We start from the raw sequence: 225,321 nt of genomic DNA on the forward strand, positions 1-225,321 counted from the left end.
GATCATGTCGCCGATGACGCCGCCGATGCCGTTGGGGATCGGCCAGGTCAGCGGCGGCGGAAAGCAGCCGAGCACGGCCGAGGACAGAACGGAGCCGAGGCCCCAGGCGGCGGCGCGCGCCGGAATGCGGGTGAAGCGGCGGCCGGAGATCAGCGCCAGCGCCCAGGCGACCACGGGCAGCAGCGCCACGACGCTCGCCAGCCCGAAGAATTGCATCAGGATATCGGCGAAGGCGGCGCCGCTATAGCCGAGCACATTGGTGGGCTCGTTGCCGGTGGCGTAGGAATAGCTCGGATCGGCGACGTTCCAGGTCGCCAGTGCCGCGATTGCCAGTGCCAGCGCGATGAAGATCGCGAACCCCAAAAGGGTCTGCGCCTGCCGGAAGATGAACCCCGAGAGGGAGAAACGGTCCGGCCGGCCATCCATTGCTGGCGATGTGCTTCTTGCCATGTGTTGTACCCGTCCAATGCCTGAAAGCGTGCGAATCGCCAATGCACTTCGCGCCCAATGCGTCCGCTCCACCTAATCAAAGGACGGTTAAAGCGATGTTAACCATGCGGGGTCCGTCCCAGGCATGTCGCGCGAAAGCGCGCGGCGGTTTCGCGGCAACGACATGCGATAAAACAAGGGCTTAAAGCCTGACGGGCGATCCTTGGGGGCGCGACGCGCGCCCGGCATCGGAAAATAAAAAGGCCCGAACCTTTGCGAGGTCCGGGCCAGGAGCGGCATAAGTGTTGATCAGGCCGTGACAGGCTGTTCGGCGGCGCCCTTTGTTCGGGCGCCGCAAGCCTTGATTACGAGTGGTAGGCGGCTTCGCCGTGCGTTGCGAGGTCGAGACCTTCGCGCTCGGATTCGACCGGGACGCGCAGGCCGACGATAACGTCGACGACCTTGTAGAGGATCGCCGAGCCGATGCCGGACCATACGATGGTGATGGCGATCGCGGTGATCTGCGTCATGACCTGGCCGCCCATGGTGACGCCCTCGGCATAGCCGACGCCGCCGAGCGACGCGCTGGCGAAGATGCCGGTTCCGATCGCGCCGAACATGCCGCCGATGCCGTGAACGCCGAAGACGTCAGCGGTGTCGTCGTAGCCGAACTTGTTCTTCACCACGGAGACGAAGAAGTAGCAAAGCGGCGAAACGATCAGGCCCATGATGATGGCGCCCATCGGGCCGACGATGCCGGCAGCCGGCGTGATGGCGACCAGACCTGCGACCATGCCGGACGCGCCGCCGAGCATGGAGGCCTTGCCGCGGGTGAGCGTTTCAACGACGGCCCACGACACGACGGCGGCAGCCGTGGCCACGAAGGTGTTGACGGTAGCGAGCATCGCGCCGCCCGAAGCTTCGAGGTTGGAGCCGGCGTTGAAGCCGAACCAGCCGAACCAGAGCATCGAGGCGCCGACCATGGTGAGCGTCATCGAGTGCGGCGCCATCATGTCCTTGCCGAAGCCGGTACGCTTGCCGACCATGATCGCACCGATCAGACCGGCGACGCCGGCATTGATGTGAACGACGGTACCGCCGGCGAAGTCGAGCGCGCCCATCTTGAAGAGCAGGCCGTTGGCGTCCCAGACCATGTGGGCGATCGGGAAGTAGACGAAGGTGGCCCACAATGCGCAGAAGAGCACCACGGCGGAGAACTTGATGCGCTCGGCGAAGGCGCCGACGATCAGGGCGGGGGTGATGGCCGCGAAGGTCATCTGGAACATCGCGAAGATGTACTCGGGGATGACGACGCCCTGCGAGAAGGTCGCGGCGGTGGAATCCTTGGTGATGCCGGCGAGGAACATCTTCGCCGTGCCGCCCCAGTAGGCGCTCTCGGAGCCGCCGAAGGCGAAGGAGTAGCCGTAGATGACCCAGATGAGCATCATCACGGCGGCGACCATCGTGCACTGCATCAGTACCGACAGCATGTTCTTGGCGCGAACCAGGCCGCCGTAGAACAGCGCCAGGCCCGGCAGGATCATGAACAGCACGAGCAGCGTGGAGATGAACATGAAGGCGGTGTCGCCCTTATCGGGAACCGGCGCGGCTGCGGCAGCCGGAGCGGCCGTCGTGGCGGCATCCTGCGCGAAGGCGACGACCGGCGCGAGGAGCGCCGCGGACGCAGTGGCAAGGCGCGCCAGAGTGGGAGAAAACTTCGAAATTGACATAGAGAAAAGCTCCTTGGCTCTACCGTTACTTACAGCGCTTCTGCGTCGGTTTCGCCGGTACGGATGCGCACGGCATGGTCGATCGAGTAAACGAAGATCTTGCCGTCGCCGATCTGGCCGGTCTTGGCCGACGCGGCGATGGCTTCGACGGCCTTGTCGACGATCTCCGTTGCGACGGCGATCTCGATCTTGAGCTTCGGCAGGAAGCTGACCGCGTATTCGGTGCCGCGATAGATTTCGGTATGTCCCTTCTGGCGCCCGTAACCCTTCACTTCGGTCACGGTCAGGCCCTGAATGCCGATCGCCGTGAGGGCTTCGCGCACCTCATCCAGCTTGAACGGCTTGATAATGGCCATCACAATTTTCATCTGGTTTCCCATCCTTCGTTACCCTCGGCACGGAGCCGACTCTCCTTGCCACTGCCGTTTGCGACCAGCGACCAGCCTCCTACATTCAAGGCCCGTGCCAGATTCGAAACGATTTGTTAAGGTATTGAAAAATAAGGAGGATATTTATTGACGCCAATAAACAGGCAAATGATTGCCTAATAGCCGCCCAAGAAATGCGCAAATGGACAAATTTGCACTCAAATTAGTCATTTGCCCTTTTACGAATCAGGCCTTCCTGCGCCACCGACGCAATCAGGACACCATCTCGCGTATAGAGGCTACCGCGCGTCGGCCGCGGGCGCCGGATGCGGAGGGGCTGTCCTGTGTATAAAGGAGCCAGTCGTCGAGCTTGACCGGGCGATGGAACCACATCGAATGGTCGAGGCTTGCGACCTGGATCGTCTGGTCGAAGATCGAGGTGCCGTGCGGGTAGAGCGACGTGTCGAGCAGCGTCATGTCGGAGATATAGGCGAGCACCGCCGCCTGGGCGTGCCGGTCGTCGGGGACGGGACCGTTGGCGCGCACCCAGACATGCTGGAGCGGATCGAGTTTCTTGTCGGAGAAATAGTGGGTGAGCGAGACCGGCCGGATCTCGACCGGCCGCTCGCGGCCCCAGTATTTGCGGATCGCCTCGGGCGCATTGGCGAGGTAGCGCTTGGCGATCTCGTTCTCGTCGATCAGCGTTTCGGGCATCGGCACGTCGGGCATGGCGACCTGATGCTCGAAGCCCGGCTCGACGATCTGGAACGACGCAGACAGCGCGAAGATCGCCTTGCCATGCTGGATGGCGACGACGCGGCGGGTGTTGAAGCTCGATCCGTCGCGGATGCGCTCGACCTGGTAGACGATCGGCACGGAGGGGTCGCCGGGCCGCATGAAATAGGCATGCAGCGAATGCACCAGCCGCTCGATGTCGACGGTGCGCTGCGCCGCCATCAGCGCCTGCGCGATCACCTGTCCGCCGAAGACCCGCTGCCATCCGACCTGCGGGCTGGTGCCGCGGAAGATGTCCACCTCGATCGGCTCGAGATCGAGCGTCGCGAGCAGGGTTTCCATCGCGGTCGGCTTTTCGGTGTGGCGCGTCATTTTGTATGGCTCCGGCAGGTAGGAAGTGAGGCGATGATGATCTATATAGATCAATAGGATATTCTAAAAGAACGGGACGGGCGTTATGCGTGACATGCTTGTGGTTGGCGGGGGGTATGTCGGGCTCTCCATGGCTGTCGCGGTCAAGCAGGCGGCGCCGCATCTCGACGTCGCGGTGGTCGAAGCAGCCCCCGAGCACGTCTGGCGCAAGGACCCGCGCGCGTCCGCCATCATCGCCGCCGCCACCAAGATGCTCGACGTTTTCGGCATCTGGAACGAGATCGAGCCGACGGCGCAGCCGATCACCAAGATGATCGTCACCGATTCCAAGACCTCCGATCCCGTCCGCCCCGTGTTTCTGACCTTCGACGGCGAGGTCGAGGACGGCAAGCCCTTCGCCCACATGATCCCGAACGTCGCCATGGTCGGCGCGCTGCGCGGCGCCTGCGAACGGCTCGGCATCGAGATCACCCACGGTCTCAGCGCCACCGGCCTGAAGACGCTCGATACCCACGCCGAGATCACGCTCTCCGACGGCGGCACGATCGAGACCAGACTGGTGGTCGCCTGCGACGGCGTGCGCTCGCACCTGCGCGATCTGGCCGGCATCAAGACGGTGCACTGGGAGTATGGCCAGTCCGGCATCGTCACCACGGTCGAGCACGAGCGCCCGCACAATGGCTGCGCCGAAGAGCATTTCCTGCCGTCCGGCCCCTTCGCCATCCTGCCGCTGAAGGACAACCGCTCCTCGCTGGTGTGGACGGAAACGACGGCGGACGCCAACCGGCTGGTGCGCTCCGACGACCTGATTTTCGAGGAAGAACTGGAGCGCCGCTTCGGCCACAAGCTCGGCGCGCTGAAGGTGGTGGGCGACAAGCGCGCCTTCCCGCTCGGCCTGACGCTGGCGCGCGCCTTCGTCGCGCCGCGCCTGGCGCTGGCAGGTGACGCCGCCCACGGTATCCACCCGATCTCCGGCCAGGGCCTCAATCTCGGCTTCAAGGATGTGGCGGCCCTTGCCGAAACCATCGTCGAGGCCGATCGCCTCGGCCTCGATATCGGCTCGATCAACATTCTCGAGCGCTACCAGGCCTGGCGCCGCTTCGACACTTTCCGCATGGGTGTGACGACCGATGTGCTGAACCGGCTGTTTTCCAACGATCTCGCGCCGATCCGCATCGCCCGCGACTTCGGCCTCGGCCTCGTCGACCGCCTGCCGGGCCTCAAATCCTACTTCATCGACCAGGCCGCCGGCACGACGGCGGCGGGCAACCCGCGCCTGCTGGCAGGTGAGCGAATTTAGGGCTTGATCTATTCCTCGATCTCGCGCGCTTCGGACACCAGCATGATCGGAATGCCGTCGCGTATCGGGTAGGCGAGCTTTGCCTTTTCGGAGACGAGCTCGTTGTGCTCGCGGTCATAGGTCAGTCGCCCCTTGGTCAGCGGGCAGACCATCAGTTCCAGAAGCTTGGGATCGACGCGGCTCAGTTTTTCGTCCATGCGACCGCTTCTACTGCAAAATCGTGTCCGAGTCACCGAAGACCCGGGCAAGCACGATCTCGGTGATCGCGATCAGCGTTTCCGCCCGTGTCTTGAGGTCGGGCGCCTCCAGCAGCGCCTGCTTTTCCGCCGGGCCGAAGGGCGACATCATCGCCAGCGAATTGACCAGCGTCATGTTGCTGGCGCGCTCCACGCTCTCCCAGTCGGCCTCCAGCTTGTTGGCCTCGAGATAGGCCTTGAAGGCGGCGAGAAGGGCTGCGCGGTCGACCGCGTCCTCCTCGTTGCGCGCCGAAAAATCGGAGATGAAGGGCGCGATGCGGAAGGTGCGGTAAGGCTGGTGCGTCTCCTTCTCGTCGAGCAGCCGGAAGCGGCAGACGCCCGTCAGCGAGACGATGTAGCGGCCATCGCCGGTTTCGGCGAAGGAGGTTATGCGGCCGACGCAGCCGACGGCGCTGAGATTGGCTTCGCTGTGCTTCTCGTCGCTGTCGCCGAGCGCCGGCTGCACCATGCCGATCAACCGGTTGCCTGCGATCGCGGCATCGAACATGGCGAGATAGCGCGGCTCGAAGATGTTGAGAGGGAGCTGGCCGGTGGGAAGCAGCAGCGCACCGGTCAAGGGGAAGACGGCGATCGTGTCGGGCACATCGCCGCTCTTCAGATATCGTGCATTGCCCACTTGCATCGGCACTCGTCCCGCATAATCGGCGGGCCTAAATCACGCGCCCGCATCCAAGGGAATGTGGGGTACGTTGCCGAAAACGCAAGGGTCGGCGGCGGCAAAGCGCGGGGCGAAATGTCGCGCGCGCCCGCGTGCCTTAGGAAAACAACAGAGCCGAAAGCTTGCGGCGTCCCGAGACGCTGGCCGGGTCCTTGAAGCCCCAGACCTCGAAGAACTGCAACAGCTGACGGCGCGCGCCGTCGTCGTCGAAGGTCCGGTCCTTGCGCATGATGTAAAGCAGATGATCGGCCGCTTCCTCGCGTGCGCCCTCGACATTGCGGATCTTGGCGAGCTTGATGCGCGCCTCGTGATCGTCGGGGTTGGCGGCGAGCGTATTTTCCAGCGCCACGGGGTCGCCGAGCTTGCGGGCTTCCTCGATCTGTTCCAGCTTCTTCACCACCGCCTGGATCGCAGGATCGGCCGCCATCGTCTCCGGCAGCTCGCTCAGTACCTCGCGCGCGCGCTCGTGCTGGTTGGCGGCGATCATGCACTGCGCCATGCCGGCCAGCGCCCTGGCATTCTCCGGGTCGGCCTGCATGACGGCGCCGTAGAGCTGTGCCGCGCCATTGACGTCGCCATTGGCGAGCAGGCCGTCGGCCTCGACGAGGACGGCCTCGATCTCGGCGGCCTGATCGGCGCCAGCGGGACCGGCCACGCGATCGATGAATTCACGGATCTGGCTTTCGGGCACCGCGCCCATGAAGCCGTCGGCTGGACGGCCGCCGACGAAGGCGATGACGGCGGGGATCGACTGGATGCCGAGCTGGCCGGCGATCGAGGGATGATCGTCGATGTTCATCTTCACGAGCTTGATGCGGCCCTGGGCCTCGTTGACCACCTTTTCGATCACGGGTGTTAGCTGCTTGCACGGGCCGCACCAGGGCGCCCAGAAATCGACGAGCACCGGCTGGTTGCGCGACTCCTCGATGACGTCCTTGCCGAAGGTCGCCGTCGTCGTATCCTTGATGTAGCCGCCGGCCGCCACCGGTGCCGGCGCCGCTGCCTGGGCGGGTGCCGCGGGCGCGCCGCCATAGCTCGCCGTTGCCGACATCTGGCCGAAGGAATTGCTGTAGGGGTTGTCGTTGCCGCTCATGAGTATCTCCCGCCGCGCCGGTCAGCCGGCTTTTCTAGCGTTAAAATCGTATGTCAGGACGTCACTTTCAAGACAAGCGGCGTATGACCGGTCGCTTCCATGAAGCGCACGAGGTCGGCGCTTGCGATCGACGTCGTCGCGTCGTTGGACAGCGGATGGCAATTGATAATCTCGTCCTTCATCAGATCGGCATCAAGAACGAATGTGACCTTGTGATCGGAATCGTTGATGGCGCCGAAGGCGGTCACCGCGCCGGGAATGACGCCGAGATATTCCATCAGCTTTTCCGGCTTGCCGAACGACACCTTGCTGGCGGCGCCGATCAGCGTATGCACCGTCTTCAGGTCGACCGAGGCATTTTCCTCGACGGTGAGCAGGAAGAACTGGTCCTTCTTGTCCTTCACGAACAGGTTCTTCGTGTGGCCGCCGGGAATCTCGTCGCGCAGCGCCACCGATTCGGCCACCGTGAAGACCGGCGCATGCGTCTTGGTGCTGTGCCTGATGCCGAGCCCGTCGAGAAAGGCGTAGAGTTCGGCTGCGGTCTTCGGCGTCTTCTCGGTCATGGCTCGTTCCAGCACTCTAATGGGATAAGGCGCCCCCTGATTACGTCTCCCTCCGGTTTTTTGCAACGTGCCTGTTCGCCGCTTTTCCCTGCATTTGCGGCATTTTAGGTGGGGCGGGAAAAGCTTTTCAAATTTTTCTTCGCCTTTCCGTCATTTCCCTGTTGCATTTGAAAATCGTTTGGGCGATATAGCGCCCGTCGCCGCAAGGTGGCGCCCATGGTCCTCCAAACTACCACAGGCCGTCGGGATTATGAGCGGGTGTAGCTCAGTGGTAGAGCACAACCTTGCCAAGGTTGGGGTCGAGGGTTCGAACCCCTTCGCCCGCTCCAAATCTTCCCAACCGGTTGATATAATTAGGATGTGATCGCCCGGCGATCGTATCGACCGGCCTCGCCGCGCAAGCCGGCTATCCTCCTGGATAGCAATCCCGGAAGCGCTAGGCACGTCTCCCGGACCAGCGCGCCTCTCCCTCCATTTTCTTCACGCGCGTCCGTTCCATCCATGCGGCCTTTGCTCTAAAGCCAGTCGAACGGAACTGGAAAAGGCAGCGCAATGGGCTTCTCGATCACCACCTGGAACATCAATTCGGTCCGGCTGCGCATGCCGATCGTCGAGCAGCTCGTCCTCAAGCATCGCCCCGATATCATCTGCCTCCAGGAAACCAAGGTGCCGAACGAGCTGTTTCCCTTGGCGCCGCTGAAGGCGATGGGCTACGAGCATGTGATCATCCATGGCCAGAAGGGCTATCACGGGGTGGCGATCGCCTCGCGCTTTCCGCTCACCGAGGACCATCGTCAGGATTACTGCAAGGTCGGCGATTCCAGGCATATTTCGGCGGTGTTCGAGCGCGGGGGAAAGCGCATCCGCATTCACAATTTCTATGTGCCGGCCGGTGGCGACGAGCCGGATCGGACGATCAATCCGAAATTCGGCCACAAGCTCGATTTCATCGAGGAGATGAAGCTGCTCAAGGCCGATGGCGAGGCCAATACCTCGGCGATCCTCGTGGGCGATCTCAATATCGCGCCGATGGAACACGACGTCTGGTCGCACAAGCAGCTGTTGAAGATCGTCAGCCACACGCCCGTGGAGACCGAGGGGCTGCTCGAGGTGATGAAGCGCGGCCAGTGGCTGGACCTGATGCGGCAGAACGTGCCGGAGACGCAGAAGCTCTATACATGGTGGAGTTACCGCGCCAAGGATTGGGAAGCGGCCGATCGCGGCCGGCGTCTCGACCATATCTGGTCGTCGCACGACCTCGGGCCGCATCTGCAGCGCGTCGAGATCCTGAAAGAGGCGCGCGGCTGGGACCGGCCGTCCGACCACGTGCCGGTGACGGCGCATTTCGATCTTTAAACGTCGAAAAGAGCCTCAGGCGAAGCGGTGAAGCTCGGCGGCGGCCTTTGCCGCCAGGGCTGCGATATTGTCGCGGATGCGCTGCTGGATCAGCAAAGCCGCATCCGGATATTCCTCGATCAGCCGGTGAAACAGCGCGCGGGTGATGCGGATGATCGCCGTGTCCTCGCGGGCGATCGCCGTGAACTTGCGCTCGACCAGCGTCACCAGCGCAAGCTCCGACAAAAGCGTGCCGGACCCGACAACCGCCTGAACCTCAGGCTTGTTGTCGCGTCCGGTGTGGCTCAGTTCGACGCTGCCGCTGACGATGACGTAGGCGCTGTCGGCGGGAGAGCTTTCGCGAAAAAGCATCTGCCCGTTGGAGATCACGCGCCGATCCGCGCCGAAGGCGATCAGCCGCAGCTGATCCTCCGACATTCCGTTGAAAAGCGGAAGCTGCGCCAGCAGCTGGATATCGTCATTCAGCGCCATGGCTACGGTACGATCTTGTAGCCGCCGTTTTCCGTGACCAGGATTTCGGCGTTCGACGGATCACGCTCGATCTTCTGGCGCAGGCGGTAGACGTGGGTTTCCAGCGTGTGGGTGGTGACGCCGGAATTGTAGCCCCAGACTTCCTCGAGCAGCACGTCGCGGGTCACGACCTTCTGTTCGGCGCGGTAGAGATAGCGGATGATCGCCGCTTCCTTTTCCGTGAGGCGGATCTTCTGGCCGTTTTCCGTGGTCAGCAACTTCTGGCTCGGCTTGAAGACATAGGGTCCGACGCTGAAGGTGGCGTCCTCGCTCTGCTCGTGCTGGCGCAGCTGCACGCGGATGCGGGCAAGCAGCACGGCGAAGCGGAAGGGCTTCGTCACGTAGTCGTTGGCGCCGGCCTCGAGGCCGAGGATCGTATCCGAATCGGTGTCATGGCCCGTCAGCATGATGATCGGCGCCTTGAGGCCGCCCTTGCGCAAGAGCTTCACCGCCTCGCGGCCATCCATATCGGGAAGGCCGACATCCATGATCAGGAGATCGATGGCCGTCGCGCGGGCGCGTTCGACGCCCTTGGCAGCCGTGGATTCCTGGAGAACCGTGAACTCGTCATAGAGCGCGAGCTGCTCCGTGAGGGTTTCGCGGAGGTCGTCGTCATCATCCACCAACAAAATGGTGCGTGCTGTCATGCGGCTATGTCCCTCGCCATCTGGTCCCCTTACTCCTACGCCAACTTTAGGATGTTGGCAAAGATCAGGATACCAAGCTGTTGTCGTATATGGTGCTATATGATTTCAATCACTGCCCCGGCAATTGCAAAAACATGTGAGAAACATGGAAAAAACAAGGCGGAAACCGTCTATACAACCAAGGATCATCACCGTTCGACCGTCACCGGGGCAGAAAAGCCGGGCTTTGCTGCAATTCGGGACAATCACGGTGCCCGCCGCGGTTGGTCGCTCGGGGCGCACCACACGCAAGCGTGAAGGCGACGGCGCCACTCCGATCGGCGAAATGCGGCTGCTTTCGGGCTTCGCGCGCGGCGAAAGAATCTCCGGCCTGCGAACCCGGCTACCGATTCGCCTGATCCGCGCCGACATGCTGTGGTGCGATCAGCCCGGTGACGCCAACTACAACAGGCTGGTCAGGGCGCCGTTTGGCAAAAGCCACGAAAAGATGAAGCGCGACGACGGGCTCTACGACCTCTGCCTGGTCATGGACTGGAACGTCACCTCGCGCGTCCGCAATCGCGGCTCGGCGATCTTCTTCCACCTGATCCGCCCCGGCTACCAGCCGACGGAGGGCTGCATCGCCGTTCATCGGCGCGACATGAACCGGATATTGCCGCATCTGCGCAAGGGTACGGTCGTCAGGGTTTTATGAAGCTGGCGCGGGCGAGGGGTGATATCGCCGCCCGCCTGACCTATATGCAATGCGACCGGCGCCCGGGCTGAGAGGCGCTTCGGGAAACGGCGGCACGGTCGCCGTTCAACACGCCCCGTTCCATTCATCGCTTTCGCGGAGATTTATTGTGGCACAGCAATCCATCATCACGTTTCACGACGGGCATTCCATACCCCAGGTCGGCCTCGGCGTCTGGCAGACGCCCAACGACATGGCGGCACCGGCGGTACGCGCGGCCATCGAGGCCGGCTATCGCCATGTCGATACGGCCGCCGTCTATGAAAACGAAGAGGGCGTCGGCGAGGGCATCCGCTCGTCGGGCGTCGACCGCAAGGACATCTTTCTCACGACCAAGCTCTGGAATTCGGAGCAGGGCTACGAGACGACGCTGAAGGCGTTCGACAACAGCCTGAAGCGGCTGGGTACCGATTACGTCGACCTCTACCTCATCCACTGGCCGGCGCCAAACCGCGACGCCTATGTCGATACGTGGAAAGCCTTCATCAAGCTGCGCGAAGAGGGCCGGGCGAAGTCGATCGGCGTCTCGAATTTCTATCCTGAACATATCGAACGGCTGATTGCAGAGACCGGCGTCGTGCCCGTCATCAATCAGATCGAGCTGCATCCGGACTTCCAGCAGAAAATCGCGCAGGAAGCGCACAAGAAGCTCAACATCGCCACGCAGTCCTGGAGCCCGCTCGGCCAGGGCAAGCTGATCGCCCACCCGGTTCTCGCCAAGATCGCTCAGAAGCACGGCAAGACGCCGGCGCAGGTGATCATTCGCTGGCACATGGACAGCGGCCTCGTCGTCATCCCGAAATCGGTGACGCCGTCGCGCATCGTCGAGAACTTCCAGGTCTTCGACTTCAAGCTCGATGGCGACGACATGGCCGAGATCGCCAAGCTCGACAGCAGCACGGCACGCATGGGGCCGGACCCGAAGACGGCGACGTTCTAAGGATTTGAGTCAGGGCCTGGAGCCAGCTGCCGGCTGCTCTAGGCCCCGCCCTGCCACGTCTTCACCGCTTCCAGCGGCCAGACCAGCATCAGCACGTTGAGCGTCAGGTTGTCGCGGATCATGTAGCCGGTGAAGAGCTCGAAGAAGATGGCGAGCGTCACCGTCAGCCAGACCGGCGCGCGCCAGGCGAAGAAGAAGCCGAGCGCCATGAACACGGTGTCCATCGCGGAGTTCAGGATGCTGTCGCCGTAATAGTCGAGCGAGATCGTCGCGGTGCGATAGCGGTCGATGATGATGGGCGAGTTCTCCAGAAGCTCCCAGCCGGATTCGATCACCACCGCCAGGAGCAGTTTCATCGCGATCGGCTTGCCGCGCAGCACGAGATGCGCCAGACCGTAGAACACGAAGCCGTGGATGATGTGCGACGGCGTGTACCAGTCGGAGATGTGCTGCGAGTTGCCGCTGGAATTGACGGTGCCCTCCCACAGCTTGACATAGCCGCAGGTGCAGATCAGCGTGCGCCCCATCAGATATTCGGCGACGATCTGCGCCAGCAGAACGGCCAGGCAGGCGATGAACCAGAAGGTCTGGTTCCTGGCTCTCTCCGCCGCTCCGAGCGCTGTCACTGGCCGGCTTCTCCCTCGGGCGCGATCGTGTGCTTCATGATCAGCGGCATCTGCGCCAGCGTGAACAGGATGGTGATCGGCATCGTGCCCCAGACCTTGAAGGCGACCCAGGTGTCGTCGGAGAAGTTGCGCCAGACGATCTCGTTCAGAACGGCGAGGAACAGGAAGAACAGGCCCCAGCGGACCGTCAGCTTGCGCCATCCCTCGGCGTCGAGCTGGAAGGCGGCGTTGAAGACGTAGCCGAGCAATGATTTGCCGAACAGAAGCCCGGCGAGCAGCGTCAGGCCGAACAGCGCGTTGATGATCGTCGGCTTCATCTTGATGAAGGTCTCGTCCTGCAGATAGATCGACAGCGAGCCGAAGATCAAAACGACGACGCCCGAAACGAAGGGCATGACCGGCAGGTGCTTGAGGACGATCTTCGAGATGGTGAGCGAGATCACCGTCGCCGCCATGAACAGGGCCGTGGCGACGAAGAGGGGGCCGCCGAGCGAGGCCAGGACGGGGAATTTCTCGACCAGCCAGGGGCCGCGCAGATTGGCGAAGAAGAAGATCAGCAACGGCCCAAGCTCCAGCGCCAGCTTGAGCATCGGATGATGCTTGTCGGCAGCCGACGGGGTGATATCGCTTTCGGTCGTCATGAGGTCCCTAATCCGTTCCCTGGTGTAGTCTTGGGTCTAGTCTTGATCCGCGACGCTTGCGCGCCGTTGCGGGCATATCTGTGGCATCAATCGCCATTGACGGCAATGGCACCGCGCTGATCGGGCCGATCAGCCCCGCGCCTCTCCCAGCCCCGCGATCGCCTGGGCGAAATCCTCGGCCTCGAAGGGCTCCAGATCGTCCACGCCTTCGCCGACGCCGATGAAATAGACCGGCAGCTTGTGCTTGGCGGAGATGGCGACGAGGATGCCGCCGCGCGCCGTGCCGTCGAGCTTGGTCATGATCAGGCCGTTGACGCCGGCGACGTTGCGGAAGATCTCGACCTGGCTCAGGGCATTCTGGCCGGTAGTTGCGTCGAGCGTCTGCAGCACGGTGTGCGGCGCGTCGGGATCGAGCTTGCCGAGCACGCGTACGATCTTCTCGAGCTCGGCCATCAGCTCGGTCTTGTTCTGCAGGCGGCCGGCCGTGTCGATGATCAGCACGTCGCATTTCTTCTGCCTGGCCTGCTCGAAGGCGTCATAGGCAAGCCCCGCCGCATCGGCGCCGAGCTTGGTGCCGACGAATTCCGACTTGGTGCGGTCGGCCCAGATCTTCAGCTGCTCGATCGCCGCGGCGCGGAACGTATCGCCGGCCGCCACCATCACCTTCAGTCCGGCGCCGGAGAGCTTGGCGGCGAGCTTGCCTATCGTGGTGGTCTTGCCGGTGCCGTTGACGCCGACGACCAGGATGACATGCGGCTTGTGGCTGAGATCGAGCTGCAGGGGCTTGGCGACCGGCTTCAGCACCTTGGTGATCTCGGCCGCCATGATCCGGCTCACATCCTCGCCCGACACGTCCTTGCCGTAGCGTTCCGACGCCAGCGTATCGGTGACGCGCAGCGCCGTCTCGACACCGAGATCGGCCTGGATCAGGAGGTCCTCGAGATCCTGCAGCGTGTCGTCGTCGAGCTTGCGCTTGGTGAAGAGCGCCGAGATCTGGCCTGTCAGCTGCGAGGAGGTGCGGGCCAGGCCGGCGCGCAGGCGCTGGAACCAGTTGAGCTTGGCCGGGGCCACGATGGCGACGGATTCGGGGGTCGCGGCGGCGGTGGAGAAGCCCTTGGGGAGGATGGGGGCGTCGGTGTCGGTCGGACGTGGTTCGGTGGAGTCGATAGAAGCTGACTCGGAGGGTGCGATACCCCCTCTGCCCTGCCGGGCATCTCCCCCACAAGGGGGGAGATTGGCTGGGCGGGATCGCTCGTTTCATCCTCGATCGTTTCGTCGGTTGACGGCTCGGCCTTGCCACTCTCATCAACATGAGGGGTCTGGTCGGGAGCTTCCCGCGAGTCGATCTCCCCCCTTGTGGGGGAGATGTCCGGCAGGACAGAGGGGGGTATCGCATCCTCGACGCTGGCGACTTCCGCCTCCGCCTCCGCCTCGGCCTCCAGCAAGGACAACGGCACCAGCCCGACATCATCGGTCGCCAGCGCCGTCGGCAAATCCTCGGAAACCTCGTCCTCGGCGACATCCTGACGATCGGCCGAAGGTCCGCCCGCGGTGTCCATCTCTTCCGGCAGCACCGGATCGGCGGCGAGCGGCAGGTCGTCCACCGGCGCGGGCGGCGGCGTTACATCCGCAGAGGCCGGTGTCTCCGCGACCGGCTCGATCGCGACCTCGGGGGCCTTGGTCTCGACTGTATCCGGCGTCTGCTCTTCCGCCGTCTTGTCGGGGCCGAAGGTGAAGACCTTTTTGATGAAGCTGAACGCCATGAGAATTCCGTCAGGTCAGGCCGCGTCGGCGGCCGTCAGTTGCATGTCGAGGTGCTTGCCGTCGTGGCCGATGATATCGACCTCGACCAGCGCCCGTGGCTTGAGCCCCGGTGCCGCGACAAGCGTGAAGTTTTCCGTATGCGCCAGTCCGTTGTTTTCCACCAGCAGCCATTGCCGCGTGCCCACCATGCCGTCGAGATGGGACTGATGCAGCATATGTCCAGTGGCGCGCAGCCGCGCCGCCCGTTCCTTGACGAGCCGCCGGTCGAGCTGCGGCATCCGTGCCGCCGGTGTTCCCGGTCGCGGGCTGTAGGGGAAGACGTGGAGATGCGCGATTTGCGCGTCCTCGGCGAGCCTCACCGCGTTGTCGAACATCTCTTCCGTCTCGGTCGGGAAACCGGCGATCATGTCGGCGCCGATCGAGATCTCCGGCCGCAGCCTTCTGACCTCGTTGACGAATTCGAGCGCATCGGCGCTGGAGTGCCGCCGCTTCATCCGCTTCAGGATCATGTCGTCGCCATGCTGCAGCGACAGATGCAGATGCGGCATGAAGCGCGCTTCGTCGGCGATGAGATCGAGGAGATGCCGGTCCGCCTCGATGCTGTCGATCGACGACAGCCTGAGACGCCGGATATCCGGCACCTGCTTCAGCAGCGTCTTCGCCAGCAGCCCGAGCGTCGGCTCGCCCGGCAGGTCGGCGCCGTAGCTGGTGGCGTCGACGCCGGTCAGCACGATCTCGCGATAGCCGCTTTCGGTAAGCTTGCGCGCCTGGTCTACAACCGATCCCATCGGCACCGAGCGCGAATTGCCCCGCCCATAGGGGATGATGCAGAAAGTGCAGCGGTGGTCGCAGCCGTTCTGCACCTGGATGAAGGCGCGCACATGGCCGTCGATATGCTTGACCATCTGCGGCGCGGTCGCCTTGACGCTCATGATGTCGTTGACGCGCAGCTTCTCTTCGGCCGAGACGCCGAAATCCGGAAGCGCGCGGTAACTGGCGCTCTTGAGCTTCTCTTCGTTGCCGAGCACCGCATCGACCTCGACCATCCCGGCGAAGGTTTCCTTCTCGGTCTGCGCCGCGCAGCCGGTGACGATGATGCGGGCTTCGGGATTGTCGCGACGCGCGCGGCGGATCGCCTGGCGCGCCTGGCGCACGGCCTCGCCTGTCACGGCGCAGGTGTTGACCAGTATCGCGTTGTTGAGCCCGGCCTTCTCGGCCTCGGCCCGCATCACTTCGGATTCGTAGGTATTCAGACGACAGCCGAAGGTGATGACCTCGACCCCACTCACTTGGCGTCCGCCCCCGGAACCTCGGCCGCATCGCGCCGCCACGCGCCGGTTGAGGGATCGACGGTGCCGGACCATTCCCATTCGGCCGGGCCGGTCATGACCACATGGTCGTCGTCCCGCCATTCGATGACGAGCGGCTGCCGGCTCGGCGCGGAGGCGACGTCGATGGTCACCTTGCGCCCGGTGCGGCCGGTGCGCGCGGCGGAAACGCCGGCGGCGCAGGCGGCCGAACCGCAGGCGAGCGTCAGGCCCGCGCCGCGCTCCCAGGTGCGGGTGCGCAGGCTGCTCTCGGACGTGACCTGCGCCAGCGTGATGTTTGCCTTTTCGGGGAACATCGGATGGTTCTCCAGCAGCGGTCCGAAACGCTCCAGATCGAAGCTCATCGGATCCCTGTCGACCCAGAAGATCGCATGCGGATTGCCCATCGACATGGCCGAGGGAGAGTGCAGCACCGGATTGTCGATCGGGCCGATCTGCAACTCGATGCGGCTGGTATCGAAGAATTCTTCCGACAGCGGGATCTTGTCCCACTGAAACACCGGTCTGCCCATGTCGACCGAGATGGTCCCGTCCTCGAGTTCGACGGCATTCAGGATGCCGGCGACGGTCTGGAAGGTGAAGACCTTCTTGCCGGTTTCGGCCGAAAGCGCCTGCACCACGCAGCGCGTGCCGTTGCCGCAGGCCTGCGCCTTGGTGCCGTCGCAGTTCAAGATGTCGATCCAGGCATCGGTGCCCTCGGCCTTCGGATCATGGATCGCCATGATCTGGTCGAACGCAGTCTCGGCATCGGCATTGAGCGCGATGGCGGCCTGAGGCGTCACCTTGTCGGTGCGCCCGCGCATGTCGACAACCAGGATCTTGTTGCCAAGCCCGTTCATCCTCGCGAATTCGACCGTTGCGCTCATTTGTCTCTGATCCATGTCCGTTCGGGCTGTATATGGCGGAAATGCGTGGGAATTACCAGTGGGCGGCGCGCGGTCCATCTGCTTCCTTCATCCCGTCGCAACGGGGAAAATTTCGCGCCATGGACAAGAAACATCGCGACATTATCAGCAGCATAGCGAAATTCGCGACAGTTTTTCATCCCCGTCGCCCGCGATCGCCACACACTGTCCAGGTCATTGGACAGGGAGCCGGGTTCGCGAACCGGTAACGCCAAGGTTGGCATCCGGCGTTCAGTGATGGTTGTCAGAGGTGGATCGAAGGCCGTCGGGGCCTGATATCCATCCGGCAAGGAAAGGCCGAGAGACGCTCCTGTCGGCCCGGACGACCCGGAAACCTCGAAGCAGCCGGGCAGGCGGACCGCCTGACACACATACCACCCATACAATGCCGTCTGCCCGTTCCCGTTTTTGGGTCCGCCGCCGTCGCCGAGCTTCGCTCCGCGCGGGGTTTCGTGGTGCGCGCCGTCCACCCCATGCAAAAGCAGCAGCCGAATACAAAAAGGCCCGCGCGAGGCGGGCCTTTCGAAACCAGATCAGCAGTCGATCACTTGACCAGATTGCGCTTGGCCAGCGTGCGCAGGCGCAGCGCGTTGAGCTTGATGAAGCCGGCGGCGTCCTTCTGGTCGTAGGCGCCCTGGTCGTCCTCGAAGGTAACCAGCTTGTCGGAGTAGAGCGACTTGTCGCTTTCGCGACCGATGACCATGACGTTGCCCTTGTAGAGCTTCAGCGTCACTTCGCCCTCGACATGCTCCTGGCTCTTGTCGATCAGCGCCTGCAGCATCTCGCGCTCCGGCGAGAACCAGAAGCCGTAATAGATCAGCTCGGCGTAGCGCGGCATGATCTCGTCCTTGAGGTGGGCGGCACCACGGTCGAGCGTGATGCTCTCGATCGCACGGTGAGCCGACAGCAGGATCGTGCCGCCGGGGGTCTCGTAGACGCCGCGCGACTTCATGCCGACATAGCGGTTCTCGACGAGGTCGAGGCGGCCGATGCCGTTGTCGCGGCCGTAAGTGTTGAGTGCTGCGAGCAGCGTCGCCGGGCTCATGCGCACGCCGTTGATCGAGACGGCATCACCCTTCTCGAAGCCGACCTTGATAATGGTGGCCTTGTCGGGTGCCGCTTCCGGCGAGATGGTGCGCATGTGCACATATTCGGGCGCCTCGACAGCCGGATCTTCCAGAACCTTGCCCTCGGAAGAGGAGTGCAGCAGGTTGGCGTCGACGGAGAACGGCGCTTCGCCCTTCTTGTCCTTGGCAACCGGAATCTGGTGGGCTTCGGCGAAGGCGAGCAGGTCGGTACGCGACTTAAACGACCAGTCGCGCCAAGGAGCGATGATCTTGATGTCGGGGTTCAGCGCGTAGGCCGAGAGCTCGAAACGAACCTGGTCGTTGCCCTTGCCGGTGGCGCCGTGCGCAATGGCGTCGGCGCCGGTCTTCCTGGCGATGTCGATCAGGTGCTTGGAGATCAGCGGGCGGGCGATCGAGGTGCCGAGCAGGTAGACGCCTTCGTAGACGGCATTGGCGCGGAACATCGGGAAGACGAAATCGCGCACGAATTCCTCGCGCACGTCCTCGATATAGATCTCCTTGATGCCAAGCATCTCGGCCTTCTTGCGCGCCGGCTCGAGCTCTTCGCCCTGTCCGAGGTCGGCCGTGAAGGTGACGACTTCGGCGTTAAGCTCGGTCTGCAGCCACTTCAGGATGATCGAGGTGTCGAGACCGCCGGAATAGGCGAGGACGACTTTCTTTACGTCTTTGTGCGATGCCATGATGATGAGATCCGTTGTGCCAGGAGGGTCGCGGCCAGCCGCAAGACCCGGTATCGCCGGGCACTTTTAGCGAGATTGACGCCGGACGCAAGGGCAAGGACGTCGAGAAACCGGGCCGCTAGAGGTGCTTTGCGATGTTCATGCGACGATGCAGGATGCGGATGATGGTGAGTTGGTCGCCGACCGCGCGATCGCTGAGACGAATTGCCTGATCATCGAGCGCGTCGCACGCGTTTTGCCTTTATGAATGCATCGAAATCGAAGGGGCGCGGAACGCCCGATTGCTCACCCTCCATGATCGCCGCCTCGATCGCATCACGCTCGGCCTTGTGCTGCAGCACACGCAATGCCGCATCGACGACCTCGTCGACGGAACCGTAATTGCCGTCCCGCAACTGTGTATCGATGAACTCTTCCATCTGCGCGTCGAGGCGGATCGTTTCCAGCCTGCCCATGCGGGAGCTCCTAGCGGATATATTTGCGATGCACCTCTTTCAGGAATGCCTCGCCGTCAAATTCCTCCGGCTCGCCTGACTGCTCGCCCTCGATGATGGCTGCCCGGATCGCCTCGATCTCGGCCTGGTCGCGCAAGAGCTGAAGGCCGTGATCGATGACTTCGCCCGCCGAGGCGTAACGGCCATCGCCGAGCTGCTCTTCGATGAAATCTTCCATGCGATCATCGATCGTTACCGACATGACCCTGATCATCTAGGCTCCCGCGATCCGCTTGCCAGTGGTTTGACTTGCCCTTCGAGATTACCATATCTGGCCGCGAGCGAACAATCCCAGGCGAAAGGCTGAAGCCGTGACCGATCTCACCGATATCATCAAGCCCTCCAACGTCGCCGTCATCACCGGTGGCGCCTCTGGCATCGGCCTGGCGGCCGCCAAGCACTTCGCGACAAAGGGCATGAACGTCGTCATCGCCGATCTCGGCGCCGACCGGCTGGCCGCTGCGGCAAAGGCGGTCGCGGCCATGTCCGGAGACGACCACGTCATGGCTGTCGAGACCGACGTCTCCGACAAGGCGGCGCTGCGGGCGCTGGAGCGGCAGGTCGTCCAGCGCTTCGGCAAGGTGCATGTGCTGATGAACAATGCCGGCATCGGGCCGGAGACCTCGATCTTCAGCGCCGACAGCGGCTGGGACGCGATCCTGGGCGTCAACCTGATGGGCGTCGTCAACGGCACGCGTACTTTCGGCCCCGGCATGCTCGCCCATGGTGAGCCGGGCCTGATCATCAACACCGGTTCCAAGCAGGGCATCACCACGCCACCCGGCAACCCCGCCTACAACGTCTCCAAGTCAGGCGTGAAGGTGTTCACCGAGGCGCTGGAGCACGAGCTGCGCAACACCAAGGGCGGCAAAATCTCCGCCCACCTGCTGATCCCCGGCTTCGTCTTCACAGGGCTTACCAAGGGCGACCGCGCCGATAAGCCCGCCGCCGCCTGGACCCCGGAACAGACGGTCGATTTCATGATCGAGAGCATCGAGAAGGGCGATTTCTATATCCTCTGCCCCGACAACGACGTCGCCCGCCCTGTCGACGAGCGCCGCATGGCCTGGGCGATCGGCGACATCATCGAGAACCGCCCGCCGCTGTCGCGCTGGCATCCCGACTATGCCGAGCGCTTCAAGGCGTTTCTCGAAGGCAAGTAAGAGCTGAAGCGATCGGGCCTATTAGAAGGTTTGATTGGTGCATTTCCTGAAACCCGGATATGAGACATTGCTTTCACATCCGGCTTCAAGAGTGTGCAATGGATTTTCTGCCGAGCCTGCCGACGCTTCTGACCTTTTCCGCCGCCAGCCTGCTTTTGGCCGCGACACCCGGCCCCGACATGACGCTGTCGATCAGCCGGGCGCTGTCGCAGGGCAAGAAGCCGGCGCTCTATGTCGTGCTCGGCACCAGCCTCGGCATCGTCGTCCATACCATGCTGGTCGCCTTCGGCATCTCGGCGCTGATCACCGCCTCGCCGACGGCCTTCATGATCCTGAAGACGGGCGGCGCCGCCTATCTGCTCTGGATGGCGGTTCAGGCGATCCGCTACGGCTCCAAGCTCTCGGTCGAAAAGGTCGAGGACGCGAAAGGCACGCCGCTGTCGAACATATCGAGCGGCTTCTGGGTCAACCTGTTGAACCCCAAGGTCATCATCTTCTTCATGACCTTCCTGCCGCAGTTCGTCACATCAGGTGATCCTGATGTCACGCAGAAGCTGCTCTTCCTCGGCTTCTTCTTCATCGTCATCGGCATGCCGGTGAACGCGCTCGTCGTGCTCGCCTCCGACTGGCTGGCGACCTGGCTGCAGAACAACAGGAAGGTGCTGCGCGGGATGGACTACACCTTCGCCGGCGTCTTCTCCGTCTTCGCGGCCAAGATCTTCTTCACCCAGGCGCGCTGATATCAGCCGATCAGCAGCGCGTCGTCGTCGAGCGTCTGGCCGCGCATCTTGCGGAACATGTCGATCAGGTCTTCGACCTGCAGGTCCTTGCGGCTGTCGCCCGACACGTCGAGCATGATCTCGCCGCCATGCAGCATGATGGTGCGGTGGCCGTAGTCCAGCGCCTGGCGCATCGAGTGCGTCACCATCAGCGTCGTCAGCTTGCGCTCCGAGACCACGCGGTCGGTGAGCCCCATGACGAACTCGGCCATCCCTGGATCGAGAGCCGCCGTATGCTCGTCGAGCAACAATACCTCGGAGCCGGCAAGCGTCGCCATGACAAGCGAGATCGCCTGCCGCTGGCCGCCGGAGAGAAGATCCATGCGGTCCTTCATCCGGGTCTCGAGGCCGAGATTGAGTTCGGCGATGCGTTCGCGGAAATGCTCGCGCCGGCGTGGCCCAAGCGCCGAGGTCAGCCCGCGCCGCTCGCCGCGCCGTGCCGCCAGCGCCAGGTTCTCCTCGATCGACAGCGCGCCGCAGCTTCCCGTCAGCGGGTCCTGGAAGACGCGGGCGACGAGGCCGGCGCGCGCCGCGGTCGGCTTGCGAGTGACGTCGGTGTGGCCGATCATCACCTGTCCCTCGCTCGCCAGCACATCGCCGGCGAGCACGCCCAAGAGCGTCGACTTGCCGGCGCCGTTGGAGCCGATGACGGTGACGAACGAGCCTTCCTCGATCGTCAGGCTGACGCCGTTCAGCGCCTGCTTCTGCAGCGGCGTTCCCTTGCCGAAGACGACCTTGATATCCTTGAGCGTGATCATGACGAGGCACCTCCGCGGCGAAGGCGGGGAAGGATGAGCGCAACCGTGACCAGGGCCGCGGTGACGAAATTGAGGTCGGAGGCCTGCAGGCCGATGACGTCGCTCGACAGCGCCAGCTGGATGGCGATGCGGTAGAGGATCGAGCCGATGACGCAGCCGATCAGCGCGATCAGCAATCCGCGCCGGCCGAGCAGCGTCTCGCCGATGATGACGGCGGCAAGGCCGACGACGATGGTGCCGACACCGGAGGTCACGTCGGCGAAGCCGTTGGTCTGCGCGAACAGCGCGCCGCCGAGCGCCACCAGCGCGTTGGAAATCGCCATGCCGAGATAGATCTGGCGGTTGGTATCGACGCCCTGGGCGCGGGCCATGCGGGCATTTGCGCCAGTGGCGCGCATCGCCAGACCGGAATCGCTCTCGAGGTAGCGCCAGACGACGATGACGGCGACGACGACAAGCACGCCGACGAAGAGCGGCCGCACGTAGAAATCGCGCAAGCCGAGGCCGAAGAACGGGCTGATCATCGTGTCGGCATTGATCAGCGCGACGTTCGGCTTGCCCATGACGCGCAGGTTCACGGAAAACAGGGCGATCATCGTCAGGATCGATGCGAGCAGGTTGAGGATCTTGAAACGGACGTTGAGCATGGCGGTGACCATGCCGGCGGCCGCCCCCGCCGCCATGGCGATCAGCGCCGCCAGCCAGGCGTTCACGCCCGCGATGATCAGCACCGCGGTCACGGCGGCGCCGAGCGGAAACGAGCCGTCCACGGTCAGATCCGGAAAATCGAGCACACGGAATGCGAGGTAAACGCCGAGCGCGACGAAGGCATAGACCAGCCCCAGCTCCACGGCTCCCCAGAATGCGATCTGACTCAAGGCTTTTGCCCTTTCCTGTGCTGTTTCCGTGGCAAAGACCCCTCCCAACCCTCCCCACAAGGGGGAGGGCTTAACCCAGCCGATCCGCCCTGCCACGATTGGGGCAGACGGGTGCCACGGGTCTTCTCCCCCTTGTGGGGGAGATGGCCGGCAGGCCAGAGAGGGTCTTCATCTCTATGCGATCAGCCGCCCCCGTGCAAACGGGAGCGGCTGATCATTCAGGTGTTGATGGTGACTGGCTCAGTCAATCGTCTTCGTCGCGCGCTTCAGCACGCTCTCGGGCAGCGTCACGCCCATCTTGGCGGCCGCACCCTTGTTGATGACGAGATCGCTGCCGGCGGCGACCTTGACCGGGATGTCGCCGGGGTTCTCGCCCTTCAGGATGCGAACGACGATCTCGCCGGTCTGCTTGCCGACGTCGTAGTAGTTGAAGCCGAGAGCGGCGACCGAGCCGCGCGAAACGGAATCTGTGTCGGCGGTGAAGAGCGGCAGCTTGGCCTCTTCGGCGACGGCCACGGCACCCTCGAGCGCCGAGATGATGGTGTTGTCCGTCGGCACGTAGATCGCATCGGCGCGGCCGACGAGGGCGCGGGCGGCACCCTGCACTTCGGCGGACTTGGTGGCGGCGGATTCGACGACCTTGAGGCCGGCCTTTTCGGCCTCGACCTTCAGCACCGCGAGCAGCGATACCGAGTTCGCTTCACCGGAATTGTAGAGGTAGCCGATCGTCTTGGCGTTCGGCAGGATTTCCTTGATCAGCGCCACGTGTTCGGCAACCGGCGACATGTCCGAGAGGCCGGTGACGTTGCCGCCGGGCTTGTCCATGTTCTTGACCAGTTGCGCGCCGAGCGGATCGGACACGGCGGTGAAGACGACCGGGATGTCGCGGGTCGACGAGACCACGGCCTGCGCCGAAGGGGTCGAGATCGGCACGATGACGTTGGGGCCGTCGCCGGCGAACTGGCGGGCGATCTGGGCGGCGGTCGCGGGATTGCCCTGCGCCGACTGGAACACGAACTTGAGGTTCTTGCCTTCCTTGTAGCCTGATGCCGTCAGCACGTCGAGAACGCCCTTGCGGGCGGCGTCGAGCGCCGGATGTTCGACGATCGCGGTGACGGCGACGGTCACGTCTTCGGCTTTCGCGGGAAGGGAAAGGGCAAGTGTCGCGGCCACGGCGGCGAGCAGTACGGAACGCATGGGTATCCTCCAACTATGATTTTGGGCCGCTTGTAGGAAAAGCGGGCCCTGAAATCAATCATCAGAAGATGCTGTTAGGATCAAACTTGCTGATCACTCACGCGAATGTCAGTCGTCCGAGCCGTGATTGGCGATCATCATCGCCTCGAAGGCCAGACGCTCGGTCTTGCGCATGCGCTCCGATTCCGACTTCAGCTGGCCGCAGGCGGCGAGAATGTCGCGGCCGCGCGGCGTGCGGATCGGCGAGGCATAGCCGGCCGAGTTGATGAAATCGGCGAACTTCTCGATCTGCGCCCAGTCGGAGCACTGGTAGTTGGTGCCCGGCCATGGGTTGAACGGAATGAGGTTGATCTTCGCCGGCACGCCCTTGAGCAACTGGATCAGCCCCTTGGCATCCTCCAGGCTGTCGTTGACGTCCTTCAGCATCACATATTCGAAGGTGATGCGACGGGCGTTGGACAGCCCCGGATACTTGCGGCAGGCGTCGATCAGCTCCTTCAGCGGATACTTCTTGTTGATCGGCACCAGGATGTCGCGCAGGTCGTCGCGCACGGCATGCAGCGAGATCGCCAGCATGACGCCGATCTCGTCGCCGGTGCGGAAGATTTCGGGAACGACACCAGAGGTCGAGAGCGTGACGCGTCTTTTCGAAAGGGAAAGTCCGTCGCCGTCGGTGGCGATCAGGAGCGCCTGCTTGACGCTGTCGAAATTGTAGAGCGGCTCGCCCATGCCCATCATCACGATGTTCGAAACCTTGCGGCCCTCGGCCGGCATGATCGTGCCCTGCGGCGCTTCGCGATCGGGGAAGTCGCCCAGCCGGTCGCGGGCGAGCAGGAGCTGCGACAGGATTTCCTCCGCCGTCAGGTTGCGCACAAGGCGCTGCGTGCCGGTGTGACAGAAGGAACAGGTGAGCGTGCAGCCGACCTGGCTGGAGATGCAGAGCGTGCCGCGCCCTTCCTCGGGAATATAGACCGCCTCGATCTCGACGGGACGACCGGCGCCGCGCGGCGGAAAGCGCAGCAGCCACTTGCGGGTGCCGTCGTTGGAGACCTGCTCCTCGACGATCTCGGGTCTTGCGATCGTGAAATGCGTCTTCAGCGTCTCGCGCATGTCCTTGGAGATATTGGCCATGTGGTCGAAGTCGGAGACCCCGCGCACATAGATCCAGTTCCACAGCTGCGCCACGCGCATTTTGATCTGCTTGTCCGGCACGCCCTTTTCGCGCAGTGCCTGTCCCATTTCCTCGCGGGTGAGGCCGATCAGCGAGGGCTTCGGCAGGGCTTCGCCGCGCGCGGGCTGGTTGCCCGCGGGCTTGAGAACGGTCATCGCATCCATGACGGACATTTCATCTAATCCCGAATTCAACATGCGATCCTCCCGATAGTCTCAACGACTGGCGGGCGGAACGGGCATGAAGGCAGAAAGTGAATGCGGACCTTGGCGGCCGAGCCGCGATCCATCCGCTGTTGTGCGCGCCTTTAGCATCATTTTTGCCATCCGTCACTATAGATGGAAACGACGAAGGCCGGCGCAAGGCCGGCCTTCGAAAATCCAGGGTGTGCCGCCAGCGCTTACTTGCAGCTTTCGATCTGCTTCAGCGACGCCGAAATGCCGGCCAGCGAGTAGCTGTAGGAGGTCTGCGTGCCCTTGCGGGAGACGGCGTTGACGGTCATCGAGCGGCCGCCCTTCATGGCGGCGACGAGCGCCGGTTCCTGGGCGGCGTTCTCGACCCAGCCGGCCCTGTCCTTGGTGAACATCACGAAGGTCTTGTTGTCGATGATGACGTCGATCTTCGAGGCGTCCTTGACGGTGTAGCCCATCATCGCCTGCGGCTCGTAGGAGATGTTCTGGCCCGGGCGCTGCGAGACGATGAAGAAGTTCTCGCCATGGTCGATGCCGGCGGGCTTCTTTTCGGTCGGTACCGAGAGAACGTAGCAGACGGTGCTGGAGCCCTGCTTGTAGGAATAGGCGCCCCAGGCCTGGAACTGCTGGATGCGGGTCGGCGCCGAGGAAGCGGCGGCGGCGGGTTGCTCCGCGGCGGCGGGCTTCTTGGACTGAGCGGATGCGATGCCGGCGCCGGCGAGAACGAGGGAAAGGGCGAGTACGGTACTTTTTACAAACATGGATATTCCTGCCGGTTCTTGCGATTCGAGCCCGAGCGAGCGGGCGGCGCATAATCACGATCTGCTTTATTTTGACTTAATTCAGGTTACCAAAGCGTCAACGCAGGTCGCGAGAAGTCCGTGCCTGTGCCATTTCCACCCGGGTGTCAATGTTGAGCGCCGGATTAACGCTCGGGATGATGTGGTCCGAAAACGATCTGAAACCATCGCTCTTAAGGAATTTAAGACATAAAGATAAAGGCAAGAGTTTGACGTTTCGGAAATCCGATGTAGGTCATTAAGGTATGGAAATCCGTTAAGGAATTCGCGGAGCCAGGGGGCTTTGAAGGGAATGGACGCCGAGGACAAACAGCGCTTCGCTGCCCTAGCCGGGGCTGTGGCGGAACGCCGCGACCAGCAGGCGTTCGCCATCCTGTTCGACTATTTCGCCCCACGCCTGAAATCCTGGCTTCTCAGGCAGAAAATGACGGCGAGCGAGGCGGAAGAGCTCGTTCAGGAAGTGATGATCGTGCTCTGGCACAAGGCCGCTCTTTACGATTCGTCGCGCTCGTCGCTGTCGACCTGGCTCTTCCGCATCGCCCGCAATCGCCGCATCGACCTGCAGCGCCGCGCCCGCGCCCGCATCCTCGACGAAGACGATCCGGCTCTGCAGCCGTCGCCCGAGATCGGCGCCGACGAGATCGTCGCCAATGGCGATCGCGATGCACAAGTTCGTGAAGCGGTGAGCCAATTGCCCGAGGAACAGCGCGAAATGCTCCGCGCCGCCTTCTTCCTCGGCCAATCACACTCCGAAATCGCCGAATCGACTGGCCTGCCGCTCGGCACCGTCAAATCCCGCATCCGCCTCGCCTTCGGCAAGCTGAAAAAGGTGCTGGAAGCGGAAAACGCGTGAGCCGAACCGCCATCGCGCCCTTGCAACGAAGGGAAGAATAGTATCGGATGCCTTCATCCACAGATGGAGGTAATCACATGCGCCGTCACATGTTCGAAGCCAATGGAGCCACTCCCGTAGCCATGAACATGTTGTGCGATGCGAACACTCAATCTTGGAATCCTGGCGCATGTAGACGCCGGAAAGACTAGCCTCACCGAACGCCTGTTGTTTCACGCCGGTGTCATCAAGACGCTGGGCGGCGTCGATACCGGCGACACTCAGACCGACACCTTGCAGCTGGAGCGCGACCGCGGCATCACCATCCGCTCGGCGGTGGCGTCGTTCAGCGCGCGAGGCACGCGGATCAACCTTCTGGACACCCCGGGCCATCCCGACTTCATTGCCGAGGTCGAACGCGTGCTCGGTGTGCTTGACGGCGCGGTGCTTGTCGTCTCCGCCGTCGAGGGCGTGCAGGCGCAGACCCGCGTCCTGATGCGCGCCCTTGCCCGGCTGAAGGTGCCGACCGTCATCTTCGTCAACAAGATCGATCGGCGCGGCGCCGGCGGCGGGGCAGCACTTGCCAATCTCCGCGACCGCCTGACGACGGCCCTCGTGCCGATGGGAACCGTCAGCGCACCCGGAACGCCGCTCGCGCGCTTCGACCCCGGCGCCTGGCACGACCGAGCCTTCCAAGCCAGCGTTCTGCAGGCGCTGGCCGAGCGTGACGATGACCTGCTCGCTGCCTTCGCGGATGATCGCGCCGTGGAGGCGGGCACGCTACGCGAACGGTTGGCGCGGCAAACCGCCCATGGCCTGATCTTCCCGGTCTATTTCGGCTCGGCCATAACAGGCGCCGGGATCGAGGAGTTGATTGACGGCATCACCGACTTTCTCCCGGCGCCGATACCGCCGAAGGACGGCCCGGTGTCGGCAACCGTCTTCAAGGTCGAACGCAATGCGGCAGGGGAGAAGCTCGCGCTGCTTCGTGTGGTCTCAGGCGCCCTGCGCGTTCGCGACCGTATCCCGATCGCGGACTCACTCGCCGGCCCAATCGCCTACAAGGAAAACCGCATCACCGATGTCGAGGTCTTTACCGAAGGACGCGTGAGACGCAGTGATGTTGCCCAGGCAGGCGATATCGCCAGAGTAAGAGGTCTGTCAGACATCAAGGTCGGGGACTGGATCGGAGACCGCGCCACGGCCCCGCAAAGGCAGTTCGCGCCGCCCATGCTGGAAGCGGCGATCGTGCCGGATGACAAGGGAGATGCCCCTGCGCTGTGGAAGGCCCTGTGCCAGCTCTCCGAACAGGACCCGCTGATCAATCTGCGGCAGGGCGACGGCGAGGATGGTCTGTCGATCTCGCTCTATGGCGAGGTCCAGAAGGAAGTGATCGAGCACACGTTGAAGGTTGACTACGGCCTTTCCGTGCGCTTCCTCGACACCTCACCGATCTATGTCGAGCGCATCCTCGGCGTCGGAAATGCCATCGAGCACGCGCCCGATCCGTTTCTGGCAACCATTGGGCTTCGCGTCGAAGCCGGCGAAAATGAAGGCCGGCATCGGCTGGTCTTCGAGGTCGAACCGGGCGCCGCACCGCCATTCGCCTTCAAGGCGATCGACGAAGCCCTTGAAGCCGCGTTCGGCCAGGGAATTCATGGCTGGCAGGTGATCAACGCCTCGGTTTCAATCACCGAGATCACCAGGCTTCGAAAGTGGACGACGAGTACCCCGTCGGACCATCGCAATCTGACGCCTCTGGTGCTGGCGCAGGCATTGCGGATCGCCGGAACGGAGGTCTGCGAGCCGATCGACCGTATCACGATCGACATGCCCGCCGACGCGCTGCCACGCGTGCAAAGCCTGCTGATGCGCCTCGACGCAGCACTCGAACCGCCGGTCGCCAGCGGAGAGATGATGATGCTCACTGGCACGATCGCCGCCATCAAAATCCACGACATCCAACGCGCCCTGCCGTCGCTGACAAGCGGTCTCGGGACGATGGAAACGGAGTTTTCAGGCTATCGGCCGGTCAGGGGCGCGGCGCCAGTGCGCCGTCGATCGGGGCCGAACCCGTTTTCCCGCAGCGAGTATCTGGCGCAGCTGAAAGGCGCGCGCCAAGTGTGAAAAGTCAGCGTGAGGGCCGGCAAACAGCCGGCCCTCACACTGCTGACAAAGATGTTTCTGGTGGCAGAAGCCTCGAAATCCCTCATTCCTGTCCTTGTGACAGGAATCCAGCCACGACGCGTCGGCGTCGTGAAAATACTCTTTCCGTCCAAGGACTTGGACGACTGGATTCCTGTGACAAGCACAGGAATGAGGGATGCTGGGCATCCGACCGCGACCAAGTTGGACTTCGTTATTGTTCAACCGCGAGCTTTGTCAGCATTCTGGGCCGGCGAACAGCCGGCCTACACCGTCTTCATATCCTCGGGCCGCACGCGATCGGGCGCGTCCGCGAGCGCCTTGTCGGCGGCGTCGTAGTGGCTGGGCCGGATATTGCGGTTGACCATCGCGAAGGCGGCCGAGAGAACGGCGATGTCGTCGGAAAAGCCGATGCCGACAAGCAGGTCGGGCACCATGTCGACTGGCAGCACGAAATAGGCGAGCGCGGCGAGCAGCGTGCCGCGCACCTTGAGTGGCGTCTCACGGTCGAGCGCGCAGTAATAGGCGGCGACGAGATCGCGCGAGAAGGGAACCCTGCGCGCCGCCTTGCGAAAGGTCGGCCAGAATTTCCGCCGAACGTTCTTCTCCCGCCGCTCCTGCGTTTCCTCATCGCCCGGCAGCAGGATCTCACCGTACTTGACGTCGTCCATGTCCACTTGACCCTCTGTTTTCACCTGGCCCCTTATATCCGTCGGCCCTTTCCGGTCAGGCCCGAATATGGGGGCTCCTGCGTCGTGATTCAATCGATCCGCCGCGCCGCCGCCTTTTCCATCAGGCCGGCGAGCTTGAAATCGAGTTCCGTCAGCCCGTCGGCCGAATGGGTGCTGAGCGCCACGTCCACCTTGGAATAGACGTTGAACCATTCCGGGTGGTGGTCGAGCTTCTCGGCGGCAAGGGCTGACTCCGTCATGAAGCCGAAGGCCTCGACGAAATTCTTGAACTTGTAGCTCTTGGTGATCGACTTGCCGCCGTCGCCGAGCGACCAGCCGTCGAGTTTCGCCAGTTCGTCGTAAATCGCCTGGCGTTCCAATTTGTCCCGTTTCATGCGATTGTCCTTTGCGTTCACCATGGGTCTTTTATGAAACGCATCAGTATCCTGTTTGTTTGCATGGGCAATATCTGCCGTTCGCCGCTCGCCGAAGGTGTCTTCAGCCATCTGGCAAAAGAGGCCGGCCACGCCGACCGCTTTCTCGTCGATCTCGGCCGGCACCGGCAGCTGGCACCAGGGCGATGAGCCCGACAGACGGTCGATCGCGACCGCCCGCCATCACGGCATGGACATATCGGGCCAGCGCGCGCGGCGCATCCGCAAGCACGATTTCGCCGACTTCGACCTGATCGTCGCCATGGACCGCGACAATGTCGCGGCTTTGCGGGCACTCGATCCGCAGGCCCGGAATATCCATCTGTTCGGCGATCTGGCGCTCGGGAGCGGAGAGGACATCCCCGATCCCTATTATGGCGGCGCCGACGGCTTCGAGGCCGTCTATGCCAGGCTCTTGGCCGGCTGCAGGAAACTGTTGTCCATGCTCGGCGACGACAGCGCCTCGCGCAGCGGGAATACCTCTTCCGTCAGATAGGGCCCGCCGCCGACCGAATCGCGCGACGACAGCAGCACGAAGCGCGGCACGGTGAAGGATGCGGTCTGGAAATTGCCGCGTCCGGCGAGATAGTGCACCACGTCGTCGACGCGCGAGGATTTCAGCCGCGCCAGCGTCACATGCGGGGTGAACTTGCGCGGATCCGGCGAAAGGCCGATCCTTTGGCAGATCCGCTCGATTTCGGCCTGCAGGGCATACATTTCGGGCGACTGCGTGACGCCGGCCCAAACCGAATGCGGCTTCTTCGAGCCGAAAGCGCCGATACCGTCGAGCTTGATCTGGAATTCCGGCCTGTCGATGCGGTCGAGCCGGTCGACGATCTCGTCGGCCGTGCGCCCATCGACATCGCCGATGAAGCGCAGGGTGATGTGGTAGTTCTCCACATCGATCCATCGGGCGCCAGGGAGACCACCGCGCAGCAACGAAAGGCTCATTGCCGCATTGCGCGGAATTTCGAGGGCGGTAAATAGTCTCGGCATAACGAGCACTCCCCGAATCTTTTGCAGGTGCTCACACGGAATCACGCATTGACTACGTGCGCAAGTCCCTAATTCTTCACAGTCGGCAACGTTCCCACGAATTGTGTGATTGCCGGTTCCATCTTCTCGACCATCACGTCGACGCCCTTGCTGTTCGGGTGCATGCCGTCCTCGAGCTTCAGCGAGGCGTCGAGCACGACGCCGTCGAGGAAGAACGGATAGAGGCTAACCCCATATTTCCTAGCGAGTTTTTCATAGATCGGGTTGAACCGCGCCGCGTAGTCGCCGCCCATGTTCGGCGGCGCCATCATGCCGACGAGGAGCACCGCGATCCCGCGCTCCTTTAGCCGGGCAAGCATCTGGTCGAGATTCTTCTCGCTCTGTTCGGGCGCGATGCCGCGCAGCGCGTCGTTGGCGCCGAGCTCGAGAATGACCCCGTCGGTGCCGTCGGGAACCGACCAGTCGATGCGCGCCAGCCCGCCCGTCGTGGTGTCGCCGGAGACGCCGGCATTCGTCACGGACACGTCGAGCCCCTTGGCCTTCAGCGCCGCCTGCAGCTTCTCCGGAAAGCCGTCGCCCGGCGGCAGCTGGTACCCCGCCATCAGGCTGTCGCCGAAGCCGACGAGGTTGATCGTGCGCGCCTGCGCCGCAACCGAGAGCATCATCGAGCAGACGATGACAGCGATGTGAAGACCCGCAACTTTAAATCTCATTCCTGTTTCCCTAGATTGGCGGCACGATCGGCTTCATATAGGGCATTTAACGTTGGCTAAAACCATCATCGACTTGAAACGGGCCGATTTGACGCTCGGGAGCGCCGCTGCGTCCGTGCATGTGCTGAAGGGCATCGACCTTCGGATCGCCGCCGGCGAATCGGTCGGCATCGTCGGTCCCTCGGGCTCGGGAAAGTCGACATTGCTGATGGTGCTCGCCGGCCTCGAGCGGCTGGACAGCGGCGAGATCAATATCAACGAGGCGCCGCTGCACACGATGAGCGAGGATCAGGTCGCCGATTTCCGTGGCCGCAACATCGGCATCGTCTTCCAGTCCTTCCATCTGATCGCCAACATGACGGCGCTCGAAAACGTCGCCGTGCCGCTCGAGCTCGCCAATGTCGCCAATCCCTTCGAGATCGCCCGCCGCGAGCTGAAATCCGTCGGCCTCGGCGACCGGCTCAATCACTATCCCGGACAGCTTTCCGGCGGCGAGCAGCAGCGCGTGGCGATCGCCCGGGCGCTGGCGCCGTCTCCGGCCCTTCTGATCGCCGACGAGCCGACCGGCAATCTCGATACCGATACCGGTCGCCAGATCGCCGACCTCTTGTTTTCCAAGCAGACCGAGCGCGGCATGACGCTTGTACTCGTCACCCATGACAATGCGCTCGCCAAGCGCTGCTCGCGCCAGATCCGCGTCCGCTCCGGCAAGATAGAAGGCGACAGCGCCGCGATTGAAGCCGAAGTGGCCATCGCATGACGCTGATTTCGCCGCGTGTCTCGCTCGCCTTCCGTCTTGCCCTTCGTGAGCTGCGCGGCGGCCTCAGGGGCTTTTACATCTTCCTTGCCTGCATCGCGCTCGGCACCGGGGCGATCGCCGCGGTCAACTCCGTCTCGCAGTCGATCACCGACACGATTTCGACGCGCGGCCAGGAGATTCTGGCCGGCGACGTCCGCTTCGAGCTCAACAACCGCGAGGCGGCGCCGGCCGAACTGGATTTCCTGAAGTCCTACGGCAAGGTTTCGGTCTCGACCGGCTTGCGCTCCATGGCCCGCAAGCCGGACGGGTCCGATCAGGCGCTGGTCGAGGTCAAGGCCGTGGACGACGCCTATCCGCTCTATGGCAGCTTCGAGGCGCAGCCCAATTACACCCTGCCCAAGCTGCTTGCCAATCAGGACGGCACCTTCGGCGCGGTGGCGGCACCGCTGCTTCTGGAACGCCTCGGCCTCAAGCTCGGCGACGAGCTGCTGCTCGGCAACGTCATGGTCAACATCACCGGCACGCTGACCACCGAGCCGGATGCGGTCTCCGAGGGCTTCGGCTTCGCGCCGCGGCTGATGGTGAGCCGCCAGGCGCTGCAGGAATCGGGCCTCATCCAGACCGGCAGCCTGGTCGAGCACGCCTACAAGGTGCGGCTGAACGACCGGTCGACGCTGCCGGATATCCGCGACCGCGCCACGAAGGATTTCCCCGCCGCCGGCTGGTCGATCCGCACCAGCGACCGCGCCGCGCCCTCGCTTACCGAAAACATCGGCCGCTTCTCGCAGTTCCTGACCCTTGTCGGCCTGACCGCGCTCATCGTCGGCGGCGTCGGCGTGGCGAATGCCGTGCGCGCCTTCCTCGACGCCAAGCGCACCACGATCGCCACCTTCAAGTGCCTCGGCGCGCCGGCCTCGACCGTCGTGCTGATCTATCTCTTCCAGATCGGCCTCATCGCGCTTGGCGGCATCGCCGTCGGCCTCGTCATCGGCGCCGCCGCTCCCATTCTGGCCGCCCAGTTCCTGGCGCAGTTCCTGCCGGTCTCGACCGCGCCGACGCTCTATCCGGTGGCGCTGTCGCTCGCCGTGCTGTTCGGCGTCCTGACGACGCTCGCCTTCGCCATCATGCCGCTCGGCCACGCCCGCGAAGTGCCGCCGACGGCGCTGTTTCGCGAGCAGGGCTTCGAGGCCCGCCGCCTGCCTTCCTGGCCCTACATACTGATGGCGGCGATCTTCCTCGCCGCGCTTGCCGCCCTTGCCGTGGTGACCGCCTATGATCGCTTCATCGCCGTCGTCTTCATCGGCGCCATCGCATTCGCCTTCGTCGTCCTGCGCCTTGTCGCCGCCGGCATCGCCTGGCTGGCGCGCCGCAGCCCACGGGTCAACTCGCCGGCGCTGAGGCTCGCCATCGGCAATATCCACCGCCCCGGAGCGCTCACCCCCTCCGTCGTCCTCTCGCTCGGTCTCGGCCTGGCGCTGCTCGTCACGCTGACGCTGATCGACGGCAATCTGAGACAGCAGCTCACCGGCCGCATGGCCGGCGGCGCGCCGAACTTCTTCTTCGTCGATATCCAGGGCGCCGAACTCGAAGGCTTCCGCAATCTCGTGACGTCGCAAGCGCCTGACGGCAAGCTCGTCGAGGTGCCGATGCTGCGCGGCCGCATCCTCGCCCTCAACGGCGAGGAGGTGACCAAGCGCAAGGTGCCGCCATCGGGCCAGTGGGTGCTGCGCGGCGACCGCGGCATCACCTATTCCGAGACGCTGCCCGAAAACGCCGCCCTGACCGAGGGAACGTGGTGGCCGAAGGACTACAGCGGCGAGCCGCTGGTCTCCTTCTCGGCGGAAGAGGCCGGCGAGCTCGGCCTCAAGGTTGGCGATACCGTCACCGTCAACGTGCTCGGCCGCAACATGACGGCGAAGATCGCCAACCTGCGCAAGGTCGAGTGGGAGAGCCTGTCGCTCAACTTCGTCATGGTCTTCTCGCCCAACACCTTCAAGGGCGCGCCGCACGCCTGGCTGGCGACGCTGACCGATCAGAAGGCGACGGCTGCCGACGAAGCCGCGATCCTGAAATCGGTGACCAGCCGCTTCCCGACGATCACCAGCGTGCGCGTCAAGGATGCGATCGACATCGTCAATTCGCTGGTGGCGCAGCTGGCGACCGCGATCCGCGCCGCAGCCTCGGTCGCCCTCATCGCCTCGGTTCTCGTGCTGTCGGGGGCGCTTGCAGCCGGCAACCGCGCCCGCACCCATGATGCCGTCATCCTGAAGACGCTCGGCGCCACGAGGCGGATGCTGATGCGCGCCTTCTGCTACGAATATCTGATACTCGGCGTGGCGACCGCCATCTTCGCGCTGTTTTCGGGCGGCGTCGCCGCCTGGTTCATCGTCGCCCGCATCATGAAGATCCCCTCGCAGTTCCTGCCCGATGTCGCCGGCATGACGCTGGTCACGGCGCTGGTGCTCACCGTCGGCATCGGCCTGATCGGCACATGGCGCATTCTCGGCCAGAAGGCGGGACCCGTTTTGCGCGAACTGTGAGGGTGCCGGGTTGAAATAAATCCTGCACCTTACGGCGATTTAACGCGATGGCGGGTTGCAAGGCCCTTGTTTACGTGGGTCGAAGGGCTCATATTATCCACAGGCAAGCTGAAGCTCCGCAGCGGCGCCTGGGCAAGAAAGCCCGACACCGTATCCAATCGGGGCTGACAAGAGGAAATCATGGCTGACCTACGCAATTACCAGGGCCGCGTTCAGAGCGGTGTCCAGGCCGGAGAGATCGATCAGGGCCTTCGCAGCTACATGCTGAAGGTTTACAACCTGATGGCTATCGGCCTGGCGATCACCGGTCTGGCCGCTTATCTGTCGTTCACATTCGCCGTCTCCGGCGGCCAGCTGACCGCCTTCGGCGCCGCGATCTATACCAGCCCGCTGAAGTGGGTGGTCATCTTCGCTCCGCTGGCGATGGTCTTCTTCCTGAGCTTCAAGATCAACTCGATGAGCGTATCGGCCGCGCAGACGACCTTCGGCGTCTATGCCGCGCTGGTCGGCCTGTCGCTGTCGTCGATCTTCCTGATCTACACCGGCCAGAGCGTCGTGCAGACCTTCTTCGTGACCGCCGCCTCCTTCGGCGCGCTGTCGCTCTACGGCTACACGACCCGTCGCGACCTCTCGGCCATGGGCTCGTTCCTGATGATGGGTCTGTTCGGCCTGATCATCGCCTCGATCGTCAACATCTTCCTGGCCTCCTCGGCCATGCAGTTCGCGATCTCGGTGATGGGCGTGCTGATCTTCGCCGGCCTGACGGCCTACGACACGCAGCGCATCAAGGAAATGTACTACGCCGCCGACGACGCCACCATGGCCGGCCGCAAGGCGATCATGGGCGCGCTGACGCTCTACCTCGACTTCATCAACCTCTTCATGTTCCTGCTGCAGTTCATGGGCAACCGCAAGTAAGACGGAACGGGTATCGGAAAAGGCGCTCTTCGGGGCGCCTTTTTTGTTTCGGGGATCGGGTCGTCCTGGGGTGGTTGCGCATCCACCCACTCCATCGTCATTCTCGGGCTCTTCCCGACAATCCAAGCACGCCTCTACATATGCGACGCCGATGGACCACCCGCCCCCTCCCAACCGTCGCATCCCGTCCGCTTTCCCCTTGCCAACTGCCGCCGCGAATGCTCTTCAAGCGGACAGCCCCTCCAGCCATCGGCCTGCCCATGCCCGTTCTCATCCGCGACGCCGCTCCCTCCGACATCGACGCCATCACCGCCATCTACCGCGAGTCCGTGCTGAACGGCGTCGCCAGCTATGAAATCGCCCCACCGGATCGGGACGAGATGGCGGCGCGATACCAGGCCATCGTCGCGAACGGCTACCCCTATATCGCCGCGACAGGCGAGGATGGCGCGCTCATCGGCTATGCCTATGCGTCGGCCTTCCGCACGCGGCCGGCCTATCGGTTCATGGTCGAGGATTCTGATCTATCTGGCGCCGGAGGCGCGGGGCAAGGGTGTCGGCAAGCGGTTGCTGGAGGCGCTGATAGCGCGCTCGACGGCGCTCGGTTTCCGCCAGATGGTCGCCGTGATCGGCGGCGCGCATCCGGCCTCGATCGCGCTGCACGCCACGCATGGTTTCGAGGAGATCGGCCGCATCAAGGGCTCCGGCTTCAAGCACGGGCGCTGGCTCGACACCATGCTGATGCAGCGTCCGCTGGGCGACGGGGCTTCCGGCGATCCCGACCTCGCGGCCTATCCGGCGACGCTGTTTGCGGAGTGAGAGGCCTCCCGCGCGGTCGCGGAAAACGGGACCGGCGCGGTTGTCCGGCTCGTTCGCGACGCTTTACTTCTCGACGAGCTTCAGCGACTTGTTGAACACCTTCAGCACCTGCTGCAGGTCATGGCCGCGCTTCAGGATCTGGCCGTGGGTATTGACGACGGAATAGGCGCCCTGCTTGGCGGCGAGCTTGGGGTTTTTCTCGATGCGGTAGAGCGGCATCTCGCCGGAACGCTTGAAAACGGAGAAAACGGCGAGATCCTTCATGTGGTCGATCGCGTAATCCCGCCACTCGCCTTCGCCGACCATGCGCCCGTAGATCCACAGGATCGCATCCAGCTCTCGCCGGTGAAACGTCACCGGCAACGGGTCCTTGCTCTGCTTGTAGTCCCTGATATCCACGACGACGGGGGTGTCGCCATCGGTGGCCCGATTGCTCCCACGCCGCAAATCCGGCTGATCTGTCATCAGTCTCGAATGCCTCCGTTCGTGACACGCGGGTGACAGTTTGCCTTAGCGTTTACAAATTGCAAGCGCGGCCTCGTGCGCATTAAGCATAGTCTGTGCAATCTGCGGCGTGCCGCATTTCAGTCAAAACAGCGCCTCAATTAAAAGAGAAATTCGCTCGCACTTGACCGGCGCATCCTTGACGGATTCGCCGACACTGAATTCTGCGCATCGTCTTTCGGTACTTTGGGGGCGATGTGACTGTTTGGCGCCAGCGCGCCAAAGGGCCCGGCTGACCGTATCGACCTTAACCCCAGCCCCGAATACGATCAGTCGGGCCGCCCCGCTTTCACCTGACAGGCAGATGAAATCCTTCGGATGGCCTTGCCGGCTTGCTGGCCGGCTCAGATGTTCTTGCCGGCCATGATCACCGTTGCGCCGAGGATCGCCGAGGGCGTTCCGTCGGGCGTGGACGACTGCAGCAGAACCGCGCATCCCTCGAGATCGGGCTTTTGCAACAGGGTGGCGGGCAGCGTCAGGCGGGTCTGCTTTCCATCCCACATGCCGACGGTTTCGACATTCGAGACACTGTGCGTGTAGGCGATCTTCTGGCCGCTGTTTTCGCCCTTCTGCACCTCGATCGTCTTCTCGCGATCGAAATAGACCATGACGACATTGGCCTTTCCCTGGCCGGGGCCGACGGTGATCTCGAGCTGGTCGCCCTTGACCTCGGCCTTGACAGGCACGTTCAGCCCTTCGCCGCCGTTGACGAAGCCGTCGATCTTGCGCTCGATGCCGCCGAGATCCGAGCCCATCACGTGATCGCGGCCGTTGACCACGACCTGCGGCGTGTAGACATTGGCGCGACCCATCGTCTTGGCATAGCCGTACTGGCGCTCAGTGTTTTCCTTCGAGCTCAGCGTATCGGCCCAGCCCATGTAGTTCCAGTAGTCGACATGATAGGCGAGGGCGATGACGTCGCCGCGCTCAACCAGCTTGCGAAACGCCGCATCGGCGGGAGGACACGACGAGCAGCCCTGTGAGGTGAACAGTTCGACCACGCCCTTGGGCGCCTCGTCGGCGAGCAACGGGCTCGCCAAGGCGACACTTGCAATCAGCGAAATCAAAAACCGCGGCGACATTCACCTCTACCTCTTTTCCTCTCTATCCCCGCCGAAAAGGCCGGCCACATGGACTGGCCAACCACGCGGGCAGGGGCTCCAACTCTTCAACCTAGAGATAATCTCTCCCGATCCAAACGAAAAATCACGAACGGGTGAGACGGCGCCGGGGTGGGACAACTCCGCAACACTTCGCCGTGAGGGATCGCAGCCATCCAGGACGAAAAAGCCGCCGGAAATCGCTTTCCGGCGGCCATTATCGTGCAACCCATTAAAATTGTGGGCCGATCAGGCCGCGAGATCTCGCAACACCGTCTGCAGGATGCCGCCATTGTTGAGATAGACGACCTCGTCAAGCGTATCGACGCGCGACAGGAGCGGAACGTCCTTCACGGTGCCGTCGCCATAGGTGATCCTGGCGATCTTCTTCTCGCGCGGCTTGATGTTCTCGAGCCCCTCGATGGTGACGGTCTCGTCGCCCTTCAGCCCCAGCGTCGCCCAGGTCGTACCCTCCTCGAAGACGAAGGGGATGACGCCCATGCCGACGAGGTTCGAGCGGTGGATGCGCTCGAAGCTCTGCGCGATCACGGCCTTGACGCCCAAGAGGTTGGTGCCCTTCGCTGCCCAGTCGCGCGACGAGCCGTTGCCGTATTCGACGCCGGCGAAGATGACAAGCGGAACACCCTCGGCCTTGTACTGCATGGCCGCGTCGTAGATCGATTCCTCCTGCTTCGACGGGTAGTGGATGGTGTAGCCACCTTCCTTGCCGTTCGGGCCGAGCATGTGGTTGCGGATGCGGATGTTGGCGAAGGTGCCGCGCATCATCACTTCATGATTGCCGCGACGCGTGCCGTACTGGTTGAAGTCGGCGACGCCGACATTGTGCTCCAGCAGATAGGCGCCGGCCGGCGAGGCGGCCTTGATCGAACCGGCCGGAGAAATGTGGTCGGTGGTGATCTTGTCGCCGAAGAGGCCGAGGACGCGCGCACCCTTGATATCGGAGACGCCGGAGCCGGTCTTGCCCATGCCGACGAAGTAGGGCGGGTTCTGCACATAGGTCGAGTTGTCGTCCCAGGCATAGGTCTGGCCCGGAGGCACCTGCACGGCCTGCCAGTTGGCGTCGCCCTTGAAGACGTCGGCATATTTCGTCTCGTAGAGTTCGCGGGTGACGTATTTCTGGATGAAGGCCTGCACCTCGTGCGAGGTCGGCCAGATATCCTTCAGATAGACGGGGTTGCCGCTCTGGTCCACGCCGATCGGCTCACTCGTCAGGTCCTTCTGCACCGTGCCGGCCAGCGCATAGGCGACGACGAGCGGCGGCGAGGCGAGATAGTTGGCCTGCACGTCGGGCGAGATGCGGCCTTCGAAGTTGCGGTTGCCGGAGAGAACACCCGAGACGATCAGGCCCTTGTCGTTGATCGTCTTGGAGATCGGCGCGGGAAGGGGCCCGGAATTGCCGATGCAGGTCGTGCAGCCGAAGCCGACGAGGTTGAAGCCGAGCTTGTCGAGATCGGCCTGCAGGCCGGATTTCGCCAGATACTCGCCGACCACCTGAGATCCCGGCGCCAGCGAGGTCTTCACCCACGGCTTGGTCTTCAGCCCCCTGGCGACGGCATTGCGGGCAAGAAGGCCGGCGGCGATCAGGACCGACGGGTTCGACGTGTTGGTGCACGACGTGATGGCGGCGATCGCCACGTCGCCATGGCCGAGATCGAAATCCGTGCCTTCCACCGCGTAGCGGTTGGCGAGCTGGCCGGGCTTCTTGTAATCGGCATCCATCGAGCCGGCGAAACCGGACGCGATGTTTTCCAGCGGGATGCGGCCTTCGGGACGCTTCGGGCCGGCCATGGCGGGCACGACATCGCCGAGATCGAGCTCCAGCGTATCGGTGAAGACGAGATCGGAGCCATCGCCCTCGCGCCACATGCCCTGCGCCTTCGAATAGGCTTCGACCAGGGCGATGCGGTCATGCGAGCGGCCGGACATGGTGAGGTAGTTGATGGTTTCGCCATCGACGGGGAAGAAGCCGCAGGTGGCGCCGTATTCCGGGCCCATGTTGCCGATCGTCGCGCGGTCGGCGAGCGGCATGTTGTCCATGCCGGGGCCGAAGAACTCGACGAATTTCGACACCACGCCCTTCTTGCGCAGCATCTGCACGACCATCAGCACGAGGTCGGTCGCGGTCACGCCTTCCTTGAGCTTGCCCGTCAGCTTGAAGCCGATGACTTCGGGAAGCAGCATCGATACCGGCTGGCCGAGCATGGCCGCTTCCGCCTCGATGCCGCCGACGCCCCAGCCGAGAACGCCGAGACCGTTGATCATCGTCGTGTGGCTGTCCGTGCCGACGCAAGTGTCCGGATAGGCGATCGTCTCGCCGTCCTCTTCCTTGGTCCAGACGGTCTGGCCGAGATATTCGAGATTGACCTGGTGACAGATGCCGGTGCCCGGAGGCACGACGCGGAAATTCTGGAAGGCCTGCTGGCCCCATTTCAGGAAGCGGTAGCGCTCGCCGTTGCGCTGGTATTCGAGCTCGACGTTTCTGGAAAACGCCTGCGGCGTGCCGAATTCGTCGACGATGACGGAGTGGTCGATGACGAGATCGACGGGCACCAGCGGGTTGATCTTCTCCGGATCGCCGCCGAGCGACACCATCGCGTCGCGCATCGCCGCGAGATCGACTACGGCGGGAACGCCGGTGAAGTCCTGCATCAGAACGCGCGCCGGGCGATAGGCGATTTCGTTTTCGACGGTGCCCTTGTTATCAAGCCATTCGGCGACGCCAAGGATGTGTTCCTTGGTGACCGACTGGCCGTCCTCGAAGCGCAGCAGGTTCTCGAGCAGAACCTTCATCGAATAGGGAAGCTTGGAAACGCCGGGCAGGCCGTTTGCCTCGGCCTTCGGCAGGCTGAAATAGACATAGTCCTTACCATCGACGGTAAGGACGGAACGACAGTGAAAGCTATCAAGTGATTTAGACACGAGAGACCCCGTTTCTGATCGCGAACACAATTGTGCGGACGCCTATGCACTAAAGGCACATCAGGATGCGGGTACGGCCATTTCCGCGGTCCGCACATGAAGTCAGACCTCATGTTCGGCGCTAGGATGAAATTCACGCCGACCGCTGGCGTGGTAATCCACATATAGATAACTTCATCAAAAGCTGCCAGAGAGGGACCGTCCATTTCTGATTTTTTTGCCTCGCATGACTGAAAACCTGAACCCCGGAACCCCCATGCATCTGCACGCCTCCGATCTCGCTGCCCGCAGAGGCGAAGAGCTCATTTTCGAAGGCGTGTCCTTTGCCCTGGCTTCAGGCGAAGCCCTGGTTTTGACTGGCAAAAACGGATCGGGAAAATCGACCCTGCTGCGTGTGCTCGCAGGCTTGCTGCGGCAGGAAACGGGCACGATCACGGTCATGGACGCGAACGGCGCGACCGATTTCAGGCTCCCCGAGATCAGCCACTATCTCGGCCACCGCAATGCCATGAAGAGCGAGCTGACGGTGGAGGAAAACCTCGTCTTCTGGCGCCGCTATCTCGGTAACGCCGACGGCGGCACCGGCATGTCGATCGAAGACGCCGCCGATGCCGTGGGCCTGCCCGGTATCACCCATCTCCCCTTCGGCTACCTCTCCGCCGGCCAGCAACGCCGCTTCGCCTTCGCCAAGCTGCTTGTCTCCCACCGCCCCGTCTGGATCCTCGACGAACCGACCGCCGCGCTCGACGCCAGCGCCGACCAGCTCTTCGCCGGGCTGATCGAGGCGCACCGCGCGGCGGGTGGGATCGTGATCGCGGCGACGCATCAGCCTTTGGGGTTGAGCGATGCCAGGGAATTGCGGATGGCGGGGTTTTCAGGGGGGAGTGCCGGGGTGTGGGGGTGATGGCTGTGCTTGCAACAAAAACCCCTCCCCAACCCCTCCCCACAAGGGGGAGGGGCTTGCCTGCGGCAACCGGTCGGCAGGACTGCAACCTATCAACCGGTACGAAGATGAAATGCGGGAGTTCTACAGCGCGCCGGGTTAGCCCCCTCCCCCTTGTGGGGAGGGGGTTGGGGAGGGGACTTCAGCGGCACCCACCGAGCCCGCGTCGCCCCCTCATCCGCCTGCCGGCACCTTCTCCCCCGTTGGGGAGAAGAGACTCGTGGCAAGCCGCTCGCGCCGACTTTCCCTTCTCCCCCATGGGGGTCCGAAGGACGGGTCGAGACCAGCGGCTCGACCCCGGTCAGTGGCCCGAAGGGTCGGATGAGGGGGCCACGGGCGCTGAGGCCAGCTATAGCCGAGCCGCAAAGGCTCCATGCCACCGTCGCGCCAGGATTACCCCCCTCTGCCCTGCCGGGCATCTCCCCCACAAGGGGGGGGATTGGCTCGGTGCAACCGCTCGTTCCACCTTCATTGGTTGGCTGAGAGCAAGCCACGAGTCGATCTCCCCACCTGTGGGGGAGATGCCCGGCAGGACAGAGGGGGTACGGCACCCACGAACCTCTCGAACACCCCACCAACCAGTCCCTCGAACAAACCATACATCCCCACCCCAAAGAGGGCTTACCCATGACCGCCCTCCTGCTGCGCGACCTCAAGCTCTCGATCCGCGCCGGCGGTGGCGCACTCGTCGGCGTGTTGTTCTTCCTCACCGTCGTCGCCGTCATTCCCTTCGGCGTCGGCCCGGATCTGGCGCTGCTGTCCCGCATCGGCCCGGCCATCGTCTGGATCGGCGCGCTGCTGGCAGCCCTCCTCGGCCTCGACCGCCTCTTCCAGGCGGAACGTGACGATGGCGCGCTCGATCTGATGCTGATGCAGGAGACGCCGCTGGTGCTGACCGTGCTTGTCAAGTGCGTGGCGCACTGGCTTGCCACCAGCCTGCCGCTGGTGATCGCCTCGCCGCTGCTCGGTCTGTTCATGAACATGAGCGAAAGGGCGATCGGCGCCACCATGCTGACGCTCCTGGTCGGCACGCCGGCCATCACGCTGATCGGCGCGGTCGGCGCGGCGGTTGCCGTGGCGCTTCCGCGCGGCGGCCTGCTGGTGTCGATCCTGGTGCTGCCGCTGACGATCCCGGTGCTGATCTTCGGCGTCAGCGCCACCTACGCGGCCGTCGAGGGGCATTCCCCCTTCCTGCCGCCCTTCCTGATTCTATCCGCGCTCACCCTGTTCTTCGCCGTCATCGGGCCGGCGGCGGCGGCACTGGCGCTGCGCAACACATCGGATTGATCATCGGCTTGATTGCCGAAAACGGCGGATCGCGCTAAGGAGACGGCATGACCGAGAATAGCCTTGCCATCGCCAAATTCAGCGATCTCGCCAACCCCACGCGGTTCCTGGCGCTCGCCGCGCGCCTCATTCCGTGGATGGCAGGCATCACCGCGCTCTGTTTCATCGTGGGGCTGTATCTCAGCTTCACGACCGAGGGCGACTACCAGCAGGGCGAAACCGTCCGCATCATGTATATCCACGTTCCGGCCGCCTGGCTGTCGATGATGGGCTACACGATCATGAGCCTGTCGGCGATCGGCACGCTCGTCTGGCGCCACCCGCTGGCCGATGTCTCGGTCAGGGCCGCCGCGCCCTTGGGCGCCGCCTTCACGCTGATCGCGCTCGTCACCGGCTCGCTCTGGGGCAAGCCGATGTGGGGGACCTGGTGGGTCTGGGATGCGAGGCTGACCTCCGTCTTCATCCTGTTCCTGATGTATCTCGGCCTGATCGCGCTCAATCGCGCCATGGAAGACCCGGGCAAGGCCGCGCGCCTCTCGGCCGTCCTCATCCTCGTCGGCTTCGTCAATATCCCGATCATCAAGTTCTCCGTCGACTGGTGGAACACGCTGCATCAGTCGGCGAGCGTGCTGCGCCTCGACGGCCCGGCGATCGACCCGGAATTCCTGCGCCCGCTGCTGGTCATGGCTCTTGCCTTTACCATGCTGTTCCTGACGCTGCATGTCATGGCGATCCGCAACGAGATCTGGCGCCGCCGGATTGCCGCCCAGCGCCGCCTCGCCGCGCGCCTGGCAAGCCGCGAGGGTTAAGGCGATGACGCAATCCTACGCCTTCTATGTCTACGGTTCCTACCTCTTCGCCGGCGCGGTCACCATTGGCGTGACGCTCTGGACATGGTTCGAGGGCCGTGCCCGCCGCCGTGAACTCAAGGCGCTCGAAGCCTCCGGCATCCGCCGCCGCTCGAGCCGGACCAAGGATGCATCCCACAGCAAGGCCAGCCCATGACAGACGCGCCGAACACCGAACCCACCGCAGCCGCAGCCCGGCCGCAGGCGCCGAAGGAACGGCGCGGTATCGGCCGCTACGGTTTCGCGCTGATCCCGCTTCTCGTCTTCGCCGGCATCGCCGGCACGGCGGGCAAGATGCTCTACGACCAGGATGTGCACGGCAAAAGCAGCACCGATATCCCCTCGGCGCTGATCGGCACCAAGGCCCCGGCGCTCGACCTGCCGCCGCTCGAGGGCTCCAACGTGCCGCCGCTGACCGACGCCGCCATCCAGGGCAAGCTGACGCTGGTCAACGTTTTCGCCTCCTGGTGCCTTCCCTGCCGCCAGGAGCATCCGATCCTGAAGGAACTGGCAAAAGATAGCCGGCTTAACATCGTTGCGATCAACTACAAGGACAAGAACGACAACGCGCTCGGCTTTCTCGGCGAGCTCGGCAACCCCTACAAGGCGATCGGCGTCGATCCGAAGGGGCAGGCGGCGATCGACTGGGGCGTCTACGGCATCCCCGAAAGCTACCTCGTCGCCCCCGATGGGACGATCCTCTACAAGCGCGTCGGCCCGTTCGACGATATCAGCCTGAAAGAGGGGCTTTATCCGGCGATGGAGAAGGCTTTGGGGAAGGCGGGGTCGTAGGGGGCTTTAGCTGGTGAGGCTTTGCCGTGCGCCCCTGCGGGTGGTAAGTGTCAGAGCCCGGAGCCCCCTCATCTGCCTGCCGGCATCTTCTCCCCGCTGGGGAGAAGGGACTCGTGGTGGGCCCCGCGCTCCATCTTCCCTTCGCCCCATAGGGGAGAAGGTGGCCCGAAGGGTCGGATGAGGGGGCTCCGGGCGCACCGTTAGCTAGAGTCCCCAACCACTCACCCCACCAAAGACCGCGGCACCACAAACCGCTCCAACACGCCACTCCCAGCGGCCACATCCCGCCAGGCCACGGCGAAGTCAATCACCGCCAGAGCCCCGGTCGGAAATTTCTCGCTGACCCCGGCGAGCCTATCCTGATCTCCAACGAGATCGATCGCCAGCTCCTGCAGCCCCGGATTATGCCCGACGATCAGAAGCGTGCGAACCGAGGCATCGACACCGCGAACAACCGCAGCGATCCGCTCCGCCGCCGCCTCGTAGATCTCCTCCACATCCCGCCGCGCGATATCATCAGGCAACTCGGCGCCGACGAGCGCCCAGGTCTCCTGCGTGCGCCGCGCCGTGGAGACCAGCGCAAGATCGGGAACCAGCCCCTCGCGGGCCATGTAGCGCCCCATCACGGGCGCCGCCTTGAGGCCCCGGCCGCCGAGCGGACGATCATGGTCGTCAACGCCATCGGGCCAGGCGGATTTGGCGTGGCGCAGCAAAAGCAGACGGTATCGCGGGAGCGGGGTATCCGATGTCATGATGCTCTCCGGATGAGGATGGCGGGAGTGTAACCCCGCAAACGAAAAAGGACAGGCCCTGCCCGATTAGGGCCAAGCCTGTCCATCGCAATCCATGCGATCCGGCCCCTCCCGTCACCGGGAGAGGCCGGAAAATCTCAGTTCCACTCGCGGATATCGACGAAGTGGCCGGCGATGGCCGCGGCAGCCGCCATGGCGGGCGACACCAGATGGGTGCGGCCCTTGAAGCCCTGGCGGCCCTCGAAGTTGCGGTTGGAGGTCGATGCGCAACGTTCGCCCGGCTTCAGGCGGTCGTCGTTCATGGCCAGACACATCGAACAGCCAGGCTCGCGCCAGTCGAAACCGGCGGCCTTGAAGATCTTGTCGAGGCCTTCGGCTTCCGCCTGTTCCTTGACGAGGCCGGAGCCCGGAACGATCATGGCGCTGACGGTGCCGGCAACGGTCTTGCCTTCGACCACCTTGGCGGCGGCGCGCAGGTCCTCGATGCGGCCGTTGGTGCACGAGCCGATGAAGACGCGATCGACGGCGATGTCGGTGATCTTCGTGCCCGGCTTCAGGCCCATATAGTCGAGCGCGCGCCACTTCGAGGTACGCTTGTTCTCGTCGGCGATCTCATCCGGATCTGGAACGATTCCCTGCACCGAGATGACGTCCTCGGGCGAGGAGCCCCAGGAGACGATCGGCGGCAGTTCGGCGGCGTTCAGCGTGACGACGCGGTCGTAATGCGCACCTTCGTCCGACTTCAGCGTGTTCCAGTAGGAAATCGCCTGGTCGAGCGTTTCACCCTTCGGCGCGCGCGGCTTGCCCTTGATGTATTCGTAGGTGACGTCATCCGGCGCGATCAGGCCGGCGCGGGCGCCGCCTTCGATCGACATGTTGCAGATCGTCATGCGGCCTTCCATCGACAGCGCGCGAATGGCTTCGCCGGCATATTCGATGACGTAGCCGGTGCCGCCCGCGGTGCCGATTTCGCCGATGATGGCGAGCACGATGTCCTTGGCGGTGACGCCAGCGGGCAGCACGCCGTCGACCTGCACCAGCATGTTCTTCGCCTTCTTCTGGATCAGTGTCTGGGTGGCAAGGACGTGCTCCACTTCGGACGTGCCGATGCCGTGCGCCAGCGAGCCGAAGGCGCCGTGCGTCGAGGTGTGGCTGTCGCCGCAGACGATCGTCATGCCCGGCAGCGTGAAGCCCTGCTCCGGTCCGATGATGTGGACGATGCCCTGGCGCTTGTCGCTCGCCGAATAATATTCGACGCCGAACTCGGCCGCGTTGATCGCCAGCTGCTCGACCTGGATGCGGCTTTCCTCGTTCTTGATGCCGAGATGGCGATCGGGCGAGGTCGGCACATTGTGGTCGACGACCGCGAGCGTCTTTTCAGGCGCGCGGACCTTGCGGCCGGTCATGCGCAGGCCTTCGAAGGCCTGCGGCGAGGTGACTTCGTGGACCAGGTGGCGGTCGATGTAGAGAAGACAGGTGCCGTCGTCCTGTTGATCGACCAGGTGGTCGTCCCAGATCTTGTCGTAGAGGGTACGAGGTGCGCTCATGGCGATACATCCGTTATTATGCAAAGGGCGTTTGCTTGCAGTGGGGGTATGGAGCTTGGTGGCGCATAGGCCACCGGCCGTCGGTCGATCAGAAAGGGATCAACGAAGTCGGCTGTTGAGCGCACCGGAAACGGTCGCAAAGAAGCGTGCCGGCAGGCGGTAGTGATCCTGCAACACGAAAATATGCGCCCCAATGCAACTGAACTTGGATTCCATGAGCAGTCACTTACCAATTTTTCGGATGCTCGGCAATTCGATTCATCAGCGCATCATCGCCCTGCGCCTTATCGTCGGCCTTCGCGCCCGCGCATCCGTTTCTCGATCTGCCTCAGGCCGAGCGACAGGCCGATCGTCAGGATCAGGTAGATATAGGTGACGATCGAATAGGTTTCGAAAAAACGGAAGGAGCCGGACGCATAGATCTTGCCCATCTGCGTGATGTCGGAAACGCCGAGCACCGAGACCAGCGAACTATCCTTCACCATCGCCACGAAATCGTTCGACAGCGGCGGAAAGATCACCTTGATCGCCTGCGGAAAGACCACGAAGCGGAAGCGATGGTAGCGCGACAGGCCGAGCGCCTTGGCGGCCTCGATCTGGCCCTGGTCGACCGACTGGATACCGGCGCGGAAGACTTCGGCGATGAAGGAGGAATAGCCGATCATCAGCGCGATGATCGCCCGCCACATCAGCGAGAAATCGCGCACCAGCACCGGCTCCGCCAGCCCGGCATTGACCAGCGGCGCGGTCAGGAAACTATAGGCGGCGACGAAGGCCGGCGCGCCGACGAAGGCGACGTAGAACAGAAGCACCAGCATCGGGATGCCTCTGACGACCTCGACATAGAAGCGGGCGATCTGGCGCAGCGCGACGCTGTCCGATAGCCCGAGCAGGGCTATGCCGAGCCCGAGCAGCGTCGCCAGCGCGAAGCCGACGAGCGTCACGAAAATGGTGATGCCGACGCCGTTGAAGACGGTGCGGAACACCTGCGCGTAGACGTCGTTGGCGATGATGACGGCGGCGAGCGTAAGGCCGATCACGACAAGGGCGACCAGCCACCAGGGATAGTCGCCCTTCTCCTGGCCGGATCGACGTCCAGCGGGGCTTGGCTGCGGAGCCATCATGCTTCAGTCCGGGCGCGGTAGAAGGTTACGACAGACGGGATCATTGACCCATCTTGTAGTCGAGGAACCATGTCTTGTTGAGCTTGTCGAAAATGCCGTCGGCCTTCAGGCTCGCGATCGCCGCATTGACAGGGCCGACCAGATCGGAGCCCTTGGGGAAGATGAAGCCGAAATCCTCGGTGCCGAGCGGCCCGCCGATGACCTTCAGTCCGCCATTCGACGCATCGACATAGCCCTGCGCCGCGACGCTGTCGGTCAAGACCACGTCGACATCGCCGGCTTTCAGCGCCTGCACGGTAGCGCCGAAGGTCTCGAACAGCTTGATGCGCGGGTTCTGCTCGTTGCCGTCGAGGATCTCGTAGACGGCGGCATAGAAGGGCGAGGTGCCCGGCTGCGCGCCGACGAGGCCGTCGTTGAAGGCGCCGAAGGTCTTGGCGTCGGTAAAGCGCGTCTCGTCGCCGCGCACCAGCATGAACTGCTGCGAGCGCATGTAGGGATCGGAGAAGTCGACCTTGGCCTTGCGGTCGTCCTTGATGGTGATCCCGGTCATGCCGATATTGTACTGATTGTCCGACACCGCCTGGATCATCGCGTCCCAGCTGGTGTTCTGGTACTCGACCTTGAAGTTCAGCCGCTTGGCGATCTCGTTCATCGCATCATATTCCCAGCCGATCTGCTTGCCCGTCTTCGGATCGACGAACTGCAGCGGCGGATAGGCGTTCTCGGTGACGACGACGACCGTCTTGCCCTTGAGATCGGGAAGCTCGGCGGCGGTGGCGGCGAGCGGCGAAAGAATAAGTGCGGTCAGTCCGGCAAGGACGGTGCGACGAAACAACATGAAATATCTCCCCAAATAGCGCTCGCGGAACCTGTCATAATTGCAAAGCCGCTGGCAAGGGGATTGGCGCGCGAGGACGGGGGAAATCAGGAATGGTGGTTTAAAAATGGGGAGGTTTGGGGCATGACAGGCGCTACGGCACGGTCGGCGCCCGCAGCCCCCCTCATCCGCCTGCCGGCACCTTCTCCCCGCTGGGGAGAAGGGGAGATGCCGCGCTGTCCCGACCAAAACAAAACACTATAGGCTTGGTGAGGGGCGCACACCGCCAGCCACCAGCCCCTTCGCCCCAGCGGGGAGAAGTGCCGGAGCGCAGCGAGGCGATGAGGGGGCCGCGCGGCACAACACTGGCCATCTCCCCCCTTGAACAAAATCCCAATCGGATGTCGGATCACCCACCGCTTGCCCGTCCTTAGGGTCCAACCCATCGCATCAACCCAGGAGGAACACCCCATGCCAAGCACCATCCGCCTGCACCGCGTTCTCGCCACCAGGCCCGAGAAGGTCTACCGCGCCTTTGTCGAAGCCGACGCGATGGCCAAGTGGCTGCCGCCGAACGGCTTTACCTGCAGCGTCCATCATTTCGAGCCGACCGTCGGCGGCACCTTCAAGATGTCGTTCCGCAACTTCACGACCGGCAACAGCCATTCCTTCGGCGGGGAGTATCTCGAACTCGTGCCCGGCGAACGCGTGCGCTATGTCGACCGCTTCGACGACCCCAACCTGCCGGGCGAGATGGAGGTGACGGTCGAACTGAAGAAGGTCTCCGTCGGCACCGAGATCAACATCACCCAGGCCGGCATCCCCGACCTCATCCCGCCGGAAGCCTGCTATCTCGGCTGGCAGGAATCGCTGCGCAACATGGCGCGGCTGATCGAGCCGGAGATCGCGGAGTAGGGGGAGGTCTGCTTCCGACTTTCCGCAAGACCCCTCCCCAACCCCTCCCCACAAGGGGGAGGGGCTAACCCGTGGCACGCCCGTGCCAAGTCATTGGCCTTGAGACTGTCGCGAGGTTGCGTTTGCCACCGGCACCGCGCCCAGCAAGCCCCTCCCCCTTGTGGGGGGGGGTGGGGAGGGGTCTTCGCCACACCCTCACCCACCGACCAAATGCGCCTTTTGATTGCATTAACACAGACCTGCTATCCCGGCGTCACAACGGTCGTCGCCACGGAGCCAGCATGACATCCCGTCCTTCGGATTTCGCCACCGCCGGCTGGGCCTACGGTCCGACGGAAACGGCGTCGGCCATCTGCGCGCTGGAGGCGGCCGGTATCCGGGTGCTTGCGCACACGCTTCATCACACGACGATGGTTCCCCACTTCATGACCGCGCTTGGCGGGATCGAGCTTCGCGTTCCGGCAGCCGATGCCGAAGCCGCGCGGGAAGTCCTGGCGTCCATCTCGTTTTCACGCGCGCGCGGCAACATCTGGCTGCGCGCGGTAGGCGGCCTGATGCTTCTGCTCTGGATCGGGATGCCGCTGCCGGCAAGCGGCCTTTATGGCGTGCGCCCCATCGCCGCCGCACCTCAAAGGATCGAGCCCTAGTCGCACCGCATTCGCCGCACCACCCTTTGTGAGATGATCAGATGCACGGCGAAGTTTTTTATTTTAGTCGTTATTGACGGAGACAATTTTGAAAAAATTCAATCCCATCAGAACGCATGAGGTGATGCCTGGGACTATCGCCTTCGTAGTTCGCACCGAATACGATCCCGCGAAGCCGATGGGCAATATTGCTGCATATGATATTCACGCTGCCGTCTCTGCCTTCCTGGTGCGTTATGACGAGCAAACAACGCCTATTCTTCCACGTGCGCTTGAGTGGTTGGACAAGGCCATCGAGGGAAAGGAAGAGGAAAGGTTTGGTCCCCTTCCTTGTTCGCATCGCGTGACCCTGCACTGGGCCAAGGCCCTTGGTCAGTGGATGTACGGCAAGGGAAACGACGAAGCGTCCTGGAAAATCGCGCAGGACGCACAAATTGAATACATGCGGACCGGCTTTACCAAGGAACTGGGTCCCGACAAGTTTGATTACAAGCTCCAGCGTTTCGTTCCTCAGGAAACCAGAGGCCTGCCGCATAGCAGAGGAATGCTGCTCACCTACGGCATTCTCGATGATTTCATGGCGTTCAGCTTTCAGGCCGGACAGTACGAAACCGCGATCGAAGAATATGAGCGACACCTGAAGCCGAAAGTGCCATCGCTCAAGGCAACGTTAAAGCCAAGGGCGTTTGCCTATGCGCTGTGCTTGAAAAAGTTGGGGCGGGCGCGGCTTGACGACAATGACCTGCATGAGGCCGGGCGGCGAATGTTGCAGGCCAATCTCGAGGAAGAATGGTTGGGACAAGGCCAAGATACGCGCGCAGCCACATGGTTGAAGATCGTCTATTGGCACCGCGACCAAACCCTGACGCCGCTCGAAACCATCCTCAAAGCCTATGACGACATGCCAAACGTGCCTTTGCCCGATTTCATGCTGGCACCCCAGGCTGAGCCGGCTTCCCTGCGAACGCGGTGGGCGCGGCTGCTGGAAAGACTGCGGTTCAAGTGAGGCTTCGCATTCGTCTATCGCATGACGATTGGCACCAGATCGCACCGCCGCGCCACATCACCAAAACAAAAAAGGCGACCCGGAGGTCGCCTTCAGACTGCTGACAAACCCCTGGCTCTGGCTGGGGTTTGTGATTCACTGGGACATGCTGAAGAAACCTGCTCCCGAACAGACGGCTCTCGAGATGGTGACGCTCGACAGTCTGGTGCCCAAGGATCACCTGCTTCGCAAGATCGATGCGGTGATCGACTTCACCTTTATCCATGATCGCGTTGCCGGGCTTTATTGCGCCGACAACGGCCGGCCGCCGCTCGATCCGACCTTGATGTTCAAGGCGCTGTTCATCGGCTACCTGTTCGGTATCCGCTCGGAGCGTCAGCTGGTGCGCGAGATCGAGGTCAATGTCGCCTATCGCTGGTTTCTGCGGATGAAGCTGACGGACGGGGTGTTCGATGCCTCGACGCTCAGCCAGAACCGGCGGCGGCGCTTCAACGATACGTCGGTCGCCCAGGACATCTTCGACCACATCGTCGAACAGGCGATCGGCCATGGCCTGGTCGACGGCACCGTTCTTTATACCGACAGCACGCATCTGAAGGCCAATGCCAACAAGGGCAAGTACGATCTCGAGATGGTCGCCAAGTCGCGTTCCGACTACTGGGCCGATCTCGACAGGGCGATCGAGGCCGAGCGGGCGCTGCATGGCCAGAAGCCCTTGAAGGAGAAGGAGCGCGAGCCCGAGATCAAGCAGACCAAGGTCAGCCGCACCGATCCCGACAGCGGCTACATGGTGCGCGACGGCAAGCCCAAGGGCTTCTTCTATCTCGATCATCGCACCGTCGATGGCCGTCATGCGATCATCACCGACACCCATGCGACGCCGGCCAACGTGCATGACAGCATCGTCTACCTCGACCGGCTGGACCGCCAGCGCGAGCGCTTCTCTTTCGACGTCAAGGCGGTGGGCCTGGATGCCGGCTATGCGACTTCGGGCATCGCCAACGGCCTGGAGGATCGCGCCATCCTCGGCGTCACCGGCTACCGCAATCCGACCCCGCCGAAAGCCGGCATGATGCGCAAGTCGAAGTTCGTCCATGACGCCGAGGTGGATGGCTATCGTTGCCCCGAAGGCCAGTTGCTTACCTACGCCACCACCGACCGCAACGGCTATCGCCACTATACATCCGATCCGGCGATCTGCCGCGATTGCCCGCTACTGGCGTCGTGCACATCGAACGGCAAGGCGGTACGCACCATCACCCGCCATGTCTGGGCCGATGCGCGCGAGCGCACCGATGCCAACCGGCTCAAGCCCTGGGGCAAGGCGGTCTATAAACGGCGCAAGGAGACGGTCGAGCGATCCTTCGCCGACGCCAAACAACTGCATGGCCACCGCTACGCGCGGTTCCGAAGTCTCGTCCGGGTCCAATGCCAGTGCCTGATGGCCGCAACCGCCCAGAACATCAAGAAGATCGCAATGGCCCTCACCAAGGCCAGCCAACCGAGCCCCGCATGAGAAAGCGACCATCCGAAAGCCTCGTTCAAAACAGCCGATCCAGCGCGCAACTCAGAACAAAATAAACCCCGCCAAAAAATGACGGGGTTTGTCAGCAGTCTGAAGGCGACCCGGAGGTCGCCTTTTTCGTCAATCCGTAAGGATGAAGCTTATTCCGCTGCCGGCTCGGCTGCTGCTGCTTCGGCAGCTGCCTTTTCAGCGGCGGCCTTTTCGGCGGCTTCCTGGGCTGCCTTTTCGGCTGCCAGAGCCTGAGCTGCTGCAACCTTCTCGGCTTCCAGGCGTGCCTTTTCCTCGGCGATCGCGGCGCGCTCGGCGTCGTTGAGCTTGCGGGCGCGAACGCCGGTGTCTTCAACGATACGAGCCGACTTGCCGCGACGGTCGCGCAGGTAGTAGAGCTTGGCGCGACGGACCTTACCGCGGCGAACGACTTCCACGCTTTCGATGGCAGGCGAGTAGATCGGGAATACGCGCTCGACGCCTTCGCCGTAGGAGATCTTGCGGACCGTGAAGTTTTCCTGCAGACCGCCGCCCGAACGAGCGATGCAGACGCCTTCGTAGGCCTGTACGCGGGTACGCGTGCCTTCCGTGACCTTCACGTTGACGCGGACGGTGTCACCAGGAGAAAATTCCGGGAGCGTGCGCTTGGCTTCGATCTTGGCGACCTGTTCGGCCTCAAGCTGCTGAATGATGTTCATCGTCTTAACCTTTGGTTCTTCTGAAACAGCCAGAGCGCTCGACACTTTTCCTTTGGTCCATGACCTCCGGATTTAGCCCTTTACGGACGGGAGCGGGTTCGCCATTCTTTGTTGCTGGCAGACGGGGATAACCCCATTTCCGCGTGCGCTCCTACACCACTGAGGCCGGCTTGTCATCCCCAGCTCGACAAATTTGTCACCGTGGATGGCTGAATCTCAGCCTGTGCGGACTTATTTCTCGCCGACCGGCTTTTCCAGCAGATCCGGCCGCCGTTCGCGGGTCAGGTTTACCGCCTGCTCGCGGCGCCACTTGTCGATCGCGCCGTGATTGCCCGATGTCAGGATGGCGGGGATCTCGCGTCCCTCCCATTCCTGCGGGCGGGTATAGTGCGGGTGTTCGAGCAGCCCGCCCTCGAAGCTTTCGTGCAGGCCGGAGAGGTCGTTGCCCATGACGCCGGGGAGGATGCGGACGATGGCGTCGAGCACGGTGAGTGCCGCCGGTTCGCCGCCTGACAGAACGTAATCGCCGATCGACACTTCTTCCAGTTCTCGCGCGTCGATCACCCGCTGGTCCACGCCCTCGAAGCGGCCGCAAACGATGATGACGCCGTCGCCCGCAGCCAGTTCGCGCACGCGCTTTTGCGTCAGCGGCTTGCCGCGCGGGCTCATCAACAGGCGCGGGCGGCTGTCGTTTTCGGAGACGGTGTCGATGGCGCGGGCGAGCACGTCGGGCTTCAGCACCATGCCGGCGCCGCCGCCGGCCGGCGTGTCGTCGACGGTGCGGTGCTTGTCGGTGGCGAAATCACGGATCTGCACGGCATCGAGCGCCCACTGGCCGCGCTCCATCGCCTTGCCGGCGAGCGAATAGCCGAGATGGCCGGGAAACATCTCCGGGTAGAGTGTCAGGACAGTCGCCCGGAAGGCCATCTGGTCGCTCACTTCTTCTTCTTCGGTTTGTCGCTGCCGGAATCATCCGGCGTGAACGACGGGCCGTCGTCGTCGCTGTCGACGAGACCGGATGCCAGCGGGTCGATGGTGATCCTGCCGGCTTCGAGGTCGATCTCCAGCACCGAGGCCTCCGAGAACGGGATCAGCACCGGCCGCTTGCCGGGGCCCTTGAGCTCCAGCAGGTCGCCGGCGCCGAAATCGAAGATGCCGGTAACGGTGCCGTAGCTGACGCCCTGGTCGTCGACGGCCTCCAACCCCTCGAGATCGGCATAGAAGAACTCGTCTTCCTCGAGCTCGTCGTCGGGCAGGTTGTCGCGGTCGATATAGAGCTCGAGACCGTTCAGCGCCTCGGCGGCGTTGCGGTCGTTGATCCCGCGGAAGCGCACGACGACGACATTCTTCATCTCGCGGATTTCAAGCACCTCGAAGCTGCGCCCGTCCATGCTGTGCAGGTGGCCGTAATCGCCGAGCGCGGTCGGATCGGCGCTGTAGGACCTGGCGCGCACTTCGCCGCGCAGCCCCTGCGCGCCGCCGATCGTTGCCATCAGCACCGGATTTTCTAGCTTTGTCATGGCGTCCCTAATGTCGAAGCCGGAGGTTTGGTTCGTCATAACCGAAGTGAACGGGAATGGAAACGAAAACGGGCGGCATGTCGCCATGCCGCCCGTTCGATCAAGGCCGAAGCCCGGAATTATTCCGCGGAAGCAGCAGCTTCCGCAGCGTCGGCGATCTTCTGAGCCTTTTCAGCCGCACGCTCCTGAGCGCGCTTGCCGGGCTTTGCCTTTTCCGGGTTGTTCTTGGCTTCGCGCTTTGCGATGCCGGCTTCGTTCAGGAAGCGCAGAACGCGGTCGGTCGGCTGTGCGCCCTGTGCGATCCAGTGGGTGATGCGCTCGGCGTCGAGCTTGACGCGGGCATCGTTGTCCTTGGCGAGCATCGGGTTCCAGGAACCGAGGTTCTCGAGGAAGCGGCCGTCGCGCGGCGAACGGGCATCGGCGAGAACGATGTGGTAGTACGGGCGCTTCTTGGAACCACCGCGTGCGAGACGAATTTTCAGTGCCATTTTCTTTACTCCTTGGATGTGTCTAACCGCTCTTTCTTGAAGCGGCCTTGTTACTTTGCAGCAGCGCCGTTTTCGGCGTGGTCCGCTGCGATCTGCTCATGATGCCGGATGACTTCCTTGATGACGAAGTTCAGGAACTTCTCGGCGAAATCCGGATCCAGATTGGCGTCCTTGGCCAGGCGGCGAAGGCGTTCGATCTGGTATTCCTCGCGCGCCGGGTCCGCCGGCGGCAACTTGTACTTGGCCTTGAGAACGCCCACCTCCTTGGTGCAGCGGAACCGTTCGGCCAGGATATGCACCAGCGCCGCGTCGATATTGTCGATCGACTGGCGATAGCTCGAAAGCTGGGCTTTGATTTCAGGATCAATCATAGTCTGGGCGACCCCTTCACTTCTTCTTTGGCAGGCCGGGAAGGCCCGGGAAACCACCGCCGAGGCCGGGCAGCTTCGCGCCGCCGAGACCTGGCAGACCACCGCCGCCGAGACCCGGCATGCCGCCGCCCGGCTTGCCGAGGCCGGCCGCTTCCGCCTGCTTCTGCAAGGCTTCGAGCTGCTTCGGATCGATGTTGGAGAGATCGGGCATGCCGCCCATGCCGCCGCCAAGGCCGCCCAGGCCCATCTTGCCGGCAAGGCCGCCCATCATCTGCTTCATCATGCCGCCCTTGCCCTTGCCGCCCATCATCTTCATCATGTCCGCCATCTGGCGGTGCATCTTCAGAAGCTTGTTGATGTCGGAGGCGTCGGTGCCGGAGCCGGCGGCGATGCGCTTCTTGCGCGAATGCTTGAGCATGTCGGGATTGGCGCGCTCGGCCTTGGTCATCGAGGAGATGATCGCCAGCTGGCGGCCGAACAGGCTGTCGTTGAGGCCGGCCGAAGCCATCTTGTCCTTCATGCCAGCCATGCCGGGCATCATGCTCATGATGCCGCCCATGCCGCCCATCTTCTGCATCTGGCGCAGCTGGTCGGCGAGGTCGTTCAAATCGAACTTGCCCTTGGCCATCTTGGCGGCCATGGCGGCCGCCTTTTCGGCGTCGATGTTTTCGGCGGCGCGCTCGACCAGCGAAACGATATCGCCCATGCCGAGAATACGGTCGGCGATACGGCGCGGGTGGAACTCCTCGAGTTCGCCCATGCGCTCGCCGACACCGATGAGCTTGATCGGCTTGCCGGTCACGGCGCGCATCGAGAGCGCTGCACCGCCACGGCCGTCGCCGTCCATGCGGGTGAGCACGAGGCCGGTGATGCCGACGCGTTCGTCGAAGTTGCGCGCCAGATTGACGGCGTCCTGACCGGTCAAGCTGTCGGCCACCAGCAGGATTTCATGCGGGTTTGACTTCTTCTTGATGTCGGCCATTTCGACCATCAAGGGTTCGTCGATATGCGTACGGCCGGCGGTGTCGAGAATGACGACGTCATGGCCGCCGAGCCTGGCTGCCTGCACGGCGCGCGCGGCGATATCGGTCGGCGACTGGCCGGCAATGACCGGCAGCGTGTCGACATTGGTCTGCACGCCGAGCTGGCGCAGCTGCTCCTGGGCGGCCGGGCGTCGCGTATCGAGCGACGCCATCAGCACCTTCTTCTTCTCGCGGTCGGTGAGCCGCTTGGCGATCTTCGCGGACGTCGTCGTCTTGCCCGAGCCCTGAAGGCCCACCATCATGATGACGACGGGGGCGGCCGCATGCAGGTCGACGCCCACGCCTTCGCCGCCGAGCATCTCGATCAGCTCGTCATGGACGATCTTGACGACCATCTGGCCGGGCTTGATCGACTTCAGAATCTCGGCGCCGACGGCCTTTTCGCGGACGCGATCGGTAAAGGCGCGCACCACGTCGAGCGCGACGTCGGCTTCCAGAAGCGCACGGCGAACCTCGCGCAGCGCCGCGGAAACATCGCTTTCCGAAAGCGCGCCACGGCCTGTCAGTCCATTCAGAATGGATCCAAGACGGTCCTGGAGGTTCTCAAACATCGGCTCTTCCTTGTGATTTCCGGATAGGGAAACCTTGTGCTTTTCCTTGACGAAAACAAGACGCATAGCCAAAAAGCACCCGAGGGCGCATCGCGCTGTCGGGTGTGGACCTCCGGGATCGATTTATACCTTTGCGGGTCCCGGTCGGTGGCTCGAGTCTTGAAGCTCGTCGCAGATTGAGCGGCGGTAAACAGGAAAACGGGCGGAGAGTCAAGGCAATCAGGGGAAATAAGCGACCGGGACGACCCAGCGCGGATATCAGGCGCTGATCTGGAGCATGGAAAATGAAGACTGATATAGAGACATTATTGCCAGCCGAGATCGTCCGCCGCGCATCTCTTCGCGGAAACGAGTATGCATGGCCGCTCGATGATATTCCATTGGTGATCGATGCGGCGCGGCAAGCCAACCTTTGGAACGTTGGTGGGCAACTGCAGTTTCGCCTCCCAGACGGGGCAGTTTGCGAGTGCTATTGGGTGGAAGTCACCACCTATCGAACGGTAGCAAAAGCCCCGGAGTGGCCGGAGCGGGTGCGAGGCTCGGCTAGCGATGCTCTGGAACAGTTCTCCAAACTGTTCGAGGAGTTCGACTTTCTTGCCGAGGGGTTGAAGGCTTTCCCCGATCATCTTGGTCCGCTGATCGACCAAGGGCATGACTGGAGAAAGCTGGCGTGTTTCGTCTGGTACGTGAAAAAGCAGAGCAAGTGAGCAAACCCAAGAACCCCTATTACCAAGGCCCGGTCACCGACCATTTCGACGGCACCCGCTTCTTCAATCCTGGTGGCATCGCGCCCCTCGGCTTCCGCGCCATGCTGCGCTGGCAGTTCAACGGCGAGCGGCAGACCTGGCAAAAGCAGGTGCCGAGCCCCTTCCCGCAGGCGAGGCCCGAAGAGCGCGTCGAAGGCGACGGGCTGAGGGTGACCATGGTCGGCCATGCCTCGATGCTGGTGCAGGTGGCGGGTCTCAACATCCTGACCGACCCCGTCTGGTCGGACCGCGCCAGCCCCTTCGGTTTCGCCGGCCCGAAGCGCGTGACCGCCCCCGGCATCCGCTTCGAGGACTTGCCCGAAATCGACCTCGTGCTCGTCTCGCACAATCACTACGACCATCTCGACGTCGCGACGCTGAAGCGGTTGCAGGCCGCCCACGGCCCCCACTTCGTCACGCCGCTGGGCAACGACACGATCATCCGCCGCGCCGCGCCCGATGCCAGGATCTCCGTCATGGACTGGGGCGGCCGGATCGCGATCACCGATAGGATTACCATCGACGCCGAGCCGGCGCATCACTGGTCGGCGCGTGGCACCGGTGACCGCAGCATGGCGCTCTGGGCCTCCTTCGTCATCTCGACGCCGTCGGGCAAGATCTACCACGTCGGCGACACCGGCTTTCATGACGGCATCAACTATCGCGCCGTGGCCAAGAAGCACGGCGTCTTCCGCCTCGCCATCCTGCCTTTCGGCGCCTACGAGCCGCGCTGGTTCATGAAGGGGCAGCACCAGAACCCGGACGAGGCCGTCCGCGGCATGCAACTTTGCAACGCCGCCCATGTGGCCGGCCACCACTTCGCGACCTTCCAGCTGACCGACGAGGCGATGGATGCGCCGGTCCGCGCCCTGGAGGCCGCATTGCGGGAGCATGGCGTGACGCCGGAACGGTTTCGGCCGCTGAGGGCCGGCGAGGTGTTCGACGTGCCGCTGGGCTGATGCGAGCGGCGGCGCCGCTACTCCCCGAGGCCGGACCGCGACAGCACCGCCGCGCGGCGGGTGGCGCGCAGGAACCAGAGGTAGCTGATGATCGCGATCAGGGCCATGGCGGGGATGATTGTGCCGAAGGCCAGAAGCGGGGCGCCGATCAGCGAGGCCATCAGGCCGCCGGTGAAGCCGCCGCCCATCTGGATGAAGCCCATCATCGCCGAGGCGGAGCCGGCGATATGCGGGAAGGGGAAGAGGCCCGAGGTCGTCATGTGCGGGGTCAGGAAGGCCAGGCCGAAAGCGAGAAAGGCGACCGGGCCCATGATCGACAGGTAGCTCGGCGCCACGAACGCGACCGAGAGCGCGATCATGACGCCCGAGAGGCCGAGCAGGGTAAGGCCAACGCGGACCGACCCGTCGCCGCCGAGCCTGGCCGCGGTCATTCTCAGAACGACCGAGCCGAGGAAATAGGAGCCGGATTGCATCAGCATGCCGAGGCCGAAGGCCGTGGGCGAGAGACCGACCAGCTTGATCAAGATGAAGGGCAGCATCGTCGCCTGCGCGTAGAGCGCGCCGATCGAGCCGCCGAGCACCAGCGAGGCGGAGACGAAGCGCGGTTCGCGGACAAGCTCGCCATAGGCCTGCAACAGCGCCCCGGGCAAAGCCCGGCGGCGGTCGGGCGTGCCGGTCTCGCGCATGAAGACCAGGACCGAGAGGCAGACAAGAAGGCCGAAGCCGATCAGCAGGAAGAAGACGGACCGCCAGCCGAAGGCGGCGAGCGCCAGGCCGCCCACGGTCGGCGCGATGGCGGGGCCGATGGCGATCATGATGCCGATCAGGTTCATGATCCTGGAGGCATCGGCGCCGGTGAACTGGTCGCGGACGATGGCGCGCGCCACGGTAATTCCGACCGAGGCGCCGATGCCCTGGATCAGCCGTCCGGCGAGCAGCCATTCGATGCCGGGCGCGAAGGCCGACAACAGGCTGCCCACCATGTAGATACCGACGAAGACGAGCGTGGCGGCGCGGCGGCCGAAGGCATCCGACAGCGGGCCGGCAAGCAGCTGGGCGATCGAGAAGCCGGCGAAATAGAGCGACAGCGTCAGCTTGATCGCCGCTTCCGTGGTCCCGAAAGCGCCCACCAGCGCCGGCATGGCGGGCGTGTAGATCGACATGGAAATCGGGCCGATGGTGACAAGCAGCGCGCCGAGCATGCTCGTTCGCCTTGCGCTCATCCTGAATGGGGGCATGCTGGTACTCGACTGGCTGGTTGCGCGGGCTGTGTGCGGAGGTGGAGGACGGTTCTATTTGACGCAAGACGAGGTGACATCGCAATGCGAAAGTGTGACGCCCCATCCGCTTTATCGCTCATTGTAGTTGGCCCATCGCTGCGTCTAAAAGTTATGTTAGGCGCTCTGCGAAGTTCATTGATATCTGCAGACATAGGTTGCATAAGATTTAGCGCGCGTTATGGTTTGTCGCTGCGTTAGATGAGACCGTTTGATGGGCGCTTGAGAGTTCACATCCCGACGATAGAGAACAATTTTTCATGCCTTATAGCACCGCTACTATTGCCACGACGATCGACAAAATAAACCAAGAGTATTTTTTGCCAGCCATCCAGCGCCCCTTCGTTTGGACACCTGATCAAATGGTGGCTTTGTTCGATTCCCTTATGAAGGGCTATCCAATCAGCTCTTTTCTGTTCTGGGACGTCGCGCCGGAAAACAAAATGAACTGGCAAATATACAAATTTGCAGAGAACTTCCGCTTCGGAGAGGTTCACAATGAGATTGCCGACCCGGCCGGCCGAAAGCTGACACTCGTTCTAGATGGACAGCAACGGTTGACCTCGATGCTCATCGGCCTGCGCGGCTCATTCACCGTTAAGGCGAAGGGGAAGCGGTGGGACAGTGCCAGTGCATGGCAACGCAAGCGTCTCTACATCGATCTGCTGGTCGATCCATCGCAGATACCGAAGAGCGAGGACACCGAAGATGACATTGAGCATCCCTACGGTTTCGAACTCTTCGAAAATGTGCCGCAGTCGGGCCCGGCGAACCTCTGGATCGCTGTCGGCGAGATCCTGAACTATCCGGAACCGGGGCGTTTTGACGCCTTCGTGGAGGGGACGCTCGAACGTCTGCCGCCTACGCGCAATTGGACGGTGGTCGAAACGGCGAAGCGTAATTTGCAGCGCCTTTACGATTTGATCTGGGTCGATCAGATCGTCAGCTACTACACCGAGACAAATCAGGACTATGATCGGGTGCTCGGCATCTTCGTTCGCGCCAACGATGGCGGCACGAAGCTCAGCAAATCCGACCTCATGCTATCCATGATCTCATCGAAATGGACGGATATCTCCGCCCGCGAGGAGATCTACAACTTCGTCGAGACATTGAACAGCCGGCTGGACCGGAAGAACGACGTCAACAAAGACTTCGTCATGAAGGCATGCCTGCTGCTGTCCGATCTCGATCACGTTTACCAAGTCAAGAACTTCACCAACAAGAATTTGGAGATCATGCGGGGCAACTGGCCGCATATTCAGCGGTCGCTGAAGCGGACATTCCAGCTGGTGAACAGCTTCGGCATCGATCGCGAAAATCTGACCAGCTTGAACGCGCTTCTTCCGATCGCCTATTACCTGCATAAGCTTGATCTCGATCTGCTAAGCGCGACGACACCGTTCTTCGTCACCAACGCAGAACGTATCCGCCGATGGCTGATCGCGGCGCTGTTGAACAGGGTTTTCGGGGGCACGTCCGACAGCACGATTGGCGCCGCGAAGAATACCATTGCATCGGCTATGCAGGGTTCGAAGGACTTTCCTCTCGGTGAGCTGAACACGGCGCTATCGCGGCAAATCAAGCGTCCATCCTATATTGCCAGCGAGACGCTGGAAGGCATTATGGAACTGCAGTACGGGAGTAGGCAAATGTTCCTGCTGCTTTCTCTTCTTTATGACAACAAAAGCTGGGGCTCTACCGCGCACCACATTGACCATATTTTCCCGCAGAGCCGCGTTGATCGCAAGCACCTGATGAAGAACAACGTTCCGATGTCGAAGATCGAGGAGCTGGTGTCCTGTGCCAACCGTATTGGAAACCTGCAGTTGCTTGTCGGCGCTGAAAACCTCGAAAAGAACAATGCCACCTTCGAAGACTGGATCAGGACCAGGGACCATTCTTTCCTTGCCAAGCATCTGATACCGGAGGATGAGCATCTTTGGTCGATCATGATGCTCCCCCGCTTCGTGGCCGAGCGCGAGCAGCGGATCAGACAGAAGCTTTCATCGCTACAGGGTGATCCTGAGTTTGGCGTGGAAGCAGCAGAGTAAGAGGATTGACGTGAGTTCATTGGAAGAGCGGCTGCAGAAAATTGCAGAAGAAAAACAGCGGCTGGTGCAGGCGGAAGCCGCAATGCGGGACGAGGCGCTGGCCGAGCTGGACAAGATCGTTGACGAGATCGAGGCACTGGAGAAGAAGAAGGAGCAGCTTGAGATCTTTCTTGGCCTCGACGAAGAACCGCAACGGGCCGCGCGCGGTCAGATTCAAGAGCTGTGCGTGCGGGCCATTACCGATGCAGGTGGCGGGCTGACCTCGGGAGAGGTGAGAGAGGCGATCGAGAAGATCATGCCTGGCATGAAGCTATCTTCTGTTCCATCGACGCTTAGCCGGGCGGCCTCGTTGGGCCGTCTGCGCCGGGACGAGTTCGGCCGATATTTCTTGAGTTGAGCGGCACGCTGAGCGCGCCCGCTTGACGTCCCCGCCACACCGCATAATCTCCGTCTTTTCACGGGGGATTCTTCATGACGCAGTCGCTGCTCGCGGGCGCCTTTCTGGCGGCGCTTCTCTATGTGCTTATTCCGGGGCCGGCGTTTCTGGCGCTGCTGGGGATCGGGGCCGGGCAGGGGAGAAAAGCGGGGGCGCAGTTCGTCTGCGGGCATCTGGTCGGCGATACGCTGTGGGCGTCGCTGGCGCTGGTGGCGATCATCGGCGCCAAGACGATCGGCAGCTTCGTGTTCGACGCGCTGGGGCTCGCCTGCGGCTTCTATCTCGCCTGGATCGGCTGGAACGCGTTTCGCGCCAAGCCGAAGGGCGAGGGGCAGGCGTTGATGGTTGTCGAACGGCCGTTCCGGCGCGGGCTGATCTTCGGCGTCACCAACCCGAAGGGCTATCCGGTGGCGCTGGCGACGTTCACGGCGCTGGTGGCGGGCTCGGCGAGCGCCTTGCGGTTCGAGACGCTGCCCGTGCTGCTCGCGGTATCGTTCCTCGGCTTCATCGTCGCCGACATGATCCTGATCGCCATCGTCGGCACGGGGGCTGTGCGGCGCTTCTACCGGGCGCACGAAAGGCTGATCGTGCGCTGCTCGGGCGTTCTGTTCATGGGGTTCGCCGTGCAGGCGCTCCTGCACGCGACGCCGGGTCTTTTGGGGTGGCGCAAGGCCTGAGGCCGGCGCCGGGGCGGGCCGGGATCGCGATGGATCAGGCGTCGAGGAAGCTGACGACCGATTCCAGCGTCTTTACCGTCTCCGGCGCGCCGATCGACTTGGCGATCCGCAACTGGTCCCTGTAATAGTCCCTGAAGTTGAAGCTGGTGCCGTCGGTAATGTCGGAGAGATCGAGAATGTTGCCCGAGGGATCGATGGTGCGCATCGGCAGCGGCTCGGAAATCGCCGCATAGGTGTCCTGGTCGAGCGTGCCGTTGTCGAAGCCCTGGCGCGCGTGATTGCGCAATTGGCTGGCGCTGATGGCGGTGAAATCGGGCCGGACGGCAGCCGCTTCCTCGACGCGGAAGGCTTGCACGGCATTGGTCGCGGTGTCGAACGTCTCGGCCAAGCCGTTGTTAAATTGCGAATTATCGGAATATTTTCGAAACGAAAGGGTCGGTGAAAACCGCAGCGATGTGATTTCCATTGCCAGCATCCACGATTAAAAAAGATCAAGCGAAAATACCGTGTGCGCCGCACCATGGTCAATCGTTAACAAACAGTTAATTCTTATATAGCATTTTTAGGGATCAACTTCTCGTATAGGTGGCGTCGCCACCCGCGCATGGTGGCGATACCAATCGCGGCGCGGCTTTCCTATATTGGTTTCCGAGACAACATGCCCGCCAAACAAGCCCGCCAACAAGGATCTCCGTATGCCCGCCAACAACCCCGCTCTCACCGACTGGAACGGCCTCAATGGCCTGCCGCGCTTCGAAGCGCTCAATGACGGCGATTTCGCACCGGCCTTCGATGCGGCCCTTGCCCGGCACGAAGAGGAGATCGATACGATCGCCGACAATCCTGAAGCACCCACGTTCGACAACACGATCGTGGCGCTGGAGCTTGCGGGCGACGATCTCTCGCGGGTGTCGGCCCTGTTCTGGAACCGCGCCGGGGCGCATACCAACGACACGATCCAGGCGCTGGAGCGGGATATCTCGCCGAAGATGTCGAGGCACTATTCGAAGATCGGCATGAATGCCGAACTCTTCAAGCGCATCGACACGCTATGGGAGACGCGCGAGACGCTCGGGCTGACGCTGGAGCAGACGCGGGTGCTGGAGCGGCACTGGAAGGGCTTCGTCAAGTCGGGCGCCAAGCTTGAAAAGGCGGAGCAGGAAAAGCTCGCCGGCATCAACGAGAAGCTTGCGGGGCTCGGCACGCAGTTCGGCCAGAACGTACTTGCCGACGAGAAAGGCTGGGCGCTGATCCTTGCCGATGGCGACGATCTGCAGGGCATTCCCGATTTCCTCAGGGACGCGATGGCAGCGGCGGCGCGCGAGCGCGGCGAGGACGGCAAGTTCGCGGTGACGCTGTCGCGCTCTATAATCGAGCCGTTCCTGACCTTCTCCGAGCGCCGCGAGTTGCGCGAACAGGCGTTCAAGGCCTGGGTGGCGCGCGGCGAAAACGACGGCCCGTCGGACAATCGCGGCATCATCCGCGAAACGCTTCAGCTCCGCGGCGAGGTGGCGAAGCTGCTCGGCTATGGAAACTTCGCCGAGCTGAAGCTCGACAACACCATGGCGAAGACGCCTGATGCGGTGAACGATCTCCTGAAGAAGGTGTGGGCGAAGGCGGTGAAGCGCGCCGGCGAGGAAGAGGCCGATATCGCCAGGCTGATCGCCGACGAGGGCCGCAACCACGAGGTCATGCCCTGGGACTGGCGTCACTACGCCGAAAAGATCCGGGCGCAGAAATTCAACTTCTCCGAGGCAGAGCTGAAGCCCTATCTGCAGCTGGAAAAGATCATCGACGCCTGCTTCGACGTGGCGGGGCGGCTGTTCGACATTCACGCGGTGGAGAAGAAGGGTGTCGCCGCCTATCACCCCGATGTGCGCGTCTTCGAGATCCGCGACCGCGACGAGAAGCTGGTGGCGATGTTCCTCGGCGACTATTTCGCGCGCTCGTCGAAGCGTTCGGGGGCGTGGATGAGCGCGTTCCAGTCGCAGCACAAGCTGACCTTGAAGAACGGTGCCAAGGGCGAACTGCCGATCATCTACAATGTCTGCAACTTCGCCAAGCCGGCCGAGGGCAAGCCGGCGCTGTTGTCGCTGGATGATGCCCGCACGCTGTTCCACGAGTTCGGCCATGCGCTGCACGGCATGCTCTCCAATGTCACCTATCCCTCGGTGTCGGGCACCGGCGTGTCGCGCGATTTCGTCGAGCTGCCGTCACAGCTTTACGAGCACTGGCTGACGGTGCCCGAGATCCTCAAGCAGTACGCCGTGCATTTCGAGACGGGCAAGCCGATGCCGCAGGAGCTGCTCGACAAGGTGCTGGCGGCGCGCAGCTTCAATGCCGGGTTCAACACGGTGGAGTTCACCTCGTCGGCGCTGGTCGACATGGCGTTCCATACGCGCGACGCGGTCGCGGACCCGATGGCGGTGCAGGCCGAGGTGCTGAAAGAGCTCGGCATGCCGAAGTCGATGGTGATGCGCCATGCCTCGCCGCACTTCCAGCACATCTTCTCCGGCGGCTATTCGGCCGGGTATTACTCCTACATGTGGTCCGAGGTGCTCGACGCCGATGCGTTTTCGGCCTTCGAGGAGACGGGCGATGCGTTCAATGGCGAGATCGCCCGGAAATTGCGCGATCACGTCTATTCGGTGGGTGGGTCGGTCGATCCCGAGGATACCTACCGGGCGTTCCGCGGCAAGCTGCCGAGCCCGGACGCGATGCTGGTGAAGCGCGGGCTTTCGACGTTCGAGGAGCTTTCGGGGAGCGATGCGTGAGGGGGTTTGATGTTGGGGCAAGGTGGCAACTCCTGCGGTTGAGTTGATACCCCTTCGGCCTTTGTGGGTGGGATACCCCCCTCTGCCCTGCCGGGCATCTCCCCCACAGGTGGGGAGATTGGCTAGACTTACCCGCTCGCCGCAGCCTCCACGTTTGTCTGGTGAGCAGACCACTTGCCGATCTCCCCCCTTGTGGGGGAGATGTCCGGCAGGACAGAGGGGGGTATTGCTTGCCGCAGCGCGAGCCGAACCTAACCCACCATCCCAGCGCGCAAACCGACACCAAACCGTCACAAACCCCCAGACTCCAGCCTTCCCGACCTTCATTCCGGGCTCCCCCCTTTCGCATTCGCGAAAAACACTGTAAGAGCCGCCCCAATGCAATTGGCGCCCTCCCCAGCGTGGCGCCCCAGCCTCAGAGATTTAGACATATGGCACTTCGCAACATCGCGATTATCGCGCACGTTGACCATGGCAAGACGACACTGGTCGACGAGCTCCTGAAACAGTCCGGCTCGTTCCGCGAGAACCAGCGCGTCGCGGAACGCGTGATGGACTCCAACGACCTGGAAAAGGAACGCGGTATCACGATCCTTGCGAAGGCGACCTCGGTCGAGTGGAACGGCGTTCGCATCAACATCGTCGACACCCCCGGCCACGCCGACTTCGGCGGTGAAGTCGAGCGTATCCTGTCGATGGTGGATGGCGCGATCGTTCTGGTCGACTCGTCGGAAGGCCCGATGCCGCAGACGAAGTTCGTCGTCTCCAAGGCGCTGAAGGTCGGCCTCCGTCCGATCGTCGCGATCAACAAGATCGACCGTCCCGATGGCCGCCACGAGGAAGTCATCAACGAAGTGTTCGACCTCTTCGCCAGCCTCGACGCCACCGACGAACAGCTCGACTTCCCGATCCTCTACGGTTCCGGTCGCGACGGCTGGATGAACTTCAATCCCGAGGGTCCGAAGGACCAGGGTCTCGCACCGCTGCTCGACCTCGTGCTCAAGCACGTTCCGGAGCCGAAGGTCGCCGAAGGCCCGTTCACGATGATCGGCACCATCCTGGAAGCCAACAACTTCCTCGGCCGCATCATCACCGGCCGCATCAATTCCGGTTCGATCAAGCCGAACCAGGCCGTCAAGGTTCTGAGCCAGGACGGCAAGACGATCGAAACCGGTCGTATCTCCAAGATCCTCGCTTTCCGTGGCATCGAGCGCACCTCGATCGAGGAAGCGCATGCGGGTGACATCGTCGCCATCGCCGGCCTCTCCAAGGGCACGGTCGCCGATACCTTCTGCGATCCCGCCGTCACCGAAGCGCTGACCGCGCAGCCGATCGACCCGCCGACGGTCACCATGTCCTTCATCGTCAACGACAGCCCGCTCGCCGGCACCGAAGGCGACAAGGTTACCTCGCGCGTCATCCGTGACCGCCTGTTCAAGGAAGCCGAAGGCAACGTCGCGCTGAAGATCGAAGAAGCCGAAGGCAAGGATTCGTTCTACGTGTCCGGCCGCGGCGAATTGCAGCTCGCCGTTCTGATCGAAACCATGCGCCGCGAAGGCTTCGAGCTTGCCGTGTCGCGTCCGCGCGTCGTCATGCACAAGGACGAGAGCGGCCAGACCATGGAGCCGATCGAGGAAGTCGTCATCGACGTCGATGAAGAGCATTCCGGGGTCGTCGTTCAGAAGATGTCCGAGCGCAAGGCCGAAATGACCGAGCTGCGTCCTTCGGGCGGCAACCGCGTTCGTCTGGTATTCCACGCTCCGACCCGCGGCCTGATCGGCTACCAGTCGGAACTCCTGACCGACACGCGCGGCACCGCCGTGATGAACCGCCTGTTCAAGGACTACCAGCCCTACAAGGGTGAAATCGGTGGCCGCACGAACGGCGTTCTGCTCGCGAACGCCGCCGGCGAAGCCGTGGCCTACGCCATGTTCAACCTGGAAGATCGCGGCCCGATGATGATCGAGCCCGGCGAAAAGGTCTACATGGGCATGATCATCGGCATTCACAGCCGCGACAACGACCTCGAGGTCAACGTCCTCAAGGGCAAGCAGCTGACCAACATCCGCGCCGCCGGCAAGGACGAAGCCGTCAAGCTGACGCCTCCGATCCGCATGACGCTCGACCGGGCTCTCTCCTGGATCCAGGACGACGAGTTGATGGAAGTGACGCCGAAGTCGATCCGTCTGCGCAAGATGTATCTCGACGCCAACGACCGCAAGCGCTTCGCCAAGGCGAAGACCGCCTAAGTCGAACAGGCTCACAAGAGACTTCGAAACCCCGGCCATCGCGCCGGGGTTTTTATTTTGTGCGGTTCGCCGAATCCTTCTTGTCGCAATAGTTAAAAAAGCGTTAAATTTCAGCCGTCGTCCACATGTTAACCCTGTGGGCAATCCGGCTGAATGCGTTAGCGCATATGGTTAATTGTCCGCGACCGGGCCAGAGTAAGCGTTATGAAGACGTTGTCGATCGATGTTCGGCGGGCCGAGCCGCATGATTCCCGAGCCATCTCGGAGGTGCACAGGCTTGCGTGGAAGCATACCTATGCCGGCATCATTCCGCACAAGGCGCTGACGCAGATGGTGGAGCGCCGCGGCGAGAGCTGGTGGCGCAAGGCCACACGCGGACCGGCGACGCTGCTCGTGCTCGACGTCGCCGGAACGGTTGCCGGCTATGCAACGCTTGGTCTCAACCGCGCCCGCGCGCTGCCGCAGGAAGGCGAGATCTACGAGCTCTATCTTCGCCCCGAATATCAGGGCATCGGCCTCGGCCACATGCTGTTTTCCGAAGCGCGGCGGCTGTTGAAGTCGCTCGGCTGCAAGGGCATGGTGGTCTGGTGCCTGGAAGAAAACGAGGGCGGCGCCGACTTCTATCGCGGCCATGGCGGCATCGACTATTGCGAGGGGACCGAAACCTTCGACGAGAAGCCCTTGAAGAAGATCGGCTTCATCTGGAACTGAGGGCCTAGCCTAGCGTTCAAGCGCGGCCTCTGCCCAGTTTTCCGGCATTTTGAAGGCCGGATCATAAAACAATCATGTGGCTGCGCGGTCGTCGTGTGTTGCGTCGCGTCATGAATCCGATTATCTGGCTGCGAAGATTTCACGTCGCGGGAGTAATCGCATGCGCATCGACGCCATTTCCATTGGCAAGAACCCACCTGAGGACGTCAACGTCATCGTTGAAGTTCCAGTCGGCGGCCACCCGATCAAGTACGAGATGGACAAGGAAGCCGGCACGCTGGTTGTCGACCGTTTCCTCTACACGCCGATGACCTACCCGGGTAACTACGGCTTCGTTCCGCACACGCTGTCGGAAGACGGCGACCCGATCGACGTGCTCATCGCCAGCACCCGCCCGCTGGTTCCCGGCTGCGTCATCAACGTGCGCCCGATCGGCGTTCTGAAGATGGAAGACAATTCCGGCAAGGACGAGAAGATCATCGCCGTTCCCTCGGCGAAGCTGACCATGCGCTACGACAAGGTCAAGGACTACACGGACATGCCCGAGATCACGCTGAAGCAGATCGAGCATTTCTTCGAGCACTACAAGGATCTGGAGCCCGGCAAGTGGGTGAAGATCTACGGCTGGGGCGACGCCAAGGAAGCCGGCCAGCTGATCATCGAGGCGATCGAACGCGCCAAGAACGAAAAGGCCTGATTACAGGCGAAGCAAAGCTTCCAGCTTTCTGATCACATCCTCCGGCTCGACATCGATCCGGAGGATTTTTTTGCGCGCCGTGTCGCCCGAGACGAGGGTCACCGACGACTTCGCGAGGCCGAGCGACTTCGCTAAAAGCGCGATCAAGGCCTTGTTGGCCTTGCCCTTCTCGGGAACGACCGAGACGCGAGCCTTCAGATGAGGTTTGTCGTCGGCATCCAGCTCAATACCCGATATCTCGTCGCGCCCGCCATTCGGCGTCAGCCGGATGGCGAGAACGAGATGACCGTCGGCGGCCTGCCAGGGCCTTGTCACATCACCATCGGGACGATGGTGTTCCACATGAACGAGCGGATGAAGAAGATGATGAGGAGCAGGATGATCGGCGAGATGTCGATGCCGCCCAGGTTCGGCAGCACGCGACGGATCGGCCTCAGCACCGGTTCGGTGACGTTGTAGAGGAACATTCCGACCGAATTGACGAACTGATTGCTGGAATTGATCACGTTGAACGCGTAGAGCCAGGAGAAAATCGCGCTGGCGATCAAGATCCAGGTGTAAAGATTCAAAGCCAAATCAATGGTTTGAAAAAGCGCAAGCATCGCAATCTCCAGTTCGTTGTTGACAGACATGTAGACATTGGCGACTAAACCGGCAAGAGCCGTGTGCGCTGCCGCGGCAATTCATGCTCAACGGACGCGTCGGGGACCGATATTTCGTCCGTTTGTTGGAAAGACATCATGTCCATTTCGGCTCACGGCGACCGCTTCGCGGCGTTCCGGCACTCCTCCTACACCCGCTTCTTCTTCGCGCGCTTTCTGTTGTCGTTCTCGCAGCAGATCGTCAGCGTCGCGGTCGGCTGGCAGATGTACGACCAGACGGGCAGCGCCATCTATCTCGGCCTGATCGGGCTGGTGCAGTTCCTGCCTTCGCTGCTCCTCATCCTCGTCACCGGCTCGGTGGCCGACCGCTATAACCGGCGCGCCATCGCCTCGCTGTGCTCGCTGGTGGCGGCGCTGTGCACGCTGACGCTGCTCGGCATGACCATGACGGGCACCTTCTCGCCCATCCCTGTTTTCGCGGTGCTGCTGGTTTTCGGCATCGAGCGCGCCTTCATGTCGCCGGCGGTGCAGTCGCTGGCGCCCAATCTCGTGCCGGCCGACGATCTCTCGAACGCGATCGCCTGGAATTCGTCGTCCTGGCAACTCGCCGCGATCACCGGCCCGGTTATCGGCGGCCTGCTCTACGGCATCAACGCGCAGACGGCCTATACCGTCGCCGTGGTGTTCGCGGGTCTCGGGGCGGGGCTGCTGTTCCTGATCCCGAAGCCGGCGCAGAAGAGCACCGGCGAGGCGAAGAGCTGGGAGATGATCCTCGGCGGCTTCAAGTTCATCCGCAGCGAGAAGGTGGTGCTCGGCGCGATCTCGCTCGATCTCTTCGCCGTGCTCTTGGGCGGCGCCACGGCGCTGATGCCGATCTTCGCGCGCGATATCCTGACGCTCGGCCCCTGGGGTCTCGGCCTGCTGCGCTCTGCGCCCGGCGTCGGCGCCATCGTCATGGCGGTGCTGCTCGCGACCTATCCGCTGAAGCATCGCGCCGGGGTCTATATGTTCGTCGGCGTGGCGCTGTTCGGGCTGGGGACCATCGCTTTCGGGCTATCCACGAATGTCGAGCTGTCGATCGCGGCGCTGGCGCTGATGGGGGCGGCGGACATGGTGTCGGTCTACGTGCGCGAGAGCCTGATCGCGCTCTGGACGCCCGATGAGCTGCGCGGCCGCGTCAACGCCGTCAACATGGTCTTCGTCGGTGCATCGAACGAGCTCGGCGAGTTTCGCGCAGGCACGATGGCCTCGGTGTTCGGCGCCGTGCCGGCGGTTGTCATCGGCGGCATCGGGACGCTTGTGGTGGCGGCGTTGTGGGCGAGCGGGTTTCCGCAGCTGCGGAAGATCGATACGCTGGATGCGCCGGAGCATGTGACGCGGGGGTGAGAGTTTTTGGGGTGGTTCGCGCCGAGTGCGTGGCCCCCTCATCCGGCCCTCCGGGCCACCTTCTCCCCGTTGGGGCGAAGGGAAGATGGAGCGAGTCGCCCGCCCCGAGTCTCTTCTCCCCATCGGGGAGAAGGTGCCGGCAGGCGGATGAGGGGGCCACGCACTCGACGTCCGCCATACCAAAAATCCTACCCTCACCCCGAAATCATCACCTCCGCCTCGATCTCGACGGGAAAATTCAGCGGCAGGCCGGCGACGCCGATGGCGGAGCGGGCGTGGCGGCCGACGTCGTGGCCGAAGACCTCGTTGATCAGCTCGGTGAAGCCGTTGATGACGGCGGGCGGGTTGGAAAAGTGGGGGGCGCAGTTGACCATGCCCAGCACGCGGCACCAGCCGGTGATGCGGTCGAGGCTGCCGAGTTCGCGCTTCAGGCTGCCGAGCATGGCAAGCCCCACCTTGCGGGCCGAGGCGTGGGCCTCCTCGACCGTCACCGTGTCGCCGACGACGCCGAAGGGGCCCGATGGCGAGCCGTCGGGGTTCTGCGGGCCGTGGCCGGAGATGAAGGCCCTGTCGCCGCGCACGTTGACCCAGGGAAAGGGCAGCGTCATGTGCGAGGGCAGTTTCAGCGGCTGGGGCAGGACGAGACCCAGCGAGACAAGCTTCTGTTCGTAGTTCGACATGCTGTTCCCCTGATATGGCTGCGGTCATGGCGGCGCCTTGCGCGACCAAACGGCCGGATCGTGGATCGGAACCTGTGTCCGCCGAAGCGCGCCGCGATCTTCGGCTGGCGTGCTCCGGCTCATGCCTTGCGCATGTCCTGATCCCGAAACCGGTGATCACTTTCGGGGAGACATGCCGTCGAAAAATGCGATCGAAAATGCCGTCGAGGTGACGGCATCGATCATAGCACGGCGCGCGGCTCTCCGCATCAGGCCGTCAGCGTGGCCCTGGCGGATGGCGCCGATTTCGGCTTCCTGCCCTCGAAGACCAGATCGAGGAATTCGTCGAGCCAGGCGCGCAGCGGCGCGTCGAACAGCATGCGGCCTTCGAGATGCTCGCGACCCTGCTGCGCGTTGGGCAATATGAAGCGATGGGCGCCGTGGACGACCCAGCGGTGCATCATGGCGCGGGTCAGCTCGGCGTGAAACTGCAGGGCCCAGGCGTGGCCGTTGTAGCGGAAGGCCTGGTTGCGATAGACGTCGCCCTCGGCGAGCAGATCGGCGCCGCGCGGCAATTCGAAGCCCTCGCTGTGGAAGTGGTAGACCATTTTCGGCCAGTGCATCAGCTGCCGGCCCTTTTCCGTCGGGCGCAGCGGGTACCAGCCGATCTCGGTCGAGCCATCGGCATTGGCCTCGACCTTTCCCCCGAGATGGCGCACCAGCATCTGCGCGCCGAGACAGATGCCGAGCAGCGGCTTCTTCTCCTTCAGCGGCACGTCCAGCCAGCCGATCTCGGCCTTGACGAAATCGTCGGGATCGTTGGCGCTCATCGGGCCGCCGAAGACGACGGCGCCGGCATGGTCGGCAAGCGTGGCCGGCAGTGTCTGCCCGAGAACCGGGCGGCGGATGTCGAGCGGATAGCCCTTTTCGGCGAGCAGCTGGCCGACACGGCCGGGGCTGGATCGCTCCTGATGCAGCACGATCAGCACCGGGCGCTTGCCCTTGACGCCTGGGCCCGGCTTGCCGGGATCGCCGACGGGTGTGCCAGCTATACCCGTGCCCGAACCGTCAGTCGGCATCGTCTTGCACCACCTGGATGCCGGTGACGCGTCTTGCCGCTTCCTGCCGCTTCTGGATGCGCTCGCGGGCGGAGACGCCGAGAAGCTCGGCGATGCGCCAGATGGCGTCGTCCTCCATCTCGCTGCGCTCGCCATCGGCATAGACGATGTCCCAGAGGATGCCGATCAGCTCGAGTCGCTGCTCGGTGTCGAGGTGGCGCTTCAGGTCGGAGGTGAAGCGGTAATAGTCGACGGCGTCGCTCTCGGCTTCCTGGCCGGCGGCCATCAGCGCGTCGAGCTGCTTGCGATCGAGGCCGTACTGGTCCTTCAGAAGCGTGCGCAGACGCTTCTTCTCGCTGTCCTTGATCTGGCCGTCGGCCTCCATGACCTGCATGCACAGCGCCGCCACCGCGATGCGGGGATCGTCGGGGGCGAAGCTGCTCTTGTGGCTGTCTGTGGTCAGGTTCTGAAAAAATGCCTGGAAGCGTTCGAACATGCGGGTCCTGTTTGGCTAGAAGAGGCGAAGCCGTGTCTTGGGTCCTGGCTCGGCCGATGGGTTGCGCACGCCCGGATCATCCGGCAGGCCGCCGAAGAAGGGGCGCGGCTCGGGGGCTTCCGTCTGCTTGCTGGCGGTCGCCGGCTCCTTCGGGGCCGGTTTGGCCGGTGTCGGTGCCGCCGGCGGCTCGGCTGCCGGGCGGGCCGCCCTGGCGATGGTCGCGGCGCGCTCCAGCTCGATGATGCGGTGATCGCTGGCCTCGCTTTCCGGCCTGACGTCGCGCACCGGCGGCAGGCTCTTCAGCGCGCTGTCGATGGAGATGACCGAACCTTCCTCGACCGGGCCCTCGAGCTGGCCGAACGGCGCCTTCCAGACGAAGGCGTCGAGCTTGCCCGTCACCGGCGACAGCGGCAGCCATTTGTCGGAGACGTAGCCATCGGCCACCCATGCCGGATCGCGCGGCGCCTTCAGCGCCTGGGCGAGCCAATGGCGGATGCGGCCCTGGTCGCCGGTCTCCGCTTCCTCGATGTCGGCGAGCAGCAGGAAGGCCGCCTCGCGCGGCTCGATGCGGGCGGCAGCCTCGGCCTTGGCGCGGGCCTTGGCGAAATCCCGGATGTCGAGTGCTGCCTGGGCGACGATCAACAGCGATTCGATGTTGTTGGGGCGGAGCGCCTCCAGCTTTTCGGCGCGCTTCAGCCGATCGGCGAGGGAATCGCCGCTGCGGGCGCGCACATAGGTGGCGCCGATCTCGGGATGCGGGCTGGTCTTCCAGGCCTGTTCGAGGATGCTTGCCGCCTTGCGCAGCTTGTCCTCGCGAAACAGTGCCTTGGCGGCGATGATCGCGGCCGGCTCGAAATCGGCCGACAGCTTCAGCGCGTGGGTGGCGTCGTCGCGTGCGCCGGCCGGATCGTTTTCCAGCTTCTCGTCGGCGCGCGCCGTCAGCAGCACGGCGCGCAGGCGGTCGGCCTCGGCCTTGTCGATGACGCGGGCGGCCTTCTGCTGTTCGAGCAGGCGGATCGCATCGTCCCAGCGGCCGGACTGGCTGCGGTATTCGAGTGTCGCCTGGGCGGCCCAGGGAAGATAGGGGGCGTTGTCGGCGGCCTTTTCGGCATATTGGCGGGCGGCCTCGTTGGCGCCCAGGCGCCTGGCCTCGAGATAAAGGCCGCGCAGGCCGAGCTCCCGGGTCTCTGGATCCTCGACCATCGCCTCGAACTTGGCGCGGGCCTCGTCATGCCGGCCCTCGATGAGGGCTGCCTGCGCTTCGAGCAGCGCGATCAGCGGCTCCTGGTCGGCGCGGATCAGGCCGCGCGAGCGGGCGGCCATCTTGCGGGCCATCAGCGCGTTGCCGGCGCCGGCGGCGATCAGGCCTGTCGACAGCGCCTGGTAGCCACGGTCGCGCTTGCGGGCGCGGAAATAGCGGGTGACGGAGTGCGGCGAGGTCCAGATGACGCGCACCAGCCACCAGGCGACCATGACCAGCGCGATCAGCGCGATGATCAAGGTGGCGGCGACGATCAGCCGGGTCTGATAAAGCTGGCCCTCCCAGATGAGCGAGAGATCGCCGGGGCGATCGGCAAGCCAGGAAAAGCCATAGCCGAGAGCAAGCACGAGAAGCGCGAAGACGACGAGCCGGATCATGATCAGCCCTCCTTACCGGTGCCGGAGACGGCCTTCGACAGCGCGCTGCCGACAAGTTCCTCGACGCGGATGCGGGCGTCCAGCGATTGCTTGAAGGCGGCGGACGCCTGCTTGGCATCGACGGGAAGCGTGGTCCACTCGTTGGCGGCGCCGGGAAGGTCGCCGTTCTTCACCTTGTTTTCCATGCGCGCGGCGATCGCCTCGACGCTGTCGCCCTCGATGTTGCCGACCGGGCGGACCTTGACCAGCGACTTGGCGCCGGCCATCAGCCGGTCGGACCAGCTCTCGTTCGGGTCGGGCTTGTTGACGCTCTCGACGATCGCGGTCGCGACATCGGGGGCCTGGCGGATCAGCTCGGCGCGCGAGGGCACGCCGGTTTCGGCGAAGTTCCTGAGATCGGCGACGACGGCATCATCGGGCGAAACGCCGGCATAGGTGTCGAGCTCGGCGACGAAGGGGCCGCCGCGATCGATCGCGGCCTTGAGCGCCGCGGCCGCGATCGCCTTGGCGACGGCGACGTCCTGGCGGGGCTCGCTGAGCTTCTGTTCGGCGGCGGCGAGGCGCTGTTCCAGCGCGGCGCCGTTGGTCGCGCGCTGCTCGGTCGCCTGGCTGACGGCGCCCCGGAGCTGGTCGAGCTCGGAGGTGAGATCCGATATCTTCTGGTTCAGCGCGTCGACGGTTGCGCTATCGGCACCCGGGCCGGATGCTTGCGTTGCCTTGGCGGCGGTTTCGAGCGCGGCGAGGCGGCTTTCGAGCGCGTCGTTGCCCGGCGCGGCCTGCGGTGCGGCGGCGAGATTGGCGACGGACTGCTTGAGGCCGTCTATCTCGCCCGACAGGCTGGCGATCTCGGGCGACGGCGCCTCGGGGGCCGAGGCACCGGGCAGGAGGCCTGCATACTGGATGGCGCCGGCGCCAACAAGCGCGATCAGCCCGCCGACGATGCCGGCGGCGATCAGCCCCGAGGTGCCGCCCGGCTGGCGCGCGGGCTCGGCCTTGGCGGGCTCCACGGGTTCGGGTGCGTGATTATAGGGCGGCAGTTCGGGGTCGGGCGCCTTGTCGTAGGCGAAGGGGCCGGCTGTCTCCTCGGCCGGTTCTTCGACCTTGGCCTTTACGGCGTCGCTCTCGCCCATGCCCTCGTCGGGAACGACCGATTCGGCGGTCTCCGGGGGCGATTCGACAACCTCGTCGGCCGGCTTGCCGGTCCCGTTCTGGATGTCCTTGCTGGCAGTCTCTTCCGAGGCAATCTCCTGCGCATCCAAGTCGATCGTGACCGGCTTGTCGGTGCTCTTCGAATGGCGGGGGGATTTCCTGGTGCCATGAGACCCTCTTAATTCTTACAGTGGTTCGAAAGTAGTCAGTGAGGCCGGTGAAGGAAAGAGGCCAGATGAAATTTGCGAAATTAGGTCGCGACCTTGGCTGAAATCGGACCAGTTCGTGAAGGCCGACGGGGGTGCGTTGCCAGGATCGCAGACAAGGTTTAATAATAGGTCGATTGGTTTGATATCGATCCAATCGATCCGTTATCGGATCGATTGATAACATTTGGGAGTCGAGCAACCGTGGCCAGAAGCATTTCGCAGAGTGCGATCAGAAACCCTGTCGACCTGATTTTCGGGGTGGATTCGAATGTTCGCGTCCTGCGGGTGCTGGCGCGCCATGGCGGGCTGCTGTCCGCCGCCGATATCAGCCAGCGCGCGGCGTTGTCGAAAAGCAGCACGCGTCTCGGGCTGCTGTCGCTGGAGGAGAGTGGTGTTATCGTCGCAGAGGGAGCGGGGTACAGCCGGCTATACCGGCTGAATGCCGCGCATTATCTCGCCGACCAGATACGCGGTCTCTTCGCCGCCGAGGATCGGCGGTTCGCAGCGATCGTCGGGGCTGTGAAGGATAGCGCCGGCAACAAGGCGCCACTGGTCAAAAGCCTATGGATCTACGGCAGTGTCGCGCGCGGCGAAGACCGGCTTGGGAGTGACCTCGACGTGGCCGTCGTGGCCGACGCGGGCGATCTCGCGACGGTGGTCGAGACCATCAGAGATGACTTGGAGGCGCATTCCGGGCGGCTCGGCTTTGCCGCAAGCGTCGTCGGTCTCGATATGTCCGATGTCGAGCGGTTGACGCGCGAGGGCGATCCCTGGTGGGCAAATGCGGTCGAGGATGCGATCGTGCTGGCGGGCAGGCGGCCGGAGGAGCTTGCCGCCTCGGCGGGGGGCGATGCGGATGGTTAGATCGAGGCCGGGCAAGAAGACGGATGCGGCTTATGTCTCGGCGCGGCTTGCTGTGGCCAGGGCCTATTTGAAAGACGCCCGGAACAGCAATGAATGGGCGGACCTCGGCGATCTCGGAAACCCGTCCATCGCGACGTCGATCACCTGCGCGATTGCCTATGCCGATGCGATCACCGCGAAGTACCGCGGCGAGATCAATCAGGGAGATCACGCTGCGGTGATCAAGCTGCTTCGCGCGGCACTCGGCAATGCATTTCCGAAGCACCAGGAGGCAAACCTTCGGACGCTTCTGGAGCAGAAGGACGAAGTGCAATATGGGGTGCGCACGAAGTCGCGGGACGATGCCGCGCAGGCGCTCGTCAAGCTCGAAGACTTCGCGGCCTGGGCGGAAACGCAACTTCTGAAATGATCGCCTAACCGCTCACAGAAGCGACAACAGCGCCGTCTCATCCGGTTGGTCGGGGATCGCCGATTGGCCCTGTAGCGTCGCGGGAACGGCGTCGGCGATCGACTGGCTGAGGCAGAGCAGGCGGACACCGATGAGGGCGTCGAGGTTGGCGGCTATTTCCCTGAGCGCGAAGAAATCCTCGGCGGTGCGGCGCGAGTAGAAGAGGATCGCGTCCGGTTCGTGGGCCGAGAAGAGTTCGCGGAGCAGTTGGTCGGGCACCGTGAGGCGGCGCATGCGGTAGCATTCGACCGTATCGACGGTCAGGCCAAGCTCAAAAGCGCGGGTCTCGAAGGTTTCGGCGCGGGGGGCTCCGGCGAGGTAGAGCAGCCGGGTTGTGTCCGATCGCGCGACGTCTAGCTGCGCGATGCGTTCGGCGAGGTCGGCGCCGTCGCCTGTGGAGGCGGTGACATCCGTGAAGCCCGAGGCCCTTGCCTCCTCGGCGGTGGCATCGCCGACGGCGTAGAGGGGGCGGGAGAGATGTGGGGCGAGGTCATCGGGGCGCTCGGTGAGGACGCGGATGGCTTCGGCGCTGGTGACCGATATCGGGCCGTCGGAGTTGGCGAGCGCCGCGAAGGCGGCGTCCGGGTCGTGCACGGGGGCCGATAGCGGCAGCATGACCGGCTCGTGTCCCATCTCCGCCAGCCGTTTTGCGGTGCGCTCGCCCGGATGCGGTGGACGGGTGACGAGCACGCGCATCAGCCGTCAGCTCCAGCTGTCGAAGAACGAGGTGCCGGCGCGGGCGCGAATATCCTGGCCGGCGCGGGTGCCGAGCGCCACCGCGTCGCGGCGGTGGCCGTCGATGCTGATGGCATGCTGGCTGCGGCCATCGGGTGTGATGATCAGGCCGTGCAGGCGGATCTGGTCGCCCTCGCAGACGGCATAGCCGCCGATCGGCGTGCGGCAGGAGCCGTCGAGTGCCGCCAGAAAGGCGCGCTCGCAGGAGACGGTGTCGTAGGTCCTGATATCGTTGATCGGAGCGAGCAACGCGTCGGTTGCCGCATCGCCGATGCGGCTTTCGATGCAGATCGCGCCCTGTGCAGGCGCTGGCGGGAAGGTATCGGGATCGAGGATGTCGGTGATGACCTCGACCTTGCCGAGCCGCTTCAGGCCGGCGAGCGCCAGAAGTGTGGCGTCGACCTGGCCCTCGTTCAGCTTGCGCAGACGGGTGTCGACGAGGCCGCGGAAGGTGATGACGTTGATGTCGGGGCGCATGCGGCGGATCAGCGCCTGGCGGCGCAGCGACGAGGAGCCGACGGTGGCGCCGTGCGGCAGGTCGATCAGTTTCGGGGCGGTGCGGCCTACGACAGCATCGCGAATGTCTTCGCGCGGCAGGTAGGCGGAGAGACAGAGCCCCTCGGGCAGCGTCGTCGGCATGTCCTTGGAGGAGTGCACGGCGATGTCGAGGTCGCCGCTCGCCAATTTCTCTTCCAGCTCCTCGGTGAACAGGCCCTTGCCGCCGATCTCCGACAGCGAACGATCGGTGATGCGGTCGCCCTTGGTCGAGAGCACGACGATCTCGAACATCTCCTCGGGGAGGTTATGGGCGGCCATCAGCCTGTCGCGGGCTTCGTTTGCCTGGGCGAGCGCCAGCGGGCTGCCTCTGGTGCCGATCCGGAAAGGTTTTGTTTGCATCCGCATTGATCCGTTGTTACCGGAGTTTCTCGTAAACAGGTTTCAGACCCATCGCAATCAACGATCAGGCTCCATGGCTCCCATTCTGCGCATCCTCGGCATCGAAACAAGCTGCGACGAAACCGCCGCCGCCGTTGTCGAGCGGGATGCCGAGGGCGTGCCGACCGTGCGTTCCGACGTGGTGCTGAGCCAGCTCGAAGAGCATAGTGCCTATGGCGGCGTGGTGCCAGAAATCGCGGCCCGCGCCCATGTCGAGGCGCTGGATACGCTGATCGACGAGGCTTTGAAACGCGCCAATGTGTCGCTGTCCGACATCGACGCTATCGCCGCGACCTCGGGTCCGGGGCTGATCGGCGGGCTCCTGGTCGGGCTGATGACCGGCAAGGCGATCGCCAAGGCCTCCGGCAAACCGCTCTACGCCGTCAACCATCTCGAGGGCCATGCGCTGACGGCGCGGCTGACGGACGGGCTTTCCTTTCCCTATCTTATGCTGCTCGTGTCCGGCGGGCATACGCAGCTGATCCTGGTGCGCGGGGTCGGCGAGTACGAGCGCTGGGGCACGACGATCGACGACGCGCTGGGCGAAGCCTTCGACAAGACGGCGAAGCTCTTGAGCCTGCCCTATCCGGGCGGGCCGGCCGTCGAGCGGGCGGCGAAATCGGGCAATCCTCAGCGTTTCAAGTTTCCGCGGCCGCTGGTCGGCGAGGCGAAGCTCAACTTCTCCTTCTCCGGCCTGAAGACCGCCGTGCGGCAGGCGGCGACCGAGATCGCGCCGCTGACCGACCAGGACGTGGCCGATATTTGCGCCTCGTTCCAGGATGCCGTGTCGCGGACGCTGAAGGACAGGATCGGGCGCGGGCTGGAGCGGTTCAAGGGGCTCTATCCCGATGTCGAACAGCCGGCGCTTGTCGTGGCGGGCGGTGTTGCCGCCAATCTCGTCGTGCGCGGCACGCTGCAGGCGCTGTGCGACAAGAACCGTTTCCGCTTCGTGGCGCCGCCGCTGCATCTCTGCACCGACAACGCCGTGATGATCGCCTGGGCCGGGCTGGAGCGGATGGCTAAGGGCGTGGCGCCCGATGATCTCGACGTGCAGCCGCGCTCGCGCTGGCCGCTGGATTCGAGCGCCGAGACATTGCTCGGCTTCGGCAAGCGGGGAGCAAAGGCATGAGCGGAGAAAGCGAAACGATCGCCGTCATCGGCGCCGGCGCGTTCGGAACGGCGCTCGCCGCCGTCATCGCGCTGGCGGGGCGACACAAGGTGACGCTGATCGGGCGCGATCCCGCGCTGATGGCCGATCTCGCCGCCGAGCACCTGCACGACGCGGCGCTTCCCGGAATTCCGCTGCCCGAGACGCTGCAGTTTTCTTCACAGCCGGATGCGATCACTGATGCCGGCATCGTGCTCTTCGCCATGCCCTCGCAGGCGCAGGCCGATGCGGCGCGGCAATATGAACCTTACCTGGCTAAGGATGCCGTTGTCGTCACCTGCGCCAAGGGGATCGAGAAGACCACGGGTAATCTTTTGACCGACATGCTGGCCAAGGCGCTGCCGGGGCATGCGATTGCCGTACTGTCCGGGCCGGGCTTCGCGGCCGATATCGCCAAGGGCCTGCCGACCGCGATGGTGGTCGCCGCCGAAAACGGCGAGACCGCCGAGCGGTTGGCGCAGGCGATTTCCGGGCGGACCTTCCGGCTCTATCCGTCGTCGGACAGGATCGGCGTGCAGCTGGGCGGCGCGCTGAAGAATGTGCTGGCGATTGCCTGCGGCATCGTCGAGGGCGCCGGCATCGGCGATTCGGCGCGGGCGGCGCTGATCGCGCGCGGGCTGGCCGAGATGTCGCGCTTCGTCGTCGCCAAGGGCGGGCAGGCGGATACGGTACCGGGTCTGTCGGGGCTCGGCGATCTCGTCTTGACCGCCACCAGCCATCAGTCGCGCAACCTGCGTTTCGGCATCGCGCTCGGGCGCGGCGAGACGCGTGACCCCGCGCATGGCGAGCTCGTCGAGGGCGCGTTCGCCGCCGCCGTCGTGTCGCGGCTCGCCAAAGCGCTTGATATCGACATGCCCGTTACCGACGCGGTGTCCGATATCATCGAGGGCAAGCTCGGCATTGCCGATGCCATCGACCGGCTGATGACACGTCCGATCACGACCGAATAGGAGAACCGCATGCTTTTCGCCTTTGTCTGCAAGGATAAGCCTGGCCACCTGAATGTCCGCATGGAGACGCGGCCGACGCATCTGGAGCATCTCAACGCGCTCAACGACGCCGGCACGCTGAAGATGGCCGGTCCGTTTCTCGATGCCGAGGGCAAGCCCTGCGGCAGCCTCGTGATCGTCGAGGCCGAAAGCATCGAGGCGGCAACCGAAATCGCCAATGCCGATCCCTATGCTAGGGCTGGCCTGTTCGAAAGTGTCGAGGTGAAGCCCTTCAACTGGGTCTTCAACAAGCCGGAGGCGTAAGCAAGTGGCGCACTGGCTTTACAAATCCGAACCGTCCGCATGGTCCTGGGAGCAGCAGAAGGCTGCGGGTGACAAGGGCACGGAGTGGACCGGCGTTCGCAACTATCTGGCGCGCAACAACATGCGGGCGATGCAGATCGGCGACAAGGGTTTCTTCTACCACTCCAATGACGGGCTGGAGATCGTCGGCATCGTCGAGGTCTGCGCGCTGTCTCATCCCGATTCCACCGCCAAGGGCGACCCCAAGTGGGACTGCGTCGATATCCGCGCTGTCCGCGACATGCCGAAGCCGGTGACGCTGAAGGATGTGAAGGCGAGCGAGAAGCTGTCGAAGATGTCGCTGGTGACGTCGATGCGGCTTTCCGTGCAGCCGGTGACCGACGAGGAGTGGGCCGAGGTCTGCCGCATGGGCGGGCTCGACAACCCGCCGCGCTGATCTCCCGTGAAGACCGACCCCGCGCTCTTCATCCGCGACAATACCAGCCCGATGACGCCGCCGCATGTGCCGGAAATCCGGCTCAATCTGGCGAGCGAAGCGCATGAGCTGTGGCTGAAGACGGAAGAGGAGCTTGCCGAGATCGGCCTGCCGCCGCCGTTCTGGGCCTTCGCCTGGGCGGGCGGACAGGGGCTGGCGCGCTATGTGCTCGATCATCCCGATATGGTTGATGGCAAGCGCGTCGTCGATTTCGCCAGCGGCTCCGGGCTGGTGGCGATCGCGGCGCGGATGGCGGGCGCAAGCGAGGTGCTCGCCGCCGATATCGATCCGTGGACCAGAACGGCGGTGGCGCTCAATGCCGAGCTGAACGGGGTCGAGATCGCTTTCACGGGCGAGGATCTGATCGGCTCCGAGGTCGATGCCGATGTGCTGCTTGCGGGCGACGTGTTCTATGATCGCGACTTCGCCATGGCGCTGGTGCCGTGGTTCGAGCGGTTGGCCGCTGGTGGGATGACCGTGCTCGTCGGCGACCCAGGGCGGGCCTATCTGCCGAAGGATCGGCTGTCGGCCTGCGCGGTCTATCAGGTGCCGGTGACGCGGGCGCTCGAGGACAGCGAGATCAAGAAGACCACGGTCTGGCGCTTCACCCGTTGACCGGCGCTAGTCTATCAGGGGCGGATGACGCAGACGCCCTGTTCGTAGGAGCAGGGGTTCCTGGCATTGCGGATGTTGATCACCTTGGCCATCGGCGCCAGCCTGGTTGCCGGCTGGTATCCATAGCCCGAATAGCTGTAGCCGCCGACATAGGTGCCGCCATCCGCGCCGTAGGCGTAGGACGAGCCGGCATAGGTGCCCGATGGCGCACGCGCCTCGCCGCGCCGGTCGATGATGACGATGTTGTTGCGCGCGATGTTGGACGAGGCCGAGGAGAAGCGCTGGATGAAGCGGCCGCGGCCCGGCTTTGGACGGAAGCCATCGTAGCCGCCGGCTATCCGGCGCGGGCCGTTGCCCCAGCCGCCATAATCGCCGACGATGGAGGTGCCGCGATGGCGGATCACCAGCGAGCCGGATGCGAGGCCGTTTGCGATGTCGCGACGGCCGATGCCGCCGCCATGCCCGACGACGCCCTGTGCCATGCCGCGATCATAGCCCCGATTGTGCGGGCGCGGGGAGGGATTGCCGCCGAAATCGCCGGCCGTGGCGGGCAGCGCGATCAGCACCGCCGCGGCGAGCGAAACGAGTTTCGAGGGTGTGTTCAACATCGCGCCGGTCTCCGGAAACGGAATTCTTAACAAAGTGTTAACGCGAAAATGCGCCAAAAGCGCCGGCTTGTCCACAAAAGCTTGAAAACTCATCCGCAAAGGGTAGCGGCTCGGGCGCGCTTGCCTATGTCAACTGCGACGTCAAGACGCAAATCGATTAAATTCCCCGGGTGCGTCAATTATACTTGTCGTTAGGTGTTTCCGTGATTAAACGTCGCCAATGATGCAACGCACGCACAGCTTTGTGACCTTCGTGTGGTTGCTTGGATGCTTTCCGGATCCCGGGAGGCGCAGAAAGACCGCCGCGAGGTTCTGATGGCGAACGTGACAAACAATCGGCCCCTGTCGCCGCATTTGCAGATTTATAAACCGATCCCCACCATGGTCATGTCGATCGTCCACCGTATCACCGGTGGGGCGCTCTATGTCGGCACGCTGCTGGTCGCCTGGTGGCTGGTCGCGGCCGCAACCGGCCTCGGCGCCTACGACTGGGCCAACTGGGTACTCGGCAGCATTGTCGGCAAGCTCGTGCTGCTCGGCTATACCTGGGCGCTGATCCACCACATGCTCGGCGGCTTCCGCCACTTCATGTGGGACCTCGGCCACGGTTTCGGGAAGGAATTCTCCACCAGGCTCGCCATCGCCAACATCGTCGCCTCGCTCTGTCTGACCTTGCTGGTCTGGGTGATCGGCTTCATCATTCGCTTCTAAAGGTTGATCACATGGATATGCGTACCCCCTTGGGTAAGGTTCGCGGCCTCGGTTCGGCCAAGGACGGCACCGAGCATTTCTGGCGCCAGCGCCTGACGGCCGTCGCCAACGTGCCGCTCTTCCTCTTCTTCATCATCTTCATGATCGTCTATGCCGGCCAGCCCTATGCGGACGTGGTTCGCGCGCTGTCGAACCCGTTCGTCGCCGTCGTCATGGGCCTGATGGTCGTGTCGGGCGTCATCCACATGAAGCTCGGCATGCAGGTCATCATCGAAGACTACGTGCACCATGAAGTCACCAAGATCGCGCTCGTGATGCTCAACACCTTCTTTTCGATCCTGATGGCGGGGCTCTGTCTCTTCGCCATTCTGAAGATCGCCTTCGTAGGATAATTGATATCATGGCATCGAATTCATCCGCTCAGAATGGCCCCGCTCAGAACGGGAAGGCCTACAAGTACATCGATCACTCCTATGACGTGATCGTCGTCGGCGCCGGCGGCGCGGGCCTGCGCGCCACGCTCGGCATGGCCGAGCAGGGCTTCAAGACCGCCTGCATCACCAAGGTGTTCCCGACGCGCAGCCACACGGTGGCGGCGCAGGGCGGCATCGCGGCATCGCTGCGCAACATGACGCCCGACAGCTGGCAGTGGCACCTCTACGACACCGTCAAGGGCTCCGACTGGCTCGGCGACGTCGACGCCATGCAGTATCTGACCATGGAAGCGCCGAAGGCGGTCTATGAGCTCGAGCATTACGGCGTTCCCTTCTCGCGCAACGAGGAAGGCAAGATCTACCAGCGCCCGTTTGGCGGCCACATGCAGAATTACGGTGAAGGCCCGCCGGTGCAGCGCACCTGCGCCGTTGCCGACCGTACCGGCCACGCCATCCTGCACACGCTCTACGGCCAGTCGCTGCGCCACAACGCCGAATTCTTCATCGAGTATTTCGCGCTCGACCTGATCATGTCGGATGACGGCAGCCGCTGCACCGGCGTCGTCGCCTGGTGCCTCGACGACGGCACGATCCATCGCTTCGCCGCCAAGATGGTGGTGCTGGCGACCGGCGGCTACGGCCGCGCCTATTTCTCGGCCACCTCGGCGCATACCTGCACCGGCGACGGCGGCGGCATGGTTGCCCGCGCCGGCCTGCCGCTCCAGGACATGGAGTTCGTGCAGTTCCACCCGACCGGCATCTACGGCTCCGGCTGTCTGATCACCGAGGGTGCGCGCGGCGAAGGCGGCTACCTCGTCAATTCCGAGGGCGAGCGCTTCATGGAGCGCTATGCACCGTCGGCCAAGGACCTTGCCTCGCGCGACGTCGTTTCGCGCTGCATGACGCTGGAGATCCGCGAAGGTCGCGGCGTCGGCAAGAACAAAGACCACATCTTCCTGCATCTCGACCACCTCGATCCGGCCGTTCTGCACGAGCGCCTGCCGGGGATTTCCGAGAGCGCCAAGATCTTCGCCGGCGTCGACGTGACGCGCGAGCCGATCCCGGTTCTGCCGACCGTTCACTACAACATGGGCGGCATTCCGACGAACTACTGGGGCGAAGTGCTGAACGCCGACAGCTCCAACCCCGAGCGGATCATTCCGGGCCTGATGGCCGTCGGCGAAGCCGGCTGCGCCTCGGTGCACGGGGCAAACCGCCTCGGCTCCAACTCGCTGATCGACCTCGTGGTCTTCGGCCGCGCCGCCGCCATCCGCGCCGGTGAAGTCATCGACCGCGCGGCACCGGTGCCGCATCTCAACGTCGCCGCCTGCGACAAGATCATGGACCGCTTCGACGGCCTGCGTCACGCCTCAGGCTCTACGCCGACTGCCAATCTTCGCGAGAAGATGCAGCGCGCCATGCAGGAAGACGCCGCCGTGTTCCGTACGCAGGAATCGCTGGAATCGGGCTGCCAGCGCATCTCGGCCATCTGGCAGGAAATGCGCGACATCAAGGTCACCGACCGGTCGATGGTCTGGAATTCCGACCTCGTCGAGACGCTCGAGCTGCAGAACCTGATGGCCAACGCCATCACCACGATCTACGGCGCCGAGGCGCGCAAGGAGAGCCGTGGTTCGCACGCCCGCGAGGACTACACGGAAGGCGCATTCGCCGGCCGCGACGACGTCAACTGGCGCAAGCACACGCTGGCCTGGGTCAACGACGCCGGCGACGTCAAGCTCGACTACCGCCCCGTGCATACCGAGCTGATCGCTGAGGGTATCGACCCGCAGAAGATCGCGCCCAAGGCGCGTGTTTACTGATGGGGAATGTGAGAGAATAGGCAAAAGGATCGTTGCCGGAGGCACTGCCATGGGTGAAATGCAGATCAAGATCGCTGATGAAGCGCTGCTGACGCGTATTTCCGATCGGGCGCGGCTGAACAACCGCTCCGTCGAGGAAGAGGTGGAGGCGCTGCTTCAGGCAGCGGTGCCGGCTCGTCCCAGACGCGAGGATCTGCCGGCGATTGCTGCCAGAATTCGCGCCATGACGCCGAAAGGCGTCAGGCAGACGTCCGCGGTGGAGATGTTGCGAGAGGACAGGGATCGTTGATCTACGTTGTCGATGCATCGGCCGCGATCGCATGGTTCGTGCCCGAGCCGGAGCATGTCGACGCCGATTTTCTGCTTGGCAATTCGATGCGGAGAGTTGCTCCGGATCTCATTTTCGCGGAAGTCGCCAATGTCCTGCAGCGGAAGGTGCGGCTTGGTCAGATCACCGCGCAGCAGGCAGTCGATGGATTGACGACGCTGGACGAGAGCATCGACGAGATCCTGCCCTCGAAGGCGCTTTGCCGGCAAGCTTTCGACCTTTCACGGAAGCTTGATCACTCTGTTTATGACTGCATGTATCTCGCGGCAACGCTCTCGACGGACGACAGCTATCTCGTGACGTCCGACATGAAATTTCTAACCAAGGCACATGCTGCCGGCGAGGGTGACCGGATACGGACTCTCGAAACGGCGCACGCGCTGTTCGCCTCTGCACAGGAAAACAAACATGGTTGAACTCGCACTTCCCAAGAACTCCCAGATACGCGAAGGCAAGGTGTGGCCGAAGCCGGCCGGCGCCACCAATACACGCGAATTCCGCGTCTATCGCTGGAGCCCTGACGATGGCCAGAACCCGTCGATCGACACGTTCTACATCGACGTCGACGATTGCGGCCCGATGGTGCTCGACGGTCTGCTCTACATCAAGAACAAGATCGACCCGACGCTGACGCTGCGCCGTTCCTGTCGCGAGGGCATCTGCGGTTCCTGCGCGATGAACATCGACGGCACCAATACGCTGGCCTGCACCAAGGGTCTCGACGACATCAAGGGCTCGGTGAAGATCTATCCGCTGCCGCACATGCCTGTCGTCAAGGACCTGGTGCCCGATCTCACCAACTTCTACGCCCAGCACCGCTCGATCGAGCCCTGGCTGAAGACGGTGTCGCCGGCGCCGGCGACCGAGTGGAAGCAGAGCCACGAAGATCGCCAGAAGCTCGACGGTCTGTACGAGTGCATTCTCTGCGCCTGCTGCTCGACCTCCTGTCCGAGCTACTGGTGGAACGGCGACCGGTATCTCGGTCCGGCCGTACTGCTGCAGGCCTATCGCTGGCTGATCGACAGCCGCGACGAAGCCAAGGGTGAGCGCCTCGACAATCTCGAGGATCCGTTCCGCCTCTATCGCTGCCACACGATCATGAACTGCGCGCAGACCTGCCCGAAGGGCCTGAACCCGGCCAAGGCGATCGCCGAAATCAAGAAGATGATGGTCGAGCGCCGGGTATAGTCTTGGCTGAAACACAAAAATCCTCTGTGACGGGGCGGGGAACCGAGGATTTCGATCCGCAGGCGGTTGCCGAGATCCGATCCCGTCTGCAGTCGGTTCACCGTGACGGTATCCGTATCGGTTTCGCGATCGAAAGCGGCAGCAGGGCATGGGGGTTCCCTTCGCCAGATAGCGATTATGATTGTCGTTTCGTCTATGTCAGGCCGCTCAACGACCACCTCAGGCTGCGCGCGGCCCGCGATGTAATCGAGTTTCCGATCGTGGGCGATATCGACACTGGAGGGTGGGATCTGAAAAAGGCGCTGTTGCTCGCGCTCAAGGGCAATGCGGTGCTCGTCGAGTGGCTGAAATCGCCGATCGTTTACGAGGAGGAGGCTGGCTTCCGCGATCGGCTGGGTACGCTTCTGGATGAAATCATGGTGCCCGGCAAGGTTGCCCAGCATTATGTTGGCCTCTTCCGGCAACAGTGGACGCTGCAAGAGGGTGCGCCGATACGGCTCAAGAAGCTGCTCTATGCGCTTCGTCCGGCTATTGCCTTGGAATGGATGCGTCAGCGCTCGTTCGTTGCCTTGCCTCCGATGAACATGATGGAATGCCTCGAGACGACCGAAATCGACTCCACCTTGAGACATGCGATTATCGAGTTGGTGGAAGTAAAGAAGCAGACACGGGAAATGGGGGAAGGGAAGCCGCCAGTTCAAATCGACCGGTTTCTTGGCGATATCGCGGAACGTTATCGCGATCTGTCGTTGCCCAGTCAGCGGGACAATGATGAAGAAACAGCAGCTCATCACCTTGCTGACAAATTCTATCTTCAGGAAGTTCTCAGCCGTAAAGGTTGAATTGCGCTGTCGCAGGCCTAGCTCCGTCAGGCAATTCACGGCCATTACGGCTTGATTAACCAAAGTGAAACACGTTCATTCGAAAATAAGCTAATTACTATTTTTAGCGACAAAGCGGACATTCGGGAGCATTCAGATGCAGTTGCGATATGCGATGACAGGTATGGCGGTTGTTCTGTCACTCGCCGGTTGCCAGCGTACGGCCTATAACGACACGAACTACAATGCGGCACCGGCGCCCTTGACGGCACAGCCCGTGCCTCAGGTGCAGGGTGGCCAGCTGCCTCCTCCCGGTGGTTCCTCGCAGTTTCCGGCCGCTCCCGCTTCTACGGCGCCGATGGGCGGCGTGCAGGGCGGGGCGATGGCGCCGAACGGCGGCGGCCTCGACGTCACCAAGGAATCGCTGGTGGGAAGCTGGCGGGTCAACGGCTCCTGCGACATGTTCCTAACGCTCACCAACCTCGGCAGCGGTTCGCGCGGCGGCACGCGCGGCTGCGTGGGCGAACTCACGGCGATGGGCTCCTGGGAAGTGTCGGGCAAGCAGGTCCTGCTCAAGGACCGCAACGGCAACCAGATCGGCAGCGTCTACAAGACCGCCGACAACGCCTTCAGCGGCCAGACCAACAGCGGCCAGCCGATCGCGCTCAGCCGATAAGCGAGCCGGCGGCTCGCTCCGCCTATCTTCTCCAGGCGGATTTTTTCAATGCAACCGATGCCAGACTACAGCTTGAGCGTCAGCGAACAATTGAAGTCGCTGACGGCTTCGGGCTCGCTTCAACTCGACCCCGCGCAGATGCACGTGGCCAAATGCCTGGATCGGGTGCTGTCGGAGCTCAAGCAGAAGCGTCCGGCTTCGAAGTCGAGCGCGCTCGGCTGGCTGTTCGCGGCCAAGAAGAAGCCCTCCGACAAGGTCAAGGGGCTCTATATCCACGGCAGCGTCGGTCGCGGCAAGACGATGCTGATGGACATGTTCTTCGAGATGGCGCCCTCTTCGAAGAAAAGGCGGGCGCATTTCCATGAATTCATGGCCGATGTGCACAACCGCATCGCCGCCCACCGGCTGCGGCTGAAGAACGGCGAGACCAAGCAGGCCGATCCGATCCCGGTCGTGGGCGCGGCGCTCTATGATGAAGCCGAGCTTCTGTGCTTCGACGAATTCACCGTGACCGATATCGCCGATGCGATGATCCTGTCGCGGCTGTTTTCCGACCTGTTCGGTCGCGGCTGCGTGCTGGTCGCCACCTCCAACGTCGAGCCCGTCAATCTCTATCGCGACGGTCTCAACCGTGGTCTGTTCCTGCCGTTCATCGATCTCCTCGACAAGCACGTCGAGACCGTGACGCTGGATTCTCCGACGGATTACCGGATGGAGAAGATCGACAGCCTGCCCGTCTATATCACGCCCCTCGACCGTCATGCCGACATGGCCATGGACGCCGCCTGGAACCAGGCGCTGCACGGGCGCAAGGCGCATCCGATCGAGCTCCCGATGAAGGGGCGCTCGATCCATGTGCCGCTCGCCGTCGACCGGCTGGCGCGCTTCAGTTTCGCCGATCTCTGCGACAAGCCTCTGGGTGCGGCCGACTTCCTTGCCATCTCCGAACGCTTTGATGCCATATTTGTCGATCACGTTCCCTTGCTCGGACCCGAGAAACGGAACCAGACGAAGCGCTTCATCATTCTGGTCGATACGCTCTACGACCATGCGGTGAGGCTCTATATCTCAGCGGCGGCGATGCCTGAGAACTTGCTGACACAGGCGCGTGGTACCGAAGGTTTCGAGTTCGATCGAACGGCGTCGCGGCTGTTCGAGATGCGGAGCGCGGAATATCTGGCCCTGCATCACGAGAAGCGCGCTGCCGAATAGCAGTTTGATGACAAAAATTATTACGTTTACGTAAGAATTTTGCCTTCTAAACGATTGAAATTCCTTCACCAAAAATAATAGGTTGCCATTTTTGGCCCCAGGGTCTATGCGATTGCGGCAATTGGGCGCTGCCCCTTCATGCGTCGCCCGACGAATTTTGGTCGCAAAGGAAACACCGAAATGGCGCGTAACAAAATCGCTCTCATTGGTTCTGGCATGATTGGTGGCACGCTGGCGCATCTCGCCGGGCTCAAGGAGCTGGGTGACATCGTTCTCTTCGATATCGCCGACGGCATCCCGCAGGGTAAGGGCCTCGACATCGCGCAGTCCTCGCCGGTTGAAGGCTTCGACGCCAACATGACCGGTGCCAGCGACTATTCCGCGATCGAAGGCGCCGATGTCTGCATCGTTACCGCCGGCGTCGCCCGCAAGCCGGGCATGAGCCGCGACGACCTGCTCGGCATCAACCTCAAGGTCATGGAACAGGTCGGCGCCGGCATCAAGAAGTATGCCCCGAACGCCTTCGTGATCTGCATCACCAACCCGCTCGACGCCATGGTCTGGGCGCTGCAGAAGTTCTCCGGCCTTCCGGCCAACAAGGTCGTCGGCATGGCCGGCGTTCTGGACAGCTCGCGCTTCCGCCTGTTCCTCTCCAAGGAATTCAACGTTTCCGTACAGGACGTCACGGCGTTCGTTCTCGGCGGCCACGGCGACACGATGGTGCCGCTCGCACGTTACTCCACCGTTGCCGGCATCCCGCTCACCGACCTCGTCACCATGGGCTGGGTCACCAAGGAGCGCCTCGAGGAAATCATCCAGCGCACCCGTGATGGCGGCGCCGAAATCGTCGGTCTCCTGAAGACCGGCTCGGCCTACTACGCACCGGCCGCCTCGGCGATCGAAATGGCCGAATCCTACCTCAAGGACAAGAAGCGCGTCCTGCCTTGCGCGGCGCAGCTCTCCGGCCAGTACGGCGTCAAGGACATGTATGTCGGCGTTCCCACCGTCATCGGTGCAGGCGGCGTCGAGCGCATCATCGAGATCGACCTGAACAAGGCCGAAAAAGAAGCCTTCGACAAGTCCGTCGGCGCTGTCGCCGGCCTGTGCGAAGCCTGCATCAACATCGCGCCGTCGCTGAAGTAAGCCGACCGGCCGCTGACGCAATCCAGACAGGAATACACCCATGAACATTCATGAATATCAGGCCAAGGCTCTCTTGAAGGGCTACGGTGCGCCGGTCGCCAAGGGCGTGCCGATCCTCAAGGTCGAGGAAGCCGAAGCGGCCGCCAAGTCGCTGCCGGGCCCGCTGTACGTGGTCAAGAGCCAGATCCACGCCGGCGGCCGCGGCAAGGGCAAGTTCAAGGAACTCGGCCCCGACGCCAAGGGCGGCGTTCGCCTCGCCAAGTCGATCGACGAAGTCGTCGCTCACGCCAAGGAAATGCTCGGCAACACGCTGGTGACGGCGCAGACGGGCGATGCCGGCAAGCAGGTCAACCGCCTCTACATCGAAGACGGCGCCGATATCGACCGCGAACTCTATTGCTCGCTGCTGGTCGACCGTTCGGTCGGTCAGGTTGCCTTCGTGGTTTCGACCGAAGGCGGCATGGACATCGAGGCTGTCGCCCACGACACGCCCGAGAAGATCCACACGATCGCCATCGACCCGCAAGCCGGCGTGACCGGTGACGACGTCGCCAAGATCGTCAAGGCTCTCGAGCTCTCGGGTGCCGCCGCGGAAGACGCCAAGTCGCTGTTCCCGGCGCTCTACAAAGCGTTCGGCGAAAAGGACATGGCGCTTCTCGAAGTCAACCCGCTGATCGTCATGAAGGACGGCCATCTGCGCGTTCTCGACGCCAAGATGTCCTTCGACGGCAACGCCCTGTTCCGTCACGACGACGTCAAGGCGCTGCGCGACGAGACCGAGGAAGACGCCAAGGAAATCGAAGCCTCCAAGTGGGACCTCGCCTATGTCGCCCTCGACGGCAACATCGGCTGCATGGTCAACGGCGCCGGTCTCGCCATGGCGACGATGGACATCATCAAGCTCTACGGCAAGGAGCCGGCTAACTTCTGCGACGTCGGCGGTGGCGCCGGCAAGGAGAAGGTCGCGGCCGCCTTCAAGATCATCACCGCCGACCCGAAGGTCGAGGGCATCCTCGTCAACATCTTCGGCGGCATCATGCGCTGCGACGTCATCGCCGAAGGCGTTGTCGCTGCCGTGCAGGAAGTTGGCCTGAAGGTTCCGCTCGTTGTTCGCCTCGAAGGCACCAATGTCGAGCTCGGCAAGAAGATCCTCAACGAGTCCGGTCTGGCGATCACCGCCGCCGACGATCTCGATGACGCGGCGAAGAAGATCGTCGCGGCGATCAAAGCCTAATCTGAGGAACCTGATACATGTCTATTCTCGTCAATAAAGACACCAAGATCCTCGTTCAGGGCCTGACCGGCAAGACCGGCACGTTCCACACCGAACAGGCGCTTGGCTATTACGGCACCAAGATGGTCGGCGGTATCCACCCGAAAAAGGGTGGCGAAACCTGGTCGTCGGGCGTCGATGGCACGGCGCTGCCGATCTTCGCTTCGGTTGCCGAAGCCAAGGAACGCACCGGCGCCGATGCGACCGTGATCTACGTTCCGCCGGCAGGTGCCGCGGATGCGATCATCGAAGCGATCGAAGCCGAAGTGCCGTTCATCACCTGCATCACCGAGGGTATCCCGGTCATGGACATGGTGCGCGTCAAGGCCAAGCTCGACAAGTCGAAGTCGCGCCTTCTCGGCCCGAACTGCCCGGGCGTTCTGACGCCGGAAGAATGCAAGATCGGCATCATGCCGGGCTCGATCTTCCGCAAGGGTTCGGTCGGTATCGTTTCGCGCTCCGGCACGCTGACCTACGAAGCCGTGTTCCAGACGTCGAACGAAGGCCTCGGCCAGACGACGGCTGTCGGCATCGGCGGCGACCCGGTCAAGGGCACCGAATTCATCGACATGCTGGAAATGTTCCTTGCGGACGACGCCACCCAGTCGATCATCATGATCGGCGAAATCGGTGGTTCGGCTGAAGAAGAAGCAGCCCAGTTCCTGATCGACGAAGCCAAGAAGGGCCGCAAGAAGCCGATGGCCGGCTTCATCGCGGGCCGTACGGCACCGAAGGGCCGCACCATGGGCCACGCCGGCGCTGTCGTTTCCGGCGGCAAGGGCGATGCGGAATCCAAGATCGCCGCCATGGAAGCAGCCGGCATCAAGGTTTCGCCTTCGCCGGCACGCCTCGGCAAGACGCTGGTTGAAGTCCTCAAGGGCTGATCCGACATATATGCCCGGGCAGGGGGAAACTCCTGCCCGGTTTCGACCACGAGACGAGCCGCGGACAGGCGGCTGGACACAAGATGCGGCAGCCGGTCGATGGGACCGGCAAAATCACAAGAGTCGGGAGGCGGGCGGAAGCGTCCGCGTAACACCATGGCACGGCAAGAAGCCAACGAGCAGTTTCAGATCACCTCGTTCCTGGATGGCGCCAACGCTGCTTACATCGAGCAGCTCTATGCGCGCTACGAAGACGATCCGGCATCGGTCAACGAGGAATGGCGCGCCTTCTTCAAGGCGCTGGAAGACAATCCCGATGATGTGAAGCGGGCCGCCAAGGGCGCATCCTGGCGCAAGAAGAACTGGCCGCTGCAGGCGAGCGGAGACCTCGTCTCGGCGCTCGACGGCGACTGGGGCGTGATCGAGAAGGTCGTCGAGACCAAGGTCAAGGCCAAGGCCGAAGCAGCGGGCAAGCCGACCGAAGGCGCCGACATCCTGCAGGCGACGCGCGACAGCGTGCGCGCCATCATGATGATCCGCGCCTACCGGATGCGCGGCCACCTGCACGCCAAGCTCGACCCGCTCGGCATCGCCGCTCCCGTCGAGGACTACAAGGAACTGTCGCCGGAAAACTACGGTTTCTCCGAAGCCGACTACGACCGCAAGATCTTCATCGACAACGTGCTCGGCCTGGAATACGCCACCGTTCGCGAGATGATCGAGATCCTCGAGCGCACCTACTGCTCGACGATCGGCGTCGAGTTCATGCACATTTCGAACCCCGAGGAAAAGGCCTGGATCCAGGAACGGATCGAAGGTCCGGACAAGGGCGTCGCCTTCACCGCCGAAGGCAAGAAGGCGATCCTGTCGAAGATCATCGAAGCCGAAGGCTACGAGCAGTTCCTCGACGTCAAGTTCAAGGGCACCAAGCGTTTCGGCCTCGACGGTGGTGAATCGCTGATCCCGGCGCTCGAGCAGATCCTGAAGCGCGGCGGCCATCTCGGCCTCAAGGAAGCCGTGTTCGGCATGGCCCATCGCGGCCGCCTGAACGTGCTCTCCCAGGTCATGGGCAAGCCGCACCGCGCCATCTTCCACGAGTTCAAGGGCGGCTCCTACGCGCCTGATGAAGTCGAAGGTTCCGGCGACGTCAAGTACCACCTCGGCGCCTCCTCGGACCGCGAGTTCGACGGCAACAAGGTTCATGTGTCGCTGACGGCCAACCCGTCGCACCTTGAAATCGTCGACCCCGTGGTCATGGGCAAGGCCCGCGCCAAGCAGGACATGAGCGCCACCGCCTGGGACGGCGACATCATTCCCTTGTCGGAGCGCGCCAAGGTTCTGCCACTGCTCATCCACGGCGACGCCGCTTTCGCCGGCCAGGGCGTGATTGCCGAAATCCTCGGCCTTTCCGGTCTGCGCGGTCACCGCGTCGCCGGCACGATGCACGTCATCATCAACAACCAGATCGGCTTCACCACCAACCCGGCCTTCTCGCGTTCGTCGCCCTATCCGTCGGACGTCGCCAAGATGATCGAGGCGCCGATCCTGCACGTCAACGGTGACGATCCGGAAGCCGTCGTCTACGGCGCCAAGGTTGCCATGGAATTTCGCATGAAGTTCCACAAGCCTGTCGTCCTCGACATGTTCTGCTACCGCCGCTACGGCCACAACGAAGGCGACGAGCCGTCCTTCACGCAGCCGAAGATGTACAAGGTCATCCGCGCCCACAAGAGCGTTCTGCAGCTCTACAGCGAGCGTCTCGTTTCCGAGGGCGTGCTGAGCGAGGGCGAAGTCGAGAAGATGAAGGCCGACTGGCGCGCCCATCTCGAGCAGGAGTTCGAGGCCGGCCAGAGCTACAAGCCGAACAAGGCCGACTGGCTTGACGGCGAGTGGTCGGGCCTGCGCACGGCAGACAATGCCGACGAGCAGCGTCGCGGCAAGACCGCCGTGCCGATGAAGCAGCTGAAGGAAATCGGCCGCAAGCTGTCCGAGATCCCGGAAGGCTTCCATGCGCACCGCACGATCCAGCGCTTCATGGAAAACCGTTCGAACATGATCACGACCGGCGAGGGCATCGACTGGGCGACGGCGGAAGCGCTGGCGTTCGGCGGTCTCGTCACCGAAGGTCACAAGATCCGTCTCTCCGGCCAGGATTGCGAACGCGGCACCTTCTCGCAGCGTCACTCGGTTCTCTACGATCAGGAAACGGAAGAGCGCTATATTCCGCTCGCCAACCTGTCGGCGACCCAGGCGCGCTACGAAGTGATCAACTCGATGCTGTCGGAAGAAGCCGTTCTCGGCTTCGAATACGGCTACTCGCTGGCCCGCCCGAACGCGCTGACGCTCTGGGAAGCCCAGTTCGGCGACTTCGCCAACGGTGCGCAGGTCGTGTTCGACCAGTTCATTTCGTCGGGCGAACGCAAGTGGCTGCGCATGTCCGGCCTCGTCTGCCTGCTGCCGCACGGCTATGAAGGTCAGGGTCCGGAGCACTCGTCGGCCCGCCTCGAGCGCTTCCTGCAGCTTTGCGCTGAAGACAACATGCAGGTCGCCAACGTCACGACGCCGGCGAACTACTTCCACATCCTGCGCCGCCAGGTGAAGCGCGACTTCCGCAAGCCGCTGATCCTGATGACGCCGAAGTCGCTGCTGCGCCACAAGCGCGCCGTATCGGGCCTGGCCGAAATGGCCGGCGAGACCTCGTTCCACCGTCTGCTCTGGGACGATGCCGAGGTCATCAAGGACGGCCCGATCAAGCTGCAGAAGGACGCCAAGATCCGCCGCGTCGTGCTCTGCACCGGCAAGGTCTACTACGACCTTTTGGAAGAGCGCGAAAAGCGCGGGATCGACGATGTCTACCTGCTGCGCGTCGAACAGCTCTATCCGTTCCCGGCCAAGGCGCTCATCAACGAGCTCTCCCGCTTCCGCAACGCGGAAATGGTCTGGTGCCAGGAAGAGCCGAAGAACATGGGCGCATGGTCGTTCATCGACCCGTATCTGGAATGGGTGCTTGCCCATATCGATGCGAAGTACCAGCGCGTTCGCTACACCGGACGTCCGGCCGCGGCATCGCCCGCAACCGGCCTGATGTCCAAGCATCTGGCACAGCTCGCCGCGTTCCTCGAGGACGCGCTCGGCGGCTGACGAGAATGAGATCGGGGAGGGAGCGCCAGCGCTTCCTCTCCGCATTAATTCATATCGGCCGTCTGCGCCGCGACGCCGTCCCATATCACAAAGATCAAAATTCAGGATTTGAACAATGGCCACAGAAATCCGCGTTCCAACTCTCGGTGAATCCGTCAGCGAGGCAACCGTCGGCACCTGGTTCAAGAAGGTCGGCGATGTCATCAAGGCCGACGAGCCGCTGGTGGAGCTTGAAACCGACAAGGTGACCATCGAAGTTCCGGCCCCGGCTGCCGGCGTGCTTTCCGAAATCGTCGCGCAGGCCGGCGAAACCGTCGGTCTCGACGCACTGCTCGGCCAGATCTCCGCCGGCGCAGGTGCCGCTGCTGCACCGGCTGCCGCCGCCGCTCCCGCCAAGGCCGCCGAGCCGGCTCCCGCCGCTGCCGCACCGGTTGCCGCCGCCTCCGCATCGGCTGCCGCATCCTCGATGCCGCCGGCACCGGCTGCTTCGAAGATGCTCGCTGAAAACAACCTTTCGGCCGATCAGGTCGATGGCTCCGGCAAGCGCGGCCAGGTTCTGAAGGGCGACGTGATCGCCGCCGTCGCCAAGGGCATCGCGGCTCCTGCCGCTGCCGCTCCGGCGGCCCCTGCCGCCGCACGCGGCCCGTCGACGGTCGAGGATGCCGGCCGCGAAGAGCGCGTGAAGATGACGCGCCTGCGCCAGACGATCGCCAAGCGCCTGAAGGACGCCCAGAACACCGCCGCCATGCTCACCACCTACAACGAGGTGGACATGAGCGCCGTGATGGCGCTGCGCGCCAAGTACAAGGACGTGTTCGAAAAGAAGCACGGCGTGAAGCTCGGCTTCATGGGCTTCTTCACCAAGGCCGTCACCCACGCGCTGAAGGAACTGCCCGCCGTCAACGCCGAAATCGACGGCACCGACATCATCTACAAGAACTACTGCCACGTCGGCATGGCCGTCGGCACCGACAAGGGCCTGGTCGTTCCGATCATCCGCGATGCCGACCAGATGTCGATCGCCGAGATCGAAAAGGACCTCGGCCGTCTCGCCAAGTCGGCTCGTGACGGTTCGCTGTCGATGGCCGACATGCAGGGCGGCACCTTCACCATCACCAATGGCGGCGTCTACGGTTCGCTGATGTCCTCGCCGATCCTGAACGCGCCGCAGTCGGGCATTCTCGGCATGCACAAGATCCAGGATCGTCCCGTCGTCGTCGGCGGCCAGATCGTCATCCGCCCGATGATGTATCTCGCGCTCTCCTACGACCACCGCATCGTCGACGGCAAGGAAGCGGTTACCTTCCTCGTGCGCGTCAAGGAAAGCCTGGAAGATCCGGAGCGCCTCGTTCTCGATCTCTAAGAAACCGACAGGGCCGCGCGAGCGGCCCTTTTCGCCTCAGCACCGGAACACCTGATGTCGCTGAATCCCGCCTTCCGTCCGTCGAATATCGCGCCCGCTCCCGGCCATCCGGCAGCGCGGGCGGATGCGTTCGGATCGGCCTTCCGCGCCGTGTCGGTCCGGGGCAAGGGTAAGGCGTCGGTTGCGCCCTCCGCCGTTCTCGACTTCAAGGAATGTGCGTCATGAGCGACCAACCCGTGCTTCTCGTGACCGGCGGCAGCCGCGGCATCGGCGCCGCGATCAGCCTGCTTGCGGCCGCTCGCGGCTGGCGCGTCGCCGTGAACTATGCCGCCAACAATGAGGCGGCCGACGATATCGTGGCCAGGATCAAGGCCGGCGGCGGTGACGCTGTCGCGATCAAGGGCGATGTCGGCAAGGCCGGCGACGTCACCGCGATGTTCGAAGCCGTCGACCGGCATTTCGGCCGGCTGGACGGGCTCGCCAACAATGCCGGCATCGTCGATGCGCCCGCGCGCGTCGACGAGATGTCGGTCGCGCGCATCGAGCGGATGATGCGCATCAACATCACCGGCTCGATTCTCTGCGCGGCCGAGGCCGTGCGTCGCATGTCGACCAGGCATGGCGGCAAGGGCGGCGCGATCGTCAATATCTCGTCGATGGCGGCGATCCTCGGCTCGCCCTCGCAATATGTAGACTACGCCGCCTCCAAGGCCGCGATCGACACCTTCACCATCGGCCTCGCCCGCGAAGTGGCGACCGAGGGCGTGCGCGTCAACGCCGTGCGGCCAGGCGTCATCGACACCGAGATCCACGCCTCCGGCGGCCTGCCCGACCGGGCGCGCCAGATGGCGCCAAGCATTCCGATGCAGCGCGCCGGCACGGCCGACGAGATCGCCGACGCGGTGCTCTACCTCTTGTCCAAGGACGCATCCTATGTGACCGGCGCGATCCTCAACGTGAGTGGCGGCCGATGATCGGGTTCACGAGTTCAACCGCATTCCCGGCGCCGCGTGGTCGGCCTCGGCTTCCGTCTCGCGCTCCTCGGCGCGGCGGACGAAACAAATAACGAAAGGGAAAACAACAATGTCCTATGATGTGATCGTTATCGGAACCGGCCCTGGCGGCTATGTCGGCGCCATCAAGGCGGCCCAGCTCGGCCTCAAGGTCGCCGTCGTCGAAAAGCGCGCGAGCTTCGGCGGCACCTGCCTCAATGTCGGCTGCATTCCCTCCAAGGCGCTGCTGCACGCGTCTGAAATGTTCCATCAGGCCGGCCACGGCATGGACGCGCTCGGCATCGAGGTCGCGGCGCCGAAGCTGAACCTCGACAAGATGATGGCGCACAAGGACCTCACGGTGAAGTCGAACGTCGAAGGCGTCGCCTTCCTGTTCAAGAAGAACAAGATCGACAGCTTCATCGGCACCGGCAAGATCGTCTCCGCAGGTAAGGTCTCGGTTACGGCCGAGGACGGCAAGGTCCAGGAGATCGAAGGCAAGAACATCGTCATCGCCACCGGTTCCGACGTCGCCGGCATCCCCGGCGTCAAGGTCGATATCGACGAGAAGGTGATCGTTTCCTCGACCGGCGCGATCGCGCTCGACAAGGTGCCCGAGACGATGATCGTCGTCGGCGGTGGCGTCATCGGCCTCGAGCTCGGCTCGGTCTGGTCGCGCCTCGGCGCCAAGGTCACCGTCATCGAATATCTCGACAAGATCCTCGGCGCGATGGACGGCGACGTCTCCAAGCAGTTCCAGCGGATGCTCGCCAAGCAGGGCATGGAGATCAATCTCAGCTCCAAGGTGACGGGCGTCGAAAAGGGCGGCAAGGGCGCGAAGGTGACCTTCGAGCCGGTCGCGGGCGGCGCCGCGCAGACGGTCGAGGCCGATGTCGTGCTGATCTCCACCGGCCGCATTCCCTACACGGCCGGCCTCGGTCTCGAGGAAGCGGGTGTTGCGCTCGACAATCGCGGCCGCGTCGAGATCGACGGCCAGTTCCGCACCAATGTTGCCGGCATCTACGCGATCGGTGACGTGGTGAAGGGCCCGATGCTGGCCCACAAGGCCGAGGACGAAGGCGTGGCACTCGCCGAAATCCTCGCCGGCCAGCATGGCCATGTGAACTACGACGTCATTCCGAGCGTCGTCTACACGCAGCCCGAAGTCGCCTCCGTCGGCAAGACCGAGGAAGAGCTGAAGGCGGCTGGCGTCGCCTACAAGGTCGGCAAGTTCCCGTTCACGGCCAACGGCCGCGCGCGCGCGATGCTGACGACGGACGGTTTCGTGAAGATCCTGTCTGACAAGACCACCGACCGGGTTCTCGGCGGGCATATCGTCGGCTTCGGCGCCGGCGAAATGATCCACGAGATCGCCGTGCTGATGGAATTCGGCGGCTCGGCCGAAGACCTCGGCCGCACCTGCCACGCGCACCCGACCATGTCGGAAGGCGTGAAGGAAGCGGCGCTGGCGGCGTTTTTCAAGCCGATCCATATGTAAGGCTTTGACATAAACTTCGAAGAGGCCGCGGTTCGAGAGGACTGCGGCCTTTTTCGTTTGGCTAACCCTCGCGCGGTTTGCTCGTTGTCGTAAGACCCTCCCCAACCCCCTCCCCACAAGGGGGAGGGGCTTCCGGGCGGCAATCGCTCGGCAGAACTTTGCTCTCTCAACTGATGCAAGGGTAAAAGCGACGCTCGGCATCGCCACAAGCTAGCCCCTCCCCCTTGTGGGGAGGGGGTTGGGGAGGGGACTTTAACGGCAAGCGAAGAGCTTGGTCCGCAGCCTTCTCAATTCACCGCTGTCACCGTAAAGCCCTGCTTGCGCAGAAGTTCGATCACGCCGGCTTCGCCGGGAAGGTGCAGGGCGCCGACGGTCATGAAGGCGTTGCCGTTGGCAAGGATCGGGGCGCCGCGTTCGGCCATGATCTTGTTGCGGTCGAGGATGATGCGCTGCTCGAAGGCGGCGTAGTCGTTGGTGTCGTCCTTGCTGTCGGGGCTCACGGTCTTCAGCATCGGCATGGTCATGCCGATGTCGCCGGAGAGATAGAGGTCGGTCATCGTCTGCACGACGTCGTTCATCTTTTCGCCCAGCTCCAGCGTCTGGATCAGCGACTTCATGTGAAATTCGGTCGGCAGGTCGGCCATGGCCTGCAGCTGCTCGGCCAATGTTTCCAGACCCTTGACCTGCTTGCCCTTGGCCAGCGCGTCTGTGGCGATCTTCTGGTCCAGGAACTGTACGCCCTTGGCCTTTCGCTCCATCTCGCAGGCGGGAAGTGCGACCGCGCTGGCGATCATCCAGGGGCGCATTCGCGATACGGCGGCGAGCGGAATTCCGCGCTGCTTCAAGCCCTCCTCGAGCCGGGCATAGTCCTCGGGCGACAACAGTTTTTCGACCGTGGTGCCGTCGGTGAACATCATCAGGTCCGGCTTCGTCATCAGCGCCGCGGAGGCCTTCTTCTCGTCGAGAATTTCGTCGGATTCGATGATGATGGTGTCGGCGGCATCGTGAGCGGCCTGGGTGCGCGGCGGCAGCTGCAGGACGCGCGGATCGGTCACATGCATGCTGCCGAGCAACCACGAGGGCTTCATGCCGGGCTTCTCGATCTTCCAGAAGATGCCCTTGCCGTTCGGCACCGCATCGCCTTCCCTGACGACCTGCTCGTAGCGCGCCGGATCGCTGATCTTGAGATCGTCGAGTACATTGCGGCCGGTGCAGGCGCCCGCATCGGCGGCCGATGCCGGCGAGACCGAGACGAGGGTGGCGATCAGAAGTGCCGCCAGCAGGACGTGAATGGCGGCGATCAGCCAGAGCGCGACGTTGCCCGATGATGCCGGCCGCATCGATGATCGATCCGGGGATACCAGGCGGGGATTGCGGTGGCCGAGCGAAATCGTCATGATGGTGTTCCGGTCACAAGGAGTAATGCACGAGCTTTACGCGCTCGGCTGATGATATTCCTTTAAGAGAAGACGTTAACAAAGGATTACGCCCGGGGGTGGGCGCGGTCGTAAACGTCGAGAAGCCGCGATGCATCCACACCCGTATAGACCTGGGTGGTCGACAGGCTGGCGTGGCCGAGCAGTTCCTGGATGGTTCTGAGATCGCCGCCGCCGGCCAGGAGATGGGTGGCGAAGGAGTGGCGCAACGCGTGCGGCGTCGCCGTCTCCGGCAGACCGAAGGCGCCGCGCATCTTTTGCATGGTGCGCTGGACGATCGCCTGTTGCAGCTTGCCGCCGCGGGCGCCGCGGAAAAGCGGCTGGTCGGCGGTGAGATGATAGGGGCAAAGCGCCCGGTATCTGTCGACCGCCTCGAAGACGATTGGAAGCAGTGGCACCAGGCGGGTCTTGTTGCCCTTGCCGGTGACGCGCAGGGTCGTGGCGCCTGATGCGATGTCGCCGGGCAGGAGATCGAGCGCTTCGGAGATGCGCAGGCCGCAGCCGTAGAGCAGCGTCATCACGGCGGCGTCGCGGGCGGCGATCCAGGGCTCCTCGTGCAGCTGCGCCTCGTTGCTGACGACGGTGACGGCCTGGCTGTCGGAGAGCGGCTTGGGGAGCGATTTCGGCTGCTTCGGCGAGCGGATGGCGCCGGCGCCGGCGGCGTTCACCAGGCCCTTCTTTTCCAGATGGCGCAGCAGCGAACGCAGGCCGGCGAGATTGCGGCCGAGCGAGCGGGCGCCGGTGCCGTCGCGGCGGCGGGCGGCGAGGAAGGCGCGGAAATCGGCGGGCCGCAGCGCCTCGATGTCCTTGAGCGTCGTCGGGCCGGCGAGATGGCCGGTCATGAAGGTCAGGAACTGGCGGGTGTCGCGCTCGTAAGCGTCGAGCGTGTGCTGCGAAAGACGTCGTTCGCCGGCTAGGCTTTGCAGCCAGGCGCCACGTTCCGCCATCAGCCGCGCATCGGCCATGATCAGGAGTTCATTCACGTTTCCGCCTCTTGAATTTGCCCGTCGGGCCGCCAATTTTGCCTGAGGGACGGTTATGGAATCGCTAACATCGGCCAAGTGCCTGTCATGCTTCGATCATAATAATCGCGATAACTGGTTTCCCAACGAGGCAGGATCTTGCATGGCACGGCGCCACCCCACGACGGCATTCGGACAGTTCGCAGAAACGATCGCGCTCGTTTCCCAAGGTAGGCCAGGACACATCGTCGACACGCTGATCGCCGAACGCGGGCAACGCATCGTTGGCCACCCGCTGTGGCCGGTCATGCGGCCGTTTCTCTACACGCTGCTGCGCTACAACAAGGCGATGACCTTCGCCAACGACATCGCCAACATGCCTGGATTCCAGTGCTTCGAGTATATGAGTGATCTCCTCAATCTCGATATCGGCGTGACCAATGCCGAGCGGATTCCCGAAAAGGGCGGCTTCATTCTCGTCAGCAACCATCCGACCGGGATCGCCGACGGCGTCGCGGTGTTCGACCTGTTGAAGTCGCGGCGGCCTGATATGATGGTGTTCGCCAACCGCGATGCGGTGCGCGTCAATCCGCGCTTTGCCGAGATGATCATTCCGGTCGAATGGCGCGACGAGCACAAGAGCAAGCTGAAGGCGCGCGAGACGCTACAGCTGACCAACCACGCGGTGCGCGAGGGCAAGGCGACGGTGCTTTTTCCCTCCGGGAGGATCGCCTACTGGGCGAACGGCCGGCTCAACGAGCGGCCGTGGAAGACGTCCGCCGTGGGACTGGCGCGCAAGTACAATCTGCCGATCCTGCCCGTCCACATGACGGCGCGCAATTCCGGGCTGTTCTACTGGTTCGCCAAGTGGTCGACGGAGCTGCGCGACATGACGGTGTTCCACGAACTCCTCAACAAGCGCGGCGACCGCTTCGATTTCATCATCGGCGACATGATCCCGGTCGAGCATCTTGATGGCGATATCAACGACGTCACAAGGGCGCTGGAGACGCATACCGTCGAGGCGCTGAAGCTGGATGGCGACGCGCGGTTCCAGCCGCTCGTCGAGCCAAGCCTGCCCGAGATGGCCGATGCCCATTCATTTCGCTGAGCGGATGGGGTAAAGCGGGGCATGCAACTCCGCTCCATGTTCGCCCAGAATTACCGGTCGCTGCGCTCGATCCGCATGGATCTGTCGGAGACCTCGCTGTTTCTCGGCGAGAACGGCGTGGGCAAATCCAATCTCTATCGCGCGCTGCAGCTGGTGCAGGCGGCGGTGACCGGGCGTCTGGTGCGCGAGCTCGCGGCCGAGGGCGGCATGTTCTCGGTCTTGTGGTCGGGCACGCGCAAGCAGAGCGACGGGCCGGCGCGGGTGCGGCTCGAGGTCGAGCTTCTGGACGAGGAGCGGGCCGTGACTTTCCGCTACCGGGTCGAGGTCGGCCTGCGTCCGCCCGAGGCCGCGGCCGGCTTTCCGCTGGAGCCGCAGGTGAAGGCCGAGGAGCTGGTCGTCGATCACGGGCGGCCGGTCACGATGATGAAGCGGGCGGGGCCCGCCATCCACGTGCGCGATGGCTCGGGCCGCATGCAGGATTATCCGGACCAGGCGCTGACATCAGAGACGGCGATGGCGCTGCTTGGCGATGCCGGGCATTTTCCCGAGATTGCCGCCTTTCGCCGGGTGGTGGCCAACTGGCGCTTCTTCCATGGTTTCCGCACCGATCGCGCCTCGCCGCTGCGCCAGCCCTGCCTTGCCGTGACCGGGCCGATGCTGGACGAGGACGGCGCCAATCTGGCGGCGGTGTTCGCGACGCTGAGGCACACCAGGCAGGATACCGTCGATCTCGACCGCGTCGTCGCCTCGGCCTTCGGCGGCGCGCGGCTCGTGGTGCCGGAGCCGGAGGAGACGGCGTCGTTCGGGCTCGCCTTTCCCGATTTTCCGCATCGGGTGTTCCAGCCGCGCGAATTGTCGGACGGGCAGATCCGCTTTCTCGGGCTGGCCGCGGCGCTGCTGTCCTACCGGCTGCCGCCGCTGATCGCGCTCAACGAGCCGGAAGCGAGCCTGCATCCCGATATGCTGGAGCCGCTGGCGGACATGATCGCGACGGCTTCGAAGAGCAGCCAGGTGTGGGTCGTCACCCACTCGGCGCTGCTGGCGGAAGCCGTGCGCGAGCGCTGCGGGGTCAGGCCGCGCAAGGTGATCCGCGAGAACGGCGCCACCTGGATCGAGGGCATGCGGCTGACCGGCACCATTGCCGGCGAGGACGATGATGACGATTGATAGCGCGATGTCGCGGGTTTCATTTTTTTGTCGTTGCGGGCATGGTCGCGCCCGATGAGCATAGATTCGTCCGACCTCTTTGGCCCGATCGAGCCGCCGCCCGCCGTGCGCACGGTGTCGGTGCTCGTACCCATGCCGGCGCTCAGGCCCTATTCCTACTCGGTGCCAGAGGGCATGGCGGTGGAGCCCGGTTCCGTGGTGCAGGTGCCGCTCGGGCCGCGCCAGGTGATCGGCGCCGTCTGGGAGGGGGGCGACGAGGGCGTCGATCCAAAGAAGCTCCGGCCGATCACCAAGGTGTTCGACTGCCCGCCGCTGTCCAAGGAGATGCGCGATTTCGTCGACTGGGTGGCGGGCTATACGCTGTCGCCGCCGGGGCTGGTGGCGCGCATGGCGCTGCGCGTGCCGAACGCCTTGGATCCGGAACCGATGGTCGAGGGGCTGCGCTTCGTGGGCGGCGAGCCGGAGCGGATGACGCCGGCGCGCGCCCGCGTGCTCGATGCGGCCGGCGACGGGCTGTCGTGGACGCGGATCGGCCTCGCGCATGCGGCCGGTGTTTCGACCAGCGTCGTCGATGGGTTGATCGCGCAGGGGATACTCGAGACGATCTTCCTGCCGCCGCCGCCGATCGTGGCGAAGCCGGATCCGGATTTCGCGCCGTCGCGGCTCGCCGGTCCGCAGAAGGAGGCGGCCGACGAGATCCTTGAGGAAGTCCGCAACGGGCAGTTCGCGGTGTCGCTGATCGATGGCGTCACGGGGTCGGGCAAGACGGAGGTCTATTTCGAGGCGATCGCCGAGACGCTGAAGCGCGGCAAGCAGGTGCTGATCCTGTTGCCGGAGATCGCGCTGACGGCCAGTTTCCTCGAGCGTTTCCAGGACCGCTTCGGGGCGAAGCCCGCCGAGTGGCATTCGGATCTGGCGCCGAAGACGCGCGAGAAGGTGTGGCGGCAGGCGGTGACGGGGGAGGTCCGGGTCGTGGCGGGCGCGCGTTCGGCGCTGTTCCTGCCGTTCGAGGATCTCGGGCTGATCATCGTCGACGAGGAGCACGATCCCGCCTACAAGCAGGAAGACCGCGTCTATTACAACGCCCGCGACATGGCGGTCGTGCGCGCCCGGATCGGCGATTTTCCTCTCGTGCTGGTCTCGGCCACGCCTTCGGTGGAGAGCCAGGTCAACGGCCAGAGCGGGCGCTATACGACCATTCATCTGCCGACACGCTTCGGCGACGCGGCGCTGCCGGATCTGCATCTGGTCGACATGCGCCGACATGCGCCGGAGCGTGGCGGCTTCCTGTCGCCGGTGCTGTTGCGGGCGATCGGCAAGACGGTGGAGAAGCAGCAGCAGGCGCTGTTGTTCCTGAACCGGCGCGGCTATGCGCCGCTGACGCTCTGCCGGGTCTGCGGCCATCGTTTCCAGTGCCCGCAATGCTCCAGCTGGCTGGTCGAGCACCGCTTCAAGCGGCAGCTGCAGTGCCACCAGTGCGGCTATCACCAGCACACGCCCGAGGCATGCCCGGAATGCGGCACGTTCGATCATCTCGTTGCCTGCGGGCCGGGAGTGGAGCGGATCGCCGAAGAGGTGGAGCGGCATTTTCCCGAGGCGCGGACCATCGTGCTCTCCTCGGACATCATGGGGGGGGTGAAGCGGCTGAGGCTGGAGCTCGACGCCATCGCCAAGGGCGAGGCGGATATCGTCATCGGCACGCAGCTGGTGGCCAAGGGGCATAACTTCCCGCTGATGACGCTTGTTGGTATCATCGATGCCGATCTCGGGCTGGCGAACGGCGATCCGCGCGCGGCCGAGCGGACCTTCCAGCTGCTGTCGCAGGTGACGGGACGCGCCGGACGCACGGGCCTCAAGAGCCACGGCCTGCTGCAGACCTACCAGCCGCAGCATCCCGTGATGCAGGCGATCGTGTCGGGCGACGCGGGCGCCTTCTACGAGCGCGAGATCGCCGAGCGAGAGAGGGCGATCCTGCCACCGTTCGGTCGGCTGGCGTCGATCATCGTCTCGGCGGAAACGCGGCAGGACGCCGAGGGGCATGCGCGCGGCATGCGCAACGCCGCCCCACAGGTAACAGGCATCTCCGTGCTCGGCCCGGCCGAGGCGCCGCTGGCGCTGGTGCGCGGACGCCATCGCTTCCGGCTCCTCGTGCATGGTCGCCGGAACTCCGACATGCAGGCCTACCTGCGCACCATGCTGGCGCAATCTCCCAAAGAGCGCGGCTCCATCCATGTGCAGCTCGATATCGATCCGCAGAGCTTCCTTTAGATACAGGCGATCTCGGCCGTTTGCGGTCTCGGCCAATCGTGGCATAAGGGCTGCAAATCACAGTGATTTGGGGTCACACCATGGATTTCTACTTTCCGATGGAGCTGGGCGAGCAGCTTGCCTTCGGCGCCGCCGCGTTTACCGCGCTTGCGGGCTTCATCATCATGTTCGCGCCGGGCTACGCGATGCGGCTCTACGGCATGCAGGTGCGCGAGGGGCGCCGCGACGGCTATGCCGAGCTGCGCTCGATGGGGGGCTTCTATCTCGGCTTCGGGCTGGCGGCGATCATGCTGGCGCAGGACTTCACCTACCTGGCGCTCGGCGGCGCTTTCGCGATGGCGGCTTTCGCGCGCATCATCTCGCTGCTGTCGGACCGGGGAAGCACTGTCATGAACTATGTACTTCTGGTTGTGCAAGTGGTTCTGGCGGCGCTTCCGCTCGGCTATGTCTTCGGTTTCTTTTCCGCCTGAAACGTGCCGATTTCGGAGCGGCCGCCTGTGGGCCGTGAACGGTTTCAGCATTTTTGCGGCATAAATCGCAGCTAAAACAGGATTACGGCGTTACGCGTGTTGCGAGTCCCGATATCCTATGTTAGACGGACCCCGAATTTCGGAAGAAGCAAGAGGCTTCTCTTGCGATTTCTGGGGGAAATCATAACGAATTCAAGAATTTAAATCAGGCGCCCGCCGGAGGCCGGATTCTTGGGTTGAAATCAGGGAAATTTGTGCCCGTGGCAGACACGTCCCAGCTTACATCTGGTGTTGCAGAGCGATATGCCTCGTCGCTGTTCGAACTGGCGCTCGAAGAGGGTGCCGTCGCTACCGTGACCGCCGATCTCGACCGTTTTCAGGCGATGTTGGACGAGAGCGAGGATCTGACCCGCTTCGTGACCAGCCCGGTCTTTTCGGCCGAGGATCAGCTGAAGGCGATCATCGCGATCAGCGAAAAGGCCGGCATCAGCGGGTTCGTCGCAAACTTCCTGAAGGTCGTGGCGCGCAATCGCCGCCTGTTCGCTCTCCCGGGCATGATCAAGGCCTTCCGTGTCATCGCTGCCCGTCAGCGTGGCGAAATTACCGCCGAGGTCACCTCGGCCCATGCGCTCGACGCAGCGCAGGAAACTGAATTGAAGGCGGCGCTGAAGGGCGTCACCGGCAAAGACGTGGCGGTCAACGTCACGGTTGATCCGTCAATTCTTGGTGGTCTGATCGTGAAGGTCGGGTCCCGTCAGATTGATACGTCTCTTCGTACCAAACTCTCTACCCTTAAGCTTGCATTGAAAGAGGTTGGCTGATGGATATCCGCGCCGCGGAAATTTCCGCAATTCTCAAAGATCAGATTAAAAATTTCGGCAAAGAGGCCCAGGTCTCGGAAGTCGGTCAGGTGCTCTCCGTCGGTGACGGTATCGCTCGCGTATACGGTCTGGACAACGTCCAGGCAGGCGAGATGGTCGAGTTCCCGGGCGGCATCCGCGGCATGGCGCTGAACCTTGAAGCCGACAACGTCGGTGTCGTTATTTTCGGTTCCGACCGTTCCATCAAGGAAGGCGACACCGTCAAGCGTACGGGCGCCATCGTTGACGTTCCGGTTGGTCCGGAACTGCTCGGCCGCGTTGTCGACGCTCTCGGCAACCCGATCGACGGCAAGGGCCCGATCAACGCGACCCGCCGTGCGCGCGTCGACGTCAAGGCTCCTGGCATCATTCCGCGCAAGTCGGTTCATGAGCCGATGTCGACCGGCCTCAAGGCCATCGACGCGCTCATCCCGGTTGGCCGCGGCCAGCGCGAGCTCGTCATCGGCGACCGCCAGACCGGCAAGACCGCGATCATTCTCGACACGATCCTGAACCAGAAGCCGATCCACGACAACGGCCCGGATGGCGACAAGCTGTTCTGCGTCTACGTCGCTATCGGCCAGAAGCGTTCGACCGTTGCCCAGTTCGTCAAGGTTCTCGAAGAACGCGGCGCGATGAAGTATTCGATCGTCGTCGCCGCCACGGCGTCCGATCCGGCTCCGATGCAGTACCTGGCGCCGTTCGCCGGTTGCGCCATGGGCGAATACTTCCGTGACAACGGCCAGCACGCCCTGATCGGTTACGACGACCTTTCCAAGCAGGCTGTCGCCTATCGCCAGATGTCGCTTCTGCTGCGCCGCCCGCCGGGCCGCGAAGCCTATCCGGGCGACGTCTTCTACCTGCATTCGCGTCTCCTCGAGCGCGCTGCAAAGCTTTCCGACGAAAAGGGCGCTGGCTCGCTGACGGCTCTGCCTGTCATCGAGACCCAGGGCAACGACGTTTCGGCGTTCATTCCGACCAACGTGATCTCGATCACCGACGGCCAGATCTTCCTTGAAACCGACCTGTTCTACCAGGGCATTCGTCCGGCCGTTAACGTCGGTCTGTCGGTTTCGCGCGTTGGTTCCGCCGCTCAGATCAAGGCCATGAAGCAGGTTGCCGGCTCGATCAAGGGCGAACTCGCCCAGTATCGCGAAATGGCCGCCTTCGCCCAGTTCGGCTCCGACCTCGACGCGTCCACGCAGCGTCTGCTCAACCGCGGCGCACGCCTGACCGAACTCTTGAAGCAGCCGCAGTTCTCGCCGCTGAAGACGGAAGAGCAGGTCGCGGTGATCTTCGCCGGCGTCAACGGCTACCTCGACAAGATCCCGGTCAACCAGGTCGGCAAGTTCGAGCAGGGCCTGCTGTCGTACCTCCGCTCGGAAGGTTCGGCGATCCTCGACGCAATCCGTAACGACAAGGCCATCAGCGACGACACGAAGGGCAAGCTCACCGCTGCCATCGACAGCTTCGCGAAGTCTTTCTCGTAATCGGACCCAGTTAGGACGGATCACGGATGCCTTCACTTAAGGATCTGAAAAACCGGATCGCCTCCGTCAAGGCGACGCAGAAGATCACCAAGGCGATGAAAATGGTCGCCGCGGCGAAGCTTCGGCGTGCGCAGGAGGCGGCCGAGGCCGCCCGGCCCTATTCGCAGCGGATGAACGCGGTACTGGCGAATATCGCCAATGCCGTCACCGAGGCGGATGGTGCGCCGACGCTCATGACAGGTACAGGCAAGGATCAGGTTCACCTGCTCGTCGTCTGCACCGCCGAGCGTGGCCTCTGCGGCGGTTTCAACTCGCAGATTTCTCGTTTTGCCCGTGACCACGCCCGCAAGCTGGTCGCAGAAGGCAAGACGGTGAAGATCTTCACCGTCGGCAAGAAGGGCTACGACAGCCTGCGCCGCGAATTCCTCTCGCTCATCGTCGAGCGCAAGGAACTTCGCGACGTCAAGCGCGTCGCCTTCGAAAATGCCGACAGCATCGGCAAGCGCATCATCGAGATGTACGAAGCCGGTGAATTCGACGTCTGCACGCTCTTCTATTCCGAGTTCAAGTCGGTGATCTCGCAGGTTCCGACGGCACAGCAGCTCATCCCGGCCTCGGCTGGCGAAGTGGCTGCCGAGGACGCGGCACATGCGAGCGCAGTCTACGAATACGAGCCTGATCCGGCATCGATCCTCGAGGATCTGATTCCACGCAACATCTCGGTCCAGATCTTCCGCGCGCTCCTCGAGAACGTCGCCGGCGAAATGGGCGCCAAGATGAGCGCGATGGACAATGCGACGCGTAACGCTGGTGAGATGATCAACAAGCTGACGCTGAACTACAACCGTCAGCGCCAGGCTCAGATCACCAAGGAACTCATTGAAATCATTTCGGGCGCGGAAGCGCTCTGAGGTTAGGGAAAGAGGGTAAGAAGATGGCTAAGGCAGCTACCCCCAAGAAGGCCGCGGCAGGCTCCGCCGGCAAGGTCACGCAGGTTATCGGCGCCGTCGTCGACGTTGCTTTCGAAGGCGAACTGCCGGCGATCCTGAACGCACTCGAAACCACGAACGGCGGCAACCGCCTCGTGCTCGAAGTCGCTCAGCACCTGGGTGAAAACGAAGTCCGCACGATCGCCATGGACTCGACCGAAGGTCTGGTTCGCGGTCAGGCCGTTTCCGACACCGGCGCACCGATCACGGTTCCGGTCGGCCAGGAAACGCTCGGCCGTATCATGAACGTCATCGGCGAGCCGGTCGACGAAGCCGGCCCGCTGGTCACTTCCGGCAAGCGCGCCATCCACCAGGATGCGCCTGCCTACGTCGACCAGTCGACCGAAGCACAGATCCTCGTCACCGGCATCAAGGTCGTCGACCTGCTCGCACCTTACGCAAAGGGCGGCAAGATCGGCCTGTTCGGCGGCGCAGGCGTCGGCAAGACCGTTCTCATCATGGAACTGATCAACAACGTCGCCAAGGCGCACGGTGGTTACTCGGTCTTCGCAGGCGTGGGTGAACGTACCCGCGAAGGCAACGACCTTTACCACGAAATGATCGAATCGGGCGTCAACAAGCATGGCGGCGGCGAAGGCTCGAAGGCAGCGCTCGTTTACGGCCAGATGAACGAACCGCCGGGCGCACGCGCACGCGTCGCTCTGACCGGTCTGACCATCGCTGAAGACTTCCGCGACAAGGGCCAGGACGTTCTGTTCTTCGTCGACAACATCTTCCGCTTCACGCAGGCAGGTTCGGAAGTGTCGGCTCTGCTCGGCCGTATTCCTTCGGCCGTTGGTTACCAGCCGACGCTCGCCACCGACATGGGCCAGATGCAGGAACGCATCACGACCACGACGACGGGCTCGATTACCTCGGTTCAGGCCATTTACGTCCCCGCCGACGACTTGACCGACCCGGCTCCGGCCACCTCGTTCGCCCACCTGGACGCAACGACCGTTCTGTCGCGCTCGATCGCCGAAAAGGGTATCTACCCGGCCGTCGACCCGCTCGACTCGACCTCGCGCATGCTCGACCCGATGGTTGTCGGCGAAGAGCACTACGAAGTCGCCCGTAAGGTGCAGACGACGCTTCAGCGCTACAAGTCGCTGCAGGACATCATCGCCATCCTCGGCATGGACGAACTGTCCGAAGAGGACAAGATGACGGTTACCCGCGCCCGCAAGATCGAGCGCTTCCTGTCGCAGCCGTTCTTCGTCGCCGAAGTCTTCACCGGTTCGCCGGGCAAGCTGGTTGCTCTCGAAGACACGATCAAGGGCTTCAAGGGCCTCGTCAACGGCGAGTACGATCACCTGCCGGAAGCAGCCTTCTACATGGTCGGCTCGATGGAAGAAGCCATCGAAAAGGCCAAGAAGCTCTCCGCAGCCGCTTGATGCATTCACTTACGGCGCGCAGGGACCGTCCCCGCGCGCCGTCTCTCGTTTCAAAGACAATCAAGAAGTGAAACGTCATGGCTGACAATTTCAATTTTGAACTCGTATCTCCGGAGCGTCTGCTCTTGTCCGAGATGGTGACCGAAGTTGTCATTCCGGCAACCGAGGGCGAGATGACCGTCATGGCGAACCACGCGCCGACGATGACGACCATCAAGCCTGGCGTCGTGAGCGTTCGCTCCGCCAGCGGTGTCAAGAAGGACTTCGTGGTGTTCGGCGGCTTCGCCGACATCCTGCCGACCGGCTGCACGCTGCTCGCCGAATCGGCGATCCCTGTCGAAGACGTCTCCAAGGACGAACTCGACCGCCGCATCGAAGCCGCCAAGGCCGAACTCGAGGATACGCATCATCACGAGCACAAGTCCAAGCTGGAACACTTCATCATGGAAATGACGCACCTGCAGGGTGTCGTCGGCAAGGATTGAGCCTTAGAGCCTCTCTACGGTTCGGACTGTCATCGAAGCGGCCGCAAGGCCGCTTTTTTGTTGGCCGGTCGACCAATGTTCACCATCTCATCACGAGATGGCGAAGCAGCGTGCCAACGGTTGATCATTGGCGGATGCAAAGGCTATCTTCTCACCGCGTCGGATACAGATCGGTTCGGCCGTTGATCGGGAGGGTTTGATGTTTCATCCGAAGTTGTTCGAAAACCGCAACGTGGTCGTCACGGGCGCAGGCCGCGGATCGGGCTCGAGGTCGCGAGACAATTTCTCGATTGCGGCGCGCGGGTTCTGGTTCACACCGGCCGCGACGGCGAGCGGGCGCTGCCCGATTTCCTGCTGACGGCGGAAGAGGACCGGCGCGCCATTCTCATCGCCGGCGATTTTTCGACGGGGGAGGGATGCGACGCCTTCACCAAGAAGGTGCTTGGCCATTTCGACAAGATCCATGCGCTGGTCAACAATGCCGGGACGATGGTCGGTCGCTTTCCGGCGGGTACGCTGACCGAGGCGCAATATGGCCAGGTGGTGCAATTGAACCAGACGTCGGTCGTCGAGGTCACCAGGGCGCTGCTGCCGGCGCTGAGAGCGGCCGGCGAGGCGGCGATCGTCAACACCGTCTCGATCTCGGCGCTGACAGGCGGCAGCCCGGGCTCGGCCATCTACTCGGCCTCCAAGGCGTTCGTCTCGACTTACTCGAAGGCGCTGGCTCGCGAGCTCGCGCCCGACGGCATTCGCGTCAACTGCATCTCGCCCGGAACGATCGAAACCGATTTCCATCAGCGCTATTCGTCGGCCGAAAAACTCGAGCAGACGCGCAAGGGCATTCCGTTGCAGCGGCTCGGAACCGCCGAGGACTGCGCGCCCGCCTACCTGTTCATGGCAGCGCCGTCGCTCTCCGGTTACGTGACCGGCCAGGTGCTCGAGATCAATGGCGGCCAGCTTATCTGCTGATCGACTTTTTTTGGCATTTTAGGAAATCCAAACTATCGCGCTTTGCGTATATGTTATGAACACCTGTCAGTTTTGATATATATGCAAGCAGAGACGTAACATGCACTTGCCGACACCTCGATCGGGTATGGCCGATCACGAATTGCAGGGGTTTTCGACGAAAGCTCGGGCAGCAAGTGAACTTCTGAAAGCATTGGCTCATCATACGCGTCTGCTCATCCTGTGCATTCTCGCGGAAGAGGAGAAGACCGTCGGCCAGATCGAGGACATTCTCGGCATGCAGCAGGCCATGGTCTCGCAACAGCTGGCCCGTCTTCGTCTCGAGGGTCTGGTCAATACCCGTCGCGAGGGACGCATGATCTATTACAGCGTCGGCCACTCGGGCACGGTGTCGCTGCTGCAATCGCTGTTCGTCATGCTGCCCGACGGGGCCGAGCAGCAGGGGTAGGGCCTTTCAGGCGTCCGGCGACCAGCCGGGTGGCGCCATCTCGAAGCTTGCGAATTCGAAGCCGGGCGAGACCGTGCATCCCACCAGCGTATAGTCGCCGAGCGTCTCGGCCGATTGCCACCAGTTGGCGGGAATGATCGCCTGCGGGCGCTGGCCTTCGAGGATATCGGGGCCGAGCATCAGCGTCTCGCTTTGGCCGCCGTCTTCGGCGCGGTGCAGCGCCAGCGGCGCGCCGGCATAATAGTGCCAGACCTCGGCTGCGTCGTGGACGCGGTGCCAGTGCGAGCGCTGGCCGGATGTCAGCAGGTAATAGATTGCCGTCGAGTGCCCGCGCGCGCCGCCTTCGCTGTCGCGAAAGGTCTGGATGTAGAAGCCGCCCTCCGGGTGCGGCTGCATATCGAGTTCGCGGATGATGTCGTCGGCCGAGATCGGCGCCCGCGTCATCAGAAATTATCCTTGCGCTTGCGGATTTCGGCGAAGACCTCTTCATTGGTCTTGGTTTCCATCAACAGGTTGCGGCGGATGGCGGGGTCGCCGGCGCGCAGGAAGGGGTTGGTTTCCTTTTCGAGCGCGAGCGTCGTCGGAATGGTGAACCTGCCCTCGGCGCGCAGCGCCTCGATTGCGGCGGTCCGTGCCTTCAGCCTCTCGTTGTCGGGATCGATGGTCAGCGCGAAGCGGGCGTTGGAGAGCGTATATTCGTGGCCGAAATAGATCGCGGTTTCATCGGGAAGCACAGCGAGTTTCTGCAGCGAGGACCACATATCAGCGGCCGGGCGTTCGAACAGCCGGCCACAGCCGAGCGCGAAGAGGGTGTCGGCCGCGAAAAGCAGCTTGTCGTCGGCGAAGTGGTAGCAGATATGGCCGGCGGTGTGGCCGGGGGTCTCGATGACGTGGACGGTATGGTCGCCGAAACCGAAGGTGTCGCCGTCGGCCATCGTGCGGTCGAGGCCGGGGATCGCCACCGCCTCGTTGATCGGGCCGATGACCTCGCAGCCGTACTTCTCCTTCAGCGCCAGATTACCCTCGACATGGTCGGTATGGTGATGGGTGGTGAAGACGTGGCTGATCGTCCAGCCGCGACGGTCGGCGCGGCGATGACCGCGTCGGCGTCGGGCGCATCGATGGAGGCGGTGTGGCCGGTCTCGGGATCATGAACAAGCACGCCGAAATTATCGGTGCGGCAGAGAAAAACTTCTAAATCCAAAGGTTTCATAATCTAAAGTGCCTCTTTATCTCGGACTGACCCCAAATGTAGAGGCTGCGGCCTTGAAGTCCAACCGCCCGCTGATAACATTTATCGCAATGCACGCGGATATTGTCGACCTACGCCAGTTCTATCATTCCGACCTCGGCCGCATCGCCGAGCAGTCGATCGCCATGGCGCTTTCGTCCCTCTGGGTGCGGCTGCCGCAGGAGCGGCTGGTGGGCATCGGCTATGCCGTGCCGTTTCTCGATCGTTTGCGTGGTGACACCGAGCGTACCTTCGCTTTCATGCCGGCTGGACAGGGCGCCGTGAACTGGCCGATGGGATCGCTGTCGTCGACGGCGCTGATATTCGACGAGGAACTGCCGCTGCCGGATTCGTCGATCGACCGGGTGCTGATGGTGCACTCGCTGGAATTCGCGGAAAATCCGCGCGAGACGCTGAAGGAGCTCTGGCGGGTGCTGGCACCGGGCGGGCGGCTGGTCATCGTCGTGCCGAACCGGCGCGGCGTCTGGGCGCGGCTGGAGCACACGCCTTTCGGCTCGGGCCGCCCCTACTCGCGCGGGCAGCTGACGCATCTCTTGCGCGAGACGAATTTCACGCCGGGCGCGTCCGCCGAAGCGCTTTTGTTCCCGCCGTCGAAGCTGCGCACGATGATGCGGTTGCGTGGCGCATTCGAATATGTCGGGCGGGCGCTCTGGCCGGCGTTTTCAGGGGTCATCATCGTCGAGGCGCAGAAGCGGCTCTATCAGGGCCTGCCAGTGGCGGTGCGCGCCTCGCGGCGCGTCTTCGTGCCGGTGCTTTCGCCGCATGGCGTGCCGACGACAAGGAATAGGTAGGGTGCGTTTTCCCTTCTCCCCTCGGGGAGAAGGTGGCCCGAAGGGCCGGATGAGGGGGCTCCGGGCTCGGAGTCCACCTCGTCGTCTTATTGCCGGCAATTAGTGGACGTTGTGCCGTTGGCCCCCTCATCCGCCTGCCGGCACCTTCCCCCCGCAGGGGGGAAGAGACTCGTGGTGGGCGCTCGCCCTATCGCCCCCCACCACTCGACAACGCGCCGTTTCCGTTCTATTGCCTCAAGGCAATTTCCAGCCGGACACCCCGGCCTTTTCCAAGGTTGATCCCATGAGCGTAGAGACGAGCAAGCCTGTTCCCCGTGCCGGTATTCTTGACATCGCGGCCTATGTGCCCGGCAAGGAACATGCGCCGGGCGTGGCGCGCGTCTATAAGCTCTCGTCGAACGAAACGCCGCTCGGCGCCAGCCCGAAGGCGATTGCCGCCTATCGCGCCGCGGCCGACAATCTCGAGCGCTACCCGGATGGGCAGGCCGTCGAGCTGCGCGAGGCGATCGCGGCGGTGCATGGGCTCAACCCGGCTAATATTCTCTGCGGCAACGGCTCGGACGAGCTGCTCGGCCTGCTCTGCCATGTCTATCTGGCGCCCGGCGACGAGGCGATCATCACCGAGCATGGCTTCCTGGTCTACAAGATACAGATCATGGGCGCCGGCGCCACCGTCGTCACGGTCAAGGAGAAGGAGGCGACCGTCGATGTCGACGCGATCATCGCCGCCGTCACCGAGAAGACGAAGATGGTGTTCATCGCCAATCCGGGCAATCCGACCGGCACCTATGTTCCGGTCAGCGAAATCCGCCGCCTGCATGCGGCGCTGCCGAAGAACGTCGTTCTGGTGCTCGACGCGGCCTATGCCGAATATGTGCGCCGCAACGACTATGAATCCGGTATCGAGATCGTGTCGTCGAACCCGAACGTGGTGATGACCCGTACCTTCTCGAAGGTCTACGGCCTGGCGGCCCTGCGCGTCGGCTGGATGTACGCGCCCGCCGATATCATCGACGCGCTGAACCGCGTGCGCGGACCGTTCAACATGAACATGGCGGCGATCTCGGCCGGTGCGGCCGCGATCCGCGACCAGTCCTTCATGCAGGAAGCCGTCGCCTTCAACCAGATGTGGATCGACAAGCTGACCGGCGCCTTCGAGGCGATCGGGCTGAAGGTCACGCCTTCCGTCACCAATTTCGTGCTCATCCATTTCCCCGATGTGGACGGCAAGCGCGCCGACGAGGCCGATGAGTTCCTCACCAGCCGCGGCTATATCCTGCGCGCGGTCAAGGGCTACGGCTTCAAGAATTCGCTGCGCATGAGCGTCGGTCCGGAAGAGGCCAATCGCGGCGTCATCGAGGCGCTCGGCGAGTTCATGACGCGCCAGACAACGGGCCAGAACAAATGACAGTCCAGTTCGATCGCATCGCGCTTATCGGCATCGGCCTGATCGGCTCGTCGCTGGCGCATGACATCAAGCGACTGGGGCTGGCGAAAGAGGTGGTCATCGCCACTCGCAGCCCCGAGACGCTGAAGCGGGCGGAAGAGCTGCAGCTCGGCGACCGCTACACGACGTCTTCGGCCGAAGCGGTCGGGGATGCCGACCTCGTCATCGTCTCGGTGCCCGTCGGCGCGTCGGAGGCGGTTGCCAGGGAGATCGCCGGTAGCCTGAAGCCGGGCGCCATCGTCACCGATGTCGGCTCGACCAAGGCCTCCGTCATCGCGCAGATGCAGCCGCATATGCCCGGCAACGTCCACTTCATTCCCGGCCATCCGCTGGCGGGCACGGAAAAGTCGGGTCCGGATGCCGGCTTCCCCGGCCTGTTCGCCGGCCGCTGGTGCATCTTCACGCCGCTCGAGGGCACGGACGAAAAGGCGCTTGCCGCGCTCAGCCGCTTCTGGGAGACGCTTGGCTCGAAGATCGACGTGATGGACCCCGAGCACCACGACAAGGTGCTCGCCATCGTCTCGCACCTGCCGCACCTGATCGCCTTCAACATCGTCGGCACGGCCGACGATCTGGGCACGGTGACGGAATCGGAAGTGATCAAGTATTCGGCCTCCGGCTTTCGCGATTTCACGCGTCTGGCGGCCTCCGACCCCACCATGTGGCGGGATGTGTGCCTGCACAACAAGGATGCTATTCTTGAGATGCTGGCGCGGTTTTCCGAAGACCTCGCCTATCTGCAGCGGGCGATCCGCTGGGGCGAAGGGGACAAGATCTTCGACCTCTTCACCCGCACCCGCGCCATCCGCCGCTCGATCATCGAGGCCGGCCAGGATGTCGACGCGCCCGACTTCGGGCGGCCGCATACGCTCGACAAGAAGGGGTGAGGTGGGGCGACGCGAGCTCATTGCGTCGCATCTGCTTCGCGCTCTCCGGTGAGGCGACAAGCGCTACCATTTCCACCCTCATCCCTGTGCCCAGGCTTCGCCCGGGTGATGTCACAGCGATCCAGCCGCCGCGCGTCCGCGTGGCGAAGGGAGTCTCTTGCGATCAAGGACTTGATCGCACTGGATCCCGGCACAAGGCCGGGATGAGGGAGTGTGGGGAAGCGCCGGCGTCACATTACGACGTGTGGCGTGTTCTCAGCCCGGCATAAACCTCAGATCGGCGGGATCTGGCCGAGCGGGATGAAGCCGCTGACGGTGGCGTTGCCGCGCTGGACGACGAGATCGACCGAGACCGTGCCGCCGCCGCCCGCCATCGCCTTCAGGAGCTTGGCGGCCGTCTCGACCGTCTTGGCGATATCGGGGAAGCTCTGCTTGATGCTGTCGCGCCAGGCGTTGACGTCCTCGATCTGCAGCTTGAACTGGGCGCTGAGATAGCCCTCCTCATCGAAGGAGAAGGGGCCCGATAGCGTCATCACCTTGCCGCCGCCGATATCGGCCACGGCCTTGCGAAGCTCGCCGCTGGCCCCGTAAAGGCCCTTGGCGTCGCGGCCGTCGATCATGCCGGCCTTGCCCGCCAGCGTCAGGTCGGCGCTCGCCGAGAGCTTCGGCAAGACCTGCGGCCAGTCCTTGATGACGGTCTGCGCATCGATGAGCGAGACCGCGCCGTCGAGGTCGGGGCCGTTCTGGCGCAGATGCAATTCGGTGCGGCCGGCGTCGAAGGTGATCGTCTGGCCGGTGGCGGACGAGACCGCCGTGGCCTTCAGCCCGTCGATGACCGTCGATGACCGGTCGACGCCCTTGAACTTGGTGACGAGGCTCGACTGCATGTTCGCCCACTCGGCGTTGACCGACAGGCCGCGCGCGGTGCGGATCTCGGCCGGCGAATCGAGTTCCCAGACGATATGGCCGGGGGCGTAGACCTGGGCGGCCGATCGCAACGCGCCGAAGGTCGCCGACACGCCGTTGTTATTGTCGTCGACATCCACCTTCGAGCAGAAGAGGCCGATGCGGAAGGGGTAGCCGCGGAAGTCGATATCGGAGCATTCGCCCGACACGCCGCCGCTGTTGCCGGGGCCGATCGTCGACAGGACCGTGTTCTTCAGGGTCGAGGCTGCGTAGAACCAGCCGGCTGTATAAAGCGCGATCACGAGAACGATGCCTGTTCCGAGCAACCAGAATTTCTTGCCGCTACGGGATTGGCTTGACGCTGCCATGATGTTCTCCAATGGTTATCCGCAAATGGGAATCTCGGTCTGGCTTGGGATATGGACGAATTTTGGGTGTTTGGCTACGGATCGCTAATGTGGAATCCGGGCTTCGCGTTTGTTGAACGGTCACAAGCGCTTGTTCATGGCTATCGACGGTCTCTCTGCGTTCGCTCTTGGGTGCATCGGGGAACCCAGCAAAATCCGGGACTGGTGCTGGGGCTGGACCGCGGAGGATCGTGCCGCGGGATGGCGTTTCGTGTCGCGGCCGAGGACTGGGACGAGGTCATCGCCTATCTGAGAGCACGCGAACTGGTGACAAACGTTTATCTGGAGCGTCAGGTTCCGCTGCAATTGAAGGGCGGGCGCGGCGTGCGGGGCGTCGCCTATGTCGTCGATCGCGCCCATACGCAATATGCCGGTTCGCTCGACACCGTGGATGCCGCGCGCATCGTCCACCAGGCGCAGGGCAAGTCCGGCCCGAACGACGCCTATGTCTTCAACACGCTGACGCATCTGAAGGAGATGGGCATTCGCGATCACTGGCTGGAAGGCGTGGTCGACGAGGTGGAGCGGCTGCGGGCGGCTTGAACGGCAAAGGCGCCGCACGGCCTGGCGGGGATCAGGCCGTCGTGGCTTGCTGCTCGCGCAGTTCCTTCAGGCGCTGGACGACGGTCGGCGGCAAGGGCAGGTCCGGGTTGCGCTCGGCGGCGTCGATCAGGAGTTCGTCGCTGGCGCGTTCGGTCACCTCGATCAGGTGGGCGAAGAAGGCATCGGGGTCCATGCCGGGTTCGATCGGCTTCAAGATGCGCACCTTGTAGTGGCCGGGATAGCGCATGGTCGAGCGGCGCGGCCAGAAGAGGCCGGGATGCATGGCGACGGGCACGACCGGCAGCTGCAGGTCGCGGTACATGCGGGCGATGCCGTATTTGTAGAGCGGTTCGGCGCCCGGCGGCCGGCGGGTACCCTCGGGATAGATGATCAGCTGGCGGCCGGTGGCGAGTTCCTCCTTGGTGCGGCGCAGGGCCTCGACCATGACCTTGCCGCGGGCGCCGCGATTGATCGGGATCATCCGCTGCTTCTTGGCGTACCAGCCGAAGAGCGGAATCCACATGAGTTCGCGCTTCAGGATATAGACCGGGTCCTTCAGCCACGGGAGCAGCGCATAGGTGTCCCAGAAGGACTGGTGCTTGGGCGCCAGGATGTAGCCGCCCTCGGGCAGGTTCTCCAGGCCCTCGATCTCGAAGGTGGTGCCGACGATCTTTTCCATCAGCCAGTGGTTGGAGCGCGCCCAGTTCTTCGGCACTTTGTAGGCGGACCTGCGCGGCGCCAGGAAGTAATAGGGCGAGAACACGATCATCCGCAGGATGAGATTGGCGTAGAAGATCGTGTTGAAGAGGACGGAACGCAGGGCGATCATGAAGTTTCCCGAGGCCAGTATCCGCCAGACGGGCGGCTCAGCCGTCCTACACGATATTCATCCGCATAAAAAGCGCTGATCGGCTGGAGTCGGAAAGGCTCTAGGTGTCGCCGTCGGCCGAGCGCAGGCCCGGATTGCGGAAGAGGCCGGTGAGATTGCGGGCGCCGGCGAAGAGCAGCTTGCCGTATTCGGCCAGCATCACGCGCATGGCGTTGGGATCGGTGAACCAGTTGCTGTTCTTGAGATCGGTATTGACGACGGGATAGGGGACGAACTCGGTGTCGGGATCGACATAGGCGAGTTCGGCGAGGCTGCGCGGCATGTGGTAGTTGTTGGTGACGACGAGCACGCTCTTGTAGCCCTTCGCGTGTATCCAGTTCGTCGCTTCCTCGGCGTTGCCGATGGTGTCGAGCGCATCGTAGCCGATGTCGACGCAGCAATCGAAGATCTCGGGTGCCGCCTGGGTCATCTTGCGGATCTGGGCGCGGGTGGTGCTCGGGTAGACGCCCGAGATCAGCAGGCGCTTGCCGGCGCCCCGCTGCAGCAGTTCCACAGCCTGGTCGATGCGCTGGTAGCCGCCGGTCAGGACGACGATGGCGTCGGCATGCGGATCAAGCGGCGGCTTCAGGGTCGTGACCGAATCCGCGAAGAACAGAAAACCGCCGAAAACCAGGGCGATAAGGAGCACGCATGCGACGCCGCCCCAGCGCAGCATGCGGCGGACGGGACCACGGCGCGCGGGCTCGCCTTCGGAACGGGGAAGCTCCGTTTTCGGGCGAATCGGGTCGTGCGACATGCGGCTCATGCTCATGAATCGAAAAATATACGCAGATTAGGGCGGCGAACAGACGCTTTCATGGCAAAATGCAGCCGGCGATCTCAATTCGGAAGGCCGTCGGCTCGGGTCGGGTCCGAGCGCAGCGTGTCGATTTCATAGATGGTGCGCATGACGGTCAGGCGGGCGGTGAAGGTGGTCAGAAGGGCGATGACGATCATCGTCGCGAAGATGCCGGCATAGCCCAACGCTCCCACCGAGAATGTGCCGAACAGCGCGGTAGCCTGGTCGGTCTGCGGGGTGGCGAGTGTGCGGCTTTGCAGGAAGCCGGCGCCCATGAAGAAGAGCGCGGCAAGTGCTGAGCCGATGGCCGAGCCCTTGAGGCTGATCTTCAGGAAGTGCTTCTGAAACTCGGTGGCGACGAAGGAGCTTTCGGCGCCGACGAAATGCAGGACTTCGACGATGTGCCTGTTGCCAGACAATGCGCCACGGGTGGCGAAGACGACGGTGAGCACCATGGCGGAGAAGACCAACAGCAGCACCCCGGTGCCGATCATCACGGTCGTATGCGCCATCGACACCAGGCGGTCGACCCAGGTGCGGTGATCGTCGAGCGAGGATTGCGGAATGCTCTCCTTCAGAAGCGCGCGCATCGCCTCGAAATCGGGTGGGTTCGTCTCGTCGATGGTGATGACGACGAGGCGGGGGACCGGCAGTTCCTTGATGTCGAGACCGCTGCCGAGCCAGGGTTCGAGGAGGCGCGCCGTGGCGGCCTCATCGACGATCTGGCCGTCCTTGGTGCCGACGAAGGTCAGCGCGATGCGCCGCGCCTCGGTCAGCGCCTTGTCCATGTCGAGGCCGTCCTCGGGCTTGATCTGGATCGTGACCTCGCGGGAAATCTGGCTTTCCCAGCTCGCCGCCGTCGAGCGCACCATCGAGACGCCGCCGAGCGTCAGGCAGGCGAGGAAGGCCATGATCGCGATCACCACCATCAGCGCGTTGCCCTGGATATTGGCCGAGGGGAGGATCGGCGCGGTCGGGCGCACCTTCATCTCCGGGCGTTTCTGACCCTTGGGGGCGACGGGCGCGGCGGGGCGGGAGGAGGGCTCAGTCATGGATGTCGAGGTGCCCTTCCGAGAGAATCATCCGGCGGGCGTCCACCTGGTCCATCAGCGTCAGATCGTGGGTGGCGATGACGACGGCGGTTCCGAGGCGGTTGAGTTCGAGAAAGAGGTTCAGGAGGCGTCGGGCCATCGGCGGATCGACGTTGGCGGTCGGTTCGTCGGCGAGCAGGATCTCGGGACGGTCGATGAGGGCGCGGGCAATCGCGGCGCGCTGCTTCTCGCCGCCCGAAAGCACCGGTGGCAGCACGTTGATGCGCTCGCCGAGGCCGACCCACTTCAGGAGTTCCAGCACGTCGGTCCTGTAGGAGCTCTCATCCTTGCCGCGCACGCGCAGCGGCAGCGCCACGTTCTCATAGGTGGTGAGATGGTCGAGCAGGCGGAATTCCTGGAAGATGATGCCGACGCGGCGGCGAAGCAGCGGCAGCTCGCTGCGCGGAATATCGGAAATGTCGCGCCCGAACATGCGGATCAGGCCGCGCGTCGGCTGCAGCGAGAGAAACAGAAGCCGAAGCAGCGTGGTCTTGCCGGCGCCCGAGGGGCCGGTCAGGAACTGGAAGGATTTCTTCGGGATGTCGAAGGTCAGGTCCCGGAGAATCTCCGGCCCCATTCCATAGCGCAAACCGACATTCTCGAAGTGGATCAACGGGCCGCTCAGTTTCTTGTTGTTTCACCGCATGACTTGTTAACCAGATCCGTTAACAACCGGTAAATTTCGCTGGAAAGACGCCTGTTTGATGGCGGTCTTTGCGAAGCATTAACCAATAAAATTTACGAGTAGAGAGGATTCGTTTCAATGCCCGCATCCGTTGCGGACCGTGAAAGCAGTGGATACCGGAAAGGCGGTCGTCATGACATCCTCCTCGTTCAAGCGCCAGGCACCCGGGCGGGCCTACGATTTCCTGCCGCCCGAAGCCGTGAAGCGCGATCGCCGGCAAAGCCGTCCCGACGATGTCGCCGACGCCGAATTCGTCGTCATCGGCAGGCAGCGCGGCGCCGATTCCACCGACCGCAATTTCAACGGCCGCAGCTTCAATGACAACAGCCGCAGCGCCGGTCGTCCGCAGCCGCGCGCCGAGCGAGCAGTACCTGCTCAGGCACCATCCCTGCTTCAGGCGGCGGAGGACTGGCTGCAGCGGGCGTCGGCCAGGCATTTCGTCGTGCTTGTCGTGGCGCTGTGCGTCCTCGTCTTCGGCCTGTCCGGCGGGTTCTCGGGGCTGTCGGCGTCCAATGCGGCCGTCGACAACGAGCCGCTGCACTTCACGCATGTGACGGCGACGCCGCGTGATGCCAACGGCATGCGGGTGCTCCTGATCAACGGCATCATCGACAATGTCAGCGGCACGACGCAGATGGTGCGGCCGATCCGCGCCAACCTCTACGCCGACGACAAGCTGGTCGCCAGCGTGGTGATCGACGCGCCCACCGACGTGATCTACGGCGGCCAGAGCCGCGGCTTCTCGTCGAAGATACAGTATCCCGGCGCGAAGACGCCCGAGGTTCGCCTCGCCTTCATGCCCTGACGCCCGCCGCGATCCTGCGGATAGCGTTGCTTTAAGGGGTGTTTCACCGCGCGGTTTGTGGTAACGGCTTGTGCTTGTTTTCAAGGAGCAAGCCTTCATGCCTGTGGTGCGCGGTAAGAATATCGATCCTCTTTTCACGGCCGAGCAGATTGCCGAGCGCAATCATGCCATCGCCCGCGAGATCGCCAAGGGGCCGACCAAGGACCTGCTCGTCATCGCCGTCCTCAAGGGATCGTTCATTTTCGCGGCCGACCTCATCCGCGCGCTGCACGATAGCGGGCTTGCGCCCGAGGTCGAGTTCATCACGCTGTCGAGCTACGGCACCGGCACGGTTTCTCAAGGTGTCAGGATCGTCAAGGACATCGACAGCGAGGTGAAGGACCGCGACGTTCTCCTGATCGACGACATCCTCGAATCCGGCCGCACGCTGAAGTTCGCCAAGGAACTGCTCTACGAGCGCGGTGCCCGCAACGTCACCATCGCCGTGCTGCTCGACAAGAGCGTGAAGCGCAAGGAAAAGCTGGAAGCGGATTATGTCGGCTTCGAATGCCCCGACTATTTCGTCGTCGGCTACGGCATGGACGTGGCCTATGCCTTCCGCGAGCTTCCCTTCGTGGGCGTGGTGACGGGCGACGCTTAGTCACCTCTCACCTGCACCATTTCAAGACGGGTTGTTAACCATTCCGTCCATCGCCCGGATCATTGCCTTCGGCCGTTTACCACTCGCAAAGGAAAGTCGTGTGATTTGCGATGCAGGGCATGAAACGGAGCAATGCACACCATGGCAAGAATTCTGATTACGGAAGACGAAGATTCCCTGCGTTCTTTCGTAGCCCGCGCTTTGCGCCTCGACGGTCATGAGACCGAAGAAGCGGCTGACGGTGCGGAAGGGCTGGAGAAGCTCAACATCGGCGGTTACGACCTGCTGCTGTCGGATATCCGCATGCCCGTGATGGACGGCATCGAGCTCGCGCACCAGGCGAAGTCGGCCTTTCCGGCGCTGAAGATCCTGTTGATGACCGGCTACGCCGAACAGCGCGAACGCGCCGACGACCTCGCCGAAAAGATCGTCGATGTCGTGTCGAAGCCGTTCGCGCTTCCCGATATCCGCAAGGCGGTCGCCCGCGCGCTGGCGGCCTGAGGGTCGCCCGAGGCCGGTTATCGCATCATGGCCGGCGGTCCTCGCCGGCTTTTTCAGTTCTGCGGCTGAATGAACTTGCCCTCGAAGCGCACGCGGAAATTCCGGCGCTGCGGGTCTTCCTTGAAGCAGACGAAGATCAGTTCGATGTCGTCGGCATCGTCGAGCTTGCCAAGCAGGCTCAGCGTGACGACGAGCACGCCGTCATAGGTGCGCGTCAGCCGGAAGGCGGCGTTGCGGATGTCGTTGGCGGCGGGGTCCTTGCGGTCGTCGCGGCGCTCGTACACCACCCAGAAACTGCAGAGATCCCAGGTGGCGCGAAAGATTTCCGTGACCTCGGCCTGGAACTGCTCGGCATGCATGTTCGGCCCCCAGGTGAGCGTCTGCTCGCCTTCGTCGGCGACGACGTTCAGATAGCCGTCATAATCGCTGCCATGGCCGGACAGGGCACTTTCGATCATGCCGAATGCGGTGTTTTCGTCGATTACCGTCTTGAAGAGAATTGCCATCGGATCGCTATCGTTCGTCGCCTGCCGCCGCGACATTACGAAGCTTCCGCGGTTTTGGAATAGCCCCATACGGGTGAAGAGCCGCTGTTCGGGGCAAGTTTGAAATCAAGAATATATCCTGCGTGCTTTATTGAATATCGAGCAGGCGTTCAAGATAGCGTCGTTCCATCTCCTGTGAAGGGTTGTTGCCCAGCTTTTCGCGGATGGCATCCAGAATTTCGCGGGCGCGCTGGACGTCGATCTCGTCGGGCACCTTCACCTGGTCGCCGAAATCGGGGCCATCGGCGCGGCGCGGGCGGCCGAGCGGATCACGGCCGTTCTGGTTGCCCTGGCCGACCTGGCCCTGCGGTCCTTGACCCTGGCCCTGTTGGCCCTGCTGCGCCTGCATAATCTGGTTCATCATGTCGCGGGCACCCTGGCGCAACGCCTCGAGCGCGCGGCCCTGGCCCTGGATGGCAGGTTCGCCGCGACCCTGGCCGAGCTCGCGGCCGGCGCCTTCCATCTCGCGCTGCGCCTGGCCGAAGCCCTGGCCGGGCTTCATGCCCATGTCGCCGAGGCTCTTCTGCATTTCGCCGAGCTGCTTGCCGAGCTGGTCCTGGCGCTCGCGCAGCTGCTTCAGCGCCTCGCGCAGCTGTTCGGCCGTCATCTCGTCGGACGGGTTCTGGCCCTGCTGGCCCTGCTGGCCTTGCTGTCCCTGTTGCTGCTGGCCCTGTTGCTGCTGACCCTGCTGGCCCTGTTGCCGCTGCTGGTCCTGCGGCATGCCGTCATTGTCCATCGGCATGTCGTCCAGAAGCGGATCGTTCATCCCGAGGTCGGGGTTCATGTTGTTGGGGTCGCCGCGCTGCATGCGGTCCTTCAGCTGCTGGTCGAGCTTGAAGGTCTCTTCCATCAGCTTCTGCTGGTCGCGCAGGATCTGGCCGAGCTTGTCCATCTGCTGGCGCATCTGGCTGTTGTCCTGGCCCTGTTGCTGCTGGCCGCGCTGCGGGCGGCCAGCCTGCATGTTGTTCATCATCCGCTGCAGTTCCGACAGCATCTGCTGGGCGGCGTCGCGGTTGCCGGAGCGGGCCAGGTTCTCGATCTGGTTCATCATCCGCTCCAGATCCTGCTGGCGGATGACGTTCTGGGCGTTCTGGTTGGGCTGCATCGGCGCATTCTGCATGCGCTGCGCCAGCTCCTTCATGTAGTCCTGCATCGCCTTGCGCAGCTCGTCCATGAGCTTCTTGACCTCGGCGTCGGGCGCGTTGCGCTGCAGGGCGTCGGCGAGGTTCTGCTGGGCGTTGCGCAGGTTGCGCTCGGCCTGCGAGAGATTGCCGTCCTCCATGCCGATGGCGATCTCCCAGAGATAGTCGGCGGTGTCCTTCAGCGCCACGTCGCCCTTGGCGAGCTTCATGCGCTGGCGGGCGGATTCGATCAGCAGGTAATTGGTGAGATTGGGGATCGTCTCTTCCGGGCGCAGCGTCAGCGCCTCGTTGAGCGCGATCGCTTCCGGCATCTTGCGCGTGTCGAGCGCGAAGGTCTGGCGCTGTTCGGCGACGGCGGCGGCCAGCGGTTCGGTGAAGGGACGCGCGGGAAGCGTCATTTCATGCGGCGGGCTGCGGCCCGTCTGGCCGGCGGCGTCCCTGGCGATCAGGGTGATGCGCACGCGCTTGCCCGCCAGCGGGTGCTCGGTGATGTTCCTGCTGGCGACACCCTTGGCGTCGCGGGCGTTGCGGCGCGGAATGTCGAGCTTGTACTCCGGCAGCGCATAGAGGGGCGTGGCGCTGCTGTCGGTCTCGACAGGCACGATTTCCGCCGTTGCTTCCTGGACGCCATAGTCGTCCTTGATGGTGTAGCCGATCTCCAGCGCCCCGTTGACAGTCGATTTCGGCAGGCCGTTGAAGGCGATCTCGGGCGCCTCGTCGGGAATGACGTCGAAGGCCCATTTGCGGCCGTTGACCTCGAGCGTGCCGTTTTCCTCGAGCTTCATCAGATGCGTGGAGGCGGTTGTCGGCGCGGTTGCAGGCTGTTGGGCCTCGGCCGTTGCCGGAGCGGGTGTCGCGGGCGTTGCGGCGGCGGGAGCGTTCGGCGCGGCGGCGGCGTTTTCGGTGGCGGCGATCTCGATGCGCTTGCCGTCCTCACCGGCGAAGACCACCTTCTCTTCGGCCTTGCCGCCCGAGACGCGGACGGTAAGGTTCGACGATTGCGGGATCCTGATCGCGCCCTGCTCGCTGCCGGTGGCGGTGAGATAGACCGGGGCACGGCCGGTATAGGCGGGCGGCGTGATCCAGGCGTCGATGCGCACCGCGGGGTCGGTCGCCTGTGCCTGCGGGCGCGGCTGCAGCGCGTCGGTGATCGAGCCGCCATTGGTCGACAGCGAATAGCCGAAGGCGACGACGATCAGAAGGGCCGGGATGGCGCGCAGCGCCCAGCGGTCGTGCGAGGCGATATCGGGCCGCGGGAAGCCGGCATCCAGCGTGGCGATCTTCTCGGCCATGCGGGTCTGGTGCTCGCGCCACAGCGCCCGGACGAAGGGGGTGTCGAAGGCCGGCTCGTCCTCCTGGACGGCGACCGGCTGATGCGGCAGGCCGTTGCGCTCTTCCAGGAGCCTGTCGGCGGCCGCCGGGCCGGGCCAGTGCAGCTTGCGGAAGGGATAAAGCGACGCCAGCAGCCCAATGCCGAAGCCGGCGAGCAGCACGATGCGCAACCAGTCGGGAACCGTGCGGAAAACACCGAACCAGGACGCGGCGAGATAAAGAGCGCCAAGCGACAGGATCGGCAGCGTCAGCGGCAGCATCTGCTCGAACAGCAACACGCATCGGGCGGTCAGGCGCTTTGCCGCCACCAGCCGCGCGAGCGACGGCTTCAGGGCAAGGGCACCTTTCTTTTCGCTGCTGGGGCTGTTCTTCAATCCGGTCTCCGCGATCTGGCGCTAGGGGCAGAGAGGGCTTGCACGGCGACCGCCGGGCAAGTTGCTTGGTGGATAAGGATAACACTCTTTGTGGCGAAGACGAGGGCAAGGCCCGGTCAATGCCGGCTTTTCGCTCCACGGTCGCCAAAAAGTGATTGCCGGCGTCAGTCCAGCCAGGAGGGCACGCTGTCGAGCGCGATCAGTTCCTCATAGGTCCGGCGCGGACGGATGACGTGGAAATCACTGCCCTTGACCAGCACCTCGGGCACCAGAAGCCGGCTGTTGTAGGTGCCGGCCTGCACGGCGCCATAGGCTCCGGCGGACGAGACGGCGAAGAGGTCGCCGGATTTCGGCATCGCCATCTCGCGGTCGAGCGCCAGGTAATCGCCGGTCTCGCAAACGGGGCCCACGACATCGGCCTTGATGCGCGGCGCGTTGGCGGCGGAGATCACGACAGGGCGGATCTCGTGCCAGGCCTCGTAGAGCGTCGGGCGGATGAGGTCGTTCATGGCGCCGTCGACGATGACGAAGGTCTTTTCGCCGCCATCCTTCACGTAGAGCACTTCGGTCACCAGGATGCCGGCATTGCCGACGATCAGGCGGCCGGGCTCCATGACGATCTTGCAGTTCAGTTCGCGCAGCTGGTTCTTGACGATCGCGGCATAGGCGTCGGGCAGCGGCGGCGGATTGTTGTCTTCCTTGTAGGGAATGCCGAGGCCGCCGCCGATATCGACATGGTGGATGTCGTGGCCGTCGGCGCGCAGCGTGCCGACGAGCTCGCGCAGCAGCTTGAAGGCGTCGTCGAAAGGCTGCAGCTCGGTGATCTGGCTGCCGATATGCATGTCGATGCCGGTGGCCTCGATGCCGTCAAGGGTGGCGGTGCGGGCGTAAACGGCGCGGGCGCGCTCCCAGGAGATGCCGAACTTGTTTTCCTTCTTGCCGGTCGAGATCTTGGCGTGCGTGCGGGCGTCGACATCGGGATTGATGCGGAAGGAGACGGGCGCCTTCTTGCCGGCCTTGATGGCGCGCTGGTTGAGGATCTCGAGCTCCGGCTCGGATTCGACGTTGAAGCAGTAGATGCCGGCCTCGAGCGCATAGTCCATCTCGCGCGCCGTCTTGCCGACGCCGGAGAACATGATGCGGTTGGCCGGAATGCCGGCCGCCAGCGCGCGTCGCAGCTCGCCCTCGGAGACGACGTCGATGCCGGCGCCGAGGTTGCCGAGCGTCTTCAGGACGGCCTGGTTCGAATTGGCCTTCATGGCGTAGCAGACCATGGAGTCGACATCGCTGAAGGCCCCGGAGAAGACCTTGTAGTGGCGCTCGAGCGTTGCCGTGGAATAGACGTAGAAGGGCGTGCCCACGGCCTTGGCGATCTCGGGAACGGGAACGTTCTCGGCGTAGAGGATGCCGTCGCGATACTCGAAATGGTTCACTTTGGTGGCCTGTTACAGAAGGGGATCGAGGAAGAAGGGCTTGTCCTTGACGCCGGGCTGCGGCGTCGGTTTGGACGAGTCGCCACCCTTCGTCGCCTGCACGCTCGGCGGATCGAGGTCGCCCTTGCGCCCGCATCCGGCGACGGCAAGGCCGATTACGGCGAAAACGACCGTCAGGCGGATGATCTGCGGGAAGCTGGTCTGCATGGAATTCCTCTTGGGAAGCGGCACGGATGGACACCTTCATAGCGAAGTTTATCCGCCTTGTGCACCCTGATTGTTGAGGTCTCGCGCTTTGCGAAATCGAAGGGGCGAAGCCGGTTGCGCTCCGCCCTTTTCGCGATCAGTTGCGGGCGCGCCAGTAGGCGATCTGCTTCCTGACTTCCGAAGGCGCCGTGCCGCCGAAGCTCTTGCGGCTGGCGACCGAGGCCTCGACGGTCAAGACGTCGTAGACCTTGTCCGTAATGGCGGCGTTGATCGCCTGCAAGTCGGCGAGCGACAGGTCGGAGAGGTCGCAGCCCTTGCTTTCGGCGAGCGCCACGGCGCGGCCGGTCACATGGTGGGCATCGCGGAAGGGCAGGCCGGCCTCGCGCACCAGCCAGTCGGCGAGATCGGTCGCGGTCGAATAGCCGGAGCCGGCGGCGGCCTTCATGCGCTGCGTGTTGATCGTCATGTCGCGGACCATGCCGGCCATGGCCGAGATCGCCAGCTCCAGGCTTTCGGCGGCGTCGAAGACCTGCTCCTTGTCTTCCTGCATGTCCTTGGAATAGGCGAGCGGCAGGCCCTTCATGATCGTCAGCAGCGCGATCAGCGAGCCGTTGATGCGGCCGGTCTTGGCGCGCACCAGCTCGGCGGCGTCAGGGTTCTTCTTCTGCGGCATGATCGAGGAGCCGGTGGAGAAGGCATCCGACAGGCGCACGAAGCCGAACTGCGGCGTCGACCAGATGACGATCTCCTCGGCGAGCCGCGACAGGTGCATGGCGCAGATGGCGGCCAGCGCCAGGAACTCGATGGCGAAATCGCGGTCGGAAACGGTGTCGATCGAATTGCGGGTCGGCTCGCGGAAGCCGAGCGCCTTGGCCGTCATGTGGCGGTCGATCGGATAGCCGGTGCCGGCAAGGGCGGCCGAGCCGATCGGGCTCTCGTCGAGGTGCTCGATGGCGTGGCGCACGCGCTGGCGGTCGCGACCGAACATTTCCACATAGGCCATGCAGTGATGGCCAAAGGTGACGGGCTGGGCGGTCTGCAGATGCGTGAAGCCAGGCATGACGGTATCGGCATGTTCCTCGGCACGGTCGAGGAAGGCCGATATCAGCTTGGTCAGCAGCTGTTCGGTCTTTTGCAGCTCTTCCTTCACCCAGAGGCGGAAATCGAGCGCCACCTGGTCGTTGCGCGAGCGGGCGGTGTGCAGGCGGCCGGCGGCCGGACCGATGAGCGTCGCCAGGCGCGCCTCGACATTCATGTGAATGTCCTCGAGCTTGCGGGAGAACTCGAACTGGCCGGCTTCGATTTCTGACAAGATCGTGTTTAGCCCTTCGACGATCTTGTCCTTATCATCGCCGGCGATAATACCCTGGTGGGCGAGCATGGTGGCGTGGGCGATCGATCCGCGGATATCCTGCGCAAACAGCTTCTTGTCGAAATCGATCGAGGCATTTATCTCCTCCATGATCGCATCTGGGCCGGAAGCGAAACGTCCGCCCCACATCTGGTTGGAGGATTTGGTGTCCGTGCTGTCGGCCATGAAGAATGCCTGCCTTGAAGAACGCGTGTCCGGGAGAATGAAATGACCACAAAAACGCCCTTGCGCCTGCCATCCCTGAAACTGGTCGGGATCGCGGTCGTCGCAGGCATCATTGCCGGTGCGGCAGCGGTTTACATCAGTGAGACGGGGTCTGGCAATGGCGGCGCCGATATGGCGGCGGGCGATTGCAATGCCACCAGGGAGATCGCGACCCGGATCAAGCCATTGCTGAAGGGCGAAGTGGCGGCGATGGTCGCCGCCGACGAGCCGAAGCTCATGACATCGGTCGCCTTCAACGATCCTGCTGGCAAGCCGATGACGCTCGACCAATTCGCCGGCAAGACCGTGCTGTTGAATATCTGGGCGACATGGTGTTTTCCCTGCCGCGAGGAAATGCCGGCGTTGAACACGCTGGAAAAGCAGCTCGGCAGTGACAAGTTCCAGGTGGTGCCCGTCAACATCGACACCGGCGACGACGAGAAGCCGAAGACGTTCTTTTCGGAGACGGGCGTCGATGCGCTGAACCTCTACCGCGACAACACGATCGGGGTATTCAACGGGTTGAAAAAACAGGGACTGGCCTTCGGCCTGCCGGTGACGCTGCTCATCGACCAGAAGGGGTGCCTGATCTCGTCGATGAACGGGCCGGCGGCGTGGGACAGCGAGGACGCCAAGGCGCTGATCAAGGCGGCGGTGGGGATCTAGTTTGTGAGGCTGGCCGCGACGTTTGCGCCTGTGGCCCCCTCATCGCCTCGCTGGCGCTCCGGCACTTCTCCCCGAGGGGGAGAAGGGGCTGGGCGCGGGCGTTTTGCCCAAATTAAGCGTTCAGATGAAGAATTTCGTTAGATCGGGAGGCGAGCAGCCCGCCACAAGTCTCTTCTCCCCAACGGGGAGAAGGTGCCGGCAGGTCAGGTGCAAAAGTTGCACCGGGGATGAGGGGGCTCCGGGCTCGATGATTGCGGCCGGTCTTCCGAAGACCGAACCCTACCGCGTCGGAACCGGAACCTCGCCACGATAGTCATAGAACCCGCGGCCGGACTTCCGTCCAAGCCAGCCGGCTTCGACATATTTCACCAGCAGCGGGCAGGGGCGGTATTTCGAGTCCGCCAGGCCGTCGTGGAGGACCTGCATGATCGACAGGCAGGTGTCGAGGCCGATGAAATCGGCGAGCTGCAGCGGGCCCATCGGGTGGTTGGCGCCAAGCTTCATGGCGGTGTCGATGGCATCGACGGTGCCGACGCCTTCGTAGAGCGTGTAGATCGCCTCGTTGATCATCGGCAAAAGGATGCGGTTGACGATGAAGGCCGGGAAGTCCTCGGCGACGGTGACGGTCTTTTCGAGCGAGGCGACGAATTCGCGGGCCTTCTTGAAGGTCGTCTCTTCGGTGGCGATCCCACGCACCAGTTCGACCAGCTTCATGACCGGCACCGGGTTCATGAAATGGATGCCCATGAAGCGCTCGGGGCGATCGGTGGCCGAGGCCAGCCGGGTGATCGAGAGCGAGGAGGTGTTGGTGGCGATGATCGCTTCCGGCTTCAGGACCGGACAGACCAGGGCGTAGATCTTGCGCTTGACGCTCTCGTCCTCGGTCGCGGCCTCGATGACGAGATCGGAGGAGGCGAGATCGTTGATGTCGGCGGAGCCCGCGATCATCGAGAGCGTGCTCGAGCGTTCCTCGTCGGTCATCTTGCCGCTGGTGACGTGGCGGGCGAGGTTGCCGTTGATGGTGGCCAGCCCGCGCTCGATGCGATCCTGGGTGAGATCGTAGATGTGGACCCTGTAGCCTGCGCTGGCCGAAACCTGCGCGATACCGCAACCCATCTGGCCCGCGCCGATAATACCGATCGTCTTGAACACCGCAGTCATCTCCACACCCCTGCTCGGCCTTCGCCCCCGCGATTGCCGTACCTATTCAACAAAACTGCCGGGCGAATGATCGCCCGGCAGCAGTAGTAGCCCCTAAAAAGATAATTTTCCAGTCGTTCGCATGTGCGAAAGATGACGGGCGATGATGGAAGCCCGGAGCCGCGTTGGAAACCGGGCCCCACGGAATTACAGAGCCTTCTGCAGTTCCGGCAGTGCGTCGAAGAGATCGGCGACGAGGCCGAAATCGGCGACCTGGAAGATCGGTGCTTCCTCGTCCTTGTTGATCGCGACGATGACCTTCGAGATCCTTCATGCCGGCCAGGTGCTGGATGGCGCCGGAGATGCCGCAGGCGATGTAAAGCTGCGGCGCAACGACCTTGCCGGTCTGGCCGACCTGCCAGTCGTTCGGCGCGTAGCCGGCATCGACCGCCGCGCGGCTCGCGCCCACCGCGGCTCCGAGCTTGTCGGCAACGGGAAGGATCACTTCCTGGAACTTCTCCGACGAGCCCAGCGCGCGGCCGCCGGAGATGATGATCTTGGCCGATGTCAGCTCCGGACGGTCGGAGGTCGACAGCGCATCCTTGACGAAGGTCGACAGACCCGGATCGGACACGGCGGGGATCGCCTCGACCGAAGCCGAACCGCCCTCGGCGGCAGCGGCGAAGGACGCGGTGCGGACGGTGATGACCTTCTTGGCGTCGGTCGACTGTACCGTCTGGATGGCGTTGCCGGCATAGATCGGACGCTTGAAGGTGTCGGCTGAGACGACTTCGATGATCTCGGAGACCTGGGCGACGTCGAGCAGGGCTGCGACGCGCGGCAGAACGTTCTTGCCGACCGAGGTGGCGGCCGAGATGATGGTGTCGTAGCTTGCGGCCAGCGAAACGATCAGGTCGGCCAGCGGCTCGGCCAGATTGTTGGCAAGCTCGTCGCTTTCGGCGAGCAGGACCTTGGAGACGCCCGACAGCTTGGCGGCTGCATCGGCCGCGGGCTTGGCGCCCTTGCCGGCGACCAGCACATGCACGTCGCCGCCGATTTTTGCGGCTGCCGCGAGCGTCTTGGCGGTCTGGTCGGAAAGGCTTGCGTTGTCGTGATCAGCCAGAAGAAGAATGGCCATGATGATATCTCCTTTCTCGAACCTTAGAGGACGCCAGCGGATTTGAGCTTTTCGACGAGCTCGGCGACCGATGCGACCTTGACGCCTGCCTTGCGGCCGGAGGGCTCCTCGGTCTTCAGCACCTTGAGCTTCGGTGCGGTGGAAACGCCGAAATCAGCGGGGCTCTTCTTGTCGAGCGGCTTCTTCTTCGCCTTCATGATGTTGGGCAGCGAAGCGTAGCGCGGCTCGTTGAGGCGCAGGTCGGTGGTGACGACCGCGGGCAACTTGACGTCGATGGTCTGCAGGCCGCCGTCGACTTCGCGAGTCACGGTTGCCTTGCCCCCTGGGCCAGCAGAGTCGATCTCGATCTTCGAGGCGAAGGTGGCCTGCGCGGTGCCCAAGAGGGCCGCCAGCATCTGGCCGGTCTGGTTCGAGTCGTCATCGATCGCCTGCTTGCCGACGATCACGAGGCCGGGCTGTTCGGCGTCGGCGACGCCCTTCAGGATCTTGGCGACGGCGAGCGGCTCGACGGCATCGTCGGTCTCGACCAGGATGGCGCGGTCGGCACCCATGGCGAGCGCCGTGCGCAGCGTCTCCTCGGCTTTCGCGGGACCGATCGAGACCACGATCACTTCCTCGGCCTTGCCGGCTTCCTTCAGGCGAAGCGCCTCTTCCACCGAAATCTCGTCGAAGGGGTTCATCGACATCTTGATGTTGGCCAGTTCGACGCCCGTGCCATCCGGCTTCACCCGGATCTTCACGTTGTAGTCAACCACCCGCTTGACGGGGACGAGAATCTTCATGGGGTCCTTCCTTCAACTCTTTCACCAAGAAAATGCGCGTTTCCGCGCCGCTCCGATTGTCGAATGGCGACATGGATACGCGTTTTTCCTCCAAAGACAACGCTTGCATGGCGCAGACAGACAAATTCCATGACGATTATATTACGCTTACGTTCACGTCAAATTCTTCGATGTCATTTGTCCCACGGCAGGCGCGGCCGGGGTGGCTGGCCGGGGAGGGTGATCATGGCGGGATTGGGCGTCGGGCGGTCGCGCACGGCTCTCGGCATCACCACTTCCCTGTCGAAGAGCGGTACTCCGCGGCGGCGCATGACGAGCACCAGAAGAGCGCCGGCGACAATGCCGCCGACATGGGCGCCCCAGGAGACGTTGCCATCGGGCTCGAGCGCCAGCATGACGAATTGCTGGCCGGTCCAGAGAATGAGCGGCACGAAGGCGGGAAGCGGCAACGGCACGCGCATGAAGACCAGCACCCAGACCTTCACGCGCGGATGCAGCATCAGATAGGCGGCGACCACACCCGATATGGCGCCGGACGCGCCGATCAGCGGGGCCTGCGAGGTCATGCCGATCAGCCCATGCACCAGCGCGCCCGCCATGGCGCAAAGGAGATAGAAGACGAGGAAGCGGATATGGCCCATCGCATCCTCGACATTGTCGCCGAAGACCCAGAGAAAGAGCATGTTGGAGGCGAGGTGCCAGAAGCCGGAATGGACGAAGGAGTAGCTGACATAGGTCAGCGGCTCGGGCGTGATTGATAGCGCCGGTTCAAGGTAGGCGTAGTGGAAGGCGACGGCCGGGATATAGCCGAGGCCGACGAAGGCCGCCTGTGCTACCGATTCCGTGGCGATGACGCCGGTGAACAGCCAGACGACGACGTTGATCGCGATCAGCCCCATCGTCACCCATTGCAGCTTGATATGCTTCAGTGTGTTGGCATCGTGCAGCGGTATGAACATATGGGCCGGCGGTCCAGTTGCCTGATATCGGTCAATTCAGGAGCCTAGCGGTTTTTTCCGGGAACCCAAAGCACATCCTGGCGGCCGCGATCATTGGCATGGCGGGCGGCGACGAAGAGGAAATCGGAGAGGCGGTTGACGTATTTCAACGCCGCGGCGCTGACGATCTCGTCCTCGCTGCGCGACAGCGTCACCATCAATCTTTCGGCACGGCGTGTGATGGTGCGGGCCAGATGCAGGTGGGCCGCGGCGGGGTGGCCGCCCGGCAGCACGAAGGATCTGAGCGGCTGCAGATCGGCGTTCAGCTTGTCGATGTCGTTTTCGATCCGCGTCACCTGGCTTTCGATGATGCGCAGCGGCTCGTATTCCGGCGGCGTCCCGGTGTCGGGCGTGGCGAGATCGGCGCCGAGATCGAAGAGGTCGTTCTGGATCGACATCAGCATGGCATCGAGCTCGGGCATGTCCGTATGAGGCTGGCCCTGCATGTGCAGCCGGGCGATGCCGATCGCCGAATTGGCCTCGTCGATGGTGCCGAAGGCCTCGACTCGCAAGTCGTCCTTCAGCCGGCGCGGGCCGGCGACCAGCCCGGTCGTGCCGTCGTCGCCCGTCTTGGTGTAGATCTTGTTGAGCTTGACCATGCTTTATCTCCTCCTCTGTGATCGGCCGGGGGTGATCAGCTGGGGCGACCGCCGCCGGTCAGCCACAGCGTCAGCATGATCAGCAGCACGGCGACCGCCTGCAGGAGCACGCGCAGCTGCATCAGCTTGTTGGACAGGTTGGCGTCGCCGCCCTTCATCATGTTGAAAAGGCCACGGATGAGAACGATGGCGACAAGGCCCATCACGATGATGGCGAGAACGTAGACGACAGATGACATTGGTTTTCCTCCTCCTCAATCGAACCTGCGCAGCAGCCGGTAGAAGAGGTCCGCGGGCAAGAGCTTTTTCAAAAGCATGCCCTGCTTGGCCGGCCGCGTCACTGGGTAATGTGGTCGCGGACGTGGGGCGCTCAACGCGTGCTTCAGGACATCGTAGACGGCATCGGGGCCAAGCTTGTGGCGATTGGCGGGGCCGGAGCCATCGAGCCTTGCCAGCTGGCGGCGGTAATCCACGACATGCGCCGAGCCCCCGATATCGATATGCTCGTTGATCTTCAAAAGCGAATTGGCGACGAAGCGCGAGGCGATCGGGCCGGGCTCGATCAGGCTGACATGGATGCCGCTGCCTTCGAGCTCCATGCGGAGCGTGATGCTCAAGCCTTCGAGCGCGAATTTCGAGGCGGTGTAGGCGCCGCGATAGCGGTAGGGCACGACACCCAGAATGGACGAGCACTGGACGATGCGCCCGCGCCCGCGCTTGCGCATCAGCGGAATGATCCGACGTGTCAGTTCGTGCCAGCCGAAGAAGTTGGTTTCGAACTGCTCGCGCAGCACGTCGGTCGTCAGGTCCTCGACGGCGCCCGGCTGGCCATAGGCGCCGTTGTTGAAGAGCGCGTCGATGCGGCCGCCGCTGAGCTCGGTGACCTCGCGGACGAAATCGGCGATCGAATCGGTGCTGGTGTAATCCATGCGGAAGGCTTCGATGCCGTCGGCCTGAAGCGGCGCCAGATCGTCGACCTTCCTGACGGTGGCGAAGACGCGCCAGCCGTCTTTTTCAACGCACGGGCACAATAAGCACCGATGCCGGACGAACATCCGGTAATGATGATAGTGCGTTGATCCGACATGGAATGATTCCTGTACAAACTAGGACTCGTTTCCCATATTCGATCGGGCGACACAATGAGGAATGCCGGGAGCCGGAATGCCGAAACTTTTTCGCATCTTGTATGATGTGCTTTACGATGCGATCTGGCATTTCCTCGAAGATGACGGCTTCGCCATGGCAAGCCATGTCGCGCTTTCGACGCTTCTCGCCGTCTTTCCCTTCCTGATCTTCGGTACCGCGCTCGCCAATTTCCTCGGCGCCGACCAGTTTTCCATGACGGCCGTTCATCTCGTCTTCGACACCTGGCCGGAGGAGATCGCCAAGCCGCTCGCCGACCAGGTGCTCCTGGTGCTGACCGTGCCGCGCGGCGGGCTCCTGACGATCTCGGTGCTGGCCGCCGCCTACTTCGCCTCCAACGGGGTCGAGGCGCTGCGCATATCCCTCAACCGCGCCTACCGCGTGCAGGAAACGCGGCCATGGTATTTCACCCGCCTCGCCAGTCTCGGCTTCGTGATGATCGCGGTGACGATCTTCGCGGCGATCAGCATCCTGCTTGTGGCGGTGCCGCTGGCGCTCGACTATGCCCGGCAATGGTTTCCGCTGTTCGCCGACACGCTCGACATCGTCTTCAACTGGCGTATCTACGGCACGCTGTTCGTGCTGACGGTCGGGCTGCTGGTCGTGCATCTGTGGCTTCCGGCGGGACGGCGGCGGGTGCTCGATGTCGTGCCGGGCGTGCTTTTGACGCTTATTCTCTGGTTCATCGGCGCGCTGATCTTCGCCTATTACCTGGCAACCTTCGCCAACTACGCCGCCACCTATGCCGGCCTGGCATCGGTCATGATCGTGCTGATCTTTCTCTACATGATCGGCGTGATCTTCATCATCGGCGCCGAACTCAACGCGGCACTCCTGAAATTCCGGGTGCGGGCGATCTTCTCGCACAATTTCCTGAGCGGCCAGGGTCAGGGCCAGAAGCCGTCAAAGCCCGACGAGGTGGCGAATATCGTGCGCCGCGACGCCTCGGGATCTTAGGTCTGAAAGCCCCGTATCGCCGCTGCTTTTCGACAGCTTGCGGCCGGTCGCGTCGGTCACGAGGCGGTGGTGGTGATAGATCGGCGCCGGGAGCGCGAGCAGCGTCTGCAGGACGCGATGCACCGATGTCGCGTGAAAGAGATCGAGACCGCGCACGACATGGGTGACGCCCTGCAGCGCGTCGTCGATCGTCACGGAAAGGTGATAGCTCGACGGCGCGTCCGAGCGCGACAGCACGACATCCCCCCATGACGAGGGGTCGGCGGTGATGGCGCCCCGTTCGCCGTCTCCTGTTTCCCGCCATGAGAGCTGCCCGCCGACCAGGTCGAGCGCTTTTGCCATATCCAACCGCCAGGCGTGCTTCTGGCCGGAGGAGAGCATCGCCTGCCGCTCGCCCGAGGGGCGGTCGCGGTCATCGGCGGGGTAGAGCGGAGAGCCATCGGGATCGCGCGGCCATGCGATGCCTGCCGCCTCCGACGCCGCGACCCTGGCCTTGACCTCGCCGCGGGTGAGGAAGGCGGGGTAGGCAAGGCTACGGTCGATCAGGCCGGCCAGTGCCGCGTGATAGGCGTCGAAATGCTCCGACTGCCGGCGCACCTGGTCTTCCCAGCCGATGCCGAGCCATTCGAGGTCGGCGTAGATGCCCTCTTCGAATTCGGGTGTGCAGCGGGTGAGATCTATGTCTTCGATGCGCAGCAGGAAGCGCCCGTCGGCGGCGTCGGCCATGTCGCGGTTGAGAAAGGCCGACAAGGCGTGGCCGAGATGCAGCGGGCCATTTGGGCTCGGGGCAAAACGGAAGACGGGCTTTTGACGGGGAATCGCGATCATGCTTTCTTTTGCCACGTATTTTTGATTATCGCGAGGAAGCGTGCATATCATTCGCACCGACGGGGACGTGGCCCAGGGATTGGCCGAGCTGGTCGTCATCGACCCGCGCCTTGTTTCGATCGCAGCCGATGCCGGTCCGCTTCCTCTCAGGTTGCGGGAGCCCGGCTTCGAGGGGCTGGCCCATATCATCGTGTCGCAGATGGTGTCGCGGGCGAGTGCCGAGGCGATCTGGCGCAGGCTGCGGCCCGGCGATGCCGCGCTGACGGCCGAGGCCTATGCAGGTCTTCACCCCGAGGCATGGCGCGAGGTCGGTCTTTCGCGCGCCAAGGCGGAGACGCTGACACGGATCGCGGAGGCGGTTTCCTCCGGCGGGCTCGATCTGCAGGCGCTTTCCGGCCTGCCCCCACGGGAGGCCCTGGCGGCGCTGACGGCGCTGAAGGGCGTCGGGCCATGGACGGCGGAGGTGTATCTGATGTTTTGCGGTGGCCATGCCGACGTCTTTCCATCCGGCGACGTGGCGCTGCAGAACGCGGTGGCTGCCGCCTTCGGTCTCGACCAGCGGCCGACGACGCGCGCGCTGGCCCTGATAGCAGCGGAGTGGGCGCCGTGGAGATCGGTGGCCGCGCGGCTTTTCTGGGCGTATTATGCAGCGAAACTGGGACGTGGCCTGGTTCCGGTCGGCTGAACGGCAACACATACAAATGCCATTGTGTGGCTTGAATTTATTGGACTTCACAATGCCGTCACAACCGGCCTAATATAAGAGTGCAGATGCCGAATCGATCAGGAGAGTGCCTTGACGATTGCTGTTTCACCTCAGGCCCTGCCAGCGCTCGTTCTGAACGCTGACTATCGGCCGCTGAGCTATTATCCCTTGTCGCTCTGGTCCTGGCAGGACGCGATCAAGGCGGTCTTTCTTGACCGTGTGAATATCATCGCGGAATACGAACATTCGGTCTCCTCGCCGAGCTATTCGATGCGGCTTCCGAGCGTCGTATGCCTGAAAACCTACGTGCAGCCCTCTCGCAACCCGGCCTTCACGCGCTTCAACGTGTTCCTTCGCGACAAGTTCGAGTGCCAGTATTGCGGCCAGCACGAGGATCTGACCTTCGATCACGTCATTCCGCGCGCCCATGGCGGCGAGACGACGTGGCAGAATGTCGTGGCGGCCTGCTCTCCCTGCAATCTCAGGAAGGGCAGCAAGCTCCCGAAACAGGCAGGCATGTTCCCGCATCAGAAGCCCTACCAGCCGACCGTGCAGGACCTGCACAACAATGGCCGGCTCTTCCCGCCGAACTATCTGCACGACAGCTGGCTCGACTATCTCTACTGGGATAGCGAACTGCAGCCCTGACCTTTGTCGAGATCGCCTCCGGTCAGGACCGCTTCGCGGCGGACCGATCAGGCCGACTTGCGCACGCCGATAAAGGCGAAGGCAGCCAGGATGAGGCTCGCGACGACGTTCCATCCAGCCATAGACAGGCCAAGCACGCGCAGCGCCGCCTCGGTGCAGGACGGTCCCTTGATGGTGTTGAGTTCGGTCAGGAGGTCGCTGGCGTTCTTCGTCATGCTGCCGGCGCTCGTCGAGCAGGCGGTGGGACCAGCCCAGAAACCCCATTCGACGCCGGCGTGATAAACGCCCATGCCAGCGCCCACAACCATCAGCAGGCCGCCGGCCAGCAGCAGCGTGCGGCCGATCCAGTTGGGCAGGCCGAAGGCCGCGGTCAGCGCGCCGATGAGGACGAGCGGGATGCCGTAATAATAGGGCTGACGCTGCAGCAGGCAGAGCTCGCAGGGGATATAGCCGCCGATATACTGGAAGCCGAGCGCGGAGCCGATGACGGCAGCCATGCCGACCGCAAGCAGGACGGAATAGAGGAAGGTGGGACGGCGAACAGAGAAAGAGGCAGTCATGCGGGGGCTCCGGGCAGGTAACGCATGGGGGCTTTGGCTTGGTGGATGGTCACTAGGCAAGCAGCTTGTAGCCGACGCCGAGCACGATCAGCAGGCCGGCGACGATCGCGGTGATCTGGCCGAGGCGCTTTTCGATGAAGTGGCGGATCGATTCGCCATAGCGGCGCAGCAGCCAGGCGAGGAAAAGGAAGCGCGCGCCACGGGCGACGATGGCCGAGATGATGAAGAAGCCGAGGTTCATCTGAACCACGCCGGCAAGGATCGTCACCACCTTGATCGGCGGCAGATGCGCAAGCCCCGAGGTGACCAGCATCAGCAGCACGATTTCCCACTGACCCTGAATGAAGACCCTGAGCTGCTCGAAGGCGTCGAGCTTGCCGTAGAATTCGAGGATCGGTCGGGCGATGGTGTCATAGGCGTAATAGCCGAGCGCCCAGCCGGCTATGCCGCCGAGCACCGAGGCGGTGGTGGCAACCACCGCGTAGCGATAGGCGCGCTCGGGCTTGGCCAGCGCCATCGGCACGTAGAGCACATCGGCGGGTACCAGAAAGACGGAGCTTTCGACGAAGGCGATGATGGCAAGCCAGACTTCGGCCGATTTGCGCGCTGCCAGCGACATGGTCCAGTCATACAATCTGCGAAGCATTCTGGTCCTTTCAGGTTGCCTGCGCCAGCTTTATGGGGCTGACATGCGCCTGTAAATGCCTGCTGTGTCAGTCATGCGGCAGTGCGGCAAAAAACTGTGATGATCATCCGCCGGATCAGGAGACGACGCCGGACGAGGGGACGCGCTTCTGGCGCATGACGTTCATCTCGGTGCGTTCACGCGCCATCTCGCTGACCATCTGGCGCAGCGCCGGGTGCTTTGATGTGAACATGTTGAAATCACGCCGTTCCAGTACGAAGAAATGGCAGAAGTCGACCGCGACCACGTCGGCGTTGCGGCGGCCGCCGCTCAACAGCGCCATCTCGCCGAAGAAGGCGCCGGGTTCCAGCCGGATCGCATCGTCGGGAAGCTGTACTTCGACGGCACCCGCCGACAGGAAGTACATGCCGCCGCCACGATCGCCCTTGCGCATGACACGCTCGCCCGGAAGCGCCGATTTCGGGCGGAACAGCAGGAGCAGCTCTTCCTGCGAGTTCTCGTCGACATTGGCAAACAGCGGGAAGGTCTCGCTGAGCTCACGCATCTCCAGCTGGTGCTGGTGTTCGCGCGCTTCGGTGATGGCGCGGATCTTGTCGAGTTCGTCGTTGAGGAGATCGAAATTGGCGTGGCCGTGGCGGACGCTTTGCGGCCAGCGGCGCTGGACATATTGGTGCAGCGCTTCGGCGCCGGCGCAAACCAGCGGGTTGAGGGTGATCGAGATGATGGCGCTCGCCAGGATGATGTCCTGGCCATCGGTCGGCAGCAGGCCGAGCGTCACCCCGAGGCCGGCGAGAATGAAGGAGAATTCGCCGATCTGCGCGAGGCCCCCCGCCACCGTCAGGCCCATGCCGATGGGATAGCGCAGCAATGTGACGACGACGAAGGAGATGATCGCCTTGCCGACGATGATCAGGAGCAGGGCCGAGAGCACGCCGAGCGGCTGGCGCACGATGATCGACGGATCGAACAGCATGCCGACCGACACGAAGAACAGAACCGAAAACGCGTTCTGCAACGGCAGGGAATCGGCGGCGGCGCGGTGGCTGAGGCTGGATTCGCTCATGACCACGCCGGCGAAGAAGGCGCCGAGCGCGAAGGACACGCCGAAAATCTGCGCCGAACCGAAGGCGATGCCAAGCGCCAGCGCCAGAACCGTCAGGGTGAAGAGCTCGCGCGAGCCGGTGCGGGCAACGCGGATCAGGAGCCACGGCACGACCTTGGGGCCCAGGAAGATCGCCATGGCGGCGAAGGCGCCGACCTTCAGAAGGGTGAGCGCGATCGTCAGCAGCAAGGGCATGCCGCCATCGGCGCCAGGGGCACTGCCGCCAAGCAGTTCGGCCAGCGCCGGCAGCAGCACCAGCGCCAGCACCATGGCCAGATCCTCGACGATCAGCCAGCCGACGGCGACGCGGCCGCTGGCTGCGTTGACCAGATTTCGTTCCTCCAGCGCCTTCAGGAGCACGACGGTGCTGGCGACCGACAGGCTGAGCCCGAAGACGATGCCGGCGCCCAGGCTCCAGCCCCACCATTCCGCCATGGCGACGCCGAGCACGGTCGCCAGGACAATCTGCGCGATCGCGCCGGGGATGGCGACGCCGCGCACGGCGAGCAGGTCACGCGCCGAGAAATGCAGCCCGACGCCGAACATCAGGAGGATCACCCCGATCTCGGCCAGCTGGCTGGCAAGACCGGTATCGGCCACGAAGCCCGGCGTGATCGGCCCCATCAGGATCCCGGCCAGCAGATAGCCCACCAGCGGCGGCAGCTGCAGGCGATCGGCGAGATAGCCGAGGATCGCCGCGAACCCGAAGCTGACGGCAATGGTGGCGATGAGCGGGACTTCGTGCGGCACGCTGGTGTGGTCTCCTTTTCGAGAGCGGGCACTTTGACCGAAGTGCGGAGGAAATTAAACCGCTGATTTAAAGTGAGCTATGTATGAGGAGGCGGAGAGCGTGAGGGAGCCGTTCCCGCGCCTGCTTTTTGACAATCGGGCCATGAGCCTGCCGCGTGAGCCTCGGGAGCGCCACGCGTAATAGGGCGATGACCGGTTTCAACTTCAGATAACAGTAAAACGCAAAGGCCCGGCGGTAACGGGAAGTCCAGTGGTGCCCCATGCCGGAGTCGAACCAGCACTTCTTTCGAAACTCGATTTTGAGTCGAGCGCGTCTACCAATTCCGCCAATGGGGCAACGGATACCGACGAGGCGGGTCTCTAGCATGCGTTCGCCCGCGCGCGCAAGACGGCGGGCGAAGTTATCGGGCTGATTTCGCGGGGCTTCCGGCCGGAGGCTTCGGCCGGAAAGGGGCCGTCAGTGGGCGGCGGAGGCGGCCGGGGCGGCGAGGCCGGATTTCTTCAGCGTGATCGCCAGGATCGAGGCGAGCAGGCAGAAGGCACCGGCGATGAAGAAGGCGGGCAGATAGCTCTGCAGCTCGGTGCGCGACAGGCCGGCGCCATAAGCGGCGGTGGCGGCGCCCAGCTGGTGGCCTGTGAAGACCCAGCCGAAGACGATGCCGACCTTCTCCTTCCCGAAGCGCTCGGCGGCGAGCTTGACCGTCGGGGGCACGGTGGCGATCCAGTCGAGGCCGTAGAAAACGGCGAAGATCGACAGGCCGTAGAAGGAGAAATCGCTGAATGGAAGGTAGAGCAGCGAGAGGCCGCGCAGGCCGTAATACCAGAAGAGCAGCCAGCGATTGTCGAAGCGGTCGGACAGCCAGCCGGAGCCGATCGTGCCGAAGAAATCGAAGATGCCCATGACGGCGAGCACGCTGGCGGCGGCCACCGGCAGGATGCCGAAATCGCCGCAGAGCGTGACGAAATGGGTCTGGATCAGGCCGTTGGTGCTCAGGCCGCAGATGAAGAAGGTGGCGAACAGGATCCAGAAGGTCGAGGTTTTCGAGATTTCCCTGAGCACCACGATCGGTGCGGCCAGCATGGTGAGGAGGCCGCCCGTGCGTGCCGGCGGCGGGGTGACGTGCTCCTCGCCGAAGGAGGGGAGGTTGAGGTCGGAGGGTCGGTCGCGCATGAAGGCGAGCACGACGAGGGCGGCAAGGAGGATCATGCCGCAGACGAAGAAGACCGTCGCGCGCCAGCCGTAACTCTCGGTGAGCTGCGCCATCAAGGGCAGGAAGACCAGCTGGCCGGTGGCGGAGCTCGCCGACAGCATGCCGACGACGAGGCCGCGGTGCTTGGTGAACCAGCGGGCCGATACGGTGGCGGCCAGTACCATGGCGGTCAGGCCGGTGCCGAGGCCGACGACGATGCCCCAGAGCAACAGCAGCTGCCAGATCTCGGTCATGAACAGCGAGCCGACGAAGCCGCTGGAAATCAGGACCATGGCGAAGACGATGACCTTGCGGACGCCGAAATAGTTCATGAAGGCGGCGGAGAAGGGGCCCATCAGCCCGAAGAGCAGCAGGCGAACGGCGAGCGCCGAGGAGATCTGCGACGTCTCCCAGCCGAACTCGTCCTGCAGCGGCTTGATCAGCACGCCCGGCGCGCCCATGGCGCCGGCCGTGACCAGCATGGTGAGAAAGGTGGCGGCGACGACGACCCATCCGTAATGGATGTTGCGCCGCGCCAGCGTGGAGGCAAGTGCAGTGGAGACCATGGGGGTTGTTCCGTTCGGGGGCTGCCGGAAGGCTAATGCAAATATTTAGATGATGGTCATCATCATTGTTGATTATTGATGATGGACGTCATATAAAATGTCAAGCGGTGTTTTTTGGAGATTTTAATGCGTGTCAGCCGGGAGAAATTCGCTGAAAACCGGGAGAAGATCCTTGGCGTCGCCGGCGTGCTGTTTCGCGAAAAAGGGTTCGAATCCACCGGCGTGGCCGAGATCATGAAGGCCGCCGGGCTGACCCATGGCGGCTTCTACGGGCATTTCCAGTCGAAGGAGGATCTGGCGCTCGAAGTCAGCCGGGCGCTGATCGAGCGGGTGAAGGTCCGCTGGAACGAGATCATTGCAGGCGCGCCGGACGCGCAGCTCGATGCGCTCCTCAAGCACTATCTTTCGCGTTGCAGCGTCGACGATCCAGGCGGCAGCTGCGTCTTCGCCTCGCTGGTGCAGGAGGTGAGCCGCAGCCAAGGTGCTGTGCGTTCGACCTTTAACGACGGGCTGTCCGCGCTGGTCGATATCCTGTCCGGGATCGTGCCCGGCGACAGCGCCGAAGAGCGCCGCGCCAAGGGGTTCACGACGCTGTCGGCGATGATGGGGGCGGTGATTTTGGCGCGCGCGGTGGAGAGCCGCGAGCTATCCGACAGTTTCCTGTTCACGACGCGCGACGCTCTTTCGCCGGCTAAAAAATAGCCGCACCTTGTCCGCGTTACTTGAAGCCCTCGACGCGGTGCGGCACGTAGGGCTCTTCGAGTGCAGCGACATCCTCGGCCGAAAGCTTGATCGAAAGCGCGCCGACGGCATCGTCGATGTGGCCTGATTTCGAGGCGCCGATGATCGGGGCGGTGACGGCGCTCTTCTGCAGGATCCAGGCGGTGGCGATCTGGGCGCGGGAGACGCCGTGCTTTCTGGCGAGATCGCCGACAACGCCGATGATGGCGCGGTCCGCGTCCTCGGCCTGCTGGTAGAGCGTCTTGCCGAACTCGTCCGTCTCGCTGCGGGCGGTCTTCTCGTCATAGTCGCGCGTCAGCCGGCCGCGCGCCAGCGGGCTCCAGGGAATGACGGCGATCTTCTGGTCCTGGCAGAAGGGCAGCATCTCGCGCTCTTCCTCGCGGTAGAGCAGGTTCAGGTGGTCCTGCATGCTGACGAAGGGCGTCCAGCCATTGGCCCTTGATGTGTAGATCATCTTGGCGAACTGCCAGGCATGCATGGAGGACGCGCCGATATAACGCGCCTTGCCGGATTTCACCACGTCATGCAGCGCCTCCAGCGTCTCTTCGATCGGCGTGGTCGGATCGAAGCGGTGGATCTGGTAGAGGTCGACATAATCGGTGCCGAGGCGGCGCAGGCTGTTGTCGATCTCGTCGAAGATCGCCTTGCGCGACAGGCCGGCGCCATTGGCGCCCGGGCGCATGCGGTTGAACACCTTGGTGGCGAGCACGATCTCGTCGCGGCGCGAAAAATCTCTTATCGCGCGGCCGACGATTTCCTCGGATGAACCGTCGGAATAGGTGTTGGCGGTGTCGAGGAAGTTGATGCCGGCTTCGAGCGCCTGCCTGATCAGCGCGCGGCTCGGCTCCTCGGCCTGCGTCCAGCTGTGATTGCCACGGCCGGGCTCCCCGAAGGTCATGCAGCCCAGGCAGATCTTCGAGACTTCGAGGCCGGTGCCGCCGAATTTGACGTATTCCATGAAATCGCTCCGTGATGAGAAAAGAAACCCTGGCGCTACCCCTATCTAGGGCGGTGACCTGCAGATTGGCAGCGGCGGCAACAAACAACCATGCGTTCCCCGGGGTGAGAAGGGCGATCGGGCTTCACGCTTGCGTGAGCCGCGTCCACGGTGTTAGCTGCTGCAGCATAACCGGACTCTTGCCCCGAGACCCCACCGATGATCCTGCGCCCATGAAGCTGCCGCCGCGCGCTCGCTATGACGATCTCTACCGCGATTTCGCCTGGACGATCCCCGAGGATTTCAACATCGGCCGCGTGTGTTCGGACGATTGGGCGGCGCGCGAGCCGGAGCGGATCTGTCTTCAGCACTTCAGCCCGGATGGTGATCATCTTTCGCTGAGCTATGGCGCGCTTGCGGCGCGCTCTGCCTCTCTTGCCAATGGGCTCGTCGCGCTCGGTCTCGCAAAAGGCGATGGGGTGGCGCTGCTTCTGCCGCAATCCTTCGAGACGGTGATCGCCCATATGGCGATCTACAAGATGGGCGCGATTGCGGTGCCGCTGGCGCTGCTGTTCGGTGTCGAGGCGCTGGAATATCGGCTGAAAACATCCGGCGCGGCCGCTGTCGTGACCAACGCTTTCGGGCTTGAGCGTATCCATGCGATCCGCGACCGGCTGCCGGACCTCAAGACGGTGATCAGCGTCGATGCTTCTGACGACAAGGCCGACGTCGTCTCCTTCGGCAGCCTTGTCGAGCGCAATTCACCCAGTTTCGACGTGCCGCCGACCGGGCCGGACGAGCCGGCGCTGATGATCTTCACCTCGGGCACGACAGGTGCGCCGAAGGGAGCGCTGCATGGGCACAGGGTGCTGGCCGGGCATATTCCGGGCATCCAGTTCGCGCACGAGAATTTTCCGCAACCGGGCGACCGGATGTGGACGCCATCGGATTGGGCATGGGCGGGTGGGCTGCTCAACGCGCTGCTTCCGAGCCTGATGCTCGGCGTGCCCGTGGTCTCGTCGCCGGCGCAAAAGTTCGATGCCGACATGGCCTACAGGATCATGGCCGAGATGAAGGTGCGCAACGGCTTCATTCCGCCGACGGCCTTGCGGCTGATGAAATCGGTGCCCGATCCGCGCCAGCGATACGATCTCAAGCTGCGCACCATCGGCGCCGCCGGCGAGGCGCTGGGGGCGGAGACGCATGATTGGGCAAGCCGCACGCTCGGCATCAATGTCAACGAATTCTACGGGCAGACGGAGTGCAATTTCGTGCTGTCGTCGAATGCCGCGCTTGGCGTGAGCAAGCCGGGGGCGATCGGCAAAGCGGTGCCGGGGCATAGGGTGGCGATCGTTGATGAGACCGGTGCGGTGCTGCCTTCGGGCACTGTGGGACAGATCGCGATCGCGCGGCCCGATCCGGTGATGTTTCTCGGCTATTGGAACGACGAGGAGGCGACCGCGCGCAAATTCGCCGGAGACTGGTTGCTGACCGGCGATCTCGGCCGGCAGGACGAAGACGGCTACATCACCTTCCTCGGCCGCGACGACGACGTCATCACCTCATCCGGCTACCGCATCGGCCCGGCCGAGATCGAGGACTGCCTGACCGGTCATCCGGCCGTGCAGATGGCGGCGGCGGTGGGCAAGCCCGATGCGTTGCGCACCGAGATCGTCAAGGCTTACGTGGTTTTGGCGCCAGGATTTGCGGCAAGCGACGCGCTGGCGGCGGAGATCCGCGACTGGGTCAAGATGCGGCTGTCGATGCACGAATATCCGCGCGAGGTGGCGTTCGTCGACGCGCTGCCGCTGACGACGTCGGGCAAGGTGATCCGGCGGATGCTGCGGGAGCGGGCGGTGGCGGAGGGGTAGTGTGGGGATAATAATCTTGCGCGGTGAAAGAAATCGCCTTGATATCAGCCACTTGCTTATTCGATTTTCCCCATCCATCCCCGCCGCAATCGTTGCTCCCATACTGATGACGTCATTGGACAGGGAGCCGGGTCGCGAACCGGATCTGACACATCTGGGCGCAAGCCCGGCGTCCGGTGATGGTTGTTGAAAGGTGGATGATCGGGTCGTCAGGATCTCCCATCCATCCGGAAGCGAAAGGCCGAGAGACGCTCCTGTCGGCCTGGATATCCGGACGCCTCGATATGATCGGGCAGGCGATATTGCCTGACAATCCTACTCTATACCAAACGTTGCCTGCCCATTCCCATCCTGCCATGCCGTCGCGGAGAGGTCTCCGGCGCGGGGTTTTGTGGTGTGGTTGGGTGTGAGTTCTTATATCCTGCCGCGTTCTTCCTGGCTTTTTCGTCATTCAGCTTGTGCCGTGTGATACCCCCCTCTGTCCTGCCGGACATCTCCCCCACAAGGGGGAGATCGACTCGTGGAGAGCTCGTCGCCAAACGTTGAGGCAGGAGCGAGCGGGCGCGCCCAGCCAATCTCCCCACTTGTGGGGGAGATGCCCGGCAGGGCAAAGGGGGGTATCGCACGGCACGACGTCAACGACGGCTTACGGTCGACACCAGATGGGGCCGCTCTCGAGGCCTCACACCTCACCCCCGCCCAGCCAGCGACATGATCTTCTGCCGCAGCATCTTCGCGACATTGCGCGTGCTGCTGTAGAGGTGGAGCTGGGTGGCCACTTGGCGGACGTCGCGGTCGGCGTTCTGGTTGAGGCCGATGACGACGGTGCCCATTTCCTCGCGTTCCTGCCAGAAGCGGCTCATGATCGGATGGTCGGGGACGGCGCAAGAGTCAGAGCGGACGATGTTGGCGTCGTCGAGGTGCCATTCGGTGAGTTCGCCCATCAGGAGCTTGCCCGGCGAGTAGCGGGCGTAGGCCTCGTCATAGGCGGTCTTCCAGGTATAGGCCTCGCCGCCCATCATCAGGACGACGGTGGAGGCGATGGATTTTCCGTTGAAGTCGATCGAGTGGATACGCACGGCGTCGACGGCGGCAAGGTTGGAGATCGCCTCACGGGCAAAAGCCATGTGCAGACGGTCGGTGACGAGGGCGCTGCGCTTCTTGCCCTTCCAGCCGCCGGCTTCGAGCGCCAGGAACTCCTCGAAGCGCATATGGATGTCGCGCGGCTGACGGGCGACGTTGTAGACGACGGTACCCTTTTCCTCGAGCAGTCGCCATTGCCGGCGCATCTCGCGCATGTGCGAAGAGGAGACCGACTGGCGCAGATAGGCGACGGCGTCCTCGTCGCTCTGCAGCATCGGGCGCAGATAGGGGTTGGTGGTCGTGATCGGCAGGTTGCGGCCGATGGCGACGGCGCGGATCATGCGGGCGAAGATGCCGTTCAGCCGCAGGTCTGGCAGCACCAGGATGCCGGGCATGCGCAGGTCGCGGGCGGTCAGGCCATCGAGCAGGTTGTCGAGCGTTTCGGCGGCATCCTCGCCGTCGAGCAGCGGCGTGCCCAGCGGCGCGAAGCTGTTGGCCCAAACGCGGATGATCGAGGGACCGACGGCGAAACCCGGCTTCTCGATCGAGAACGGCATCAGCACGCGCAGGCGGCTGCGGGTCTCGTTGTGGTCGCGCAGCAGCGCGAAGTTGACCTCGCGGTCGTCGAGGCGCGGCATGGCCGGCGCCAGGAAGCGGCCGGTGAAGAAGACATTCGGCTCCAGCGCGCGGTTGGAGAGAAAATCCAGTTCGTCCTGCAGGTCGTAGCCGAGCTTGCCCGAGTAGACGCAGAGTTCGCGGCCGGGGCGGCCGATCTCGACGCGGGCTTCGGCCTGCGGCATGCCGAATTCCAGCGATGCCAGCTCGTGGACCATGCGGTTGGTGGTCGCGTCGGTGGTCTGGGTTCCGGGAGGATTGCGCACCATGCTGTCAGGCTTCCATGTCGTTGCCGGCGCTGGCCGGTCTGGCGAAGGCGAAGAGGGCGATGCCGAGCGTGCGGCGCACGGCGAGATGCAAAAGCACGGCCTCGACGCCCATGGCGGAGGCCGTGGCGATCGCCGCGCCCTCGATGCCGAAATAGGGAATGAGGAGAACGTTGAGGGTGATGTTGGCCGTCAGCGCCCCGGCATAGACCGCGACGCAGATGTTCTGCTTTCCGGCCATCATCAGCAGCGTCTCGGCCGGGCCGACCAGCGCCTTGGCGAGAATGCCGGTCAGAAGGATCGCCATCAGCACGTAACCGGCCGTGAAGGCGCCGCCGAAGAGCGACAGCAGAAGGTGTCCCGATGCCAGGACGACAAGGCCGACCGCCAGTGCCGGCCAGAAGGTCCATCGCGCGGCGTCGAAGGCAGCGGCGGCGAGCTCGGCGCGGGTGCCCTCGGCGATGATGCTGGAAAAGCGCGGCCCGGACGCCGCCTTGACCGAGAAGTTGATGAAATGGACGAGTGCCATCGTCTTGGCGGCGGCGAAGTAGATGGCGACCTCGTGCGGCGCCAGGAAAATGCCGACGACGACGACATCGGAATTGGTGAGCAGGAAGCTGACGCCCTCGATCAGGAAGATCGGGAAGGCAACGCTTAGCCAGCTCAGGAAATCGGTCTTGCTCGGGCCGTGACGATAATGCCGGCGCAGGCGGATGAGGGTGGCCACATACTGGCCGAGCGCGGTCAGGTACGTGGCGACCAGCGCCGCCTGCATGGCGGTGACGGCCGTGCGCGGGGCGCCAAGACCGATGGCGATCAGCATGCAGACGATGATCAGGACCGGGCGGATGATGTAGATGGGGCTCAGCGCCATGACCGGCCAGTGGTTGGCGCGCGAGGTGCCTTCCAGGATGTCGCCGAGCGCGATCATCGGCATGGCGAGGAGCCCGAGGAAGATCGGCACGACATAGTAGCCCTGGATGCGGTCGCCGAAGAGATAGAGGCCAATCATGCCGATGGCGAGCATGGCGGTCCCAGACAGAAGGCCGAACAGCCGGGCCGTGCCGGTCAGCCCGCGGATTTCCTCGAAGGCGCCGGATGCCTTGTACTGCGGCAGGTAGCGGACGATGACGGTTTGAAAGCCGAGGCAGGAGAGGTCGCCGAAGAGGACGATCAGCACCCAGACGAAGACGAAGATGCCGTATTCGTATTCGCCCATCATGCGCGCGAGCACGATCTGCGCGAGGAAGGCAAGGGCGGCGCTGACGATGCGGATCAGGAAGGCGGTGAGCGCCATGCGCTGGGCGGCGGCCTTCTCGCCACGCCGGGTCATGATATCGCCGAGCATGCGAAGCAGGCGACCGCCCGCAGGACGCAGGCTCGCCGGTAGCATCTTCTCCGCCGTCTCGATGACCGCCATAATGGACACGCAAAACTCTCTGGCAAATCGTGCCTAGAGTAGTGGCATGACACGGTTAAGAAACGGTTGTGCCGGGATGCCGCGGCTTAACCCGTCCCCAGTCCGAAGCCTTAGCCGCCGCCGCGCGCAAGCGCCCTGTCGATCAGGACATCGAGGACCTCGGCATAGCCGACGCCCGATGCCGCCATCGCCTTGGCGTACATGCTGATATTGGTGAAGCCGGGGATGGTGTTGAGTTCGTTGACGACGAAGGTCATGTCGGGCATCAGGAAGAAGTCGACGCGGGCCATGCCGTCGCAGCCGAGCGCCTTGAAGGCCTGGCGCGCGGTCCGGCGCAGTCGGTCCTCGATCGCCTTCGGCAGCTGCGCCGGCACGCGCAGCGCCGCACCGGCCTCGTCGACATATTTCGCTTCGTAGCTGTAGAAACCGTGGCTTTCGGCCGGCGCGATCTCGCCAGGCAGCGAGACGGTGATGTCGCCGTTCGCGTGCTCGAGCACGCTGAACTCGATCTCGCGGCCGGCGATGAACTCCTCGGCGAGCAGCTTGCCGTCATGCCTGAAACCTTCCGCGAGGGCGGCGGCGAAGTCCTCTTGAGTCTTCACCTTGCTGACGCCGACCGAAGAGCCCTGGCGGGCGGGCTTGATGAAGAGCGGCAGGCCGAGTTCGCGCGCGGCGGCGTCGAAGGAGGGCACGCTGTCCTGCTGGATGCAGAGCGCTTTCGCCACGGGCAGCCCGGCATCCCGCAGCAGCCGCTTGGCGATGTCCTTGTCGATGGCGGTGACCGATCCGAGCAGCCCGCAGCCTGCGAGCGGCACACGGGCAACGGATGCCAGCCCCTGGACCGAACCATCCTCGCCGTGCATTCCATGCAGCACGGGAAAGAGAACGTCGATCGCGGACACTTCATAGGGCTGCGCGCCCTGGGGTATGGCGAGCATGCGGCCGTGGCCGCCGGGAACAAGGCTGACCTCGACCGCTTCCTCGACCCTGGCCGCCGCCGAAGGCGCCGTACCCTTGGGCAGAAGCAGCCAATGTCCCTCCCTGGTCACGAAGATCGGCAGCACGTCGTAGCGGTCGGCGTCGAGGGCCGCGACGACGTTGGCGGCCGACAAGATGGAGACGTCGTGTTCGGGGGAACGGCCGCCGAACAGAATGGCGATGCGCGGGCGGGAATCTCTCGGGCGATGGGTTGAATTTGTCGTCATGGTCGATGGTCCCTTTCAGCCCGCAAGCTCGACGAACAAAGCGACTGTTTTGCGGCTGAATTCCGGGCGGATCATGAAATTGCAAGTTGTGGGCGGATTTTACCGCTGGCGAGACAAAGCGGCGGAATGCGCGCATGAAAAAGCCCTCGCGACATGCCTGTCGCGAGGGCTTCGATTTCAATGCTCGAACCGGCTTCAGGCCTGTTCGAAGGCACCGTGGCAGTGCTTGTACTTCTTGCCCGAACCGCAGGGGCAGACCTCGTTGCGGCCAACCTTGCCCCAGGTGGCGGGGTCGCCGGGGTTGCGGTTTTCGGGTGCGACGGTGACGTCCGATGCCTGGTAGACCGAGCCGAACTCGTCTTCGCCGGTATTCGGATCGATGTGATGCGCCTGCATGACCGGTGGTTGCGGTTGCTCCTGCTGCACCAGCTCGACACGCATCATCTGGGCGGTGACGGCCTGGCGGAGGTTGTTGAGCAGCGAGGTGAAGAGCTCGAAGGCTTCCGACTTGTATTCCTGCAGCGGGTCGCGCTGGGCATAGCCGCGGAAACCGACGACGGAGCGCAGGTGGTCGAGATTGACGATATGTTCGCGCCACAGCGAGTCCAGCGTCTGCATGACGATCGAACGCTCGACATAATGCATGATGTCGTCGCCGAAGCGTTCGGACTTTTCCGTGAAGACGGCGTTGGCCGCGTCCGTCAGGCGTTCGCGGATATCGTCTTCGCCGATGCCTTCTTCCTTGACCCAGTCCTCGATCGGCAGGTCGAGGTTGAGGAGGGCGTTGGTCTGCTCCTTCAGGCCCGCGGCATCCCACTGTTCGGCATAGGCGTGTTCGGGAATGTGCTTCTGAACGAGCTCCTCGATGACTTCACGACGCATGTCGGAAACGGTCTCGGAGATGTTTGTCGCTTCCATCAGCTCGAGGCGCTGTTCGAAGACCACCTTGCGCTGGTCGTTCAGAACGTCGTCGTACTTGAGCAGATTCTTGCGGATGTCGAAGTTGCGGGCTTCGACCTTCTTCTGCGCGCGTTCCAGAGCCTTGTTGATCCAGGGATGGACGATTGCCTCGCCTTCCTTGAGACCGAGCTTGGTCAGCATCGAATCCATGCGGTCCGAGCCAAAGATGCGCATCAGGTCGTCCTGAAGCGAAAGGTAGAACTTCGAGCGGCCCGGGTCGCCCTGACGGCCGGAACGGCCGCGCAGCTGGTTGTCGATGCGGCGGCTTTCGTGGCGCTCCGTCGCGATGACATAGAGGCCGCCGGCGGCCAGCGCCTGTTCCTTGAGCTGCTTGATCTCTTCGCGGATCGCCTCGATCCTGGCCTCGCGCTCAGGCCCGGCCTCGACTTCGCCAAGCTCGCGCTCGACACGCATTTCGAGGTTGCCGCCGAGCTGGATGTCGGTACCGCGACCCGCCATGTTGGTGGCGATGGTGACGGAGCCGGGAACGCCGGCCTGGGAGACGATGTAGGCTTCTTTCTCGTGGTGGCGGGCGTTCAGAACCTGGAAGTTCTTGTAGCCCTGCTTCTCCATCAAGTCAGCCAGATATTCGGACTTTTCGATCGAAGTCGTGCCGACGAGAACCGGCTGGCCGCGCTTTTGCGCATCGGCGATCTCGGCGATGATCGCCTTGTACTTCTCCTCGAAGGTCCGGTAGACCTCGTCGTCCTCGTCGATACGCTTGATCGGCAGGTTGGTCGGCACCTCGACGACGTCGAGATTGTAGATGTTGCCGAACTCTTCGGCTTCCGTCTGCGCCGTACCCGTCATGCCGCCGAGCTTGTCGTACATGCGGAAGTAGTTCTGGAAGGTGATCTGCGCCAGCGTCTGGTTCTCAGGCTGGATCTTTACATTTTCCTTGGCTTCCAGCGCCTGATGCTGGCCTTCCGAGTAACGGCGGCCCGGCATCATGCGGCCGGTAAACTCGTCGATGATGACGATCTCGTCGTTGCGGACGATGTAGTCCTTGTCGCGCTGGAAGAGCTTGTGGGCCTTCAGCGCGTTATTGACGTGGTGGACGATCGCGACATTCTCGATGTCGTAGAGGCTCTCGCCCTTCAGGAGGCCGGCCTGGCGAAGCAGGTTCTCGAGCTTCTCGGTGCCTTCTTCGGAGAAGTTGGCGGAGCGCTGCTTCTCGTCGATTTCGTAATCGCTTTCGACGAGCAACGGGATGAAGGCGTCGATCGTGTTGTAGAGATCGGAACGGTCGTCGAGCGGGCCGGAGATGATCAGCGGAGTGCGGGCTTCGTCGACCAGAATCGAGTCGACTTCGTCGACGATCGCGAAATTGTGACCGCGCTGGACCATCTGGGCTTTTTCGTACTTCATGTTATCGCGCAGATAGTCGAAGCCGAGCTCGTTGTTGGTCGCGTAGGTGATGTCGCAGTTGTAGGCCGCGGCGCGTTCCTCGTCGGAAAGACCGTGGACGATGACGCCGGTGGTCAGGCCGAGGAAGCCATAGAGACGCGACATGGTGGCCGCGTCGCGCTGGGCGAGGTAGTCGTTGACGGTGACGACGTGGACGCCCTTGCCCGACAGCGCGTTCAGATAGACGGGAAGCGTCGCGACGAGCGTCTTGCCTTCACCCGTCTTCATTTCCGCGATCGCGTTGGAATGCAGGATCATCCCGCCGATCAGCTGTACGTCAAAAGGTCGCATGCCGAGAACGCGGCGCGAGGCCTCGCGCACCACGGCGAAAGCCGGAACGAGGATGTCGTCGAGCGTCTTGCCTTCGGCGAGCAGCTTGCGGAACTCCACCGTCTGGGCGGCGAGCTGCTCGTCGGACAGCGCCTTGGTTTTCTCCTCGATCGCATTGATCGAGGCGACGTTCGGCGTGAAGGACCGCACGCGGCGATCGTTGGCAGAGCCAAATATTTTACGGGCGATACCGCCAAAGCTGACCATACGACTGGTCCTTTCTGAATATTCATCCCGGGCTTTTCTTAAGTGCTGCCCGGCCGAATTTCGGGCGCACGTATCGAAACGCCAGGAAACTTTTCTGGACGCGAGGTTGCGTGACAGATAAGAGGGGGGTCGAATGATGTCAACGGATTTGGCTGATATAGAAAGGCCACATTCCAGTGTTGATGGCTGTTTCGGGCTCGATTCACGAAGTTGAAGCCGGTGGTTTAACTGTGAAGGAATATTGAATGTTGAATTACAACAAATTTGCCGTCGTGGCGCTTGCAGCTTTTGTTGCGTTTCAGGCACCGGTACGCGCGCAGGACAAGGCGGATCCAGTTGTCGCCAAGGTCGGCGACGTCGACATCCTGCAGTCGGAACTCGATCTGGCCGTTGCCAACCTCGACCCGCAGCTGGGCCAGCTGCCCGACGACCAGAAGAAGGTCGCCGCTCTTTCGGCCGCCATCGACGTGAAGCTGCTCGCCAAGGATGCGGCCGCCGAGAAGCTCGACCAGGAGCCCGAGTTCAAGAAGCGCATGCAGTATCTCGCCGATCGCGAGCTGCATAACGCCTACTTCAAGAAGTACGTCGTCGACACGATCACCGACGCCGACGTCAAGGCTCGCTACGACAAGGAAGTCGCCGCCCTTCCGAAGCAGGAAGAAGTTCGCGCCCGCCACATCCTGGTGAAGACGGAAGCCGAAGCCCAGGACGTCATCAAGCAGCTGGACGCCGGCAAGAACTTCGCCGATCTGGCGAAGGAAAAGTCCACCGATCCGAACAAGGCCGACGGCGGCGATCTCGGCTATTTCACCAAGGGCCGCATGGTCAAGGAATTCGAGGACGCAGCCTTCGCGCTTGAAAAGGGCACCTACACCAAGACCCCGATCAAGACCGATTTCGGCTATCACGTCATCCTCGTCGAGGACAAGCGCGACTCCGCTCCTCCGCCCTACGACCAGGTCAAGGATCAGGTTCGCCAGCTCGTCATGCGCGACAAGTATCTCGCGCTTCTCGCCACCGCCAAGGAAAAGTCCAAGATCGACATCACGGACGAAGCCCTGCGCAAGGGCTACGAGGACGCCAACAAGAAGCCGCAGCCGGGCGAAGAGCCCGCCGCCCCGGCTCAGCAGTAATATCATCCATCGAGGGCCCGGTTTTTCCGGGCCCTTCCATATCCTTCCAATGCCAGGTCGATGATCATGTCCGGTTCCGTTTCCCCGCTCGCTCCCAAAACCTTCGTGTCCATGCCCGCGCTACGCGGTGTTCGCATGGCAACCGCCTCGGCGGGGATCAAGTACAGGAACCGGACCGACGTGCTGATGATGGTGTTCGACAAGCCGGCGGCCGTCGCCGGTGTCTTCACCCGCTCCAAGTGCCCTTCGGCGCCCGTCGATTTCTGCCGCGCCAACCTGCCCGGTGGCGTGGCGCGTGCCGTGGTCGTCAATTCCGGCAATGCCAACGCCTTTACCGGCGTCAAGGGTCGTGAGGCGACCGCGCTCACCGCCAAGTCCGCGGCCGCCGCCGTCGGCTGCGCCGAGAGCGAGATCTTCCTGGCCTCCACCGGCGTCATTGGCGAGCCGCTCGACGCCACCAAGTTTTCCGGCGTGCTCGACACGCTCTACGCCGACGCGTCAGGCGATTTCTGGTTCGAGGCCGCCAAGGCGATCATGACCACCGACACCTACCCGAAGGTCGCGACCCGCACGGCCGAAATCGGCGGTGTTGCGGTCTCGATCAACGGCATCGCCAAGGGCGCCGGCATGATCGCGCCCGACATGGCGACGATGCTCTCCTTCGTCGTCACCGACGCCGACATCGCGCCCGCAGCGCTGCAGGCGATGCTGTCTCAGGGCGTCGATCCGACCTTCAACTCGATGACCGTCGACAGCGACACCTCGACCTCCGATACGCTGATGCTGTTTGCCACCGGTGCTGCCGCCGAGGACGGCCAGGTTCGCGTCGAGACGGCCGACGATCCGCGTCTTGCGTCGTTCCGCGCGGCGCTCAACGATCTCCTCAAGGATCTGGCGCTGCAGGTCGTGCGCGACGGCGAAGGCGCCACCAAGATGCTCGAGATCACCGTGACGGGCGCCGAAAGCGACGCCGCCGCCAAGACGATCGCGCTGTCGATCGCCAATTCGCCGCTGGTCAAGACCGCGGCCGCCGGCGAGGACGCCAACTGGGGTCGTATCGTCATGGCCGTCGGCAAGTCCGGCGAAATGGCCGACCGCGACCGCCTCGCCATCTGGTTCGGCGACGTGCGCGTTGCCGTCAATGGCGAACGTGATGCAGGCTACTCCGAGGAGGCTGCCTCCAACGTCATGAAAAAGCAGGACATTCCGGTAAAGGTGGAAATCGGTCTCGGAAACGGCACGGCAACGGTCTGGACCTGCGACCTCACAAAGGAGTATGTCGCCATCAACGGTGACTATCGGAGCTGATCTTTCATTGACCGAAGCACTCCCCAAGAAGGCAAATCTGCCGCTCGTACGCAGGCTTGAAGCCGTCGGTTTCCGCGCCTGGCCGGCCTCGTCGGTTGTCTATGACGGCAGCTGGCAGGTGCGGCTGACGGCGGGACATCCGTCGAACCGGCTGAACTCGATCGTGCCGCTCGATCCCTCCGATCATCGCGACGTCGAGATCCGGCTGGCCAAGGCAAGCCGCAAGTTCGAGGCCTATGCCCGCCCCGCCGTGCTCAGGCAGACGCCGCTGGCGTCGCCTGTCCTGATCGATCTGGTGAAGGCCGAGGGCTGGACGCCGTTCGACGAGACCATCGTCATGACGTGCGACCTCGCCCATGCCGACCTGCCGGATACGCTCGATCATCTGCCGACGCATGACATCAGCCGCTTCGTGGATGCCAATCTGGCGACCGACCAGGTGTCGACGAAGCTGAAGCCGGCGCTGGCCGAGGTGATCAACGCGATCAAGCCGCCATCCGGCCTGTTCATGGTCGAAGATCCGCAAACGGGGCCGCTGGCGACCGTGCTGTGCGTGCAGGACAACGACCTCGCCGGCATCATGTCGCTCTCCGTCACCCCGGCGCGCCGCCGTGAGGGGCTCGGGCTCGAGATTCTGACCTCGGCGCTGCGCTGGGCGCGGATGCGCAGCGCGCGCTCCGCCTGGCTGCAGGTCAAGACCGGCAACGTGCCGGCGATCACGCTTTACGAGCGGCTCGGTTTCGTCGAAGCCTATCGCTATTCCTACTGGCGGCGGGATCTTTGCCGATGAGCGCTACAGTCGTGAGCGGTACTGGGCACAGCATTCTCCTCGTCGTCGCCTGCGCCCTGATCGACGCGGACGGCCGTATCCTTTTGGCACAGCGGCCCGAGGGCAAATCGCTGGCCGGCCTTTGGGAGTTTCCCGGCGGCAAGATCGAGCCGGGCGAAACGCCTGAGGAGACGCTGGTGCGCGAACTCCACGAGGAGCTCGGAATCACGACGAAGGTCGCGTGCCTGGCGCCGCTCACCTTCGCCAGCCATACCTACGAGAAATTCCATCTTCTGATGCCGCTTTACGTCTGCCGTCGTTTCGAGGGTATTCCCGTCGGTCGCGAGGGGCAGGCGATCAAGTGGGTGAAGCCGCAGGCGCTGCGGGATTATCCCATGCCACCGGCCGACGAGCCGCTGATCCCCATCCTCCAGGACTTACTTTAGATATTTCTACTGTATAACTATTTCCGTGCCATTCTGGCTGTGGATATTAATCGATCGTTTAACAGATTCTGGCAAAGATCGGCCTCAATCAAGCAACTGGCGTGTGTGTATGAAGGCTTGACGCATGGACGACGATTTCTGGAAAGCAGTTCGGGAAAAAGAGCAGGCTTCGGCTTCCTCGCGCAAGACGGGGGTGCTGAACATCGCCCTGCTGTTTGGCACGGCCGTGGTGGCGCTGACGCTGATCCTGACACCGATGCTCGCCGACAAGTCGAAGTCGAGCGTCTTCGCAAGCGCGCCGTCTGAATTCGATTCCATCACGACGGGTTCGATCCCGAAGACCGAGAACGAGAACGGCAAGCGCTATACGATCCGTCGCAGCGTGCTGCAGGAGATGCCGGGCTCCGTCTGCGTGGTGCAGGGTTACGGAAGCAGTACCGGCTGCTGAGGGCTGATGCCCGGGGCGATGCAAAACAATCGACGCTGATGTCGCGCGAGGGACGAATGATGAGACTGCTGAAAGCATTTGTCGCCGACCGCAATGGCGCCACCGCCATCGAATACGGCCTGATTGCCGCCCTGATCGCCACAGCGCTCATCACCGGCGTCGGCGCCGTCAGCGGGCAGCTGAACAACATCTTCACCACCATCGCCAACCAGATACCGGCACTCAACTGAAGCCAGGTGGCCGCAAGCCGGGCTACTGCTTGAGCTTGTGCTCCTCGACCTTCAGCGCGTCCGCGAGCCTGACCTTGGCCGAACCCGGCCGCAGCGGCTTCTGCTGGCTTTCGTGCGGTGCCCACCCCGAGACATAGATGATCGAGAAGGTCGCCCTGATGCGGCCATCCGGATCGGAATAGCGCTCCGCGTAGAGTTCGGCGGCCCGCAGGAAGAATGCGCGCGTCAGGGGCTTGCCGCTGCGCTCGGCGAGCGGATTGGCCATGCCCATGGCGCGCAGGTCGCGCATCAGCGGAAAGATGGAATCGTAGCGGACCGTATAGGTCTCGGCGTCGATGACGGGCAGCGCGAAACCGGCGCGCTGCATCAGGCCGCCGACATCGCGGACATCGGCGAAGGGAATGACGCGCGGGCTCGCGCCGCCGGTCATCTCGATCTCGGTGGCGAGCAGGACGTCGCGCAGTTCCTGCAACGTGCCGGAGCCGGGAATGGCGGCGAGGAACAGGCCGTCGGGACGGAGCGCGCGGCGGATCTGGATGAAGACGCCGGGCGTGTCGTTGGTCAGGTGCAGGCTGAGGGGCGCGATCACCAGATTGGCCGATTGCGGCTCCAGCGGAACCATCTCCAGCGGCGCCTCGATGAAGGCATCGTCCGAAGTGGCGTAGGCCTGTTCGCTTTCGACGCGGGTAAGGCTGCCGATCTTGCCGGTGGCCTTGGCGGCTCGGGCGGCCGATCCGGTTGCGCCATGCAATTCCACGGCATGCTCGAAGGTCCGCTCGACGACGGCGAGGCGTTCGCCCAATTCGTCGGCTGCGATATCGAGCAGGAAGGTTGCCTTCGGATCGTTGTTGCGAAGCGCGCGATGACGGTTCGCCGCGATCCTCGATGTATCGAAGATGATATCCATGCCGACGTCAATAATCCCGCCGGGCCGGGGCGGCAAGGCGATTTTGCCACTGACCTTGCCGGCAACTTTACCGATGATTTACGAATGATTTTCCCGGCGCGCGAAATGCGCTATCGTTTCGCCATGGGGTTGCGCGGTCTGAGAGGTTTGGCGGGGATCGACCGGGTGCTGAGGCGTCCGCTCTCGCTTCTGGTCGACCTTGTCTATCCGCCCGCCTGCGCCGTCTGCGGCGTATCGACGGGGCGGCATCGCGGCGTCTGCCCGAAATGCTGGTCGGAGCTGCGCTTCATCGAGCGGCCCTATTGCGAGGTTCTCGGCATTCCGTTTTCCCATGATCTCGGCCCAGGGATACTGAGCGCGGCCGCCATCGCCGAGCCGCCGCCGTTCGACCGCCTGCGCACGGCGGCCTTTCACGACGAGGCAGTGCGCAATCTCGTACACGGGCTGAAATACCGCGACCGCACCGATCTGGCGCCGATGATGGCGGCGTGGATGCTGAGAGCATCAGACGGTGCCGTCGAGCGCTGCGACGCGATCCTGCCGGTGCCGCTGCACCGCACGCGGATCTTGTCGCGCCGGTTCAACCAGGCGGCGGAGCTCGCGCGTCACATGGCGAAGCAGGCCGAACGCCCGCTCTTGCCGGCGACGCTGCTGCGTGTCCGCCGCACGCGCCAGCAGGTGGGGCTGGGCGCCAAGGCGCGGCAAGACAATGTGCGCGGCGCTTTCGCGATCGCCGCGGGCCGCGAGGGAGATGTGTTCGGCAAGCGGCTGGTGCTGGTCGACGACGTCTACACCACGGGCGCGACTGTCGCGGCCGCGCCAGGGTGCTGCGCCGCGCGGGCGCCGCCGAGATCACGGTTTTGACCTTTGCAAGGGCTCTTTCGGAAACTATATGACAGTGAGATAAATGCCTTGTCTGGAGCCCCTGATGGTACCGGTTACGATCTATACGCGCGACGGCTGCGGTTTCTGCGTGCGCGCCAAGTCCCTTCTTTCCCAGAAGGGTGTCGATTTCGTCGAGCACAATGCGAGCTCCACGCCGGCCTTCCGCGCCGAGATGATCGCGCGCGCCCATGGCGGCTCGACGTTCCCGCAGATTTTCATAGGCGACAAGCATGTCGGCGGGTGCGATGATCTCTATGCGCTGGAGCGTGCGGGCAAGCTCGACCCGCTGCTGGCTGCTTAGGATATGCCAATGACCTTCAAGGCCGCCGCCATTCAGATGTGTTCGGGTATCGATCCGCAGCGCAACGCGGCCGATATGGCGCGGCTGGTGCGCGAGGCGGCCGCCTCGGGCGCCACCTATGTGCAGACGCCCGAGATGACAGGGATGCTGCAGCGCGACCGCGCCGCCGCCAAGGCGCATCTTTGCGACGAGGCCAACGACATCATCGTGCGCACCGGCCGCGAACTCGCCGGCGAACTCGGTATCCACGTGCATGTCGGTTCGACGGCGATCGCGCTCGACGACGGCAAGCTTGCCAATCGCGGCTATCTCTTCGGTCCCGACGGCAAGATCCTGAACCGCTACGACAAGATCCACATGTTCGACGTCGATCTCGACAACGGCGAGAGCTGGCGTGAGAGCGCCGCCTACCGGCCCGGCCAGGAGGCGCGTGTTGTGTCGCTGCCGTTCGCCGAGATGGGTTTCGCGATCTGCTACGACGTTCGCTTCCCGGCGCTGTTTCGCGCCCAGGCGGTTGCCGGCGCCGAGGTGATGACGGTGCCCGCCGCCTTCACCCGCCAGACCGGCGAGGCGCATTGGGAGATCCTTCTGCGCGCCCGCGCCATCGAAAACGGCATGTTCGTGATCGCCGCCGCCCAGGCCGGCGTGCATGAGGACGGGCGCGAGACCTTCGGGCACTCGATGATCATCGATCCCTGGGGCAAGATACTGGCTTCGGCTGGCGGCACCGGCGAGGCGATCGTGATCGCCGAGATCGATCCGGCCGCCGTGAAGGCGGCGCGCGACAAGATCCCGAATCTCAAGAATGCCCGCGAGTTCTCGATCGAGACGGTTGGCGGCGATGTGTCCGGAGGCGTGGCCGCGTGATCCGTTATTCGCTGCGCTGTGACAATGCCCATGAGTTCGAAGGCTGGTTTTCCGAAAGCGCCGATTTCGAGCGACAGGTCGCGTCCGGTTTTCTCACCTGTCCCGCCTGCAATTCGGCCGCCGTCTCCAAGGTGCTGATGGCGCCGTCGGTCTCGACCGCGCGCAAGAAGGACCAGATGCAGACGGTCGCCATGGATGCCGCGCGCCGCGAGGCGTTCCAGAAGCTCAAGGAGGCCGTGACCGCGATCAAGGCCAATTCCGAGGATGTCGGCGAGCGCTTTCCCGAGGAGGCGCGCAAGATCCATTACGGCGAGGCCGATGCGCGCGGGATCATCGGCCAGACGACACCTGACGAGGCGCAGGCGCTTCTCGACGAAGGCATCGAGATCGCGGCGCTTCCCGTGCTGCCCGACGACGTGCACTGAAATGAATTCGGACGCGCGCCTTGCGATGTATAACTTCGGTTTGCACGTGGCGCCCTTCGAGAGCGACGCTGTCGAGGGTTTTCGCCTGCGCGAGCCGGCCAATTTCGAGGCTGCACGCCGCGCCTGCGGCTTTGTCGGCCGCTCCGGCTATGCCGGCGAACCGGGCGTGCGAAGCTGGGGACCGCAGGTCTTTCCGCGTTTCATCGAGGGTAGCGGCTTTGATGCCGCGCCATCCTCCCTGTCGCTCTGGACCGATATCGAATCGCTGATGGCGTTCAGCTATGATGGCGTGCATGCCGATGCGCTGAAGCACGCGCGCAACTGGAACGTCAAACCGTCATGGCCGCCGCTCGTTCTCTGGTGGGTGGGGCCGCATCACCGGCCTGACTGGGCCGAGGCTGTCGAGCGCTTCGAGCATCTGGCGGATCACGGGCCGAGCGCGCGGGCTTTTACGTTCAAGGCCCCGTTCGGCTCGGACGGGGCGGAGATCGGGATCGATCGCGCCCGCGTCAAGGAACTGGCGGCGCGCAACGCCGAAACGCAAGCCGATCTGCTTGCGCATGTCAGGACCTTGAAAGTCTAGTCGAATGGCGGCGGGTGCCCTTACGCCTCGCGCCTGGCGAGCAGCATGTAGTTCACGTCCATGTCGCGCGACAGGTTCCACTGGTTGGACAGCGGATTGAAGAACACGCCGGTGCGGTCGATGATGGTGAGGCCGTCCGCGGCGACCGGCTTTTCGATCTCTTCCGGGCGCACCAGCTTTTCGTATTGGTGGGTGCCGCGCGGCAGCCAGCGCAGGACGTTTTCGGCGGCGAAGATGGCGAGTGCGGCTGCCTTCATCGTGCGGTTGATGGTGGCGACGAACATCAGGCCGCCGGGGCGGACCATTTTCGCGCAGGTGGTCATGAAGAAATCGACGTCGGCGACGTGTTCCACCACTTCCATGTTCAAGACGATGTCGAAGGTCTCGCCGGCCTCGGCCAGTTGTTCTGCCGTGACCGCGCGGTAATCGACCGGCACGCCGGACGCCTTCGCGTGGGTCGAGGCGATGCCGATGTTCTTTTCGGACGGGTCGGCGCCGATGACGGTGGCGCCCATGCGGGCGACCGGCTCCGACAACAGGCCGCCGCCGCAGCCGATATCGAGCACCCGCAGGCCTTCCAGAGGCCGGGCCGAGCGCGGATCGCGGCCGAAGTTCTCGGCCGCCTTGTCCCTGATATAGGCGAGGCGAACGGGGTTGAACTTGTGCAGCGGCTTGAACTTGCCGGTCGGGCTCCACCACTCGGCGGCCATGGCCGAGAAGCGATCCACTTCGCTCTGGTCGATCGTGCTCTTCGCCGCTTCCGTCATGGTCCTGCTCCTTCGTTGGTCAGGAGTGAAGTCGGACGAACGGCTCGCGAAGTCAAGAGCCGGCGACAGTGTCGCGTCGTCGCGGTAGTGCTCGGCTTTCGCGCCCGGCTACTACAAGTGGATAAGGCGACGTCCTTCAATACATTGTGATATAGTTAATGTATTGTTGAGGGTAAGGGCAATGTTGCGTCTGCGTCATGCATTGGCCGCCGTGCTCGGCCTGTCGATGTGTTTCCCGTTTCCGGCGTACGCGGAAGTTGCGGTCGGGGAGGCGACTCTCATCAAGACGGAGGTCGCCGGTCAAAACGGGCCTCTGGTGGTCAAGGACCCTGTCTATCGCGACGAGCGCATCCGCACCTCGATTGGCGGGCTTGGGCAATTCGTCTTCCGTGACGGCACCAAGCTCGCCGTCGGCGCGGGGTCGTCGGTGGTGATCGACAGCTACGTCTACGACGACGCCAATTCGGTCAAGAAGCTGACGATCAAGGCGGCGAAGGGCACGTTTCGCTGGATCAGCGGCAATTCCTCGTCATCGGCCTATTCGATCGTGACGCCGGCGGGAACGATCGGCGTGCGCGGCACGGCGTTCGACGTCTATGTCGCGCCCAACGGCACCACGGCCATGGTGCTGCTCAACGGTTCGGCGCAGTTTTGCGGCGCCGGCGGCTGCAAGCAGCTGCGGGAGCAATGCGACTGCGTGATCGCGTCGCGCGGCGGCGGCGTGTCGGATCCGCGCAAGGTCGACCAGACGACACTGCGGACGCTGAGGAACAACAAGGCGCTGCCATTCCTTTCGGGAAACCAGCAGCTGTCGGGCCCGCTTGGCAATATCCGCACCAGTTGCGGGCTGCGCAGCATGCGCGCGGAGCGGCAGGAACGGCCCGCCGATAGAACGCCGCCGCCGCTCTTCGCGCCGCCGCAGCAGACGCCGCCGGCACCGGAGCGGCCGCAGAAGCCGGATAAGCCCGATAAACCCGACAAGCCGCATTATCGTCCCGACAGGCATCACCAGGACAGGGACCACCGTCCGGATCGCCGCCACTCCGATCGGGACCGGGATCACGGTCCCTGGGGAGGACGCGGAGGCGATCGCGACGGGCAACATGGCGGCCGTGACAACGAGAATGGCGCCGAGGGTGGCCGGGGTCATGACGGCGGCGGCTGGGGCCAGCGCAGCGGACAGCACGACCAGGCCAACCAGGGCCGCCACGGCCCGCGCGATGGCGCAGGCAACCGGCATGAGGGGCAGCGCGATCGCGGCGGCAGCGACCATGCGACGCGGGATCGGGAAAATCAGGGCAATGCCACCCGCGATCATGGAAACCGGGATCAGGCCGATCGCGATCAGCGAGGCCGGAATCACGCGGGTCGGGATCGCTCCGATGGCGGCAATGGCGATCAGGGCGGGCATCGCGGCCGGCAGAAGGGCGGTTCCGCGCCCGGGAATGATGGGCCGACGCAGGCCGGCGGAACGGTGACCAATCCCGCTTCCGGTGAAAGTGCCGGGGGTGGCGGCGGTATCGGGGCCGGCGGTGGCGCCGGGAGCGGCGATCCGTCGGGCACGGGCGGCCGTCATGGCAACAGGCAGGACCGCGGCGGTGTTGGGCAAGGCAATGGCGGCGGCGGGTGGCAAGGCGGCGGTGGCAGCGGTGGCCACATGCGCGACCGCGGCGGCGGCGACTGAGCCGCATCGCGATCCCCGAAATTTGACCGTTGCGCTTCAGTCCGCTGTTTCGCGCATGCCTTTCGGTTCGAGCATGTCCGTGTCCCGATACCCTGTTTCGGGAGACATTTTGTGGAGCGGGTTCATTGCGACAGGGATAGTCGTCACGACGCCTGTTCCGACAGCACGCTTGCGGGCGCGGCTGGCGGCTCGCGAAAATGTTCGGCGCGGCGGGCGAGGCGGCGGTAGAACTCCTGTGTCGTCGCCCCGTATGGCTGCGCGCGCTGCCTGACCTTTCCGAGCAGCTTGCGGCTGTCTGCGGAGCGGCTGGCGAAGGCGTCGATCAAGGCTTGGTGCGCGGTCTCGAGGAGCGCGAAGGTCGCCGAGAGGCCGACGGTCTCGTCGCCCAGCGTCGCATAGAGCCTTGTGCGCGTACTCTTGCCCTTGAGCCCGAGCGAGCCGGCGTCGAGCAGGGCGAAGTGCGGCAGCGCCGCAGCGGTCGTCTCCGAGACCAGAATGTCGAAGCCGACCTCCTTGCAGCAACCCTCGATGCGGGCCGAGACGTTCACCGCGTCGCCGACGGCGGAGTAGTTGAACCGGCTTTCGGCGCCCATGTTGCCGACGCAGGCAAGGCCCGTGTGGATGCCGATACCGATCCCCACCTGATACTCCTCGCCGAAACCGAAGGCGTCGGTGGCGTTCAGCCTCGCCAGCGTCTCGCGCATCGCAAGGGCGGCGCGCACGGCCTTGACGGGATGATCGGCGACATCGACCGGCGCGTTCCAGAACGCCATGATGGAATCGCCGATGAACTTGTCGAGCGTGCCTTCGTTGGCCACAACATGGCGGCTCAGCGCGTCGAGCAGCGTGTTGAGGAAGCGGACGACCTCGGCGGGCTGCAGGCGCTCGCTCAGCGTCGTGAACCCCCTGACGTCGACGAACATCACGGTCAACTCGCGATCGTCGCCGCCGAGGCGCAGCGCATCCGGATTGTGTTCGATGCGGTGGAGCAACGAGGGAGAGAGATACTGTCCGAACGCCTTGCGGACCTCGCGCCGCTCGCGGTCGATGACCAGGATGCGGAAGGAGGTGGCGGCGAAGTGAATGATCGAGGCGGCGATGATCGGGGCCAGCGGATCGAACAGCAGGCCCCATCGCAGAAAGGCGAACCAGGAGGAAGCGAAGGCCAGCGCTGTGACGATCAGCCCCCAGGCGAGGCCGACGGCCGGGCTGACGAAGGTGGTGACGATGACGAGGCAGGTGCCGAGAACCGCGATCAGCAGGATTTCCATGCCATCGGCCCAATCCGGCCGGGAGAGGAAGCGCCCAGACAATATCTGCTCCACGGTCTGCGCGTGGATGGAGACGCCGGGTACGTTTTCGCCAAGCGACGTGGTGCGGATATCCTGCAGGCCGGCCGCGGAGGTGCCGATGAAGACGATGCTGCCCTCGATGGCCGCCGCCACCTCGGGCGCGGGGCCGTCGGGAGCCAGCACCCTGGCCGCGGAAACATAGCGCTCGGCGACATCAGGGCTGGTGTAGAGCCAGAGTTCGCCGGAGGCGGTGACCGGCACGACGAAGTCGCCGACCTTGATCGAGGTCAGCGTGTCGGAAATACCGGGTGCCGCCGCGACGACATAGGTCGAGGCGCCCTGCGCGACCCGCAGCGCCTCGAGGGCCAGGTTGGGGTAAAGCTGCTCTCCGTCGCCCAGCAGCAGGGGCACGCGGCGGACGGTGGCCGAATAGGTGCCGGGATTGAGGCTGATATGGCCGAGGCCGGTGGCGTTGATCTGCAATTGCGGGCGCAGCGGCGTTGCCGCCGTCATCCGCGGCGGCGCGTTGAACGGGCTCTCGCCGGTAAAGGCGAAGCCGGCCTTGACCGGCGGCTTGTAGCTGCCGTCCATGGACAGGCCGAAGCCGAGCACGACGGGCTTGCCGGCGATCGCCTCCGCGAAGGTCTGATCGTTGTCAGGTAGCCGGCTAAGAAGTGTCGGATCGACGCCGGCGACATCGCGCATGATCGAACGCGGCGACAGCCGGTCGGCCTCGGCAAACAGCACGTCGAAGGCGATAGCGGCCGCCCCCATCTCGGACAGGCGCTGCACCAGAAGCGCCAGCCGGTCTCGCGGCCATGGCCACTGGCCGAATTCCCGCAGCGAGGCGTCGTCGATATCGACGACCCGGACGGGCGTGTTTTCGAACTTGCGGGGGGTGATCCGCTGGTATTCGTCGAACGTGATGTCGCGGATCTGGCGCAAGAGCGGCGGATCGGCGGCGCGCAGCAGCGTGAGGGTCGCGACGAGCGCGAGACCGAGAACCACGCCGATTTTCTGCATGCGTGTCATGATCGGACCGGCTCCCGCGCCCGCAGCCTGGCAGCGGTCGAAGCGATGGTTCGCGACGCCAGGCTCCAGGCGCATCTAGGCTGCCTGTTTCCCGGGCGTGGCGCAACTGCGTCTTTCGGGCGTTCGGCGCTGCTAGAGTTCAGTGCATGTCAGCTCGACCGCGCCACTGTTGTTCCAGTACATCCACGGAATGTCGTTTGCGCAGCAGTACAGGATGCCGTCTCGCGGGGCGCTCCAGGGTTTCAGGCTCTCGCCAATGGCAAAGGCCGTCGACTTATCCTTGTCGATGGCGCCGACAAGGACGAACCACGGTTTGTCGGGCATGACCTTGCATTTCGCAACTGGCTCAAGCCACGGGCTTTCATAGCCATTCGCACTCTTCTTGATATACCAATCCGTCCACGTGCCCGATGCCTTGAACGCGTAGGTCGCGCCTTGCCTGAGGTCGCAGACCCGCGTCCAGCGTTGGTCCGCAGGTATGGATTTCGTTATTGTGAATGGCATGATGACATCTCTCCACGATGCGCAGCCGCAAGCGGAAAGATTAGTTGTATTCTGTAGTGATGCAACAATTAATTGCATGGAAGTCGGTTTTGCCGCCGGGCCGCGATGATCAGCCCTGCGGTGCCGTGTCCTGCTTGGCCGAAGCTGCGTGGGCTTCGAGAATTGCCGCGGCTATGACCTTGCGCAACTCGTATACGAGGGATCGAGACCGCTTGCGATCCAGATCCTGGGCCGCCTTGGCAAGACTTAGCCCCTCGTTCAAAACAATGTGATGGGCGCGTGCAAGTGCCCAGGTCTCAATATCAGGATTTCTCATTCGGAATCTCCGCCAAATCATTCAGCTTCAAAGATTTTCGCGAATCAACTTACGCCGCATACTTACAATCAAAGAAGAATCACACTTACATTTGGTTGGAAATATCCGCATTACCCGATTTTTAGTAGTGTGGCATATTTGTAGCTGCCGGCGGCCCCGGTTTAGCGCCAGAGTTGCGTTTAATTGCTGCCGTTTTCTCTTTAGGTGGAACTTGCGGGGGCGTCAGTCGTTGGCCGCCATCATCCCGTTGCTGGGGCGCCCGGCGGACCAGCGCATCCATTGATCCGGACTGCCGTTGAACACGTTGAGATCGATCTTCCCCTCGACGCCGTGCGACAGGCCCGAGCCGGAATACTGCCAGAAGACCCACTTGCGACCGGGATAGCGCTTGGACGGATGAGCGGCGACGGAACGCAGCCAGAAAGGATAGTTCTGGAAGGCGCCCTGCAGGTTGTCGGCATAGAAATCCGGCGCGGTATAGATGACCGGGCGCTTGCCGTAGTAGTTTTCGAGCTTGTCCATGAAGACCTGCATCTTTTCCAGCACGGTTTCACGCGTGGGGCGACGCTTGCAGGCGGATTCGCCGTTCCACTCGACGTCGATGACCGGCGGCAGGGCGTCGGGATCGCGCGGAACGTTGCGGATGAACCAGTCCGCCTGTTCGCCCGCCGTGCGGCACCAGTAGAAGAAGTGATAGGCGCCGCGCCTCAGGCCGGCGTCCTTGGCCTTGCGCCAGTTGGTCTTGAACATGGGATCGAGGTGGTCGCCGCCGTCGGTCGCCTTGATATAGGCGAAGTTGGCGCCCTGCGTGCGCAGCTTGGGCCAGTCGATATCGCCCTGCCAGCGCGAGACGTCGACGCCGTGAACGGGGAGCTTCTGCGGCGAGGCGGAGCCGAAGTTGATCGGCTTGGCATCGCGGAACTGGCGGCCGTAGAGCTTGCTGCGGGTGCGCGGCTGGCCCGTTTCATCCATATCGGGAAGATCGGGGCGCTGCACGGCGGGTTCCGCGAGCGGCGGACGCGCCGGCGGCACCATCATCGCCGTCATCGGGCGCTCGGCGGGAAGCGGCGCGCCGACGGTGCGGGTCGTCGGCTCGAAGGCCTTCGGCTCGGGGATCGGGCCGGCCCATGCCAGCACTTCCTGCGATGGAGCAACCTGCTGCCCGGACGCTCCGATATCGGCGGAGGGAATGGCCGAGGATGGAACGGCGGCGGGCGGCGCGATCGAATTCGTCGTTTCGCGCGAGGGCGCAGCCGAAGCCAGGACGTCGGGGCCCGATGTCGACGTGCAACCCGCGAGGGTCAGACACACAAGGACGATTGCTGGCACAGCCGAAAAACGCATTGGGAACCCGTTACTCATCAAAGGACCAACGCCGAACACACGGGCGCCAGGAACATCAAAGGGTATTGCTAACGGGAAATTACCAAAAAATGCTGAATCTAATCTTTACGCCGGAAAATGTGCGAAGGCGAGGCGGGGGCCGGGATTGTCATGCCCATGTCACAATGCGTTCGGCTTTGCCTGCGCGGGCTGCAAATTGCGCGCGCAATTGAGGCCGTCATTCTCCTTTCTCCACCTTGCCACCCCCTCACAAACTCGTTATGAGACGCCGCAACTTGGGCCCTTGGGCGCAGGGCTTTAGAAGGGTTCCAGAAACTCCCAATTCCGGCTCTTCGGCTTGCTGCTTCCAAGGCTTCGTCGTGCCGGGTCTGGCGTTCGTCTCTCCCGGCGGTTTGCTGTGGTAGAGGCTTATGGCACGCATCGTAATGAAGTTCGGCGGAACATCCGTCGCTGACCTGGACCGTATCAAGAACGTTGCCCGCCACGTCAAACGCGAGGTCGATGCCGGTCATGAAGTGGCCGTCGTCGTTTCCGCCATGTCGGGCAAGACAAACGAACTGGTCGGCTGGGTGCAGAATACGCCGAAGGTCGTCGGCGCAAGCTCGCCTTTCTATGATGCACGCGAATATGACGCCATCGTCGCCTCCGGCGAGCAGGTGACGTCGGGTCTGCTCGCCATCGCGCTGCAGGCCATGGACGTCAACGCCCGTTCCTGGCAGGGCTGGCAGATCCCGATCCGCACGGACAATGCGCATGGCGCGGCCCGCATCCTCGAGATCGACGGCTCGGAAATGATCAAGCGCATGGGCGAGGGCCAGGTGGCCGTCATCGCCGGCTTCCAGGGTCTCGGCCCCGACAACCGCATCGCGACGCTTGGCCGTGGCGGCTCGGATACGTCGGCGGTCGCGATCGCTGCCGCCGTCAAGGCCGACCGCTGCGATATCTATACCGACGTCGACGGCGTCTACACGACCGATCCGCGCATCGTGCCGCAGGCGCGCCGCCTGAAGAAGATCGCCTTCGAGGAAATGCTCGAAATGGCGTCGCTCGGCGCCAAGGTCCTGCAGGTTCGCTCGGTCGAGCTTGCCATGGTGCACAAGGTGCGCACCTTCGTGCGTTCGTCTTTTGAAGATCCCGATGCTCCGGGCATGGGTGATTTCTTGAATCCGCCCGGAACGCTGATTTGTGACGAGGAAGAAATCGTGGAACAGGAAGTAGTCACCGGCATCGCCTATGCCAAGGATGAAGCGCAGATCTCGCTTCGCCGTCTCGCCGACCGTCCGGGCGTCTCCGCCGCGATCTTCGGACCGCTGGCCGAGAACCACATCAATGTCGACATGATCGTCCAGAACATCTCCGAAGATGGCTCGAAGACCGACATGACCTTCACCGTGCCGTCGGGCGACGTAGACAAGGCCATCAAGGTGCTCGGCGAGCACAAGGACAAGATCGGTTACGACGTCGTGCAGAACGAATCGGGCCTGGTCAAGGTGTCGGTCATCGGCATCGGCATGCGCAGCCATGCCGGCGTGGCGGCGACCGCTTTCAAGGCACTTGCCGATAAAGGCATCAACATCAAGGCGATCACGACCTCCGAGATCAAGATTTCCATCCTGATCGACGGTCCTTATGCGGAACTCGCTGTCAGGACTTTGCATTCCTGCTACGGTCTGGATAAGAACTGATTCCCAGCAGGCTCGCCGCGCGTACAAGTTGATTGGTGGCGCGGCTGTCTGCCGGGCCACCTTGCTTTCTGTTTTTGGAGCTTGAGACGCAATGAGAGACCTTTCCGGCGGTCCGCGCGTGCTGCTCAAGCGGCTGCGCGAGTTGATGGCGGAGCCGCTGGAGCCACAGGAGCGTCTTGACCGGATCGTTCGCCAGATCGCCAGCAACATGGTGGCGGAGGTTTGCTCCGTCTACGTGCTGCGTTCCGACGGCGTGCTCGAACTCTATGCAACCGAAGGTCTGAACCGCGAAGCCGTCCACCTGGCGCAGCTGAAGATGGGGCAGGGCCTCGTCGGCACGATCGCCGCATCGGCCGCCCCTCTCAATCTCTCCGACGCGCAATCGCACCCGGCCTTCCGCTACCTGCCGGAGACGGGCGAAGAGATCTATCACTCCTTCCTCGGTGTGCCGATCCTGCGCGCCGGCCGCTCGCTCGGCGTTCTCGTCGTGCAGAACAAGGCCAGCCGCAACTATCGCGACGAGGAGCTGGAAGCGCTCGAGACGACGGCGATGGTGCTGGCCGAGATGATCGCCACCGGCGAGCTGGAAGAAGCTCACCAAGCCGGGGCTCGAGCTCGATCTCACCCGCTCGGTCACCATCGACGGTGACACCTACAACGAAGGTATCGGGCTCGGCTATGTCGTACTGCACGAGCCGCGCATCGTCGTCACCAACCTGCTCAACGACGACGCCGACAAGGAAATCCGCCGGCTTGCCGAAGCGCTGGGTTCGCTGCGTATCTCGATCGACGATCTGCTCTCGCAGCGCGACGTCTCCATGGAGGGCGAGCATCGCGAGGTGCTCGAGACCTACCGCATGTTCGCGCACGACCAGGGATGGGTGCGCAAGCTCGAGGAGGCGATCCGCAACGGCCTGACGGCGGAAGCCGCGGTCGAAAAGGTGCAGAGCGACACCAAGGCGCGGATGATGCGCCTGACGGACCCCTATCTGCGCGAGCGGATGCACGATTTCGAGGATCTGGCGAACCGCCTGCTGCGACAGCTGACCGGCTATACCGGCCGCACCGCGGGCGATGGTTTCCCGGGTGACGCGATCATCCTGGCGCGCGCCATGGGGGCCGCCGAACTGCTCGATTATCCACGCGCCAATGTGCGTGGCCTGGTGCTCGAAGAGGGCGCCGTGACCAGCCATGTGGTGATCGTGGCGCGCGCCATGGGCATTCCCGTCATCGGCCAGGCGGCCGGGATCGTGGCGCTGGCCGATAACGGCGACGCCGTGATCATCGACAGCGACGGCGGCCATGTGCATCTGCGGCCGCTGCCGGAGCATCAGCGCTCCTACGAGGAGAAGGTGCGGTTCCGCGCCCGCCGACAGGAGCAGTTCCGGGCGCTGCGCGCGGTCGAGCCGCTGACCAAGGATGGGCAGCGCGTGTCGCTGCAGATGAATGCCGGCCTGCTGGTCGACCTGCCGCAACTGTCGGAATCGGGCGCCGAGGGCATCGGGCTGTTCCGCACCGAGCTGCAGTTCATGATCGCCTCCACGCTTCCCAAGGCGGAAGAGCAGGAGCAGTTTTACCGCAACGTCCTGAAACAGGCCGCCGGCCGGTCCGTGACCTTCCGCACGCTCGATATCGGCGGCGACAAGGTCGTGCCCTATTTCCGCGGCCACGAGGAAGAGAACCCGGCGCTCGGCTGGCGGGCGATCCGCCTGTCGCTCGACCGCCCTGGTCTTCTGCGCACGCAGCTGCGCGCCATGCTGAAGGCAGCCGCCGGCATGGAATTGAAGCTGATGGTGCCGATGGTGACCGAGGTCTCGGAAATCACCGCGGTGCGCGAATTGCTTCAGAAGGAAGTGCAGCGCCTGTCGCGCTTCGGCCACGGGCTGCCGCGCAAGCTGCAGTTCGGCGCCATGCTCGAGGTGCCGGCGCTTCTGTGGCAGCTGGACGAGCTGATGGCGGCGGTCGACTTCGTGTCGGTCGGGTCCAACGATCTGTTCCAGTTCTCGATGGCGGTCGACCGTGGCAATGCGCGGGTCTCCGATCGTTTCGACACGCTGGACAAGCCATTCCTGCGCATCCTGCGCGATATCGTGCGGGCAGGCGAACGCAACAATACGCAGGTGACGCTCTGCGGCGAGCTGGCGGGCAAGCCGATTTCGGCCATGGCGCTGCTTGGGATCGGTTTCCGTTCGGTGTCGATGTCGCCGGCCGCGATCGGTCCGGTCAAGGCCATGCTGCTCGGCCTCGACGTCGGCGCGCTGTCCAAGGCGATGCACGAGGCGCTCGACGACACGACGACGCCGACATCGATGCGCGAACTGCTTGCCCATTTCGCCGAAACACACAACATCCCTCTGTAGCCAGAGGCAAACAGAATTGGAGTGAGGGTGGCGAAGCTTCCCGTTGAAAAGATGCGCGAGCTGGAACGCCGCTTCGGCGAGATCGAAGCGCGCATGTCGGCCGGCCCCTCGGCCGACGTCTACGTCAAGCTTGCCTCCGAATATTCCGAGCTGCAGCCGGTCGTGACCAAGATCCGCGCCTATGAGAAGGCGCTGTCTGAGCTTGCCGATCTCGAGACGCTGCTGGACGACAAGACCGTCGACCGCGAAATGCGGGATATGGCCGAGATGGAGCTTCCCGAGGTCAAGGAGCGGATCGAAGCGCTGGAACAGGAAATCCAGATCCTGCTGCTGCCCAAGGACGCGGCCGACGAGAAGAGCGCCATCCTCGAAATCCGCGCCGGCACCGGCGGCTCGGAGGCGGCGCTGTTCGCGGGCGACCTGTTTCGCATGTACGAGCGCTATGCGGCGGCACACGGCTGGAAGGTCGAGGTTCTCTCGTCCAGCGAGGGTGAAGCCGGCGGCTTCAAGGAAATCATCGCGACGATCACCGGCAAGGGCGTGTTCGCCAAGCTGAAGTTCGAGTCCGGCGTGCACCGTGTGCAGCGCGTGCCGGAGACGGAAGCGGGCGGGCGTATCCATACGTCGGCGGCGACGGTTGCCGTGCTGCCCGAGGCCGAGGAGATCGACATCGAGATCCGCGCCGAGGATATCCGCATCGACACGATGCGCTCGTCGGGCGCCGGCGGCCAGCACGTCAACACGACCGACTCGGCCGTGCGCATTACCCACCTGCCGACCGGCATCGTCGTCACCAGCTCCGAGAAATCGCAGCACCAGAACCGCGCCAAGGCGATGCAGGTCCTGCGGTCGCGTCTCTACGACGCCGAGCGCCAGCGCGCCGACAGCGAGCGCTCCGCCGATCGCAAGAGCCAGGTCGGCTCCGGCGACCGCTCCGAGCGCATCCGCACCTATAATTTCCCGCAGGGGCGCGTCACCGACCACCGCATCAACCTGACGCTCTACAAGCTCGACCGGATGATGGTCGGCGAAATCGACGAGATCGTCGATGCGCTGATGGCCGACTACCAGGCGAGCCAGCTGTCGCAGCTCGGCGAGCAGCAGCCATGAGCGAGAAGGGGAAACAGGTCGCCGCGACGGTTTCCCAGCTTCTGGCCGAGGCGCGGCGACGCTTCACCGAGGCCGGCGTGGCCGATCCGGCCGCCGATGCGCGTGTGCTGATCGCGGGGTTGCTCGATCTGACGACGACCGGGATGCTGACCCGGGGAAGCGATCTGGTCGAGGATGCGGCCGCCTCGCGGATCGAGGACGCGATCGTGCGCAGGCTGGCGCATGAGCCGGTGCATCGGATCCTGGGCGAACGCGAGTTCTACGGCCTGCCTTTGGCGCTTTCGGCGGCGACGCTGGAGCCAAGGCCGGATACGGAAATTCTCGTCGATACAATGCTTCCTTATATGAGAGACCTTGCGGGTAAGCATGGTCATCTCCATATACTGGATATGGGAACGGGAACCGGGGCTATATGCCTCGCGCTGCTCAAGGAATGTCCCGAGGCATCGGGCACAGGGAGCGACATCTCGGTCGACGCGCTGAAGACGGCGCAATCCAACGCGGAAAGAAACGGGCTGCAGCAGCGCTTCAAGGCGGTGCGGTCCAGCTGGTTTCAGGACATAGACGGGACGTTTCACGTCATTGTCTCAAATCCGCCCTATATAGCGTCCAGTGTCGTTGACACTCTTGCTCCCGAAGTGACAAAATTTGATCCGGCCGCCGCACTGGATGGCGGCATGGATGGGCTTGACGCCTACCGCGCGATTGCCAAGGATGCCGCAAGGTTCATGCATCCCGACGGTGTTATAGGGCTTGAGATCGGCTTCGATCAGCGAACTGAAGTGACCGAGGTTTTTGAGGCGGAAGGCTTCAAATGCCTGGAATCGGTGAAGGATTACGGCCACAACGACCGTGTGCTCGTGTTCGCCCGTCACTTGTTGGCAACAAGCGGCTGAATAGACTAGTCCATTGGTGTCATTGCGAAGAAAAGGCTTGGATTTAAACGGGAAGCAATATAGGTTGCCCCCACGTATTGGAGAGATAGGTCAGAACGATTGTTCGTTCGAAGCTAGCTCGGCCTCGGGGGTCCACTCTCTTAAACGAGAGTTTCAAAGGTTGAAGACGACCCAATGCGTGAATCAGTCAAACTGACTTGAGAACAAGCGGCAGGTTGGCGCAAAGGCGCATTATGCTTGCGGCACGAATACCCTGAGTCGGACGAACGACCACGGTTGACGGTGCCATCACTCCACACAAACAGAGAATTCAGGTGAACGATCGATGAGGCCAGGACAGCAGAACAAACGCGGTCGCGGGCGTACCAACAACAACGGCGGCGGCGGCGGAAATAACAACAACAATAACAACAATTTCAACCGCAAGGGCGGCAATCCGCTGACGCGGACCTACGACAGCTCCGGCCCAGACGTGAAGATCCGCGGCACCGCGCAGCACATCGCCGAAAAGTATTCGCAGCTCGGTCGCGACGCGCAGAGCTCCGGCGACCGTGTCATGGCTGAAAACTACCTGCAGCACGCCGAACACTACTACCGCATCATTGCCGCCGCACAGGCGCAGATGCAGGAGCGCTTCCAGCGCGACGACCGCGGCGAATTCGACCGCGATGGCGCAGAGCGCGATGGCGACGAAATGGATGGCGGCGACAATGACGACGTCGTGGTCGTTCAGCCTCCGCGCCAGCAGCAGGAGCACCAGCAGCGCCGCAACAACGATGAGCAGCCGCGCCGTCAGAACGACGAGCAGCAGGGCCGCCGTTCGGACGAGCGCCGCTTCAACAACGAGCAGCGCCAGCGCCGTGACGAAGAGCAGCCGCGCCGTCAGAGTCAGAACGACGAGCAGCCGCGCAGCGAAGAGCAGCCCCAGCCGCAGCCGCGCGCCGAGGAGCAGCCTCGCAGCGAAGAGCGCCCGGCTCGCCAGCCCCGCCGCCGCGAAGAGCGCCCGGCACCGGTTGCCGCCGCCCAGCCCGAAGTGATCGACGGTACCGGCCCGCAGCCTGATATCGAAGGCATTCCGGCCGAGGTGTCGATGGACGAGGAAAGCGGTGCGGCAACGACCCGACAGCCGCGCCGTCGCGCCGCCACCCCGCGTCCCCGTCGTCCGCGTCGTGGCGAAGGCGAAGCGGCTGGTGAAGGCGATGCCGGCGAAGCGCCAGCCTTGGCAGACGCTGCTTCGGAGTAAGCCGTTACGGCATGAAAGTTGGATATGTTTGAAGAGGGCGCCCTGGTGGCGCCCTTTTTCATTGGCGGGTCGTCGGCGGGTCGGGCAGTCCTTGAAATATAAGAAATACACTATGAGTTTTCACAGGGATGCAACCTTAAATTAGATATTCGTTGTATACTGAACATTAACTCTCGCGGAATGATCATCGGTTGTGAGAGCTTCGGTGATTGCGATCTGAGATAGTTGTTATTTTCCCTCAGGATTTGCCCATACTTCGTCGGAAACGCGCGTTCCCCGATGTCTCTTTCAACAAGACGCAACGCCAGTGGATGGCGTCGCAGGCAAAGGGGACGGGAATGTTCGGTCTGGCATCTGATGCGGGATATATCCTCGGCGCGATTTCAAAATCGCAAGCAATCATCGAGTTCGATCTGAAGGGCAACGTGCTGAAGGCGAACGAGAATTTCTGCAATGCTCTCGGCTATGATCTTTCCGAGATCGTCGGCAAGCACCACGCGATGTTCTGCGAACCGGCGCTGGCCGCATCGCAGGAGTATCGCGACTTCTGGGCCCGGCTCGGCCGTGGCGAATACGATGCGGGGGCCTACAAGCGGCTGGCCAAGGGTGGCCGGGAGATATGGATCCAGGCCTCCTACAATCCGGTCTTCAAGCACGGCAAGCCATTCAAGGTCGTGAAGCTCGCTTCCGACATCACGGATGCGAAGAACAAGGCGGTCGAGGACGCCGGCAAGCTGGACGCGATCTCGCGTTCGCAGGCGGTCATCGAATTCACGCCGACAGGCGAGATCATCACGGCCAACGAAAACTTCTGCAACGGTCTCGGCTACTCGCTGAATGAGATCGTGGGCAAACATCACAGCATGTTCTGCGAGCCGTCCTATGCGCGCACCGAGGACTATGCCAGCTTCTGGCGCCGTCTGGCGGCCGGCGAGTTCATCGCCAACGAGTTCGTCCGTTACGGCAAGGGTGGCAAGGAAATCTGGATTCAGGCGGCCTACAACCCGATCACCGACGCCAATGGCCGGGTCTACAAGGTGGTGAAGTTCGCCACCGACGTGACACAGCGCATGAGCGCCATCAGCCTGCTCGGGCAGGCGCTGCGCGGTCTCTCGGAAGGCGATCTGACGAAGACGGTCGATGCCGCCTTCGTGCCGTCGATGGAGCAGCTGCGACACGATTTCAACGCGACGATCGCCCGGCTCTCGGAGACCATGAAGACCGTCGGCGAGAACGCGCATGCGATCGCGGCCGGCTCCCGCGAGATCGGTGCGACGGCCGATTCCTTCTCCAAGCGCACGGAGCAGCAGGCGGCGTCCGTCGAGGAGACGGCGGCGGCGCTGGAGGAGATCACCACGACGGTCAACGATTCCAGCTACCGCGCCGACGAGGCCGGCAAGCTGGTGTCCCAGACCAAGCAGGGAGCGGAGCAATCCGGCCAGGTGGTGCGCAACGCCGTGGCGGCGATGGGCCAGATCGAGCAGTCGTCCCGGGAGATCACCAACATCATCGGCGTCATCGACGACATCGCGTTCCAGACCAATCTTCTCGCCCTCAACGCCGGTGTCGAGGCGGCGCGCGCGGGCGAGGCGGGCAAGGGCTTCGCCGTCGTGGCGCAGGAGGTGCGCGAGCTGGCGCAGCGCTCGGCAAGTGCCGCAAAGGAGATCAAGTCGCTGATCACCAAGTCCAGCGAGCAGGTTCGCAACGGCGTCGACCTGGTCGGGCAGACGGGCAAGGCGCTGGAGACCATCGTCAGCCAGGTCAACGACATCAACGTCAATGTCGCGGCGATCGTCGAAGGCTCGAGGGAGCAGGCGACGGGGCTGAAGGAGATCAATCAGGCGGTCAACCAGCTCGACCAGTCCACGCAGCAGAACGCGGCGATGGTCGAGGAGAGCACGGCGGCAAGCCACAAGCTGGCGGCGGAAGCCGAGGCGCTTCGCGGGTTGTTGGCGCAGTTCAAGCTGAGCGAGGCCTATGCGGTCCGGCCGCAGTCCAGGGCGGCGCAGAGCTCGCCGGCGCTGCATCTCGTCTCGCGGGTCGCCAGGGCGCACGGAATGGCGGCGCCTGCTGCTGACAGCTGGGAAGAATTCTGATCGTCATACCGGAATGAACGAGACGGCCGGCATCGCTTCCATGCGGTGCCGGCCGTTTCATTTTGATGCGCGATGTAAATGATGAAATACGTATCATCGGTTGCGTAAATCGCAGCTTATATTCCACAACGGGTACAGATCGGCCGCCCCTGTTTCGCCTCATTCCACCGGGCCGTATCATCCTGTTGCAATCCGTCCCATTTGTGTCTGCATATGTCTCCGGTTGTGTCTGCATTTTGCATTAGTCATTCATAATATATTATCCGTTTTCCGAGGCTTGCAAAACCTATGCGCGAAAGACATTGAAATGTTAGAGTTTACGCATATTCTTATTTTCATGTAGAGGCGGGGTGTGTTCCACCCTTGGTTACAGCCCGCCGCTTCGGGAATGCGCGCTTCCCTTCATTGGTTTCGACTGCCTGGGCATAGTGCTCCGGCAGCATCTCGTGGAGGTTGGAATGAACTCTAATGCATCGAAATACGCTGTCCTGGCCCTCAGTTGCGCCGCTTTCCTGGCTCCATTGCCGGCGAGTGCCTTTGATGTCGGCGGCAGCCGTGGTCTCAGCATCGGGACCAGCAACGGGCTCAGCGTCTCGCTCGGCGGCGCCAGCGGCGTGAATGCGACCGTCGGCGGCAGCGGCTCTGTTGCAAGCGCATCGGTCGGCGGCGCCAGCGGCGTCAATGCAAACGTCGGTAGCAATTCAAGCGGTGGTCTGGGCGTTTCGGCGTCGGTCGGCGGTTCCGGTGGTGTCAGCACCAACACATCCGTCGGTGGTGGTTCCGGCGGCGGCCTCGGCGTTAGCAACACCGCCAGCGTCGGCGGATCGCGTGGGCTCAACACGGGCGTCAACGCCAATGTCGGCGGTTCGGGGCTTCTGGGGGCGAAAGCGAAGGTGGCTCTCGGCACCAACACGCTGCTGAACCTCAATCTCGGCCTGCCGGGTACCGATGATCCGCAGAACCCGAACAACCCGACCAACCCGACCAACGGCAACAATGGTACCAACGGCAGCAACGGGCGCAACGGCCTGAACAACAGGCAGCTTCAGGCTTTCAACGACCTTTCGGCCGGCGACCGGGCGAAGATGAAGGTCCGGTGCAAGGACATCCTGGCCGGCGGCGGCTTCGACGGCAGCCTTGTCAAGCTCTGCAAGATGGTCATCGCGATGCGCTAATTGGCGCTGTCGCCATAGATCGTCAGGATCAATATCGAGAACAAGCGTGCGGCATGGCTTGCCGCACCCTTCATTTATGAAGGGCTGCTGCGTCAGCTTGCGCTGTATTTCACCGCGGTGATGGTCACCGGGCCGTACTGGGTCGGGATGCGCACGAAGACAGGCGCCAAGACGTTGGCGGAGTCGGCCTTGGCGAACCAGATCTCCATGCGGCTGCTCTTGCTCAGATATTCGATGTCGCTGCGGCCCTTCTTGTAGCCCGAGCGCGGCACGAAGCGGACGTTGCATACCGTCGCCTTGCCGGAAAAGCCTTGCGTGGAAAAATCCTTCGATCCGCTCGGCGAGAGTACCAGATCCATGCGCATCTCGCCGTCATAGATCGGCAGTTTCTGCGCGCAGACATTGGTGTCGGCCGGGAAGATCAGGCCGGAAATGGGATCGAGCACGGCGCGCATGTCGGATGCGGGCACGTCGACCCAGTTCTTCGGCGGCTGGCGCGGCGGCTTTATCGTCGAGGAGGTGATGTTGCCGTTGGTGTAGCGGACATCATAGGTGCGGGCGCGCTTGCCGCTCTTGTAATAGAGGAGATAGCGGGTCGCCTGCATGCGGTTGCCGCGCAGCTGGCCGTCGACGCTGGTCGTGGCCGAGATGGTCGTGACGAGGTCGGCGAGGCCGGCCGAGCTGATGTCGCCGGAAACGCTATAGGTCTTGTTATCCTCGATACGGGTCATGAAGGCGGCCCGCGCGATGGTGATGATGCCGAGCGCGACCTTGTACTCCGTGCGATGCACGACCTCGGCGGCGCCCGCCGGCACGGCCATCAGGCCCGCCAGGGCGGAGATGAGAATGCGTTTGCTCCAGTGAGCCATGAATTCAACCTTGTTCGGTGCGCTGGTCAGATCACGAGATACCGTCTATACGCCTGTCGCGGCCTTGAGAGAACACAAGCTTTTTGACGGAATTGCGAGGCTTTTCGAGGGAATCGCCGGAAAGACCAAGGTTTGGCTTGACGCGCACGGTCTGTCTGATTATAGAACCGCAACTTTCCAATCATGGCCTGTTGGATTGCAAGTCCGTTTTGCGCGGGCGGGCAGTTATGGCCGAGAAAAACAAGAATAGGTGTCCCATGTCCCGCATGTGCGAATTGACCGGCAAGGCAGTCCTCGTTGGCAACAATGTCAGCCATGCCAACAACAAGACCAAGCGCCGGTTCCTCCCGAACCTGTGCCAGGTTACGCTGATCTCCGACGCGCTCGGCCAGCGTTACCGTCTTCGCGTTTCGGCTGCTGCTCTGCGTACCGTCGAGCATCGCGGTGGTCTCGATGCTTTCCTGATCAAGGCAAGCGAAAACGAACTGTCGATGCGCGCTCGTCTGCTGCGCCGCCAGATCGTCAAGAAGACCGCTGAAACGGCTGTTGCTGCCTAAGCAATAACCGTCGTCTAGCTATACGGCTTCAAAAGGCTTGCACGGATCATCCCGTTCAAGCCTTTTGCTTTGCCGGATCGTCCCTCCAGCTGGTGGCATACCCCAGGATAAAAAAATGCTTCAGACGCGCTATATCATTATCTACGTCGCCCTGATGACGCTGGTCGTCGTCTCGTCGAACTTCCTCGTGCAGTTCCCGCTGAACGTCACGGTCGCCGGCGTCAATCTCGCCGACCTCCTGACCTGGGGTGCATTCACCTATCCGGTCGCCTTCCTGATCACCGATCTCACCAATCGCCAGTTCGGACCGCAAGCGGCGCGCAAGGTGGTGTTCGCCGGCTTCCTCGTCGGCGTTGCTCTGTCCTTCTTCACATCGGTGCCGCGTATCGCGATCGCTTCCGGCACAGCCTATCTCGCCGGCCAGTTGCTCGATATCGCGCTGTTCAACCGGCTGCGTCGGCAGGCCTGGTGGCGCGCGCCGCTGATCGGCTCCCTGTTGGGCTCGATGCTCGATACGGTGATCTTCTTCTCGCTGTCGTTCGCTGCCGTCTTCGTCTTCCTCGGCCCGAACGAGCCGTTCGCGCTCGAGGCCTCGCCTGTTCTCGGCGTCTTCGCCGCCGAGGCACCGCGCTGGATTTCCTGGGCGATCGGCGATTTCTGGGTGAAGCTGCTGGTCGGCCTCGTGATGCTTCTGCCCTACGGTGCGCTGATGAGCGTTCTCAGGCCGATGCAGGGCGCCCGCGCAACCGGCTGAGCCAGCAGACAATCGATGCGAACGGCATCCGCTTACTTGCGGGTGCCGTTCCCTTCGCTGATGACGCCGACCAGCGCCTTGCCGTCGGTGAAATAGGGGTCTCCGCCGCCGTTGCGGCCAGTCCTGGTGGCGCCGATGCCGGGGATTTCGTATGTCGACGACAACTGGCCCGCTTTCATCAGGTCGCCGATCGTCAGATCCCGTTCCGCGTCGACATCCGGGCCGATATGGTGGGTGATCTGCCCGGTGTCGTGGCTGAAGCCGACACCGCGGTCGAAGCTCGCCGAGCCCAGCCAGATCGGCCGGCCGTCCTTCGCCACCTCCTTCGTCATCCAGAAACGGACGTGATTGCGCTCGTCGGCGCTGGTGCCGACCGCCTGCTCGAAGGCGAGATCCTGCTTGCGTCCCTCGAATTTGAGCGGACTGACCGGCGCATCGAGATCGGGCCGGTCGAGGACGACGCTGAGGCCGATCTCGGCCGAGGTCTTGAGCGTGATCTTGTCGGCCGGGTCCCAGCCGGCGGCGGCGAAGGCGCGGATGACCTCTTCCTTCGTCCCCACCAGCCCGACATTGATGGGATCGCCGGGGATATCCTGCTCCGTGGTCGTCACCATCGGGCCGAACTGAGCAATGCGGCCCTCGTCGCGCAGGATCCACATCTCAGGCAGGACGACATAGGCAAGCAGCAGATAGGCGGCGATCAGCAGCAGGAGGCCGCTCGTCGCCTTGCGCGTCCTGGTTCGTCGTCGCGTTGCCGCCCGGTTCTTCATCCCCGTCTCCCCGGCCCGCAATCTACAGCAAGACGGCTGATCGGGCGAGATAGAGGCCGTCTACTCGACCAGCCGGAATTCCAGCATCAGACTGCGCTGCAGGATCGAGTGATTGTCGTCGGAGACCAGGACGACACGGGTGCTTCCATCGGCGGCGGTGAAGGCGTCGATGCCTTCCATATTGTCGATCTGGTAGCCGAAATCCGCCTGCAGCAGGATCTCGCCGTCGATCACGGCGCCGGGCTTGATATCGGCCGACTTGATGCGGCGGATGCGCATCCCCACGCCCGCGGCCATGTTGAAGCGGCGCTCCAGCAATAAAAGGTCGCCATTGGGCAGGAAGGTGCCGTCGGTGGCGTCGAAGTCGCCGTAGTGCGCGAGCGCCAGCGTGCCCTTCAGCGGGCCGTCGAGAATGGCGGCATAGGCATTGCCGTCGTCGTCCAGGCTGCGTTCGGCGACGATCAGCGTCCCGCCCTTCAGCGGGCTCGACGCGGGCGCGACGGCGATCGTCTCGAAGCCGCGATTGGCGCGCAGCACGCTACGGGGGAAGGGGATCGTCTTTCCCTCGATGGCGCGGGAGGTTTCGAAACCGGGATCGGGATAGCTATCGACGCGATGCAGCTGTTCGAAGGAGACCAGCACGCGATCCTTCGCCAGCGCGAGCCCCTCGGCGTCCATGAAGCCCTTGCCCTCGAAGGTCTTGCCGGCGCGGTCGCGCATCGGCGTGATCTCGACATCGGCGAGGCCCGAGAGCTTGCCTGCGGCATCGCGCTCGACGCGGCCGGTCATCCAGTGGCCGGTGTCCAGCACGGCGACGAACCGTGCCGGGTCCTCCTTGAAGCGGATCGACGACATCGAGCCGAACAGGCGATTGGACGAGACCATCTCCAGTCCGCCAAGAAATTCAAAAGGCCCGAACCTGGTTTCGTTCGAGCCGATCTTGAAGTCGGAAATGATGCGGCTGTCGACCTTCGCGCCGTCCGCGGCAAGCGCCGGCGGCATGCCCGCCGCCAGGACGGCGAGGATCATTGCCGCTCGAGCGATCTGCCGACGAACGAGCCGCGAAACGATCATGCGCGATCAGCCGGCGCGGCGGGCGCGTCCGCCGCGCGGTTGCGCCGCCTGATCCTCGAAGAGCGAGGCCAGCTGTTCTGTCATCGCGCCCGCGAGTTCGTCGGCATCGACGATGGTGACGGCGCGGCGATAATAGCGCGTGACGTCGTGGCCGATGCCGATGGCGAGGAGCTCGACCGGAGAGCGGGTCTCGATGCGCTCGATCACCGCGCGCAGGTGGCGCTCCAGATAGTTGCCCGGATTGACCGAGAGCGTCGGATCGTCGACCGGCGCGCCGTCGGAGATCATCATCAGGATCTTGCGCTGCTCGCGCCGCGCGATCAGGCGGTTATGCGCCCACATCAGCGCTTCGCCGTCGATGTTTTCCTTGAGCAGGCCTTCGCGCATCATCAGGCCGAGATTGGTGCGCGAGCGGCGCCATGGGGCGTCGGCGGACTTGTAGATGATATGGCGCAGGTCGTTGAGGCGGCCCGGCGTCTGCGGCTTGCCATTGGCGAGCCACTGTTCGCGGGCCTGTCCGCCCTTCCAGGCCTTGGTGGTGAAGCCGAGAATCTCGACCTTGACGCCGCAGCGCTCCAGCGTGCGGGCGAGAATGTCGGCGCAGGTGGCGGCGACCGTGATCGGGCGGCCGCGCATGGAGCCGGAATTGTCGATCAAAAGCGTCACTGACCGTATCGCGGAACTGCGTGTCGCGCTCCTTCTTGAAGGAGAGCGCCTGGGTGGGGTCGATGATCAGGCGCGTCAGGCGGGCCGGATCGAGATAGCCCTCTTCCAGGTCGAAATCCCAGGAGCGGTTCTGCTGCGCCATCAGGCGGCGCTGCAGGCGGTTGGCGAGGCGGCCGACGGCGCCCTGGAGGTGGGCGAGCTGCTTGTCGAGGAAGGCGCGCAGGCGCTCCAGCTCGGCGGCGTCGCACAGTTCCTCGGCGGTGATCGTCTCGTCGAACTCCTCGGTGAAGACGTGGTAGTCGACCTTCTCGTTGAAATCGTCGAAGGGCGTGTTGGGACGGCGGGTCTCGCCCGGCGTCTCCGAGTCGTCCTCGCCCTCTTCCTGCATGTCGTCGTCGGAGATCTCGGCGCCTTCGGTCTCGCCGTCCTCCATCTGCTCGTCGGCGACCTGGCTGTCCTCGACGGGGGCTGCATCCGAACCGGCATCGTCCTCGACATCGTCGTCGTTCTGGTCTTCGCCGCTCGGCTTGTCTTCCTCGTCCTGCTGGTCGTCGGCGTCGGGATCGCTGTCGTCGTCGCCATACTCCTCGGCCATTTCCATGGCCGTGAGCATGTTGCGGATGACCTTGGAGAAGGCCTGCTGGTCATTGATGACGCCGGTCAGGTTCTCGAGATCCTTGCCGGCCTTGTCCTCGATGAAGGAGCGCCAGAGATCGAGCACCTTGCCGGCGGATTCCGGCGGCTTCTCGCCCGTGAGCTTCTCGCGCACCATCATGGCGACGGCTTCGCCGACGGGTGCGTCTTCCTTGCGTTCGATGCCGGAGAAGTTGGCCTTGGCGTATTTTTCCGAGGTCATCGAGCGCAGATTGCTGGCGACGCCTTCCATGCGCAGCGCGCCGATCGATTCCACGCGCGCCTGCTCGACGGCGTCGAAGATGGCGCGGGCGTCGGAGCCCTGCGGCGCCATGGTCGTGTGCACCTTCTCGTCGTGGCAGGCGAGACGCAGCGCCATCGAGATCGCCGAGACCGCGGGTGACCGCAAGCTCGTGCATCGTCGGACGCTTGGACAGTTCCGGCAGGCGGATGCGCTCGGCGGTCATGCCCGGCCGCTCGTTGGCGAAGGTCACCTCGACCTCGCCGTCGCCGGCGATGGCGCGCACGCTGCCGGTTATCGCCCGGCGCAGCGGCTCCACGTCGACGGGTGCACCGGGCTTTGCTTTCGAATTGTCACCACGCGCTGCCATGATCCGTTAGCCTCAGGCCTCCAGGACGATGTTGGCGGCGCTTTCCTTCAGCTCGACGCCGAAGGCGCGCTGATAGTGCTCGGCAACCAGCGGACGCTCCAGTTCGTCGCACTTGTTGAGGAAGGTGACACGGAAGGCGAAGGCGAGGTCACCGAAGATCTCGGCATTCTCGGCCCAGGTGATGACGGTACGCGGGCTCATGACGGTCGAGAGGTCGCCGTTCATGAACGAAGCGCGGGTGAGATCGGCGACGCGGACCATCTTGGAGACGGTGTCGCGGCCGTTCTTGTCCTTGCCGAAGCTCTTCACCTTGGCGGCGACGATGTTCACTTCGTGCTCGTGCGGCAGATAGTTCAGCGTCGAGATGATCGACCAGCGGTCCATCTGCGCCTGGTTGATCTGCTGCGTGCCGTGATAGAGGCCGGTGGTGTCGCCGAGGCCGATCGTGTTGGCGGTCGCAAACAGGCGGAAGGCCGGGTGCGGGCGGATGACGCGGCTCTGGTCGAGCAGCGTCAGGCGGCCGGACGATTCCAGAACGCGCTGGATGACGAACATGACGTCAGGGCGGCCGGCGTCGTATTCGTCGAAGACGAGCGCGACATTGTGCTGGTAGGCCCAGGGCAGGATGCCGTCCTTGAATTCGGTGACCTGCAGGCCGTCCTTGACGACGATGGCGTCCTTGCCGACGAGATCGATACGGCTGACATGGCTGTCGAGGTTGATGCGCACACAGGGCCAGTTGAGGCGGGCGGCGACCTGCTCGATATGCGAGGACTTGCCGGTGCCGTGATAGCCGGAGATCATCACGCGGCGGTTATGAGCAAAGCCGGCGATGATGGCGAGCGTGGTTTCGCGATCGAAGAGATAGTCGGGATCGAGATCCGGAACATAGGCGCTGCCCTGGCTGTAGGCCGGCACGCGGATGTCAGAATCGATGCCGAAGACCTCCCTGACGGAAACGGTGGTGTCCGGAAGTTCCGAGATATCAAGGTCAATCTTGCTCATCATGTCTCCAAGGCGGGTGGCCGACACCCTGCCATACTGTCTCAGCTCGTTTCGCGATCATGGCGTCGCGGGTATCCCACGCGCTCATGTCTGAACGTCGGCGATGCTTCTCCGGGACTGAAACGAAACCTCGGGGACGACTTGATCGCCGCCTGCGAGCATTCTTGACGATAGTCCCGGACAAGAAACGCCGCGTCCGGAAGTGGCCGAGGCGCCTGTGAGACAAACGCGAAAACGGGTGCCGCGGTTGCCTGCGGCCTCAGCCGATTTGGACCATACCCGATTGAAGACCAAGAGCAAGGACGGGAATTAACAAAAACCGTTCTGCTTCAATAATTGATAGGCCTGGATCACGGCGCGGAAGCGCTCTTCGGAACCACGATCGCCGCCGTTCGCGTCGGGATGGTGCTTCTTCACCAGTTCCTTGTAGCGGCTCTTGATCTCGGCCGATGTGGCGTTGGCCGCCAGATTCATGGTGTCGAAAGCCTTGGCCTCCAGGCTCTTCAGCTTGCGCTGTTCGGGAAAGCGCGGGCCGCTGCTCTTGTTTTCCTTGACGAAGCCGAAGGGGTCGCGAACGCGGGTATAGGCGCCGGAGCGGATATCCGACTGGATCGGGCTATCCTTAGCCGACTTGTTGACGCCGACGGTCCAGGTCGGGCGGTGGCCCGTTATCGCTTCCTTCTGGTAGCGCGCGATCTCGCCGTCCGAGAGGCCGGAGAAATAGTTGTAGCCCTTGTTGTATTCCTTGACGTGCTCGAAGCAGAAAAGAAAGAACTGCCCCTCGGCATTGCGGCCGACAGGCGCGCGATGCGCGCCTTTCTTGTCGCAGCCGTCCCACTGACAGGTCGGAGGGGCCTGTTCGGGTTCCTGCTCGCGTTTGCGGCGGGTGCGGATGCGGTCGAAATATTTGGAATCAAGTCTCATGACGGCGCTAATTATGGGGCTCAGAATAGGTGAGGACAAGAATTGACAAACGGGAATGTTGCTGGCTTGGTGGGAACCTTTTTCGCAAGGCAGCAAGATCGGCTCATGACAGTTCAATCCTCCATCGAAGAAAAGCTCAACGCGGCATTCGCTCCGGAGCGGCTTGATGTCATCAACGAAAGCCACCTGCATGCCGGTCATCACCCCGACATCACGGGGGCTGGCGAGACCCATATGCGGGTCAGGATCGTCTCGGCGTCGTTCGCCGGCATGACACGGCTGGCGCGTCACCGGGCGATCACGGAGCTTCTGAAGCCTGAACTGGACGCGGGGTTGCATGCGCTGGCGGTGGAGCCGGCGGCGCCCGGAGAGCCGGTGCGCTGGTAAGCCGACACCGCGTCATATGGGCGCGGCGCGGCGATTTCGCAAGGATGGCGGGCAGCCTCTAACGGATCAGAAGCGCCGTCGCATAGAGGCCGAAGCCGAATACGGTGTGGGCGACGAGACCGAGGAAGCGGACCTTGGTGGGGTTCGGCGTCTTCGATGCCGCCCAGCCGATACCGAGGCCCGGCTGCAGCAGGAACCAGCCGGCGGCGATGGTGACGATGCCCCAGATCCAGGCGGGCAGGAAGGTCGGCGCGATCAGCCAGTAAGGGCCGGTCAGGATCACCAGCATGATGCCGTAGATGATGCCGACGGCGTAGTGGAAGACCCAGCCGAGCGCGACTTCGTGCTCATAGGGCGCGGCCTTGCCGATATCGTCGTGAAAGACCGTGCCCTTGGCGAAGAGATGCCAGAGCCAGCGGCCGGGCGGTCCCCAGTTGGGCAGACCGGTGCCGGTCAGCTTGCCGAGGATGACGGCCCAGATGTCCATGAGAATGGTGGCGCCGATGCCGATGGCGATCGAGCGCCAGAGAATGTCAAACATATCAAATCCATTAGAATGCTGCCCGCCGGGCTCCTCCCGCAGCGTGCAATGGTTGAGGGGGCGGTCGATCAGGCGGGATTGTTCTGGTTCTCCTCCGCCGGGCGGATGCGCAGTCTGGTGATGCGGTTCTTGTCACGTTTCATGACGATGAAGCGCTTGCCGTAGAAGGTGAAGGCCTGGCGCTCCTCGGGAATGGTCATCGATTCGTGGATGACGAGGCCGGCGATCGTCGTCGCCTCCTCGTCGGGCAGCTGCCAGTCGAGCGCGCGGTTGAGGTCGCGGATCGGCACGTTGCCATCGACCACCACCGAGCCGTCGGCCTCCTGGCGCACGCCCTGTATCTCGATGTCGTGCTCGTCCGAGATGTCGCCGACGATCTCCTCGAGAATATCCTCGAGCGTGACGATGCCCTGCACCTCGCCATATTCGTCGACCACGACGGCGAAATGCTGCTTGCGGCGCAGGAAGGCGTTGAGCTGTGCTTCGAGATTGGTGCTGTCGGGCACGAACCAGGGCTTCTGGGCGATCTTGACGATATCGAGATGCTCCGGCTCGGCATCGCGCTCGGCCAGCGCCCTCAGGAGGTCCTTGGAGTGCACGACGCCGATGATGTTGTCGGTCGAGCCGCGCCAGAGCGGCATGCGGGTGAAGGGGCTGTCGAGAATGGCGCGCACGACCACCTCGGGCGGGTCGTCGGCATTGATGCAGCGCATGGCCAGGCGGTGGATCATGATGTCGGACAGTTCGAGCTCGCCGAGATCGAGCACGCCGCCGAGACGGTCGCGATCGGCCTTCACCACCGAGCCCTCGCGATGCAGGAGATCGACGGCGCCGCGCAGTTCCTCGTGCGCCGTCAGCATCGACACTTCCCGCGAGAGATTGATGCCGAAAAGCGCGAGAATGCGGCGCACGATCCTGTTCACGAAGGACGAGACGGGGCCGACCAAGGCGACGAACAGCTTGACGCCGCCGGCCGTGTTGAGCGCGAAGCGTTCCGGCGCCGAGATCGCCCAGCTCTTCGGCAGCACCTCGGCGAAGATGACCAGGATGACGGTCATCGCCAGTGTCGCCAGCGCCACGCCCGAGCTGCCGAACAGGCCGAGAAACAGGCTGGTGGCGATCGCCGATGCCAGGATGTTGGCGAGGTTGTTGCCGATCAGCAGCGCGCTGATCAGCCGGTCGCGGCGCTCGATCAGTTTGCGCACGATGCCGGCGCGCTCTTCGCCGTTTGCCTCCAGCGTGTGAATGCGGCTGCGCGAGACGGCCGTCAGCGCCGTCTCGGAGCCGGAGAAGAAGGCGGACACGAGGACGAGGGCCACGATGGAAAGAATTTCCGGCCAATATGCGGAAAGAAATGCCAGCGTGCCTTCGAGGGTCATTGCGGGTGTTTTTCCTTGAGGAAGCTCAATACTTCGGATGCCGGCACGTCGTTGGCGACGAAGGACTGGCCGATGCCGCGGGTGAGGATGAAGGTGAGCTGGCCGCCCTTGACCTTCTTGTCCTGGGCAATCGCGTCCATCAGCACTTCGGCGGGTGGCAGCGTGCCCGGGATCTCCGACATGCGGGTCGGAAGGCCGACCTCTCTCAGATGACGCTCGACGCGCTTTGCGTCATCCGGGCTTGCAAGGTTCATGCGGGCCGAGAATTCGTGGGCGAGCACCATGCCGATCGCAACACCCTCGCCATGGACGAGGCGGCTGCTGTCGTAGGCGGTCGCGGCTTCCAGCGCGTGGCCGAAGGTGTGGCCGAGATTGAGCAAGGCGCGCTGGCCGTTTTCGTGCTCATCGGCGACGACGACATCCGATTTCGCCTGGCAGCTTGCGGCAATCGCCTCGATGCGGGCCGCGCCGCCTGAAAAGACGGATTGCCAGTTGGCTTCCAGCCAGGCGAAGAAATCGGGCTTGTCGATCAGTCCGTATTTGGCGACTTCGGCATAGCCGGCGCGGAATTCGCGCTCGGAGAGCGTGTTCAGGACATCGGTATCGGCAAGCACGAGGTCCGCCTGGTGGAAGACGCCGATGAGGTTCTTGCCGTGGCGGCTGTTGATGCCGGTCTTGCCGCCGACGGAGCTGTCGACCTGCGACAGCAGCGATGTCGGGATCTGCACGAAGCGCACCCCACGACGGACAATGCCGGCGACAAAGCCGGAGAGGTCGCCGATGACGCCGCCGCCGAGCGCGATCACGCAGTCGTTGCGCTCGATGCGGGCTTCCAGGACCTTGTCGCAGGCGGTCATCAGATGCTCGAAGCTCTTGGTCTTCTCGCCGGCCGGCAAGACCAGCGCCGACGACGCGATGCCGGAGGCCGTCAGGCTCTCGACGAGCGCGTTGAGATAGAGCGGGCCGACGTTCTCGTCGGTGATGATGGCGGCCTTGCGGCCCTTGAGACGGGCGGCGATCTCGGTGCCGGCGCGCGCGATCAGGCCGGGGCCGATCAGGATGTCATAGGCGCGGTCGCCAAGCGGCACATGAACCTTGCGGTCGGTGGAGGCGGCAATCGCGTTCATCAGGCTGCACTTTCGGTTCTGCTGTCGATCACGGCTCTCAGCACTTCCTCGGCCATCACTTCCTTGCGCACATCGCGCGAGATGACGGTGAGGTCTGCCTGCTCGTAGATCGGGTATCTTGCGTTCATCAGGTTTTCGAGCGTCTGCCTGGGATTTTCGGTCTTCAGCAGCGGGCGGGTGTCGCGCTTGTTGACACGCTCCCAGAGCACGTCGAGATCGGCCTTCAGCCAGACCGAGACGCCGCCCCTCTTGATATGCTTGCGGGTGCGGTCGTTGATGAAGGCGCCGCCGCCTGTCGAGACGAGGCGCGGCCCGCCCTTCAGCAGCCGCTTCATCACCCGTCCCTCGAGCGCGCGGAACTCGTCCTCGCCATAGGCGGCGAAAAGCTCGCTGATCGACATGCGCGATACGCGCTCGATTTCCGCATCGCTGTCGATAAAGGGGATGCCCAGCTGCGTGGCGACGATGCGGCCCACCGACGACTTGCCGGCTCCCATCAGACCGACGAGGATCAGATTGCGCGAACCGAGCGCAGCACGAGCTCTGTCCCTCAGGCTATCGGCAACGATCAGAACTGGGTCGTTCATTGGTCCATTCACACTTTGTTTGCGAACGGTATCAACAAATGCAGGTGTAGCGTCAAGTCGGAGGTAAAGGGAATCATGGTTCAAATGCTCCTTCTTGCACTTGCAAACGCGCTTCTTCATAAAGAAGCAAAGTTATGGAGTTGTTGAATGCCGAGTCTGTTCCGATTTCTCGCCATATTGGCGGTCATCGCCGGAGCGATATACGGAACGATGTGGGCGCTTGTGACTTTCGTCCAGCCGAAGGAGCGCGACGTGACGATCCGCATTCCTTCCGAGCGGATCAACCCGCCCGCCACCGGCGCGATCAGCCCGGCGAAGAAGTGATGCGATGAGGGATCTCAGCCGCGTTCACGTCGAGTCCTTTCTCGAGATGATGAGCGCCGAGCGCGGTGCCGCGGCCAACACGCTTTCCTCCTACGAACGCGATCTCGACGATCTGCATTCCTTCCTGAACGGCAAGGGCGTGCGGCTGACGGAGGCGGCGTCCGCTGATCTGTCGGCCTATCTGGCGTCGCTTGCCGCGCAGGGATTCAAGCCGTCGTCGCAGGCCAGGCGGCTGGCGGCGATGCGGCAGTTCTACAAGTTTCTCTATGCCGAGGGGATGCGCACCGACGATCCGACCGGCATCCTCGACGCGCCGAAAAAGGGGCGGGCGCTGCCGAAGACCATGGGTGTCGACGAGGTCGGCAGGCTCCTGGAAAAGGCCGAGGAGGAAGCGCAGGACGAGGCGCCCGGGCAATTGCAGCGGCTGCGCATGCTGGCGCTCTTGGAGCTCCTCTATGCCACCGGCATGCGGGTCAGCGAGCTGGTGTCGCTTCCGGCCCGCGTGCTCGACCAGGAAGGCCGCTTCCTGATCATTCGCGGCAAGGGCAACAAGGAGCGGCTGGTGCCGCTGTCGCAATCGGCGATCGCCGCGCTGAAGCTCTACGGGCGGATGCTGGCGGCCGAGGCGGCAAAAGCCGAAAATCCACAGGAAAGCCCCTGGCTGTTTCCGGTGGCCTCGAAGGAGGGGTATCTCGCCCGGCAGGTCTTCGCGCGCGACCTCAAGAACCTGGCGATCCGGGCGGGGCTCACCCCATCGATGATCTCTCCGCACGTGATGCGGCACGCCTTTGCCAGCCATCTGCTGGCCAACGGCGCCGATCTGCGCGTGGTGCAGGAACTGCTCGGCCATTCGGACATTTCCACCACGCAAATCTACACGCATGTACTGGAAGAAAGGCTCCAGCAACTGGTCCAAACGCATCACCCCCTTGCCAAACAGGCGAAAAAGCAGGATTAGGACCGGCGACAAGGGCAGCCAGAAGACAAATGCCCCGGGCACAAGGAACGGAAACGCACCTCATGCACAATTATCTCGACTTCGAAAAGCCGATCTCCGATCTCGAAGGCAAGATCATCGAACTGAAGAAGATTGCCTCGGAAGACGAGAGCATCGACACATCCGATGAAATCGGCAGGCTCGAAGTTCGTGTTCGCGAAGCGACGGTCGAAATCTATTCGAAGCTCAACGCCTGGCAGAAGACCCAGGTCGCGCGTCATCCGCAGCGGCCGCACTTCGTCGACTACGCCAAGACGCTGTTCCAGGAATTCACGCCGCTGGCCGGCGACCGCAAGTTTTCCGAGGATGCGGCGATCCAGGCCGGTCTGGCACGCTTCCGCGGCCAGCCGGTTGCCGTCATCGGCCAGGAAAAGGGCAACGACACGAAGAGCCGCCTGAAGCACAATTTCGGCAGCGCGCGCCCCGAGGGTTACCGCAAGGCGATCCGCGTGCTCGAGATGGCCGATCGCTTCGGCCTGCCCGTGATCACGCTGGTCGACACGGCCGGCGCCTATCCCGGCGTCGGCGCCGAAGAGCGCGGCCAGGCGGAAGCCATCGCCCGCTCGACGGAAATGTGCCTCGGCCTCAAGGTTCCGATCATCTCCGTCGTCATCGGCGAAGGCGGCTCGGGCGGCGCGATCGCGATCGCCACCGGCAACCGGGTCTACATGCTCGAGCACGCGATCTACAGCGTGATCTCGCCCGAGGGCGCGGCCTCGATCCTGTGGCGCGATTCGGCGCGCGCCAAGGAAGCGGCGACCAACATGAAGATCACCTCGGATGACCTGAAGGCGCTTGGCATCATCGACGGCATCATCGGCGAGCCGCTCGGCGGCGCGCATCGCGACCCCGACAGCGTGATCGCCTCCACCGGAGACGTCATCGCCAATGCGCTCGGCGAGCTGGCCAACCGCTCCGGCGAGCAGATCCGCAACGATCGCCGCCAGAAGTTCCTGAACATGGGCCGCAACCTCTAACAGAGGCTGCGGGGCAGGCAGGGCGGCCGCGGATTGCGGCCAAACCTTGGCCACATTGGTGTTATCAATAGCTTTCGTGCTTGCGAGGGCCGTGGGCGCGCGGCCTGGTCATTAAGGTTTTGTAAACCAGATCGGGCCAATGCTTCGCGTGACCCTGGACGGTTCACCGGATCGGGCTGCATCTCGTAATTGGGCTAGCTGAAATGCGCTTTCGTCATTTTGCCTATGTTTCGCTGATGGCGCTGGCCCTGGCCGGCTGCAACGACGCGTTGGAAACCACGCAGATCGACCTCTCGCAAGTCAAGAACAAGGTCGAACAGCCGCTTCCGCCACGTATCCTCACCGAAATGGCCGCCAAGAGCATGGATCGCAATTCGCCGATCCTGATCCGCATCTTCAAGGAAGAGGGCCAGCTCGAGATCTGGAAAGCGAAGACGGACAACCGTTACGACAAGATCGCCGGCTACAAGATCTGCGCCTGGTCTGGCCGTCTCGGTCCCAAGGTGAAACAGGGCGACAGGCAGGCGCCGGAAGGTTTCTACAACCTGACCAAGGCCAACCTGAACCCGAACTCCAAGTATTATCTCGCGATCAACACCGGCTTCCCGAACAAGTACGATGCCGTCAACGGTCGTACCGGGACCGATCTGATGATCCACGGCGCGTGCTCCTCCTCCGGCTGCTATTCGATGACGGACGAGCAGGTGCTCGAGATCTACGCCTTCGCGCGCGACGCCTTCCAGGGCGGCCAGACCGGCGTGCAGCTGCAGGCCTTCCCGTTCCGGATGACGGCCGAGAACATGTTCAAGCACCGGACGAGCGAGAACATCGACTTCTGGAAGATGCTGAAGGTCGGCTACGACAATTTCGAAGTCACCAAGCGGCCGCCCGAGGTCAATGTCTGCGAGAAGAAATACGTCTTCAACCAGCAGTCGGCGGGTGCGTTCAATCCCGGCGGCAAGTGCCCCGAGATGTCGGCGCCGCCGGCGCTGACGGCAGCGCTTGCCTCCTACGACAAGACCTATGACATCGCCTACGCCAAGGCGTCGAAGCAATTCGACGGCATGGCGTGGTACGATCCGTCGGAAGCCGAGCGCAAGGCCGTCGTCGCCAAGAGCCGCAAGGGCCGCGAGCTCGCCTACGCGCCGACGGGGACCTCGCTCGAAGCCGGCCGGATGATGAAGGTCGCCGATCTCGAAGGCATGACGGCCGCGAAGACGGCGACGACCGTCGCCGCCAACACGGCCGCCGGCTCGGCGCCCGCGGATGCATCCGCCACCGTGAAGACGGCCGATGCCGCGATCGTCAATCCGGCGTCCGTGCCGGTGCCGACGCCGAGCCCGATAAGCCCTGCCGCGACGGCCCTGGCGCCCGTCGAGCAGCCTCAATCGGTCGAGCTCGCCGCCAAGAAGCCGTTCTGGAAGTTCTGGGACAGGAACTGACGGCGTGAGCGCCATGTCCTACGATCTGCGCGGGCTGAAATGCCCGCTGCCCGTCATCAAGACACGAAAGAAGATGTCGTCGCTGCCATCGGGCGCGACGATCCGTGTCGAAACCACCGATCCTCTCGCCGGGATCGATATTCCGCATTTCTGCAACGAGGATGGTCACGAGCTGATCGAGACCGAACGGACCGAGACCGGTCACCGCTTCCTGATCCGCAAACGATAGCAATCCACTGCCTGCTCTCACGAAGCCCATTCCCGGAGTGCTAGAAACGCATTCCAGGGATTGCCAACGGGTTGTCGTTCAGGGCCGCGCGGTCGGCGGTGTCGATGCGCGGCTTGCCCAGGAAGGCATCGAAGAGGTCCTTGACGAAGGCTTCCGGCAGGTCCCTGGTGATCAGCACCATGCGGGTGCGCCGGTCCGCGGGATCGGGCCAGTCGGGAAGGCGGATCGGCGGGTGGAATATGCTCTGCACGCCATGCAGCACCAGCGGCCGGTCGGGACGATCCGACATCGCGACGATCGCCTTCATCCGCAACAGCTTTTCGCCATGCGCCGAGCGCAGGAGATCGATGAACATGTCGAGCGCCATCGGGTCGATCGGCTTGTCCTCGACGATCGAGAAGGAGCGGATCGAGGCGTCGTGACGGTTCACGTCGTGCGCGTGCTGATGGTCGTGGTGATGATGGTCATGATCATCGTGCTGGTGATGCCCATGATCATGGTGACCGTGGCCGTCATGTCCGTGATGATGATGCTCGTGATCGTGGGCATCCTCGTCGCGCAGCCAGCGGCCGACGTCGGCGCTCTTGGTGGCGGGGTCGTAGAGGCCGTTGACGAGGGTGGCGGCGGTGCCGGTCGCTGCATCGTCGGCATCGGCAAGGGCGGCGCGCGGGTTGAGCGCGCGCAGGCGGGCCTCCAGTGTCCGCAGCAGGGCGGGGGAGGAGAGCGTCTTCTTGGACAGGATCAGGCGATCGGCGACGGCTACCTGCCTGACGGCTTCCGCGTGGTTGTCGAGCGTCCGCAACCCGTTGACGACATCGACGACGGTGACGACGCCATCGAGCGAAAAGCTCTCGGCGATGACAGGGTTGCCCATGATCGCCTGCATGACCGGCGCCGGGTCGGCAAGGCCCGTCGTCTCGACGACGACGCGCTTCACCGGCTTGACGCGGCCGGTCTGGATGGCATCCATCAGGTTGGCGAGCGTATCCACCAGTTCGCCGCGCACGGTGCAGCACAGGCAGCCGTCCGACAGTTCGATGATGGCGTCGCCGGAGCTTTCGACCAGCAGATGATCGATGCCGACATCGCCGAATTCGTTGATGATCACGGCGGCGTCCTTCATGGCCGGATCCTTGAGGATGCGGTTCAGGAGGGTCGATTTGCCCGCGCCGAGAAAGCCGGTGAGAATGGTGACCGGGATGCGATCGGCAACTGCGCTCATATCAAAATGCCCTGGAGGTCTGAATGCCTTAGAAGGATGTGGGGCGCGGCTTGGGGATCGGCACGTTGGCGATATCGCCGGTGCCGGCCGTCGCCACCTTGTCGGGCTGCGGCTCGGCCTGGCCGGGGATCAGGCCGGCATAGACGAAGTTCGGCTCGCGATTCATTTCCTGGATATAGGGAGAGCTGATCTTCATGCGGCCGACTTCGTCGCGCGTTTCGCTGCGGATCTTGGCACCCTTGGCGCTGCAGATCTCGGCCGTGATGTCGGCGACCTCCTGGGTCTGGCCGTAGGGCTTCATCGAGCCCAGCGTGTCGGTGCCGGGGAATTGCGATGTGAAACCCTTTTGCAGCATGTCGGCGGAGGCATCGGCGCGGGCGGCAAGGCTGTCTGTGCCGAGCACGACCGAAACGAGCGTGCGGCCGTTGCGGGTGGCCGAACTGATCTGGTTGAAGCCCGAGGCGCAGATGAAGCCGGTCTTCATGCCGTCGGCGCCGGCGAAGCGGCCGATCAGCATGTTGATGGCGGGAATGTTCTGCTTGCCCGTGGTGATCCCCTCCAGCGAGAAGTAGCTGGCATATTGCGGGAAATCGCGGCGCAGGGCGACCGACAGGATCGCGAGGTCGCGGGCCGTCGTGTACTGGCCCTTTCCGGGCAGGCCGTTCGGATTGACGAAGTGGCTGTCGGTCATGCCGAGCCGCTCGGCTTCGGCGTTCATCCTCAGAACGAAGGCGTCCTGCGTACCGCCCACGGCTTCGGCGACGGCCACGGCAACGTCATTGGCGGATTTGACGATCAGGATCTTCCAGCGCGCTGTCGAGCGTCAGCTTCTGGCCGGGCTTGAAATACATCTTGGCCGGCGGCTGGGCGGCGGCGGTCTTGCTCATGGCGATCGGCGTATCGATGCTGATCTGGCCGGAGCGGATCGCGGCGAAGGTGGTATAGATCGTCATCAGCTTGGTGAGCGAGGCGGGATACCACTTGCGGAAGGCTTCCTCGTGCTCGAGCACGCGGCCGCTCTGGACATCGACCAGTATATAAGGGTTGGCATAGGCGGCGGACGTCGCGGAGAAGGCGATGACGGCCGCCGAGGCGGCGATGGAGATCGGCCGCAGGGCGGCAAGCAGGCGATTCTGGCGCGTCGACACGGTTTGTCCTTAAAGATGTCCTGATGTCTCGAAAGTTTCCCCTATTTAACGTATATGGCCATGACATGGCAAAGGCCATTGTCTAACTTATTTGCGAGCCGTGACATACAAGCCCGCTATTGCCGCCGTTTTCGATTTTCAGCAGGGAAGCAAGCATGCCGATTTTGAACAGAGCCGCCGAACTTCAGGACGAAGTGACCGAATGGCGCCGGCACATTCATGAACGGCCGGGCCTGCTCTACGCGGTCGAAGAGACGGCCGCCTTCGTGGCCGAGAAGCTCAAGGAATTCGGCGTCGACGAGATCGTGACCGGCATCGGCCGCACCGGCGTCGTCGGCCTGATCAGGGGCAATGGCGCGGGATCGCGCGCAATCGGGCTTCGCGCCGACATGGACGCCCTGCCGCTCACCGAGATATCGGGAAAGCCATGGGCATCGAAGATATCGGGCAAGATGCACGCCTGCGGCCATGACGGGCACACGGCGATGCTGCTCGGCGCCGCGAAGTATCTCGCCGAGACCCGCAATTTCAACGGCAACGTCGCGGTCATCTTCCAGCCGGCGGAAGAAGGTGGCGCCGGCGGCGACCTGATGGTCAAGGACGGCATGATGGAGCGCTTCGGCATCGAGGAGGTCTACGGCATGCACAACATGCCCGGCCTGCCCGTCGGGCATTTCGCCATCCGCAAGGGGCCGATCATGGCCGCCACCGACGAGTTCACCGTCACGGTCAAGGGGCGCGGCGGCCATGCGGCACAGCCGAACCGCACGATCGATCCGATCGCGATCGGCACGCAGATCATCACCAACCTGCAGATGATCGCATCGCGCAACGTCGATCCGCTGCGCTCGGTCGTGGTGTCGGTCACCAAGTTCAATGCCGGCTTCGCGCATAACGTCATCCCCAACGAGGCCGTGTTCGCCGGAACGGTGCGCACGCTCGACGAGGCGGTGCGCGACCTCGCGGAGACACGTTTCAGGCAGATCGTCGCCGGCGTGGCCGAAGCGCATGACGCCACGGCGGAAATCCAGTTCCAGCGCAATTATCCCGTCACATCCAACCATGCGGACGAGACCGTCTACGCGACAGCCGTGGCGACCGACATCGCGGGCGCCGCCAACGTCAATCCCGATATCGATCCGATGATGGGCGGCGAGGACTTTTCCTACATGCTCAACGCCCGCCCCGGCGCCTTCATCTTCATCGGCAACGGCGATACGGCCGGCCTGCACAATCCGGCCTACGACTTCAACGACGAGGTCATCAGCCACGGCATCTCATATTGGGTGCGGCTGGCCGAACAGCGCCTGGGCGAGTGATCGGCTGATATCGAAGACCCGGGTGCCCCGGGTCTTCCCCGCATCGCGCATGACGCGGCGGAGCCGGCCAGAGCCATGGCAAGAGATTGAACTTTCAGGAAAATGGTGTCCACGAGAGGATTCGAACCTCCGACCCCAGGATTAGGAATCCTGTGCTCTATCCTGCTGAGCTACGTGGACAACGTCCCCTGCATAGCTTGACTGATCGTGTCGATCAACAGGCTTTTGACGACAGGGCCCGTTGAGCCGCCCCCATCTTTCCAATTCCCCGCTCGCCCGTTCGCCGCCGCGAGGCGAGAGGCCATCGGGAAACTGAAATTTTGGGCAGCTGTCTCATAGGAGGACGATCTTGCGTCATGACGGGACATGCCCATGTTGCAGTGCAAAACTCGCGTTAACAGTGAGAAATTTTAGTTTTGCACAACCATAGAAAGAGCAAGTTCTCGTCACTGTTGTGATCCATGTTCGGGACATCACTGCCCCAGTTTCACGCGATCGAGAGGCAATTTGTCCCAATTCAAGGCAAAAACATCCGCGCCGTTCCTGATTTCCGCCCTTTCGTCCGTGCGGGGTACGCTGATCGGGATCGGCATGACGAGCTGCTTCGTCAATATTCTGGCGCTCACCGGCTCCTTCTTCATGCTGCAGGTCTACGACCGCGTCATTCCGGGCCGCAGCCTTCCGACGCTTGTCGGCCTCGGCATCATAACGCTGACGCTCTTCGCCTTCCTGGGGCTGCTCGAACTCCTGCGGTCGCTGGTGCTGGCGCGGCTGGGACAGTCGGTCGACGAGCGGTTCGGGCCGATCGTCTTCCGGTCCTTCGCCACCGCGCCATCGCGGCGGTCCGTGGAGGAGAACGGGCTGCAGCCGATGCGCGATATCGACACGGTGCGCGGGTTCCTTTCCGGGCCGGGGCCGACGGCGCTGTTCGATCTTCCGTGGATGCCCTTCTATCTCGGCCTCTGCTTCCTGTTTCATGTCTGGATCGGGGTGGTCGCGCTGGCGGGCGCGCTCGTTCTGGTCGGCCTCACCATCATCGCCGAAATTCGCACGCGGGCGCCGACACGGGCCGCGGCCGGGATCGCCCTTGAGCGGACGGCGCTTGCCGAAGCCACGCGTCGCAACGCCGAGACGGTGGCCTCGATGGGCTTTTCGCGGCGGCTGGAGGAACGCTGGTCGGCGATCAACCTCCGCTATCGCCAGACGCAATTTCGAACGACCAGCATCACCGTGTCGCTATCGACATTGTCGCGCGTCGTGCGGCTGGTCCTGCAATCGGGCGTGCTCGCGGTGGGCGCCGTTCTCGTCATTCGCCAGGAGGCGACGGGCGGGATCATGATCGCCAGCTCCATCCTGATCAGCCGGGCGCTCGCGCCTGTCGAACTGGCGATCGGGCAGTGGCGGGGCTTTGCCGCGGCGCGCCAGAGCTGGACGCGTCTTGTCCGGCTGAGCGAGGCGGATCGTGTCGGCGATCCCGATGTAAGGCTGCCGGCGCCGACGAAAGGCCTGAAGGTCGAGAACCTGCATCTCTCGGCTCCCGGCGCGACCGTGCCGCTCTTGCGCGGCGTATCGTTCGAAGCCAAGGCCGGCGAGGCGATCGGGATCGTCGGGCCGAGCGCGTCCGGCAAGTCGTCCCTGGCGCGTGGGCTGGTCGGGATATGGGCGGCGCGCGCGGGCGCCGTGCGGCTCGACGACGCGTCGCTGTCGCAATGGGAACCGGAAGCGCTCGGAGCGCACATCGGCTACCTGCCGCAGGAGATCGGCCTGTTCGAGGGAACGATCGCCGAGAACATCGCCCGGTTCGATCCTTCTGCGTCGTCGGAGGCCGTCATATCGGCCGCGAAGGCCGCCGGCATCTATGAGATGATCGTGCGGATGCCCGCCGGTTTCGATACCGTGATCGGCGAGGAGGGCGCGACGCTTTCCGCCGGCCAGCGGCAGCGCCTGGCATTGGCGCGCGCGCTCTACGGCGATCCCTTCCTCGTCGTGCTCGATGAACCGAACGCCAATCTCGACGCGGAGGGAGACGCGGCGCTGACACGCGCCATCGCGGGCGTGCGTGAGCGCGGCGGCGTGGCGATCGTCATCGCCCACCGGCCGAGCGCGCTTGCCGGCGTCGACAAGGTGATGGTGCTCGCCGATGGCCAGATGCGCGGCTTCGGGCCGAAGGAGGAGGTGCTCGGACAGCCCGTGGCCGCCGTCTCGGCGACATTCTCGCCGGTGCGTTTCGGACGGGTGAGCGAGGGGAGGGCGGCACGATGAAGCGTGGTGCAAACAGTGTGGGCGCACCGATCGCCGAGCGCGCCATCCGGCGGCTGGCGCTTCTGGCGCTGGCGGCGGTTCTCGTTCTCGTCGGCGTTCTCGGCAGTCTGGCGGCGACCATCCGCCTCAACGGCGCGGTGATCGCCTCGGGCACGCTCGTCGTCGACAGCTACGTGAAGCCGATCCAGCATCCGAAGGGCGGGACCGTCGGCGAGATCTTCGTTCGCAATGGCGACAAGGTCGAAGCCGGGCAGGTGCTGCTGCGGTTGGACGACACACAGGTGCGCGCGACGGTCGCGATCGTGTCTCGCCGATTGCGGCAGCTGGCGGCGCGCACGGCGCGCCTTTCTGCAGAGCGGGACGGGCGGGAGACGTTTGCGTTTTCCGATCTGGTCACGCAGGCCGCCCCCGAGGAGCGGGAGACGCTGATGCAGGGCGAGCGGCGGCTGTTCGACGACCGGCGGGCCTCGCTCAACGGACAGGTCGCGCAGCTGCGCGAGCGCATTCGCCAGCTCGGCCAGCAGGCGGACGGGCTGGTGTCGCAACAGGATGGCAAGCGGCAGGCGATGCGGATCATCGGCAAGGAGCTGGCGAGCCTTCAGCCGCTGTTGAAACAGGGCATCATACCGGCAACGCGGGTCTACGCGCTGGAGCGCGACGCGGCAAACCTCACCGGCGAGCTCGGCAATCTGGTGGCGTCGGCCGCCGAGGTGAAGGGCAAGGTCGCGGAGACGGAACTGCAGATCATCCAGCTCGGCGACGACAGGCGCAGCGAAGTCTCCGAGCAGCTGCGGCAGGCCGAAAGCGATACCGGCGAATATTCGGAACGGCTCGTCGCGGCCAAGGACGATCTCGAGCATATCGAGATCCGCGCACCGCAGGCGGGCATCGTCCACCAGCTTTCGGTGCATGCGCCGGGTGCGGTGGTGCAGGCGGGGGCCTCGATCATGGAAATCGTTCCCGATGGCGATGCGCTGACGCCCGATCTCAGGCTCGCGCCGCGCGATATCGACCAGGTGGCTCTGGGGCAGACGGTGGTGCTGCGGCTTTCGGCCTTCAGCCAGCGCACCACCATGGAGCTCAATGGACGGGTGGAACGCATCGGCGCCAATCTCACGACCGACCAGCGAACGGGCGAGAGCTATTACAGCGTCCGTGTCGATATCGGGAAGGACGAATGGCGCAGGCTCGGGGCACTGACACCCGTGGCCGGCATGCCGGTGGAGGCGTTCATCGAGACGGGGGAGCGGACGGCGCTCGCCTATCTCGCCAAGCCCTTCACCGACCAAGCGGCGAGGGCCTTCAGGGAGGAATGAAGGCCGGCCTCGACGTGACGTGCGTAATGCCCGATGGCGTCCGGGAGGAGGCGCATCGGGGAAGGGAGGAGCGTTTGGCCATCAGGGCATCGCGAGGATGCCCTTGGCGATATTTCAATGACGAAAACCCTAGGAGATGACCATGCCACAGTCGATTCAGAACGCGGTCGGCGCAAGCCTGTTCTACAGCGGAACATCAACCGCCTGGTTCTCGGCAACAGGATCCGGCCCGGTGCTCAACGGCACCGCCGGCAATGACAGCATATGGGGTGACAGTTCGGTGAACGTGACCATGCAGGGCGGTACGGGTGACGATATCTATTACCTCTACTCCGGCATCAATCGCGCGGCCGAAGCGCCGGGCGGCGGGACCGACACGATCAACACCTGGATGAGCTATACGCTGCCCGAGAACTTCGAGAACCTGACGGTGACGGGGGCCGGGCGCTATGCCTTCGGCAATAGCGCCGACAACATCATCTCGGGCGCCGCGGGCAGCCAGACGATCGATGGCAGGGCGGGCAACGACGTGCTGACGGGTGGCGGCGGCGCCGACACTTTCCTGTTCACGCGCGGCAACGGCAGCGACCTGATCGTCGATTTCAGCAGCGACGACACGATCCGGTTCAACAACTATTCGCTGACCAGCTTCGATCAGGTTCTCAGCCGCTCGACACAGGAGGGCGCCAATCTCAGGATCGACCTCGGGGGTGGAGAGAGCCTCGTGCTCGCCAACACGACGGCTTCGGCCCTCAATGCCGACCAGTTCCAGCTGACGCTCGATCGTTCGGCGCTGTCGCTCACCTTCGCGGACGAGTTCAACAGCCTGTCCCTGCGCAACGGCGACCAGGGAACGTGGGACGCCAAGTTCTGGTGGGCGAGCGAGAAGGGGAGCACGCTGCCCAACAACGCGGAGGACCAGTGGTACATCAATCCTTCCTATGCCGGCACGACCGCGGTCAATCCGTTCTCCGTGCAGAACGGCGTGCTGACGATCACGGCGGCCGAGACGCCGGCGTCGCTCGCCGGGCAGCTGGAAGGCTTCGACTATACGTCCGGCATGCTCAACACCTATTCCACCTTCGCGCAGACCTACGGATACTTCGAAATCCGCGCCGACATGCCGACGGAGCAGGGCGCCTGGCCGGCGTTCTGGCTGCTCCCCGCGGACGGCTCCTGGCCGCCGGAACTCGACGTGGTGGAAATGCGCGGGCAGGAGCCCAACATCGTCAATGTGACGGCGCATTCGATTGCGAACGGCAAGTACACGATGGACCAGACGGCGGTCAATGTCGCGAGCACCGAGGGTTTTCATACCTATGGCGTACTTTGGGACAAGGAGCAGATCGTCTGGTATTTCGACGACGTCGCGGTTGCGAAAGCCGATACGCCCGAGGACATGAACGACCCGATGTACATGATCGTCAACCTCGCCATCGGTGGCATCGCCGGGACGCCGGCCAACGGTCTGCCCAATGGCTCCGAAATGAAGATCGACTACATTCGCGCCTATTCGCTGGACGACAGTCCGGTCGTCGCCGCCGCGCAGACGCCGACGGACGACTGGCAGAGCTGAGCCCGCGAGGGCAAGCTTACCAAGACAATAGAAATTTCCGGGTGGCGTCCCGGAAATTTCACATCTTGTCACAAAATTGTGTTGTATTTTCAGGAGCTAATGTTGGTCGAGGGTTTCGCAGTATTCAGTGAGTATTCCTGATCGATAATCTGAATTTACACTTGAATATGACCGGAAATTGCGCCAAGCACGGCGCAAACTGGCCGTGCAGCTGAGACGTATAAGTCGATGTTGTCTCAAGCCGTGAGTGACATTGAACTGGCCTGATACGGTCTTGAGGATAATGCATGGGTGGCGTGCTCTCCAGCGCTCCGACGTTCAGTCGCGCGGATTTCAAGCGGGAACGATCTTTTCTCACGATGCTGATCAATCTGGACCGCGCGGAAGCGCGGCTTCACTCGATGGCGAGGCAGCTCAACACGCTCGGCCTGCCCTTCGAGCGCATCGCCGCCGTCGACGGCCGCGCGCTCGACTTTCCGATCGCTGCCTACGACGAGGCCGGCTTCCGGCGCCGCCACGGGCGCTTGACCAATCCGGGAGAGGTCGGCTGCTATCTCAGCCATGTGGCCTGCGCGAAGCGGCTTCTGGAATCGACGCATGACCACGCGCTGATCCTGGAAGATGATCTCGTGCTGCCTGACAATCTCGCCACCGTCATCGCCGAGGCCCTGGAAGAGCATCGGCATTGGGACGTGCTGCGCCTGTCGAGCGTCAACAAGGGACGCAAGTTCACGGCTGTTCCGCTTTCGCAGACGCGTTCGCTGGCGATCTCGCTGACACGCGAAAAAGGGTCCGGCGCCTATCTGATCAACCGAAAGGCGGCGGAATGGATGTGCAACGACCTCGTGCCGATGCGGTTGCCCTACGATATCGCGTTCGATCTCGAATTCTTCGACGGGCTGCGCGGGATGTTCATTTCGCCGGTTCCGATCTCGCAGGAAGCGGGCTTTCCTTCCGACATCCAGCAGGGGCGGCGCTTCAGGCTGCCGCTCGCTCAACGCTATCCCGTCTATGCCTATCGCGCGGGACTGGAGATCGCGCGTTTCGCGTTTCGGGCATCGCGGCTGGCGGCCTATCATCTTGGCGCCCTGACCAGTGGCCGCAAAATCAGTGCTCCCCCGAGCACGCAGGACAACCGGCGTGTCGATGACGATCTGGCGGCCTGAGCGTCGCGCCGGCAGCTGACGCTTTTTATGGAACGATGACGATTCTCCTTCGTTGACCACGGGTAGACAACAGCGAAGGAGAAGCATCATGAAAGCGAAACTGATCGCGGCATCGATCCTGGCACTCGGTCTCGCAGGCGGGGCAATGGCCCAGTCCAATCCGAGCCCATCGGGATCGACGATCGGCGGCAGCACGGTCGATAGCGGCGGTGGCGCAAACCCGGATGCTCCGAATACGCCTGGGACATCGCCGACGGTGGTCGATCCGACGGCCACCTACAGCACCACCCCCGGAACAATGAACGCGGGGCCCAATACCAATACGACAGGCACTGTCGATCGGACGCGCTGCCCGCCGCAGCCGATGCCGGGTTCGACGGCCGCGCAGGGTGGCAATAGCGGCGCTTCGCAGAGCGAGGCATGCCCCGACATTCAGTAATCGTCGCTTGGCGATCAAGGATCCCGGCCAATCCCGGGGTCCTTTTTTGTGGGCGCGCCGGCGATCCGGCTTCTCGTCAACGGCGTTCTTGAGGACAAGAATGCGCGACGGCGGTGGAACAACAGGCCATGGTCGGGATTTATTCAGGCGCTAACCGAATGGCGCCCGAAATCAGCCAGAAATCAGGATGCATGTAGCGAATCAGACCCCACACATTTGCTTTTGAGCATTTGTTAATTTTGTTCCTACGGCCGGGGTTGGTAGTTTATAACAAGGCACTATCTTTTTCCGTCAGGATACTAAGGAGACCACAATGAACAAGACAATCGCAACGATCGTCGCGGCAGCTTCGCTGGCTCAAGTCTTCGCCACCTCGGTGGCGGCAGCGGATCTCGTGACGACCTATGAAGAGCCGGATCAGCGCGATGGCGTGAAGATCGGCGTTCTGACCTGCGACGTCGGCGGCGGCGTCGGCTACGTCTTGGGTTCGGCGAAAACCGTCGATTGCGTCTTCAGCGGTACGCGCGGCGCGTCCGATCGCTACAGCGGCACCATCCGCAAGATGGGCGTCGATCTCGGCTTCACCACGCGCGGCCGTCTCGTCTGGGCCGTGTTCGCCCCGACGGCAGGCTATCATCGCGGTTCGCTCGGTGGCCTCTATCAGGGGATCACCGCCGAGGCGACGCTTGCAGGCGGCGTCGGCGCCAACATCCTTTTCGGCGGCACGGCGGGCTCGATCCAGCTGCAGACCATCAGCGTCACCGGCCAGCTCGGCCTCAATGTCGCGGCCACCGGCACATCGGTCACGCTTACGCCGGCCGGCTGATTTTATCATTTGATTTCAAAGGAAAAGCCGTCCCGTCAGGGGCGGCTTTTTCGTTGCCGGCGCGCCGTGCCGGCGTGCCATTTCGAGAAGGGAACATCTGGCCGGCCGTCGCGTTGTTCTGGCAAAGCAGCCAAGCCAAAGGACCAGGCCAATGACCATGAAACTCTCGATGCTCGCGGTTGCGTATCTCCTGATCGGCGGCCTTCTGATCGCCGTCAGCTACCAGCCCGGCGGCCCCGTCACGACACCGAAGACAGACCGCGTCGCCGGCTCCAGCTTCCTGATGGAACGCTTCGCCGGCTAGTGTCGGTCGCTGCGGTCAGCCGACCTCGCCGAGGTTGTCGAGCACGGATTGCGCGACGACAATGCGATTGCGGACCGTGTGATCGCTTGCCGTCGTTTCGGCGACAATGATCGCGCTGGCGAGATCGGCTTTCGTGGCAACCAGGCCGCTGAGAACGATTTCGTCCCGCTCGACCGTGACCGCGATGTGCGAGGCGTCGAAGCCGCTCGCAACCGCCAATGCGGTGGAGACATCTGCTTTCAACGCCGCGTGTTCGTTCATGCCGCCCGAAGACGGTGATCTGCTGTCATCTGCCGCAAAATGTGCCATGTCATGCCTTCCTTCCTCCATCCGAACATTATACCCGCCGGTGCCGCGTGCGTGATCACCATGTGACACGGTAGTTCACATTTACGCTTCCGGACCGGGTGGATGAGCCAGGATTGCTGATGGTTGCGCTCAAATTAAGGTCGGGGAGGATTATCTGGTTCAGTGCCAGCGAACTGGTCACATCGCCAGTGAAGCTTGACACCGTGGCCGCGGCCGAGATCGAGGTGCCGGTCCATGGCTGGATCAGCTTCAGGGCCTGCGAGGTGTCGACGAATGTCTGGCGCGCATCGACGGCGTCATAGCGGACCTGCACGAAGCGGGTCGAGACCATGTCCAGCGTATCGGAGAAAATCCAGCTGCGGGACCGGCTAAGCATCAGCGCGCCGCTACCCCGCAGCGTATCGACGCGCAGGCTCGCCGACCGCTCGGCGCGGGCGGCGGGCGTGACGCTGACCTTGGTGATCTTGCCCCAGAGCGAGGCCTGCTCGGAGCCGCCGAGCAGGACGCCGCCCTTCGATGCCGCAAGGCCGATATCGGCGCCGGCGCTGGTTTCCCATTCGGTGGGCAGGCGAAAGCCCATGGTCGCCTTGTAGGAGCGCTCGGACACCTTTACCGGTGTCCAGATGACGAGGTTTTCCGCGTAGACGCGCGGTGCGAATGAGATGAGCGCGGCGGGCAGAAGCAATAAACTGCTTGTCGTTCTCATGGCCATTTGTCCCTTCGTAACGGTCAGGGTCTTCTGGTCGATGTCGGTCTCAGGCATGAACGCACGAAAGCGCGCGGGAATTCGCCTTGCAAACCCAACATCAGCTCTGGTTTTTGTCGCGTCCGGCCTTGGCGCGGATACGGAAGCAGGCGCGAAATCTGCGCCGCCGGAGCTTTAAAATTGCAACCGATACGATTGCCGATGCTCCTATCCCTGAGGATTGTTATCAGGATCACATCGACCGGCTGGGATGTAAACCCCTCGCGGCAAAAAATCTGCTGCACTGCACACTTGCCGCTCATTCCAATCCCCTGTAGAGCCGAGGACAAATGCGGGAATTTTGGCGAAATCCTTGATGACATCAGGCAAAAGCGGGCCTCGGCGCCTCAGCATCTTCGGTTCCACCGGCTCGATCGGGCAAAATACGCTCGACGTGGTGAAACATCTCGGCGGTCGCGAAAGTTTCGAGATTTCCGTGCTGACGGGCAACGAAAACGTCGATCTGCTGGCGCAGCAGGCGCGCGCTGCCGGCGCCAGGCTCGCGGTAACGGCGAGTGAAAGCCATTACGAGGCGCTGAAGGGCGCGTTGTCGGGAAGCGGAATCGCGGTCGCCGCCGGTCAATCCGGGTTGATGGAAGCCGCGGACCTCGATGCCGACTGGGTGATGGCGGCGATCGTCGGCACGGCCGGCCTCGCGCCGACGCTTGCCGCGGCCCGCAAGGGCGCCGATATCGCGCTCGCCAACAAGGAATGCCTGGTTTCCGCCGGTGACCTCTTCGTGGAGTCCGTGCGCCGTTGCGGCGGCAAGCTTTTGCCCGTCGACAGCGAGCACAATGCGATCTTCCAGGTGCTGGAGGAAAACCAGCGTCATGCCGTGGAACGGATCATCCTGACGGCGTCGGGCGGACCATTCCGCAACGCCTCGCTCGAGGAGATGGCGGGTGTGAACGTCGAGACGGCGCGGGCGCATCCGAACTGGTCGATGGGCTTGAAGATCTCGATCGACAGCGCCTCGATGTTCAACAAGGCGCTCGAAATGATCGAGGCCAAGCATCTGTTCGGGCTGGCGCCGGATCAGATCGAGGTCATCGTGCATCCGCAATCGGTGATCCATTCGATGGTGGGCTACACCGACGGTTCGGTGCTGGCACAGCTCGGCGCGCCGGATATGCGGACCGCGATCGGTTACGCGCTGGCGCATCCGCGCCGGCCGAACCTGCCGATCGAGCGGCTCGATTTCGCCAAGCTGGCGCGGCTGGATTTCGAGGCGCCGGACGAGGCGCGCTTCCCGGCGCTGCGCCTTGCAAGGCTCGCGATGACGCGCGGCGGTGTGCAGGGCGCGGTTCTGAACGCCGCCAAGGAAGTGGCGCTGGAAGCCTTCATCGCCGGCCGCCTGTCATTCCTCGCCATGGCCGACGTGACGGAAGCCGTCATGGATCAGCTGGTGCATCTGCCCGATGCCGCGACGATGGACGACGTGTTCGCCGTCGACCAGGAAGCCCGGCAGCGGGCCGCCGCACTGGTGGCAATCCGCGAAAAAGCGGCCTGAGGGGCTGGTTGCGGGCGGTCCGCGACGTACGCGAGTGTGCGGCACTGTTTTCGTCGAATAGGTTACGGCGTTCCCAAACCCACGACCGTCATGCTCGGTCTTGTGCCGAGCATCTGCTGAGCGGCCAACTTGCTGGACGTGGATGGACGCTTGGCGGGACAGAAGACGCGGGTTGGCGGTAGAGTGAAGAGCTTGCTTCGCTCTTCCATACACCCAGCACCGTTGCATTCCGGGCAACGTGCTTAGATCCTCGGGACGAGCCCGAGGATGACGCGGCGAGTGGGGTTTCCGCGTTCTTTCAATAGCTTATGACTCTCGCTGTCTGCCGTAGGCTCCAAGCCGAGAGTGCAGCGCCGTCGCGCGTCACTTTACGCGACGTGCCGAGCCAGGGCGCAGCGTGACCACAGCGAGTGCAGCGCTTCCACCAGATGCTCGATGTCGGCATCGGTGTGCAGCGGCGTGGGGGTGATGCGCAGGCGTTCGGTCTTGACCGGAACCGTCGGGTAGTTGATCGGCTGGACGTAGACGTCGCAGTTGTCGAGCAGCAGGTCCGAGATCCACTTGCACTTGGCGGCGTCGCCGACCATCACGGGGACGATGTGGCTCGGGTTCGGCATATGCGGGATGCCGGCCTTGTCGAGCTTGGCGCGCAGCAGGCGGACACGGTCCTGGTGGCGGGCGCGTTCGAACGGGCTGACCTTCAGGTGCTGGATCGAGGCAACGGCACCGGCGGCGAGCGTCGGGGGAAGCGCCGTGGTGAAGATGAAGCCCGATGCGAAGGAGCGGATGAAGTCGCAAAGCGCCGCGGACGCCGCGATATAGCCGCCCATGACGCCGAAGGCCTTGCCGAGCGTGCCTTCGATAACCGTCAGGCGGTCCATCAGGCCTTCGCGTTCGGCGATGCCGCCGCCGCGCGGGCCATACATGCCGACAGCATGGACTTCGTCGAGATAGGTCATGGCGCCGTACTTGTCGGCGAGGTCGCAGATTTCCTTGATCGGCGCGATATCGCCGTCCATCGAATAGACGCTCTCGAAGGCGATCATCTTCGGCGCCTTCGGATCGGCGGCGGCGAGCTTGGCTTCCAGATCCTGCAGGTCGTTGTGCTTCCAGATGACGCGATCGCACTTGGCGTAGCGGATGCCCTCGATCATCGAGGCGTGGTTTAGCGCATCCGAGAAGATGATCATGCCGGGGATCTTGGCGCCGAGCGTGCCCAGCGCCGCCCAGTTGGAGACGTAGCCCGAGGTGAAGACCAGGGCTGATTCCTTGCCGTGCAGATCGGCGAGTTCGCGCTCGAGCAGAACGTGGTAGTGGGTGGTGCCAGAAATATTCCGGGTGCCTCCCGCACCCGCGCCACAGTGATCGATGGCGTTCTTCATCGCCTCGATCACCTTGGGGTTCTGGCCCATGCCGAGATAGTCGTTGGAACACCAGACGGTCACATCCTTCGGCCCCTCGGGGGTGTGGCGCGTGGCGCGCGGAAAACTGCCGCGGTGACGTTCAAGATCGGCGAACACACGGTAGCGGCCTTCCTGGTGAAGGCCCTCCAGCTCGCTCTTGAAGAATGCTTCGAAATCCATCTCATGCTCCAGTATCGTGCAGGCGTTTTCCGCCCAAGGACGACTGCACGTCAACCCTTCCGGTCCGATTTAGCACCATGTGCGTCAATTGGCCCATAGTTTCGAATTACTTTAATTTGAAATTGGCGCGCTTGGCCAGATCAATCGCGCATCGCGGCGGTGGGCACGGTGCCCAGGATGGTTCTTGGTGACCGATTTACGAGCGGCTTTGCGTGCGTCCCGTCGACTGAAATCGAGCGGAGGGGTGGATTGCCCCTTATTGCGCCATAGTTTGCGGTCTAGGTTACGAAAAAGACAGGAATCAGGGACAACCATCGCCCATCGGGCACCGTCCATCGGACATGGCCCATCGGCACTGCCCATCGGGCAATCAAACAGGAGTTATTGATGAAAAAGATTATTGCGCTCGCATTTATCGGCCTATCGATCGCCGGCTGCACGCCGACGCAGCAGGGTGCCGGCATCGGTGCCGCATCCGGGGCCATCATCGGTGGCGCGGTGACGGGTGATGTTCGCGGCGCAGCCGTGGGTGCCGCTGTCGGCGGCGTGTCCGGCGCGCTCATCGGCCGCGTCGCCGAACAGCCCGGCCAGTGCTACTACCGCGACCAGTATGGCCGCCGCTATATCGACGATTGCCGCGGCTGATCGTTCGCCAAAGCCTTTCAAATCCCGGGTCTCTGGCCCGGGATTTTTGTTTTTTTGCGCTAAATCAGCAATCATGCGCTTTAAAACGGTACAACAAAATGAATTTTGCCGCTAAGGTCGCATCAGGCCGGGGGCGCACAGCTTAATTCCAATGTAACCAAAAAGCGGCGGATGCAGATCAGACGGAAGTCACCGAAACCGGGTATTGCGTATCGGCGAGCAGGCATCGTGACAATGGTCGCGGTGACGACCGCGTTGTCACCGGCACTCGTGGCGGACGCCTACGCCTTCAAGCTTTTCGGGATCAACTTTTTCGGCAAGGACGATACGGACGCCAACCAGGTGCCCGATCCTGTTCGCTACGAGGTGACGCTGACATCGGACGCCGCCGATCCTGATCTCAAGGAAGCGCTCGAAAACAGCTCGCGCCTGGTCAGCGACAAGGAGCAGCCGGTTTCGGGCGACCTCGGCGTCGTGGTCAAGGCGCGCGACGATCGCGATCGGCTGATCGCGGCGCTTTACGAGAAGGCACGTTATGGCGGCGTCGTGACCATTACCGTCGACGGCCGCAATATCGACGACCTGCCGCCGAACCCGACCTTCGATCGCTCGCGCCCGGTCCCCGTCAATGTCAGCGTTGCCGCCGGGCCGGTATTTCGTGTGCGAGAGGTGCAGTTCGGCGGCGACGCGGCCAACCGCAACCCCGCCGATTACGATCTCGGGCCGGGCGCTTCGGCCGGGTCGCTGACGATCATCAAGGCCGGCGACAAGATCGTCGAGCAGCTGAAGAGCGATGGGCGGCCGCTGGCGAAGCTGACCACGCGCAAGGTGGTGGCCGACCACCGCACGAATACGGTCGACGTCGTGCTCGCCGCCGAGGGCGGACCGGTCGCGCCGATCGGAACGGTCGGGGTCACGGGCGCCAAGGCGGTGCGGCCGGATTTCATCGAGCGCTATTCGCGCATCAACAAGGGCGATCGCTACTCACCGGAAGCGCTGAAGAAGGCCGGCGAGCGGCTGCGGGCGCTCGGTGTGTTCTCCAGCGTCACCCTGCGTGAGGGCGACCAGCTGGCCGGCGACGGCAGCCTGCCGATGATCATCGAAGTGTCCGAGGGCAAGCAGCGCTATTTCGGCGTCGGTGCGCAGTATTCGACGGTCGACGGCTTCGGCCTCAATGGCTACTGGGGCCATCGCAACCTGTTCGGAGGGGCGGAAGGGCTGCGCGTCGAAGGCGCCGTCGGTCGGCTTGGGGATGCGACGGCTCTGGGCGATCTCGACTTTTCGGCGGGTATCACCTTCACCAAGCCCGGCGCCTTCGTGCCGTCGGGGACGCTGATCGCCAGCATTCTGGCCAAGAGCGAAAACCCCGATGCCTATAGCGCCAAGCTGGTGACGGCATCGCTCGGCTATTCCTACGAACTCAACGATACCGACACGTTTACCGGTGCGGGCGAGGTCAGCTGGGAAAAGGACGACGATGCGTTCGGCACCAACACCTATCTGACCTTCGCGGCTCCCTTGCAGTTCGACCGTGATGCGCGCGATAACAAGCTCGACCCGACGTCGGGCTACCGGGCGATGGCCAAGGTGACGCCGAGCTACGAAGCCTATAACGGCACGATCTTCTCCGCCTTCGAGGGTTCGATATCGGGCTATTACGGTCTTGGCGCCGAAGACCGGATCGTGCTCGCCGGCAAGCTGTCCGCCGGCTTCCTGCTCGGCGCCGACGATCTGGCGAACATTCCGGCGACCCGGCGCTTCTTTGCCGGCGGCGGCGGATCGGTGCGCGGTTACGGCTATCAGGAAATCTCTCCCTACAACGCCGCCAACCAGGCGACGGGCGGGGCTTCCTTCATGACCGCGTCGTTCGAGACGCGCGTCAAGGTGACCGACACGATCGGCATCGTGCCCTTCATCGATGTCGGGGTGGTCTCCGCCGATGTCGCGCCCGATTTTTCGGATATCAGGGCCGGTGCGGGTATCGGCCTGCGCTACGCCACGCCTTTCGGTCCGATCCGGCTTGATTTCGCCGTTCCCCTCAACAAGTTCGAGGGTGGGACGGATTACGGCATCTATGCTGGCATCGGTCAGTCGTTCTAAACAGGTTCAGGCTCGCAGCGAGGTTGCGATAGCCGTGCAGAAAACGGGATAGTAACCGGGTCCATGCTTACGCTGACGAATATCTCCAGGTGGATTGTGCGACTGCTCGGCTATGGCGCCGGCGTGGCTCTGGTCCTGCTTGCCGTGGCCATCGCGATCTTCGGCTTCACCGGCTTCGGCGCCCGCATTCTCGTGGACAAGGTGACCTCGACCATCTCCAACCGCGACATGACCGTCCGCGTGCTCGACCCGCAGGGCCTGCTGACCGGCGGTTTCGGCGCCACGCGCATCGTGCTGTCGGATACACGCGGCACGTTCGCCGACATAGACGGCCTGTCGATCAACTGGAATCCGCTGGCGCTCTTCGCCGGGCGCTTCCAGGCGACGCGCGTCGAGGCTGACGCCATCCGCGTCCTGCGTAAGCCGGTTCGCACATTGCCGTCGCGGCCGGAGACGGAAGGCGGCGATGGCGGGGGCTTCTCGCTTCCTCTCAAGATCGTCATCGATCAGGTTTCCCTGCCGAAGATCAGCCTGTCGCAACCGCTGATCGGGCGCGCCTTCACGCTGTCGGCCGATGGCAGCGTGCGTGCCGATTCGAACGGCGGCGATGCCAATATCACGGTCAACCGCCAGGATGTTCCGGATGCAAAGCTTACCGCCGACGTCGCCTTCCTGCCTGACAACAGCCAGCTGACGGTCAAGGCCAAGCTCAACGAACCCAAGGGCGGACTGCTCGCCGGCGTGCTGGCCTTGCCGAACAACCCGGCTGTCGAGATCAGTCTCAATGGCGACGGGCCGATCGCCGACTGGCGCGCCAAGCTGCAGGCCTCCCTCGATGGCCAGCAGCGCGCCGCGATCGACGCGCGCCATACGCTGACGCAGGACCAACTGCTGCACAATGTCGAGATCAAGGGCGGCGGCGACCTGAGTTCTCTCATGCCGGCGGCGTTCCGGCCGCTTTTCGCCGGCCAGACGAACATCGATCTGGCCGCGAACTTCGACAATGCCGGCAAGATCGATATCCAGACCGGCAACGTGGCGACCGGCGCCGTCGTCATCGCGGCCTCCGGCACGCTGGATCGAAGGGCAAGAACAGCCTGAACGCGAATGTGCTCGGGACATCCGGTCCGGTCGATTTCCGCTGGCCGCTGGCGCAGGGCGAAGCGCGCTTCATGATATCCGGCGTCAATCTGGCGCTGACGGGTGACGCCAAGGCGTCGCGGCTGAACGTCAGCGCCTCGCTCGACACCGCCGTGCTGCCACAGGCGACGATCGGCAATGTGAAGCTTACGGCCAAGAGCGACAACTTCAATCTCAGCGGCCGCTCCGGCGCCGTGCAGATCCGCCTCGTCGCCGGCGAGATGACCTTCGCCAATCCCGATATCAACCGGGCGGTTCAGGGGCCGGTGACGATCGTCCTGCCGCTCCAGATCTCGCCGGCCACCATCGGCTTCAACGGCGCGACGATCGAGAGCGCGTCCGCCAACGCCAGCCTCAACGGCGCGTATCAGCTCACCGACAATTCGCTGACCGGTAACGCCAAGCTGACCGTCGAGCCACCGGCGATGCCGCCCGCCGTCGCGGCGCGGTTCAAGACGCCCGTGACGATCGAGGGCCAAGTGGCGGGGATCATTCCCGACAAGATCAATCTGTCGAACCTCGGCATCAAGTCGGACCTTACCGTCGCCACGGGCAATGTGGTCCTCGACGGCACGACGCTGAATGCGACGCTTGCCGGCCGTGTTCCCGATATCAAGCCGCTGCTCGACACCGCCTCCGGCGAGGTGAACTACACGCTGAAGGCCGGCGGCGATCTCTCCGCGCTCGCGCTCTCGGCCGATCTCAAGGCACCGGCCATCGACATGGCCGGGCGAGGGCTCACGGATCTCGATGTGGCGCTCACCGCGACCGCCGATCCGAAAGCGCCCAAGGCGCAGGTGAGGGCGACCGGCAAGATCGATGGCCAGGCGATCGACATCAGCACCGACGTGCTGTCGCAAGACGGGCAGACGACGCTGCCGTCGATCAAGGCCAATGTCGGCAACAACAGCCTGAGCGGTCGCGTTGCTCTATCCGAGAGCTTCGCACCATCAGGCGCGCTGACATTCGACCTGCCCGATCTGAGCCTGATTGCGGCGCTGGCCGGGCAGAAGGCTGAAGGCGATCTCAAGGGGGCGGTAGACATCAGCAACGATGCCGGCAGGATCGGCCTGAAGGTCGCGGCGACGGGCGGCGGCGTGAAGCAGGGCAATTTCGCGATCGTCAGCCCCAATGTCGACGTCACCGTCACCGATCTCAAGGCCTTCGCGGCGACCGGATCGATCAAGGCCGACGAAGTCGCATCCGGCGTCAACAAGATCGACAGCCTGGCCGTGAATTTCACGCAGCTCGGGAACCGGACGAATTTCAGCCTCGACGGCTATTACGACGACCAGCCGCTGGTGGCGGGCGGCGGTGTCGAGACGAATGCCGGCACGACGCTGGTTCAGCTCGATCGCTTCTCGGCCAAGCCGCGCGGCATCGCCGTCGATCTCGCCGCGCCGTCGCAATTGGCGATCACTGATGGCACGGTGACGCTCGATGGGCTCGAGATCAAGACCGGCGAGGGCGCGATCAACGTGACCGGCTCGGTCGGGCAAGCACTCGCCATCAACGGCGTGGTCAAGCAACTGCCGGCGAGCCTTGCCAACAGCTTCGTGCCCGATCTCGATGCCACGGGCGCGATATCGGGCAAGGTCGCTGTGTCCGGAACGCCTGCGGCGCCGGTGGCCGAATTCACGCTCGATTGGAAGAACGCCGCGACCAGCCAGACGAAGGGCGCCGGGCTTTCCGCGCTTGCGATCGGCGCCAACGGCACGTTCGCGGACAACAAGCTCGATTTCAAGACGGAGTTGAGCGGCAAGGGCGGCGTTTCGATGAAGGCCGCCGGCAATTTCGTGACCTCGGGGCAGAACGCGCAAGCGCTGCAGGTCGAGGCCGATATCGTCAACATTCCGGCGGGGCTGGCCAATGCCTTCGTTGCCGGTCTCGATGCCGAAGGCGCCATCACCGGCAACGTCACCGCTTCGGGCAAGCTTCCCGCGCCGGCGCTCGATTTCCGGCTGAACTGGAAGAACGCGGCCACCAGCCAGACCAAGGTCGCCAAGCTCTCCTCGCTCGGGCTGACGGCAAGCGGCAAGCTGGAAAACAACGTCCTCAATTTCAATGCGAATGCCGGCGGCAGCGGCGGGTTTGCCATCAAGGCGGATGGCAGCTTCGTCGTTACCAGCAATGAAGCGCAGACGCTGAAGGTAAACGGCACGCTCGCCAATATTCCGGCGGTCCTTGCCAACGCCTTCGTGCCCGATCTCGCCGCCCAGGGCATGATATCGGGAAGCTTCGGGGTGTCCGGCAAGCTGCCGATGCCGGCAGCTCAGTTCCGGCTGGACTGGAAGAACGCCTCGACCAGCCAGATCAAGGCGGCGGGCCTTTCCGGTGTCGGCGCCTCCGTTAGCGGGACGTTCGCGGACAATACGCTGACCTTCGACAGCAATGTTTCGGCCACCGGCGGCATGTCGGTGAAGGCGGCGGGTAATCTCAAGCTTCAGAATTCGGCGATCGGCGATCTCAAGGTCGATGCCACGGTGAGCGCGGTTCCGGCCGGTCTCGCCAATGGCTTCGTCGATGGCCTTGGCGCCAGCGGCACGATTTCCGGCACGGCTTCGGCATCCGGCACGCTACAGCAACCGAAGGCCAGTTTCGATCTCGCATGGACCGATGTCGCGACCAGCCAGACGAAGGCGGCGAAGCTGCCCGCCATGGCGCTGACGCTGAAAGGGACGCTCCAGGATAAGGCGCTCGATTTCACGACGAAGCTGGACGGGCAGGCCGGCGCGGCGCTCGCGGCCACCGGCAAGGTCGGGATCGAGGGGACGCGGCCGACGACGATCGAGGCCGATGCGACGCTCAACAATCTGCCGGCAGCACTTGTCAGCAGCTTCGTTCCCAATCTCGATGCCGGCGGCATGATCTCGGGGACGGCCAAGGTTTCCGGCGCGTTGCCGCTGCCATCGGTCGATTTCAAGCTCAACTGGGCGAACGCGACGACGCGGCAGACCAAGAGCGCCAACCTTTCGGCGCTGAGCCTCGATGCGACGGGCAAGTTCGCCGACAACAAGATCAATTTCGACGCCAATCTGGCCAGCAACAGCAAGACATTGCTGCAGGCCAAGGGGACGGCGGCACTCACCGGCGCCAATATCCAGGGGCTTTCCGTCGATGCCGATATCACCGATCTGCCGGCGAGCCTTGCCAACGGCTTCGTACCCGGTCTCGGCGCCGAGGGCACGATTTCGGGCCGGGCGAAGACCTCGGGGACGCCTGCCAATCCTGTCATCGACTTCAACCTCGACTGGAGGAACGCGGCGACAACGCAGACGCGGGCCTCCGGCGTCGGCGCGCTGTCGGCCAATGCCAGCGGCAAGCTTGCCGACAACAAGCTCGACTTCACCACCAATCTCACCGGCAACAACGTGGCGCTGAAGGCGGCGGGCAATTTCGTGGTCGCGGGCGCCAACGCGCAATCGCTCGCCGTGAAGGCCGACATATCGAACCTCCCGGCGGGACTGGCCAACGCCTTCGTTCCGGGACTTGCAGCCGAGGGCAATATTTCTGGCACGGTCAACGCCTCCGGCAAGCTGCCGATGCCCGATGTC

Annotated in this window: 210 protein-coding genes, 3 tRNA genes and 14 pseudogenes (2 of these 227 only partly in view); 121 read left to right on the forward strand and 106 right to left on the reverse strand. The window is 63.6% G+C overall.

Annotated features, from left to right (window positions below; genetic code table 11):
* From P3R82_RS26615 to tesB, 4 genes and pseudogenes are all read right to left on the reverse strand, one after another.
* Window positions 1-450 carry the 5' portion of a DNA translocase FtsK gene (locus P3R82_RS26615; protein ID WP_283195949.1) on the reverse strand. 2,232 nt of this gene lie to the left of the window's left edge, so only the first 450 of its 2,682 coding nucleotides appear in the window; it begins with the start codon at window positions 448-450; the stop codon falls past the left edge of the window.
* Between the two features lie 344 nt (window positions 451-794).
* Complete coding sequence (locus P3R82_RS26620; protein ID WP_283195950.1) at window positions 795-2,159, reverse strand: ammonium transporter; 1,365 nt, start codon at window positions 2,157-2,159, stop codon at window positions 795-797.
* A 29-nt stretch (window positions 2,160-2,188) separates the two neighbouring features.
* Window positions 2,189-2,539 (reverse strand): P-II family nitrogen regulator, encoded by a 351-nt coding sequence (locus tag P3R82_RS26625; RefSeq protein WP_183899926.1) that lies wholly within the window; start codon window positions 2,537-2,539, stop codon window positions 2,189-2,191.
* A gap of 211 nt (window positions 2,540-2,750) precedes the next feature.
* Window positions 2,751-3,634, reverse strand: a pseudogene (gene tesB, locus P3R82_RS26630) (acyl-CoA thioesterase II).
* An 85-nt stretch (window positions 3,635-3,719) separates the two neighbouring features.
* Between tesB and P3R82_RS26635 the strand changes: the two are divergent.
* Window positions 3,720-4,934, forward strand: coding sequence for a ubiquinone biosynthesis hydroxylase (locus P3R82_RS26635; RefSeq protein ID WP_283195951.1), 1,215 nt, complete (start codon window positions 3,720-3,722; stop codon window positions 4,932-4,934).
* Window positions 4,935-4,942: 8 nt separating this feature from the next.
* On the opposite strand, the gene P3R82_RS26640 is transcribed toward P3R82_RS26635, so the two are convergent.
* The 4 genes from P3R82_RS26640 to P3R82_RS26655 all read right to left on the reverse strand — a co-directional run bounded on the left by P3R82_RS26640 (window position 4,943) and on the right by P3R82_RS26655 (window position 7,505).
* On the reverse strand, window positions 4,943-5,131 hold the full coding sequence (locus P3R82_RS26640; protein ID WP_018901898.1) for a Trm112 family protein: 189 nt from the start codon (window positions 5,129-5,131) through the stop codon (window positions 4,943-4,945).
* Between the two features lie 10 nt (window positions 5,132-5,141).
* Window positions 5,142-5,813, reverse strand: coding sequence for an LON peptidase substrate-binding domain-containing protein (locus tag P3R82_RS26645; protein WP_183899923.1), 672 nt, complete (start codon window positions 5,811-5,813; stop codon window positions 5,142-5,144).
* A 133-nt stretch (window positions 5,814-5,946) separates the two neighbouring features.
* Window positions 5,947-6,942: a thioredoxin gene (gene trxA / locus P3R82_RS26650; RefSeq protein WP_283195952.1), complete on the reverse strand. Its 996-nt coding sequence runs from the start codon at window positions 6,940-6,942 to the stop codon at window positions 5,947-5,949.
* 53 nt (window positions 6,943-6,995) lie between these two features.
* Complete coding sequence (locus P3R82_RS26655; RefSeq protein ID WP_183899921.1) at window positions 6,996-7,505, reverse strand: prolyl-tRNA synthetase associated domain-containing protein; 510 nt, start codon at window positions 7,503-7,505, stop codon at window positions 6,996-6,998.
* 254 nt (window positions 7,506-7,759) lie between these two features.
* Here P3R82_RS26655 and P3R82_RS26660 point away from each other — a divergent pair.
* Window positions 7,760-7,834: transfer RNA gene (locus P3R82_RS26660), tRNA-Gly, on the forward strand.
* A gap of 223 nt (window positions 7,835-8,057) precedes the next feature.
* Window positions 8,058-8,861, forward strand: a complete 804-nt coding sequence (locus P3R82_RS26665) for an exodeoxyribonuclease III (RefSeq protein WP_283195953.1) — start codon at window positions 8,058-8,060, stop codon at window positions 8,859-8,861.
* Between the two features lie 15 nt (window positions 8,862-8,876).
* Here the strand turns inward: P3R82_RS26665 and P3R82_RS26670 are convergent, their stop codons facing one another.
* Both P3R82_RS26670 and P3R82_RS26675 read right to left on the reverse strand, forming a co-directional pair.
* Window positions 8,877-9,332: a cyclic nucleotide-binding domain-containing protein gene (locus tag P3R82_RS26670; protein WP_018901914.1), complete on the reverse strand. Its 456-nt coding sequence runs from the start codon at window positions 9,330-9,332 to the stop codon at window positions 8,877-8,879.
* Between the two features lie 2 nt (window positions 9,333-9,334).
* Window positions 9,335-10,018: a response regulator transcription factor gene (locus P3R82_RS26675; protein WP_183899918.1), complete on the reverse strand. Its 684-nt coding sequence runs from the start codon at window positions 10,016-10,018 to the stop codon at window positions 9,335-9,337.
* Window positions 10,019-10,190: 172 nt separating this feature from the next.
* Between P3R82_RS26675 and P3R82_RS26680 the strand changes: the two genes are divergently transcribed.
* A complete protein-coding gene (locus tag P3R82_RS26680; RefSeq protein ID WP_283196430.1) occupies window positions 10,191-10,712 on the forward strand; it encodes a L,D-transpeptidase in 522 nt (173 codons plus the stop codon).
* Between the two features lie 148 nt (window positions 10,713-10,860).
* Window positions 10,861-11,691: an aldo/keto reductase gene (locus P3R82_RS26685; RefSeq protein ID WP_283195954.1), complete on the forward strand. Its 831-nt coding sequence runs from the start codon at window positions 10,861-10,863 to the stop codon at window positions 11,689-11,691.
* Window positions 11,692-11,729: 38 nt separating this feature from the next.
* Here P3R82_RS26685 and P3R82_RS26690 read toward each other — a convergent pair whose 3' ends face one another.
* The 8 genes and pseudogenes from P3R82_RS26690 to P3R82_RS26725 all read right to left on the reverse strand — a co-directional run bounded on the left by P3R82_RS26690 (window position 11,730) and on the right by P3R82_RS26725 (window position 19,431).
* Window positions 11,730-12,317 carry a DUF2585 domain-containing protein gene (locus P3R82_RS26690; protein ID WP_183899916.1) on the reverse strand — a complete coding sequence of 196 codons (588 nt, stop codon included), beginning with the start codon at window positions 12,315-12,317 and terminating at the stop codon, window positions 11,730-11,732.
* Window positions 12,314-12,958 (reverse strand): septation protein A, encoded by a 645-nt coding sequence (locus tag P3R82_RS26695; RefSeq protein ID WP_183899915.1) that lies wholly within the window; start codon window positions 12,956-12,958, stop codon window positions 12,314-12,316. Before P3R82_RS26695 ends, P3R82_RS26690 begins: the two co-directional genes overlap by 4 nt.
* Window positions 12,959-13,087: 129 nt before the next feature.
* Window positions 13,088-14,721: pseudogene (ftsY, locus tag P3R82_RS26700) on the reverse strand (signal recognition particle-docking protein FtsY).
* A gap of 15 nt (window positions 14,722-14,736) precedes the next feature.
* Entirely contained in the window at window positions 14,737-16,011 is a 1,275-nt protein-coding gene (gene mtaB / locus P3R82_RS26705) for a tRNA (N(6)-L-threonylcarbamoyladenosine(37)-C(2))-methylthiotransferase MtaB (protein WP_283195955.1), read from the reverse strand.
* Window positions 16,008-16,916, reverse strand: a complete 909-nt coding sequence (gene dapF / locus P3R82_RS26710) for a diaminopimelate epimerase (RefSeq protein WP_283195956.1) — start codon at window positions 16,914-16,916, stop codon at window positions 16,008-16,010. The genes mtaB and dapF overlap by 4 nt, the downstream gene beginning before the upstream one ends.
* A gap of 583 nt (window positions 16,917-17,499) precedes the next feature.
* Entirely contained in the window at window positions 17,500-18,723 is a 1,224-nt protein-coding gene (locus P3R82_RS26715) for an argininosuccinate synthase (RefSeq protein ID WP_183899911.1), read from the reverse strand.
* A gap of 212 nt (window positions 18,724-18,935) precedes the next feature.
* A complete protein-coding gene (locus tag P3R82_RS26720; RefSeq protein ID WP_283195957.1) occupies window positions 18,936-19,178 on the reverse strand; it encodes a type II toxin-antitoxin system ParD family antitoxin in 243 nt (80 codons plus the stop codon).
* A gap of 10 nt (window positions 19,179-19,188) precedes the next feature.
* Window positions 19,189-19,431 carry a type II toxin-antitoxin system ParD family antitoxin gene (locus P3R82_RS26725; RefSeq protein ID WP_283195958.1) on the reverse strand — a complete coding sequence of 81 codons (243 nt, stop codon included), beginning with the start codon at window positions 19,429-19,431 and terminating at the stop codon, window positions 19,189-19,191.
* 97 nt (window positions 19,432-19,528) lie between these two features.
* Here P3R82_RS26725 and P3R82_RS26730 point away from each other — a divergent pair, with 97 nt between their 5' ends.
* Window positions 19,529-20,380, forward strand: a complete 852-nt coding sequence (locus tag P3R82_RS26730) for an SDR family NAD(P)-dependent oxidoreductase (RefSeq protein WP_283195959.1) — start codon at window positions 19,529-19,531, stop codon at window positions 20,378-20,380.
* A gap of 98 nt (window positions 20,381-20,478) precedes the next feature.
* Complete coding sequence (locus P3R82_RS26735; protein WP_283195960.1) at window positions 20,479-21,120, forward strand: LysE family translocator; 642 nt, start codon at window positions 20,479-20,481, stop codon at window positions 21,118-21,120.
* Between the two features lie 2 nt (window positions 21,121-21,122).
* Here P3R82_RS26735 and P3R82_RS26740 read toward each other — a convergent pair whose 3' ends face one another.
* The 5 genes from P3R82_RS26740 to P3R82_RS26760 form a co-directional block, all read right to left on the reverse strand.
* The gene (locus P3R82_RS26740; RefSeq protein WP_283195961.1) at window positions 21,123-21,917 is read right to left on the reverse strand and encodes an ABC transporter ATP-binding protein; all 795 of its coding nucleotides are present in this window, start codon (window positions 21,915-21,917) and stop codon (window positions 21,123-21,125) included.
* Complete coding sequence (locus P3R82_RS26745) at window positions 21,914-22,795, reverse strand: ABC transporter permease (protein WP_283195962.1); 882 nt, start codon at window positions 22,793-22,795, stop codon at window positions 21,914-21,916. The genes P3R82_RS26740 and P3R82_RS26745 overlap by 4 nt, the downstream gene beginning before the upstream one ends.
* A gap of 240 nt (window positions 22,796-23,035) precedes the next feature.
* Complete coding sequence (locus P3R82_RS26750) at window positions 23,036-23,992, reverse strand: ABC transporter substrate-binding protein (protein WP_283195963.1); 957 nt, start codon at window positions 23,990-23,992, stop codon at window positions 23,036-23,038.
* A 108-nt stretch (window positions 23,993-24,100) separates the two neighbouring features.
* Complete coding sequence (gene rlmN / locus P3R82_RS26755) at window positions 24,101-25,336, reverse strand: 23S rRNA (adenine(2503)-C(2))-methyltransferase RlmN (protein ID WP_283195964.1); 1,236 nt, start codon at window positions 25,334-25,336, stop codon at window positions 24,101-24,103.
* Window positions 25,337-25,563: 227 nt separating this feature from the next.
* The gene (locus P3R82_RS26760) at window positions 25,564-26,115 is read right to left on the reverse strand and encodes an invasion associated locus B family protein (protein WP_183902682.1); all 552 of its coding nucleotides are present in this window, start codon (window positions 26,113-26,115) and stop codon (window positions 25,564-25,566) included.
* 331 nt (window positions 26,116-26,446) lie between these two features.
* Here P3R82_RS26760 and P3R82_RS26765 point away from each other — a divergent pair, with 331 nt between their 5' ends.
* Window positions 26,447-27,007, forward strand: coding sequence for a sigma-70 family RNA polymerase sigma factor (locus tag P3R82_RS26765; RefSeq protein WP_183902681.1), 561 nt, complete (start codon window positions 26,447-26,449; stop codon window positions 27,005-27,007).
* A 138-nt stretch (window positions 27,008-27,145) separates the two neighbouring features.
* Window positions 27,146-29,113: a TetM/TetW/TetO/TetS family tetracycline resistance ribosomal protection protein gene (locus tag P3R82_RS26770; RefSeq protein ID WP_283195965.1), complete on the forward strand. Its 1,968-nt coding sequence runs from the start codon at window positions 27,146-27,148 to the stop codon at window positions 29,111-29,113.
* A gap of 284 nt (window positions 29,114-29,397) precedes the next feature.
* On the opposite strand, the gene P3R82_RS26775 is transcribed toward P3R82_RS26770, so the two are convergent.
* Window positions 29,398-29,802, reverse strand: a complete 405-nt coding sequence (locus P3R82_RS26775) for a YkvA family protein (RefSeq protein WP_283195966.1) — start codon at window positions 29,800-29,802, stop codon at window positions 29,398-29,400.
* 89 nt (window positions 29,803-29,891) lie between these two features.
* Entirely contained in the window at window positions 29,892-30,197 is a 306-nt protein-coding gene (locus P3R82_RS26780) for a 4a-hydroxytetrahydrobiopterin dehydratase (RefSeq protein ID WP_283195967.1), read from the reverse strand.
* A gap of 33 nt (window positions 30,198-30,230) precedes the next feature.
* Between P3R82_RS26780 and P3R82_RS26785 the strand changes: the two are divergent.
* Window positions 30,231-30,732: pseudogene (locus P3R82_RS26785) on the forward strand (low molecular weight protein-tyrosine-phosphatase).
* Here P3R82_RS26785 and thpR read toward each other — a convergent pair.
* Window positions 30,639-31,232 (reverse strand): RNA 2',3'-cyclic phosphodiesterase, encoded by a 594-nt coding sequence (thpR, locus tag P3R82_RS26790; RefSeq protein ID WP_183902677.1) that lies wholly within the window; start codon window positions 31,230-31,232, stop codon window positions 30,639-30,641. The pseudogene P3R82_RS26785 and the gene thpR sit on opposite strands and share 94 nt — an antisense overlap.
* A 68-nt stretch (window positions 31,233-31,300) precedes the next feature.
* A complete protein-coding gene (locus P3R82_RS26795; protein WP_283195968.1) occupies window positions 31,301-31,945 on the reverse strand; it encodes an arylesterase in 645 nt (214 codons plus the stop codon).
* 52 nt (window positions 31,946-31,997) lie between these two features.
* On the opposite strand from P3R82_RS26795, the gene P3R82_RS26800 reads away from it, so the two are divergent.
* From P3R82_RS26800 to P3R82_RS26815, 4 genes and pseudogenes are all read left to right on the forward strand, one after another.
* Window positions 31,998-32,705 carry an ABC transporter ATP-binding protein gene (locus P3R82_RS26800; protein WP_183902675.1) on the forward strand — a complete coding sequence of 236 codons (708 nt, stop codon included), beginning with the start codon at window positions 31,998-32,000 and terminating at the stop codon, window positions 32,703-32,705.
* On the forward strand, window positions 32,702-35,245 hold the full coding sequence (locus P3R82_RS26805) for an ABC transporter permease (protein WP_283195969.1): 2,544 nt from the start codon (window positions 32,702-32,704) through the stop codon (window positions 35,243-35,245). The genes P3R82_RS26800 and P3R82_RS26805 overlap by 4 nt, the downstream gene beginning before the upstream one ends.
* Window positions 35,246-35,425: 180 nt before the next feature.
* Window positions 35,426-36,163, forward strand: coding sequence for a Bax inhibitor-1/YccA family protein (locus tag P3R82_RS26810; RefSeq protein WP_183902673.1), 738 nt, complete (start codon window positions 35,426-35,428; stop codon window positions 36,161-36,163).
* Window positions 36,164-36,423: 260 nt separating this feature from the next.
* Window positions 36,424-36,982, forward strand: a pseudogene (locus P3R82_RS26815) (N-acetyltransferase family protein).
* Window positions 36,983-37,045: 63 nt separating this feature from the next.
* On the opposite strand, the gene P3R82_RS26820 reads toward P3R82_RS26815, so the two are convergent.
* The 3 genes from P3R82_RS26820 to acnA form a co-directional block, all read right to left on the reverse strand.
* A complete protein-coding gene (locus P3R82_RS26820) occupies window positions 37,046-37,447 on the reverse strand; it encodes a DUF2794 domain-containing protein (protein ID WP_283195970.1) in 402 nt (133 codons plus the stop codon).
* A 383-nt stretch (window positions 37,448-37,830) separates the two neighbouring features.
* Complete coding sequence (locus P3R82_RS26825) at window positions 37,831-38,568, reverse strand: thioredoxin family protein (RefSeq protein WP_283195971.1); 738 nt, start codon at window positions 38,566-38,568, stop codon at window positions 37,831-37,833.
* A gap of 267 nt (window positions 38,569-38,835) precedes the next feature.
* The gene (gene acnA, locus P3R82_RS26830) at window positions 38,836-41,526 is read right to left on the reverse strand and encodes an aconitate hydratase AcnA (protein ID WP_283195972.1); all 2,691 of its coding nucleotides are present in this window, start codon (window positions 41,524-41,526) and stop codon (window positions 38,836-38,838) included.
* Window positions 41,527-41,782: 256 nt separating this feature from the next.
* On the opposite strand from acnA, the gene ccmA reads away from it, so the two are divergent.
* The 5 genes from ccmA to P3R82_RS26855 all read left to right on the forward strand — a co-directional run bounded on the left by ccmA (window position 41,783) and on the right by P3R82_RS26855 (window position 45,396).
* Entirely contained in the window at window positions 41,783-42,430 is a 648-nt protein-coding gene (gene ccmA, locus P3R82_RS26835) for a heme ABC exporter ATP-binding protein CcmA (RefSeq protein ID WP_283195973.1), read from the forward strand.
* Between the two features lie 666 nt (window positions 42,431-43,096).
* On the forward strand, window positions 43,097-43,756 hold the full coding sequence (ccmB, locus tag P3R82_RS26840) for a heme exporter protein CcmB (protein ID WP_283195974.1): 660 nt from the start codon (window positions 43,097-43,099) through the stop codon (window positions 43,754-43,756).
* 47 nt (window positions 43,757-43,803) lie between these two features.
* Window positions 43,804-44,565, forward strand: coding sequence for a heme ABC transporter permease (locus tag P3R82_RS26845; protein ID WP_283195975.1), 762 nt, complete (start codon window positions 43,804-43,806; stop codon window positions 44,563-44,565).
* Window positions 44,566-44,569: 4 nt separating this feature from the next.
* Window positions 44,570-44,761 carry a heme exporter protein CcmD gene (gene ccmD / locus P3R82_RS26850; RefSeq protein ID WP_283195976.1) on the forward strand — a complete coding sequence of 64 codons (192 nt, stop codon included), beginning with the start codon at window positions 44,570-44,572 and terminating at the stop codon, window positions 44,759-44,761.
* Entirely contained in the window at window positions 44,758-45,396 is a 639-nt protein-coding gene (locus tag P3R82_RS26855) for a DsbE family thiol:disulfide interchange protein (protein ID WP_283195977.1), read from the forward strand. Before ccmD ends, P3R82_RS26855 begins: the two co-directional genes overlap by 4 nt.
* Before the next feature lie 221 nt (window positions 45,397-45,617).
* On the opposite strand, the gene P3R82_RS26860 is transcribed toward P3R82_RS26855, so the two are convergent.
* From P3R82_RS26860 to P3R82_RS26875, 4 genes are all read right to left on the reverse strand, one after another.
* Window positions 45,618-46,148, reverse strand: coding sequence for a histidine phosphatase family protein (locus P3R82_RS26860; protein WP_283195978.1), 531 nt, complete (start codon window positions 46,146-46,148; stop codon window positions 45,618-45,620).
* Window positions 46,149-46,285: 137 nt separating this feature from the next.
* Complete coding sequence (gene leuC, locus P3R82_RS26865; protein ID WP_283195979.1) at window positions 46,286-47,695, reverse strand: 3-isopropylmalate dehydratase large subunit; 1,410 nt, start codon at window positions 47,693-47,695, stop codon at window positions 46,286-46,288.
* A 284-nt stretch (window positions 47,696-47,979) separates the two neighbouring features.
* Complete coding sequence (locus P3R82_RS26870; RefSeq protein WP_283196431.1) at window positions 47,980-48,816, reverse strand: amino acid ABC transporter permease; 837 nt, start codon at window positions 48,814-48,816, stop codon at window positions 47,980-47,982.
* A gap of 43 nt (window positions 48,817-48,859) precedes the next feature.
* Window positions 48,860-49,657, reverse strand: coding sequence for a transporter substrate-binding domain-containing protein (locus P3R82_RS26875; RefSeq protein ID WP_283195980.1), 798 nt, complete (start codon window positions 49,655-49,657; stop codon window positions 48,860-48,862).
* A 450-nt stretch (window positions 49,658-50,107) separates the two neighbouring features.
* Between P3R82_RS26875 and P3R82_RS26880 the strand changes: the two genes are divergently transcribed.
* The 4 genes from P3R82_RS26880 (at window position 50,108) to P3R82_RS26895 (ending at window position 53,720) form a co-directional block, all read left to right on the forward strand.
* Window positions 50,108-50,551, forward strand: a complete 444-nt coding sequence (locus P3R82_RS26880) for an SRPBCC family protein (RefSeq protein ID WP_183902579.1) — start codon at window positions 50,108-50,110, stop codon at window positions 50,549-50,551.
* A 281-nt stretch (window positions 50,552-50,832) separates the two neighbouring features.
* On the forward strand, window positions 50,833-51,198 hold the full coding sequence (locus tag P3R82_RS26885; protein WP_283195981.1) for a hypothetical protein: 366 nt from the start codon (window positions 50,833-50,835) through the stop codon (window positions 51,196-51,198).
* 88 nt (window positions 51,199-51,286) lie between these two features.
* Window positions 51,287-52,204 (forward strand): hypothetical protein, encoded by a 918-nt coding sequence (locus tag P3R82_RS26890; RefSeq protein ID WP_283195982.1) that lies wholly within the window; start codon window positions 51,287-51,289, stop codon window positions 52,202-52,204.
* Between the two features lie 145 nt (window positions 52,205-52,349).
* Window positions 52,350-53,720: an IS1182 family transposase gene (locus tag P3R82_RS26895; protein WP_283194553.1), complete on the forward strand. Its 1,371-nt coding sequence runs from the start codon at window positions 52,350-52,352 to the stop codon at window positions 53,718-53,720.
* Between the two features lie 149 nt (window positions 53,721-53,869).
* Here the strand turns inward: P3R82_RS26895 and rplS are convergent, their stop codons facing one another.
* The 6 genes from rplS to ffh form a co-directional block, all read right to left on the reverse strand.
* On the reverse strand, window positions 53,870-54,415 hold the full coding sequence (gene rplS, locus P3R82_RS26900) for a 50S ribosomal protein L19 (protein ID WP_183902577.1): 546 nt from the start codon (window positions 54,413-54,415) through the stop codon (window positions 53,870-53,872).
* A 231-nt stretch (window positions 54,416-54,646) separates the two neighbouring features.
* Window positions 54,647-55,342 carry a tRNA (guanosine(37)-N1)-methyltransferase TrmD gene (gene trmD, locus P3R82_RS26905; protein ID WP_283196432.1) on the reverse strand — a complete coding sequence of 232 codons (696 nt, stop codon included), beginning with the start codon at window positions 55,340-55,342 and terminating at the stop codon, window positions 54,647-54,649.
* 8 nt (window positions 55,343-55,350) lie between these two features.
* A complete protein-coding gene (rimM, locus tag P3R82_RS26910) occupies window positions 55,351-55,935 on the reverse strand; it encodes a ribosome maturation factor RimM (RefSeq protein WP_183902576.1) in 585 nt (194 codons plus the stop codon).
* A 119-nt stretch (window positions 55,936-56,054) separates the two neighbouring features.
* Window positions 56,055-56,423 carry a 30S ribosomal protein S16 gene (gene rpsP, locus P3R82_RS26915; RefSeq protein WP_018901909.1) on the reverse strand — a complete coding sequence of 123 codons (369 nt, stop codon included), beginning with the start codon at window positions 56,421-56,423 and terminating at the stop codon, window positions 56,055-56,057.
* A gap of 50 nt (window positions 56,424-56,473) precedes the next feature.
* The gene (locus tag P3R82_RS26920; protein ID WP_283195983.1) at window positions 56,474-56,794 is read right to left on the reverse strand and encodes a chorismate mutase; all 321 of its coding nucleotides are present in this window, start codon (window positions 56,792-56,794) and stop codon (window positions 56,474-56,476) included.
* A 16-nt stretch (window positions 56,795-56,810) separates the two neighbouring features.
* Entirely contained in the window at window positions 56,811-58,388 is a 1,578-nt protein-coding gene (gene ffh / locus P3R82_RS26925; protein ID WP_026283622.1) for a signal recognition particle protein, read from the reverse strand.
* Window positions 58,389-58,672: 284 nt separating this feature from the next.
* On the opposite strand from ffh, the gene P3R82_RS26930 reads away from it, so the two are divergent.
* Both P3R82_RS26930 and P3R82_RS26935 read left to right on the forward strand, forming a co-directional pair.
* Window positions 58,673-59,095, forward strand: coding sequence for a hypothetical protein (locus tag P3R82_RS26930; protein ID WP_283195984.1), 423 nt, complete (start codon window positions 58,673-58,675; stop codon window positions 59,093-59,095).
* On the forward strand, window positions 59,092-60,093 hold the full coding sequence (locus P3R82_RS26935) for an MBL fold metallo-hydrolase (RefSeq protein WP_283195985.1): 1,002 nt from the start codon (window positions 59,092-59,094) through the stop codon (window positions 60,091-60,093). The genes P3R82_RS26930 and P3R82_RS26935 overlap by 4 nt, the downstream gene beginning before the upstream one ends.
* Window positions 60,094-60,110: 17 nt before the next feature.
* Here P3R82_RS26935 and P3R82_RS26940 read toward each other — a convergent pair whose 3' ends face one another.
* A complete protein-coding gene (locus tag P3R82_RS26940) occupies window positions 60,111-61,295 on the reverse strand; it encodes a multidrug effflux MFS transporter (protein WP_283195986.1) in 1,185 nt (394 codons plus the stop codon).
* Between the two features lie 335 nt (window positions 61,296-61,630).
* Between P3R82_RS26940 and P3R82_RS26945 the strand changes: the two genes are divergently transcribed.
* From P3R82_RS26945 to P3R82_RS26955, 3 genes are all read left to right on the forward strand, one after another.
* Entirely contained in the window at window positions 61,631-63,424 is a 1,794-nt protein-coding gene (locus P3R82_RS26945; protein ID WP_283195987.1) for a DUF262 domain-containing protein, read from the forward strand.
* 10 nt (window positions 63,425-63,434) lie between these two features.
* On the forward strand, window positions 63,435-63,821 hold the full coding sequence (locus P3R82_RS26950; protein ID WP_283195988.1) for a hypothetical protein: 387 nt from the start codon (window positions 63,435-63,437) through the stop codon (window positions 63,819-63,821).
* A gap of 74 nt (window positions 63,822-63,895) precedes the next feature.
* Complete coding sequence (locus P3R82_RS26955; protein ID WP_283195989.1) at window positions 63,896-64,537, forward strand: LysE family translocator; 642 nt, start codon at window positions 63,896-63,898, stop codon at window positions 64,535-64,537.
* A gap of 34 nt (window positions 64,538-64,571) precedes the next feature.
* On the opposite strand, the gene P3R82_RS26960 is transcribed toward P3R82_RS26955, so the two are convergent.
* A complete protein-coding gene (locus tag P3R82_RS26960) occupies window positions 64,572-65,003 on the reverse strand; it encodes a hypothetical protein (RefSeq protein ID WP_283195990.1) in 432 nt (143 codons plus the stop codon).
* A gap of 229 nt (window positions 65,004-65,232) precedes the next feature.
* Between P3R82_RS26960 and P3R82_RS26965 the strand changes: the two genes are divergently transcribed.
* From P3R82_RS26965 to ppa, 4 genes are all read left to right on the forward strand, one after another.
* On the forward strand, window positions 65,233-67,311 hold the full coding sequence (locus tag P3R82_RS26965; RefSeq protein ID WP_283195991.1) for a M3 family metallopeptidase: 2,079 nt from the start codon (window positions 65,233-65,235) through the stop codon (window positions 67,309-67,311).
* Between the two features lie 431 nt (window positions 67,312-67,742).
* Window positions 67,743-69,560, forward strand: a complete 1,818-nt coding sequence (typA, locus tag P3R82_RS26970) for a translational GTPase TypA (protein WP_183902568.1) — start codon at window positions 67,743-67,745, stop codon at window positions 69,558-69,560.
* A 204-nt stretch (window positions 69,561-69,764) separates the two neighbouring features.
* A complete protein-coding gene (locus tag P3R82_RS26975) occupies window positions 69,765-70,271 on the forward strand; it encodes a GNAT family N-acetyltransferase (RefSeq protein ID WP_111562582.1) in 507 nt (168 codons plus the stop codon).
* 160 nt (window positions 70,272-70,431) lie between these two features.
* Window positions 70,432-70,968 carry an inorganic diphosphatase gene (ppa, locus tag P3R82_RS26980; RefSeq protein WP_183902567.1) on the forward strand — a complete coding sequence of 179 codons (537 nt, stop codon included), beginning with the start codon at window positions 70,432-70,434 and terminating at the stop codon, window positions 70,966-70,968.
* Here the strand turns inward: ppa and P3R82_RS26985 are convergent, their stop codons facing one another.
* Window positions 70,969-71,283, reverse strand: coding sequence for a DUF167 domain-containing protein (locus P3R82_RS26985; RefSeq protein ID WP_283195992.1), 315 nt, complete (start codon window positions 71,281-71,283; stop codon window positions 70,969-70,971).
* Complete coding sequence (locus tag P3R82_RS26990; protein ID WP_183902565.1) at window positions 71,280-71,600, reverse strand: YggT family protein; 321 nt, start codon at window positions 71,598-71,600, stop codon at window positions 71,280-71,282. Before P3R82_RS26990 ends, P3R82_RS26985 begins: the two co-directional genes overlap by 4 nt.
* Window positions 71,601-71,708: 108 nt before the next feature.
* Here P3R82_RS26990 and P3R82_RS26995 point away from each other — a divergent pair, with 108 nt between their 5' ends.
* Window positions 71,709-72,956: an MFS transporter gene (locus P3R82_RS26995; protein ID WP_283195993.1), complete on the forward strand. Its 1,248-nt coding sequence runs from the start codon at window positions 71,709-71,711 to the stop codon at window positions 72,954-72,956.
* Between the two features lie 194 nt (window positions 72,957-73,150).
* Here P3R82_RS26995 and P3R82_RS27000 read toward each other — a convergent pair whose 3' ends face one another.
* From P3R82_RS27000 to P3R82_RS27020, 5 genes are all read right to left on the reverse strand, one after another.
* The gene (locus tag P3R82_RS27000; RefSeq protein WP_283195994.1) at window positions 73,151-73,636 is read right to left on the reverse strand and encodes a RidA family protein; all 486 of its coding nucleotides are present in this window, start codon (window positions 73,634-73,636) and stop codon (window positions 73,151-73,153) included.
* Between the two features lie 248 nt (window positions 73,637-73,884).
* A complete protein-coding gene (locus P3R82_RS27005) occupies window positions 73,885-74,694 on the reverse strand; it encodes a glutamine amidotransferase (protein ID WP_283195995.1) in 810 nt (269 codons plus the stop codon).
* Window positions 74,684-75,169, reverse strand: coding sequence for a TerB family tellurite resistance protein (locus P3R82_RS27010; protein ID WP_183902363.1), 486 nt, complete (start codon window positions 75,167-75,169; stop codon window positions 74,684-74,686). The genes P3R82_RS27005 and P3R82_RS27010 overlap by 11 nt, the downstream gene beginning before the upstream one ends.
* Before the next feature lie 15 nt (window positions 75,170-75,184).
* On the reverse strand, window positions 75,185-76,810 hold the full coding sequence (locus P3R82_RS27015) for a heme biosynthesis protein HemY (protein ID WP_283196433.1): 1,626 nt from the start codon (window positions 76,808-76,810) through the stop codon (window positions 75,185-75,187).
* Window positions 76,810-78,066 (reverse strand): hypothetical protein, encoded by a 1,257-nt coding sequence (locus P3R82_RS27020; RefSeq protein WP_283195996.1) that lies wholly within the window; start codon window positions 78,064-78,066, stop codon window positions 76,810-76,812. The genes P3R82_RS27015 and P3R82_RS27020 overlap by 1 nt, the downstream gene beginning before the upstream one ends.
* A 300-nt stretch (window positions 78,067-78,366) precedes the next feature.
* Between P3R82_RS27020 and P3R82_RS27025 the strand changes: the two genes are divergently transcribed.
* Together P3R82_RS27025 and P3R82_RS27030 are read left to right on the forward strand one after the other, a co-directional pair.
* Entirely contained in the window at window positions 78,367-79,029 is a 663-nt protein-coding gene (locus P3R82_RS27025) for a helix-turn-helix domain-containing protein (RefSeq protein WP_283195997.1), read from the forward strand.
* Window positions 79,022-79,438, forward strand: a complete 417-nt coding sequence (locus P3R82_RS27030) for a hypothetical protein (RefSeq protein WP_283195998.1) — start codon at window positions 79,022-79,024, stop codon at window positions 79,436-79,438. The genes P3R82_RS27025 and P3R82_RS27030 overlap by 8 nt, the downstream gene beginning before the upstream one ends.
* A 12-nt stretch (window positions 79,439-79,450) precedes the next feature.
* Here the strand turns inward: P3R82_RS27030 and P3R82_RS27035 are convergent, their stop codons facing one another.
* The gene (locus tag P3R82_RS27035) at window positions 79,451-80,173 is read right to left on the reverse strand and encodes a uroporphyrinogen-III synthase (RefSeq protein ID WP_283195999.1); all 723 of its coding nucleotides are present in this window, start codon (window positions 80,171-80,173) and stop codon (window positions 79,451-79,453) included.
* A 6-nt stretch (window positions 80,174-80,179) separates the two neighbouring features.
* Complete coding sequence (hemC, locus tag P3R82_RS27040; protein ID WP_283196000.1) at window positions 80,180-81,109, reverse strand: hydroxymethylbilane synthase; 930 nt, start codon at window positions 81,107-81,109, stop codon at window positions 80,180-80,182.
* Window positions 81,110-81,182: 73 nt separating this feature from the next.
* On the opposite strand from hemC, the gene tsaD reads away from it, so the two are divergent.
* From tsaD to P3R82_RS27065, 5 genes are read left to right on the forward strand one after another with little or no spacing between them, the layout of a single operon-like run.
* Entirely contained in the window at window positions 81,183-82,277 is a 1,095-nt protein-coding gene (gene tsaD, locus P3R82_RS27045; RefSeq protein WP_283196001.1) for a tRNA (adenosine(37)-N6)-threonylcarbamoyltransferase complex transferase subunit TsaD, read from the forward strand.
* A complete protein-coding gene (locus P3R82_RS27050; protein WP_283196002.1) occupies window positions 82,274-83,266 on the forward strand; it encodes an NAD(P)H-dependent glycerol-3-phosphate dehydrogenase in 993 nt (330 codons plus the stop codon). The genes tsaD and P3R82_RS27050 overlap by 4 nt, the downstream gene beginning before the upstream one ends.
* Window positions 83,267-83,275: 9 nt before the next feature.
* A complete protein-coding gene (locus tag P3R82_RS27055; RefSeq protein WP_283196003.1) occupies window positions 83,276-83,569 on the forward strand; it encodes a YciI-like protein in 294 nt (97 codons plus the stop codon).
* Between the two features lie 4 nt (window positions 83,570-83,573).
* Window positions 83,574-84,005, forward strand: coding sequence for an EVE domain-containing protein (locus P3R82_RS27060; protein ID WP_183902356.1), 432 nt, complete (start codon window positions 83,574-83,576; stop codon window positions 84,003-84,005).
* Between the two features lie 6 nt (window positions 84,006-84,011).
* On the forward strand, window positions 84,012-84,659 hold the full coding sequence (locus tag P3R82_RS27065; RefSeq protein WP_283196004.1) for a methyltransferase: 648 nt from the start codon (window positions 84,012-84,014) through the stop codon (window positions 84,657-84,659).
* Between the two features lie 14 nt (window positions 84,660-84,673).
* Here P3R82_RS27065 and P3R82_RS27070 read toward each other — a convergent pair whose 3' ends face one another.
* On the reverse strand, window positions 84,674-85,267 hold the full coding sequence (locus P3R82_RS27070; RefSeq protein ID WP_283196005.1) for a hypothetical protein: 594 nt from the start codon (window positions 85,265-85,267) through the stop codon (window positions 84,674-84,676).
* 315 nt (window positions 85,268-85,582) lie between these two features.
* On the opposite strand from P3R82_RS27070, the gene sdhC reads away from it, so the two are divergent.
* The 17 genes from sdhC (at window position 85,583) to lpdA (ending at window position 102,754) form a co-directional block, all read left to right on the forward strand.
* A complete protein-coding gene (gene sdhC / locus P3R82_RS27075) occupies window positions 85,583-85,978 on the forward strand; it encodes a succinate dehydrogenase, cytochrome b556 subunit (RefSeq protein WP_283196006.1) in 396 nt (131 codons plus the stop codon).
* Window positions 85,979-85,989: 11 nt separating this feature from the next.
* A complete protein-coding gene (gene sdhD, locus P3R82_RS27080) occupies window positions 85,990-86,370 on the forward strand; it encodes a succinate dehydrogenase, hydrophobic membrane anchor protein (protein ID WP_183902352.1) in 381 nt (126 codons plus the stop codon).
* An 8-nt stretch (window positions 86,371-86,378) separates the two neighbouring features.
* Window positions 86,379-88,235: a succinate dehydrogenase flavoprotein subunit gene (gene sdhA / locus P3R82_RS27085; RefSeq protein ID WP_283196007.1), complete on the forward strand. Its 1,857-nt coding sequence runs from the start codon at window positions 86,379-86,381 to the stop codon at window positions 88,233-88,235.
* A 49-nt stretch (window positions 88,236-88,284) separates the two neighbouring features.
* The gene (locus P3R82_RS27090; protein WP_183902350.1) at window positions 88,285-88,524 is read left to right on the forward strand and encodes a hypothetical protein; all 240 of its coding nucleotides are present in this window, start codon (window positions 88,285-88,287) and stop codon (window positions 88,522-88,524) included.
* Entirely contained in the window at window positions 88,521-88,979 is a 459-nt protein-coding gene (locus P3R82_RS27095) for a type II toxin-antitoxin system VapC family toxin (protein ID WP_283196008.1), read from the forward strand. The genes P3R82_RS27090 and P3R82_RS27095 overlap by 4 nt, the downstream gene beginning before the upstream one ends.
* On the forward strand, window positions 88,972-89,751 hold the full coding sequence (locus P3R82_RS27100; RefSeq protein ID WP_018902314.1) for a succinate dehydrogenase iron-sulfur subunit: 780 nt from the start codon (window positions 88,972-88,974) through the stop codon (window positions 89,749-89,751). The genes P3R82_RS27095 and P3R82_RS27100 overlap by 8 nt, the downstream gene beginning before the upstream one ends.
* A gap of 2 nt (window positions 89,752-89,753) precedes the next feature.
* Window positions 89,754-90,593: a nucleotidyltransferase domain-containing protein gene (locus P3R82_RS27105; RefSeq protein ID WP_283196009.1), complete on the forward strand. Its 840-nt coding sequence runs from the start codon at window positions 89,754-89,756 to the stop codon at window positions 90,591-90,593.
* A 136-nt stretch (window positions 90,594-90,729) separates the two neighbouring features.
* Window positions 90,730-91,248, forward strand: coding sequence for a protease inhibitor Inh/omp19 family protein (locus P3R82_RS27110; protein ID WP_183902348.1), 519 nt, complete (start codon window positions 90,730-90,732; stop codon window positions 91,246-91,248).
* A 48-nt stretch (window positions 91,249-91,296) separates the two neighbouring features.
* Window positions 91,297-92,460: a cell division protein ZapE gene (zapE, locus tag P3R82_RS27115; RefSeq protein ID WP_183902347.1), complete on the forward strand. Its 1,164-nt coding sequence runs from the start codon at window positions 91,297-91,299 to the stop codon at window positions 92,458-92,460.
* Window positions 92,461-92,640: 180 nt separating this feature from the next.
* Window positions 92,641-93,603 (forward strand): malate dehydrogenase, encoded by a 963-nt coding sequence (gene mdh / locus P3R82_RS27120; protein WP_183902346.1) that lies wholly within the window; start codon window positions 92,641-92,643, stop codon window positions 93,601-93,603.
* Between the two features lie 40 nt (window positions 93,604-93,643).
* The gene (gene sucC / locus P3R82_RS27125) at window positions 93,644-94,837 is read left to right on the forward strand and encodes an ADP-forming succinate--CoA ligase subunit beta (protein WP_283196010.1); all 1,194 of its coding nucleotides are present in this window, start codon (window positions 93,644-93,646) and stop codon (window positions 94,835-94,837) included.
* 17 nt (window positions 94,838-94,854) lie between these two features.
* Complete coding sequence (gene sucD, locus P3R82_RS27130) at window positions 94,855-95,760, forward strand: succinate--CoA ligase subunit alpha (protein WP_283196011.1); 906 nt, start codon at window positions 94,855-94,857, stop codon at window positions 95,758-95,760.
* Between the two features lie 156 nt (window positions 95,761-95,916).
* A complete protein-coding gene (locus P3R82_RS27135; protein ID WP_283196012.1) occupies window positions 95,917-98,901 on the forward strand; it encodes a 2-oxoglutarate dehydrogenase E1 component in 2,985 nt (994 codons plus the stop codon).
* 115 nt (window positions 98,902-99,016) lie between these two features.
* Window positions 99,017-100,264: a 2-oxoglutarate dehydrogenase complex dihydrolipoyllysine-residue succinyltransferase gene (odhB, locus tag P3R82_RS27140; protein WP_283196013.1), complete on the forward strand. Its 1,248-nt coding sequence runs from the start codon at window positions 99,017-99,019 to the stop codon at window positions 100,262-100,264.
* A 54-nt stretch (window positions 100,265-100,318) separates the two neighbouring features.
* Window positions 100,319-100,489 carry a hypothetical protein gene (locus tag P3R82_RS27145; RefSeq protein ID WP_283196014.1) on the forward strand — a complete coding sequence of 57 codons (171 nt, stop codon included), beginning with the start codon at window positions 100,319-100,321 and terminating at the stop codon, window positions 100,487-100,489.
* A complete protein-coding gene (locus P3R82_RS27150; protein ID WP_283196015.1) occupies window positions 100,486-101,238 on the forward strand; it encodes an SDR family oxidoreductase in 753 nt (250 codons plus the stop codon). Before P3R82_RS27145 ends, P3R82_RS27150 begins: the two co-directional genes overlap by 4 nt.
* 109 nt (window positions 101,239-101,347) lie before the next feature.
* Window positions 101,348-102,754, forward strand: a complete 1,407-nt coding sequence (gene lpdA, locus P3R82_RS27155; protein ID WP_283196016.1) for a dihydrolipoyl dehydrogenase — start codon at window positions 101,348-101,350, stop codon at window positions 102,752-102,754.
* Window positions 102,755-103,041: 287 nt separating this feature from the next.
* On the opposite strand, the gene P3R82_RS27160 is transcribed toward lpdA, so the two are convergent.
* Entirely contained in the window at window positions 103,042-104,094 is a 1,053-nt protein-coding gene (locus P3R82_RS27160; RefSeq protein ID WP_283196434.1) for a TraB/GumN family protein, read from the reverse strand.
* Between the two features lie 143 nt (window positions 104,095-104,237).
* Window positions 104,238-105,173: a tyrosine recombinase XerC gene (locus P3R82_RS27165; protein ID WP_283196017.1), complete on the reverse strand. Its 936-nt coding sequence runs from the start codon at window positions 105,171-105,173 to the stop codon at window positions 104,238-104,240.
* Window positions 105,174-105,315: 142 nt separating this feature from the next.
* On the opposite strand from P3R82_RS27165, the gene P3R82_RS27170 reads away from it, so the two are divergent.
* The 11 genes and pseudogenes from P3R82_RS27170 to P3R82_RS27220 all read left to right on the forward strand — a co-directional run bounded on the left by P3R82_RS27170 (window position 105,316) and on the right by P3R82_RS27220 (window position 116,803).
* Window positions 105,316-106,263: a 1-acyl-sn-glycerol-3-phosphate acyltransferase gene (locus P3R82_RS27170; protein WP_283196018.1), complete on the forward strand. Its 948-nt coding sequence runs from the start codon at window positions 105,316-105,318 to the stop codon at window positions 106,261-106,263.
* A gap of 21 nt (window positions 106,264-106,284) precedes the next feature.
* On the forward strand, window positions 106,285-107,430 hold the full coding sequence (locus P3R82_RS27175; protein WP_283196019.1) for an AAA family ATPase: 1,146 nt from the start codon (window positions 106,285-106,287) through the stop codon (window positions 107,428-107,430).
* A gap of 54 nt (window positions 107,431-107,484) precedes the next feature.
* The gene (locus tag P3R82_RS27180) at window positions 107,485-109,698 is read left to right on the forward strand and encodes a primosomal protein N' (RefSeq protein ID WP_283196020.1); all 2,214 of its coding nucleotides are present in this window, start codon (window positions 107,485-107,487) and stop codon (window positions 109,696-109,698) included.
* A gap of 80 nt (window positions 109,699-109,778) precedes the next feature.
* The gene (locus tag P3R82_RS27185) at window positions 109,779-110,168 is read left to right on the forward strand and encodes a DUF4345 family protein (protein WP_283196021.1); all 390 of its coding nucleotides are present in this window, start codon (window positions 109,779-109,781) and stop codon (window positions 110,166-110,168) included.
* Between the two features lie 254 nt (window positions 110,169-110,422).
* A complete protein-coding gene (locus P3R82_RS27190) occupies window positions 110,423-110,989 on the forward strand; it encodes a F0F1 ATP synthase subunit delta (RefSeq protein WP_283196435.1) in 567 nt (188 codons plus the stop codon).
* Window positions 110,989-112,518 (forward strand): F0F1 ATP synthase subunit alpha, encoded by a 1,530-nt coding sequence (gene atpA, locus P3R82_RS27195; RefSeq protein ID WP_183902332.1) that lies wholly within the window; start codon window positions 110,989-110,991, stop codon window positions 112,516-112,518. Before P3R82_RS27190 ends, atpA begins: the two co-directional genes overlap by 1 nt.
* Window positions 112,519-112,544: 26 nt before the next feature.
* Window positions 112,545-113,429: a F0F1 ATP synthase subunit gamma gene (locus P3R82_RS27200; protein ID WP_183902331.1), complete on the forward strand. Its 885-nt coding sequence runs from the start codon at window positions 112,545-112,547 to the stop codon at window positions 113,427-113,429.
* Window positions 113,430-113,452: 23 nt separating this feature from the next.
* Complete coding sequence (atpD, locus tag P3R82_RS27205; RefSeq protein ID WP_183902330.1) at window positions 113,453-114,901, forward strand: F0F1 ATP synthase subunit beta; 1,449 nt, start codon at window positions 113,453-113,455, stop codon at window positions 114,899-114,901.
* 77 nt (window positions 114,902-114,978) lie between these two features.
* A complete protein-coding gene (locus tag P3R82_RS27210; RefSeq protein ID WP_283196022.1) occupies window positions 114,979-115,386 on the forward strand; it encodes a F0F1 ATP synthase subunit epsilon in 408 nt (135 codons plus the stop codon).
* Window positions 115,387-115,585: 199 nt separating this feature from the next.
* Window positions 115,586-116,355, forward strand: a pseudogene (locus P3R82_RS27215) (SDR family oxidoreductase).
* A 100-nt stretch (window positions 116,356-116,455) separates the two neighbouring features.
* Complete coding sequence (locus P3R82_RS27220) at window positions 116,456-116,803, forward strand: metalloregulator ArsR/SmtB family transcription factor (RefSeq protein WP_183902327.1); 348 nt, start codon at window positions 116,456-116,458, stop codon at window positions 116,801-116,803.
* Window positions 116,804-116,809: 6 nt separating this feature from the next.
* On the opposite strand, the gene P3R82_RS27225 is transcribed toward P3R82_RS27220, so the two are convergent.
* Both P3R82_RS27225 and gloB read right to left on the reverse strand, forming a co-directional pair.
* Window positions 116,810-117,232: a cupin domain-containing protein gene (locus P3R82_RS27225; RefSeq protein ID WP_283196436.1), complete on the reverse strand. Its 423-nt coding sequence runs from the start codon at window positions 117,230-117,232 to the stop codon at window positions 116,810-116,812.
* 14 nt (window positions 117,233-117,246) lie between these two features.
* Window positions 117,247-118,016: pseudogene (gene gloB, locus P3R82_RS27230) on the reverse strand (hydroxyacylglutathione hydrolase).
* A 53-nt stretch (window positions 118,017-118,069) separates the two neighbouring features.
* Here gloB and P3R82_RS27235 point away from each other — a divergent pair.
* The 3 genes from P3R82_RS27235 (at window position 118,070) to P3R82_RS27245 (ending at window position 121,180) form a co-directional block, all read left to right on the forward strand.
* The gene (locus tag P3R82_RS27235; RefSeq protein ID WP_283196023.1) at window positions 118,070-118,846 is read left to right on the forward strand and encodes a class I SAM-dependent methyltransferase; all 777 of its coding nucleotides are present in this window, start codon (window positions 118,070-118,072) and stop codon (window positions 118,844-118,846) included.
* A 283-nt stretch (window positions 118,847-119,129) separates the two neighbouring features.
* The gene (gene hisC, locus P3R82_RS27240; RefSeq protein WP_283196024.1) at window positions 119,130-120,254 is read left to right on the forward strand and encodes a histidinol-phosphate transaminase; all 1,125 of its coding nucleotides are present in this window, start codon (window positions 119,130-119,132) and stop codon (window positions 120,252-120,254) included.
* On the forward strand, window positions 120,251-121,180 hold the full coding sequence (locus P3R82_RS27245) for a prephenate/arogenate dehydrogenase family protein (RefSeq protein ID WP_283196025.1): 930 nt from the start codon (window positions 120,251-120,253) through the stop codon (window positions 121,178-121,180). Before hisC ends, P3R82_RS27245 begins: the two co-directional genes overlap by 4 nt.
* A gap of 272 nt (window positions 121,181-121,452) precedes the next feature.
* On the opposite strand, the gene P3R82_RS27250 is transcribed toward P3R82_RS27245, so the two are convergent.
* The gene (locus P3R82_RS27250; RefSeq protein WP_183902647.1) at window positions 121,453-122,454 is read right to left on the reverse strand and encodes a DUF2125 domain-containing protein; all 1,002 of its coding nucleotides are present in this window, start codon (window positions 122,452-122,454) and stop codon (window positions 121,453-121,455) included.
* A 51-nt stretch (window positions 122,455-122,505) separates the two neighbouring features.
* On the opposite strand from P3R82_RS27250, the gene P3R82_RS27255 reads away from it, so the two are divergent.
* Window positions 122,506-123,036, forward strand: a complete 531-nt coding sequence (locus P3R82_RS27255; protein ID WP_183902646.1) for a gamma-glutamylcyclotransferase — start codon at window positions 122,506-122,508, stop codon at window positions 123,034-123,036.
* A 31-nt stretch (window positions 123,037-123,067) separates the two neighbouring features.
* Here the strand turns inward: P3R82_RS27255 and P3R82_RS27260 are convergent, their stop codons facing one another.
* The 4 genes from P3R82_RS27260 to ftsE all read right to left on the reverse strand — a co-directional run bounded on the left by P3R82_RS27260 (window position 123,068) and on the right by ftsE (window position 126,407).
* Entirely contained in the window at window positions 123,068-123,865 is a 798-nt protein-coding gene (locus P3R82_RS27260; RefSeq protein WP_283196026.1) for a 1-acyl-sn-glycerol-3-phosphate acyltransferase, read from the reverse strand.
* A 100-nt stretch (window positions 123,866-123,965) separates the two neighbouring features.
* Entirely contained in the window at window positions 123,966-124,661 is a 696-nt protein-coding gene (locus tag P3R82_RS27265) for a YdcF family protein (protein ID WP_283196027.1), read from the reverse strand.
* An 83-nt stretch (window positions 124,662-124,744) separates the two neighbouring features.
* Window positions 124,745-125,755: an ABC transporter permease gene (locus tag P3R82_RS27270; RefSeq protein ID WP_283196028.1), complete on the reverse strand. Its 1,011-nt coding sequence runs from the start codon at window positions 125,753-125,755 to the stop codon at window positions 124,745-124,747.
* The gene (ftsE, locus tag P3R82_RS27275; RefSeq protein WP_183902642.1) at window positions 125,748-126,407 is read right to left on the reverse strand and encodes a cell division ATP-binding protein FtsE; all 660 of its coding nucleotides are present in this window, start codon (window positions 126,405-126,407) and stop codon (window positions 125,748-125,750) included. The genes P3R82_RS27270 and ftsE overlap by 8 nt, the downstream gene beginning before the upstream one ends.
* A 205-nt stretch (window positions 126,408-126,612) precedes the next feature.
* Here ftsE and P3R82_RS27280 point away from each other — a divergent pair, with 205 nt between their 5' ends.
* The 3 genes from P3R82_RS27280 (at window position 126,613) to P3R82_RS27290 (ending at window position 128,425) form a co-directional block, all read left to right on the forward strand.
* Window positions 126,613-127,284, forward strand: coding sequence for a hypothetical protein (locus P3R82_RS27280; RefSeq protein ID WP_283196029.1), 672 nt, complete (start codon window positions 126,613-126,615; stop codon window positions 127,282-127,284).
* Between the two features lie 97 nt (window positions 127,285-127,381).
* Entirely contained in the window at window positions 127,382-127,924 is a 543-nt protein-coding gene (gene hpt, locus P3R82_RS27285; RefSeq protein ID WP_183902640.1) for a hypoxanthine phosphoribosyltransferase, read from the forward strand.
* A 141-nt stretch (window positions 127,925-128,065) separates the two neighbouring features.
* Window positions 128,066-128,425: a response regulator gene (locus P3R82_RS27290; RefSeq protein WP_026283548.1), complete on the forward strand. Its 360-nt coding sequence runs from the start codon at window positions 128,066-128,068 to the stop codon at window positions 128,423-128,425.
* A gap of 53 nt (window positions 128,426-128,478) precedes the next feature.
* Here the strand turns inward: P3R82_RS27290 and P3R82_RS27295 are convergent, their stop codons facing one another.
* The 5 genes from P3R82_RS27295 to argH form a co-directional block, all read right to left on the reverse strand.
* Window positions 128,479-128,931, reverse strand: a complete 453-nt coding sequence (locus tag P3R82_RS27295; protein WP_183902639.1) for a hypothetical protein — start codon at window positions 128,929-128,931, stop codon at window positions 128,479-128,481.
* A gap of 127 nt (window positions 128,932-129,058) precedes the next feature.
* Entirely contained in the window at window positions 129,059-131,818 is a 2,760-nt protein-coding gene (locus tag P3R82_RS27300) for a TIGR02302 family protein (RefSeq protein WP_283196030.1), read from the reverse strand.
* 164 nt (window positions 131,819-131,982) lie between these two features.
* Window positions 131,983-133,251, reverse strand: a complete 1,269-nt coding sequence (gene lysA, locus P3R82_RS27305) for a diaminopimelate decarboxylase (protein ID WP_283196031.1) — start codon at window positions 133,249-133,251, stop codon at window positions 131,983-131,985.
* Window positions 133,252-133,263: 12 nt separating this feature from the next.
* Window positions 133,264-133,458, reverse strand: coding sequence for a lipoprotein (locus P3R82_RS27310; RefSeq protein WP_183902636.1), 195 nt, complete (start codon window positions 133,456-133,458; stop codon window positions 133,264-133,266).
* Between the two features lie 136 nt (window positions 133,459-133,594).
* Window positions 133,595-134,995, reverse strand: coding sequence for an argininosuccinate lyase (gene argH / locus P3R82_RS27315; protein ID WP_283196032.1), 1,401 nt, complete (start codon window positions 134,993-134,995; stop codon window positions 133,595-133,597).
* Window positions 134,996-135,037: 42 nt separating this feature from the next.
* Here argH and P3R82_RS27320 point away from each other — a divergent pair, with 42 nt between their 5' ends.
* Window positions 135,038-135,700, forward strand: a complete 663-nt coding sequence (locus P3R82_RS27320) for a TlpA disulfide reductase family protein (protein ID WP_283196033.1) — start codon at window positions 135,038-135,040, stop codon at window positions 135,698-135,700.
* Between the two features lie 279 nt (window positions 135,701-135,979).
* Here P3R82_RS27320 and P3R82_RS27325 read toward each other — a convergent pair whose 3' ends face one another.
* From P3R82_RS27325 to P3R82_RS27355, 7 genes and pseudogenes are all read right to left on the reverse strand, one after another.
* On the reverse strand, window positions 135,980-136,861 hold the full coding sequence (locus tag P3R82_RS27325) for a 3-hydroxybutyryl-CoA dehydrogenase (RefSeq protein ID WP_283196034.1): 882 nt from the start codon (window positions 136,859-136,861) through the stop codon (window positions 135,980-135,982).
* A 186-nt stretch (window positions 136,862-137,047) separates the two neighbouring features.
* Window positions 137,048-137,978: pseudogene (locus P3R82_RS27330) on the reverse strand (electron transfer flavoprotein subunit alpha/FixB family protein).
* 23 nt (window positions 137,979-138,001) lie between these two features.
* Entirely contained in the window at window positions 138,002-138,760 is a 759-nt protein-coding gene (locus tag P3R82_RS27335; protein WP_283196035.1) for an electron transfer flavoprotein subunit beta/FixA family protein, read from the reverse strand.
* Between the two features lie 173 nt (window positions 138,761-138,933).
* Complete coding sequence (locus P3R82_RS27340; protein WP_283196036.1) at window positions 138,934-139,719, reverse strand: rhomboid family intramembrane serine protease; 786 nt, start codon at window positions 139,717-139,719, stop codon at window positions 138,934-138,936.
* 44 nt (window positions 139,720-139,763) lie between these two features.
* The gene (locus P3R82_RS27345; RefSeq protein WP_283196037.1) at window positions 139,764-140,357 is read right to left on the reverse strand and encodes a cob(I)yrinic acid a,c-diamide adenosyltransferase; all 594 of its coding nucleotides are present in this window, start codon (window positions 140,355-140,357) and stop codon (window positions 139,764-139,766) included.
* Window positions 140,358-140,392: 35 nt separating this feature from the next.
* On the reverse strand, window positions 140,393-140,596 hold the full coding sequence (locus tag P3R82_RS27350; RefSeq protein ID WP_183901768.1) for a twin transmembrane helix small protein: 204 nt from the start codon (window positions 140,594-140,596) through the stop codon (window positions 140,393-140,395).
* 15 nt (window positions 140,597-140,611) lie between these two features.
* A pseudogene (locus P3R82_RS27355) lies at window positions 140,612-141,444 on the reverse strand (SDR family oxidoreductase).
* A gap of 77 nt (window positions 141,445-141,521) precedes the next feature.
* On the opposite strand from P3R82_RS27355, the gene P3R82_RS27360 reads away from it, so the two are divergent.
* Window positions 141,522-142,460: a YihY/virulence factor BrkB family protein gene (locus tag P3R82_RS27360; RefSeq protein WP_183901766.1), complete on the forward strand. Its 939-nt coding sequence runs from the start codon at window positions 141,522-141,524 to the stop codon at window positions 142,458-142,460.
* Here the strand turns inward: P3R82_RS27360 and gluQRS are convergent.
* On the reverse strand, window positions 142,407-143,288 hold the full coding sequence (gene gluQRS / locus P3R82_RS27365) for a tRNA glutamyl-Q(34) synthetase GluQRS (protein WP_283196038.1): 882 nt from the start codon (window positions 143,286-143,288) through the stop codon (window positions 142,407-142,409). The two genes, P3R82_RS27360 and gluQRS, sit on opposite strands and share 54 nt — an antisense overlap.
* A gap of 40 nt (window positions 143,289-143,328) precedes the next feature.
* Between gluQRS and P3R82_RS27370 the strand changes: the two genes are divergently transcribed.
* Window positions 143,329-143,973 carry a DNA-3-methyladenine glycosylase gene (locus tag P3R82_RS27370; protein WP_283196039.1) on the forward strand — a complete coding sequence of 215 codons (645 nt, stop codon included), beginning with the start codon at window positions 143,329-143,331 and terminating at the stop codon, window positions 143,971-143,973.
* A 111-nt stretch (window positions 143,974-144,084) separates the two neighbouring features.
* A complete protein-coding gene (locus P3R82_RS27375; protein ID WP_183901763.1) occupies window positions 144,085-144,642 on the forward strand; it encodes an HNH endonuclease in 558 nt (185 codons plus the stop codon).
* Between the two features lie 47 nt (window positions 144,643-144,689).
* On the opposite strand, the gene P3R82_RS27380 is transcribed toward P3R82_RS27375, so the two are convergent.
* The 5 genes from P3R82_RS27380 to P3R82_RS27400 form a co-directional block, all read right to left on the reverse strand.
* Window positions 144,690-145,202: a disulfide bond formation protein B gene (locus tag P3R82_RS27380; protein ID WP_283196040.1), complete on the reverse strand. Its 513-nt coding sequence runs from the start codon at window positions 145,200-145,202 to the stop codon at window positions 144,690-144,692.
* A 52-nt stretch (window positions 145,203-145,254) separates the two neighbouring features.
* Window positions 145,255-145,848, reverse strand: a complete 594-nt coding sequence (locus tag P3R82_RS27385) for a YqaA family protein (RefSeq protein ID WP_283196041.1) — start codon at window positions 145,846-145,848, stop codon at window positions 145,255-145,257.
* A gap of 115 nt (window positions 145,849-145,963) precedes the next feature.
* A complete protein-coding gene (locus P3R82_RS27390) occupies window positions 145,964-147,700 on the reverse strand; it encodes a cation:proton antiporter (protein WP_283196042.1) in 1,737 nt (578 codons plus the stop codon).
* A gap of 251 nt (window positions 147,701-147,951) precedes the next feature.
* Window positions 147,952-148,036: transfer RNA gene (locus tag P3R82_RS27395), tRNA-Leu, on the reverse strand.
* A gap of 121 nt (window positions 148,037-148,157) precedes the next feature.
* Window positions 148,158-149,456: an MFS transporter gene (locus P3R82_RS27400; protein ID WP_283196043.1), complete on the reverse strand. Its 1,299-nt coding sequence runs from the start codon at window positions 149,454-149,456 to the stop codon at window positions 148,158-148,160.
* A 126-nt stretch (window positions 149,457-149,582) separates the two neighbouring features.
* Between P3R82_RS27400 and P3R82_RS27405 the strand changes: the two genes are divergently transcribed.
* Window positions 149,583-150,158, forward strand: a complete 576-nt coding sequence (locus tag P3R82_RS27405) for a TetR/AcrR family transcriptional regulator (protein ID WP_283196044.1) — start codon at window positions 149,583-149,585, stop codon at window positions 150,156-150,158.
* Between the two features lie 16 nt (window positions 150,159-150,174).
* Here P3R82_RS27405 and P3R82_RS27410 read toward each other — a convergent pair whose 3' ends face one another.
* Complete coding sequence (locus P3R82_RS27410; RefSeq protein WP_283196045.1) at window positions 150,175-151,155, reverse strand: aldo/keto reductase; 981 nt, start codon at window positions 151,153-151,155, stop codon at window positions 150,175-150,177.
* Window positions 151,156-151,367: 212 nt separating this feature from the next.
* Here P3R82_RS27410 and P3R82_RS27415 point away from each other — a divergent pair, with 212 nt between their 5' ends.
* The gene (locus P3R82_RS27415) at window positions 151,368-153,005 is read left to right on the forward strand and encodes an AMP-binding protein (RefSeq protein WP_283196046.1); all 1,638 of its coding nucleotides are present in this window, start codon (window positions 151,368-151,370) and stop codon (window positions 153,003-153,005) included.
* Window positions 153,006-153,694: 689 nt separating this feature from the next.
* Here the strand turns inward: P3R82_RS27415 and P3R82_RS27420 are convergent.
* From P3R82_RS27420 to secA, 4 genes are all read right to left on the reverse strand, one after another.
* On the reverse strand, window positions 153,695-154,972 hold the full coding sequence (locus P3R82_RS27420; RefSeq protein WP_283196047.1) for a GNAT family N-acetyltransferase: 1,278 nt from the start codon (window positions 154,970-154,972) through the stop codon (window positions 153,695-153,697).
* 4 nt (window positions 154,973-154,976) lie between these two features.
* Window positions 154,977-156,389 carry an oligosaccharide flippase family protein gene (locus P3R82_RS27425; protein ID WP_283196437.1) on the reverse strand — a complete coding sequence of 471 codons (1,413 nt, stop codon included), beginning with the start codon at window positions 156,387-156,389 and terminating at the stop codon, window positions 154,977-154,979.
* Between the two features lie 110 nt (window positions 156,390-156,499).
* On the reverse strand, window positions 156,500-157,594 hold the full coding sequence (locus P3R82_RS27430) for a D-alanine--D-alanine ligase family protein (RefSeq protein WP_283196048.1): 1,095 nt from the start codon (window positions 157,592-157,594) through the stop codon (window positions 156,500-156,502).
* Between the two features lie 195 nt (window positions 157,595-157,789).
* Window positions 157,790-160,498, reverse strand: a complete 2,709-nt coding sequence (gene secA, locus P3R82_RS27435) for a preprotein translocase subunit SecA (protein ID WP_283196049.1) — start codon at window positions 160,496-160,498, stop codon at window positions 157,790-157,792.
* Between the two features lie 245 nt (window positions 160,499-160,743).
* On the opposite strand from secA, the gene P3R82_RS27440 reads away from it, so the two are divergent.
* From P3R82_RS27440 to P3R82_RS27465, 6 genes are all read left to right on the forward strand, one after another.
* Window positions 160,744-161,631, forward strand: a complete 888-nt coding sequence (locus P3R82_RS27440; protein WP_283196050.1) for a peptidylprolyl isomerase — start codon at window positions 160,744-160,746, stop codon at window positions 161,629-161,631.
* Window positions 161,632-161,697: 66 nt separating this feature from the next.
* Window positions 161,698-162,939, forward strand: coding sequence for a bifunctional glutamate N-acetyltransferase/amino-acid acetyltransferase ArgJ (gene argJ, locus P3R82_RS27445; protein WP_283196051.1), 1,242 nt, complete (start codon window positions 161,698-161,700; stop codon window positions 162,937-162,939).
* 7 nt (window positions 162,940-162,946) lie between these two features.
* Window positions 162,947-163,729, forward strand: a complete 783-nt coding sequence (locus tag P3R82_RS27450) for a GNAT family N-acetyltransferase (RefSeq protein ID WP_283196052.1) — start codon at window positions 162,947-162,949, stop codon at window positions 163,727-163,729.
* Window positions 163,726-164,154, forward strand: a complete 429-nt coding sequence (gene mutT, locus P3R82_RS27455) for an 8-oxo-dGTP diphosphatase MutT (RefSeq protein WP_283196053.1) — start codon at window positions 163,726-163,728, stop codon at window positions 164,152-164,154. Before P3R82_RS27450 ends, mutT begins: the two co-directional genes overlap by 4 nt.
* 124 nt (window positions 164,155-164,278) lie before the next feature.
* Window positions 164,279-164,602 carry a hypothetical protein gene (locus P3R82_RS27460; protein ID WP_283196054.1) on the forward strand — a complete coding sequence of 108 codons (324 nt, stop codon included), beginning with the start codon at window positions 164,279-164,281 and terminating at the stop codon, window positions 164,600-164,602.
* A gap of 59 nt (window positions 164,603-164,661) precedes the next feature.
* The gene (locus P3R82_RS27465; RefSeq protein ID WP_183901745.1) at window positions 164,662-164,832 is read left to right on the forward strand and encodes a Flp family type IVb pilin; all 171 of its coding nucleotides are present in this window, start codon (window positions 164,662-164,664) and stop codon (window positions 164,830-164,832) included.
* 22 nt (window positions 164,833-164,854) lie between these two features.
* On the opposite strand, the gene P3R82_RS27470 is transcribed toward P3R82_RS27465, so the two are convergent.
* Window positions 164,855-165,739: a methyltransferase domain-containing protein gene (locus tag P3R82_RS27470; RefSeq protein ID WP_283196055.1), complete on the reverse strand. Its 885-nt coding sequence runs from the start codon at window positions 165,737-165,739 to the stop codon at window positions 164,855-164,857.
* A 123-nt stretch (window positions 165,740-165,862) separates the two neighbouring features.
* On the opposite strand from P3R82_RS27470, the pseudogene P3R82_RS27475 reads away from it, so the two are divergent.
* From P3R82_RS27475 to P3R82_RS27495, 5 genes and pseudogenes are all read left to right on the forward strand, one after another.
* Window positions 165,863-166,635 (forward strand): annotated as a pseudogene (locus P3R82_RS27475) (ComF family protein).
* Between the two features lie 32 nt (window positions 166,636-166,667).
* Window positions 166,668-166,925: a glutaredoxin 3 gene (grxC, locus tag P3R82_RS27480; protein WP_183901741.1), complete on the forward strand. Its 258-nt coding sequence runs from the start codon at window positions 166,668-166,670 to the stop codon at window positions 166,923-166,925.
* Window positions 166,926-166,934: 9 nt separating this feature from the next.
* Complete coding sequence (locus P3R82_RS27485; protein WP_283196056.1) at window positions 166,935-167,792, forward strand: carbon-nitrogen hydrolase family protein; 858 nt, start codon at window positions 166,935-166,937, stop codon at window positions 167,790-167,792.
* The gene (locus P3R82_RS27490) at window positions 167,789-168,217 is read left to right on the forward strand and encodes a DUF1178 family protein (RefSeq protein WP_183901738.1); all 429 of its coding nucleotides are present in this window, start codon (window positions 167,789-167,791) and stop codon (window positions 168,215-168,217) included. Before P3R82_RS27485 ends, P3R82_RS27490 begins: the two co-directional genes overlap by 4 nt.
* A gap of 1 nt (window position 168,218) precedes the next feature.
* Window positions 168,219-168,800: a DUF3291 domain-containing protein gene (locus tag P3R82_RS27495; RefSeq protein ID WP_283196057.1), complete on the forward strand. Its 582-nt coding sequence runs from the start codon at window positions 168,219-168,221 to the stop codon at window positions 168,798-168,800.
* A 20-nt stretch (window positions 168,801-168,820) separates the two neighbouring features.
* On the opposite strand, the gene ubiG is transcribed toward P3R82_RS27495, so the two are convergent.
* Window positions 168,821-169,567 carry a bifunctional 2-polyprenyl-6-hydroxyphenol methylase/3-demethylubiquinol 3-O-methyltransferase UbiG gene (gene ubiG, locus P3R82_RS27500; RefSeq protein WP_283196058.1) on the reverse strand — a complete coding sequence of 249 codons (747 nt, stop codon included), beginning with the start codon at window positions 169,565-169,567 and terminating at the stop codon, window positions 168,821-168,823.
* Between the two features lie 181 nt (window positions 169,568-169,748).
* Between ubiG and P3R82_RS27505 the strand changes: the two are divergent.
* Window positions 169,749-170,573, forward strand: a pseudogene (locus P3R82_RS27505) (FecR domain-containing protein); the annotation flags it as partial.
* An 821-nt stretch (window positions 170,574-171,394) separates the two neighbouring features.
* Here the strand turns inward: P3R82_RS27505 and P3R82_RS27510 are convergent.
* The 4 genes from P3R82_RS27510 to P3R82_RS27525 all read right to left on the reverse strand — a co-directional run bounded on the left by P3R82_RS27510 (window position 171,395) and on the right by P3R82_RS27525 (window position 175,739).
* Window positions 171,395-173,575: an adenylate/guanylate cyclase domain-containing protein gene (locus P3R82_RS27510; protein WP_283196438.1), complete on the reverse strand. Its 2,181-nt coding sequence runs from the start codon at window positions 173,573-173,575 to the stop codon at window positions 171,395-171,397.
* Window positions 173,576-173,707: 132 nt separating this feature from the next.
* Window positions 173,708-174,079: a hypothetical protein gene (locus P3R82_RS27515; protein WP_283196059.1), complete on the reverse strand. Its 372-nt coding sequence runs from the start codon at window positions 174,077-174,079 to the stop codon at window positions 173,708-173,710.
* Between the two features lie 109 nt (window positions 174,080-174,188).
* On the reverse strand, window positions 174,189-174,416 hold the full coding sequence (locus tag P3R82_RS27520) for a hypothetical protein (RefSeq protein ID WP_183901729.1): 228 nt from the start codon (window positions 174,414-174,416) through the stop codon (window positions 174,189-174,191).
* Window positions 174,417-174,617: 201 nt separating this feature from the next.
* Entirely contained in the window at window positions 174,618-175,739 is a 1,122-nt protein-coding gene (locus tag P3R82_RS27525) for a GH25 family lysozyme (protein WP_283196060.1), read from the reverse strand.
* A gap of 410 nt (window positions 175,740-176,149) precedes the next feature.
* Between P3R82_RS27525 and P3R82_RS27530 the strand changes: the two genes are divergently transcribed.
* The 7 genes and pseudogenes from P3R82_RS27530 (at window position 176,150) to P3R82_RS27560 (ending at window position 186,304) form a co-directional block, all read left to right on the forward strand.
* Window positions 176,150-177,424 (forward strand): aspartate kinase, encoded by a 1,275-nt coding sequence (locus P3R82_RS27530; protein WP_183901727.1) that lies wholly within the window; start codon window positions 176,150-176,152, stop codon window positions 177,422-177,424.
* A 91-nt stretch (window positions 177,425-177,515) separates the two neighbouring features.
* Window positions 177,516-179,784: pseudogene (gene ptsP, locus P3R82_RS27535) on the forward strand (phosphoenolpyruvate--protein phosphotransferase).
* 27 nt (window positions 179,785-179,811) lie between these two features.
* On the forward strand, window positions 179,812-180,894 hold the full coding sequence (prfA, locus tag P3R82_RS27540) for a peptide chain release factor 1 (RefSeq protein ID WP_283196061.1): 1,083 nt from the start codon (window positions 179,812-179,814) through the stop codon (window positions 180,892-180,894).
* Complete coding sequence (gene prmC / locus P3R82_RS27545; protein ID WP_283196062.1) at window positions 180,891-181,790, forward strand: peptide chain release factor N(5)-glutamine methyltransferase; 900 nt, start codon at window positions 180,891-180,893, stop codon at window positions 181,788-181,790. The genes prfA and prmC overlap by 4 nt, the downstream gene beginning before the upstream one ends.
* Before the next feature lie 325 nt (window positions 181,791-182,115).
* Entirely contained in the window at window positions 182,116-183,033 is a 918-nt protein-coding gene (locus P3R82_RS27550) for a DUF4167 domain-containing protein (RefSeq protein WP_283196063.1), read from the forward strand.
* Window positions 183,034-183,371: 338 nt separating this feature from the next.
* Window positions 183,372-185,129, forward strand: coding sequence for a PAS domain-containing methyl-accepting chemotaxis protein (locus P3R82_RS27555; protein ID WP_183901722.1), 1,758 nt, complete (start codon window positions 183,372-183,374; stop codon window positions 185,127-185,129).
* 458 nt (window positions 185,130-185,587) lie between these two features.
* Window positions 185,588-186,304 carry a hypothetical protein gene (locus P3R82_RS27560; protein ID WP_283196064.1) on the forward strand — a complete coding sequence of 239 codons (717 nt, stop codon included), beginning with the start codon at window positions 185,588-185,590 and terminating at the stop codon, window positions 186,302-186,304.
* A 92-nt stretch (window positions 186,305-186,396) separates the two neighbouring features.
* On the opposite strand, the gene P3R82_RS27565 is transcribed toward P3R82_RS27560, so the two are convergent.
* Window positions 186,397-187,173, reverse strand: coding sequence for a DUF3108 domain-containing protein (locus P3R82_RS27565; protein ID WP_183901720.1), 777 nt, complete (start codon window positions 187,171-187,173; stop codon window positions 186,397-186,399).
* A 257-nt stretch (window positions 187,174-187,430) separates the two neighbouring features.
* Here P3R82_RS27565 and rpmB point away from each other — a divergent pair, with 257 nt between their 5' ends.
* Together rpmB and P3R82_RS27575 are read left to right on the forward strand one after the other, a co-directional pair.
* The gene (rpmB, locus tag P3R82_RS27570; protein ID WP_026283561.1) at window positions 187,431-187,730 is read left to right on the forward strand and encodes a 50S ribosomal protein L28; all 300 of its coding nucleotides are present in this window, start codon (window positions 187,431-187,433) and stop codon (window positions 187,728-187,730) included.
* Between the two features lie 115 nt (window positions 187,731-187,845).
* Complete coding sequence (locus P3R82_RS27575) at window positions 187,846-188,484, forward strand: queuosine precursor transporter (RefSeq protein ID WP_283196065.1); 639 nt, start codon at window positions 187,846-187,848, stop codon at window positions 188,482-188,484.
* Window positions 188,485-188,516: 32 nt separating this feature from the next.
* Here the strand turns inward: P3R82_RS27575 and P3R82_RS27580 are convergent, their stop codons facing one another.
* From P3R82_RS27580 to P3R82_RS27600, 5 genes and pseudogenes are all read right to left on the reverse strand, one after another.
* On the reverse strand, window positions 188,517-189,254 hold the full coding sequence (locus P3R82_RS27580; RefSeq protein WP_283196066.1) for an LssY C-terminal domain-containing protein: 738 nt from the start codon (window positions 189,252-189,254) through the stop codon (window positions 188,517-188,519).
* A 60-nt stretch (window positions 189,255-189,314) separates the two neighbouring features.
* Window positions 189,315-190,283 carry an esterase-like activity of phytase family protein gene (locus P3R82_RS27585; protein WP_283196067.1) on the reverse strand — a complete coding sequence of 323 codons (969 nt, stop codon included), beginning with the start codon at window positions 190,281-190,283 and terminating at the stop codon, window positions 189,315-189,317.
* Window positions 190,284-190,334: 51 nt separating this feature from the next.
* Window positions 190,335-192,238, reverse strand: a pseudogene (cobT, locus tag P3R82_RS27590) (cobaltochelatase subunit CobT).
* Between the two features lie 12 nt (window positions 192,239-192,250).
* The gene (gene cobS / locus P3R82_RS27595; protein WP_018901558.1) at window positions 192,251-193,243 is read right to left on the reverse strand and encodes a cobaltochelatase subunit CobS; all 993 of its coding nucleotides are present in this window, start codon (window positions 193,241-193,243) and stop codon (window positions 192,251-192,253) included.
* A 309-nt stretch (window positions 193,244-193,552) separates the two neighbouring features.
* On the reverse strand, window positions 193,553-194,167 hold the full coding sequence (locus P3R82_RS27600) for a J domain-containing protein (RefSeq protein ID WP_183901715.1): 615 nt from the start codon (window positions 194,165-194,167) through the stop codon (window positions 193,553-193,555).
* Between the two features lie 105 nt (window positions 194,168-194,272).
* On the opposite strand from P3R82_RS27600, the gene P3R82_RS27605 reads away from it, so the two are divergent.
* Entirely contained in the window at window positions 194,273-194,554 is a 282-nt protein-coding gene (locus tag P3R82_RS27605; protein ID WP_183901714.1) for a BolA family protein, read from the forward strand.
* A gap of 58 nt (window positions 194,555-194,612) precedes the next feature.
* Here P3R82_RS27605 and P3R82_RS27610 read toward each other — a convergent pair whose 3' ends face one another.
* From P3R82_RS27610 to P3R82_RS27625, 4 genes are all read right to left on the reverse strand, one after another.
* Complete coding sequence (locus P3R82_RS27610) at window positions 194,613-195,095, reverse strand: DUF2938 domain-containing protein (protein ID WP_283196068.1); 483 nt, start codon at window positions 195,093-195,095, stop codon at window positions 194,613-194,615.
* A 68-nt stretch (window positions 195,096-195,163) separates the two neighbouring features.
* Window positions 195,164-196,474, reverse strand: a complete 1,311-nt coding sequence (locus P3R82_RS27615; protein ID WP_183901712.1) for an HlyC/CorC family transporter — start codon at window positions 196,472-196,474, stop codon at window positions 195,164-195,166.
* Window positions 196,471-197,601, reverse strand: a complete 1,131-nt coding sequence (gene aroB, locus P3R82_RS27620) for a 3-dehydroquinate synthase (protein ID WP_283196069.1) — start codon at window positions 197,599-197,601, stop codon at window positions 196,471-196,473. The genes P3R82_RS27615 and aroB overlap by 4 nt, the downstream gene beginning before the upstream one ends.
* The gene (locus P3R82_RS27625) at window positions 197,601-198,188 is read right to left on the reverse strand and encodes a shikimate kinase (RefSeq protein WP_183901710.1); all 588 of its coding nucleotides are present in this window, start codon (window positions 198,186-198,188) and stop codon (window positions 197,601-197,603) included. The genes aroB and P3R82_RS27625 overlap by 1 nt, the downstream gene beginning before the upstream one ends.
* A 147-nt stretch (window positions 198,189-198,335) precedes the next feature.
* Here P3R82_RS27625 and P3R82_RS27630 point away from each other — a divergent pair, with 147 nt between their 5' ends.
* The 5 genes from P3R82_RS27630 to P3R82_RS27650 all read left to right on the forward strand — a co-directional run bounded on the left by P3R82_RS27630 (window position 198,336) and on the right by P3R82_RS27650 (window position 202,157).
* On the forward strand, window positions 198,336-198,512 hold the full coding sequence (locus tag P3R82_RS27630) for a hypothetical protein (protein WP_183901709.1): 177 nt from the start codon (window positions 198,336-198,338) through the stop codon (window positions 198,510-198,512).
* Between the two features lie 4 nt (window positions 198,513-198,516).
* On the forward strand, window positions 198,517-199,470 hold the full coding sequence (gene xerD / locus P3R82_RS27635) for a site-specific tyrosine recombinase XerD (RefSeq protein ID WP_283196070.1): 954 nt from the start codon (window positions 198,517-198,519) through the stop codon (window positions 199,468-199,470).
* A 62-nt stretch (window positions 199,471-199,532) separates the two neighbouring features.
* On the forward strand, window positions 199,533-200,486 hold the full coding sequence (locus P3R82_RS27640; RefSeq protein WP_183901707.1) for an acetyl-CoA carboxylase carboxyltransferase subunit alpha: 954 nt from the start codon (window positions 199,533-199,535) through the stop codon (window positions 200,484-200,486).
* 203 nt (window positions 200,487-200,689) lie between these two features.
* Window positions 200,690-201,928: a murein L,D-transpeptidase family protein gene (locus tag P3R82_RS27645; RefSeq protein ID WP_283196071.1), complete on the forward strand. Its 1,239-nt coding sequence runs from the start codon at window positions 200,690-200,692 to the stop codon at window positions 201,926-201,928.
* Window positions 201,929-201,932: 4 nt separating this feature from the next.
* Window positions 201,933-202,157, forward strand: coding sequence for a sulfurtransferase TusA family protein (locus P3R82_RS27650; protein ID WP_283196072.1), 225 nt, complete (start codon window positions 201,933-201,935; stop codon window positions 202,155-202,157).
* Between the two features lie 40 nt (window positions 202,158-202,197).
* Here P3R82_RS27650 and P3R82_RS27655 read toward each other — a convergent pair whose 3' ends face one another.
* Complete coding sequence (locus P3R82_RS27655; RefSeq protein WP_283196073.1) at window positions 202,198-203,379, reverse strand: GTP-binding protein; 1,182 nt, start codon at window positions 203,377-203,379, stop codon at window positions 202,198-202,200.
* A 28-nt stretch (window positions 203,380-203,407) separates the two neighbouring features.
* Window positions 203,408-204,527, reverse strand: a pseudogene (locus P3R82_RS27660) (D-alanyl-D-alanine carboxypeptidase family protein).
* 155 nt (window positions 204,528-204,682) lie between these two features.
* On the opposite strand from P3R82_RS27660, the gene P3R82_RS27665 reads away from it, so the two are divergent.
* Entirely contained in the window at window positions 204,683-205,846 is a 1,164-nt protein-coding gene (locus P3R82_RS27665) for a M20 aminoacylase family protein (protein WP_283196074.1), read from the forward strand.
* A gap of 103 nt (window positions 205,847-205,949) precedes the next feature.
* On the opposite strand, the gene P3R82_RS27670 is transcribed toward P3R82_RS27665, so the two are convergent.
* Window positions 205,950-206,026 (reverse strand) — tRNA-Arg (locus P3R82_RS27670).
* Between the two features lie 327 nt (window positions 206,027-206,353).
* Between P3R82_RS27670 and P3R82_RS27675 the strand changes: the two genes are divergently transcribed.
* From P3R82_RS27675 to P3R82_RS27705, 7 genes are all read left to right on the forward strand, one after another.
* Complete coding sequence (locus P3R82_RS27675; protein WP_283196075.1) at window positions 206,354-208,108, forward strand: type I secretion system permease/ATPase; 1,755 nt, start codon at window positions 206,354-206,356, stop codon at window positions 208,106-208,108.
* Entirely contained in the window at window positions 208,105-209,424 is a 1,320-nt protein-coding gene (locus P3R82_RS27680; RefSeq protein ID WP_283196076.1) for an HlyD family type I secretion periplasmic adaptor subunit, read from the forward strand. Before P3R82_RS27675 ends, P3R82_RS27680 begins: the two co-directional genes overlap by 4 nt.
* Before the next feature lie 142 nt (window positions 209,425-209,566).
* Complete coding sequence (locus P3R82_RS27685) at window positions 209,567-211,000, forward strand: family 16 glycosylhydrolase (protein WP_283196077.1); 1,434 nt, start codon at window positions 209,567-209,569, stop codon at window positions 210,998-211,000.
* A gap of 359 nt (window positions 211,001-211,359) precedes the next feature.
* Window positions 211,360-212,166, forward strand: a complete 807-nt coding sequence (locus P3R82_RS27690) for a glycosyltransferase family 25 protein (RefSeq protein WP_283196078.1) — start codon at window positions 211,360-211,362, stop codon at window positions 212,164-212,166.
* A gap of 88 nt (window positions 212,167-212,254) precedes the next feature.
* Complete coding sequence (locus P3R82_RS27695) at window positions 212,255-212,605, forward strand: hypothetical protein (RefSeq protein WP_283196079.1); 351 nt, start codon at window positions 212,255-212,257, stop codon at window positions 212,603-212,605.
* A 313-nt stretch (window positions 212,606-212,918) separates the two neighbouring features.
* Entirely contained in the window at window positions 212,919-213,431 is a 513-nt protein-coding gene (locus P3R82_RS27700) for a DUF992 domain-containing protein (protein ID WP_183901696.1), read from the forward strand.
* 151 nt (window positions 213,432-213,582) lie between these two features.
* Window positions 213,583-213,735, forward strand: coding sequence for a hypothetical protein (locus P3R82_RS27705; RefSeq protein ID WP_183901695.1), 153 nt, complete (start codon window positions 213,583-213,585; stop codon window positions 213,733-213,735).
* Between the two features lie 15 nt (window positions 213,736-213,750).
* Here P3R82_RS27705 and P3R82_RS27710 read toward each other — a convergent pair whose 3' ends face one another.
* Together P3R82_RS27710 and P3R82_RS27715 are read right to left on the reverse strand one after the other, a co-directional pair.
* Window positions 213,751-214,044 carry a BON domain-containing protein gene (locus P3R82_RS27710; RefSeq protein WP_283196080.1) on the reverse strand — a complete coding sequence of 98 codons (294 nt, stop codon included), beginning with the start codon at window positions 214,042-214,044 and terminating at the stop codon, window positions 213,751-213,753.
* A gap of 55 nt (window positions 214,045-214,099) precedes the next feature.
* The gene (locus P3R82_RS27715) at window positions 214,100-214,750 is read right to left on the reverse strand and encodes a hypothetical protein (protein WP_283196081.1); all 651 of its coding nucleotides are present in this window, start codon (window positions 214,748-214,750) and stop codon (window positions 214,100-214,102) included.
* Window positions 214,751-214,836: 86 nt separating this feature from the next.
* Between P3R82_RS27715 and P3R82_RS27720 the strand changes: the two genes are divergently transcribed.
* Together P3R82_RS27720 and dxr are read left to right on the forward strand one after the other, a co-directional pair.
* A complete protein-coding gene (locus P3R82_RS27720) occupies window positions 214,837-215,067 on the forward strand; it encodes a hypothetical protein (protein ID WP_283196082.1) in 231 nt (76 codons plus the stop codon).
* A 38-nt stretch (window positions 215,068-215,105) separates the two neighbouring features.
* Window positions 215,106-216,299: a 1-deoxy-D-xylulose-5-phosphate reductoisomerase gene (dxr, locus tag P3R82_RS27725; RefSeq protein ID WP_283196083.1), complete on the forward strand. Its 1,194-nt coding sequence runs from the start codon at window positions 215,106-215,108 to the stop codon at window positions 216,297-216,299.
* Between the two features lie 368 nt (window positions 216,300-216,667).
* On the opposite strand, the gene hemA is transcribed toward dxr, so the two are convergent.
* Entirely contained in the window at window positions 216,668-217,882 is a 1,215-nt protein-coding gene (gene hemA, locus P3R82_RS27730; protein WP_283196084.1) for a 5-aminolevulinate synthase, read from the reverse strand.
* Between the two features lie 387 nt (window positions 217,883-218,269).
* Between hemA and P3R82_RS27735 the strand changes: the two genes are divergently transcribed.
* The 3 genes and pseudogenes from P3R82_RS27735 to P3R82_RS27745 form a co-directional block, all read left to right on the forward strand.
* Entirely contained in the window at window positions 218,270-218,527 is a 258-nt protein-coding gene (locus P3R82_RS27735) for a glycine zipper domain-containing protein (protein ID WP_283196085.1), read from the forward strand.
* 171 nt (window positions 218,528-218,698) lie between these two features.
* Window positions 218,699-220,627, forward strand: a complete 1,929-nt coding sequence (locus tag P3R82_RS27740) for an autotransporter assembly complex family protein (protein WP_283196086.1) — start codon at window positions 218,699-218,701, stop codon at window positions 220,625-220,627.
* A 63-nt stretch (window positions 220,628-220,690) separates the two neighbouring features.
* Window positions 220,691-225,321 (forward strand): annotated as a pseudogene (locus P3R82_RS27745) (translocation/assembly module TamB domain-containing protein); it runs 1,479 nt beyond the window's last position.

Origin of the sequence: Rhizobium sp. AN80A (genome assembly GCF_030053015.1) — a bacterium.
GTDB classification, from domain to species: Bacteria; Pseudomonadota; Alphaproteobacteria; order Rhizobiales; family Rhizobiaceae; genus Rhizobium; species Rhizobium metallidurans.

What these genes read in the sequence shown, in the direction of transcription:
- P3R82_RS26620 (WP_283195950.1), bottom strand. Translation starts at nt 2,159, where the DNA reads ATGTCAATTTCGAAGTTTTCTCCCACTCTGGCGCGCCTTGCCACTGCG.
- P3R82_RS26625 (WP_183899926.1), bottom strand. Translation starts at nt 2,539, where the DNA reads ATGGGAAACCAGATGAAAATTGTGATGGCCATTATCAAGCCGTTCAAG.
- P3R82_RS26635 (WP_283195951.1), top strand. Translation starts at nt 3,720, where the DNA reads ATGCGTGACATGCTTGTGGTTGGCGGGGGGTATGTCGGGCTCTCCATG.
- P3R82_RS26640 (WP_018901898.1), bottom strand. Translation starts at nt 5,131, where the DNA reads ATGGACGAAAAACTGAGCCGCGTCGATCCCAAGCTTCTGGAACTGATG.
- P3R82_RS26645 (WP_183899923.1), bottom strand. Translation starts at nt 5,813, where the DNA reads ATGCAAGTGGGCAATGCACGATATCTGAAGAGCGGCGATGTGCCCGAC.
- trxA (WP_283195952.1), bottom strand. Translation starts at nt 6,942, where the DNA reads ATGAGCGGCAACGACAACCCCTACAGCAATTCCTTCGGCCAGATGTCG.
- P3R82_RS26655 (WP_183899921.1), bottom strand. Translation starts at nt 7,505, where the DNA reads ATGACCGAGAAGACGCCGAAGACCGCAGCCGAACTCTACGCCTTTCTC.
- P3R82_RS26665 (WP_283195953.1), top strand. Translation starts at nt 8,058, where the DNA reads ATGGGCTTCTCGATCACCACCTGGAACATCAATTCGGTCCGGCTGCGC.
- P3R82_RS26670 (WP_018901914.1), bottom strand. Translation starts at nt 9,332, where the DNA reads ATGGCGCTGAATGACGATATCCAGCTGCTGGCGCAGCTTCCGCTTTTC.
- P3R82_RS26675 (WP_183899918.1), bottom strand. Translation starts at nt 10,018, where the DNA reads ATGACAGCACGCACCATTTTGTTGGTGGATGATGACGACGACCTCCGC.
- P3R82_RS26695 (WP_183899915.1), bottom strand. Translation starts at nt 12,958, where the DNA reads ATGACGACCGAAAGCGATATCACCCCGTCGGCTGCCGACAAGCATCAT.
- dapF (WP_283195956.1), bottom strand. Translation starts at nt 16,916, where the DNA reads ATGAGCGCAACGGTCGAATTCGCGAGGATGAACGGGCTTGGCAACAAG.
- P3R82_RS26715 (WP_183899911.1), bottom strand. Translation starts at nt 18,723, where the DNA reads ATGGCATCGCACAAAGACGTAAAGAAAGTCGTCCTCGCCTATTCCGGC.
- P3R82_RS26720 (WP_283195957.1), bottom strand. Translation starts at nt 19,178, where the DNA reads ATGGGCAGGCTGGAAACGATCCGCCTCGACGCGCAGATGGAAGAGTTC.
- P3R82_RS26725 (WP_283195958.1), bottom strand. Translation starts at nt 19,431, where the DNA reads ATGATCAGGGTCATGTCGGTAACGATCGATGATCGCATGGAAGATTTC.
- P3R82_RS26735 (WP_283195960.1), top strand. Translation starts at nt 20,479, where the DNA reads ATGGATTTTCTGCCGAGCCTGCCGACGCTTCTGACCTTTTCCGCCGCC.
- P3R82_RS26740 (WP_283195961.1), bottom strand. Translation starts at nt 21,917, where the DNA reads ATGATCACGCTCAAGGATATCAAGGTCGTCTTCGGCAAGGGAACGCCG.
- P3R82_RS26750 (WP_283195963.1), bottom strand. Translation starts at nt 23,992, where the DNA reads ATGCGTTCCGTACTGCTCGCCGCCGTGGCCGCGACACTTGCCCTTTCC.
- rlmN (WP_283195964.1), bottom strand. Translation starts at nt 25,336, where the DNA reads ATGTCCGTCATGGATGCGATGACCGTTCTCAAGCCCGCGGGCAACCAG.
- P3R82_RS26760 (WP_183902682.1), bottom strand. Translation starts at nt 26,115, where the DNA reads ATGTTTGTAAAAAGTACCGTACTCGCCCTTTCCCTCGTTCTCGCCGGC.
- P3R82_RS26765 (WP_183902681.1), top strand. Translation starts at nt 26,447, where the DNA reads ATGGACGCCGAGGACAAACAGCGCTTCGCTGCCCTAGCCGGGGCTGTG.
- P3R82_RS26770 (WP_283195965.1), top strand. Translation starts at nt 27,146, where the DNA reads ATGCGAACACTCAATCTTGGAATCCTGGCGCATGTAGACGCCGGAAAG.
- P3R82_RS26775 (WP_283195966.1), bottom strand. Translation starts at nt 29,802, where the DNA reads ATGGACGACGTCAAGTACGGTGAGATCCTGCTGCCGGGCGATGAGGAA.
- P3R82_RS26780 (WP_283195967.1), bottom strand. Translation starts at nt 30,197, where the DNA reads ATGAAACGGGACAAATTGGAACGCCAGGCGATTTACGACGAACTGGCG.
- thpR (WP_183902677.1), bottom strand. Translation starts at nt 31,232, where the DNA reads ATGCCGAGACTATTTACCGCCCTCGAAATTCCGCGCAATGCGGCAATG.
- P3R82_RS26795 (WP_283195968.1), bottom strand. Translation starts at nt 31,945, where the DNA reads ATGAGATTTAAAGTTGCGGGTCTTCACATCGCTGTCATCGTCTGCTCG.
- P3R82_RS26805 (WP_283195969.1), top strand. Translation starts at nt 32,702, where the DNA reads ATGACGCTGATTTCGCCGCGTGTCTCGCTCGCCTTCCGTCTTGCCCTT.
- P3R82_RS26810 (WP_183902673.1), top strand. Translation starts at nt 35,426, where the DNA reads ATGGCTGACCTACGCAATTACCAGGGCCGCGTTCAGAGCGGTGTCCAG.
- P3R82_RS26820 (WP_283195970.1), bottom strand. Translation starts at nt 37,447, where the DNA reads ATGACAGATCAGCCGGATTTGCGGCGTGGGAGCAATCGGGCCACCGAT.
- P3R82_RS26825 (WP_283195971.1), bottom strand. Translation starts at nt 38,568, where the DNA reads ATGTCGCCGCGGTTTTTGATTTCGCTGATTGCAAGTGTCGCCTTGGCG.
- ccmA (WP_283195973.1), top strand. Translation starts at nt 41,783, where the DNA reads ATGCATCTGCACGCCTCCGATCTCGCTGCCCGCAGAGGCGAAGAGCTC.
- ccmB (WP_283195974.1), top strand. Translation starts at nt 43,097, where the DNA reads ATGACCGCCCTCCTGCTGCGCGACCTCAAGCTCTCGATCCGCGCCGGC.
- P3R82_RS26845 (WP_283195975.1), top strand. Translation starts at nt 43,804, where the DNA reads ATGACCGAGAATAGCCTTGCCATCGCCAAATTCAGCGATCTCGCCAAC.
- ccmD (WP_283195976.1), top strand. Translation starts at nt 44,570, where the DNA reads ATGACGCAATCCTACGCCTTCTATGTCTACGGTTCCTACCTCTTCGCC.
- P3R82_RS26855 (WP_283195977.1), top strand. Translation starts at nt 44,758, where the DNA reads ATGACAGACGCGCCGAACACCGAACCCACCGCAGCCGCAGCCCGGCCG.
- P3R82_RS26860 (WP_283195978.1), bottom strand. Translation starts at nt 46,148, where the DNA reads ATGACATCGGATACCCCGCTCCCGCGATACCGTCTGCTTTTGCTGCGC.
- leuC (WP_283195979.1), bottom strand. Translation starts at nt 47,695, where the DNA reads ATGAGCGCACCTCGTACCCTCTACGACAAGATCTGGGACGACCACCTG.
- P3R82_RS26870 (WP_283196431.1), bottom strand. Translation starts at nt 48,816, where the DNA reads ATGGCTCCGCAGCCAAGCCCCGCTGGACGTCGATCCGGCCAGGAGAAG.
- P3R82_RS26875 (WP_283195980.1), bottom strand. Translation starts at nt 49,657, where the DNA reads ATGTTGTTTCGTCGCACCGTCCTTGCCGGACTGACCGCACTTATTCTT.
- P3R82_RS26880 (WP_183902579.1), top strand. Translation starts at nt 50,108, where the DNA reads ATGCCAAGCACCATCCGCCTGCACCGCGTTCTCGCCACCAGGCCCGAG.
- P3R82_RS26885 (WP_283195981.1), top strand. Translation starts at nt 50,833, where the DNA reads ATGACATCCCGTCCTTCGGATTTCGCCACCGCCGGCTGGGCCTACGGT.
- P3R82_RS26895 (WP_283194553.1), top strand. Translation starts at nt 52,350, where the DNA reads ATGCTGAAGAAACCTGCTCCCGAACAGACGGCTCTCGAGATGGTGACG.
- rplS (WP_183902577.1), bottom strand. Translation starts at nt 54,415, where the DNA reads ATGAACATCATTCAGCAGCTTGAGGCCGAACAGGTCGCCAAGATCGAA.
- trmD (WP_283196432.1), bottom strand. Translation starts at nt 55,342, where the DNA reads ATGGCCTTCCGGGCGACTGTCCTGACACTCTACCCGGAGATGTTTCCC.
- rimM (WP_183902576.1), bottom strand. Translation starts at nt 55,935, where the DNA reads ATGACAAAGCTAGAAAATCCGGTGCTGATGGCAACGATCGGCGGCGCG.
- rpsP (WP_018901909.1), bottom strand. Translation starts at nt 56,423, where the DNA reads ATGGCACTGAAAATTCGTCTCGCACGCGGTGGTTCCAAGAAGCGCCCG.
- P3R82_RS26920 (WP_283195983.1), bottom strand. Translation starts at nt 56,794, where the DNA reads ATGATTGATCCTGAAATCAAAGCCCAGCTTTCGAGCTATCGCCAGTCG.
- ffh (WP_026283622.1), bottom strand. Translation starts at nt 58,388, where the DNA reads ATGTTTGAGAACCTCCAGGACCGTCTTGGATCCATTCTGAATGGACTG.
- P3R82_RS26930 (WP_283195984.1), top strand. Translation starts at nt 58,673, where the DNA reads ATGAAGACTGATATAGAGACATTATTGCCAGCCGAGATCGTCCGCCGC.
- P3R82_RS26940 (WP_283195986.1), bottom strand. Translation starts at nt 61,295, where the DNA reads ATGCTCGGCGCGCTGCTTGTCACCATCGGCCCGATTTCCATGTCGATC.
- P3R82_RS26945 (WP_283195987.1), top strand. Translation starts at nt 61,631, where the DNA reads ATGCCTTATAGCACCGCTACTATTGCCACGACGATCGACAAAATAAAC.
- P3R82_RS26955 (WP_283195989.1), top strand. Translation starts at nt 63,896, where the DNA reads ATGACGCAGTCGCTGCTCGCGGGCGCCTTTCTGGCGGCGCTTCTCTAT.
- P3R82_RS26960 (WP_283195990.1), bottom strand. Translation starts at nt 65,003, where the DNA reads ATGGAAATCACATCGCTGCGGTTTTCACCGACCCTTTCGTTTCGAAAA.
- P3R82_RS26965 (WP_283195991.1), top strand. Translation starts at nt 65,233, where the DNA reads ATGCCCGCCAACAACCCCGCTCTCACCGACTGGAACGGCCTCAATGGC.
- typA (WP_183902568.1), top strand. Translation starts at nt 67,743, where the DNA reads ATGGCACTTCGCAACATCGCGATTATCGCGCACGTTGACCATGGCAAG.
- P3R82_RS26975 (WP_111562582.1), top strand. Translation starts at nt 69,765, where the DNA reads ATGAAGACGTTGTCGATCGATGTTCGGCGGGCCGAGCCGCATGATTCC.
- ppa (WP_183902567.1), top strand. Translation starts at nt 70,432, where the DNA reads ATGCGCATCGACGCCATTTCCATTGGCAAGAACCCACCTGAGGACGTC.
- P3R82_RS26990 (WP_183902565.1), bottom strand. Translation starts at nt 71,600, where the DNA reads ATGTCTGTCAACAACGAACTGGAGATTGCGATGCTTGCGCTTTTTCAA.
- P3R82_RS26995 (WP_283195993.1), top strand. Translation starts at nt 71,709, where the DNA reads ATGTCCATTTCGGCTCACGGCGACCGCTTCGCGGCGTTCCGGCACTCC.
- P3R82_RS27000 (WP_283195994.1), bottom strand. Translation starts at nt 73,636, where the DNA reads ATGTCGAACTACGAACAGAAGCTTGTCTCGCTGGGTCTCGTCCTGCCC.
- P3R82_RS27005 (WP_283195995.1), bottom strand. Translation starts at nt 74,694, where the DNA reads ATGCCGACTGACGGTTCGGGCACGGGTATAGCTGGCACACCCGTCGGC.
- P3R82_RS27010 (WP_183902363.1), bottom strand. Translation starts at nt 75,169, where the DNA reads ATGTTCGAACGCTTCCAGGCATTTTTTCAGAACCTGACCACAGACAGC.
- P3R82_RS27030 (WP_283195998.1), top strand. Translation starts at nt 79,022, where the DNA reads ATGGTTAGATCGAGGCCGGGCAAGAAGACGGATGCGGCTTATGTCTCG.
- P3R82_RS27035 (WP_283195999.1), bottom strand. Translation starts at nt 80,173, where the DNA reads ATGCGCGTGCTCGTCACCCGTCCACCGCATCCGGGCGAGCGCACCGCA.
- hemC (WP_283196000.1), bottom strand. Translation starts at nt 81,109, where the DNA reads ATGCAAACAAAACCTTTCCGGATCGGCACCAGAGGCAGCCCGCTGGCG.
- tsaD (WP_283196001.1), top strand. Translation starts at nt 81,183, where the DNA reads ATGGCTCCCATTCTGCGCATCCTCGGCATCGAAACAAGCTGCGACGAA.
- P3R82_RS27050 (WP_283196002.1), top strand. Translation starts at nt 82,274, where the DNA reads ATGAGCGGAGAAAGCGAAACGATCGCCGTCATCGGCGCCGGCGCGTTC.
- P3R82_RS27055 (WP_283196003.1), top strand. Translation starts at nt 83,276, where the DNA reads ATGCTTTTCGCCTTTGTCTGCAAGGATAAGCCTGGCCACCTGAATGTC.
- P3R82_RS27070 (WP_283196005.1), bottom strand. Translation starts at nt 85,267, where the DNA reads ATGTTGAACACACCCTCGAAACTCGTTTCGCTCGCCGCGGCGGTGCTG.
- sdhC (WP_283196006.1), top strand. Translation starts at nt 85,583, where the DNA reads ATGGCGAACGTGACAAACAATCGGCCCCTGTCGCCGCATTTGCAGATT.
- sdhD (WP_183902352.1), top strand. Translation starts at nt 85,990, where the DNA reads ATGGATATGCGTACCCCCTTGGGTAAGGTTCGCGGCCTCGGTTCGGCC.
- sdhA (WP_283196007.1), top strand. Translation starts at nt 86,379, where the DNA reads ATGGCATCGAATTCATCCGCTCAGAATGGCCCCGCTCAGAACGGGAAG.
- P3R82_RS27090 (WP_183902350.1), top strand. Translation starts at nt 88,285, where the DNA reads ATGGGTGAAATGCAGATCAAGATCGCTGATGAAGCGCTGCTGACGCGT.
- P3R82_RS27100 (WP_018902314.1), top strand. Translation starts at nt 88,972, where the DNA reads ATGGTTGAACTCGCACTTCCCAAGAACTCCCAGATACGCGAAGGCAAG.
- P3R82_RS27110 (WP_183902348.1), top strand. Translation starts at nt 90,730, where the DNA reads ATGCAGTTGCGATATGCGATGACAGGTATGGCGGTTGTTCTGTCACTC.
- zapE (WP_183902347.1), top strand. Translation starts at nt 91,297, where the DNA reads ATGCAACCGATGCCAGACTACAGCTTGAGCGTCAGCGAACAATTGAAG.
- mdh (WP_183902346.1), top strand. Translation starts at nt 92,641, where the DNA reads ATGGCGCGTAACAAAATCGCTCTCATTGGTTCTGGCATGATTGGTGGC.
- sucC (WP_283196010.1), top strand. Translation starts at nt 93,644, where the DNA reads ATGAACATTCATGAATATCAGGCCAAGGCTCTCTTGAAGGGCTACGGT.
- sucD (WP_283196011.1), top strand. Translation starts at nt 94,855, where the DNA reads ATGTCTATTCTCGTCAATAAAGACACCAAGATCCTCGTTCAGGGCCTG.
- P3R82_RS27135 (WP_283196012.1), top strand. Translation starts at nt 95,917, where the DNA reads ATGGCACGGCAAGAAGCCAACGAGCAGTTTCAGATCACCTCGTTCCTG.
- odhB (WP_283196013.1), top strand. Translation starts at nt 99,017, where the DNA reads ATGGCCACAGAAATCCGCGTTCCAACTCTCGGTGAATCCGTCAGCGAG.
- P3R82_RS27145 (WP_283196014.1), top strand. Translation starts at nt 100,319, where the DNA reads ATGTCGCTGAATCCCGCCTTCCGTCCGTCGAATATCGCGCCCGCTCCC.
- P3R82_RS27150 (WP_283196015.1), top strand. Translation starts at nt 100,486, where the DNA reads ATGAGCGACCAACCCGTGCTTCTCGTGACCGGCGGCAGCCGCGGCATC.
- lpdA (WP_283196016.1), top strand. Translation starts at nt 101,348, where the DNA reads ATGTCCTATGATGTGATCGTTATCGGAACCGGCCCTGGCGGCTATGTC.
- P3R82_RS27160 (WP_283196434.1), bottom strand. Translation starts at nt 104,094, where the DNA reads ATGCGGCCGGCATCATCGGGCAACGTCGCGCTCTGGCTGATCGCCGCC.
- P3R82_RS27170 (WP_283196018.1), top strand. Translation starts at nt 105,316, where the DNA reads ATGGCACGGCGCCACCCCACGACGGCATTCGGACAGTTCGCAGAAACG.
- P3R82_RS27175 (WP_283196019.1), top strand. Translation starts at nt 106,285, where the DNA reads ATGCAACTCCGCTCCATGTTCGCCCAGAATTACCGGTCGCTGCGCTCG.
- P3R82_RS27180 (WP_283196020.1), top strand. Translation starts at nt 107,485, where the DNA reads ATGAGCATAGATTCGTCCGACCTCTTTGGCCCGATCGAGCCGCCGCCC.
- P3R82_RS27185 (WP_283196021.1), top strand. Translation starts at nt 109,779, where the DNA reads ATGGATTTCTACTTTCCGATGGAGCTGGGCGAGCAGCTTGCCTTCGGC.
- atpA (WP_183902332.1), top strand. Translation starts at nt 110,989, where the DNA reads ATGGATATCCGCGCCGCGGAAATTTCCGCAATTCTCAAAGATCAGATT.
- P3R82_RS27200 (WP_183902331.1), top strand. Translation starts at nt 112,545, where the DNA reads ATGCCTTCACTTAAGGATCTGAAAAACCGGATCGCCTCCGTCAAGGCG.
- atpD (WP_183902330.1), top strand. Translation starts at nt 113,453, where the DNA reads ATGGCTAAGGCAGCTACCCCCAAGAAGGCCGCGGCAGGCTCCGCCGGC.
- P3R82_RS27210 (WP_283196022.1), top strand. Translation starts at nt 114,979, where the DNA reads ATGGCTGACAATTTCAATTTTGAACTCGTATCTCCGGAGCGTCTGCTC.
- P3R82_RS27220 (WP_183902327.1), top strand. Translation starts at nt 116,456, where the DNA reads ATGCACTTGCCGACACCTCGATCGGGTATGGCCGATCACGAATTGCAG.
- hisC (WP_283196024.1), top strand. Translation starts at nt 119,130, where the DNA reads ATGAGCGTAGAGACGAGCAAGCCTGTTCCCCGTGCCGGTATTCTTGAC.
- P3R82_RS27245 (WP_283196025.1), top strand. Translation starts at nt 120,251, where the DNA reads ATGACAGTCCAGTTCGATCGCATCGCGCTTATCGGCATCGGCCTGATC.
- P3R82_RS27250 (WP_183902647.1), bottom strand. Translation starts at nt 122,454, where the DNA reads ATGGCAGCGTCAAGCCAATCCCGTAGCGGCAAGAAATTCTGGTTGCTC.
- P3R82_RS27255 (WP_183902646.1), top strand. Translation starts at nt 122,506, where the DNA reads ATGGACGAATTTTGGGTGTTTGGCTACGGATCGCTAATGTGGAATCCG.
- P3R82_RS27260 (WP_283196026.1), bottom strand. Translation starts at nt 123,865, where the DNA reads ATGATCGCCCTGCGTTCCGTCCTCTTCAACACGATCTTCTACGCCAAT.
- P3R82_RS27265 (WP_283196027.1), bottom strand. Translation starts at nt 124,661, where the DNA reads ATGTCGCACGACCCGATTCGCCCGAAAACGGAGCTTCCCCGTTCCGAA.
- P3R82_RS27270 (WP_283196028.1), bottom strand. Translation starts at nt 125,755, where the DNA reads ATGACTGAGCCCTCCTCCCGCCCCGCCGCGCCCGTCGCCCCCAAGGGT.
- P3R82_RS27280 (WP_283196029.1), top strand. Translation starts at nt 126,613, where the DNA reads ATGACATCCTCCTCGTTCAAGCGCCAGGCACCCGGGCGGGCCTACGAT.
- hpt (WP_183902640.1), top strand. Translation starts at nt 127,382, where the DNA reads ATGCCTGTGGTGCGCGGTAAGAATATCGATCCTCTTTTCACGGCCGAG.
- P3R82_RS27290 (WP_026283548.1), top strand. Translation starts at nt 128,066, where the DNA reads ATGGCAAGAATTCTGATTACGGAAGACGAAGATTCCCTGCGTTCTTTC.
- P3R82_RS27295 (WP_183902639.1), bottom strand. Translation starts at nt 128,931, where the DNA reads ATGGCAATTCTCTTCAAGACGGTAATCGACGAAAACACCGCATTCGGC.
- P3R82_RS27310 (WP_183902636.1), bottom strand. Translation starts at nt 133,458, where the DNA reads ATGCAGACCAGCTTCCCGCAGATCATCCGCCTGACGGTCGTTTTCGCC.
- argH (WP_283196032.1), bottom strand. Translation starts at nt 134,995, where the DNA reads ATGGCCGACAGCACGGACACCAAATCCTCCAACCAGATGTGGGGCGGA.
- P3R82_RS27320 (WP_283196033.1), top strand. Translation starts at nt 135,038, where the DNA reads ATGACCACAAAAACGCCCTTGCGCCTGCCATCCCTGAAACTGGTCGGG.
- P3R82_RS27325 (WP_283196034.1), bottom strand. Translation starts at nt 136,861, where the DNA reads ATGACTGCGGTGTTCAAGACGATCGGTATTATCGGCGCGGGCCAGATG.
- P3R82_RS27335 (WP_283196035.1), bottom strand. Translation starts at nt 138,760, where the DNA reads ATGAAGATTCTCGTCCCCGTCAAGCGGGTGGTTGACTACAACGTGAAG.
- P3R82_RS27340 (WP_283196036.1), bottom strand. Translation starts at nt 139,719, where the DNA reads ATGTTCATACCGCTGCACGATGCCAACACACTGAAGCATATCAAGCTG.
- P3R82_RS27345 (WP_283196037.1), bottom strand. Translation starts at nt 140,357, where the DNA reads ATGGTCAAGCTCAACAAGATCTACACCAAGACGGGCGACGACGGCACG.
- P3R82_RS27350 (WP_183901768.1), bottom strand. Translation starts at nt 140,596, where the DNA reads ATGTCATCTGTCGTCTACGTTCTCGCCATCATCGTGATGGGCCTTGTC.
- P3R82_RS27360 (WP_183901766.1), top strand. Translation starts at nt 141,522, where the DNA reads ATGCCGAAACTTTTTCGCATCTTGTATGATGTGCTTTACGATGCGATC.
- gluQRS (WP_283196038.1), bottom strand. Translation starts at nt 143,288, where the DNA reads ATGATCGCGATTCCCCGTCAAAAGCCCGTCTTCCGTTTTGCCCCGAGC.
- P3R82_RS27380 (WP_283196040.1), bottom strand. Translation starts at nt 145,202, where the DNA reads ATGACTGCCTCTTTCTCTGTTCGCCGTCCCACCTTCCTCTATTCCGTC.
- P3R82_RS27385 (WP_283196041.1), bottom strand. Translation starts at nt 145,848, where the DNA reads ATGCTTCGCAGATTGTATGACTGGACCATGTCGCTGGCAGCGCGCAAA.
- P3R82_RS27400 (WP_283196043.1), bottom strand. Translation starts at nt 149,456, where the DNA reads ATGGTCTCCACTGCACTTGCCTCCACGCTGGCGCGGCGCAACATCCAT.
- P3R82_RS27405 (WP_283196044.1), top strand. Translation starts at nt 149,583, where the DNA reads ATGCGTGTCAGCCGGGAGAAATTCGCTGAAAACCGGGAGAAGATCCTT.
- P3R82_RS27410 (WP_283196045.1), bottom strand. Translation starts at nt 151,155, where the DNA reads ATGGAATACGTCAAATTCGGCGGCACCGGCCTCGAAGTCTCGAAGATC.
- P3R82_RS27415 (WP_283196046.1), top strand. Translation starts at nt 151,368, where the DNA reads ATGAAGCTGCCGCCGCGCGCTCGCTATGACGATCTCTACCGCGATTTC.
- P3R82_RS27420 (WP_283196047.1), bottom strand. Translation starts at nt 154,972, where the DNA reads ATGGTGCGCAATCCTCCCGGAACCCAGACCACCGACGCGACCACCAAC.
- P3R82_RS27425 (WP_283196437.1), bottom strand. Translation starts at nt 156,389, where the DNA reads ATGGCGGTCATCGAGACGGCGGAGAAGATGCTACCGGCGAGCCTGCGT.
- P3R82_RS27430 (WP_283196048.1), bottom strand. Translation starts at nt 157,594, where the DNA reads ATGACGACAAATTCAACCCATCGCCCGAGAGATTCCCGCCCGCGCATC.
- secA (WP_283196049.1), bottom strand. Translation starts at nt 160,498, where the DNA reads ATGGTCAGCTTTGGCGGTATCGCCCGTAAAATATTTGGCTCTGCCAAC.
- P3R82_RS27440 (WP_283196050.1), top strand. Translation starts at nt 160,744, where the DNA reads ATGTTGAATTACAACAAATTTGCCGTCGTGGCGCTTGCAGCTTTTGTT.
- argJ (WP_283196051.1), top strand. Translation starts at nt 161,698, where the DNA reads ATGTCCGGTTCCGTTTCCCCGCTCGCTCCCAAAACCTTCGTGTCCATG.
- mutT (WP_283196053.1), top strand. Translation starts at nt 163,726, where the DNA reads ATGAGCGCTACAGTCGTGAGCGGTACTGGGCACAGCATTCTCCTCGTC.
- P3R82_RS27460 (WP_283196054.1), top strand. Translation starts at nt 164,279, where the DNA reads ATGGACGACGATTTCTGGAAAGCAGTTCGGGAAAAAGAGCAGGCTTCG.
- P3R82_RS27465 (WP_183901745.1), top strand. Translation starts at nt 164,662, where the DNA reads ATGAGACTGCTGAAAGCATTTGTCGCCGACCGCAATGGCGCCACCGCC.
- P3R82_RS27470 (WP_283196055.1), bottom strand. Translation starts at nt 165,739, where the DNA reads ATGGATATCATCTTCGATACATCGAGGATCGCGGCGAACCGTCATCGC.
- grxC (WP_183901741.1), top strand. Translation starts at nt 166,668, where the DNA reads ATGGTACCGGTTACGATCTATACGCGCGACGGCTGCGGTTTCTGCGTG.
- P3R82_RS27485 (WP_283196056.1), top strand. Translation starts at nt 166,935, where the DNA reads ATGACCTTCAAGGCCGCCGCCATTCAGATGTGTTCGGGTATCGATCCG.
- P3R82_RS27495 (WP_283196057.1), top strand. Translation starts at nt 168,219, where the DNA reads ATGAATTCGGACGCGCGCCTTGCGATGTATAACTTCGGTTTGCACGTG.
- ubiG (WP_283196058.1), bottom strand. Translation starts at nt 169,567, where the DNA reads ATGACGGAAGCGGCGAAGAGCACGATCGACCAGAGCGAAGTGGATCGC.
- P3R82_RS27510 (WP_283196438.1), bottom strand. Translation starts at nt 173,575, where the DNA reads ATGACACGCATGCAGAAAATCGGCGTGGTTCTCGGTCTCGCGCTCGTC.
- P3R82_RS27515 (WP_283196059.1), bottom strand. Translation starts at nt 174,079, where the DNA reads ATGCCATTCACAATAACGAAATCCATACCTGCGGACCAACGCTGGACG.
- P3R82_RS27520 (WP_183901729.1), bottom strand. Translation starts at nt 174,416, where the DNA reads ATGATTTGGCGGAGATTCCGAATGAGAAATCCTGATATTGAGACCTGG.
- P3R82_RS27525 (WP_283196060.1), bottom strand. Translation starts at nt 175,739, where the DNA reads ATGCGTTTTTCGGCTGTGCCAGCAATCGTCCTTGTGTGTCTGACCCTC.
- P3R82_RS27530 (WP_183901727.1), top strand. Translation starts at nt 176,150, where the DNA reads ATGGCACGCATCGTAATGAAGTTCGGCGGAACATCCGTCGCTGACCTG.
- prmC (WP_283196062.1), top strand. Translation starts at nt 180,891, where the DNA reads ATGAGCGAGAAGGGGAAACAGGTCGCCGCGACGGTTTCCCAGCTTCTG.
- P3R82_RS27550 (WP_283196063.1), top strand. Translation starts at nt 182,116, where the DNA reads ATGAGGCCAGGACAGCAGAACAAACGCGGTCGCGGGCGTACCAACAAC.
- P3R82_RS27555 (WP_183901722.1), top strand. Translation starts at nt 183,372, where the DNA reads ATGTTCGGTCTGGCATCTGATGCGGGATATATCCTCGGCGCGATTTCA.
- P3R82_RS27560 (WP_283196064.1), top strand. Translation starts at nt 185,588, where the DNA reads ATGAACTCTAATGCATCGAAATACGCTGTCCTGGCCCTCAGTTGCGCC.
- P3R82_RS27565 (WP_183901720.1), bottom strand. Translation starts at nt 187,173, where the DNA reads ATGGCTCACTGGAGCAAACGCATTCTCATCTCCGCCCTGGCGGGCCTG.
- rpmB (WP_026283561.1), top strand. Translation starts at nt 187,431, where the DNA reads ATGTCCCGCATGTGCGAATTGACCGGCAAGGCAGTCCTCGTTGGCAAC.
- P3R82_RS27575 (WP_283196065.1), top strand. Translation starts at nt 187,846, where the DNA reads ATGCTTCAGACGCGCTATATCATTATCTACGTCGCCCTGATGACGCTG.
- P3R82_RS27580 (WP_283196066.1), bottom strand. Translation starts at nt 189,254, where the DNA reads ATGAAGAACCGGGCGGCAACGCGACGACGAACCAGGACGCGCAAGGCG.
- P3R82_RS27585 (WP_283196067.1), bottom strand. Translation starts at nt 190,283, where the DNA reads ATGATCCTCGCCGTCCTGGCGGCGGGCATGCCGCCGGCGCTTGCCGCG.
- cobS (WP_018901558.1), bottom strand. Translation starts at nt 193,243, where the DNA reads ATGAGCAAGATTGACCTTGATATCTCGGAACTTCCGGACACCACCGTT.
- P3R82_RS27600 (WP_183901715.1), bottom strand. Translation starts at nt 194,167, where the DNA reads ATGAGACTTGATTCCAAATATTTCGACCGCATCCGCACCCGCCGCAAA.
- P3R82_RS27605 (WP_183901714.1), top strand. Translation starts at nt 194,273, where the DNA reads ATGACAGTTCAATCCTCCATCGAAGAAAAGCTCAACGCGGCATTCGCT.
- P3R82_RS27610 (WP_283196068.1), bottom strand. Translation starts at nt 195,095, where the DNA reads ATGTTTGACATTCTCTGGCGCTCGATCGCCATCGGCATCGGCGCCACC.
- P3R82_RS27615 (WP_183901712.1), bottom strand. Translation starts at nt 196,474, where the DNA reads ATGACCCTCGAAGGCACGCTGGCATTTCTTTCCGCATATTGGCCGGAA.
- aroB (WP_283196069.1), bottom strand. Translation starts at nt 197,601, where the DNA reads ATGAACGCGATTGCCGCCTCCACCGACCGCAAGGTTCATGTGCCGCTT.
- P3R82_RS27625 (WP_183901710.1), bottom strand. Translation starts at nt 198,188, where the DNA reads ATGAACGACCCAGTTCTGATCGTTGCCGATAGCCTGAGGGACAGAGCT.
- P3R82_RS27630 (WP_183901709.1), top strand. Translation starts at nt 198,336, where the DNA reads ATGCCGAGTCTGTTCCGATTTCTCGCCATATTGGCGGTCATCGCCGGA.
- xerD (WP_283196070.1), top strand. Translation starts at nt 198,517, where the DNA reads ATGAGGGATCTCAGCCGCGTTCACGTCGAGTCCTTTCTCGAGATGATG.
- P3R82_RS27640 (WP_183901707.1), top strand. Translation starts at nt 199,533, where the DNA reads ATGCACAATTATCTCGACTTCGAAAAGCCGATCTCCGATCTCGAAGGC.
- P3R82_RS27645 (WP_283196071.1), top strand. Translation starts at nt 200,690, where the DNA reads ATGCGCTTTCGTCATTTTGCCTATGTTTCGCTGATGGCGCTGGCCCTG.
- P3R82_RS27655 (WP_283196073.1), bottom strand. Translation starts at nt 203,379, where the DNA reads ATGAGCGCAGTTGCCGATCGCATCCCGGTCACCATTCTCACCGGCTTT.
- P3R82_RS27665 (WP_283196074.1), top strand. Translation starts at nt 204,683, where the DNA reads ATGCCGATTTTGAACAGAGCCGCCGAACTTCAGGACGAAGTGACCGAA.
- P3R82_RS27680 (WP_283196076.1), top strand. Translation starts at nt 208,105, where the DNA reads ATGAAGCGTGGTGCAAACAGTGTGGGCGCACCGATCGCCGAGCGCGCC.
- P3R82_RS27685 (WP_283196077.1), top strand. Translation starts at nt 209,567, where the DNA reads ATGCCACAGTCGATTCAGAACGCGGTCGGCGCAAGCCTGTTCTACAGC.
- P3R82_RS27690 (WP_283196078.1), top strand. Translation starts at nt 211,360, where the DNA reads ATGCTGATCAATCTGGACCGCGCGGAAGCGCGGCTTCACTCGATGGCG.
- P3R82_RS27695 (WP_283196079.1), top strand. Translation starts at nt 212,255, where the DNA reads ATGAAAGCGAAACTGATCGCGGCATCGATCCTGGCACTCGGTCTCGCA.
- P3R82_RS27700 (WP_183901696.1), top strand. Translation starts at nt 212,919, where the DNA reads ATGAACAAGACAATCGCAACGATCGTCGCGGCAGCTTCGCTGGCTCAA.
- P3R82_RS27705 (WP_183901695.1), top strand. Translation starts at nt 213,583, where the DNA reads ATGACCATGAAACTCTCGATGCTCGCGGTTGCGTATCTCCTGATCGGC.
- P3R82_RS27710 (WP_283196080.1), bottom strand. Translation starts at nt 214,044, where the DNA reads ATGGCACATTTTGCGGCAGATGACAGCAGATCACCGTCTTCGGGCGGC.
- P3R82_RS27715 (WP_283196081.1), bottom strand. Translation starts at nt 214,750, where the DNA reads ATGAGAACGACAAGCAGTTTATTGCTTCTGCCCGCCGCGCTCATCTCA.
- dxr (WP_283196083.1), top strand. Translation starts at nt 215,106, where the DNA reads ATGACATCAGGCAAAAGCGGGCCTCGGCGCCTCAGCATCTTCGGTTCC.
- hemA (WP_283196084.1), bottom strand. Translation starts at nt 217,882, where the DNA reads ATGGATTTCGAAGCATTCTTCAAGAGCGAGCTGGAGGGCCTTCACCAG.
- P3R82_RS27735 (WP_283196085.1), top strand. Translation starts at nt 218,270, where the DNA reads ATGAAAAAGATTATTGCGCTCGCATTTATCGGCCTATCGATCGCCGGC.
- P3R82_RS27740 (WP_283196086.1), top strand. Translation starts at nt 218,699, where the DNA reads ATGCAGATCAGACGGAAGTCACCGAAACCGGGTATTGCGTATCGGCGA.